Source organism: Frigidibacter albus, from assembly GCF_009908165.1.
Lineage (GTDB): Bacteria > Pseudomonadota > Alphaproteobacteria > Rhodobacterales > Rhodobacteraceae > Frigidibacter > Frigidibacter albus.
Genome location: NZ_JAAAUC010000008.1, coordinates 53,430 through 233,698 on the forward strand (window position 1 = coordinate 53,430; position 180,269 = coordinate 233,698).

General features: G+C 68.0%; 160 protein-coding genes, 1 tRNA gene and 1 riboswitch (1 of these 162 only partly in view). Of the genes, 61 read left to right on the forward strand and 100 right to left on the reverse strand.

Going from position 1 to position 180,269, the window contains the following annotated elements; translation table 11 throughout:
• Together GVY41_RS13180 and GVY41_RS13185 are read right to left on the reverse strand one after the other, a co-directional pair.
• On the reverse strand, positions 1–141 hold the 5' portion of the coding sequence (locus GVY41_RS13180) for a DUF3008 family protein (protein ID WP_161347238.1). The gene continues 45 nt to the left of window position 1, outside the view; 141 of the gene's 186 nt are visible here — the first part of the coding sequence; its start codon is at positions 139–141; its stop codon lies beyond the left edge, outside the window.
• A gap of 155 nt (positions 142–296) precedes the next feature.
• Complete coding sequence (locus tag GVY41_RS13185; RefSeq protein WP_161347240.1) at positions 297–758, reverse strand: GatB/YqeY domain-containing protein; 462 nt, start codon at positions 756–758, stop codon at positions 297–299.
• A gap of 195 nt (positions 759–953) precedes the next feature.
• Between GVY41_RS13185 and carA the strand changes: the two genes are divergently transcribed.
• Both carA and GVY41_RS13195 read left to right on the forward strand, forming a co-directional pair.
• Positions 954–2,120 carry a glutamine-hydrolyzing carbamoyl-phosphate synthase small subunit gene (gene carA, locus GVY41_RS13190; RefSeq protein WP_161347249.1) on the forward strand — a complete coding sequence of 389 codons (1,167 nt, stop codon included), beginning with the start codon at positions 954–956 and terminating at the stop codon, positions 2,118–2,120.
• Positions 2,121–2,247: 127 nt separating this feature from the next.
• Positions 2,248–4,317, forward strand: a complete 2,070-nt coding sequence (locus GVY41_RS13195; RefSeq protein ID WP_161347251.1) for a glycosyltransferase — start codon at positions 2,248–2,250, stop codon at positions 4,315–4,317.
• A gap of 16 nt (positions 4,318–4,333) precedes the next feature.
• Here GVY41_RS13195 and GVY41_RS13200 read toward each other — a convergent pair whose 3' ends face one another.
• The gene (locus tag GVY41_RS13200) at positions 4,334–4,966 is read right to left on the reverse strand and encodes a GntR family transcriptional regulator (protein ID WP_161347254.1); all 633 of its coding nucleotides are present in this window, start codon (positions 4,964–4,966) and stop codon (positions 4,334–4,336) included.
• A 139-nt stretch (positions 4,967–5,105) separates the two neighbouring features.
• On the opposite strand from GVY41_RS13200, the gene GVY41_RS13205 reads away from it, so the two are divergent.
• The 4 genes from GVY41_RS13205 to GVY41_RS13220 all read left to right on the forward strand — a co-directional run bounded on the left by GVY41_RS13205 (position 5,106) and on the right by GVY41_RS13220 (position 8,544).
• Entirely contained in the window at positions 5,106–5,753 is a 648-nt protein-coding gene (locus GVY41_RS13205; protein WP_161347256.1) for a pyrimidine 5'-nucleotidase, read from the forward strand.
• Between the two features lie 96 nt (positions 5,754–5,849).
• Positions 5,850–6,086, forward strand: a complete 237-nt coding sequence (locus GVY41_RS13210; protein WP_161347258.1) for a hypothetical protein — start codon at positions 5,850–5,852, stop codon at positions 6,084–6,086.
• Positions 6,087–6,157: 71 nt separating this feature from the next.
• Positions 6,158–7,357: a UbiH/UbiF family hydroxylase gene (locus tag GVY41_RS13215; RefSeq protein WP_161347260.1), complete on the forward strand. Its 1,200-nt coding sequence runs from the start codon at positions 6,158–6,160 to the stop codon at positions 7,355–7,357.
• Between the two features lie 95 nt (positions 7,358–7,452).
• Entirely contained in the window at positions 7,453–8,544 is a 1,092-nt protein-coding gene (locus tag GVY41_RS13220; protein WP_161347262.1) for a Hint domain-containing protein, read from the forward strand.
• Positions 8,545–8,560: 16 nt separating this feature from the next.
• On the opposite strand, the gene GVY41_RS13225 is transcribed toward GVY41_RS13220, so the two are convergent.
• Positions 8,561–9,019, reverse strand: coding sequence for an Lrp/AsnC family transcriptional regulator (locus GVY41_RS13225; RefSeq protein ID WP_161347264.1), 459 nt, complete (start codon positions 9,017–9,019; stop codon positions 8,561–8,563).
• Positions 9,020–9,107: 88 nt separating this feature from the next.
• Positions 9,108–9,566 carry an Lrp/AsnC family transcriptional regulator gene (locus GVY41_RS13230; protein ID WP_161347266.1) on the reverse strand — a complete coding sequence of 153 codons (459 nt, stop codon included), beginning with the start codon at positions 9,564–9,566 and terminating at the stop codon, positions 9,108–9,110.
• A gap of 124 nt (positions 9,567–9,690) precedes the next feature.
• Between GVY41_RS13230 and ilvC the strand changes: the two genes are divergently transcribed.
• Entirely contained in the window at positions 9,691–10,713 is a 1,023-nt protein-coding gene (gene ilvC / locus GVY41_RS13235; protein WP_161347268.1) for a ketol-acid reductoisomerase, read from the forward strand.
• 247 nt (positions 10,714–10,960) lie between these two features.
• Positions 10,961–12,145, forward strand: coding sequence for an OpgC family protein (locus GVY41_RS13240; protein ID WP_161347270.1), 1,185 nt, complete (start codon positions 10,961–10,963; stop codon positions 12,143–12,145).
• Position 12,146: 1 nt separating this feature from the next.
• Here the strand turns inward: GVY41_RS13240 and glmM are convergent, their stop codons facing one another.
• The 8 genes from glmM to GVY41_RS13280 all read right to left on the reverse strand — a co-directional run bounded on the left by glmM (position 12,147) and on the right by GVY41_RS13280 (position 22,950).
• Positions 12,147–13,490, reverse strand: a complete 1,344-nt coding sequence (glmM, locus tag GVY41_RS13245) for a phosphoglucosamine mutase (protein ID WP_161347272.1) — start codon at positions 13,488–13,490, stop codon at positions 12,147–12,149.
• Complete coding sequence (folP, locus tag GVY41_RS13250) at positions 13,487–14,503, reverse strand: dihydropteroate synthase (protein WP_161347275.1); 1,017 nt, start codon at positions 14,501–14,503, stop codon at positions 13,487–13,489. The genes glmM and folP overlap by 4 nt, the downstream gene beginning before the upstream one ends.
• 38 nt (positions 14,504–14,541) lie before the next feature.
• Positions 14,542–15,459, reverse strand: coding sequence for a dihydroneopterin aldolase (locus GVY41_RS13255; protein WP_161347277.1), 918 nt, complete (start codon positions 15,457–15,459; stop codon positions 14,542–14,544).
• A 95-nt stretch (positions 15,460–15,554) separates the two neighbouring features.
• Positions 15,555–16,361: a cell wall hydrolase gene (locus tag GVY41_RS13260; protein WP_161347279.1), complete on the reverse strand. Its 807-nt coding sequence runs from the start codon at positions 16,359–16,361 to the stop codon at positions 15,555–15,557.
• Between the two features lie 185 nt (positions 16,362–16,546).
• Positions 16,547–19,117, reverse strand: a complete 2,571-nt coding sequence (locus GVY41_RS13265; protein ID WP_161347281.1) for a putative PEP-binding protein — start codon at positions 19,115–19,117, stop codon at positions 16,547–16,549.
• A 176-nt stretch (positions 19,118–19,293) separates the two neighbouring features.
• Positions 19,294–21,528: a glycine--tRNA ligase subunit beta gene (glyS, locus tag GVY41_RS13270; protein ID WP_161347283.1), complete on the reverse strand. Its 2,235-nt coding sequence runs from the start codon at positions 21,526–21,528 to the stop codon at positions 19,294–19,296.
• Between the two features lies 1 nt (position 21,529).
• Complete coding sequence (locus GVY41_RS13275; protein WP_170301196.1) at positions 21,530–21,976, reverse strand: DUF6446 family protein; 447 nt, start codon at positions 21,974–21,976, stop codon at positions 21,530–21,532.
• A 26-nt stretch (positions 21,977–22,002) separates the two neighbouring features.
• Complete coding sequence (locus GVY41_RS13280) at positions 22,003–22,950, reverse strand: glycine--tRNA ligase subunit alpha (protein WP_161347287.1); 948 nt, start codon at positions 22,948–22,950, stop codon at positions 22,003–22,005.
• A 184-nt stretch (positions 22,951–23,134) separates the two neighbouring features.
• Between GVY41_RS13280 and GVY41_RS13285 the strand changes: the two genes are divergently transcribed.
• Positions 23,135–25,021, forward strand: a complete 1,887-nt coding sequence (locus tag GVY41_RS13285) for a trypsin-like peptidase domain-containing protein (protein ID WP_229726059.1) — start codon at positions 23,135–23,137, stop codon at positions 25,019–25,021.
• 105 nt (positions 25,022–25,126) lie between these two features.
• Here the strand turns inward: GVY41_RS13285 and GVY41_RS13290 are convergent, their stop codons facing one another.
• The 5 genes from GVY41_RS13290 to metZ all read right to left on the reverse strand — a co-directional run bounded on the left by GVY41_RS13290 (position 25,127) and on the right by metZ (position 31,321).
• Positions 25,127–26,575 (reverse strand): TrkH family potassium uptake protein, encoded by a 1,449-nt coding sequence (locus tag GVY41_RS13290; protein ID WP_161347289.1) that lies wholly within the window; start codon positions 26,573–26,575, stop codon positions 25,127–25,129.
• A gap of 141 nt (positions 26,576–26,716) precedes the next feature.
• Positions 26,717–28,165 carry a TrkH family potassium uptake protein gene (locus tag GVY41_RS13295; protein ID WP_161347291.1) on the reverse strand — a complete coding sequence of 483 codons (1,449 nt, stop codon included), beginning with the start codon at positions 28,163–28,165 and terminating at the stop codon, positions 26,717–26,719.
• A gap of 290 nt (positions 28,166–28,455) precedes the next feature.
• On the reverse strand, positions 28,456–29,550 hold the full coding sequence (gene folE2, locus GVY41_RS13300; protein WP_161347293.1) for a GTP cyclohydrolase FolE2: 1,095 nt from the start codon (positions 29,548–29,550) through the stop codon (positions 28,456–28,458).
• A gap of 134 nt (positions 29,551–29,684) precedes the next feature.
• Positions 29,685–30,146: a GNAT family N-acetyltransferase gene (locus tag GVY41_RS13305; protein WP_161347295.1), complete on the reverse strand. Its 462-nt coding sequence runs from the start codon at positions 30,144–30,146 to the stop codon at positions 29,685–29,687.
• Entirely contained in the window at positions 30,146–31,321 is a 1,176-nt protein-coding gene (gene metZ / locus GVY41_RS13310) for an O-succinylhomoserine sulfhydrylase (RefSeq protein ID WP_161656905.1), read from the reverse strand. The genes GVY41_RS13305 and metZ overlap by 1 nt, the downstream gene beginning before the upstream one ends.
• 51 nt (positions 31,322–31,372) lie before the next feature.
• Positions 31,373–31,450, reverse strand: a riboswitch (SAM riboswitch).
• 277 nt (positions 31,451–31,727) lie between these two features.
• Here metZ and GVY41_RS13315 point away from each other — a divergent pair.
• Entirely contained in the window at positions 31,728–32,708 is a 981-nt protein-coding gene (locus tag GVY41_RS13315) for an alpha/beta hydrolase (protein WP_161347297.1), read from the forward strand.
• A 57-nt stretch (positions 32,709–32,765) separates the two neighbouring features.
• The gene (locus GVY41_RS13320) at positions 32,766–33,470 is read left to right on the forward strand and encodes a glutathione S-transferase N-terminal domain-containing protein (protein WP_161347299.1); all 705 of its coding nucleotides are present in this window, start codon (positions 32,766–32,768) and stop codon (positions 33,468–33,470) included.
• A 6-nt stretch (positions 33,471–33,476) separates the two neighbouring features.
• Here the strand turns inward: GVY41_RS13320 and phnE are convergent, their stop codons facing one another.
• From phnE to GVY41_RS13345, 5 genes are all read right to left on the reverse strand, one after another.
• Complete coding sequence (phnE, locus tag GVY41_RS13325) at positions 33,477–34,265, reverse strand: phosphonate ABC transporter, permease protein PhnE (RefSeq protein WP_161347301.1); 789 nt, start codon at positions 34,263–34,265, stop codon at positions 33,477–33,479.
• Positions 34,262–35,077: a phosphonate ABC transporter ATP-binding protein gene (locus GVY41_RS13330; RefSeq protein WP_161347303.1), complete on the reverse strand. Its 816-nt coding sequence runs from the start codon at positions 35,075–35,077 to the stop codon at positions 34,262–34,264. Before GVY41_RS13330 ends, phnE begins: the two co-directional genes overlap by 4 nt.
• A gap of 79 nt (positions 35,078–35,156) precedes the next feature.
• Positions 35,157–36,035 (reverse strand): phosphate/phosphite/phosphonate ABC transporter substrate-binding protein, encoded by an 879-nt coding sequence (gene phnD, locus GVY41_RS13335; RefSeq protein WP_161347305.1) that lies wholly within the window; start codon positions 36,033–36,035, stop codon positions 35,157–35,159.
• A 130-nt stretch (positions 36,036–36,165) separates the two neighbouring features.
• Positions 36,166–36,831 (reverse strand): inner membrane-spanning protein YciB, encoded by a 666-nt coding sequence (locus GVY41_RS13340; RefSeq protein WP_161347306.1) that lies wholly within the window; start codon positions 36,829–36,831, stop codon positions 36,166–36,168.
• Positions 36,832–36,840: 9 nt separating this feature from the next.
• The gene (locus tag GVY41_RS13345; protein WP_161347308.1) at positions 36,841–37,737 is read right to left on the reverse strand and encodes an EamA family transporter; all 897 of its coding nucleotides are present in this window, start codon (positions 37,735–37,737) and stop codon (positions 36,841–36,843) included.
• Positions 37,738–37,806: 69 nt separating this feature from the next.
• Between GVY41_RS13345 and GVY41_RS13350 the strand changes: the two genes are divergently transcribed.
• On the forward strand, positions 37,807–38,295 hold the full coding sequence (locus GVY41_RS13350) for an MgtC/SapB family protein (protein ID WP_161347310.1): 489 nt from the start codon (positions 37,807–37,809) through the stop codon (positions 38,293–38,295).
• A gap of 130 nt (positions 38,296–38,425) precedes the next feature.
• Here the strand turns inward: GVY41_RS13350 and ftsY are convergent, their stop codons facing one another.
• On the reverse strand, positions 38,426–39,454 hold the full coding sequence (ftsY, locus tag GVY41_RS13355) for a signal recognition particle-docking protein FtsY (RefSeq protein ID WP_161347312.1): 1,029 nt from the start codon (positions 39,452–39,454) through the stop codon (positions 38,426–38,428).
• 491 nt (positions 39,455–39,945) lie between these two features.
• Between ftsY and GVY41_RS13360 the strand changes: the two genes are divergently transcribed.
• Positions 39,946–40,344: a hypothetical protein gene (locus tag GVY41_RS13360; RefSeq protein ID WP_161347314.1), complete on the forward strand. Its 399-nt coding sequence runs from the start codon at positions 39,946–39,948 to the stop codon at positions 40,342–40,344.
• Position 40,345: 1 nt separating this feature from the next.
• Here the strand turns inward: GVY41_RS13360 and xseA are convergent, their stop codons facing one another.
• Positions 40,346–41,983 carry an exodeoxyribonuclease VII large subunit gene (gene xseA, locus GVY41_RS13365; RefSeq protein WP_161347316.1) on the reverse strand — a complete coding sequence of 546 codons (1,638 nt, stop codon included), beginning with the start codon at positions 41,981–41,983 and terminating at the stop codon, positions 40,346–40,348.
• A gap of 88 nt (positions 41,984–42,071) precedes the next feature.
• On the opposite strand from xseA, the gene purD reads away from it, so the two are divergent.
• On the forward strand, positions 42,072–43,334 hold the full coding sequence (purD, locus tag GVY41_RS13370; RefSeq protein ID WP_161347318.1) for a phosphoribosylamine--glycine ligase: 1,263 nt from the start codon (positions 42,072–42,074) through the stop codon (positions 43,332–43,334).
• Positions 43,335–43,523: 189 nt separating this feature from the next.
• Here the strand turns inward: purD and purU are convergent, their stop codons facing one another.
• From purU to GVY41_RS13405, 7 genes are all read right to left on the reverse strand, one after another.
• Entirely contained in the window at positions 43,524–44,408 is an 885-nt protein-coding gene (purU, locus tag GVY41_RS13375; RefSeq protein ID WP_161347320.1) for a formyltetrahydrofolate deformylase, read from the reverse strand.
• Between the two features lie 385 nt (positions 44,409–44,793).
• Positions 44,794–45,114 (reverse strand): antifreeze protein, encoded by a 321-nt coding sequence (locus GVY41_RS13380; protein ID WP_161347322.1) that lies wholly within the window; start codon positions 45,112–45,114, stop codon positions 44,794–44,796.
• A 215-nt stretch (positions 45,115–45,329) separates the two neighbouring features.
• On the reverse strand, positions 45,330–45,755 hold the full coding sequence (locus GVY41_RS13385; protein WP_161347324.1) for a lysozyme inhibitor LprI family protein: 426 nt from the start codon (positions 45,753–45,755) through the stop codon (positions 45,330–45,332).
• An 87-nt stretch (positions 45,756–45,842) separates the two neighbouring features.
• Entirely contained in the window at positions 45,843–46,148 is a 306-nt protein-coding gene (locus GVY41_RS13390; protein WP_161347336.1) for an urease subunit beta, read from the reverse strand.
• Positions 46,149–46,157: 9 nt separating this feature from the next.
• Positions 46,158–46,718, reverse strand: coding sequence for a HupE/UreJ family protein (locus tag GVY41_RS13395; protein WP_161347338.1), 561 nt, complete (start codon positions 46,716–46,718; stop codon positions 46,158–46,160).
• A gap of 18 nt (positions 46,719–46,736) precedes the next feature.
• The gene (locus tag GVY41_RS13400) at positions 46,737–47,039 is read right to left on the reverse strand and encodes an urease subunit gamma (protein WP_161347340.1); all 303 of its coding nucleotides are present in this window, start codon (positions 47,037–47,039) and stop codon (positions 46,737–46,739) included.
• Between the two features lie 12 nt (positions 47,040–47,051).
• Complete coding sequence (locus GVY41_RS13405; protein WP_161347342.1) at positions 47,052–47,927, reverse strand: urease accessory protein UreD; 876 nt, start codon at positions 47,925–47,927, stop codon at positions 47,052–47,054.
• Between the two features lie 210 nt (positions 47,928–48,137).
• Here GVY41_RS13405 and pyrC point away from each other — a divergent pair, with 210 nt between their 5' ends.
• The 9 genes from pyrC (at position 48,138) to GVY41_RS13450 (ending at position 59,144) form a co-directional block, all read left to right on the forward strand.
• Positions 48,138–49,181, forward strand: coding sequence for a dihydroorotase (gene pyrC, locus GVY41_RS13410; RefSeq protein WP_161347344.1), 1,044 nt, complete (start codon positions 48,138–48,140; stop codon positions 49,179–49,181).
• 151 nt (positions 49,182–49,332) lie between these two features.
• Complete coding sequence (locus tag GVY41_RS13415) at positions 49,333–50,010, forward strand: orotate phosphoribosyltransferase (protein ID WP_161347346.1); 678 nt, start codon at positions 49,333–49,335, stop codon at positions 50,008–50,010.
• A gap of 252 nt (positions 50,011–50,262) precedes the next feature.
• Positions 50,263–51,762, forward strand: a complete 1,500-nt coding sequence (locus tag GVY41_RS13420) for a replicative DNA helicase (protein ID WP_161347348.1) — start codon at positions 50,263–50,265, stop codon at positions 51,760–51,762.
• A 67-nt stretch (positions 51,763–51,829) separates the two neighbouring features.
• Entirely contained in the window at positions 51,830–52,879 is a 1,050-nt protein-coding gene (gene alr / locus GVY41_RS13425; protein ID WP_161347350.1) for an alanine racemase, read from the forward strand.
• Positions 52,876–53,661 carry an MlaE family ABC transporter permease gene (locus GVY41_RS13430; RefSeq protein ID WP_161347352.1) on the forward strand — a complete coding sequence of 262 codons (786 nt, stop codon included), beginning with the start codon at positions 52,876–52,878 and terminating at the stop codon, positions 53,659–53,661. Before alr ends, GVY41_RS13430 begins: the two co-directional genes overlap by 4 nt.
• A complete protein-coding gene (locus tag GVY41_RS13435) occupies positions 53,658–54,404 on the forward strand; it encodes an ABC transporter ATP-binding protein (protein ID WP_161347354.1) in 747 nt (248 codons plus the stop codon). The genes GVY41_RS13430 and GVY41_RS13435 overlap by 4 nt, the downstream gene beginning before the upstream one ends.
• Positions 54,405–54,535: 131 nt before the next feature.
• Positions 54,536–55,297 (forward strand): DNA repair protein, encoded by a 762-nt coding sequence (locus GVY41_RS13440; protein WP_161347356.1) that lies wholly within the window; start codon positions 54,536–54,538, stop codon positions 55,295–55,297.
• Positions 55,298–55,303: 6 nt separating this feature from the next.
• Positions 55,304–55,744 (forward strand): paraquat-inducible protein A, encoded by a 441-nt coding sequence (locus GVY41_RS13445; RefSeq protein WP_161347358.1) that lies wholly within the window; start codon positions 55,304–55,306, stop codon positions 55,742–55,744.
• 190 nt (positions 55,745–55,934) lie between these two features.
• A complete protein-coding gene (locus GVY41_RS13450; protein ID WP_161347360.1) occupies positions 55,935–59,144 on the forward strand; it encodes an HlyD family secretion protein in 3,210 nt (1,069 codons plus the stop codon).
• Positions 59,145–59,252: 108 nt separating this feature from the next.
• Here GVY41_RS13450 and GVY41_RS13455 read toward each other — a convergent pair whose 3' ends face one another.
• The 9 genes from GVY41_RS13455 to GVY41_RS13495 all read right to left on the reverse strand — a co-directional run bounded on the left by GVY41_RS13455 (position 59,253) and on the right by GVY41_RS13495 (position 68,368).
• Positions 59,253–60,320, reverse strand: coding sequence for a peptidoglycan-binding domain-containing protein (locus GVY41_RS13455; RefSeq protein WP_161347362.1), 1,068 nt, complete (start codon positions 60,318–60,320; stop codon positions 59,253–59,255).
• A 94-nt stretch (positions 60,321–60,414) separates the two neighbouring features.
• On the reverse strand, positions 60,415–60,702 hold the full coding sequence (locus GVY41_RS13460) for an acyl carrier protein (RefSeq protein ID WP_161347364.1): 288 nt from the start codon (positions 60,700–60,702) through the stop codon (positions 60,415–60,417).
• 43 nt (positions 60,703–60,745) lie between these two features.
• Positions 60,746–61,633, reverse strand: coding sequence for a class I SAM-dependent methyltransferase (locus tag GVY41_RS13465; RefSeq protein WP_161347366.1), 888 nt, complete (start codon positions 61,631–61,633; stop codon positions 60,746–60,748).
• Positions 61,623–62,576 carry an alpha/beta hydrolase family protein gene (locus GVY41_RS13470; RefSeq protein ID WP_161347368.1) on the reverse strand — a complete coding sequence of 318 codons (954 nt, stop codon included), beginning with the start codon at positions 62,574–62,576 and terminating at the stop codon, positions 61,623–61,625. Before GVY41_RS13470 ends, GVY41_RS13465 begins: the two co-directional genes overlap by 11 nt.
• 4 nt (positions 62,577–62,580) lie before the next feature.
• Positions 62,581–64,107 (reverse strand): hypothetical protein, encoded by a 1,527-nt coding sequence (locus GVY41_RS13475; protein WP_161347370.1) that lies wholly within the window; start codon positions 64,105–64,107, stop codon positions 62,581–62,583.
• A gap of 4 nt (positions 64,108–64,111) precedes the next feature.
• Positions 64,112–64,846, reverse strand: coding sequence for an SDR family oxidoreductase (locus GVY41_RS13480; protein ID WP_161347372.1), 735 nt, complete (start codon positions 64,844–64,846; stop codon positions 64,112–64,114).
• 28 nt (positions 64,847–64,874) lie between these two features.
• Complete coding sequence (locus tag GVY41_RS13485; protein WP_161347374.1) at positions 64,875–65,633, reverse strand: SDR family oxidoreductase; 759 nt, start codon at positions 65,631–65,633, stop codon at positions 64,875–64,877.
• A complete protein-coding gene (locus GVY41_RS13490) occupies positions 65,630–66,751 on the reverse strand; it encodes an alpha/beta fold hydrolase (RefSeq protein ID WP_161347376.1) in 1,122 nt (373 codons plus the stop codon). Before GVY41_RS13490 ends, GVY41_RS13485 begins: the two co-directional genes overlap by 4 nt.
• Before the next feature lie 39 nt (positions 66,752–66,790).
• Positions 66,791–68,368: an alkaline phosphatase family protein gene (locus GVY41_RS13495; protein WP_202456107.1), complete on the reverse strand. Its 1,578-nt coding sequence runs from the start codon at positions 68,366–68,368 to the stop codon at positions 66,791–66,793.
• Between the two features lie 249 nt (positions 68,369–68,617).
• Between GVY41_RS13495 and GVY41_RS13500 the strand changes: the two genes are divergently transcribed.
• A complete protein-coding gene (locus GVY41_RS13500) occupies positions 68,618–68,980 on the forward strand; it encodes a hypothetical protein (protein WP_161347378.1) in 363 nt (120 codons plus the stop codon).
• A 27-nt stretch (positions 68,981–69,007) separates the two neighbouring features.
• Here GVY41_RS13500 and GVY41_RS13505 read toward each other — a convergent pair whose 3' ends face one another.
• Together GVY41_RS13505 and GVY41_RS13510 are read right to left on the reverse strand one after the other, a co-directional pair.
• The gene (locus GVY41_RS13505; protein ID WP_161347380.1) at positions 69,008–69,913 is read right to left on the reverse strand and encodes a sulfotransferase; all 906 of its coding nucleotides are present in this window, start codon (positions 69,911–69,913) and stop codon (positions 69,008–69,010) included.
• Between the two features lie 27 nt (positions 69,914–69,940).
• A complete protein-coding gene (locus GVY41_RS13510; RefSeq protein WP_161347382.1) occupies positions 69,941–70,942 on the reverse strand; it encodes a CE1 family esterase in 1,002 nt (333 codons plus the stop codon).
• A 368-nt stretch (positions 70,943–71,310) separates the two neighbouring features.
• Here GVY41_RS13510 and GVY41_RS13515 point away from each other — a divergent pair, with 368 nt between their 5' ends.
• Both GVY41_RS13515 and GVY41_RS13520 read left to right on the forward strand, forming a co-directional pair.
• Entirely contained in the window at positions 71,311–72,195 is an 885-nt protein-coding gene (locus tag GVY41_RS13515) for a sulfotransferase family protein (protein WP_161347384.1), read from the forward strand.
• Between the two features lie 4 nt (positions 72,196–72,199).
• The gene (locus tag GVY41_RS13520) at positions 72,200–73,570 is read left to right on the forward strand and encodes a hypothetical protein (protein ID WP_161347386.1); all 1,371 of its coding nucleotides are present in this window, start codon (positions 72,200–72,202) and stop codon (positions 73,568–73,570) included.
• A 3-nt stretch (positions 73,571–73,573) separates the two neighbouring features.
• On the opposite strand, the gene GVY41_RS13525 is transcribed toward GVY41_RS13520, so the two are convergent.
• The 5 genes from GVY41_RS13525 to GVY41_RS13545 form a co-directional block, all read right to left on the reverse strand.
• Positions 73,574–78,337: a type I polyketide synthase gene (locus GVY41_RS13525; protein WP_161347388.1), complete on the reverse strand. Its 4,764-nt coding sequence runs from the start codon at positions 78,335–78,337 to the stop codon at positions 73,574–73,576.
• Complete coding sequence (locus GVY41_RS13530; protein ID WP_161347390.1) at positions 78,334–86,505, reverse strand: type I polyketide synthase; 8,172 nt, start codon at positions 86,503–86,505, stop codon at positions 78,334–78,336. The genes GVY41_RS13525 and GVY41_RS13530 overlap by 4 nt, the downstream gene beginning before the upstream one ends.
• A gap of 68 nt (positions 86,506–86,573) precedes the next feature.
• A complete protein-coding gene (locus GVY41_RS20205; RefSeq protein WP_161347392.1) occupies positions 86,574–87,332 on the reverse strand; it encodes a hypothetical protein in 759 nt (252 codons plus the stop codon).
• A 102-nt stretch (positions 87,333–87,434) separates the two neighbouring features.
• Complete coding sequence (locus tag GVY41_RS13540; RefSeq protein ID WP_161347394.1) at positions 87,435–88,295, reverse strand: sulfatase-like hydrolase/transferase; 861 nt, start codon at positions 88,293–88,295, stop codon at positions 87,435–87,437.
• 28 nt (positions 88,296–88,323) lie between these two features.
• The gene (locus tag GVY41_RS13545) at positions 88,324–89,439 is read right to left on the reverse strand and encodes a tetratricopeptide repeat protein (RefSeq protein WP_161347396.1); all 1,116 of its coding nucleotides are present in this window, start codon (positions 89,437–89,439) and stop codon (positions 88,324–88,326) included.
• A 357-nt stretch (positions 89,440–89,796) separates the two neighbouring features.
• Here GVY41_RS13545 and radA point away from each other — a divergent pair, with 357 nt between their 5' ends.
• From radA to GVY41_RS13585, 8 genes are all read left to right on the forward strand, one after another.
• Positions 89,797–91,161, forward strand: coding sequence for a DNA repair protein RadA (gene radA, locus GVY41_RS13550; RefSeq protein ID WP_161347398.1), 1,365 nt, complete (start codon positions 89,797–89,799; stop codon positions 91,159–91,161).
• Positions 91,162–91,221: 60 nt separating this feature from the next.
• Positions 91,222–91,839, forward strand: a complete 618-nt coding sequence (locus tag GVY41_RS13555; protein WP_161347400.1) for a CvpA family protein — start codon at positions 91,222–91,224, stop codon at positions 91,837–91,839.
• A 264-nt stretch (positions 91,840–92,103) separates the two neighbouring features.
• Positions 92,104–93,564: an amidophosphoribosyltransferase gene (gene purF / locus GVY41_RS13560; RefSeq protein ID WP_161347402.1), complete on the forward strand. Its 1,461-nt coding sequence runs from the start codon at positions 92,104–92,106 to the stop codon at positions 93,562–93,564.
• A 63-nt stretch (positions 93,565–93,627) separates the two neighbouring features.
• Positions 93,628–94,914, forward strand: a complete 1,287-nt coding sequence (locus GVY41_RS13565) for a hypothetical protein (protein WP_161656906.1) — start codon at positions 93,628–93,630, stop codon at positions 94,912–94,914.
• Positions 94,915–95,003: 89 nt separating this feature from the next.
• Entirely contained in the window at positions 95,004–95,690 is a 687-nt protein-coding gene (locus GVY41_RS13570) for an SDR family NAD(P)-dependent oxidoreductase (RefSeq protein ID WP_161656907.1), read from the forward strand.
• A gap of 113 nt (positions 95,691–95,803) precedes the next feature.
• Entirely contained in the window at positions 95,804–96,589 is a 786-nt protein-coding gene (gene surE / locus GVY41_RS13575) for a 5'/3'-nucleotidase SurE (protein WP_161347405.1), read from the forward strand.
• Entirely contained in the window at positions 96,586–97,245 is a 660-nt protein-coding gene (locus GVY41_RS13580) for a protein-L-isoaspartate(D-aspartate) O-methyltransferase (protein WP_161347407.1), read from the forward strand. Before surE ends, GVY41_RS13580 begins: the two co-directional genes overlap by 4 nt.
• A gap of 65 nt (positions 97,246–97,310) precedes the next feature.
• A complete protein-coding gene (locus tag GVY41_RS13585; protein WP_373283304.1) occupies positions 97,311–98,522 on the forward strand; it encodes a LysM peptidoglycan-binding domain-containing protein in 1,212 nt (403 codons plus the stop codon).
• A 239-nt stretch (positions 98,523–98,761) separates the two neighbouring features.
• Here GVY41_RS13585 and GVY41_RS13590 read toward each other — a convergent pair whose 3' ends face one another.
• From GVY41_RS13590 to GVY41_RS13620, 7 genes are all read right to left on the reverse strand, one after another.
• Positions 98,762–99,604, reverse strand: a complete 843-nt coding sequence (locus GVY41_RS13590; protein ID WP_161347409.1) for an ATP-binding protein — start codon at positions 99,602–99,604, stop codon at positions 98,762–98,764.
• A complete protein-coding gene (gene tatC, locus GVY41_RS13595; protein ID WP_161347411.1) occupies positions 99,601–100,482 on the reverse strand; it encodes a twin-arginine translocase subunit TatC in 882 nt (293 codons plus the stop codon). The genes GVY41_RS13590 and tatC overlap by 4 nt, the downstream gene beginning before the upstream one ends.
• Positions 100,479–101,120, reverse strand: coding sequence for a Sec-independent protein translocase protein TatB (gene tatB / locus GVY41_RS13600; RefSeq protein WP_161347413.1), 642 nt, complete (start codon positions 101,118–101,120; stop codon positions 100,479–100,481). The genes tatC and tatB overlap by 4 nt, the downstream gene beginning before the upstream one ends.
• Before the next feature lie 68 nt (positions 101,121–101,188).
• Positions 101,189–101,449: a twin-arginine translocase TatA/TatE family subunit gene (locus GVY41_RS13605; protein WP_161347415.1), complete on the reverse strand. Its 261-nt coding sequence runs from the start codon at positions 101,447–101,449 to the stop codon at positions 101,189–101,191.
• 422 nt (positions 101,450–101,871) lie between these two features.
• Complete coding sequence (locus GVY41_RS13610; RefSeq protein ID WP_161347417.1) at positions 101,872–102,990, reverse strand: ABC transporter ATP-binding protein; 1,119 nt, start codon at positions 102,988–102,990, stop codon at positions 101,872–101,874.
• A 482-nt stretch (positions 102,991–103,472) separates the two neighbouring features.
• Positions 103,473–104,084 (reverse strand): histidine phosphatase family protein, encoded by a 612-nt coding sequence (locus tag GVY41_RS13615; RefSeq protein ID WP_205600090.1) that lies wholly within the window; start codon positions 104,082–104,084, stop codon positions 103,473–103,475.
• An 11-nt stretch (positions 104,085–104,095) separates the two neighbouring features.
• The gene (locus GVY41_RS13620; RefSeq protein WP_161347419.1) at positions 104,096–104,872 is read right to left on the reverse strand and encodes an SDR family oxidoreductase; all 777 of its coding nucleotides are present in this window, start codon (positions 104,870–104,872) and stop codon (positions 104,096–104,098) included.
• A 196-nt stretch (positions 104,873–105,068) separates the two neighbouring features.
• Between GVY41_RS13620 and GVY41_RS13625 the strand changes: the two genes are divergently transcribed.
• The 4 genes from GVY41_RS13625 to GVY41_RS13640 all read left to right on the forward strand — a co-directional run bounded on the left by GVY41_RS13625 (position 105,069) and on the right by GVY41_RS13640 (position 109,376).
• Complete coding sequence (locus GVY41_RS13625) at positions 105,069–106,109, forward strand: Hint domain-containing protein (RefSeq protein ID WP_161347421.1); 1,041 nt, start codon at positions 105,069–105,071, stop codon at positions 106,107–106,109.
• A gap of 307 nt (positions 106,110–106,416) precedes the next feature.
• Entirely contained in the window at positions 106,417–108,021 is a 1,605-nt protein-coding gene (locus tag GVY41_RS13630) for a peptide chain release factor 3 (RefSeq protein ID WP_161347424.1), read from the forward strand.
• Positions 108,018–108,812 carry a hypothetical protein gene (locus tag GVY41_RS13635; protein ID WP_229726058.1) on the forward strand — a complete coding sequence of 265 codons (795 nt, stop codon included), beginning with the start codon at positions 108,018–108,020 and terminating at the stop codon, positions 108,810–108,812. Before GVY41_RS13630 ends, GVY41_RS13635 begins: the two co-directional genes overlap by 4 nt.
• An 87-nt stretch (positions 108,813–108,899) precedes the next feature.
• The gene (locus GVY41_RS13640; protein ID WP_161347426.1) at positions 108,900–109,376 is read left to right on the forward strand and encodes a hypothetical protein; all 477 of its coding nucleotides are present in this window, start codon (positions 108,900–108,902) and stop codon (positions 109,374–109,376) included.
• A gap of 91 nt (positions 109,377–109,467) precedes the next feature.
• On the opposite strand, the gene GVY41_RS13645 is transcribed toward GVY41_RS13640, so the two are convergent.
• The 3 genes from GVY41_RS13645 to GVY41_RS13655 form a co-directional block, all read right to left on the reverse strand.
• A complete protein-coding gene (locus tag GVY41_RS13645; protein WP_161347428.1) occupies positions 109,468–110,277 on the reverse strand; it encodes a transglutaminase-like domain-containing protein in 810 nt (269 codons plus the stop codon).
• A gap of 84 nt (positions 110,278–110,361) precedes the next feature.
• Positions 110,362–110,781, reverse strand: a complete 420-nt coding sequence (locus tag GVY41_RS13650; protein WP_276208231.1) for an OsmC family protein — start codon at positions 110,779–110,781, stop codon at positions 110,362–110,364.
• Positions 110,782–110,949: 168 nt separating this feature from the next.
• A complete protein-coding gene (locus tag GVY41_RS13655; protein WP_161347432.1) occupies positions 110,950–112,320 on the reverse strand; it encodes an esterase-like activity of phytase family protein in 1,371 nt (456 codons plus the stop codon).
• Positions 112,321–112,615: 295 nt separating this feature from the next.
• On the opposite strand from GVY41_RS13655, the gene GVY41_RS13660 reads away from it, so the two are divergent.
• On the forward strand, positions 112,616–114,259 hold the full coding sequence (locus GVY41_RS13660) for a DEAD/DEAH box helicase (protein ID WP_161347434.1): 1,644 nt from the start codon (positions 112,616–112,618) through the stop codon (positions 114,257–114,259).
• 273 nt (positions 114,260–114,532) lie between these two features.
• Here GVY41_RS13660 and GVY41_RS13665 read toward each other — a convergent pair whose 3' ends face one another.
• From GVY41_RS13665 to dusA, 24 genes are all read right to left on the reverse strand, one after another.
• Positions 114,533–116,212: a ribonuclease J gene (locus GVY41_RS13665; protein ID WP_161347436.1), complete on the reverse strand. Its 1,680-nt coding sequence runs from the start codon at positions 116,210–116,212 to the stop codon at positions 114,533–114,535.
• The gene (locus GVY41_RS13670; RefSeq protein ID WP_161347438.1) at positions 116,209–116,988 is read right to left on the reverse strand and encodes a type III pantothenate kinase; all 780 of its coding nucleotides are present in this window, start codon (positions 116,986–116,988) and stop codon (positions 116,209–116,211) included. Before GVY41_RS13670 ends, GVY41_RS13665 begins: the two co-directional genes overlap by 4 nt.
• Before the next feature lie 27 nt (positions 116,989–117,015).
• Positions 117,016–117,798, reverse strand: a complete 783-nt coding sequence (locus GVY41_RS13675; protein ID WP_170301198.1) for a biotin--[acetyl-CoA-carboxylase] ligase — start codon at positions 117,796–117,798, stop codon at positions 117,016–117,018.
• Positions 117,788–119,230 (reverse strand): NADH-quinone oxidoreductase subunit NuoN, encoded by a 1,443-nt coding sequence (gene nuoN, locus GVY41_RS13680; RefSeq protein ID WP_161347440.1) that lies wholly within the window; start codon positions 119,228–119,230, stop codon positions 117,788–117,790. Before nuoN ends, GVY41_RS13675 begins: the two co-directional genes overlap by 11 nt.
• Before the next feature lie 10 nt (positions 119,231–119,240).
• Positions 119,241–120,779, reverse strand: coding sequence for an NADH-quinone oxidoreductase subunit M (locus GVY41_RS13685; protein WP_161347442.1), 1,539 nt, complete (start codon positions 120,777–120,779; stop codon positions 119,241–119,243).
• Between the two features lie 15 nt (positions 120,780–120,794).
• Positions 120,795–122,915 carry an NADH-quinone oxidoreductase subunit L gene (nuoL, locus tag GVY41_RS13690; RefSeq protein ID WP_161347444.1) on the reverse strand — a complete coding sequence of 707 codons (2,121 nt, stop codon included), beginning with the start codon at positions 122,913–122,915 and terminating at the stop codon, positions 120,795–120,797.
• 7 nt (positions 122,916–122,922) lie between these two features.
• A complete protein-coding gene (gene nuoK, locus GVY41_RS13695; RefSeq protein WP_066813201.1) occupies positions 122,923–123,228 on the reverse strand; it encodes an NADH-quinone oxidoreductase subunit NuoK in 306 nt (101 codons plus the stop codon).
• Between the two features lie 94 nt (positions 123,229–123,322).
• Positions 123,323–123,931 carry an NADH-quinone oxidoreductase subunit J gene (locus GVY41_RS13700; RefSeq protein WP_161347446.1) on the reverse strand — a complete coding sequence of 203 codons (609 nt, stop codon included), beginning with the start codon at positions 123,929–123,931 and terminating at the stop codon, positions 123,323–123,325.
• 10 nt (positions 123,932–123,941) lie between these two features.
• The gene (locus GVY41_RS13705; RefSeq protein WP_161347448.1) at positions 123,942–124,349 is read right to left on the reverse strand and encodes a carboxymuconolactone decarboxylase family protein; all 408 of its coding nucleotides are present in this window, start codon (positions 124,347–124,349) and stop codon (positions 123,942–123,944) included.
• Positions 124,346–124,837: an NADH-quinone oxidoreductase subunit NuoI gene (gene nuoI, locus GVY41_RS13710; protein WP_161347450.1), complete on the reverse strand. Its 492-nt coding sequence runs from the start codon at positions 124,835–124,837 to the stop codon at positions 124,346–124,348. The genes GVY41_RS13705 and nuoI overlap by 4 nt, the downstream gene beginning before the upstream one ends.
• Before the next feature lie 3 nt (positions 124,838–124,840).
• Positions 124,841–125,878, reverse strand: coding sequence for an NADH-quinone oxidoreductase subunit NuoH (gene nuoH / locus GVY41_RS13715; protein WP_161347452.1), 1,038 nt, complete (start codon positions 125,876–125,878; stop codon positions 124,841–124,843).
• Between the two features lie 15 nt (positions 125,879–125,893).
• A complete protein-coding gene (locus GVY41_RS13720) occupies positions 125,894–126,310 on the reverse strand; it encodes a hypothetical protein (RefSeq protein WP_161347565.1) in 417 nt (138 codons plus the stop codon).
• Positions 126,310–128,322 (reverse strand): NADH-quinone oxidoreductase subunit NuoG, encoded by a 2,013-nt coding sequence (nuoG, locus tag GVY41_RS13725; protein ID WP_161347454.1) that lies wholly within the window; start codon positions 128,320–128,322, stop codon positions 126,310–126,312. The genes GVY41_RS13720 and nuoG overlap by 1 nt, the downstream gene beginning before the upstream one ends.
• A 111-nt stretch (positions 128,323–128,433) precedes the next feature.
• On the reverse strand, positions 128,434–128,805 hold the full coding sequence (locus GVY41_RS13730; protein WP_373283303.1) for a hypothetical protein: 372 nt from the start codon (positions 128,803–128,805) through the stop codon (positions 128,434–128,436).
• Positions 128,802–129,323 (reverse strand): hypothetical protein, encoded by a 522-nt coding sequence (locus GVY41_RS13735; protein ID WP_161347456.1) that lies wholly within the window; start codon positions 129,321–129,323, stop codon positions 128,802–128,804. Before GVY41_RS13735 ends, GVY41_RS13730 begins: the two co-directional genes overlap by 4 nt.
• A gap of 4 nt (positions 129,324–129,327) precedes the next feature.
• Positions 129,328–130,623 (reverse strand): NADH-quinone oxidoreductase subunit NuoF, encoded by a 1,296-nt coding sequence (gene nuoF / locus GVY41_RS13740; RefSeq protein ID WP_161347458.1) that lies wholly within the window; start codon positions 130,621–130,623, stop codon positions 129,328–129,330.
• Positions 130,624–130,638: 15 nt separating this feature from the next.
• Complete coding sequence (locus tag GVY41_RS13745) at positions 130,639–130,866, reverse strand: DUF5337 domain-containing protein (protein ID WP_161347460.1); 228 nt, start codon at positions 130,864–130,866, stop codon at positions 130,639–130,641.
• A 2-nt stretch (positions 130,867–130,868) separates the two neighbouring features.
• Positions 130,869–132,227: an NADH-quinone oxidoreductase subunit NuoE gene (gene nuoE / locus GVY41_RS13750; RefSeq protein WP_161347467.1), complete on the reverse strand. Its 1,359-nt coding sequence runs from the start codon at positions 132,225–132,227 to the stop codon at positions 130,869–130,871.
• A 73-nt stretch (positions 132,228–132,300) separates the two neighbouring features.
• Complete coding sequence (locus tag GVY41_RS13755) at positions 132,301–133,509, reverse strand: NADH-quinone oxidoreductase subunit D (RefSeq protein ID WP_161347569.1); 1,209 nt, start codon at positions 133,507–133,509, stop codon at positions 132,301–132,303.
• Positions 133,509–134,414, reverse strand: a complete 906-nt coding sequence (locus tag GVY41_RS13760) for a sulfotransferase (protein ID WP_161347469.1) — start codon at positions 134,412–134,414, stop codon at positions 133,509–133,511. The genes GVY41_RS13755 and GVY41_RS13760 overlap by 1 nt, the downstream gene beginning before the upstream one ends.
• Before the next feature lies 1 nt (position 134,415).
• The gene (locus GVY41_RS13765) at positions 134,416–135,033 is read right to left on the reverse strand and encodes an NADH-quinone oxidoreductase subunit C (protein WP_161347471.1); all 618 of its coding nucleotides are present in this window, start codon (positions 135,031–135,033) and stop codon (positions 134,416–134,418) included.
• A gap of 11 nt (positions 135,034–135,044) precedes the next feature.
• Positions 135,045–135,593 carry a NuoB/complex I 20 kDa subunit family protein gene (locus GVY41_RS13770; protein WP_161347473.1) on the reverse strand — a complete coding sequence of 183 codons (549 nt, stop codon included), beginning with the start codon at positions 135,591–135,593 and terminating at the stop codon, positions 135,045–135,047.
• Positions 135,584–135,949, reverse strand: a complete 366-nt coding sequence (locus GVY41_RS13775; protein WP_161347475.1) for an NADH-quinone oxidoreductase subunit A — start codon at positions 135,947–135,949, stop codon at positions 135,584–135,586. Before GVY41_RS13775 ends, GVY41_RS13770 begins: the two co-directional genes overlap by 10 nt.
• A gap of 267 nt (positions 135,950–136,216) precedes the next feature.
• The gene (gene dusA, locus GVY41_RS13780; RefSeq protein ID WP_161347477.1) at positions 136,217–137,200 is read right to left on the reverse strand and encodes a tRNA dihydrouridine(20/20a) synthase DusA; all 984 of its coding nucleotides are present in this window, start codon (positions 137,198–137,200) and stop codon (positions 136,217–136,219) included.
• 209 nt (positions 137,201–137,409) lie between these two features.
• On the opposite strand from dusA, the gene GVY41_RS13785 reads away from it, so the two are divergent.
• Both GVY41_RS13785 and GVY41_RS13790 read left to right on the forward strand, forming a co-directional pair.
• The gene (locus GVY41_RS13785) at positions 137,410–138,600 is read left to right on the forward strand and encodes a glutathionylspermidine synthase family protein (RefSeq protein WP_161347479.1); all 1,191 of its coding nucleotides are present in this window, start codon (positions 137,410–137,412) and stop codon (positions 138,598–138,600) included.
• Positions 138,601–138,617: 17 nt separating this feature from the next.
• Entirely contained in the window at positions 138,618–139,241 is a 624-nt protein-coding gene (locus GVY41_RS13790; RefSeq protein WP_161347481.1) for a DUF1190 domain-containing protein, read from the forward strand.
• A gap of 18 nt (positions 139,242–139,259) precedes the next feature.
• On the opposite strand, the gene GVY41_RS13795 is transcribed toward GVY41_RS13790, so the two are convergent.
• Entirely contained in the window at positions 139,260–140,756 is a 1,497-nt protein-coding gene (locus GVY41_RS13795; RefSeq protein WP_161347483.1) for a sensor histidine kinase, read from the reverse strand.
• A gap of 150 nt (positions 140,757–140,906) precedes the next feature.
• On the opposite strand from GVY41_RS13795, the gene GVY41_RS13800 reads away from it, so the two are divergent.
• The 4 genes from GVY41_RS13800 (at position 140,907) to modC (ending at position 143,911) form a co-directional block, all read left to right on the forward strand.
• Positions 140,907–141,278, forward strand: coding sequence for a winged helix-turn-helix domain-containing protein (locus GVY41_RS13800; protein WP_161347485.1), 372 nt, complete (start codon positions 140,907–140,909; stop codon positions 141,276–141,278).
• Positions 141,279–141,342: 64 nt separating this feature from the next.
• Complete coding sequence (gene modA / locus GVY41_RS13805; RefSeq protein WP_161347487.1) at positions 141,343–142,104, forward strand: molybdate ABC transporter substrate-binding protein; 762 nt, start codon at positions 141,343–141,345, stop codon at positions 142,102–142,104.
• Positions 142,104–142,808, forward strand: coding sequence for a molybdate ABC transporter permease subunit (gene modB / locus GVY41_RS13810; protein ID WP_161347489.1), 705 nt, complete (start codon positions 142,104–142,106; stop codon positions 142,806–142,808). Before modA ends, modB begins: the two co-directional genes overlap by 1 nt.
• The gene (gene modC, locus GVY41_RS13815; RefSeq protein ID WP_161347491.1) at positions 142,805–143,911 is read left to right on the forward strand and encodes a molybdenum ABC transporter ATP-binding protein; all 1,107 of its coding nucleotides are present in this window, start codon (positions 142,805–142,807) and stop codon (positions 143,909–143,911) included. The genes modB and modC overlap by 4 nt, the downstream gene beginning before the upstream one ends.
• Before the next feature lie 401 nt (positions 143,912–144,312).
• Here modC and tsf read toward each other — a convergent pair whose 3' ends face one another.
• A complete protein-coding gene (gene tsf / locus GVY41_RS13820) occupies positions 144,313–145,200 on the reverse strand; it encodes a translation elongation factor Ts (RefSeq protein WP_161347493.1) in 888 nt (295 codons plus the stop codon).
• A 150-nt stretch (positions 145,201–145,350) separates the two neighbouring features.
• On the reverse strand, positions 145,351–146,124 hold the full coding sequence (gene rpsB / locus GVY41_RS13825) for a 30S ribosomal protein S2 (protein WP_161347495.1): 774 nt from the start codon (positions 146,122–146,124) through the stop codon (positions 145,351–145,353).
• A gap of 316 nt (positions 146,125–146,440) precedes the next feature.
• Between rpsB and GVY41_RS13830 the strand changes: the two genes are divergently transcribed.
• The 4 genes from GVY41_RS13830 to GVY41_RS13845 all read left to right on the forward strand — a co-directional run bounded on the left by GVY41_RS13830 (position 146,441) and on the right by GVY41_RS13845 (position 149,644).
• The gene (locus tag GVY41_RS13830; protein WP_161347497.1) at positions 146,441–147,334 is read left to right on the forward strand and encodes a PfkB family carbohydrate kinase; all 894 of its coding nucleotides are present in this window, start codon (positions 146,441–146,443) and stop codon (positions 147,332–147,334) included.
• Positions 147,331–148,257, forward strand: coding sequence for a pseudouridine-5'-phosphate glycosidase (locus GVY41_RS13835; protein ID WP_161347499.1), 927 nt, complete (start codon positions 147,331–147,333; stop codon positions 148,255–148,257). Before GVY41_RS13830 ends, GVY41_RS13835 begins: the two co-directional genes overlap by 4 nt.
• 76 nt (positions 148,258–148,333) lie before the next feature.
• The gene (locus GVY41_RS13840) at positions 148,334–149,044 is read left to right on the forward strand and encodes a DUF502 domain-containing protein (RefSeq protein ID WP_161347501.1); all 711 of its coding nucleotides are present in this window, start codon (positions 148,334–148,336) and stop codon (positions 149,042–149,044) included.
• Positions 149,045–149,449: 405 nt separating this feature from the next.
• Positions 149,450–149,644, forward strand: a complete 195-nt coding sequence (locus GVY41_RS13845; protein WP_161347503.1) for a hypothetical protein — start codon at positions 149,450–149,452, stop codon at positions 149,642–149,644.
• Positions 149,645–149,748: 104 nt separating this feature from the next.
• Here GVY41_RS13845 and GVY41_RS13850 read toward each other — a convergent pair whose 3' ends face one another.
• Together GVY41_RS13850 and GVY41_RS13855 are read right to left on the reverse strand one after the other, a co-directional pair.
• Positions 149,749–150,795: a patatin-like phospholipase family protein gene (locus tag GVY41_RS13850; RefSeq protein ID WP_229726062.1), complete on the reverse strand. Its 1,047-nt coding sequence runs from the start codon at positions 150,793–150,795 to the stop codon at positions 149,749–149,751.
• A 492-nt stretch (positions 150,796–151,287) separates the two neighbouring features.
• The gene (locus GVY41_RS13855; RefSeq protein ID WP_161347507.1) at positions 151,288–152,073 is read right to left on the reverse strand and encodes a 3-hydroxybutyrate dehydrogenase; all 786 of its coding nucleotides are present in this window, start codon (positions 152,071–152,073) and stop codon (positions 151,288–151,290) included.
• 277 nt (positions 152,074–152,350) lie between these two features.
• Here GVY41_RS13855 and GVY41_RS13860 point away from each other — a divergent pair, with 277 nt between their 5' ends.
• The 4 genes from GVY41_RS13860 (at position 152,351) to GVY41_RS13875 (ending at position 156,331) form a co-directional block, all read left to right on the forward strand.
• Positions 152,351–154,186, forward strand: coding sequence for an extracellular solute-binding protein (locus tag GVY41_RS13860; protein WP_161347509.1), 1,836 nt, complete (start codon positions 152,351–152,353; stop codon positions 154,184–154,186).
• Positions 154,187–154,189: 3 nt separating this feature from the next.
• A complete protein-coding gene (locus GVY41_RS13865; protein WP_161347511.1) occupies positions 154,190–154,306 on the forward strand; it encodes a lipoprotein in 117 nt (38 codons plus the stop codon).
• Between the two features lie 99 nt (positions 154,307–154,405).
• Positions 154,406–154,735, forward strand: a complete 330-nt coding sequence (locus GVY41_RS13870; protein WP_161347513.1) for a hypothetical protein — start codon at positions 154,406–154,408, stop codon at positions 154,733–154,735.
• Positions 154,736–155,080: 345 nt separating this feature from the next.
• Positions 155,081–156,331 carry an MFS transporter gene (locus tag GVY41_RS13875; RefSeq protein WP_161347515.1) on the forward strand — a complete coding sequence of 417 codons (1,251 nt, stop codon included), beginning with the start codon at positions 155,081–155,083 and terminating at the stop codon, positions 156,329–156,331.
• Here GVY41_RS13875 and GVY41_RS13880 read toward each other — a convergent pair.
• Complete coding sequence (locus GVY41_RS13880; RefSeq protein WP_161347517.1) at positions 156,328–157,692, reverse strand: ATP-binding protein; 1,365 nt, start codon at positions 157,690–157,692, stop codon at positions 156,328–156,330. The genes GVY41_RS13875 and GVY41_RS13880 overlap by 4 nt on opposite strands.
• Positions 157,693–157,728: 36 nt before the next feature.
• On the opposite strand from GVY41_RS13880, the gene GVY41_RS13885 reads away from it, so the two are divergent.
• The 5 genes from GVY41_RS13885 (at position 157,729) to GVY41_RS13905 (ending at position 163,313) form a co-directional block, all read left to right on the forward strand.
• The gene (locus tag GVY41_RS13885; protein ID WP_161347519.1) at positions 157,729–158,628 is read left to right on the forward strand and encodes an MBL fold metallo-hydrolase; all 900 of its coding nucleotides are present in this window, start codon (positions 157,729–157,731) and stop codon (positions 158,626–158,628) included.
• A 257-nt stretch (positions 158,629–158,885) separates the two neighbouring features.
• Positions 158,886–158,960: transfer RNA gene (locus GVY41_RS13890), tRNA-Asn, on the forward strand.
• A 123-nt stretch (positions 158,961–159,083) separates the two neighbouring features.
• Entirely contained in the window at positions 159,084–161,042 is a 1,959-nt protein-coding gene (locus tag GVY41_RS13895; RefSeq protein ID WP_237422104.1) for a site-specific integrase, read from the forward strand.
• Positions 161,043–161,118: 76 nt separating this feature from the next.
• Positions 161,119–161,529: a hypothetical protein gene (locus tag GVY41_RS13900; RefSeq protein ID WP_161347523.1), complete on the forward strand. Its 411-nt coding sequence runs from the start codon at positions 161,119–161,121 to the stop codon at positions 161,527–161,529.
• The gene (locus GVY41_RS13905; RefSeq protein ID WP_161656908.1) at positions 161,526–163,313 is read left to right on the forward strand and encodes a hypothetical protein; all 1,788 of its coding nucleotides are present in this window, start codon (positions 161,526–161,528) and stop codon (positions 163,311–163,313) included. Before GVY41_RS13900 ends, GVY41_RS13905 begins: the two co-directional genes overlap by 4 nt.
• Before the next feature lie 53 nt (positions 163,314–163,366).
• Here GVY41_RS13905 and GVY41_RS13910 read toward each other — a convergent pair whose 3' ends face one another.
• Positions 163,367–163,633 (reverse strand): HK97 gp10 family phage protein, encoded by a 267-nt coding sequence (locus tag GVY41_RS13910; protein WP_161347533.1) that lies wholly within the window; start codon positions 163,631–163,633, stop codon positions 163,367–163,369.
• Position 163,634: 1 nt separating this feature from the next.
• Complete coding sequence (locus GVY41_RS13915; protein ID WP_161347535.1) at positions 163,635–163,922, reverse strand: head-tail connector protein; 288 nt, start codon at positions 163,920–163,922, stop codon at positions 163,635–163,637.
• 224 nt (positions 163,923–164,146) lie between these two features.
• On the opposite strand from GVY41_RS13915, the gene GVY41_RS13920 reads away from it, so the two are divergent.
• Positions 164,147–164,479: a hypothetical protein gene (locus GVY41_RS13920; protein WP_161347537.1), complete on the forward strand. Its 333-nt coding sequence runs from the start codon at positions 164,147–164,149 to the stop codon at positions 164,477–164,479.
• Between the two features lie 57 nt (positions 164,480–164,536).
• On the forward strand, positions 164,537–165,496 hold the full coding sequence (locus GVY41_RS13925) for an IS481 family transposase (protein WP_161656909.1): 960 nt from the start codon (positions 164,537–164,539) through the stop codon (positions 165,494–165,496).
• A 366-nt stretch (positions 165,497–165,862) separates the two neighbouring features.
• Here GVY41_RS13925 and GVY41_RS13930 read toward each other — a convergent pair whose 3' ends face one another.
• From GVY41_RS13930 to GVY41_RS13950, 5 genes are all read right to left on the reverse strand, one after another.
• Positions 165,863–166,156, reverse strand: a complete 294-nt coding sequence (locus GVY41_RS13930) for a hypothetical protein (protein ID WP_161348667.1) — start codon at positions 166,154–166,156, stop codon at positions 165,863–165,865.
• Positions 166,149–166,448 carry a hypothetical protein gene (locus GVY41_RS13935; RefSeq protein WP_161348668.1) on the reverse strand — a complete coding sequence of 100 codons (300 nt, stop codon included), beginning with the start codon at positions 166,446–166,448 and terminating at the stop codon, positions 166,149–166,151. Before GVY41_RS13935 ends, GVY41_RS13930 begins: the two co-directional genes overlap by 8 nt.
• An 88-nt stretch (positions 166,449–166,536) precedes the next feature.
• A complete protein-coding gene (locus tag GVY41_RS13940; RefSeq protein WP_161348669.1) occupies positions 166,537–168,759 on the reverse strand; it encodes an AAA family ATPase in 2,223 nt (740 codons plus the stop codon).
• A gap of 70 nt (positions 168,760–168,829) precedes the next feature.
• Positions 168,830–169,774, reverse strand: a complete 945-nt coding sequence (locus tag GVY41_RS13945) for a GIY-YIG nuclease family protein (protein ID WP_161348670.1) — start codon at positions 169,772–169,774, stop codon at positions 168,830–168,832.
• A gap of 115 nt (positions 169,775–169,889) precedes the next feature.
• On the reverse strand, positions 169,890–170,390 hold the full coding sequence (locus GVY41_RS13950; RefSeq protein ID WP_161348671.1) for a hypothetical protein: 501 nt from the start codon (positions 170,388–170,390) through the stop codon (positions 169,890–169,892).
• A gap of 123 nt (positions 170,391–170,513) precedes the next feature.
• On the opposite strand from GVY41_RS13950, the gene GVY41_RS13955 reads away from it, so the two are divergent.
• The gene (locus tag GVY41_RS13955; protein ID WP_161348672.1) at positions 170,514–170,696 is read left to right on the forward strand and encodes a ribbon-helix-helix protein, CopG family; all 183 of its coding nucleotides are present in this window, start codon (positions 170,514–170,516) and stop codon (positions 170,694–170,696) included.
• Positions 170,697–170,782: 86 nt separating this feature from the next.
• On the opposite strand, the gene GVY41_RS13960 is transcribed toward GVY41_RS13955, so the two are convergent.
• The 5 genes from GVY41_RS13960 to GVY41_RS13980 are packed head-to-tail and all read right to left on the reverse strand — an operon-like array spanning position 170,783 to position 180,201.
• Complete coding sequence (locus GVY41_RS13960; RefSeq protein WP_161348673.1) at positions 170,783–172,585, reverse strand: AIPR family protein; 1,803 nt, start codon at positions 172,583–172,585, stop codon at positions 170,783–170,785.
• Positions 172,575–173,591 (reverse strand): PD-(D/E)XK motif protein, encoded by a 1,017-nt coding sequence (locus GVY41_RS13965; RefSeq protein ID WP_161348674.1) that lies wholly within the window; start codon positions 173,589–173,591, stop codon positions 172,575–172,577. The genes GVY41_RS13960 and GVY41_RS13965 overlap by 11 nt, the downstream gene beginning before the upstream one ends.
• Entirely contained in the window at positions 173,575–176,439 is a 2,865-nt protein-coding gene (locus tag GVY41_RS13970) for a Z1 domain-containing protein (protein WP_161348675.1), read from the reverse strand. The genes GVY41_RS13965 and GVY41_RS13970 overlap by 17 nt, the downstream gene beginning before the upstream one ends.
• Positions 176,436–177,944, reverse strand: a complete 1,509-nt coding sequence (locus tag GVY41_RS13975) for an ATP-binding protein (protein ID WP_161348676.1) — start codon at positions 177,942–177,944, stop codon at positions 176,436–176,438. Before GVY41_RS13975 ends, GVY41_RS13970 begins: the two co-directional genes overlap by 4 nt.
• Before the next feature lie 7 nt (positions 177,945–177,951).
• Positions 177,952–180,201, reverse strand: a complete 2,250-nt coding sequence (locus GVY41_RS13980; protein ID WP_161348677.1) for a sigma-70 family RNA polymerase sigma factor — start codon at positions 180,199–180,201, stop codon at positions 177,952–177,954.
• Positions 180,202–180,269 lie beyond the last annotated feature (68 nt).

The window sequence follows — 180,269 nt, forward strand, 5'->3', positions numbered from 1 at the left end:
CAGATCCTCGAGCTCTTTTTCGGTCATCGACGTCTCCATCCCCTTCGATGCGCCCTTCAGATCCGACTTCGGCGTCTCGCCGCGCTTGGCTGACAGCGCCGCGCCCGCCGCCTTCTGCTGTGCCTTGGATTTCGCCGGCATTGCTGCCTCCATGGTTGGTGATGGCAGGGTAACGGCAAAAGGGCCGCCGGTGTTCCCGGCGGCCCTCACCCAGCCAGTCACTAGGCCGCAAGATCATATGTATAACGTCTGTATGGGTTCCATACGCCTTCCAGATGCCGCCAAGGGCATAGAAGTCACCCCAGACGGTCCTTCACCGCAGCCCCGGCCGCCGCGAAATCCATCTGGCCGGTGTACTGCGCCTTCAGCGCCGCCATCACCTTGCCCATGTCGCGGATGCTGGCAGCCCCGGTCTCGGCCACCGCAGCGTCGATGGCGGCTGCCACCTCCTCCGCCGTCAGCTGCCGCGGCAGGAACTCCTCGATCACCTTGATCTCGGCCAGTTCCTTCTCGGCCAGCTCCAGCCGCCCGCCCTCTTCATAGGCCCGCGCGCTCTCTTGCCGTTGCTTCACCATCCGGCCGAGGATCGCCAGGATATCGCTGTCGGCCACCCCCTGCTCGCCGCCGCCCTCGCCGCGCAGCGCGATGTCCTTGTCCTTGATGGCGGCATTGATCAGCCGCAGCGTCGAAAGCCGGTCAGCCTCCTTCGCCCGCATCGCATCCTTCAGTGCCGAACCGATCCGGTCGCGCATGTTCATCCGATTTCCCATCCCCATGAGGTTCCAGCCTTGCATTCTACCCGCTTCGCCAGCGCGGCACAACCAAGCCGCAACGCAGCAAACCCTTGATTCCCTTCACGTTTGCGAAATGCAAACCTGCCCCCGCGCCAACCCTTGACCCTGCCCGCCCGCCCCCGTAGGTTCCGCGGGATTTAAGGCCCGGGGAGTCGCGCCATGTCCGCCAGCCATCAGCCAACACCGAAACCGACCGCCTGCCTCGCGCTTGCGGATGGCACCGTGTTCTACGGAACCGGCTTCGGCGCCACCGGCGAGACGGTGGCCGAGCTTGTCTTCAACACCGCCATGACCGGCTATCAGGAGATCATGACCGACCCTTCCTATGCCGGGCAAGTCGTGACCTTCACCTTCCCCCATATCGGCAATACCGGCGTGACGGACGAGGATGACGAGACCGCAGACCCCGTCGCCGCCGGCATGGTGGTGAAATGGGACCCGACAGAGCCGTCGAATTGGCGCGCGACCGGCGATCTGGTCGCCTGGCTGGAAAAGCGCGGCCGCATCTGCATCGGCGGGCTCGACACCCGCCGCCTGACCCGCGCGATCCGCCAGCAAGGCGCCCCGCATGTGGCGCTCGCCCATGATCCCGAAGGGAATTTCGACCTCGCCCGGCTCGTCGCCAAGGCCCGCGCCTGGCAGGGTCTGGTTGGGCTCGACCTCGCCAAGGACGTGACCTGCGCGCAATCCTATCGCTGGAACGAGATGCGGTGGGCCTGGCCGCAGGGCTACCAGCCGCGCACCGAGCCCGGCATGAAGGTCGTCGCCATCGACTATGGCGCGAAGCGCAACATCCTGCGCTGCCTCGCCTCGGCGGGCTGCGACGTGACCGTGCTGCCCGCGAGTGCCACCGCCGAAGAGGTGATGGCGCTGAACCCCGAGGGCGTGTTCCTGTCGAACGGCCCCGGCGATCCGGCCGCCACCGGCGCCTATGCGGTGCCCGCGATCCGCGGCATTCTGGAGCGGAACATCCCCCTCTTCGGGATTTGCCTTGGCCATCAGATGCTTGCGCTGGCGCTTGGCGCCAAGACCATCAAGATGAACCACGGCCATCACGGTGCCAACCATCCCGTGAAGGACATGGAAACCGGCAAGGTCGAGATCACCAGCATGAACCACGGCTTCACCGTGGACAGCCAGACCCTGCCCGAAGGCGTGATGGAAACCCATGTCAGCCTGTTCGACGGATCCAACTGCGGGATCCGCATGGCGGATCGCCCGGTGTTCTCGGTGCAGTATCACCCCGAGGCCAGCCCCGGCCCGCAGGACAGCTACTACCTGTTCGAACGGTTCGCCGAGGCGATGCGCAAGAACCGCGCCGCCTGACCCGACCCCCCGATACCCTCAAGGCCCCGTGGCAGCGCCGCGGGGTTTTGCGTTTGCCGCAAATGGCTTAACGCCCTGTTAACCAATCTGCGGCAAAGCTGGCCGGGCCGAATGCAACCGGGCCGCCATGTCGCAGAACCTGCATCTTCGCCTCGTCCCAAGCGCCGCCGCGCCCGCCGCGGACGTGGCAGCACAGCTGCGCGGCGTCCCCCGCCGCCCGGTGCGAGAGCGCACTCCGCTTGGCCAGATCCTGCTGGAGATGGGGGCGGTCGATCCCGGCGACCTGCTGCGCGCCGTGGCGATGCGGGGCCGGCAGGATCAGCCGCTTGGCGATATCCTGCAGGCGCATGGCTGGGTGTCAGAGGCCGACCTGATGGCGGCGCTGGCGGCGCAATGGGGCGCCGAGGCGCTGGACCTGATCGGCCAGCGCCCCGATCCGCGGCTGGTGGACCGGCTGGGGGCCGAGACCTGCCTGCGCGCGGCGGTGCTGCCCTGGCGCCGGGCGGGCGGCGCCACCGTGATCGCCACCGCCCGGCCCGATGCATTTCAGGCGCTGCTGCCGCAGCTGACGGCGGAATTCGGCCCCTGTGCCATGGCACTGGCACCAGAGCGTGACATTCACGCGGCGCTGCTGGCGACCCGCCAGACCCGGCTGGTGCGCAAGGCCGAAGCGCAGGTGCCGGCCGACCTCAGCTGCCGCGGCGCGGATGCCGCGCGCAGCGCGCGGGTGGCGCTGGCGCTGCTGGTGATGCTCGCCGCCGCGCTGCTGCTGGCGCCGGTATTGGTGCTGGGGGCGCTGCTGGCCTGGACGCTGGTCACGCTGGTGCTGGCGCAGGGGCTGAAGCTGGCGGCGCTGCTGGTGATGCTGCGCCCCAGGGCGCTGGCGGGCCGCGGGGCAGAGCCGATGCCGGAAGGCGTGCTACCCCTCCTGCCCGCCCGCCGCGGTCGGCCGGACCGGCTGCCGATGGTGTCGATCATGGTGCCGATGTTCCGCGAGCATGACATCGCCCCCCGGCTGGTGCAGCGGCTCGGCCGGCTCGACTATCCCAAGGAACTGCTCGACGTGCTGCTGGTGGTCGAGGAAGAGGATGACGTCACCCGCACCGCCCTCGCCGGGGCGGTGCTGCCGCACTGGATGCGGGTGGTGGTGGTGCCGCAGGGCCCGATCAAGACCAAGCCGCGCGCGCTCAACTTCGCGCTGAACTTCTGCCGCGGCAGCATCATCGGCGTCTATGATGCCGAGGATGCGCCCGATGCCGACCAGATCCACAAGGTCGTGCGCCGCTTTGCCGAAGCGCCCGAGGATGTGGTCTGCCTGCAGGGCATTCTTGATTTCTACAATCCGCGCACCAATTGGCTCTCGCGCTGCTTCACCGTCGAATATGCCAGCTGGTTCCGCGTGGTGCTGCCCGGCATCGCCCGGTTGGGGCTGGTGGTGCCGCTGGGGGGCACGACCCTGTTTTTCCGCCGCGGGCCGCTGGAGGATCTGGGCGGATGGGACGCGCATAACGTCACCGAGGATGCAGATCTCGGCCTGCGCCTTGCCCGCCGCGGCTACCGGACCGAGCTGATCGACACCGTCACCGGCGAAGAGGCAAATTGCCGGGCGCTGCACTGGGTCAAGCAACGCTCGCGCTGGCAGAAGGGCTATGCGATGACCTGGGGTGTGCATATGCGCAATCCCGCGCGCCTGTGGCGCGAGCTCGGGGCCTGGCGGATGTTCGGCTTTCAGGTGATGTTCCTCGGCTCGCTGACCCAATCCCTGCTGGCGCCGCTGCTCTGGACCTTCTGGGTGCTGGCGCTCGGCCTGCCGCATAGCTTCGCCGCCGCCCTGCCCGGCTGGATGCTGCCGGCGATGACCGCGCTGTTCCTCGGCTCGGAAGCGGTAAACATCCTGTGCGGCCTCTGGGCGGTGCGCGGGCCGAAGCACCGGCATCTGGCGCCCTGGGTGCCGACGCTGCACCTCTATCACCCGCTCGGCACGCTTTCGGCCTGGAAGGCCCTGCATGAGGTGGTGACGAAGCCCTTCTACTGGGACAAGACCCAGCACGGCCTGTTCGACGGCAACCATGACGCGGAAGATGAAGCCGCATCAGAGGCACCGCCACGCTTCGCACTGCCGACGATGAGGCCGGTTCGGGGTCCGGTGCCCCTCCCGGCGCCGGTTGCAGCACCGCGCCAGCCCGCACCGCACTGAAGCCCCGCACTGAGCGTCAGCGAGAGCGCAGCTCGCCCGCATCCAGCTTCAGCCGCGTCTCGAAGGCCTTCGAGATATGGGCCCTCAGCGCCAGCTGCGCCGCATCCTCATCCCGCGCCTCGATGGCGCGGACGATGGCGTCATGCTCGGCCAGCGCGGTTTCGGTCCGCCCCTCGGCCGCCAGCGAGGTCGAGGCCAGCAGCGCCATCGACCGATGCACAAGGTCAAGCTGCTGCACCAGATAGCGGTTGTGCGAGGCGAGGTGGATCAGCTTGTGAAAGCGCCGGTTCGCCCGGCTCAGCGCCTTGGGATCGTTCAGCAGCAGCCGGTCGACCTCCACCATCTCGCGCAGCACCCGCGTCTCCTCGGGGCTGGCATGGCGCGCGGCCAGCCGGGCGGCCAGCCCTTCCAGCTCGGCCCGCACCACATACAGCTCGGCCAGCTGGTTGTGGTCCAGCGATGCCACGATCAGGCTGCGCCCGTCGCGCGTCAGCATCGACTGCGTCTCCAGCCGCTGCAGCGCCTCGCGGATCGGGGTGCGCGACACGCCAAAGCGCTCGGCCAGCTCTGATTCTACCAGCCGGTCGCCCGGGCGGTAGGTCCCGGCATCAATGGCCTCGAGGATCAGCGTATAGGCGTCTTTCTGCATCCGGCGTTCCCGTGCCCGTCCCTGGTTCCGATGAGCGGGAACCCTAAGCGCGGCAGACGGCCAAGGGCAAGTCATGAAGCGCCGCAGCCCGCCGCTGCCAGCCGTTGCAGCGCCCTTCCACCCCGGCTAGGATCGCCCCATGCCAGCCCAGCATTTCATCCATGTCAGCCACTGGGTCTTCGACCTCGACAACACGCTCTATCCCCCCTCGGCGCGGCTCTTCGACCAGATCGAGCTTCGGATGACGGCCTGGGTCATGGAGGCGCTGAAGGTCGAAAAGCCCGAGGCCGACCGCTTGCGCCGCCATTACTGGCAGCTTTATGGCACCACGCTGGCCGGGCTGATGCACGAACACGGGCTCGACCCCGCGCCCTACCTTGTCGATGTGCACGACATCAAGATGGACCACCTGACCCCGGACCCTGCGCTGCGCGCCGGCATCGCCGCGCTGCCGGGGCGGCGGATCGTCTATACCAACGGCTCGGCGCCCTATGCCGAACGCGTGCTGGCGGCGCGGGGGCTGTCGGGCCTGTTCGATGCCGTCTATGGCGTGGAACATGCGGGCTTTCGCCCCAAGCCGGATCGTGCGGCGTTCGAGGCGATCTTCGAGATCGACGGGCTCGACCCCGCCCTTGGCGCGATGTTCGAGGATGATCCGCGCAACCTGACAGCCCCACATGCCATGGGAATGCGCACCGTCCATGTCGCGCCCGAAGCCTTCCCGGCGCCGCATATCCACCATCACACCGACGATCTGGCGGGCTTCCTGTCGCGGCTCGGCAGCTGACCCCGCCTGCGGCACGCCGCCACACTGCGGCAATCTGCGATATCGCCGGGCGCCCCCCGCGCAGGCATTGTGCCATCCGCGAACAGGAGGCAGCACATGACCGACATCACCCGAGCGCCCGCGCCAAGCCGCTGGTATTTCAACATCCCGATCTTCGGCTGGATCGCCCGCGGCTTCAGTGGCCTCGAGGGCGGCATTTGGCTTGCCCTGCTGCTTGTGGTCGCCCTCATCGGCATTGCAGGGCTGACCTGGGGCCTTCCCGCGATTGGCCTTATCGCCACTCTCGCCGTGCCGCTGGTCTTCGTCGTGCTGATCATGATCACGCTCGGGTAACAGCGGCGACCCATTGCCGCTTGGACAGCCCGCCCCCGCCGCGCTAGATCAGCGGTCAGGAGGGCCCGACCATGGCACATGACGCGACTGACATCCTGATTTCCGGCGGCGGCGTCGCCGGACTGACCGCTGCGGCGGCCTTTGGCGCGGCGGGCTTCCGCGTCACCTGCGTCGATCCCGCGCCGCCCGTCACCAGCGATACCGAGGCCGGGGCCGACCTGCGCACCACCGCCTTCCTGCAGCCCTCGATCCCGGTGCTGCAAGCGGCGGGTCTGTGGGACCGGCTGGAGCCTTTCGCCACGCCCCTGCAGGTGATGCGCATCGTCGATGCCGGCGGGGCCGAACCGCAGGCCCGCATCACCCGCGATTTCAATGCCGCCGATATCTCCGACCAGCCCTTTGGCTGGAACCTGCCCAACTGGCTGCTGCGGCGCGAGATGGTGGCGCGGCTGGCAGACATGCCCAATGTCGATTTTCGCCCCGGCACCGGCTTTGCCAGCATGGTCGCGCGGGAAAGCGGCGCCATCGTCACCTTGACCGACGGCAGCCAGATCGACGCCCGCATGGTTGTGGCCGCTGACGGTCGGAACAGCCCGGTACGCGAGGCGCTTGGCATCGCCACCCGCACCACCCGCTATGGCCAGAAGGCGCTGGCCTTCGCCGTCACCCACCCGATCCCGCATGGCAACGTCTCGACGGAAATCCACCGCTCGGGCGGCCCCTTCACGCTGGTGCCGCTGCCCGACCGGGACGGCCTGCCCTCCTCCGCCATCGTCTGGATGGAGCGGGGGCCCGAGGCGGAACGGCTCGCCGCCCTGCCGGTGCCGGAGTTCGAGGCGGAAATGACGCGGCGCAGCTGCGGCCTGTTCGGCCCGCTGAGCCTCGCCACCCGCCGCCCGCTCTGGCCGATGATCAGCCAGATCGCCGCGCGCTTTGACGGCCCGCGCACCGCGCTGATCGCCGAGGCCGCGCATGTGGTGCCGCCCATCGGCGCGCAGGGCCTGAACATGAGCCTGTCGGACCTGCGGGTGCTGCTGGAGCTGGCCTCTGCCGCGCCGGGCCAGATCGGCGAGCCGGCGATGCTGGCCACCTATCACCGTCGCCGCTGGCCCGAGGTGCAGGCCCGCGTCGCCGGGATCGACCTTCTGAACCGCGCCTCGATGCTGGAACCGCGCCCGCTGCGCGACCTGCGGGCCGGGGCGCTGAACGCGCTCTACTCGCTGGCGCCGGTGCGCAAGACGCTGATGCGCGCCGGGCTCGGGGTGCGCTGACGCCAAAAGGGGCTGTGGCGCGATGACCACAGCCCCGCGCCATCTCAGCCAATTTGCCTCAATTCAGACACAATCATCGGCCAACCCGTTGATTGATGGCACAAACCTCGATCCAGATCATCTCTACCGACAATGTCACCGTGACCCACGCGGATGGCTCGCCCACGCGCAACGGCAACACCATCGAGAATGCGCTAAACGGCAATGCCTTCGGCTGGGAAACGCCCGACAACCTTGCCTTCACCTTCTCGACCGCCGCGCCGGTGACGATCAGCTTCGATGATTCAGATGGCGTGCTGCGGGACGATCCGGTGCTGCTGTCGATCGTCACCGATCAGCGGCTGACCGAAGAGGTGACCATCGACGGCACCACCTACACCCCCACGGACAGCACGATCCGCTGGTGGAACCCCGCCCCTGTCTATGTCGAGAACGAATACGAGGTCGTGCTGTTCGACGAGGATGGCACCGCCTATCGGATGGTCGGCGTCTCGATCACCACCGGCTACTCCACCACGGTCGTCGGCGTGACCTTCGACGGCGCCGCGCCTCCCGCCGGCACCACGCTCTATTACATCCAGGGCCAGTCCACCTATCACGGCAGTGGCCAGTCCGTCGCCATCTCGAACGCGACGATCTGCTTCCTGCGCGGCACGCTGATCGACACACCGCGCGGCCGCATTCCGGTGCAGGATCTGGTCGCGGGCGACGCGGTCACGACGCTGGACAATGGCACCCAACCCATCCGCTGGATCGGCAGCAGCCGCGTGTCAGGGCTTGGCGCCCTCGCCCCGATCCGCATCGGCGCCGGCGCGCTTGGCAATGACCGCGACCTGCTGGTGTCACCCAATCACCGCATGCTGCTGACCGGCCCCCGCGCCGAATTGCTGTTCGGCGAAGGCGAGGTGCTGATGGCGGCCAAGTTCCTGACCGCCGATGCGAGGGTCCGGTCCGAGCCCTGCGCGGTCGCCGAATATTACCACATCCTCTTTGACCGGCATGAGATCATCTTCGCCGAAGGCGCCCCCGCCGAAAGCCTGCATATGGGCGGCGAGGCCATTGGCGCGCTGGATGCCGAGGCCCGGGCCGAAATCGCCGCGATCTTCCCCGACCTGCAGCAGCGCACCGCCGGCCTGTCCCGCCCCGCCCTGACCCGGGTCGAGGCGCAGGTGCTGATGGCCGCCTGAGCCTAAGCCAGTTACATCACCCCAGCGGCCCCGGCCGCCGCTCCTCCGACAGCAGCACATTCGCCTCCACCTGTCCCACCCCCGGCAGCGTCATGATCCGCCGCCGCAGCACCCGCTCGAAATCGGCGATGTCGCGCGCCACCACCCGCAGGCGGTAGTCGAACAGCCCCAGCACATGCTGCACCACCTGCACCTCGGGGATCGCCGTCACCGCCCGCTCGAAATCATCGAGGCTGACGCGGCCCTTGGTCGCCAGCTTGATCCCCAGGAACACCGTCACCCCGAAGCCAAGCGCCTCGCGGTTCAAGACCACGCGCTGCCCCCTCAGGATCCCCGCCTCCTCCAGCCGCCGGATCCGCCGCCAGGCGCCGGGCTGGCTCAGCCCAAGGCGCCGCCCCAGCGCCCCCGCGCTTTGCGTGGCATCCGCCGACAACGCCCGCAAAAGCGCCCGGTCGATATCATCCAGGTCGATCATCGTTCTCTCCGGCATCATCTTCTTGCTGGCTGAAATATCCCGGGTGGGGTCTGGGGAGGGCAGCGTCCTCCCCAGCGGCCGGCCACACTCACAACGGCAAACTCTCCGCCTCCTTGATGGTCGCAATCAGCATCAGCGCCTCGATATCGGCGATATGCGGCAGGGTCAGGATGCGGCGGCGGTAGATCTCCTGATACTGGGCCATGTCGCGGGCGATCACGTTCAGCCGCACATCGACGCGGCCCAGGAAGGTCTCGATCCCGATCACCTCGGGCACCTCGCGCGCGGCGGCGATGAAGTCGTCAAAGGCCCGCGGATCGGTCTTATCGAGCGTGAAGCGCAGGCTGACCTCCACGCCGTAACCAAGCGCGCGCCAGTCGATCACCGCCTCCTGCCCGCGCAGGATGCCCTCGCTGCGCAGCCGCTCCAGCCGCCGCCAGCAAGTCGCGGTGGTCACCCCCGCCCGCCCGGCAAGGTCGGCGGTGGACAGCATCGGATCGGCCAGCAAATGGCGCAGGATGCGGCGGTCGGTATCGTCTGCAGACATTTTTCACATATCGCTGTTTCGGCGCATGATCTTTGCCAGAACCCCGCGCATTCGTCAAACTTTGCAGCCCGCACATCGCACCACCGCCTATGATCCCCGCATCACCTCCTGAAAGGACGCCCCAATGCGTGTGTATTATGACCGTGACTGCGACATCAACCTGATCAAGGACAAGAAGGTTGCCATCCTCGGCTATGGCAGCCAGGGCCATGCCCATGCGCTGAACCTGCGCGATTCCGGCGCCAAGAACCTCGTCGTCGCGCTGCGCGAGGGCTCGCCTTCCGCGAAGAAGGCCGAAGCCGAAGGCCTGAAGGTCATGGGCATCGCCGAAGCCGCCGCCTGGTGCGACCTGATCATGTTCACCATGCCCGACGAGCTGCAGGCCGACACCTACCGCAAATACGTGCATGACAACCTGAAGGACGGCGCCGCCATCGCCTTCGCCCACGGCCTCAACGTGCATTTCGGCCTGATCGAGCCGAAGCCGGGCGTCGATGTCATCATGATGGCGCCCAAGGGCCCCGGCCATACCGTGCGCGGCGAATATACCAAGGGCGGCGGTGTGCCCTGCCTCGTGGCCGTGCATCAGGACGCCTCGGGCAAGGCAATGGAACTCGGCCTGTCCTATTGCTCCGGCATCGGCGGCGGCCGGTCGGGCATCATCGAGACCAACTTCCGCCAGGAATGCGAAACCGACCTGTTCGGCGAGCAGGCCGTGCTCTGCGGCGGCCTGGTCGAGCTGATCCGCATGGGCTTCGAAACCCTGGTCGAAGCCGGCTACGAGCCGGAAATGGCCTATTTCGAATGCCTGCACGAAGTGAAGCTGATCGTCGATCTGATCTATGAGGGCGGCATCGCCAACATGAACTATTCGATCAGCAACACCGCCGAATATGGCGAATATGTCAGCGGCCCGCGGATCCTGCCCTATGAGGAGACCAAGGCCCGCATGAAGGCCGTGCTGACCGACATCCAGACCGGCAAGTTCGTGCGCGACTTCATGCAGGAAAACGCCGTCGGCCAGCCGTTCTTCAAGGCCACCCGCCGCATCAATGACGAGCACCAGATCGAGAAGGTCGGTGAAAAGCTGCGCGCGATGATGCCCTGGATCTCCAAGGGCAAGATGGTCGACAAGGCCCGCAACTAAGCCGGCCCGGAACGCAAGACCTGAAAGGGCGCCCCTTGGGCGCCCTTTTGCATGGGCCCGGCGGGTTCCTGCCGCAGCCGGGGCAACATCCGGCCGATTGCCGACCGGGCGGGAACCGAAGCGCCCCTTTGCGGCTTTTGCTTGCGAGCATCCGTGCATAGACCCAGCTGGCTGCCGGCCCGCGCAATCCCTGCGCAGGCCGCATCCCCGCCTTTGCCCGGCCCAACACGACATAAGGATTGCCGACATGCGGCTTGCAATTCTGGACGGATTCCGGGGGTTCTTCCTCCTGTTCATGATGATCGCCCATGCGAACGCGTATCTCAGCGCGCCGCTTGGCAAATGGAACCACCATTATTTCGGCTGGGTCGAGGATGCGCAGGGCTTCGTGTTCATCTCGGGCCTCGTCGTGGCGCTGGTTTATGCCCGGCGCCTCTTGCGCAAGGGCGAGGCCTCGATGCGCGAGGGCATCGGCGCCCGGATCCGCACCATCTACACTTATCACGCGGCGCTGATCCTGTTCTTCCTCGCCTGCGCGCTGCTGCTGCCGCTGATCGGCCTTCAGGCCGACATCCTGCGCCAGCAGGCCGAGGAGCCGTTCGTCTTTACCCTCGCCTCGCTGTTCCTTCTGACCGGCACCATGCATATGGGCATCTTGCCGATGTATCTGTTCTTCATGATCGCCACGCCCGCCGTGCTGGTCATGTTCCATACGGGGCGCGCGCCGGTTGTGCTGGCCGGCTCCATCGCGCTGTGGCTGCTGGCCCAGACCGGCTGGCCGGACCTTCTGCAACTGCCGGTCGAGGCGGCGGCGGCCAATGCCGGGCATCCGTTCAACATCGGCATCTATTTCAACATCTTCGGCTGGCAGGCGCTGTTCGTTGCGGGCCTGTGGATCGGCTGGCTTGTCGCCAACCGGCAGCTGAATCTGGACCGGCTGAAGACGCCCGCCATGCAGCAGGTGTTCTGGATCGCGCTGGCGGCCTACCTGATCCTCGGCGTGTTCGACGTGATGGCCTATAGCGGCTGGGGCAGCGACGGCTGGCGCCGCATCGCCTTTGCCTCGATCGACCGCGGCAACCTTCACATCATCTATGTCGTGGCCTTCGCGGTGAACCTCTACCTCGTCACCTGGCTGGTCGTGGCTGGCCCCTCAAGTGAGTGGCCCGGCCTTGCATTGGTCGGGCGCTTCATCGGCTGGCTGTTCACCCGGAACGCGCTGGTGCGGCTCGGCGAGCACTCGCTGCAGATCTTCGCGGCGCATATCCTCGTGGTCTATGCCCTGTCGCTCTGGGCGCAGGACCGAGAGCCGCTGGAGCCGATGCTGGCGAACATCCTTCTGTTGACCAGCATCCTGCCACTCTATGCCGTGGCATGGCTGCATGACCGGGTGAAGGAACGCCGGGCGCTGGCGGCCGAGGCCCGCGCCTGATCTACGCCGCCCTTTCGAGGGCGGCGACGATCCCCTCGACCGAACGGGCCAGCAAGGCCTCATCCTCGCATTCCGCCATCACCCGGATCAGCGGCTCGGTCCCCGACTTGCGGATCAGCAGCCGCCCCTGTCCCTGCAGCGCCGCCTCGGCCTCGGCGATCACCCGCCGGACCCCGGCACTGGCCAGCGGCTCCTGCCCCGCCTGATAGCGCACGTTCTTCAGCATCTGCGGCACCGTCTCGAACTGCCGCACCAGCGCCGAGGCCGGCTGCCCGGTCTCGGCCATCGCCGCCAGAAACTGCAAGCCAGCGATCAGCCCGTCCCCTGTCGTCGCATAATCGGTCATCACGATATGCCCCGACTGCTCACCGCCAAGGTTGAAACCGCCCTCGCGCATCCGCTCCACCACATAGCGATCCCCGACCGCGGTGCGTTCCAGCCGCAGCCCGCGGCCCTGCAAGAACCGCTCCAGCCCCAGGTTCGACATCACGGTGGCGACCAGCGCCCCGCCCTTCAGCCGCCCCGCCTCGGCCCACCGCGCCGCCAGCAGCGCCATGATCTGGTCGCCATCGGCAACCCGGCCGGTCTCGTCGAGGATCATCACCCGGTCGGCATCGCCGTCAAGGCTGATACCCAGATCCGCGCCATGCGCCACCACCGCCTCGGCGGCGGTCTGGGTATAGGTCGACCCGCAGCGGTCATTGATATTGGTGCCGTTGGGCGACACGCCGACCGGGATCACCTCGGCCCCCAGCTCCCACAGCACCTCGGGTGCGGCGCGGTAGGCGGCGCCATTGGCGCAATCCACCACCACCTTGAGGCCCGTCAGCCGGCCCCGATGCGGAAATGTGGTCTTGGCATATTCGACATAGCGCGCCAGCCCGCCATCCACCCGCTTGGCCCGCCCGATATTCTCGGGCTGCGCCAGCCGGATCTCACCGGCCAGCGCCGCCTCGATCTCGGCCTCCACCTCGTCCGACAGCTTGAACCCGTCTGGGCCGAAGAACTTGATGCCATTGTCATGCGCCGGGTTGTGGCTGGCGGAAATCATGATCCCCAGATCCGCCCGCATCGAGCGGGTGAGGAACCCCACCGCCGGCGTCGGCACTGGCCCTAGCAGCAGCACGTTCATCCCGGTGGAGGTGAGGCCCGCCGTCAGCGCGTTTTCCAGCATGTAGCCCGACAGGCGCGTGTCCTTGCCGATCACCACCCGGTGCCCGTTGCGCCCGTCGGTGCGGAACCAGCGCCCCGCCGCCGCGCCAAGCCGCAGCGCCATCTCGGCGGTCATCGGATAGGTGTTGGCGGTGCCGCGCACCCCGTCTGTGCCGAACAGATTGCGTGTCATTCACTGTATCCCATCTGCAATGCCTGCCAAAGCCGGATGCCCTGCGTCACCTCGGCCACATCATGAACCCTGTGGATCTGCGCCCCCTGCGCCAGCCCCGCCAGCGTCAGCGCCAGCGTGCCGGGGGCGCGGTCCTCGGCCCGCTCTGCCCCGCCGATGCTGCCGATGAACCGCTTGCGCGACACCCCCAGCAGGATCGGGCAGCCAAGGCCATGAAACAGCGACAGCCCGCGCAGCAGCGTCAGGTTGTGCTGCAGCGTCTTGCCAAAGCCGATGCCGGGGTCGATGCAGATGCGCGCGCGGGGAATGCCCGCCGCTTCCGCCGCCGCCACGCGCGCGGCCAGCGCGTCATAGACGTCCAGCAACACATCGCCGTAGCGCGGGTCGAGGTGCATCGTCGCCGGTGTGCCCTGGCTGTGCATCAGGCAGACCGGCGCGCCGGCATCGGCCACCACCCCCGCCAAGGCCGGGTCGAACTCCAGTCCCGAGACGTCATTGACCAGATTGGCGCCGACCTGCAGCGCCACCGCCGCCACCGCGCCCTTGCGCGTGTCGATCGACACCGGCAGCGCGAAACCGCCATCGCGCAGCGCCGCAATCACCGGGCCGGTGCGGGCCAGCTCTTCGGCCGGCGAGACCTCGGGCGCGCCGGGCCGCGTCGACTCGCCCCCGATATCGAGGATCGCCATCCCCTCGGCCTGCATCTTGCGGGCGCGGGCCAGCGCCGCTTCGGGCGCGAGGAACCGGCCGCCATCGGAAAAGCTGTCCGGCGTCACGTTCAGGATGCCCATCACCTGCGGGCGGTCCATCGCCAGCCCGGCCAGCGCCGGGCGCGGGGCGGTCAGGCGCTCTTGCACCTCACCCGGCAGGTCAGACGCGGCGATGAGGCCCTGCGAGCCCTCACGGCTCAGCACCTCGACCCGGTCGAACCAGCACCAGCCCCCGGCCAGGGTCAGGGCCCCCGGCGGGCGGGCGGCGTCGGTCTCAGCAATCGGTCGGTAATACATCGTCATTGCGCCATTCAGCGCATCGCGCCCGGCTTGGCAAGCGGTCAGGCGGGCACCCGCGTCACCGGCACGCGGCTTCCTGCCGGAACCGAAACATCGCCGTGAACGTCGAGCCCATCCGCCGCCAGCATCTCGGCCAGCCACAGCGCCAGCGCAACCGCATCGCGGGCCGGCGCCTTCGGCCCGTCCACCGCATCCAGCACGATCTTCGACGGCGCCCAGACGATCATCTGCCGGTGCTTCATCGCCCAGTCGATTTCCGTCCGCGTCGCCACCACCACGCAGCGCCGGTCGCGCGCCGCCAGCACCCAGGCGTTCTGCTCGATGGCCAGCAGGTCGATGCGGCGCTGCGTCGGCCCGTGGTTCGAAGCGGGGGGTGGCACATCCGCAGGCCCCACGGTCAGGATCACCGGCTGGCCGCTGGCCTCCAGCGCATCGAGCCGCGCGGCAAGGTCCGGCGCGGCAATCGCGGCGTTCGACAGGAACACCACCCGCGGATGCAGCGCGGCCTCGGTCCCGTCGGCATGGGTCGCGCGCAGCGGCACCGCGGCACGCGAGCGCACGATTTCCACCCCAAGCGCGCCGGGGCCGCGGTCCAGCTTCTCGATCCGCACGAAGACCCGCATCGCCTGCGGCACCGACAACACCCGCTCGGCCACCCGCTCGGCCAGCGTCTCCAGCAGGTTGAGCCGTTCGGCGGCAAGTTCCGCCTGAATGGATTCGGTCAGATGGTCATAGGACAGGATCCGGTCCACATCGTCCGCCAGCGGCGCCTGCTGCGGGCGCACCTCCACCACCAAATTGAAGCGCAGGCGCTGCGTCTGGCCGCGCTCCTGCTGGAACGCGCCAATGTCCGCCTCCACGATGTGATCGCGCAGGCTGATCCGGTCACGAGGATCGGCCCCGGCCGAGGCTTCGGCGCGCTCTTCGGGATGGGCGAAGGCCAGGCGGATATCGGTCATGTCGGGGCCTTTGTCAGGGTCGGCCGATATATACCGCCGCGGCGGGCAGGCGAAAGCCCGAAGGCGTCACCCGGCGGCCAGCAGCGACCCCCGGATCAGTCCTGCTTGGTCCGGGCGCTTTGGCGCAGCGGCGCCGTGGCCGTCGCGACTTGTGCCGGGGCAGCCGAGGCCACGCGCATCGGTTCGCGGTAGAAGATATGCGAGCCGATCTTGGCGGTGCGTGTAAAGCTGCGCGCCCATTTCGGGTTCACGGCCGGCGTGTGGAAATGGGTGGCCCCCTGCGTCAGCTCGCGCGGCGCACCGTCCAGCATCGCCCGCGCGATCCGCCCGGCCACGTCCCAGGCACGGCGGTCGCCGATGGTTTCGGGCTTGCCGTCGCAGGTATAGGAGAACTGGCAGCCGCCCTTGCCGCCCTGGTTGACGACGCCGCAGATGCTGTTGGGATAGGTCCGCGCCTCGACACGGTTCAGGATCACCTCGGCGACGGCGGCCTGCCCGTGCAGGCTCTCGCCACGGGCTTCGAAATAGAGCGCGGTAGCAAGACAGCGGAACTGCTGGTCACCCTTGGGGGCCGGCTGCGCAGCCAGCCACATCGGATCGGTGACGCGCGGCGCCCCTTCGGTGGCCTTGCGGGCTGCGGCGCGGGTCGGCGCATTGGTGGAGGCGACAGCAGCGAAGAGCGGGCGTTTTGCAGTCTTCTGCGGCTCTGCGACCAGACCGGCAAGCCTCGAACCCTCGACAAGGGCAAGGCCGGCACGTTCCTGTCCCAGAAGCTGGGCGAGGCGGGCGTCGATAGGGGCGGTCGGATCGTTCGACTGGCTCACACTGACTTCGGCCGCAAGGCCGCTGGAGAGGGCGACAGTCAGGGCACATGCCCCCGCCCAGATCTTCAGCACATTCATCAAATGGGTTCCTGGTATTGCCAAAATGCTGCAACCGCGAAAGTCACAGCATCGGGGACATATCCGAAAAACCGATTTTGGTCCACGCGAACGGAAAAAATGGGCGAGAAACCGCCGACAAGCGGTTCTTCAGCCTCTGCGCGCAGGGTCCGAATCAGGCCCCTGCCGCACTAGGGATAGCGGTCCTAGCGGCGATTTCCAGCGGTATTCTGCGGTCTGGCCCGATCCAGCAGCGCAAAATGCGCCGCCGCCAACCGCGCCACCGGAACCCGGTAGGGCGAGCATGACACATAGTCGAATCCGGCCGCGCGGCAGAAGGAAATCGATTCGGGATTGCCGCCATGCTCGCCGCAGATCGACACGGTCAGATCCGGCCGCGTCTCCCTCCCGCGCTTGGCGCCGATCAGCAGCAATTCCCCCACCCCATCCTCGTCGAGCATGTGGAACGGATCCTCGCGGTAGACCCCCTGGCTGACGTAAGAGCCCATGAACCGCCCCGCATCGTCGCGCGACAGGCCATAGGTCATCTGGGTCAGGTCATTGGTCCCGAACGACAAGAACGCCGAATGCTGCGCGATCTCGCCCGCCCGCAGCGCCGCCCGCGGCGTTTCCACCATCACCCCCAGCCGGTAGTCGAAATCCGCCCCGGTCTCGTTGCGCACCGCTGCCGCCACCGCATCGGTGCGGGTCTTCACGATCTCGACCTCGCGCTTGGCCGACACCAGCGGGATCATGATTTCCGGCACCACCGCCGCCCCGCGCCGGCTGGCCTCCACCGTCGCCTCGAAGATCGCGCGGGTCTGCATGTCGTAGATTTCCGGCACGGTGATCCCCAGCCGCACGCCGCGCATCCCCAGCATCGGGTTGAACTCGGTCAGCGCCTCGACCCGCCGCGTCACTTCCGACAGCGGCCGGTCCAGCGCCTCGGCCAGCTCGCGCATCCCCTCGCGGTCATGCGGCAGGAACTCGTGCAGCGGCGGGTCGAAGAGGCGAATGCAGACCGGCAGCCCGGCCATGATGTCGAAAAGCGCAATGAAATCCGCCCGTTGCATCGGCAGCAGGCGCTCCAGCGCCACCCGACGGTCCTCGCCGGTATCGGCAAAGATCATCTCGCGCATCACCGTCAGGCGGTCTTCGTCAAAGAACATGTGCTCGGTGCGGCAAAGCCCAATCCCCTCCGCCTCGAACATCCGCGCGGTGCGGGCATCGTCGGGCGTGTCGGCATTGGCGCGGATGCCGATGTCGCGCACATTGTCGGCCCATCGCAGCAGCGTGCGGAACCCGTCATCCAGCGCCGGTTCCAGCATCGCCGGACTGCCCGCCAGCACCTCGCCCGTCGTGCCATCCACCGTCAGCGTGTCGCCCTCGCGGAACACCCGGCCATCCGGGCCGGTCAGCGTGCGTTCCCGCCCGTTCAGCCTTATGTCCGAGGCGCCGACGATGGCCGGCAGCCCCAGCCCGCGGGCGATCACCGCCGCATGGCTGGTCATCCCGCCGCGTTCCGTCAGCACGGCAACCGAGGCATGCATCCCGCGAATATCCTCGGGCGCCGTCTCGCGCCGCACCAGGATGCAGGGCTCGTCGCGCGCGGCGCTGGCTTGCGCCGCGGCGGCGGTGAACACGATCTTGCCGGTTGCCGCGCCGGGGCTGGCGGCAATGCCGCGGCCCACCTTGTCGCGCGGTTGACGCGGATCGACCTGGAAGTGCAGAAGGTCCGACAGCGCCCGCGGCTCTACCCGCAGCAGCGCATCCTCGCGGCTGATGATCCCGTCATTGGCCATCGCCACCGCGATCCGCACCGCGGCGCGGGACGAGCGTTGCACCCGCACCGCGTCGATCACCTTGATCGCGCCGTTTTCCAGCGCAAATTCGATCTGCATCTCCTCGCGCAGCCGCTCGCGGCAGGCGCGGCCGTGGCGCAGCAGCTCGGCGAACAGCTCCGGCGCCACATCCTCCAGCGCCGGGCCGCGCGGGTCGGCGACCAGATACAGCGTCTCCTCGGAAATGCTGCCATCGGCGCGCGGCCCCTGCTCCTGCCCGCGGAACCGCCCGGTGATCTGCGGCGCGCCGGTCACGCCATCGACAAACTGGATGGTGCCCGATCCCGACAGCCCCGGCCCGATGGCCTGCACCATGCCCTGCACCACAAGCCCAAGCGCGGCTTCAGTCGGCGCGCCCTTGGCGGCGCGCAGCAGCCGCGCGGTGGTGCCTTCCCAGGCGCGGGCCATGCTGCGCAGCACCTCGGCCAATTGCCGTGCGGAGTCTTGCGGGAAGGGCTCGTCCGTCTCGGCCTCATAGGCCGCCAGCGCCGCCTGCAGCGCGCCGTGCCCCGGCGGGGCCGAGAACATGTCGGGGTCCAGCCGCGCCACATGCAGCGCAAAGGCCTGCACGAAGCGCAGGTACAGCGCATCCGCCGCCTCGGCCCCGTGGGTTTCCGTCAACGCCGCGTGGCGTTCGGCGTTCATGCCCACGTTCAGCACCGTGCCCGGCCCGCCCCAGGCCGGGTTCTCCGGCGAGGGCCGGATCGACACCAGCGAGTCAGAGCCGAACAGCGCCATCAGCTTGCCGGTATCGGGCATCTGCCCCGCCGCAATCGCGCGCACGCTGTCACAGGGCAGCGCCACCGTCGGCGGCACCGGCAGGTCGAGCCGGATCAGCCGCTGCAGGCATTTCGCCCGCCAGCCATGCCGCGCGGTGCTGACATCGGCCGAAGGCTCGATCAGCGTGAACTCAGCGAAATCGGCATGTTTCTGCACTGCGGCGAACTCCTGTTGGCCGCAGCATACGCCGCTTCCGATTCTCCGCAAGTGGGCCAAAGAGCCAATTCGGGGGGCAAGCTGCCCCCAAACATGGCAGTTACGTTACGTCTGCACGATTTTACCGCGACATATCAGGCGGTCAGAGGAGAAATGGCGCAGAATCGAGGGCGGGCCTAGCCCTCGATCTTGTTCAGGTCCGCGACCGACAGACAGATGGTCCGGATCCGGCTCAGCAGGTTCAGCCGGTTACGCCGCACCACAGCATTCTCGGAATTGACCTGCACCGCGGTGAAGAAGGCATCAATCGGCGCGCGCAGGCCGGCCATCGCCGCCATCGCCGCGCCGAAATCCTCGGCCTTCATCGCCGGCGCGATCACCGCCTCGGCCCCGTCGAGCGCGGCGAACAGCGCGCGCTCCTCATCGGCCTCGGCGAACTTCACCTCGGCCCCGAACGAGTATTCCACCCCGTCCTTGGCCTCGGCCTGGGCAAGTATATTCGCCGCCCGCTTGAAGCCCTGCAGCAGGTTGGCGCCATCCTCGGTCTTGAGGAAGGCCGCCAGTGCCTGCGCCCGCTTGACCAGCAGCGTCAGATCATCATTGCCGGGCATGGCAAGACAGGCGTCGATGATGTCGTGGCGGACGCCCTGATCGCGCAGGAAGACCTTGAGGCGGTCGTGGAAGAAGGCGAGGAGGTCGGCGGATTGCGACGTGATTTTCGTCAGAACAGCCTCCGCTTCAGGCGTACCAGCTCTCACCCTGACATCGTCTAGCGAAGTTTCCGCCAAGGTCGCTGCTATGTCGCTTTTCCCGAGCCGCGAGAGCGCAAGTCCCGCCTCATTTACTTTGGCAGCCTGTGCAGCGCCTAACTGGAAGCCAACGTGCTTTGCGATCAACAGCGCCAAGGTATGGTGAATTTCAATCCGCACCCCATTCCCCAGCACCAATCGGATCACCCCCAACGCCGCCCTTCTTAGCGCGTAGGGATCCTTGCTCCCGGTCGGCTTCTCGTCAATCGCCCAGAAGCCGGTCAGCGTATCCAACTTGTCGGCCAGCGCCACCGCCACCGAAACCGGATCGCTCGGCACATCGTCGGACGGCCCCAGCGGCTGGTAATGCGCCTTGCAGGCCAGCGCGACCGCCTCGGGCAGGCCTGCGGCGCGGGCGTAGTAGCTGCCCATCAGCCCCTGAAGCTCGGGGAACTCCCCCACCATCGCCGATTGCAGGTCGGCCTTCGCCACGGCGGCAGCCTTCCCGGCAAGCTCAACGTCGGCACCAACCAGCGGCGCGATCTCGCGCGCCAGCGCTTCGATGCGGGTGATGCGGTCCTTCTGAGACCCGAGTTTGTTGTGGAAGGTCACGTTGGCAAGGCCCTCGGCCATACCTTCGAGTCCTTTGTGAAGAACGGCCCGCAAGTCATTCTCCCAAAAGAACTTTGCGTCGCTGAGCCTCGCGCGCAGAACCTTGCCGTTCCCGTGCAGGATCGTCGCCCCGTCATCCGCCGTCTCGCGGTTCGCCACGGTGATGTAGCGCTCGATCCGGCCCGTCTTCGGGTTGCGGACCGAGAAGAACTTCTGGTGCTCCTTCATCGAGGTTTGCAGGACTTCCGGCGGAAGCCCCAGAAATTCCTCACCAATCTGGCCCATCAGCACCACCGGCCATTCGACCAGCCCGGCAATCTCGGCCAGCAGCGCGCGGTCCTCGACCACCTCCAGCCCCGCGGCAAAGGCGGCGCTGGTGGCGTCGGCCCAGATATGGGCCTCGCGCTCGGCAGGGTCCAGAACCACGAAGGCGCGCTTTAACTTCGCCGCGTAATCCTCGAAATTCGTTACAGAAAACTTCGTTAGCGCCATGAAGCGGTGCCCCTGCGTGCTGTTCCCCGCCACGATCCCGTCCACGGTCAGCGGAACCACCTCCGCCCCCGCCTCATCGGTCAGGATGCACAGGATGCTGTGCAGCGGGCGCACCCAACGCAAGCTGCCCGTCCCCCAACGCATTGATTTCGGCCACGGAAAGCTGCGGATCGCGGCCTCCAGCACTTCCGCCACGATCTCCGCCGCCTTGCGGCCCGGCTTTTCGACCACGGCGAACCAGACCTGGCCCTTCTTGTCGTCGCGCAGCTGCAACTGATCCTTCGTCAGCCCGGTAGACCGCAGGAACCCCTCCAGCGCCGCATCCGGCGCATCGGCCTTGGGCCCCTTGCGTTCCTCGCGCAGCAGCGGGCTTTCGGCCGTCAGCCCCTGCACCGTCAGCGCGAGCCGGCGGGGGGTCGAGAAGGCCGCGGCGCCGGCATAGGTCAGCCCGGCCTCGACGAGGCCATCGGTCACCAGCTTGCGCAGATCCTCGCGGGCGCGTCCTTGCATCCGCGCCGGAATTTCCTCGGAGAAAAGTTCGATCAGAAGGTCTGCCATGTCACTCTTCCAGGGAATCGTTGATCTGGTTCCAGGCATAGGCGCGGCCATCGGGATAGATGGCCACAACCCGGTCGACGCCCGGACGGATGTTTTCTTCGGACAGGAACGCCACCGCCTCGCCGGTTTCCAGCGCCGCGCCGATCTGGCTCGCGTCGAAGCACTCGAACCATCCCGGCGCGATCAGCGGGGTCGGCGTGGCATAGACGCGGTAGGTTTCGGTCAGCAGCGCAAGGCTCATCGGGGTGTGGAAGCAGCCGCGATAGCGCAGCGGCGAGGTCTCCGCGTCGATGCCCTCGAAGCTGTCGGCCAGGATCGGTTCCGGCTGGCCGCTTGCGACCGAGGTCAGCCGCAGCTCTGCCCCCGGCGCGGTGGCCGGGATCGGCTGGTAATAGCCATAGACCTGCAGGTAATAGAGCACCGCGCCCGCGGCCAGTGCCGTTACCATGACGAAACTCCCGACAATCTTGCCATTCACGCCGCGGCCTCGCTTGTTGCGCCGCCACCCGTGCCGCCGCCGGCTTCGGTGGTGACGAAGGCATCGGCGCATTTCTTTGCCAGCGCCCGGACACGGCCGATATAGGCCTGCCGTTCGGTGACAGAGATCACGCCGCGCGCGTCCAGGAGGTTGAAGAGATGACTGGCCTTGATGCACTGGTCATAGGCCGGATGCGCCATGACGATGGCCCGCCCGGCGCTGTCTTCCAGCGGCGCGGCAAGGATACGCTCGCACTCCGCCTCGGCATCCTTAAAATGGCTCAGCAGCATCGCGGTATCGGCCTGATCGAAGTTCCAGCGGCTGTATTCCTGCTCTGTCTGCCGGAACACGTCGCCGTATTTCAGCGCGATGGGGGCCTGCGGGTCGTTATAGGGCATGTCCATGACGTGATCGATGCCAAGCACATACATCGCCAGCCGTTCGAGCCCATAGGTCAACTCACCCGACACCGGGCGGCAGTCATGCCCGCCGACCTGCTGGAAATAGGTGAACTGGCTGACCTCCATCCCGTCGCACCAGACCTCCCAGCCAAGGCCCCAGGCGCCGAGGGTGGGGCTTTCCCAGTCATCCTCCACAAAGCGGATGTCATGCAGGGCCAGGTCGATGCCGATGGCGGCGAGGCTGCCCAGATACAGCTCCTGCAGATCGGGGGGCGAGGGTTTGATCAGCACCTGGAACTGGTAGTAGTGCTGCAGGCGGTTCGGGTTCTCGCCATAGCGCCCGTCGGTCGGGCGGCGCGAGGGCTGGACATAGGCCGCGGCCCAGGGCCGGGCCCCAAGCGCGCGCAGCGTGGTCGCCGGGTGGAAGGTGCCCGCCCCCACCTCCATGTCATAGGGTTGCAGCACGGCGCAGCCCTTGGCCGCCCAGTAGGTCTGCAGGCGCAGGATGATCTCCTGGAAGGAACGCGGAGCCGTATCTGTCATGGGTAGTCTCCCGGCGGGCTGGGTCTGGCCTGCGCGGCAGTGCAGCGCAGGCGCGCGTTCTCAATAGGCAACAGGGGCGGGGTGGTCAATCAGCGCCCCGCGCGAAAGTGAACCCGTGGCCTTGACCTCTCTGTTACGTTCCGAACAGTGGCGGAAAGAAGAACAACTGCGGGGTGCAGGCGGAATGAGACGTGCGGGAGTGTGGGTGTGCGTGGCGGTCGCGGTGATGATCGGCGCGGTGGTATCGGTGCAGAGCGCGTCGGCGCAGGAAGCTTATGTGCAGATCGAGGCGCAGCCGAGCCTGCGCGCTGCGGAAGAACGGGTGCGGGCCTATTCGGGCGTGTTCCCCGATGTGGCCGGCTTTGCGATGGATACCGGCTGGTATGCGATCGCGCTTGGCCCCTTCTCGCCGGAGGAGGCCGAGCGGCGGCTGCAGGTGCTGCGCGGCGAGCGGATGATCCCGGCCGACAGCTACCTGGCCGATACCAGCCGCTTCCGCCAGCAGTTCTGGCCGGTGGGCGCGATGGTGGCGCCCGGCGTGCCCGACGCCCTGCCGGGACGGGACATCACCCAAAGCGTGATGCCCGAGGTCATTGCACCGCCGGTGGTACTGCCAGACACGACGGTGCCGGAGACGGCCCTGCCAGAGACTGCCCTGCCAGAGACCGCACTGCCAGAGACGGCGTTTCCCGAAACCGCCCTGCCCGAGGTCGCAGAGCCGGTGCTGCCCGAGCCCGAACCCGAGGAAACGCTGCAACAGGCCCGCGCCGGCGAGGCGGCGCTGAATGCCGAGGAACGCCGCCTGCTGCAGACTGCCCTGCAGTGGGAAGGCTTCTACACCGCCGCCATCGACGGCGCCTTTGGCCCCGGCACCCGCGCCAGCATGTCTGCGTGGCAGGCGGCGGCAGGGCATGACGAGACCGGCGTGCTCACCACGCGCCAGCGCGCCGAGCTTCTGGACGGCTACCGCGCCGATCTGGCGGCGCTTGGGCTGGAGGCCGTCACCGATGCCGAGGCCGGGATCGAGGTCACCATGCCGACCGCGCTGGTGGAATTCTCGCGCTACGAGCCGCCCTTCGTGCAGTACACCGAGAAGGCCGGGTCGGGCGTGCAGGTGATCTTGATCTCGCAACAGGGCGATGCCTCCACCTTGGCGGGGCTCTATGACCTTCTGCAGACGCTGGAGGCGATCCCGCTGGAGGGGGAACGCTCGCTTGGCCGCGCCTCCTTCACCATCGAGGGCACCAGTGCCTCGGTGCAGTCCTACACGCAGGCGGAACTGCGCGGCGGGCTGATCAAGGGCTTCATCCTGACCTGGACGCCGCAGAACGCCGAGCGGATGCCGCGGGTGGTGGAGGCGATGAAGACCTCGTTCCGCGGGATCGGTGACCGGGCACTGGATGCCTCGCTGGGGGTGCCCTCCACCGAAAGCGGGGCGGCGCTGATGGCGGGCCTCGAGGTACGGCGGCCGATGCTGGCGCGGTCGGGCTTCTACATCGACGCGGGCGGCACGGTGGTGACCACGGCCGAGGCGGTGCAGGGCTGCAGCAAGATCACGCTGGATGGCGGGCCCGAGGCCACGGTGGCCTTCATGGATGCCGCCATGGGCGTGGCGGTACTGCGGCCGGCGCAGCGGCTGGCGCCGCCCGCGACGGCCGAGTTCCGTAGCGCGCCCTTGCGGGCGGGCAGCGAAGTGGCGGTGGCGGGCTTTGCCTATGCCGATGTGCTGCAGGCGCCGGTGATGACCTTCGGCAGCCTCGCCGAGGCGCAGGGCCTGAACGGCGAGCCGGATCTGGCGCGGCTGGCGCTGGCGGCGCTGCCCGGCGATGCCGGCGGCCCGGTGGTCGATGCCAGCGGCGCGGTGACGGGGATGCTGCTGCCGCGGGCGCAGACCGATGGCCGGGTGCTGCCCGCCGATGTCAGCTTCGCGCTGAACGGCGGCGTGCTGGCGACGCTGCTGGCCGAGAACGGCTTCACCCCGGCGCCGAGCACAGGCAGCGGGGCGATGGCGGCGGAGGATCTGACGGATCACTCGCTGAAGATGACGGTGCTGGTGTCGTGCTGGGAGTGAACTGAGAGGGTGGCCGGGGGCAGCGCCTCCGGCCAGCCCCGGCCCTCGGCATGGCCTCGGGCGTTCGCGGGGGAAACGCTCCGCTGGAGCGTTTCTTATCCCCGCTCACCCCCTCCAGAACCTCGGCATCAGCAGCACGAAGACAGACAGCAGCTCCAGCCGCCCCAGGAACATCCCCAGGATCATCACCCATTTGGCGGCGGCCGGGAATCCGTCCATCGCGCCGGTGGCGCTGACCTCGGGGCCCCAGGCGGGGCCGACATTGGCGATGGAGGTCCAGGCGGCGGTGATGGCGGTCTGGCTGCTGAGGCCGGTCAGCGACAGCGCCACGATCAGCACGCCGAAGGTCACCATGAACAGCGTGAAGAACGCCATCACCGAGCTGATCACATCCTCGTCCACCACGCGGCCATCGAGCCGGACCGGCTGCACCCGGTGCGGGCTGTGCAACCGGCGGATCTGCGCCCGGATCGCCCCCAGCAGGATCAGCCAGCGGAACACCTTGATCGAGCAGACGGTCGAGGAGGAACAGCCCCCGATCAGCCCCATCAGCACCAGCACCACCAGCGCCATATGCCCCCAGGTCGTCACGTCGCCCGAGGCAAAGCCGGTGCCGGTCATCACCGAGATCACGTTGAACGCCGTCTCGCGCAGCACCGGCCAGAATGGCAGATCGTCGCGGATCAGCCGGTAGGCGACCAGCGCCGCCACCGCATAGGCGATCCATCGGATGAAGGCGCGCACCTGCACATCGCGGAAGATCGGGCTGCCCTGCCCCTGCGCCAGTTGCACATAGCGGATGAAGGGCAGCGAGGCGAGGATCATGAACACCGAGGCCACGACCTCCGCCCCATCGGGCAGCGCCCCGAAGCTGGCATCATAGGACGAGAAGCCGCCGGTGGAGACGGTGGACAGGGTATGCATCACCGCATCGAAGGGCGACAGACCCAGCAGCGCATAGGCCGAGGCGCAGGCAATGGTCAGCGCCAGATAGACGCGGATCAGTGCCGAGGAGATATCCATCGCCCGCGGCAGGATCTTGCCAAGGGTGTCGAAGCCTTCCGATCGGAAGAACTGCATCCCGCCGACCTTCATGATCGGCAAGAAGATCATCGCCACGATGACGATGCCAAGCCCGCCCAGCCATTGCATCAGCCCGCGCCAGAGGTTCGCCCCCAGCGGCAGGTCGTCCAGCCCCACGATCACCGTGGCCCCGGTGGTGGTCACCCCCGACATCGCCTCGAAATAGGCATCGGTGAACCCGAGCCCCGGCGCGCCCAGCATCAGCGGCAGCGTGCCGAACAGCGGCACCATCAGCCAGATCCCGGACGTCAGCACGAAGCTCTGATGCAGGGTCAGCGCCTGGCGCTTGTCACTGCGGCAGGCCAGCGCCAGAAAGCCGCCCGCCGCCCCGGTGATGATCGCGCTTTCCAGGAAGGCGAACCAGTGCGGATCATCCCGGCTGAGATCCACCACCATCGGGATCAGCATCACCGCCGCCAGCGTGGTGATCAACAGACCGATGATATATCCGACAGGGCGCAGGTCGATCATCCCGCAGGCTTGGCCGCAGCGCACAGGGGTGTCAAGCCGCCCTCCCCCTTCCCCATTCTTGCTGGCAAAAATATCCCGCGGGGGGAGTCCGAAGGACGGGGGGCGCGAAGCCCCCCAGCTTGGCCGGCAAGACGCGCGCCGCTACGACCGCCAGAACCGCGGCAGCACCAGCACGAACAGCGACAGCAGCCCCAGCCGGCCCATCAGCATCGCCACGATCATCACCCATTTCGCCGCATCGGGGAAATCGACGAAGGTGCCGGTCCGCGCCACCATCGGGCCAAAGCCGTAGCCGATATTGCCGATCGAGGTCCACACCCCGAACAGCGCCGATTCCATGTCGACGCCAAAGAAGGTCAGCAGCACGGTCAGCACGCCAAGCGTGACCACATAGCCGTAGATATACATCACCAGCGCGTTCAGCGTGTCCTCATCGACGCTGCGGCCGTCATACTTGACCAGCGCCACGCGGTGCGGGGCGTGCAGGCGGCGGATCTGGGCGATGACCACCTGCCCCATCAGCTGCACCCGGAACACGCTCAGCCCCGCGGCGCTGGAGCCCGAGCAGGCGCCGATGATGCCGATCCAGAAGGCGACAGCCATCATGTAGGATCCCCAGCCGGGGAAGCTGCCCGAGAAGAACCCGGTCGAGGAGATGATCGAGACGAGGTTGAACAGCGCTTCGCGGAAGGCAGGCTCCGGCGCCATGTCGCTGGTGGCGATGCGCCAGAGCGTGACCGAGCCGACGGCATAGAGGGTCCAGCGCAGATAGGCCCGAACCTGCGGATCGCGCCACAACGGGCGGGCAGAGCCGTTCACCAGCTGCACATAGCGGATATAGGGCAGGCTGCCGAGAATCATGAACAGCGCGCCGGCATACTCGCCCGCGCCCTGATATTTGCCGAAGGAGACGTCAGAGGGAGAAAATCCCCCGGTGGCGATGGTCGCCATCGCGTTGACCACGGCATCGAGCGGCGTCATCCCGACCAGCAGATAGACGGCGAGGCAGGCAAAAGTCAGCCCGGCATAGACCTGCGCCAGCGAGCGGGCGATATCGGCAGCGCGCGGCAGGATCTTGCCAAGCGTGTCGAACCCTTCGGTGCGGAAGAACTGCATGCCCCCGACCCGCATCACCGGCAGGAAGATCATGGCAAGGAAGGCGATGCCAAGTCCGCCGGTCCAGTTCAGCATCCCGCGCCACAGGTTCAGGCCGGGCGGGAAGTCGTCGAGGCCGACGAAGACGGTCGATCCGGTGGTGGTGATCCCCGAGACCGCCTCGAAATAGGCATCGGTGAAGCCGGCCCTCGGCCCGCCCAGCATGAAGGGCAGCGCGCCGAACAGCGGCAGGAAGGCCCAGATGCCGACCGTCACCAGAAAGGCCTGCCGCAGCGTTAGGCTGCGGCCAAGGGCGTTGGAATTGGTCAGGGCCAGGAACACCCCGGCGGACCCGCTGATGAAGGCGCTTTCGAGGAAGGCCCACCAGTTGGGGTTCCCGGCGAGCGCATCCACGGCCATAGGCACGGTCATCAGCGCGCCGAGCACCGCAAGCATGAGGCCGATGATATAGCCCACGGGGCGCAGGTCGAGCATGATGGCGCGAGCCTTTGCTGCAGTGCAGCCCGCTGTCAAGATGGGGACGGTGGGGGGGGGCGGTGTTGACCCGTCCGCCGGCCACGTCAACCTTGGTCTTCAACTTCCACAGTCAGAGGGTAGCGCCCGTCCGCCGGGTGGGCGAGCACCAGAAGTTCTAGGCGCTTTATGGTGCGGCGCACCTCCACCGTGGTTCTAGGCGCGACGGTCGAAAAGCGCCCGCCCTGGGGGGCGGACGGGCGCTGCCCGGCGGCGCTGAAGCGCCTTGATTCCGGGCAAAGGGACGGGAATTACCCCGGCTTGTGCAGCGAGGCGAACAGCCGCGGATCGAGGCTTTCGGCGGCGAAGGTCGCGCCTTTGGTCAGCACGCTGACGGCATCATGGCTGTGCAGCGATTCCTGATGGCTGGCGATCACCCGGAAATCCCCCACCCGCGGCTCGGCCAGCAGACCCGCGGCAAAGCTGCGCGCGGCATCTTCCACGAAGATCGGGTTGGCGGCGTTCAGTTCGGCAAAGGCCTGTTCATCCTCGCGCTTCACCATCACCTGGGTCTCGGTCGGCACGGCGGCGCGGGCGATGTCGATCAGGTCCTCGAACCACAGGCAGACGGGCCCGACCACCTCGACCGAGATCCGCGCGACCGACCTCTGCGAGTGCGGGGTGGCCAGCTGGCCGCGGGTGCTGCGGGCATGTTCCGACAGCTCCAGCGAGCAGGGACAGGTGGAGGAATAGACGTAATCGAGATGCACGATGCGCTTGCGCACCCCCGCCGTCTCCACCAGCTCCAGCGCGAGGTCGTAATACTGCCAGCCGCTGAGGCCCGAGCGCAGGGCCTGCACCCGCACCGGAAACGAGAACCGCATCTGGATGCGGGCGTCGAAGCTGCCGAGGTCGGTCTTGTAGCCATCGAGCGCGGCTTCCATCACCGCGAAGCTGAAGGTGCGCTCGGCATGGGCGTAGAAGGACCGCATGATGCGGCTCATGTTGATGCCCTTCTTGTCGGCCTCGAGGCTGACGGTGCCGGTGACGCTGGTTTCCAGCGTCAGGCCTTCCCCCCCCTCTGAGCCCGCGCCGCGTTTCTGGTAGCGGATCGGCAGGCGGAAGTTGGAGATGCCGACATGCTGGATCTGCGCCCGCGCGCCGATGATCAGGCTGGCGGGGCCGTTCTGCAGGTCGGGCAGGCCGGCCTTGTAGGCGGCGTCGGGGATGAAGCCCTCGGGATATGTGCGCGAGAGTTCGGGGTAGCCCCCGCCCGCCTGCATCAGGCGGTCATGATCCAAATCCGTATCCGTCGCGCTGCCGGCCCATCTGCGCAGCAGTGCCAGCGCGGCCTCGGCCTCTTCCCGGCTGGGCCTGCGCTCGATCTCGGAGACATGGATGTTCATGGGTCGCGTCCTTGCGGTTCCGGCGGGCGCTCAGGGCCCGCCTTCAATGTCATCAGGCTACGGGGCACAGGCCCACGCGGATCACATCTAGGCATTTTGGGCGCGTCCGGCAACTGTTCCGCCGGGGGGTGCTGTCAGAAGCGCAGGCTCATGCGGAAATTCTCGATGCGCACCCCGCCCCGCTCCACCTCCTGCGCGGCGTCGAGGGTCCAGCCGTGGCGCAGGAAGAACGGGCGCGCCATGCGGCTGGCCTCGGTGTGCAGGGCCTTCATCGGGCGGGCCCGCGCCTCGTCCAGCACCGCCGCCAGCAGCGCATCGGCGAGGCCGCGGCCACGCCAGTCGGGCGCGACGAAGGCGAGGTCGAGGAGGCCATCGGCGGCGAGGGACATGAAGCCGCAGGGGACGCCCTCCTCCTCGGCGACCACGGTCCAGAGGTCCGCAAGGCGCTCGTCCCAGTCCTCGGCGGTGGGGCGCATCGGGGCCCAGGCCCGCAGCGCCTCGGCGGGGTATTTCGGCGCGGCACCGATGCGGACCGCGTCGAAGAATATCCCGGCCAGCGCCCCGGCATCTTGCGGCCGATAGGGGCGCAGGTGCATCAGGCGGCGTCCAGCGCCCGCATCACATCGGCGATCAGGTCGCGGCCATCCTCGATACCGAGCGACAGCCGGATCAGGCCGGGAGTGATGCCGAGCAGCGCCTTCTGATCCTCGGGCAGGCGCTGATGGGTCGTGGTCGCGGGATGGGTGGCGATGGATTTCGCATCGCCAAGGTTGTTGGAGATCTTGATGATCTCCAGCGCGTTGAGGAAGCGGAAGGCCGCCCCCTGCCCGCCCGCCAGATCGAAGGTGACGATGGTGCCGCCAGAGCCCATCTGCGCCATCGCGGTGGCGTGCTGGGGATGGCCGGGCAGGCCGGGGAAGATGACCTGCGCGAGCTTCGGGTGCCCCACCAGCGCCTCGGCCAGTGCCTGCGCATTGGCGGCCTGGGCGCGCACCCGCAGGTCCAGCGTCTGCATCCCCGACAGCATGATCCAGGCGTTGAACGGGCTCATCGCCGCGCCGGTATGCTTGAGATAGGGTTCCGCCACGCCGCGCACGAAGTCGCGGGTGCCGCAGATCACGCCGCCAAGGGCACGGCCGCCGCCGTCGATATGCTTGGTCGCCGAATAGACCACCACATCGGCGCCAAGCGCCACGGCTTGCGAGAAGACCGGGGTGGCGAAGACGTTGTCCACGACGACCAGCGCGCCTTGGGCATGGGCAATCCCGGCCACGGCGGCGATGTCGATCACCTCCAGCGTCGGGTTCGACACCGATTCCAGGAACACGGCCTTGGTGCCGGCGCGCACGGCGCTGCGCCAGGCATCGAGGTCCAGCCCGTCGATCAGCGTGACCTCGACCCCGAATTTCGCCAGCAGTTCCAGCACGTAGAGGCACGACCCGAAGAGCGCGCGGGCCGAGACCACATGATCGCCGGGGCGCAGGAACGAGAACAGCGCGCCATTGACCGCCGCCATGCCGCTGGCGGTGGCAAAGGCATCCTCGGTGCCCTCGATCGCGGCGATGCGCTCCTCGAACATCCGGGTGGTCGGGTTGCCGTAGCGGGCATAGATGAACTCATCATCGCCGCAGTCAACGAACCGCGCCTCGGCCTGTTCGGCGCTGTCATAGGCGAAGCCCTGGGTCAGGAACATCGCCTCGGCCATCTCGCCATACTGGCTGCGGCGGGTGCCGGTGTGGACGAGCTTGGTGCGGGTGTTCCAGTCGGTCATCAGCCGATCCTCCGGCAAGGAAAAACCCCCGACCCGTCAAGGGGGCGGGGGCGCGGGAGGCCTCCGTCCACTTTAGCGGATTGTTTAACGTGGCCCGCAATCGGGGGACAAATCGCCACGGTCGTTTGCCGGAGTTACCGCGCGTGGGGGGCCGCGTCAAGGGTGGGCCAAGCCGGGGGCCAGCCCCCCAGCCCACCGCCCCCGGCGGTGGGCGTTCGTCGCGGAAACGCTCCACTGGAGCGTTTCCTGATGCTCCTCACCCCGGGATATTTTGGCCAGCAAGAAGGGGAAAGGGGCGCGCTTCGGAAGGAGGGCCCGGCGCGCCGTCACGGTGCTGTAACGCAGCATTCACTCAGGTGTCGCAGGCTGGGGCTACACGGATACCAGATCTTGTGGAGGCTGCGGCATGGCCCTCGTCCAGGTGAATGTGCACGAGGCGCTGATCGTCCCAGCGGACGCCGCTGCCGGCCCGGTCGAGGCGCAGCTTGCCGCAGCCCTGGCCGCCCTGCGCCCCGGCGCCCCGGTGGTGGTGATGGTCCACGGCTTCCGGTTTTCTCCCTCTGTCGACCGGCACAGCCCGCACCGGCACATCCTGTCGCTCGACCCCTCGCCCGATTTCGGCAAGGCGGTATCCTGGCCGCGGCATCTGGGCTTTGGCCGGGGCGAGCCATCGGAGGGGCTGGCGATCGCCCTTGGCTGGGAGGCGCGCGGCACGCTCTGGCGGGCCTGGCAGGCGGCGCCGCGGGCGGGGGCCGGGCTGGCGGCGCTGGTGGCGCTGATCCGGCGGCTGGACCCGGGGCGGCCGGTCGATCTGGTTGCGCATTCGCTGGGAGCGCGGGTGGTGCTGGCGGCGCTGCCGCTGCTGAACGCCGGCGACATTGGCCGGGCGGTGCTGCTGGCGGCGGCGGAATTGCAGGCCACGGCGGCGGCGGCGATGGACAGCCCTGCCGGGCGTGCCGCCGAGGTGATGAACGTCACCACGCGCGAGAATGACGTCTTCGATTTCGGGCTGGAGCTGCTGGTGGCGGGCGGGGTGCGGCGAGGCCTTGGCCACGGGTTGCCGCAGCCGCGCGCCAACTGGGTCGACCTGCAGCTGGACCATGAGGGCGCGCCCGAGGCGCTGGCGGGGCTTGGCTTCCGCATCACCGGCCCCGGCGCCTATATCTGCCATTGGAGCGCCTATCGGCGGCCCGGCGTGTTCGCGCTGTATCGCGCCTTCCTGTTCGACCGGGCGGCGACGACCCCTGCCCGCCTGCGCGCAGCGCTGGCGCTGCCGCTGGCCCCGCGCTGGTCGCGGCTGCTGCCGCGCCGCCGGGGGCTTGGGTTGCCGTTTGCGGGTCTGCGCGTGCCGCGGCTCCGGTTGCCCTGGCTCTGGCCGCAGGCCTGACCTTGCCTCCGGCGCGAAATGCGCCATCCTGTGCCGCGCGCAACAGGAGAGATGCCCATGACCGCCCCCATCGACCTTTACTACTGGCCCACCCCCAACGGCTGGAAGATCAGCATCGCGCTGGAGGAGATGGGCCTGCCCTATGCGGTGCATCTGGTGAATATCGGCAAGGGAGAGCAGTTCACGCCGGACTTCCTGAAGATCGCGCCGAACAACCGGATGCCCGCCATCGTGGACCCGGAGGGGCCGGACGGCACGCCGGTGTCCATCTTCGAATCGGGGGCGATCCTGCAATACCTCGCCCGCAAGACCGGGCAGTTCTGCGGGCCTTCCGAGCGCGACCGGATCGCGGTGGACCAATGGCTGATGTGGCAGATGGGGGGCCTTGGCCCGATGGCCGGGCAGGCGCATCATTTCCTGAAATACGCCCCGGCGATGGATCCGCCGAATGACCTGCCCTATGCCAAGGACCGCTACCGGGCCGAGGTGGCGCGGCTTTATGGCGTGCTCGACCGGCAGCTGGCGAAGGCTGAGTTCGTGGCCGGGGAGTTCCTGTCGATTGCCGATTTCGCGATCTGGCCCTGGGCGGTGCTGTGGGAGGGGCAGCAGCAGAGCCTGGAGGACAAGCCGAACCTGGCCCGCTGGCTGGACCAGTTGGCCGCACGCCCCGGGTTCCAGCGCGGGCGGGCCGTGGCCGCCGAGCAGCGGAACGACATCGCGGCCGACAAGACGGCGCAGTCGGTGCTGTTCAAGCGGGAGTGAGGCTCCTCAGATGATCCGCTTGCGGATCGACGAGGACAGGTGCTCGAACCCGATCACCGCGACCAGCACCACGAGGATGATCGCCGCCGCCTGGTCGTATTGGAACAGGCGCATCGCGGTGGACAGTTCCACCCCGATGCCCCCCGCGCCGACGAGGCCGAGCGTCACTGCCGAGCGGATCGCCTTTTCCACCGAATAGAGCGAGGTGGCGGTCATCGAGGCGAAGCTTTCAGGCAGGATCGCGCCGGCGATCACCGAGAGCCGCCCGGCCCCGGTCGAGGTCAGCGCCTCGGACGGGCCCTTCTGCACCTCTTCGAAGCGTTCCGAATAGAAGCGCGCGGCAAAGCCGATGGTGTCGAGGATGATGGCGAGGATACCGGCCAGCGGACCGAGCCCCACCGCCACCACGAAGATCAGCGCCCAGATCAGGTCGGGGATGGTACGGGCGATGGCGATCAGCTGCCGGGCGATCACCCGCACCACGGCATTGGGCGAGGTGTTGCGCGCAGCCAGCAGCGCCAGCGGCACCGACAGCAGGCAGCCGAAGGTCACGCCGACGATGGCGATGTTCATCGTCTCGAGCATTGCCCAGCCGATCGTCTCCCAGCGGGCGAAGTCGGGCGGGATCGCCAGCGACACGAAGCGCACGAGGTTGGTGGCGCCGCGGATCAGCCGGTCGAGCGAGACATCGGCGCCGTAGAGGCCCTGGATGAAGAAGGCGGCGAAGCCGACCATCAGCACCCAGGCGAGGGCCGAGGGCGCCCGGAAACGGGGGGGAAGATCGGGGCGGCTCATGCGGCAACTCCTTCGGGGGCGGCATCGACCCGGGCGGCGCCGGTGTAGAGCGCGTCAAGCTCGGCACGCTCTACCGAGCCGGTGGCGGCGTCGAGCACGATCCGCCCCGCCTTCATCCCGATCAGGCGGCGGCCATATTCCTCTGCGAGGTCAAGCTGGTGGAGGGTGCAGAGCAGGCTCAGCCCCTCTTCCTCGACGATGCGCCACAGCAGGTCCAGAACCTCGCGCCCCGCCTTGGGGTCAAGGCTGGCGATGGGCTCGTCGGCAATCACCACGCGGGGGGCCTGCATCAGCATCCGCGCGATGGCGACGCGCTGCTGCTGGCCGCCGGACAGTTCCGCCGGGCGATGGGTGGCGCGGTCGGCAAGGCCGACGCGGTCGAGGCAGGCCATGGCCCGCTCGCGGTCCTCGGCGCGGGCAAAGGCGTTCATCACCCCCAGCACCCCCAGCGGCCGCTGGCCCATCGCGCCGAACAGCACGTTCTGATGCGCCGAAAGCTGCGGCACCAGATTGAACTGCTGGAACACATAGCCCATCTGCCGACGGGCGGCGCGCACGGCACGCAGCGGGGCACCGACGATGGCCTGCCCCTCTACCCAGATCTGGCCCGAGGCGACCGGCGCAAGCCCGTTCAGCGCCCGCATCAGCGTGGACTTGCCGCAGCCATTGGCCCCCAGCAGCACAGCGCCCTCGCCCTTGGCCAGATCGAAGGACACGCCGCGCAGGACCTTGAGGTCGCCGAAGCTGACATGCAGGTCCTGCGCGCGCAGCGCGGGACCCGGGCGGGCCGGGTCGGCGAAGGTCTGGGGCATGGGCGGGGCCTTCCTGTTCAATGACGGCGCCGCCCCCGGTTGTCAGGGGCGGCGCCAGCAGCAGTTTGCCTTGCGGCGATCAGTCGTCCAGCGCGATGCCGGCCACTTCATAGGCGTCGCGCACCATGTCATAGACCGCCGGGTCGGTTTCGAAGGACATGTAGCTGTCATCCTCGAGGAACTTCTCGGCGTTGTTCGGGGTCTCGGTCAGCGCGGCCCAGAGCGCATCGGAGTTCTCGGCCAGCGCCGCGCGCAGCGCATCGCGGCAGTCCTGCGGCAGCGAGGCGCGCATCACCACCGGGTCGCCCGGCAGACGGCCGCTTTCGGCCAGCAGGCGGTATTCGGTACCCGGGTCCTGCTCCAGCACCGCGGCATAGTCCTTGTTGCCGCCGCCCATCGCATCGACATCGCCGTTGATCAGCACCTGGATGCGGGCATCGCCGGCCATGACGATCTCGACATCCTTGTCGATGTCGAGGCCCGCGTCCTTCATCATTTTCATCGGGAAGATATGGCCCGAGGTGGAGCCCACGTCCTTGAGCGCGACCTTGTGGCCTTTCAGATCGGCCATCGTCATGATGTCGCTGTCGGCCTTGACCACGAAGGAGGAGCCGTAGCTGGGACGCTCGATCGAGAACAGCACGTCGAGCGGGGCAAGCTGCTGGAACAGCACGAATTCGGACGGGCCCGAGAAGACGAAGTCAACTTCGTCGAACTGCAGCGCCGTGCCGGCCGCGGTGCGGTTCGACAGCGAGTAGAGCGCGAGTTCGACGCCGGTGATCTCTTCGAACTTGGCGGCGAAGGGCGCGAAGGATTCTTCGAGCACGCCCATGCCCTCGATGCCGGTATCGGCCATCTTCAGCGGCGCCGGGCAGAGATCGGCAACCGATTGCGCCGAAACGGCGCCGGCGGCGAGCGCGAGGCCCGAGGTAAGGGCGATGGTCTGGATGATCCGCATGATGTCCTCCTGAAGGTTCAAGAGGCGGGTAGCGGCTTCATGTAACAGGGGCATGACCTTGGCAGCGCTTTGCTGTCGGTGCCCGATGCCGCATCGCTGAAATCCAGCAAGCCGCGTCGGCTGCGCGCCTTCAGCCCTCATCGCCCTCCTGTGGCAGCGCGTGCTTCTGCATCAGCTTGCTCTGCGCCATGAAGAAGCCGAACATCGCCAGCGTCAGCCCGAAGGTCTTGAAGTTGACCCAGGCCTGATCGGACATGGTGCGCCAGACCGCCTCGTTCGCAATCGCCAGCGCCAGGAAGAACAGCGCCAGCCGCCGGGTCAGGATCAGCCAGCCGGCGGGCGTCAGCGGCATCACCTCCTCCATCACCAGCGCGAGGTAGGATTTGCCGCGCATGAGGCCAAAGCCGAGGATGGCGGCGAACAGGATGTAGATCATCGTCGGCTTCATCTTGAAGAAGCGGTCATCGTTCAACCAGACCGAGAGCCCGCCGAACAGCACCACCAGCACCAGCGTCGCCACCTGCATCGGCGCGAGCCGCCCGGTCAGGCGCCACAGGATGCCGGTGCAGATCACCATCAGCACGATGAAGCCGGCGGTGGCCAGGATGAAGCCGCCATATTCGGTCCCGCCAACGGTGAAGGTCGTATCCTCCAGCCGCCCGAAGGCCACGAAGAAGGCGACCACCGGCCCCAGTTCCAGCCCCAGCTTCAGCCAGGGGCTGATCTTGCGGCCCTTGGGCTGCGCGCCCTGCAGCTCTGCCGCGGCGCGTCCGCCTACGATTTCCTCATCGGTCATCCTGCTCTCCTAGCCTGCCAGTTTCACGATCACCGCGCCCGCCGCGATCAGCGCCATCAGGCCTGCGCGCCGCATCCCCACCACCTCACCCAGCACCAGCCAGCCGATCAGCGCCGCGAAGACCGTCGATGTCTCTCGCAATACCGCCGCCTCGCCCACCTTGTCGAGCCGCGTGGCCAGCATGATCGAGCCAAAGCTGAGATAGGCCACCACGGCGCCGAGTGCACCCCGTTTCACCAGCGCGGCGCGATCCGCGGCGGGAAGCCGCCCGATCCTGCGCGCAAAGACCAGCGGCAGCGCCAGCCCGTCGATCAGGAAGAACCACACCAGGAAGGTGAACGGGTCGGCGCTGGCACGGATGCCATAGGCGTCATAGGTGGTGTAGAGCGCGACGAAGCCGCCCGTCGCCACCGCGAGGCCAAGCGCCGGAACCAGCGTGTCACGGTCGACGGTGATGGTGCGCAGGTTGTAGGCGGCCAGGCCGAAGATCCCGGCCAGCAGCACGCCCACCCCCGCCCATTGCCCGGGCGTGAAATGCTCGCCGAAGATCAGTCCGGCGCCGATCACCGCGAACAGCGGGCCGGTGCCGCGCACCACCGGATAGACGACGGTATAGGCGCCGCGGCTGTAGGTCATCGCCTGCAGGATCTTGTAGAGGATGTGGATCACCCAGGCCCCGGCGAAGATCGGCCACATATGCGGCTCGGGCCAGGGCACCAGCGGGATCATGGCGAGGGCGTAGAGCACGACGAAGCTGTCGATGGCGGCGCGGCTGACCCAGGGGTCGTGGCGGCCCTTCTGCAGCGCGCCGAAGACGGCGTGCAGGACGGCAGCGGCCAGCGCGAGGATCAGGGCTGCCTGAGCGCCCGCGGGAGTGCCTTCGAGCGAGAGGATCCAGTTGCTCATCCTGCGCCGCCCTTGCGGGCGGGAACAGCCGCAGCCGCGCCGCGTTTTCCCGGCGCGAAAGGAGGCGCGATGACCGGGATCTGGAACGGGTTTGCCACGGAACTGACCGGGTCCTTCACCGCGACCGCACCCGGCATCGCGGCGCTGCGGCTGGTCGCCGCCCTGCTGCTGGGGGGGCTGATCGGGCTCGACCGCGAGATGCACGGCAAGGCGGCGGGGCTGCGCACCCATATGCTGATCGCCGTCGCGGCCTGCCTGTTCTCGCTGATCGCGCTGGAGCTGATCGCGCTGCCGACCGCGGCACCGGGCGAGCAGCGCACCGACATCCTGCGCCTGATCGAGGCGGTGACGGCGGGGGTGGCGTTCCTGGCCGCCGGGTCGATCATCGTGTCGGGCGGGCATGTGAAGGGGCTGACCACCGGCGCCGGAATGTGGATGGCCGGCGCGGTGGGGCTGGCCTGCGGCACCGGCCATGCCGGGCTTGCGGTGATGGCGAGCGTGCTGGCGGTGGTGGTGCTGTGGCTGTTCAAGCGGCTGTCGGACAGGATCGGAGGCTGAGGCGCGGGGCTCTGGCCGGCGGGGGCTTTGCGCCCCCGCACCCCCGCAGGATATTTGGAAAAGGCAAAGGGCGAAGCAGGGGACGCGCCTTGGCGCGCGACGGGCCCAGGGGGCGCGCAGGCCATTCGCGTCAGAGGCCGACCAGTGCCCGGGCGAACTCGTCGGGATCGAAGGGCTGCAGGTCGTCGATCTGTTCGCCCACCCCGATGGCATGGATCGGCAGGCCGAACTTGTCGGCCAGCGCCACCAGCACCCCGCCCTTGGCGGTGCCGTCGAGCTTGGTCATCACCAGCCCCGACACGTCCGCCAGCTTGCGGAACACCTCGACCTGCAGCAGCGCGTTCTGGCCGGTGGTGGCGTCGAGCACCAGAAGGGTGTTGTGCGGCGCCTCGGGGTCCTTCTTGCGGATGACCCGGACGATCTTGGCCAGCTCCTCCATCAGGTCGGCGCGGTTCTGCAGCCGGCCCGCAGTGTCGATCATCAGAAGGTCGGCGCCGGTTTCCTGCGCCTTGGTCATCGCGTCGAAGGCAAGGCTGGCGGGGTCCGATCCCTCGGGCGCGGTCAGCACCGGCACGCCGGCCCGGTCGCCCCAGACCTGCAACTGCTCCACCGCCGCGGCGCGGAAGGTGTCCCCGGCCGCGATCACCACCGATTTGCCGGCAGCACGGAACTGGCTGGCCAGCTTGCCGATGGTGGTGGTCTTGCCCGACCCGTTGACGCCGACGATCAGCACAACCTGCGGGCGCTTGGCATAGATCGGCAGCGGGCGGGCCACCGGCTCCATGATCCGGGCGATCTCGGCGGCGAGCGCGGTCTTGATCTCGGGGGTCGACATGCGGCGGCCCATCCGCCCCTCGGCAAGGTTGGCGGTGACGCGCAGCGCGGTCTCGACGCCCATGTCGGAGGCGATCAGCAATTCCTCGAGGCTTTCGAGCATGGCATCGTCGAGGACCCGGCGCGGGGCCTCGGTCGCGGCGGCGGCGGTTTCGCGCGTGAAGATCCGGCCGATCAGGCTGGGGGTGGGTGCAGGCGCCGGTGCGGGGGCGGCCTTCGGCGCCCCTGCTTCGGGCGCCCCCTCCTCCACGATCGCATCCAGCCCCTCGCCCAGTTTCGAGGAGGAGCGCGTAAGCCGGTCCCTGAGCTTGTTGAAGAACGACATCGGCGCCCCCGGGGTCTGGAGAGAAAGGTTGCTGTCCCTCACCTAGTCGCTTCGGGCCGAGGATGGAAGGGAGGGTGGCGTGGGATGTCTGTCTGCACGCTCGCTCGGCGGGACGAGGGGGCGCTCCTGCGGTCGCCTGCCATGGCGAAGGCCATCGCCTTCGCCACACCCTGTCATCACATCTTGCACCGGTCGGGCCCCCAAAGGGCCCGGCCAGCGCCCGCCCCGCCCATGTCGGGCGCTGTCCTCATACGGTCTCGTGTTGCCGCAGGCTCCGGGGGCATGTGTCTCGAACGGGCGGGGCGAGGCAGTGCCTCGCCTTTTTCCGCCCGACTGACCCGACAGCACTTCGAGGATGCCCTGAGGATGTCGGGCGTGCGGCAGAGTTCACCTGCAAAGGCCGCCCCCACTGACAGCTCTGTGACCCCTCGGCACTGGCGAAGCGCGGCGGCATCTGGCAGGCTCGCGCCAGATGCCGCAGGAGTCTGCCCATGTTCCGCCTCGCCGCCCTTACCGCACTCCTCGCCACCGCGGCCAGCGCCGATCCCGGCACGCCGCTGACGGCCGAGGAGTTCGATGCCCTGTCGCGCGGGCGCACGCTGACCTATGCGGCGGGCGGGCAGATCTACGGGATCGAGCAGTATCTGCCGGGCCGCAAGGTGCGGTGGGCGTTCCTGGGCGATATCTGCAAGGAGGGCACGTGGTTCCCCGATGGCGAGCATATCTGCTTTGCCTATGACGGGCTGCCCGACCTGCAATGCTGGACCTTCTATGACACGCCCGGGGGCCTCAGCGCGCAGTTCCGCGGCGACCCGGCCAGCGAGCCGCTGGTGGCGGTCGAGGACAGCCCCGAGCCGCTTGGCTGCGCCGGGCCGGATGTGGGCGTGTAGGCTAGAAGAGCGAGCCCTGGCCACCGTTGCTGCCACCGCCACCGCCCCGCGGTTTGCGTGGCCTGGGCGTCGGCGCCTCGGGCTGCGGGACTATTGGCATAGGCGCCGGCTGTGACGCGCCGGGGCCGGACTGCACCGGCAACCGCCCATCCTGAAACTCGATCTCCAGCGCCCCTGCCCCCGCTGCCGCCGCGCGGCTGGTGACGACGCCGGCCCCCGCCCATACCACGGCGTAGCCCCGGCGCAGGGTTTCCGTATATCCCAGAGTCAGTCGCATCCGGTCCAGCGCCGCCAACCGCTCGCCCGCCGCCTGCACCCGTGCGCCGACGGCGCCGTCCAGCCGCGCCGAGAGCCCGGCAAGGGCCTGCGCCTTGCGCGCCGTATCCCGCTGCGCCTCGGCCGCGGCCCGCGCCAGCGCCGGGGCGAGCCGGCCGGACCAGTCGGCCAGCCGCTGACGCGCCCGCTCCTGCCGCAGGCCGAGCGCGGGGGCGAGGCGGGCGGACCAGTCCGCAAGACGCCACCGCGCGGCCGCGATGAAGCCGGTCAGCAACCCCGGCCCGACCTTGCCCGCCAGCCGCTCGAACCCCGCGCGCCGGGCCGCGGTGGCCCCGCGCAGCGCCGGGTCGAGCTGACCGCCGACCAGGTCCAGCCGCTGCCGCGCCGGGGCCAGCAGCGCCTCGGGGCGGCCAAGCGCGCGGGCAAGGTCGGTCAGCCGCTGCCGCCGGGTCTGCCCGCGCTGCAGCACGGCCCGGTGCAGGCGCGCGCCCTGCTCGGCCATCAGCGCCATCAGGTCGGCTCGCACCGGCACCGCCAGCTCTGCCGCGGCGGTGGGCGTCGGCGCGCGCAGGTCGGCGGCGAAGTCGATCAGGGTGGTGTCGGTCTCGTGCCCCACGGCCGAGATCAGCGGGATCGTGGAGGCCGCAGCGGCGCGCACCACCACTTCCTCGTTGAAGCCCCACAGGTCCTCGAGACTGCCGCCCCCCCGCGCCACGATGATCAGGTCGGGCCGCGGGATCGCGCCGCCGAGGGTGAGCGCGTTGAAACCGCGGATGGCGGCGGCGACCTCGGCGGCGCATTTCTCACCCTGCACCGCCACCGGCCAGATCAGCACCCGGCGCGGAAAGCGGTCGCGGAGGCGATGCAGGATATCGCGGATCACGGCGCCGGAGGGCGAGGTGACGACGCCGATCGCCTGGGGCAGGAACGGGATGGGCTGCTTGCGGGCGGCATCGAACAGCCCCTCGGCCGCCAGCGCGGCGCGGCGCCGCTCCAGCATCGCCATCAGCGCGCCGGCACCCGCGGGTTCCACCTGTTCCACGATCAGCTGGTATTTCGACTGGCCGGGGAAGGTGGTCAGGCGTCCGGTGGCAATGACCTCCATCCCCTCCTCGGGGCGCACGGCCATCTTCGCCGCCTGGCCTTTCCACGAGATGGCGGCGATGACCGATCGGTCATCCTTGAGGTCGAAGTAAAGGTGCCCCGATGCCGGGCGCGACACCCGCCCCACCTCGCCGCGGACCCGCACCAGCCCGAATTCGCCCTCGATCACCCGCTTCACCGCGCCCGACAGCTCGGACACGCTGTATTCATGGGCGTTGCCGCCCGTATCCGGGCCGTCATCTTCGAAAAGGTCATCCATCGGCGCGCCCCGAGACTTGTGCGAGTTTCCCCCGCACCCTAGAACGCCCGGGACCGAAGGCCAAGGCGGCCGGAACATGGGGGCGGCAATGAACATTCTGGTTCTGGGCGGCGGCGGGCGCGAACATGCGCTGGCCTGGGCGATCAAGCAGAACCCGAAATGCGACCGGCTGATCGTGGCGCCCGGCAATGCCGGGATCGCGCAGCTGGCCGAATGCGCGGCACTCGATGTGCTGGACGGCGCGGCGGTGGTGGCGTTCTGCGAGGCGAATGCGGTGGATTTCGTGGTGATCGGGCCCGAGGCGCCGCTGGCGGCCGGCATTGCCGATGGGCTGGCGGCTGCGGGGATCCTGGCCTTCGGCCCGTCGGCGGCGGCGGCACGGCTGGAAGCGTCGAAAGCCTTCACCAAGGAGATCTGCGATGCCTGCGGCGCGCCGACGGCCGCCTATGCCAGGTTCACGCAAGCCGAGCCGGCCAAGGACTATATCCGCCAAGTCGGCGCGCCGATCGTGGTCAAGGCCGACGGCCTCGCCGCCGGCAAGGGCGTGATCGTGGCGATGACCGAGGCCGAGGCGCTGGAGGGCATCGACGAGATCTTCGGCGGCGCTTTCGGCGCGGCGGGGGCCGAGGTGGTGATCGAGGAATTCATGACCGGCGAGGAGGCAAGCTTCTTCGTGCTCTGCGACGGGCAGACGGTGCTGCCCATCGGATCCGCGCAGGACCACAAGCGGGCGTATGACGGCGATACCGGCCCCAATACCGGCGGCATGGGCGCCTACTCGCCCGCCCCGGCGCTGACCGAAGCGATTGCCGAAGCGGCGCTTGCGCAGATCGTTCGCCCGACCATCGCCGAAATGGCCCGCCGCGGCACCCCGTTCAAGGGCGTGCTCTATGCCGGGCTGATGATCGAGAATGGCGCGGCGCGGCTGGTCGAATACAATGTCCGCTTCGGCGACCCAGAATGCCAGGTGCTGATGATGCGCCTTGGCGCGCAGGTGCTGGACCTGCTGCTGGCCTGCGCCGAGGAGCGGCTTGCGGGCCTGACCGTGACCTGGGCCGAGGATCATGCGCTGAGCGTGGTGATGGCGACGAACGGCTATCCCGGGGACTATGCCAGGGGCAGCCAGATCCGCGGGCTGGAGGAGCTGCCGGAGACGAGCCTCGAGATGGTGTTCCACGCCGGCACTGCCGAACGTGAAGGCAGCATTATCGCCTCCGGCGGCCGCGTGCTGAACGTCACTGCGCGCGGGACGAGCCTCGCCGAGGCCCGTCAGCGCGCCTATGGGCTGGTGGACCGCATCGACTGGCCCGGCGGTTTTTGTCGGCGCGATATCGGCTGGCGCGCGCTGTAGCCCCGGGGCGCAGGGGGGCTTCGCGCCCCCCGTCCTGCGGACTGGCGTCCTTCGGACTCCCCCCGCGGGATATTTGGAAAAGGCAAAGGACAAGAGGCGCCCCTGCCCCTTTGCCTTTTCCAAATATCCTCGGGGGTGAATTGGCGCGGAACGCGCCAAGAGGGGGCAGAAGGCCCCCTCCCTGTGTCCCTACCCCATCCGCTCCGAGGCATAGCTGCCGGGGGATGCCGGAAACACCACGGTCTTGTTGCCGTTCAGGAAGACGCGGTGGTGGATATGGGCGTGGATGGCGCGGCTGAGCACCGCCGCCTCCACGTCGCGGCCGAGGCTGACATAGTCCTCGGGGCTTTGGGCATGGGTGATGCGGACGGTGTCCTGCTCGATGATCGGGCCTTCGTCGAGGTCGGCGGTGACGTAATGCGCCGTCGCCCCGATCAGCTTCACGCCGCGGGTGAAGGCCTGCTTGTAGGGGTTGGCGCCCTTGAAGCTGGGCAGGAACGAGTGATGGATGTTGATGATCCGCCCCGCCATCTTGCGGCAGAGCGCATCCGACAGGACCTGCATGTAGCGGGCGAGGACCACCAGTTCGGCGCCGGTTTCCTCCACCAGCGAGAGCAGCCGCGCCTCGGCCTCGGGCTTGTTCTCTTTCGTCACCTTGATCAGGTGGAAGGGGATGTCGTGGTTCACGACCACCTTCTGGTAGGTCAGGTGGTTGGACACCACCCCCACGATCTCGATCGGCAGCGCCCCGATGCGCCAGCGGTAGAGGAGATCGTTGAGGCAATGGCCGAAGTTGGAGACCATCAGCAGCACCTTGACCCGGTGCGCGGCGTCGTGGATCGCCCAGGTCATCCCGAAGGGCTCGGCGATGGCGGCGAAGGCCTCGGTCAGGGCGGGGAGGGTGGCGCCGGTCTCGCTGGTGAAGGTGGTGCGGGTGAAGAACTGGCCGGTCTCCAGATCGTCGAACTGGGCGCTGTCAGTGATATTGCAGCCCTTGTCGGCCAGAAAGCCCGAGATCGCGGCGACGATGCCGCGGCGCGAGGGGCAGGTGACGGTCAGAACATAGGCGGTCATTCTTGGGTATCCTTCGCGCGGGGGTCTTGAGGCTGACCTGCACAATGCGCGGCGGCGGCAGCGGCGCCAGCCCCGAAGCGACGGCGGCGGCGCGAAAGGCGACAGCGCGGGGCGCGATCCCGGAACCGCCACCCCGGATCGCGGCGGCGGGTTTCCGATAGCGGTCAGGCCGCCTCCGCGTCGCGTCCGCCCCAAAGCCCGCTCGTCAGCGAAGACGGCGGTGCCGGTGGCGCTGATGTCGCCGCCACCGGCACCATTGCGCGAAGATGCTGCGGCGCAGCGGCAAGATCGTCCCCAGGGCACCCAAGGATCCGGTGGCGATGGCGACCGGTCGGCGCAGCCTGCCGCGCCTGCCCTCGTCGAACGGCGCCGGGCCCGCGCAGGATCAGCCGCAGATCAGGCGCGGGCCGAGCTTGCCAAGGCGGCGGGCATTGGCGGCGGTCTTGACGCCGATGGGCTTCATCCCCGCGCGCATCACGCCTGCGGGTGCCGCGCCGGCCATGAAGGCGGAGCTGGCGGCCATGAAGGCGTCGAGCATGACCGTCGGCTTCTCCTCGATCATCCGGGTCATTTCCTGCGGCTTGGTGGCCCAGAGGCCCATCATCCCGGCCATGCGGAAGGCGATGACGGTCTGCGCCTCGAGAGCGATCCGCCAGAAGTCCATGCCCACGTAGAGGGGCGCGAGAGAGGTGTGACGTTGTGCCATGGGGCGCTCCTGTTGCTGCACCTGCACAAGCGCCGGCGGGGCCGCAGGTTCCGTGCATGGCGGGTATGCTGTGGAGGCGGGGCCGGATGCGGGCGCTCGTCTCAGGCTGCGCAAGCCGCAGGGCAAGGCGCGAAGACAGAGGCTTTCCCACAAGTTCTGCACAGCGCCATAGGCATCTTTGCGCGGCTTTTCCGGACAGGAAGGCGTCCCCGACCTTACATCGGCGCGGCCAGCGCCTGCAGCGCCTCGGTGCGGGCCTCGGTCAGCCGCGCCCGGCAGCCATAGATCACCATCGGCTCGGCCGATCCGCCGCGCAACTGGTAGCCCTCGGCGGTGCAGGCGAGGTCGCGGTAGCTGACCCAGGCGCGCTGCGCCGCGCGCAGGGCGTCGGCGGCGCCTTTCAGGTCTGCGGGCTGGTTCTCGTCGAGGGCGCGCATCCGGGCCATCGCGGGCGCCCAGGCGGCGTTGAGGTCGGCATCGGCGGCGATCCAGTCCTGCTCGGCGCAGAAGGTCATTTCCATCTGGGTCATCGGGTTGGCGCAATCGATGTCGGGCGCGTCCTGTGCGCTGGCGCCAGGCGGGGCGAGGCAGAGCGCGGCGGCGATGAGGCGCGGGGCGAGTCGGGAGGTTTGGGGGGTCATGGCGGGGCTCCTTCCGGCGGTTCGGGCGCAAGATGCCCGCGCCACCGCCGCGGCGCCAGCGCAAAGCGGCCGGCCAGCCATGCCCGGCTAAAGCTCGCCCATCACCTGCTGGTTGAAGCCGAACACCCGCCGCGCGCCGCGATACGGCACCAGATGCACCTCGCGGGTCTGGCCCGGCTCGAAGCGCACCGCGGTGCCGGCGGCGATGTCGAGGCGCTGGCCGCGGGCCGCATCCCGGTCGAAGGACAGGCCCGGATTGGTCTCGGCAAAGTGGTAATGGCTGCCGACCTGGATCGGCCGGTCGCCGGTATTGGCGACCAGAAGTGTGGTGACAGGCTGGCCGGCATTCAGCTCGATCTCGCCCGCCGCGGGGAAAACCTCTCCGGGGATCATCGCGCGCCCCTAACCCGCGACGGCAAGGGCAAGCCCTGCCCCCGCCGCGCCAAGGCCCAGCATCCGCACCGCGATTGCCAGCCGCGCGAGGCCGAAGCCAAGCGCAAGCCCGGCCCCGTGCAGCACGGCGGTGGCGAGCGCAAAGCCCGCCGCATAGGCCGCCATGCCGCTGGCCGGACCCTCGGCGCCATGGGCATGGCCATGCGCCACACCGAACAGCGCAATCGCTGCCAGCGCCGGGGCCAGCGGCAGCCGCGCCGCCAGCGCCACCGCAGCCCCCAGCACGACGATGGAGGCCAGGATCATCGGCTCCACCGCCGGAAAGCCGATCCCGGCCATGCCCATCGCCCCGCCCGCCAGCATCGCGCCGACAAAGGCCACGGGCGCAGCCCACACAGCCCGCCCGCCTGCCTGCGCGGCCCAGAGGCCCACCGCCACCATCGCCAGCACATGGTCGAGCCCGCCGATGGGGTGCATCATGCCGGAGGCGAGGCTGCCGGTGTCATGCCCGGTATGGGCCAGCGCCGCGGTCGGCACAGTCAAGGCAGCGGTCAGGAGCAGTCTTTTCATCGGTCCCTCGGTTCTTCGTCAGCGGATCGGGTGGTGGACGGTCACCAGCTTGGTGCCATCGGGAAAGGTCGCCTCGACCTGAACGTCGGGGATCATCTCGGGGATGCCTTCCATGCATTGACCCGCCGTGATCACATGCGCGCCCGCCTGCATGAGGTCGGCAACGCTGCGGCCATCCCGCGCCCCCTCGACCACGAAATCGGTGATCAGCGCGATGGCTTCGGGATGGTTCAGCTTCACCCCCCGCGCCAGCCGCCCGCGCGCCACCATGGCGGCGAGGCTGATCAGCAGCTTGTCTTTCTCCCGCGGCGTCAGGTTCATGCCCGTCCTTCCTCAGATCTGCCAGACTCGCGGCAGGCTGGCTCCGCCGCGCAGGATATGCAAGGCCCGTGCGACGGCGCGTTTCATCGGCAGGCCATCGGCGGCGCGCATGCGCACCAGGCAGCGCCCGTCCCAGCCCGACACAGCAGCCTCGGCATCCTCCAGCCCCGCCAGCGCGCTGCGCAGCGGGCCGGCGGCATCCTCGGCGCCATTCGCCACCAGCGCCAGCATCGCCACCGCCCGCGCGCCCGCCAGCAGCGCCGGGCGCGGACCGGTGCCGGGGAGCGACAGGCTCGCCCCGGTCAGCGCGAAGGGATCGACCAGCACCGGCACCGCGCCGCGCCAGACCTCGCGCCGGTCCGACAGCGCCAGCTCTGCCACCGCCTCGCCCATCGCCGCGCGCCCCAGCACCAGCATTTCCGCCATCAGCACCGAGGCGCCGGGGGCAAGGTCGGCGCGGGTGCGGCGCGACAGGGCGGCGCCGTTGTAAAGGATGGTCTCCTGCGGCAGCCAGTCGGCATGGGCGCCGGGCCCCAGCGTGAGGCGCACCTGCATGGAGGCGCGCCCCCCGCCCGGCCCGCCTGCGGTATAGGCGCGTTCCGCCGTCTGCGTGGTGGCAACGGCGCGGGCCCCGGGGCCGAGGTCGAGCGCGTAGCGCAGCGTGTCACCCCCGGTCAGCCCGCCGGCGGTGTTGAGGAACACCACCTCGGGATCGGGCCCGTGGATCCGCGGCAGCATCGCCTTGGCCGAGCCCGATTGCCACAGATCCGCCAGATGCGTGCGCCCGGCCTTGGCGATCATCTCGACCGAGGCCTCGCCGCTGGCCCGCTGCATCGCCCCAGGAAGGGCGGCGGACGGGATCGGGATTGAGGCTGGATGGTGGAACATGGGGTCGAGGGTAGGTCCGGGGGGGCTTCCGCACCATCCGCCGGGTTGCAAGGTTCCGGAGGGACCGCGACCTGCGGCACGGCACTGCCCGCGCATCAGGCGCCTTCGCCCAAAATTCAGGCAACGCGGAAATCCCGGCCAGCCGCCGCCGCACTGGAAACGCCGCGCAGACCTGTGTAGGACAGCGCGAAACCAGCAGCCGAGGGCACCATGACAACCACTCTCACCCTGCGCCGCCCCGATGACTGGCACCTGCATCTGCGCGATGGCGAGATGATGGCGGCGGTGCTGCCCGAAACCGCCCGCCACTTCGCCCGTGCCATCATCATGCCGAACCTGGTGCCGCCGGTGGTGACCGCCGCCGATGCGCGGGCCTACCGCGAGCGGATTCTGCAGGCCCTGCCCGAGGGGATGGCGTTCGAGCCGCTGATGACGCTCTACCTCACCGAAGATACCGACCCCGCCGATGCGCGGGCGGCCGCGGCAAGCGGCCTCGTGAAGGCCGTGAAGCTCTACCCCGCCGGCGCCACCACCAACAGCCATGGCGGCGTGCGTGACTTCGCCAAGGTCCGCGCCGTGCTGGAGATGATGGCCGAGATCGGCCTGCCGCTGTGCATCCACGGCGAGGTGACCACGCCCGAGGTGGATATCTTCGACCGCGAGGCGGTGTTCATCGACACGGTGCTCGATCCGCTGCGCCGCGCGACGCCGGGCCTGCGGGTGGTCATGGAGCATATCACCACCCGCCAGGGCGTGGACTACGCCCGCTCCGGCGGCGCGGATCTGGCCGCCACGATCACCACCCATCACCTGATCCTCAACCGCAACCACATCCTCGTCGGCGGCATCAAACCCCACTACTACTGCCTACCCGTCGCCAAGCGCGAGGAGCACCGGCTGGCGCTGCGCGCGGCCGCGACCTCTGGCGAGGCGCGCTTCTTCCTCGGCACCGATTCCGCGCCGCACCCCGACCGGCTGAAGGAACATGCCTGCGGCTGCGCCGGCTGCTTCACCGCGACCAATACCATGAGCCTGCTGGCCCATGTGTTCGAGGAAGAGGCCGCGCTGGACCGGCTGGAGGCCTTCGCCAGCCGGAACGGCCCCGGCTTCTACCGCCTGCCGGTGAACGAAGCCCGCATCACGCTGACCAAGGGCGCGGCCCCCGCAGAGTTCCCCGCCAAGATCACCGTGGGCGCGGAAGCGGTCACCGTCTTCGACCCCGGCTTCCCGGTCCACTGGACCGTCACCGACTGATGTTTCTTGCTGGCGGAAATATCCCACGGGGGTCCGGGGGTGTGAAACCCCCGGCGCCTGGCCACTGGCGGGCGGCCGGGGCGCTGCCCCGGACCCCGGGATATTTCCGCCAGCAAGAAGCCGCAACCGTATCAACAAAAGGACCCCTGAGATGATCCCCAGCAGCTACCCCCCGAAGGATGAGATTGCCCGGCTGACCGCGCGGATGCTGCTGGAGATCAAGGCTGTGCATTTCAACGCCGAGACACCGTTCACGCTGGCGAGCGGATTGCCCTCGCCGACCTATATCGATTGCCGCAAGCTGATCAGCTATCCGCGCATCCGCGCGACGCTGATGGATTTCCTGTCGGTGACGGTGCTGCGCGAGGCGGGGTTCGAGGCCTTCGACAATATCGCCGGCGGCGAGACGGCCGGAATCCCTTTCGCCGCGATGGTGGCCGAGCGGCTGGCGCTGCCGATGACCTATGTGCGCAAGAAGCCCAAGGGCTATGGCCGCAATGCCCGCATCGAGGGGGTGATGACCGAAGGCCAGCGGGTGCTGCTGGTCGAGGATCTGACCACCGATGGCGGCTCCAAGCTGTCCTTCGTCGATGCGATCCGCGAGACCGGGGCGAGTTGCGGGTATACCGCGGTGATCTTCTACTATGGCATCTTCCCGGACACCGAGGCGAAGCTGGGCGCGCATGGCGTGAAGCTGCTGCACCTTTGCACCTGGTGGGACGTGCTGGCCGAGGCGCGGGCGCAGGGCGCCTTTGACGAGGCGACCCTGACGGAAGTCGAGAGCTTCCTGAAGGCGCCGCGCGAGTGGCAGGAGGCCCGCAAGGTCTGATCCGGCGGGTTCTTGCTGGCGGGCGCGGCGGCGGGGCACGAAGCTGTGGGCGGATTGTGGATAACACTGCCCGTGGGGCGGCACGCGAATCCGCAGCGCGGTAGAACCTGTTCGAGATATCGCAAGATGTGGTAGGCTGCGGCGAGGCCGCGGCCCATCCACAGGGTTGTGCGCCAGTTATCCCCAGACCTATTCCCCTACCCGGCGGCGGCGCAGGCGGGTAGAGAGGGGCCTTACCAAATGAGGCAGCCCATGAACGAACTCCGCGCCTTCCGCGATTCCGGCACCGAACCCGATGCCGCCGCCACCGATGTGCTGCCGCACAATATCGAGGCCGAGCAGCAATTGCTGGGCGCGATCCTGACCAACAATGACATCTATGACCGCATCGCCAGTGTCGTGCGCTCGGACCATTTCTTCGAGCCGGTGCACAAGCGGATCTTCGAGATTGCCTCGGCGCGGATCCACAAGAACGCACTGGCCTCTCCGGTCACGCTGAAGGGGTTTCTCGAGGATGACGAGGGGCTGAAAGAACTGGGCGGGCCGGCCTACCTCGCGCGGCTGGCGGGCGCGGCGATCTCGGCCTTCGCGGCGCGCGATTATGCCCAGATGATCTATGACCTTGCGGTGCGGCGCGAGTTGATCGGGCTCGGGCGCGAGATCTCGGCCAAGGCGGCCAAGGTCGAGGTCAGCAGCGAGCCGAAGGACCAGATCGTCGAGGCCGAACAGCGGCTGTATCAGCTGTCGGAACAAGGCACCGCCGAGCGCGGCTTCGTGTCGTTCCTGAAGGCGGTAACGGAGGCGGTGAACGTCGCCAATGCCGCCTATCAGCGCGAGGGCGGGCTGGCCGGGGTTTCGACCGCGCTGGTCGATCTCGACAAGAAGCTGGGCGGCCTGCACAAGTCGGACCTGCTGATCCTGGCGGGGCGCCCCTCGATGGGCAAGACCTCGCTGGCGACCAACATCGCCTTCAACATCGCCAAGGCCTACAAGCGCGGGCGCCTGCATGACGGCACCGAGGGCGCGGTGCAGGGCGGGGTCGTCGGGTTCTTCAGCCTCGAGATGTCCTCGGAACAGCTGGCGGCGCGGATCCTGTCCGAAGCCTCGGAGGTTCCGAGCGAGCAGATCCGCCGCGGCGACATGACGGAAGCCGAGTTCCGTCGGTTCGTGGAGGCGGCGAAGGCGCTGGAGGCCTGCCCCCTCTTCATCGACGACACCCCTGCCCTGCCGATCAGCCAGGTCGCCGCCCGGGCGCGGCGGCTGAAGCGCACCCACGGGCTCGACGTGCTGATCGTGGACTACCTGCAGCTGCTGCGCGCCGGGTCCGGCAAGGAGAACCGGGTGCAGGAAGTGTCGGAGATCACCCAGGGGCTGAAGGCGATTGCGAAAGAGCTGCACATCCCGGTGATCGCGCTCAGCCAGCTGTCGCGCCAGGTGGAAAGCCGCGAGGACAAGCGCCCGCAATTGAGCGACCTGCGCGAATCCGGTTCCATCGAGCAGGATGCCGATGTGGTGATGTTCGTGTACCGCGACGAATATTACAAGGAACGCGAGAAGCCGGGCGAGGACAACCTCGAGGCCATGGCCAAGTGGCAGGAGACCATGCAGCGCGTGCATGGCAAGGCCGAAGTCATCATCGGCAAGCAGCGGCACGGCCCCATCGGCACGGTGGAACTGAGCTTCGAGGGCCGCTTCACCCGCTTTGGCAACCTGGTGCGGGAGTGGCAGGAGGGCGCGGACGCGCGGTTCTAGGCGGCGGGCTGTCGCCGCCCCCGCGCTTTGTGCTTGACCTTGCGCGCTGCGCTGCCGAAAACCCGGCATGGCCAGCGCAACCCTAGAGATCGACCTTGATGCCGTGATCGCCAACTGGCGCGCGCTGGACCGCATGAGCGGGCCGGGCGTGGACACCGGCGCCGTGGTCAAGGCCGATGCCTACGGGCTTGGCGCGGGGCCGGTGGCGCTTGCCCTTGCCCGGGCGGGGGCGCGGCGGTTCTTCGTGGCGCAGGCCGAGGAAGGCGCGGCCCTGCGCAAGACGCTGGGGCCGGGGCCGGAAATCTCGGTCTTCTCGGGCCATATGGCCGGCGATGCGGCGATGATGGCGCAGGCGGAACTGACGCCGATGCTGAACTCTGTCGAGCAGCTGACCCGGCATTTCGAGGCGCTGCCGGGGCATTCCTTCGGCGTGCAACTCGATACCGGCATGAACCGACTTGGGATGGAATCGGCGGAATGGGAAGCGGTGGCGGGCATCGTGCTGGCCGCGGGGCCCTCGCTGCTGATGTCGCATCTGGCCTGCTCGGATGACCCGTCCGACCCGATGAACCCCGAGCAGCTGCATGAATTCATCCGCCTGACCGAGGATACCGGCGTGCCGCGGTCCCTGTCGGCGACGGGCGGCATCTTGCTGGGCCCCGATTACCATTTCGAGGTGACGCGCCCCGGAATTGGCCTCCATGGTTGCGCGCCCTATCAGGCCGGGCAGCAGGCGGTCCGGCTGTCGCTGCCGGTGGTGCAATGGCGCGACGTGGCGGCGGGCGAGCGGGTGGGCTATGCCAATGGCTTTGTCGCCGATCAGCCGACGCGCATCGCCACGGTGGCCGCGGGCTATGCCGACGGGCTGCCGCGCACCCTGTCGGGCCGCGCGACGCTGTGGGACGGCGATACCCCCTGCCCGCTGGTCGGCCGGGTGTCGATGGACCTGATCACCGTCGATGTCAGCCATCTGCCCGAAGTGCCCGAGGCGCTCGACATCCTCGGCCCGATGCAGGGCGCTGACGATCTGGCGGCGGTGGGCGGCACCATCGGCTATGAGATCCTCACCGGCCTCGGCGCCCGCTATGCCCGCCGCTATTACGGGGGTCAGCCATGAATGCCGTGACCCGCCCGCTGGCGCATCTGGGCCATGCCGTGCTGTCCGGCCTCGCCTCGCTCGGCCGCGTCTCGCGCTTTGCCGGCGCGACGCTGCAGCATCTGGTCCGCCCGCCCTTCTACTGGCGCGAGTTCCTGCATGCCTGCCTGCAGATCGGCTGGCTGAGCCTGCCGGTCGTCGGCATGACCGCGCTGTTCACCGGCGGCGCCCTGGCGCTGCAGATCTATGCGGGGGGCTCGCGCTTCAATGCGGAATCGGTGGTGCCGCAGATCGTGGCGCTTGGGATCACGCGGGAACTGGGGCCGGTACTTGGGGCGCTGATGGTGGCGGCGCGCGTCGCAAGCTCCATCGCTGCCGAGATCGGTACGATGAAGGTGACGGAACAGATCGACGCGCTGACCACGCTTTCCACCCATCCGATGAAATACCTGACGGTGCCGCGGGTGCTGGCGGCGACGCTGTCGATGCCGCTGCTGGTGGCGGTCGGGGATGCGCTTGGCATCTTTGGCGGCTATTTGGTCGGCATCAACCGGCTGGGCTTTTCCAGCAGCACCTACCTGACCAACACCACCGATTTCCTGGAATTCTGGGATGTCGGATCGGGGCTGGTGAAGGGCGCGGTGTTCGGCTTCATCGTGGCGCTGATGGGCTGCTATTTCGGCATGAACTCGGGCCGCGGCGCGCAAGGTGTCGGCGGGGCGACCAAGAAGGCGGTCGTCTCCGCCTCGGTGCTGATCCTCGCCTCCAACTACATCCTCACCGAACTGTTCTTCGCCGCATGATCCGCATCACCGACCTGCACAAGAGCTTTGGCGCCAACGCGGTTCTGCGCGGGGTGGACCTGCATGTCCCGAAGGGCGAGAGCATGGTCATCATCGGCGGGTCCGGCACCGGCAAGTCAGTGCTGCTGAAATGCGTGCTGGGGCTGGTGAAACCGGATACCGGCAGCATCGAGGTGGATGGGCAGGACGTGACGAAGGTCAAGCGCGACGCCTTCCTTGCGCGCTTCGGAATGCTGTTTCAGGGCGGGGCGCTGTTCGACAGCCTCAGCGTCTGGCAAAACGTCGCCTTCCGCCTGCTGCGCGGCCCCGGCAAGCTGCCGAAAGCGCAGGCGCGCGAAATCGCCATCGAGAAGCTGCGCCGCGTCGGCCTGCGCCCCGAGGTCGCGGGCCAGTTCCCGGCAGAGCTGTCGGGCGGCATGCAAAAGCGTGTCGGCCTTGCGCGCGCCATCGCGGCAGAACCCGAGATCATCTTCTTCGACGAACCCACCACCGGGCTCGACCCGATCATGGCGGGGGTGATCAACGAGCTTATCCGCGAGATCGTGGTCGAAATGGGCGCGACGGCGATGACCATCACCCATGACATGTCCTCGGTCCGGGCCATTGCCGACAAGGTCGCGATGCTGCATGGCGGCAAGATCCGCTGGACGGGGCCGGTGGGCGAAATGGATGCGACATCAGACCCTTACGTGCAACAGTTCATCCACGGCCGCGCGCATGGGCCGATCGAAGCGGTGCGCTGACGTTTCGATATTGGAAACAGTCCCGATGCCCGCCCCAGGATTGTTTCCGCCTCGCCGCGACCCAGAACAACCGCCTTGCTTTTCACCCTGACGCTGCGACACTTGGCGCCGAACACGCTGGGGGGCGCGGGATGGGTGAGTATGGTGGTGCGGGGCTGTTCCCGCAGGTGCAACGGATTGCGCATCGCCTGGGGCTGGCGCTGGTGGCCGCGCTGGCGCTGATAGCGGTGGGCTCGGCCTTGCTGGCGCTGGCGGGTGTGCTGCCTTGGATCGGGCTGGAGGCCAGCTGGAATGGCGCGCCCTTGCCCGATGCGGGGATGTGGGTACAGACCCTGCTGGCCGTGCTCGCCCTCGCGCTGCTGTTCTACCTGCCCGCCCATGGCCGCGTGGCGCGGCTGGAGCGCAGCCATCGCAGCTTTCGCATCGACCTTGCCGATGTCGCCCGCGCCTATCACGCCGCCCATGCCGCCGACCGTGCCGGCACCTTCGCCCTGTCGGCCGAATACGACGCGATGCGCGAGAGGATCGAGCATCTGCGCCGCCATCCCGATCTGGGGCATCTGGAGCCGGAGCTGCTGGACCTTGCCGCGCAGATGAGCCATGCCAGCCGCGATCTGGCGCGGGTCTATTCCGACGAGAAGGTCGCCCGCGCCAAGACGTTCCTGCAGCAGCGCCAGCAGGAGACCGAGGCGTTCCGCGAGCGTATGGCCGCCGCCCGCCAGACCTGCGACGCGCTGAAGACCTGGCTGCAGGACGTGGAGGCGGATGAACGTCACGCGGCCGAACAATTCCGGCGGCTGGAGGCGGATCTGCGGGAAATCCTGCCCGCGCTCGGCTATGATGTCGAAGACACGCGCGAGGCCAATGTGCTGCCGCTGCGCCCGCAGAAATAGGCCCCGATGCCCCGCATTACCCCGATTGTCGCCGTCAACCTCGCGCTGTTGGTGCTGTTCCCGCTGTCCTGGGCGGCGCCCCTGCTGCGCGCCGGACTGCTGCCGTTCTTCGACCTGCCGGCAATCTCGGTGCTGACCGGGCTGGGGGCGATCTGGGAGAAGGATGCGGCCTTGGCGGTGCTGGTCGCCTTCCTCGCGCTGGTCGCGCCCTATGCCAAGACCGTGTTGCTGGCGCTGATCCACTTCGGCCGGCTCTCCCCCCGGCTCCTGCCGCTGCTGCAGATCCTCGGCAAGCTGGCGATGGCCGATGTGTTCCTGATTGCGCTCTACATCGTGCTGGCCAAGGGCGTCGGCATGGGGCGGGTGGAAACGGCCTGGGGCCTCTATCTGTTCACCGGCTGCATCCTTGCCTCGCTGGCGGTGTCGCTGGCCAGCAAGCGGCGCTGACGCGGCGGCATTTGCATCTTGCCCGGTGACGGATTTGAACGTAATTTCAGGGATATATTGTTGCACGCATTTCCGGCCCTGCGGGTCCGAAACCCCTGATTGACCGCGGACATTGCCGCGACGGGTCGGATACGACAGACCGGGCAGCCCGTGCGAGCCTCGCGCAGCCCGCGCGCCGTTGGAGCCCGTGATGCCCGAAGCCAATGACCCCTTCGACCAGATGGCCGCCCGTCAGGCAGAGGTGCAGCCGAAGCTGCGCGCCGATCTGACGGTGGTGTATGAGAACCAGGGCGGCGGGGCGGCGAAGATCCGGCTGGTGGACCCCGGCAGCGGCAAGCAGTTCAGCTTCAGCGCAGAGGAACATGCGCTGACCGGCGCCGCCACGGGGCGCGCCTCGCTGCGCGAGATCCATGCGGCCCATGCCAGGCGCTTCCCCGAGGGCATGGGCGCGCGCGAGGTGGTGGAGTTCTTCCGGCGGCTGCAGATCCTTGGCCTGCTTGTGCCCGAGGCCGAGGCACCCCCCCCCGCCCCGGCTCCTGGCGCGCGGCGCCGCGGGATGATGGGACGGACCGGCAAGCCCGCGACCACGCCGGGGCCCGAGACGGGCACCGATGCCCGAGGCGAGCAGGCGCAAGATGCCTTCATTCTGGGCGAGGCTCCCATGAGCAGCCCCGCCGAGCGCAAGGCCAAGGGCGCCGAGAAGGCCGCCGCCCGCCGTGCCGCCGCCTCGGAAGTGCGCAGCCGCCGCACGGCGCCCCCGGCGGCAGAGCCCTCGCCTGAACCGGTGGCAGAGGCCGCGCCGGTGCCCACCCTCGCCGACCCGGGGACAACCGCGCCAGAGACAGTGCAGGACGCCGCGCCCGCACCCGGCATCGCGGCGCCGGCCCCCGCCCCGGCGGCTGGCGCTCCCGGCGCCCTTGCCCGCGGCTTTGCCCGGCGCCGCGCGGCGCAGGCCCGCGGCGCGGCAGAGGCGTCGCCGGAGGCGCCAAAGGCGGACGAACCAGTGACCGCCGATCCCGCAGCACCTGAAACGGCGGTGCCGCGGCTCGCTGCCCCCGGCTCGACGGCGCTGGTGCCGGTCAGTCCCGCGCCGCCCCCCGCCCCCGTCCCCAGTTCTGACCGTGGCGACCCCTTCGATGATGAGGATTTCGGCCTTGGCGATGGCTTCTACGGCGCCGGCGGCGGCCTCGGCGGCGGGCGCCTTGGCGGCCGTGCGGGCGGACTTGGCGGCGCAATGGGCGCCGGCGGCATGGCGGGCGGCTTTGGCGGCGGCGGGTTTGGCGGTGGCTTTGGCGGTGGTCTTGCCGGCGGCATGGCGGGCGCAGGCGGTATGGGCGGCGGGGGGGAGCGGCTGCTGGCTGCGCTGGCCGCCCGCCAGCAGCAGATGGCGGGCGGCGCGGCCCCCGCTGCCGCGCGTGGCCCCCAAGGCGCAGCCAGCCTGACGCTGTTCAATCCGACCCAGCTTCTCAAGCTGCTGTATATCCTGGGATATCCCTTCCAGATCCTGCACCCGCTGGTGATCCCGGTGGTGCTGATGGCCGGGCTGACCATGCTGCAGAACTGGCCGGCACTGGCGCTGGATCTGAAGGTGATCCTGTCCAGCTACGCGACGCTGACCATGGTGCTGATCGGGCTCTTCACCGTCAACCTCGCCTCCCGGCTTGCGCAAGGCGTGGCCATCGTCGGGCATGGCGGCAAGGTCCCGGGCCTCGGGCTGATGCTGGTCTTCGGCTTCCTGCCGCGGTTCTTCGTCGATCTGTCCGGCGTCCCCGCGCTCGACCGGCGCGGCCAGCTTTGGGCGCATGGCGCGCCGCTGCTGGCGCGGCTGTGGATGTTCGCGGGCGGCGTGCTGATCTGGGCGATCACCCGCGACAGCGGCAGCTGGCTGGCGCAGATGGCTCTGATCGTCGGGCAGTTCGGGTTGGGGATGTTTCTCGTCACCGCACTGCCGCTGGTGCCGGCCGACGGGATGCGCTGGATTTCCACCTATCTGAACGAGCCGAAGCTGGTGCCCAAGGCCTGGGCGGCACTGCGCCATGTGGCGACCGGCCGGCCGCTGCCGCCGATGATCGCGCGGTCGGACCTCTGGCCGCTGGCGCTGTTCGGGATCGGCACGGTGCTGACCTCGGTCGCCGCGGCGCTTGGGATCGCAATTCTCGGCGCGCTGACGCTGGAGACGGAACTGGGCGGGCTGGGGGTGATCGTGTTCCTCGGCCTCGTCGCCTCGTTCCTGCTGTGGCTGGTGGCGATGCGCGCCAGCATCGGGCGCCGCGCCGCCCAGATGCGCGGCGGCGCGGACCAGTCGGAGCTTGCGCGCCTGCTGATGGCCGGGCGCAGCCCCAAGGCGCAGGCCGCGACCCAGGCGGAACCTGCGCTGTCGGGCAGCGCCAAGGTGGTGTGGTCTGTGATCGGCATCGCGTTGCTGAGCGTCGCCTTCCTGCCCTACAACTACGAGGCGGGCGGCCTTGTGCAGATCCTGCCGGTGGCGCGCGGCCAGGCCGCGGCGCGCACCGAGGGCGAGATCATCGAGATCTATGTGGCCGAGGGTACTACCGTCACCCGCGGGCAGGTGGTGGCGCAGATGTCCAGCTGGAACCAGGCCAGCGACGTGGCGGTGACCGAGGCCATGCTGGCCGGCGCGGTGGCCAGCCTTGCGCGGCTGGAAGCCGGCGCCAAGCCCGAAGAGATCGACGTGGCGCGCAGCATGGTCGAAAGTGCCGAGGCCAGCCTGTTCTTCTCGCGCACCGAGGCGGAACGGGCGCGTGAACTGGTCGGCACCGGCGCCGTCAGCCAGGCGCAGTTCGAAAAGGCGCAGGCGGCCTATGATGCCGATCTGGCCGGGCTCGAGGTGGCGCGGGCGCAGCTGGTGCTGGTGGAAAGCGGCGCCACGACCGAGGAGATCGCCATCGCCCGCGCCGATGTGGACCGCCTGACGCTGGAGCTGCAATTCCGCCGCGACGAGTTGGAGCGCACGCGCATCACCGCGCCGATGGACGGGCGGGTGGTGACGCCGGATCTTGAACTGCGCAACGGCAGCTTCCTGCGCGTGGGCGAAACGCTGCTGGAGATCGAGAATGCCGATGTGGTGCGCGCCGCCATTGCCGTGCCCGAATCCGACATCGCCCTGATCGAGCCGGGACGCGAGGTGCGGCTGAAGGCCTGGGGCGCCAGCGACGACGAGATCCCGGGGGTGGTGGAAAGCATCGCCCAGGCCGCCGAGCAGGAGGGCTATGGCAGCACCGTGCGTGTCGACGCCGCCTTCCCCAACCCGGACGGGATGCTGCGGTCGGGCATGACCGGCTATGCCAAGATCGAGGGCGCCGAGATGCGCACCTGGGAGGCCTACCTGCGCCGGATCGTGCGGTTCTTCCAGATCGAGGTGTGGTCGTGGATCCCGTGAAGGACAGGCTCGGATCACGATAGGGAATCGGCCAAGGGTGCCGCATTGCGAGCCCGCGGGCGGCAGCGCAGCTGATGTGCCGGCGCGTCCGTCACGGGCCGCGCACGCTCAATCGCGGAAGCGATTCTCGTAGCTTTGATAGAAGACGCTCGGCGGCACCCCGAAGGCCTGGCCAAAGGCCTGATCCCAGGTCAACCCCTCGCCGAGGCTTTCGTAGAACTGGCCGAACGGCAGATATCCGTGCTCGATCACCAGGTCCGATGCCCCGATCGCCCCTGCACGGTAGACGGTGGTCTGATCCCGGGCGAGCGCAGGCCGGTCCTCGAGCCCCGACAGCTCCGGGAGGGCCGCCCCTTCGAACCGGCTTTCCATGATGTCGCGATACTCGGCTTCGGTCGCGTCGGTGGCGACCGTGTTGGCGAAGACCTGCGCGAGACCCTCCTGAAGCCAGACCGGCCCCTCGTCCCGCAAGGCTTCACTGGTCGACGCGCCCGGTTCCACGGTGCCGCTCACCTGATACTGGATGAGATGGAGGATTTCATGCGCAAGGAAGAACTCCAGCCAGTCGTATTCGATCCCCGATGCAAGCCGCGCCTCCGGATTGACGCAAACCCAGACGATGCCCGGAGCTGCTCCGCCGCTGACATTGCGGAAGGATGCGCAATCCTCCTGCAAGTCCTGATCGAGATTGAGAATGCGATAGTCGATCTGCTCGGAGATCATCCTGCGCAGGCTTTGGGCCGAAGTTCCGACAATCACCTTGTCCGTGCCCGCCAGTTCCAGACCGAGGCGTGAGGCGGCCTCGGCGTGGATCTTGGGGGACCGCGATTTGATGATGGCAAGCACCGCGGGCGAAATCCCGGGTTCCGCAACAACGTCCAGCGTTGCGGTGCGCGATGGCCAGAACGCCTTCAGCTCTGGCCGCGCAAGGCCGATCTGTCGGCAGATGGCGACTGCGGTACCTTTCGTGAAGGCCTTTCCGGTCGGAAACCCGGTCTCGGCCGAGAACGCGGCCAGTGCAACGCGGGTGCGGCTGCCGATCTGCCCGTCTGCCACCCCCGCGTCGAACCCGGATGCATTGAGTTGGTCCTGCACGCAGCGCACCCCCGCGGCCGGCGTGGCCAGGGCGGAGCCTGCGAGCAGGACATAGGCAATCGTGGCACGGAGGAGGGACATGGGTCAGGTCCTTGATGTTCCTGATATCTGAACCACGTTTCGCGCCCCCGGTCGAGAGCGGGACAGGGTGATCTGCGGAACCCGCCCCTCCCCCTCACCCCGCGACGAGTTCGGCCTTCAGGAACTCCACCACCTGCGTCACCGAGACGTCGTCGACATAGGCGCCGTCTTCGATGAACAGTTTTTCAAACGGCAGGCCCTTCTTGCCAAGCGCCTGTTCCAGCGCCACGGCGAATTGCACCACGTCGATGGATTCGAACGCCAGATCGCCGATCAGTGTGGTGGTGGCGGTGATGCCGCCTTCCAGATCCATGTCCCAGTCGCGCACCGTGTCTTCCAGCACGGTGATCACGGTCGTCTGCAGTGCCAGTGTATCGGTCATTGTCCTGTCCCTTCGTGGTTGTTCGGTTTTGGGTGGCGCCAAGTCAGCGGCGCACGGCGGTGATTTCCAGCCAGTTGCGCGGCACTTCGGTGATGCCGAGGTTCTCAAACGCGCGCACCGCGCCCTCCTGCAGGCATTCGCTGGCGATATCGACGGGGTAGCCGCTCATCAGCACCTCGGCGAGCCCGCCATAGGCGCCGACCAGTTGCAGCCCCTTTTGCGAGATCGGCACCGGGCGGTGGCCGGCGCTGAGCGTGTCGATCCCGGCCTCGGCCAGCGCGGCGCTCCAGCCCTCGGCGGACAGCCAGTCCTTCTGGAAGGCGCGGCCATGGGTGCCACGCTTGCGTGGGATGCCGGGCTCGCCGCGGGCGGCGCGTTCGGCGTTCATGCGGTTGAGGACCAGCACCGCCTCTTTCATCCATTCCGAGAACACCGCCTCGGATCCCGGCACGAAGGTGCCGACATAGAACACGCTGTTGAACACGAAGCGCCCGCCGGGGCGCAGCACCCGCGCCACCTCACGCAAAAACGCCGCACGGTCGGGCATCAGGTGGATCGAATTGCCCTGCACGATCAGGTCGATCTCGCCGTCGTCAAAGGGCAGCTCCATCGCGCTGGCGGCGCGCAGATGCACGGCGCCGGTGCCAGCCGCCCGCAGGGCGTCTAGGCTGTCGACCACGCGCACGCCCTGACCTTCGAAGGTGCGGGTGGCGATGCCGATCTGCACCGGGTCGAGGTCGATGGCGCAGACGGTCAGCCCCGGCGCGCGGCGGATCAGCAGCTGCGACAGCAGGCCGGTGCCGCAGGCCAGATCGGCAACGCGGGCCACGCCCTCCAGCGCGATGCCGTCGATCAGCGCCTCGTTCGCGGCAATGTAGCCCGGGTCCTGCGAATAGGGCTCGTAGGTGGTATCGACCAGTTCAAATGACATCTTGGGAAACTCCTTCCAGGCCGGCACTCCCCGGCCGGTCCTTTTGCGAAAACCAGATCAAGAATCGTGCCGCCATCTGTTCGAGGCTGCCCGCCAGCCCGGCCCCGGGGGCGCGGGAGGGCCAGCCATGGCCGCTGCCCTGCAAGATCACGCGCCACAGGTCCGCGCCGCCTGCGCCGCCGGTCCAGGCATGGATCTCGGCGCGCTGGCCCGAGATGCGGGCCTGCCGGTGGCGCGGCGGCCCGGCGCAGCAGTTGCGGGCGCGCCAGAAGGCCACCGTCTCCTCGGCCCCCAGCACCCGGCCGCGCTGGCCAAGCCCGACACCGCCGCGCGGGGCGACATGGCCACCAGCCGCGGGCAGCAGCGGATCCTCGGTCCATTGCACCAGCATCAACGGCACCGGCGGGCCAACAGGTGCGCGCAGCGCCAGATCGGCGGGCATGGCGACGGACACGGCGACCACGGCGGCAGGGGGCACCCCTAGCTCGCAGGCAAGGCGCAGCGCGAACATGCCGCCATTGGAGGCACCCGCAAGGCAAAGCGGCGCGGGCGCCCCTTCGGCCAGTGCCTGCACCAGCGCCAGATCGGCTTGCCAGCCGGGTTCGATCCCCGGGCGGCCATCGGCCCAATGCCCCTCGGCCTGCGGATAGACCACGCTGCCGGCATGCCCCTGCAGCGCCTCGTGCAGGCGGGCGCGGGCGGCAAAGCGACGGGCATCGCCGCCGCCGCCGTGGAAGGCCAGCACCCGCAGGCCCGCCGCACCGATACCGGGCGCGACATGCGCCAGCCGCAGCCCCTGCGGCGTGGGCACCGACAGAGGGCGCAGCACCTGCGGCAGCAGCGGGACTGGTCCGGGCGCCGCGCGCTCCTCGACCGGTTCCGCAGCGGGTCGCGCGGCGGCCATGCGGAACGGCGACGGTGCGCGGGGCGTCGGCCGGGTCATCGCGTCATCCCTCGGTCACGGCGCTGCGGCCCAGCCAGACCTCGAGCCCGCCATCGGGATTGCCCTCATAGGTCCAGCCGCCCTGCCCGTCCCGCACCGCGACGCGCGGGCCGAACACGTTGGCGGTGCCCATGAACAGCCCTGCGGGGGTGGAGACGAGGTTGCGGATCCCCCAGTTATAGGCGTTGCCAAAGCCCTTGCGGCAGACCGGCAGCCAGTTCTCGCCATCGGCGCTGCGCCACAGGTCGGCCCCGCCCTCGGCTGCGATGATCTTCTCGGCCCCCAGCAGCGCCAGCAGCTTGCGCACCCGTTCGGGCGCCGCATCGAAGCGCGCCCATCTCAGCGTCACCGACCAGTCATAGGTGCCGACATAAAGCCAGCCATCGTGCGCGGTCATCGACCACATGTAGCCGTTGAAGAAATGCCCAAAGCCCGCCTTCAGCCCGCTCAGCGGTTCGCGCCCGTCATCGTCGAGATCGCCGACGATCACGTCCCAGCTGTCATCGGCATTGACGCGCAGCACCTCGGCCGCGGCGGGGCCGATCTTGTTCACCCGATCATTGCCGCCGCCCTGAATGCCGGTGCCGACATAGAGCGCGCCCTTGAACTCTGTCATCGAGGCGACGGCCTGGTTCAGCGGCCCGCGCCCGGCGCCCTTGTCGATGACCTTGCGCCAGGTGTAGGGCGGCGGCGTGTCGCCATCGGTCACCCAGACCTGCAACCCCTCAAGGTTCAGCGTCCCCGCATAAAGCCGGTCATTCGCTACCGCGAGGCTGAAGATGCCAAGGTTGCCCGGCTCGCCAAAGCCGGACTCGTTGGCGGCAATCCAGGTTCCCGCGGCCGGATCGTCACTGGCAAAGACGAAGGGCAGCCCGGCGGTGTTCTGCTGGCCGCCATCGGTGCCGCGCCGCGCGGTGGGGGCGAAGTGCAGGCGGCCGCGGAACGAGGTGAGCGAGCGGGTTGTGGAGATCGCGGGCTCGATGATGCCATACTCCGTCACCGGCTCGAAGCTGCGGCCATCGACGCTGCGCAGGATCAGCCCACCCGGCGCGCGGCCCGGCGCCCAGGTGGCGATGTAGAGCGCGGGTTCGGCATCTTGGGGCCCCTGATACAGCTCCATCGACCGATAGCCGATCTCGCGCGGGACCGGGTTGCCATTGGCATCGGGCACCATCGGCGCGCGGAACACCATCTCCCAGCCGGTCGCCGGATCCCAGCACCAGATCTGCGCCTGGAAATCCAGTTGATAGAGCTGGTCGCGGGTGTCCGGGCAATCGACCGGCCAGACCTCCAGCGGGACCTCGGTGAAGGCGGACTGAAACTTCAGCATGCACATGTTGGACCGGGTGGTGCCGAGGTAGAGCTTGCCCCCGAACCACGCCATCGAATGGGCGTAGTTGTTGTGGCCATCCCCCAGCCCGGCGCGGCCGAGGCAGTCGAAATCGGCGCGCGACAGGCCGCGTCTGGGTGCGGGGCCAGGATCGGGCTGCACCGGGTCGGCAAAGATCAGCTCGGGGCTCTGCTCGGTCATCGGATCATCCCCGCCGCCCGCGCTGCGGCACCGGCGCGATGACAGCGTTCAGCAGGAAGGTGTCGCGCGGCAGGCCCAGCAGATAGAGGATGAAGGCCGCCACCCGGTCCGGTGCCAGCATCGCCCGCGGCTTCAGCGCCACGGTGCCCGACTGGCCCCAAAGCCCGGTATCCACGGCATCGGGCAGCAGCGTCTGCACGCGCACCCCGTCGCGCTGCACCTCTTCGGCCAGCGATTCCGACAGGCCGATGATCCCGAATTTCGACGCGGAATAGGGGCCGTCAAAGGCGCGCCCCTGCCGGCCGGAGGTCGAGGAGATGTTGATGATGTCGCCCTGCCGCTGCGCCAGCATCGCCGGCAGCACCGCGCGGTTGGCCAGGAAAGTGCCGGTCAGGTTCACGTTGATGATCGTGCGCCATTCCTCGTAGGAGGTGTCCGCCAGCGGCCGCGGCTGCCCGCCGGTGCGCAGGATGCCGGCGGCGGTGATCAACCCGTCGATGCGGCCATGAGCGGCCAGCGTTTCCGCGGCCATCCGCGCCATCTCGGGTTCGGAGGTCACGTCGGAGGGGAAGGCCGTCGCCGCCGCGCCAAGCTCTGCCGCCAGCGTGTCCAATGCAAGGCCCTCGCGGTCCACCAGCACGGAATGGGCCCCGGCGCCGGCCAGCGCGCGGGCCGTCGCGGCGCCGATGCCGCCGGCAGCGCCGGTGATGAGGATGATGCGGCCCGAGAGGTCTTGCACTGTCGTCTCCTTGTTAAGCTCTTCGCCGTCAGGCTTTTCTGCGCACCCGCCCGCGCTGCGGCACCGGCAGCAGATGCGGGTCGGCGACCACCATGCCGCGGCCAAGCTCGATCAGCCCCAGCAGGGCGGCAGCGAAATTTGCCTCGCTGATCCGCCCGCCAAAGGGGCCGTCCAGCAGGGTTCCGGCGATCAGCGGGGTTTCCACCGGGCCGGGGAAGATGGTGCGGACGCGGACGCCTTCGGGCGCCAGCTCCTCCGCCAGCGCGCGTCCATACTCCGCCAGCGCGAACTTGGTGGCGCTGTAGGCCGGGGCGAGCGGGGTGCCACGCAGCCCGTGCGGCGTGGTCGAGGAGCCGATGTTGACGATATCGCCATCGCCCTGCGCGCGCATCAGCGGCAGCACGGCGGCATTGGCGAGGAACACCCCATGCAGGTTCACATCGACCATGCGCTGCCAATCGGCCAGCGGCAGATCGCGCGTCGCGGGCGGCAGGCCGGCGCCGGCAGCGCGTCCCACGGCGGCGGAGGCCACCATCAGGTCGGCGCGGCCAAGCGCCTCCACCTCGGCGCGCAGGCGGGCCATGTCGGCCTCATTCGCGACATCGAGGCTCAGCGTGCGATGCGCCCCCGGCCCTGCCTCGGCCAGCGCCTCCGCGAGCGTCTCCAGCCGCGCGGGATCGCGGCCCACCGCCAGCACCAGATCGCCGCGCCGCGCCAGCGCCAGCGCGAGGCCCCGGCCGATGCCGCTGCTGGCGCCTGTCACCACGCTGACGCGCAAGCCGGTCATTGCGGGTGCATCCGTGCGGCGCGGGCGGCCTGCACCCGCTCGCGGAACCGTCCGCGGGCGGGGGTGCCCGCGGTTTCGACGCCGGCCACGAACATCCGCAGCGCCCGGGCAAACAGGCGCGGCTTGACGATCGGGAAGAAATGCCCGGCATTGGGCACCATGATCCGCCGCGCATCGGGGATCACCTCCAAGAGGCGCTCAGAGCTTGGCACGCAATGCGACAGCGCGCCGTAGATCAGCAGCACCGGCATCTTCAGCCCCGGCAGACGGTCCGCGGGCACGTCGGCCTCGTCCTGCAACTCGGTGGCGGCGGTCGTGGTCTCCAGCAGCGTCTGCCATTTCTGGCTGCCGCGCGCGCCCATCTGGCGCGAGCGCAGGTCGATGCGGCGGGGGGCATCGGCCCCGCGCTCGGCCGCCCGTTCTGCCGCCAGCGCCGCCAGCCGCGGCATCCGGGCGGCCAGCGCGCCAGAGGGGCGGCCAAGCGCAGCGGCCAGACGGCCGCCGCCGGGCAGCAGCGACAGTTCCGGCGGGTCCTCGGGGCCCTCCTCATTCACCGCGCTGATCGCTGCCCGCGCCCCGGCCAGCGCCGCGCCGCCGCGGGGGCCAAGATCCGCGAGCAGGCGAAAGTCGATCTCGGCATCCTCGGGCGGGAAGCTGGTCACGCCCTGCCCCGCCAATTCCGCCTTCCAGCGCGGCCAATGCGGCCAGTCGGCCAGCCGCATCGGCCGTTGCAGGGCGCGCAGCTGGGTGTCGGCGACGGTCAGGCTGGCCACCCGCTCCGGATGCGCGATGGCAAAGGCCAGCGCCACCCGCGCGCCGTGGCTGTGGCCGACGACATGGGCCCGGTCGATCTGCAGATGGTCCAGCAGGGCGGCGAAGTCATCGGCGAGGTCGTGAAGCTGATAGTGCGAGGGCGGCATGGACGATGCGCCATGGCCGCGCAGGTCATGCAGCAGGATCGGCATGTCGGCCGCCAGATGCCGCACCGCGCCCAGATACCAGAAGGCAAGGTTCGCCCCCAGCCCGTGGATCATCGCAACCGGCGCCTGACCGGGCCGCAGGTCGGCCCCGACCAGCTGGTAATTCATGCGCAGATCCTGACGGGTCAAGGACGGCATCGCGGTGGTTCCTGCCTTTCCCTGGCTGCGCCTGCAGCGTCAGTCCATGTAGCCAAGCTTCTGCATCTGGCGCAGAAGGATCTCGCGGTCCTCGTCCGACACCTCTTCGCGGCCCTCATCCGCCGCGACGGTGGCGGTCGCAGCCCCAGTGGTGGCGGTGATCCCGGTTTCCAGCGCCTCCACCGGCACCCGGCCTTCCAGATCGCGCGGCACCGGCAGGCCCAGAAGCGTCAGCATCAGCGGGGTGATGTCCAGAAGGTTCAGCGGCTCCAGCTGCTCGCCGCGTTTGAAGGCGGGGCCGTGGCCGATGAAGATGCCTTCGGGGCGGTGGGTGCCGTCGGCCAGAACGCGGTCCTTGACCACGGTATCCGAGGGCAGGATCGACACGAAACCGCCATCGCGCAGGCTGAGCGTGATGTCGGGGCACGGCTCCACAAAGCTGCGCCCGCGCAGCTTGTTGGGCGAGGCGCCGACCACGACCTGCTTGCCCGAGGCGTCGCGCAGCTCCATCAGCTCGGCCTGCATGTTCTGCACGAAGGCGAGGTAGTCATCGGGTTTGATGCCCTGGCCATTGCCAAGGTCGGGCTTGATGTAGATCGCGTTGGACGAGGGCGTCGGGCAGAAGGCCACGGTCTTGCGCCAGTCGATCATGCCCAGATGGTCGCGGATCTTCTCGGCGGTCAGCTGGCCCTTGGCGTCATCCTCGGCGCGGCCGGTCCAGGTGAGATAGCCTTTTTCGGCGAGCCACTGGTTGATGTAGAGGATCTCGGTCGTCGGGCCGAAGCCGTGATCCGACACCAGGATCACGTTGGTGTCCGGCCCGGCGGTTTCGACCATGCGTCGGATATTGTCATCCATCTGCCGGTAGAAATCGGTCGCCAGCTGGGTGATGCGGTCGGTCCACTCCCCCGGCTCGCCCGAATGGCACTCGGCATCAAGATAGCGCCAGAACAGGTGCTGGATCTTGTCGGGCCCGTCCAGCACCACCGCGGTCAGCTCGGTGCGGTCTTCGGTCATCAGCCGGCAGGTCACGTCGGTCCAGGCGCGGTCGCGGACGTTCTGCAGCTCGATCCATTCCTCATGCTCGCCGGCATGCAGCCCCTGCACGCATTTCTTTTCCTCGCCGATATCCATGCCAAGATCACGGTAATCGAAATCGGTGGAGGCCTTGAGGCTGTCGAACAGCGATTGCGGGTGGATGCCGTGGCGCAGGTGCTTCCAGGGCACGAAGCCCGAGACCACATAGCCGTCGATCTGCGGGGGCGGCGCGTAGCCGTAGAAGTTCAGCGCGGTGCCGCGCATCTTGTGGCGGTTGACCATGGCGAACACCGTCTCGCAATGGTTGTCGCGGCGGTCATTGACCTTCAGGTAGACGCTGCCATCCCCCAGATAGGCGGGGCGCAGGAAGTCGTAGATGCCATGCACCTCGGGGCTGCGCCCGGTGGTCATCGAGGTCCAGGCCGGCGGGGTCAGCGGGTTGCGGGTGGACATCAACTGGGCAGCAGTTCCGCCGCGGATCAGGCTGGTGAGGAAGGGCAGCACGCCTTGCTGCGACAACGGACGGAGCAGCGAGAAGGTCGCGCCATCCAGCCCGATCATCAAAACCCGATTCGTCACAACAACCCCCCATAAATCCAGACGGTGCAGGTCGCGGCCCCCGAAATCGGATACGGGCACGCTCCCTCAAAGCGCATATTCAATAAGATCAGGGCCTAACAGACTCTTCCCAGCCCTGCAACGCCGCCGTGCAGCGTAAAGCGAAAAGCCAGGGCGGGTGGCGCTGCCGCAGCACCCGCCGCGCCAGCAACTCTTGTCAGGGTTGTCGCCGCACTCTAGACCAAGGGCACCACGATCACGGAGAGCGCCATGAACCGATCCCTCGCCGCAAAGCCGGGCACAGACGCAGCACCCGGCGCGCAAGAGGACCGGGGCGCAGCGCAGCAGACACCAGAGACCCCGTCGCGCGACGCGGCCTCGGCCAAGATCGTGGCGGACGCGATGCGCGACCAGACGCTGCGGCAGGACCGCCTGCGCCATGTGCAGGAATTCCTGACCAGCCCGATGTTCATCGACATGCGCGAGCAGCAGGTCACCGTGTCGGACAGCCCGGCCGAGCTTGCCGAACGCAGGCGCGATCTGGACTACCGGATCGAGGTGCTTGAATCGGTGCTGGCGCTGCTGATCGAAGAGCGGGACATGCTGGACCGGGTGGTTTCGGCGCAGGGCTGAAGCCCCGCGCCGCAAGAGACGCCCGCCTTAGCGATATCCCATGGCCTTGGCCTGGTCGCGCAGCGCCGGGCGCAGACCCACCCCGTCCGGGCGCCAGGGCAGCGCCCCGGTCAGCGACAGCGCAGCCTCGGCCGGTATCGCGGCCCGCAGCGCGGCAAGGTCCAGCACATCGCCCGCCAGATGTGCGCCGAACGGCCCCGGCCCGGCAAAGGCCGAGTCCTCGGGCCGCAGCATCCGCGACACTGCCGCCGGATCGGTCGCCAGATGCAGCGCATCGGCGAGGACCACAAGCGCCCGCGCCGGATCGGCCGCGAGATCCTCGACGCGCAGCGCATGAAAGCGCGAGGACGGCACCGCGGCGCGGACCATCGCCACCCCGTCCTCGGCCATACCCCAAAGCTCCTGCGCATCGGTCATCGGCGGCGAGACGCTGTCATCGACCGCCCCCAGCAGCAGGGCCGCGGCGCCGCCGAACCGGCCCATCACCGCGCCGCCCTGCGCGACGGGGTGCATCTGCAGATGCACGAAGTCGGCCCGCGGAAACGCCGCCAGAAGCCGCTCCGCCGCGCCCGGATCGAACAGCGCCGAAGTGACGGGCATCACCACCCGCCGCGGCGCGATCATCGCCACCAGCCGCTGCGCCACCGCCGCCGTCGGCAGGTGCATGTGCCGCGTCAGCCAGCGCCGCGCCATCTCGACCCCGGCCATGCTCTGCTCGCCCGCCAGCAGATGCGACAGAGACCGCAGCAGCCCGTGCATCTGGCCCTGCCGCATCCCCGTCATCTCGCGCAACAGGCTGTCGACGCTGGCCGACAGTTCCAGATTGCATTCGGGCAGGTCATAGGCACCCGGATTGCGTCCCAAGGCCGCCGCCAACGTCTGTCCCGGCACCCCCGGCGCGGCCAGCACGAAGACCGGCGGGGGAAGTGTCACATCCTGCATTCCGTCACGTCCAATCGGTCACAGCCCGTAGCGGCCGAAGAAGCGCACCAACTCGCTGGTGGCACTGATATCCTGACTGACCGCCCCCGCAAGACGCGAGCTGCGGCCCGACGAGCCGGGCCAGGTATGGCCGCCGCCCTCCACCGTGTAGAAGGTCAGCTCGGCACCACCGCGGCAGGACCGGAACTGCTCGACCGTGACCTCGGTGCCATCGTTCGCACGGTCGGGCACCGCCACCTCGCCGGTGCTGCTGGAACAGCCGCCCTTGTCCGCCCAGAAATCCTTGGTCTGCGCATAGGACAGCACCTGGCCCCCGGCCCCGCGCCCCGCGATCGTGGTGATCTTGCCGCCGTCGAAGGGCATCAACCGGTCATCGGTGCCGTTGAAGAACATCATCGGCACCGGCCGCGAGGGCGAACAGTTGCCGCGCAGATCGGCGGGCATGTTCGCCACCACCACGCCAAAGGCACGGAAGCTGCCCGCCGCATCGCAGGCCAGCCGCTGCGTCATCAACCCACCATTCGAGATGCCCGAGGCGAAGGCGCGCGAGCGGTCCACCCCGAAGCGGCCCGAGGCATCGTCGATCACCGCCTGCAGAAAGCCGACATCGTCCACGCCGGTCCGCGTAGTGGCGCGCCCGTCATTCCACTGGCTGCCATCGGCATTGGGGAACAGCGCGACAAAGCCCACCTGATCGGCAGCACTGGTCATGCCGCTGGTGGCGGCAACGCCGTCGCCGCTGCCCATGCCGCCATGCAGCACCATCACCGCCGACAGGCCGCTGCGGCCCTGCGCACTGCCCGGCACATAGGCGTAGTAGGAGCGCTGCCGGCCCTGGTGCGAAAGCTCCACGAGCTGCATCCCCGCCACGCGCGAGGCTTGGGCGGGGGCGGCTGCTTCGGCGCGGGCGGCGCGGCGCTCCTTGATGGCATCGCGGATGGGGCGGTCCTGCGCGGCGGCGCAGCCAAGGGTCGCGGCGATGGCAAGGGTGGTGGTTGCAGCAAAGAAAATTCGACGCATCAGAAAAGCTCCTCATCGGGTTTTCAAACAGCATTCGGTTCAATGGTCCGCCACGGCGCGGGGCCGCAGCATCGTTACGGCATTGCCGCAGAAGTCTGGCGCGACAATACCGCCAAGTTCCGTAGCGGCAACGCCGCGTCGCGGCGCGGGTTCCGCGCGCCCGCAAATAAATCCCTGCGTCCTGCGACATAGGATATGGCGCACCCGCAGAACCCGCAAGCAAGCATCGCGTCCGCACTGCCGGATTTGCGCGCCCACATTGCCTTGGCCCGCCTGCAAGGCTATAGCGAAGGGCGGCAATTTCGGCCGGGGCGGATTCGAAACCGCCAGGCTGCGCCGCGGCTTTGCGCCATTGTAGAAAGACATAGATGCCCGATCCGTTGTTCATCATCGCGCCGCCCCGGTCCTTCACCTCGGTGATCGGCGGCATGATCGGGCAGCATCCCCAGGCCTATGGCCTGCCCGAGGTGAACCTTGCGCTTGGCGATACCCTGGGGGAGACCTGGACCGCGCTGGCGCCTTCGCTGAACATGGGCACGTCGGGGCTGCTGCGGCTGCTGGCCGAACTGCATGAGGGCGCGCAAAGCGAAGACGCGGCGATTCGCGCCCGGCACTGGATCCAGCGGCGGTTTCACTGGCCCACCGCCAAGGTCTTCGCCCATATCCAGGAGGCGGTCGGCGACAAGGTGCTGGTGGACAAGAGCCCGCGCAGCACCATGCGGATCGACAGCCTGCGCCGCCTGCACAGGATCTTTCCCGCCGCCAGCTTCCTGCATCTGACGCGGCACCCGCGCAGCACCGGAAAATCGACGCTGGAGCTGATGAAGGCCTATAGCGGCGGCGGCGCCCAGAGGATCGAGTTCGATCCCGAACAACTCTGGCTGCGCTCGCAAAACCATATCCTCGAACTCTCGCGCGATCTGGCGCTCGGCCAGTACATGCGGATCAAGGGCGAGATGCTGCTGGCCGATCCGATGCTCTATCTGCCGCAGGTCTGCGACTGGCTGGGCCTGTCCTCGGACGCGGCCAGCATCGAGGCGATGCTGCACCCCGAGACCTCGGCCTTCGCCAGTGTCGGACCGCCCTCGGCGCCCTTCGGCAATGACCCGAATTTCCTCAACAGCCCGGCGCTGGACATGGCGCGGCTGGCGCGGATCACCGAACCCTCGCTGCAGGGCGATGTGGACTGGCGCCCGGGCGAGGCGTTCAGCAAACCCGTGCTGCGGCTGGCGCGGCAATTTGGATACGGATAATCGCATGAGCATTCTCGACGCGGGCCAATTCGTGCCCGTCGCCACCGGCGGCCTCGGCCACCCCGGCAGCACGCTGGCCCATTCGATGGTCTGGTTCCGGGACGCGCTCTATCTGGGCGCCAGCGCCCCTGCTGCGCGCGGCCCCGAGGATCTGGGCCGCATCCACCGGCTTGACCCCGCCACCGGCGCCTGGGACGAGGTGTTCGCGGCGCCGGTGCAGGCGCTGGACGAAGACGCACAGGCCCGCGCCGTCTGGCTTGGCGGCGGCGGCATTCTGCGCCAGCGCCAGCCGGCCGAGGCGATGGGCCGCGCATTCGGCATCTGCGCGATGACGGTGTTCCAGGGCGCCAGCGACGCCGCGCACTGCCTCTATGCCGGGACCATGTCGCTCTGGGGCGGGCAGGTGCTGCGGTCAGAGGATGGGATCAGCTTTGCCCCGGTGATGGCACCGGGCAATGGCGATGACAGCGTGATGTCGATCCGCGGGCTGACGGCCTTTGGCGGGCGGCTCTTCGCCCTGCCCTCGGGCACCATCACCGCCGAGGGCCTCGACCGCGAGCGCGCCCCGCAGGCGATTGTGCTGGTCAGCGACGATCCGGCCGGCGGCGTGTGGACCGAGGCCTGCCTGCCCGGCTTCGGCGATCCGGCCAATCGCGGCGTGGTCTCGCTCTGTGCGGCGCAGGGCCATCTCTATGCCGGCACCTCCAGCCCCGCCCGCGGCTTCCAGCTGTGGCGGACCAAGGCCGAGGGCGCGGCGCCCTACGTGTGGGAGCGGGTGCTGACCGACGGCGCCTTCCGCTATACCCACAACCTCTCCACCGCCGCGATGGCCGAATTCGGCGGCGACCTTTTCATCGGCACCCGGATCCCCGGCTTTGGCTATGATGCGGACAGCGATGTGGGCCCCGCCGCCTGCGAGATGATCCGGCAGCGCCCGGATGGCCGCTGGGACCTGATCTTCGGCGAGCCGCGCTTTACCCCGGACGGGCTGAAGGTGCCGCTTTCGGCGATGGGGCCGGGTCTCGGCGATCCCTACAACTCGGCGATCTGGTCGATGGCGGTGCAGGACGGCGCCCTGTACATCGGCACCCAGAGCTGGGAGCCGAATGACATCGCCATGAACGGCGGCGGCGCCCCGCTGCGCGGCGGCTTCCAGCTCTGGGCCAGCACGGATGGCGAGGCCTGGGTGCCGGTGCTGGTTGATGGCAATGGCTCTGTCACCTCGACCGGAGTGCGCGCGTTGCTCGCATCGCCGGTGGGGCTGTTCCTCGGCACCGTGAACCACAGCCGCCTGCTGCAGACCCAGGCGCTGCTGCATGGCGGCGGCGCGGATCTGGCCGAGGTCTCGGCGGGGTTCGACGTGTGGCTGGCATAGGGGTTACCGCAGCGCCAGCGCCAGCACCGCCTCGCCCTGCCGGGCCAGCGCCACCTGCAGGCGCCCGGCCATCGGTGTGTCCACCTCGGCGGTGAACGAGCCCACCGTTGCCCCCGCCGCCAGCGCCTGCAGCACGAAGGCCCGCGGCCGTCCGGTCAGCCCCTCGCCGATCGCCTTGGCGGCCGCCTCCTTGGCGCACCAGCCGGTCAGCAGCCGCGCGGCATCCTCCGGGCCCGGCTGCGCCGCGGCCAGCAGCGCGCGTTCGGCTGGGGCAAAGCCGCCCTCGGCCAGCAGGGAGGCGTCGATCCCGGCGGGAACCTCCATGTCGATCCCCACCGCCTGCCCCGGTGGCGCGGCCACGGCAATCGCCGCGCCGCCCGCATGGGCCAGCGACAGTTCGGGCAGCAGAGGCGAGTCCCCCGCCGCCGCCAGATAGGGCTTGCCGGTTGGCCCCACCGCGATCTCCACATCCGCGGGCAGCAGCGCCAGCCCGCAGTGCTGCAAGATCCAGGCCCGCGCCGCCTCTTTCAGCGCGATGCGGCCCATGATCCAGTCGCGCCGGCGCTTGCCCGGGCCGGTCATCGCCGCAAAGGCTTCGCGTTCCGCCGCGGACAGGATCGTCGCCGCCAGCACCCGCATCCAGATCCCGCCCGCATCCTCGAGGAACCCCGGCGGGAAGGCCGGCACCTGCCAGACCAGCACGCCCGGCGGCTGGCCCGCGAACAGGCCCTGCGCCTCGGCCCCATACCAGGCCTCGCGCGGGCGATAGCGCGCATTGTAGAAGCTGTGCGGGACCCGGAAGAAGCGGTCCTTCCAGCCCGAGGCCCGCATCAGCACGGTGCCATCCGGCGCGGTGCAGGTGAAATCCCCCTGCAGGAACCGCGCCGCAGCCGGGTCCGCGCCCGCGCGGCCCTCGCCGTCCAGAAACTGCGTGCGCCCCGACAGCACCGCCCCAGCCGTCGCCTCCTCCCGCGCCGCCACAAGGTCGATCCGGTCGATGCTGGAGGGGAAAGAGCTGAAATCCGTCCCCAGCCCCTGCGCGATCCAGAAGGCGGTGACATGGCCGGTGAGGTCCAGCAGCACCGGGTTCAGCAGCAGGCCTTCCGGCGCGGACGGCCCCCAGCCGAAGAACCCGTCCAGCGGCGTATCGGCCAGTTCGGCATCCAGCCCGCCGCCATCCCAGGCGATCAGGCGGCGGATGCCCTGGAACAAGGGCCCGTGGAACATGCCGGTGGTGTAAAGCTCATCGTCGCGCCAGCGCGGCGGCTGCGGCGCGGCCAGCGGGGCCAGCGGCGGCAAGGGCGCGCCCTCGAGGGCCACCACCTCGGCCTCGAACAGCAGCGCCGCGCCGCGCAGCAACCGCACCGCCACCCGCAGCTCACCGTCCAGCCCGACGATCAGCTCGGCTTCCGTCGTCAGCGTCGCGGGGCCGGCGTCGAAGGCGATCCAGTCGCGCGCCCGCACATTCTCCAGCCGCGCCGGCATCGCCCCGGTCAGCACCGCCGCCGCCTCGGCCGCCATCTCAAGGCTGACGGCCAGCGGCAGCACCGGCAGCGCCATCAGGCCGGGGTCGCTGTCCGACACCTCGGCGGCGTAGAGCACATGATGGGCAAGGAAGGGGTCGGCCTCGGGGTCGAAATCGCTCTCGGCAAGCAGCCGCGCGCCGTCATTGTGCAAGATGCGATGGAGCAGCGGCGGGTGCCAATCCTCAGGCTCCGCCGCGCTGCCAAGCGCCGCCTCGGCGACGCTGCCCGCGGTGTCGAGGAACTGCTGCATCAGGTCGAAATGCCCGACGATGACCGAGGCTGCGGCAAGCGGGCGCGCTGCCGGGAGGGCCGCGGGCCGGGCCGACACCTCGACGGGCAGAGGCGCGGGTGCTGGTGCCATTGAGGGCGCAACAGAAGGCGCCAAAGCCACCGCCAGTTCCGCCGCCACGTCATCGGGGAGGCGCAGGAATGGCAGATGGTTGTCGATCACCCGGTCGCGCGAGGGGCGCGGCGCGGCCGCAAGGTCCAGCGGCGCCACCCGCCCCTCATACAGCGCGCCCACGTCAAAATCCCGCCCCGAAACCCAGATCCGCCCCAGCGTCTGCAAGAGTTGCCCCAGCCCCTCTTTGCGGCGGCTGTCGGTCGCCAGCGCCAGCGCCTCCCGGCCCTTCAGCGCATCCTCGACAAAGCCGGTGAGGTTGGCCGAGGGCCCGACCTCGACGAACAGGCGCACGCCATCGTCGTGCAGCCGCTCCACGGTTTCGGTAAACCGCACCCGGCTCGCCCATTGCTGCGCCGCCAGCGCGCGGATCTCGGACGGCTCCAGCGGCATCGGCGCGGCGGTGGCGCAGGACCAGATCGGCAGGCGCGGGGCGCGGAAGTCCATGCCCCGATAGACCCCCAGCACCTGCTCGGCCACCGGCGCGAACAGCGGCGTGTGATAGGGCCGGTCGAAGGGCAAAAAGGCGCACATCCCGCCCATCTGCCGCAGCTCGCCCGCCACCCGCTCCATGACCGCGCGGGGGCCATAGAGCACCGACTGGTGCTGGCAATTGTCCAGCGCGAGGTGCAGATCGGGCTCGCGCTCCACCAGCGCCAGCACTTCGCTGCGCGCCACCGCGCCCACGGTCAGCAGCGCGCCGCCGGCGATGCCGCCCGCCGCCGCGATGCCCTTGTAAAGATCGTTCAGCGACCGGATGCGCCCCGCGAAATCTTCCCGGTCCTCCGAGGCGCCAAGCACCCCCGCCGCCGCCAGCGCCGAATGCTCGCCGCTGGAATGGCCGACCACCACATCGGGCTGCAGCCCCAGCCGCGCCAGCACCGCCGTCAGCGCCTGCGCGGCGATGAACACCGATTCCGAGCCAAGCTCCAGCCCGAACAGCCGCTCCTTCAGCGTGGCGGCCAGCTCCGGCGCCAGCGTCGTCGGCGGCGGGAACACGCTCGCCGAGGGCGGCAGGTCACGCCCGGGGAACAGCCCGTCCCAGAAGTCGAACCACTCGCGCGCCTCGGGGAAGGCCATCAGCACCGCCGAGAGCATCCCCTGATACTGCGCGCCCTCGCCCGGGAACAGGAAGGCCATCTTGCCGGGCTGCGGGGCGGGTTCGGCAAACACGCCGCTGCGAATGCGGAAGCTGCCGCGCCCCGCCTCCAGCCGTTCGGCGGCCTTGCCGAGCTTGTCGGCCATGTCCGCCGGGCTCTCCGCCACCAGCGCCAGCCGCGCGGGGCCGGTTCCCGGCGCGGTTGAGGCCGCCAGCGCCGCCAAGGGCGCACCGGGATGCCGCAGCACCCAAGCCGCCAGTTCCCGCGCCCGCACGGCCAAGTCGGCGGGCGTTTCTGCCGAGAGCAGCACCAGCTCCTCGGGCCAATGCGCGGGGCTGGCGGACCCCGCCTCCTCCAGCACCGCATGGGCGTTGATGCCGCCAAAGCCGAAGGCGTTCACCGCCGCCCGGCGCGGCACATCCGGCGCAGAAATCCATGGGCGCGGCGCGGTGTTCACATAGATCGGCGTTTCATCGAAGGCCAGTTCCGCCCGCAGCGCCGCCGCAATCGTCGGCGGCAAGGTGCGGTGATAAAGCGCCAGCGCGGTCTTGATCAGCCCCGCCGCCCCCGCCGCCGGGATGCAATGGCCGATCATCGACTTGACCGAGCCGATGGCCGCTGTGGGCAGCCCGTTTGCCCCCCGCCCGCCGAACACGCCCTTCAGCGCCGAAATCTCGGTCCGGTCCCCCAGCGGGATGCCGGTGCCATGCGCCTCGATCAGCCCCGGCGCCAGCGCCGGCAGGCCGGCATCCTCCAGCGCGCGCTCGATCGCCAGCATCTCGCCTTCCATCCGCGGGGCGAGCAGGCCCGAGCCCTTGCCGTCGCTGGACTGGCCGACGCCCTTCAGCACCGCATAGACGCGCTGGCCGTCTGCCACCGCATCCTCCAGCCGGCGCAGCGCCAGCACGCCCAGCCCCTCGCCCAACAGCGTGCCATCGCCGCCCTCGGCAAAGGGCCGCACATGCGCCTGTTTCGACAGCGCGCCAAGCTGGTTGAACACCATGTAGACCTCGGCCGAGATCGAGGCATTGACCCCGCCCGCCAGCATCAGGTCGCTCCGCCCCGAGCGCAGCTCCTGCATCGCCGCCTGCACCGAGAGAAGCGACGAGGAACAGGCCGCGTCGATGATGTAATTCGGCCCGCGCAGGTCCAGCCGGTTGGCGATGCGCCCGGTCATCACGTTGGGCACGAGGCCCGGCGCAATGTCGGCGTTGAAGGGCGGCAGCAGCTTGGCCATCTCGGCGCGCACCCGGTCCAGCACCGCGGGATCGGCGCCGGGCAGCAGCTGCGCCAGCAGCGCGCGGGTCTGGTCCAGCACCACCCCGTGCTGCACGACGGCGGCATTGCCCCGGTGCAGATAGGTGGAATGGCCAAGGATGATCCCGGTGCGGGTGTGGTCCAGCTCCAGCGCCCCGGCATCGGCCAGCGCGGCGCGGGCGATCTTCAGCGCGAGGAACTGGTCCGGCTCGCCGCCATCGACGGAAGAGGGCATCACCCCCAGCTCGGCCGGGTCGGCGGCAAAGGCCTCGCCTAGATAACCGCCGCGCGCGGTGGGCAGCTGCGTTACGCCCTGCCCGTTCAGGTAGCGCTCCGCGCCCCAACCCGGCAGCGGCTCGCCCAGAAATTGCAGGCCCGCGCAGATATTGGCCCAGAACCGCGCCGGGGCATCGGCGCCCGGAAACAGGCAGGCCATGCCGACGATGGCGATATCGCCACCGGGGCTGCGATGCGGGGCTGTCATTCCGCCGCCTCCTGCTTGGGCAGGGCGATGTCGGCCAGGATCTCGCCGCCCCAGCCGCAGAACCGCGCAAGCCCGGCATCCGAGGTCGCCTCCAGCGCCTCCAGCAGCAGCAGGGGCTGGCCCGCGGCATCGGCAATGGCCACATCGGCGCGCACCTCTGCCGGGCCAAGGCCCGGATGCAGGCGCATCACCATTCGCCGCGCGGCACCGGTGCCCAGCTTGGTCGCCCGGCCGATGGCATTGGGCAGCGCCGGCTGGCCGCGGGCATGGATCGACCAGACCCAGGCCAGCTGCGCCGCCGCATCCAGCAGCCCCGGGTCGAACAGCCAGGCCCCCCCCCCGAAGTCGGCCGCCCGGCTTGGCCGCACCTCGGCCCGCGCGCCGCCCGCGTCCAGTCCCTCCAGCACCTTCAGCAGCTGATAGCTTGGCCCGTGGAACAGCATCTCGCGGTAGGCCCGCCCGGCCGGGACCGGCGAGCAGGCTACCGGATGCGCCAGAATGTCCTGCGCCAGCGCCAGCGCCTCAGGGTCGGTTGCCTGCAGCGCCGAGGGCACCATCCGCACCGAGGCGCGGTAATGCGCGCGGGGCAGGTTGCCGGTTTCGCGCAGCTCTACCCGCGCGGCAAAGCCGGTGGCATCGGCATGTTCGGATCCCTGCGCCACAAGGTCGATCTCGCAGGGGGCGTCCCCCTCCAGCCGCAAGCCGTTCAGCAGCCGCAGATCGGCAAGCCCCGTCACCGTCCAGTCCGACCAGATCTCGGCCGCGGCCTCGGCACACATCTCGGCGGCCACAGCTAGAGGCAACACCGGCACCGCACCGATGCGGTGTTCGCCCAGCCAAGGATCGGCGCCCACATCCAGCCGCCGCCGGATCGCGGTGCCGCCCTTCGCCGCGGGCGCCTGCTGCGCCCCCGGCAGCAGCGGCCAGCGGGAGCGCGGCGCCTCCGGCATCCCCGCCCGCTCAGCCTCATGCTTTTCCCACGGACCGGCGCCCAGAACCACTTCGGTGCAGTCCCGCGGTCCGCGCAGGATCTCGTCGAAGAACGCCGCCGCGCCGCCCTCGGGGGCCACCAGCGTCACCTCCTGCGCCTCGAACTTGGCGCGCACGGCGTCCGAGACCATCCCCGCGCCATGCCGCGTCCCCTCCCACGGGCCCCAGTTCACCGCGACCGGATGGCAGGCGGGCCAGCGCCGCGCCAGCTGCGCCGCGAGGCGGTTCAAAAGCTCATTGGCATGGGCATAATCGGTCTGCCCGGAATTGCCGTAGCGCCCGGCGACCGAGGCGAAGAGCGCAAAGAACGCCGGCGGCGCGGTATCGAGCGCAGCGGCCAGCGCCAGCGCGCCGATCACCTTGGGCTGCACCACCCGGTCCCAGCTGTCCGGGGTCTTGTCGGTGATGCGGCGATCCTCGATCACCCCCGCGCCATGGATCACGCCATGCACCGGCCCCAACCGCGCGGCGATGTCGGCCACCGCCGCCCGCACCGCCGCCGCATCTGCCATGTCGAGCGCCAGATAGTCGAGCGTGGCGCCCGCCGCCTGAAGGTCCGCAAGGTTCGCCCGGATCTCGCGGTCCCGCATCAGCCCCGCCAGCGCGCGCTCGATGCTGGCCGGCGTCACCGCCTCGCCCGTCGCGCGCGCCTCCGCCATCAGCGCCTGCCGCAGGGCCGAGGTGTCCGTCAGCGCCGCCGTCGCCTCCGGCTCCGGCCCCGGCAGCGGGGTGCGGCCGATCAGCACCAGCCGACAGCCCGCCGCCGCAAAGGGCCGCAGGATTTCGGCGGTGATGCCGCGCGCGCCGCCCGTCGCCAGGATCACCGCGCCAGGGGGCAGCTCGCGCGCCGCATCCGCAGGGTCGGCCGCGACTGAGCGGAACACCATGCGCCGCCCGCCCGGATAGCCCGCCTCCTGCCGGCCATAGGGCGCGGCAAGCTCCTCCATCAGCACCTGGGCCAGGGCCTCATCCGTCAGCGCCGGGTCGAGGTCGATCGCCTTGGCCCGCGACGCCGGCCATTCCTCGCGCAGCGATTTCGCCAGCCCGGTGCAGCCACCCGCCAGCAGCATCCCGGTCTCGCCCCTGCGGCCAAAGCTGCCGCCCATGACGCTGGCAAAAACCATCCGCCCCTGCCGCAGCCCCTCGGCATGGGCCCGCACCACGCGGTAGGCGGATTTCTCCACCTCCAGCGCCGCCAGCCAGTCGCCGTCCAGCGCCACCGGCACCGCCGCCGTCGGCGCCAGATGCACCAGCCCGGCGAACGGCCCCTCGGCCTCACACGCCGCCTCGGCGCTCAGCACGACCGGAGTGCCCCCCGCCGCCGCGATCTTGCCCGCCAGCGCGGCGGCAAGCCCGCCCCGGCCTTCCGTCACCAGATAGCGCCCCGCCGGCAAGGCCGGACCCGCGGGCAGCGCTTCCGCCTCTGCCCGCATCACATACCGCGGCGGCCGGGCGCCTTCGCCCGCATTCCCCGCCGCGGCCAGATCAAAAGGGCCGTGGACCACGCCCTGCGCCCCGGCGGGCGCGCCCCCCGCCAGATGCGCCGCCAGCTTCTCGACGATGGCGCCAAGGGTCTTTTGCTCGTTCAGCGTCTCGCCCATCGGCTGCGCGGCACTGGCCTGCGGGCCGGGCAGGCCCTTCAGCAGCGCCCCAATGATCTCGACCCGCTTGATGCTGTCGATGCCGAGGTCGGCCTCGATGCCCTGATCCATCCCCAGCATGTCGGCCGGATAGCCGGTGCGGTCCTGCACGATATCCAGCAGCAGCGCCGCGATCCCGGCCCGGTCGAGCCCGGCCGAAGCCGTCGGCACCTGAATGGGCGCAGATGCGACCACCGGGGCCGGAGCGGGTGCCGGAGCCGCAACAGGCTGCGAAGCAGGCACCGGAGCCGGAGCCGCGGCGGCGACCGGCGCCACCGGCGCCGGCATCGCCATCACTGGCGCAGGCCGGGCGACCATCGGGCGCGCCGGCCGCGGCATCGCGCGGGGCGCGGCTGCGGCCCCGGCGCCAGAGCCGAGATAGGCCAGCATCACCCGCTCCTGCGTTTCAAGGAACCGCGCCATCGTCATCTGGAACTCTGCCAGAACCTCGTCGGCTTGCAGCGGATAGCTTAGGTCTTGGTTGTCGGTGTCCATCGGCAGCATCTCCCTGACTGGACGTGAACGGAGTCCGGGCGCGCGGGGCGCGGCCCGGCTGGGTTGCGGGCGGATCTGCGGGCGCACCGCCGCAGGTTCGGGAAAAGCAGGTTGGGCCAAAGGCGGAGCCACTTGCGCAGCGGCCATGACCTTCCGCGCCTCCACCTCCTCCAGCGTCAGCACCGGCCGCGGCGGGCTGCCCACCTGCCGCGCGCCAGAGCCGTTCAGCAGCCACATGTGCCGGCCAAGCGCCTCCGCCTCCGGCACCGGCCCGGTCAGCGGCAAGGCCGTGCAGCCGCGCCCGGCGAACAGGCGCGCCAGATCCAGCGCCGCGCCCTCGGCCAGCAGCGCGCCGATGCCGGACAGCAAGCCACGCAAACCGCCCGCCTCGTCATCCGTGGTGATCGCGCGGTGCGGGGCAGCGCCAAGGATCTGCCGCACCATCGTGGTATGGGCGGACTTCGGCCCCAGGCTCAGGAACACCCGCGCGCCATCGGCATGCATCTGCTCCACCTGCCGCACGAATTCGACCGGAGAGGCCAATTGCGACGACAGCGTTTCGCAAATCGCCACCGCCCCCGCCGGATAGGCCGCCGCGGTCTTGTTGGCATAGACGGCAAAGCGCGCCGGGTGCAGGTCCATCCCCGCGATAAAGCCCGCCAGTCGCGCCTGCGCCGGTGCCACGATCGGCGAGTGGAACGCAGCCCCCACCTGCAAGGCGCGCAGCGGGATGCCCGCCGCCTCGGCCCGGCGCGCGGCCTCGGCCAGCCCTTCGCGGCTGCCCGACAGGATGCTTTGCTCGGGCGCGTTATGGTTGGCGACGCAGACGCCGTCGATCCCCTCGATCAGCGCCTCGAGCACGTCGCGGGGCGCGCGGGCCGCGGCCATGCTGCCCAGATCGCCGCCCGCCCCCGCCTCGACCATGAAGCGGCCGCGGGCGCGGCTGACGCGGAACAGATCGGCCCGGCTGAACACCCCCGCCGCATGCAGCGCAACGAACTCACCATAGCTGTGCCCGGCCGCCATATCGGGCCGCAGGCCCATGCCCGACAGCAGCGACCACAGCCCCGCCTCCACCGCACCCAAGGCCGGCTGCGCCACATCGGTCGCGGTCAGCGCCGCGGCGGCGGCCTTTTGCGCCGCGTCGTCATAGGCCCCGGCGGGAAGGATCGCGCGGGACAGTGGGAAGCCCAGCACCGCATCCGCCTCGGCCAGACTGTCCCCCAGCTCGGGGAACAGCGCCGCCACCTCGGCCATCATCTCGGGATACTGGCTGCCCTGCCCCGGGAAGATCAGCGCCAGCTTGCCACCATTCGCCAGCAGCGGCGCATCGCTGAACGCGGCCCCCGGCGGCAGCGGGCTTGCAGCGTCAGCCAGATGCGCGGCCAGTGCCGCCACCCGCGCCGCCAGCGGCTCGCTCCGCGACACGGTCAGCGCGGCGGTGAGGGTACCGGGCCGTGCCGCCTCGGCCAGCGAGAAGGCGAGGTCGGCCAAAGCCGGCTCCCATCCCGCCGCCAGCCGATCCGCCAGCGCCTGCACCTCGGCGGCCAGCGCCGCCCGGCTGCGCCCGCGCCAGACCAGCAGTTCCTGCCCCCAGCGGCGGCGGGGTGACGGCGCCAGCGCCGGGATCGCCCGCTTGGCCCCATATTCCTCCATCGCCACATGGAAATTGGTGCCGCCAAAGCCGAAGGCCGAGACGGAGGCGCGCCGCGGCAGCCCCTCCACCGTAACCCAGGGCCGCGGCCGGTCCACCAGATAGAGCGGGATCGCCGGCTCGTTCAGGCGCGCATTCGGCGCCCCGCGCCGGCCATGCGGCGGCAGCACGCCGTGATGACAGGCCAGCGCCGCCTTGATCAGCCCGGCAATCCCCGCCGCGGCCTTGGTATGGCCGATCAGGGTTTTCACCGAGCCGATGGCCGACGCCTTCGGCCCCGCCCCCGCCTCGGTCAGCAGCCGGGTCACCGTCGTCATTTCGGAAATGTCGCCCGCCACGGTGCCCGTGCCATGCGCCTCGAACAGGCCTACCGTCGCCGGGGAATAGCCGGCCATGTCATAGGCACGGCTCAGCGCCCGGATCTGGCCGTCCGGGTGCGGCGCGGTCATCGACTTTGCCTTGCCGTCGCTGGATCCGCCGACGCCCTTGATCACCGCATAGATCTTGTCGCCATCTCGTTCGGCATCCGCCAGCCGCTTCAGCGCCACCATCGCGAGGCCCTCGGAGATCACGATCCCGTCGGCGCCCGCCTCGAAGCTGGAGCTGCGCCCGCGGGGGCTCAGCGCCCGGGTCTTGGAGAAGCAGAGGTACCCGAACGGCCCCTGCACCGTGTCGATGCCCCCCGCCAGCACCATGTCGGACCGGCCCGTCTCCAGCTCCAGCACCGCCTGATAGACGGCGGCGAGGCTCGAGGCGCAGGCGGCATCGACGGTGAAGTTCACCCCGCCGAAATCCAGCCGGTTCGCCGCGCGCCCGGCGGCGACGTTGAGCAAGATCCCGGCAAAGCTGTCCTCGGTCCAGCTTGGCAGGCGGCTGGCGGCATCCGCATCCAGCGCGCCCATGAAGCGCGGCAATTCGGACCGCACCGCATATTGCGCCCCCACATCCCCCGCCCCGCCCGAGGCACCCAGGATGATCGAGGTGCGCAGCCGCGGCAGGCCCGGCGCGTCCTTGCCGTCCAGCCCCGCATCCTCCAGCGTGCGCCGCGCCACCTCCAGCGTCATCAGCTGCAACGGGTCCAGCGCAGGCAGCGACCGCGGCGGGATGCCATAGCGCATCGGATCGAACGGCATGTCCTTGAGGAAGCCGCCCCAGCGGGAGTAGATCTTGTCGGGCGCCGAGGGGTCGGCGTCGAAGTACAGCCGCCAGTCCCAGCGATGGCGCGGGATCTCGGTGATCGCATCGACAGAGTCGAGCAGGTTCTCCCAATACTCCGCCACCGTCTCGGCGCCGGGCAGCACCGCGCCAAGGCCGACGATGGCGATGTCGGCGGGGCGGTCCGCGGCCACTGTGGCGGGCACCGGCGCGGCGCGGGCAGCGCCCAGCATCTCGGCCGAGCCTTCACACACGGCCCCGTGCAACGCGGCAATGGTGGTGACCTTGTCCCGCAGCATCGCCGCCTGGCCGATCATGTACATGCCTTCCTGCGCCTGCCGACGCGCGGGCACGGTCTTCAGCACATCCCCCGCCCGCTCCGTCGCTTTGGACGCGATGCGCAGGCGGCCAAGCGTCAGCTCCTCCAGCGCCTCGCGCATATCCTCGCCGCCGGTGCCATCGGCCTGCAGCGCGCGGCGGCGGGCGGCGAATTCCTCGGCAAAGGGGCTCATCGCGGCGCGGCTGGCATGGCCGGGGCCGGTTTCCAGCGTCACCGTCTCCTGGCAATCCAGCAGCACCTTCTGGAAGGTCTGCACGATGCTGCCGGCGCTGACCGCCTCTTCGGTGAAGAGATAGGCGGTGCCCATCAGCATCCCGACCCTGATGCCGCGTTCGGCCAACGGCGCCGCCAGCGCCGCCACCATCGCGGCCGAGCGCGCATCATGGATCCCGCCCGCGAACAGCACGCAGATTTCCGAGGCCTGCACCGGGTCGGTCACGCTGTCCAGCAGGGTACGCACCATCGCGTCCCACAGCACGAGGCTGGACATCGGCCCGACATGGCCGCCGCATTCGCGCCCCTCGAAGACGAAGCGCCGGGCGCCCTGTTCCAGGAACATCGCCAGCAGCCGCGGCGAGGGCACATGCAGATAGCTCGGGATGCCGTCCGCCTCGAGCGCGCGGGCCTGATCGGGGCGCCCACCAGCGATCAGTGCAAAGCCGGGGCCGTGGCGCAGCGCCACCTCCACCTGCGCGCGGATCAGGGACGAGGGCGCAAAGCCCAGCAGACCCACGCCCCAGGCGCGCCCCGCCAGCCGCTGCGCTGTCTCGGCCAGCAGGGTGTCGGCCTGTTCGGGGCGCATCAGCGCCAGCGCCACCATCGGCAGCGCCCCGCCCTCGGCCACGGCCTGCGCAAAGGCGGCGGTGTCGGAGACGCGGGTCATCGGGCCCTGCACCAGCGGCCAGCGGGTGCCATGCGGCGCGGCGACGCCCTGCCCCGCGCCCCAGACCGGATGCGCGGCAGCGCGGGCCACGGCGGCGGCGCTGCCATCTTGCAGGGCGCGCGCGAGCCGGCCGAGGCTGCCGAAGCGGGCGGCAAGATCGGGGGCAAAGGCCGCGGCCTGCCCCAGCGGAGCAATCTGGCCCGCGGCCATGTCCCAGCCAAAGGCGGCGCGGCCTTCGCTTTCGCCCTGCGCCAGCGCGGTGCGCAGCGTGGCCCCCGCGCGGCTGCCGGGCTGTTCCATCCCGCGCCACTGCACGCCGCCCGCGCCCTCGACCAGCAGCGTTTCCGCCCCGGTCATCCGCGCCAGCACCGGCGCGATCCGCGGGCCAAGCGCGCTTTCGCGCAGCATCAGGCATTGATCGTCCAGCACCACGCCCGCAGCCCCGCCCGCGCGCAGCGCGCCCGCCGATTGCAGCCCGACGCCGCCGCGCACGAAAACCGGCCCAGCCGGGCCCGCCGCCATCGCCTGTTGCAGCAAGATGAAGGCCGTCGCCTCGCCAACGCGGCCGCCCGCCTCATGCCCCTTCAGGACCAGCCCCTCGGCGGCCAGCGGCCCGGCCAGTCGGTCATCCCAGCGGATCGCCTCGGGCAGCAGCCGCACGCCCGCCGCCCGGATCGCCGCGACAGCCTCGGGCGCGGCCAGCGCCGCCTCGGCCTCCAGCACGACCACCGACAGCCCGCGCGGGCCAAAGCGCCCCGCCAGATCCAGCGCGAGGCCCGCATCGGCCAGCTTGACGCCAAAGCCGCCCGCGGTGGCCCCCGCCAGCGCCTCCAGCCCCGCCTCGATCGCGCCCGCAGGCAGCGGCAGTTCGGCGTTGAACAGGCCAAGATGACCGGCGCGGCAGGCGGCAATGGCAAGCGCCGCATCCGCCGAGCCTGCGGGGGTCAGCACGAGGATCGCAAACTCGGGGCCTGCAAACCCGGCGGTTGCGAAGTCGGGGGCCTGTGCCATGCGCGTCTCCTGTTCCTTGGGGGGCACCGGCCCGCCTGCAACCAGCGGGCCGCGCGCCGAAGGGTGTGTCAGCCGTCCGAGTCGGGCGTGCCGTCCATCCCGGTTTGGCTCTCGGGGGGGGCGGTGTCCGGTTTCGGCGCGGCATCGAGGTCGGTCAGCCGCGCCTGCAGTTTTTCGATGCGCTCTTGCAGGAAGGCGCGCAGAGCCTCGGGATCGCGCACCGCGCCAGCCCCACCTGCACCCGCGGCGAGCCCCGCACCCAGACCGGCCCCCAGACCTGCCCCCGCACCGCCAGCACCGCCCGCCGCGCCGCCCAGCCGTTCGGCCAGAAGCTTGCGCAGCATCGGTCGGCCCTGCCCGCCCGCAGCGCCAGCGCCCAGACCGGCACCGCCCAGACCGGCCGCGCCCAGCGCCGGACCCGCCGCGCCGCCAGCCGCCGCCCGCGCCGCCATGATCTCGCGCAGCTTGCCGCCGCCGCCCGCAGCGCCAAGACCGGCACCAAGGCCAGCCCCGGCGCCGGCACCGCCGGCTGCGGCCCGCGCTTCCAGGATCTCGCGCAGCTTGCCACCGCCCGCGCCGCCCGCAGCGCCCAGTCCGGCGCCCAGTCCGGCGCCAAGTCCGGCACCAAGTCCGGCACCAAGCCCGCCTCCCGCGCCACCGGCCGCGGCCCTTGCTGCCAGCAACTCACGCAGCTTGCCGCCACCCCCGGCGCCCAATCCGGCGCCCGGCTGTGCCAGCGGTTGCATCGGCTTGCCTTCGGCCGTGCCACGCAGGGCGCGCAGGCGCTTGAGCGCCTCCAGCCGCTTGTCCTCTTCTGACTCAGACATGTCTTGCCCCTTCTGCCGGGACGGCCCGCCGGCCGGTCCCTGTTCCACCCAGTCCGCCTTGCCTGCCCGGCCCGCACCCATAACGGTCCAGGGCAGGTCCTTTCAGAACACGCTCGCCTTGCGCGGCCGCAGCCCTTCGACGAACGGCACCTCGAACACCTTGGGATGCATCACCGGGCCATGGCCGAAGAACCCGTCCTCGCCAAAGGCCTCGCCGTGATCGCCCATGATCATGAACCAGGTATCGGGCGGCGCCTTGTCGAACAGCGCCCCCAGCAGCCCGTCGAGATATTCGACGCAAGCAATCTGCTGGGCGTGCAGGCCCTTGAGCAGGTCCGAAGCAAAGAAGGTCTCGGCATCCATGTCGCTGCCCTTCTGGGCCATGCCGCCGGCATCGCCGCCCGCCGCCAGCGTCTTGGCGACGCCATGCAGGCCCGAGATGTGGGGCAATTCGTTGTCCCGCAGCATGTAGGGGTAATGGGTTTCGCCAAGGTTGAAGAAATGAAAGCTGGGCTGGTCGCGGCTGAAGCCGATCTCGTCGACCATGCCCTTGAAATCGTTGTGATCCGGCATCAGCCGATAATCGTCGAAGGCGTTGTTCAGCACCGTGAACGGATTCAGCACCGGCATCGAGACGCGCGCCACGGTGCGATAGCCATGCTTCTTCAGCATCCCGGCCAGCGACAGCTGCGGCAGGAAGGTCTCGAACCGCAGGTCGGGAATATCCAGCCGGTCGCTCCAGCGCCGGAAATCGTTCTTGTAGACATCCGAGGCATAGACATGCGCGGGCGAGCTGTGCGGCACCAGCCCCATCAGGAAGGTATAATGCGACGGCGCCGTCCAGGAGGCATAGGAAAAGCGCTGCTCCAGCTCGCCCAGCTTGGCCAGATTGGGGGCCTTTGCGGCGCGGGCGCTGTCGAAACGGCAGCTGTCATAGGTTATGAAAATAAGATTGCGGGGCATAATTTCCTGGCTTTCGGGGACAGTCTCCTCAGCCGGACGCGCGGTCGCGCCGTGACGCGATCCAGTCCCGGACAAGGCTTGGATTGCCGCGCACCTTCTCGGCCAGGGTGCCGGCATGGGCGGCAAGCGCCTCGGCAAGCGCCGCGGCATAGGCCTCGACCGCTTCGGCGCCCTCCGGGGGCTCCTGATCGGCAAGGGCGGCGAGATCGGGGGCGGTGTTGCGCAGTTCCGGTGCGTTCAGCACCAGCGCGCGGTAGCAGGCGGCCGCCTCATCCGGGCGGCCCATGTCGCGGTAGATGTCGCCCATCGCCTTTTGCACAAGGCCCGAGCGGCGGGCGACGCGGCCCAGCGTCATCAACTGGTCCAGCGCCTCGCGGTGCTGGCCCATGGCAGACCGGGCACGGGCGGATTTCACCGCGGCGCGCAGGTTGCCCGGCTTCAGGCGGCCCGCCTCGTCATAGCTCTGCACCGCTTCGGCATGTTGGCCAAGGCCAGCCATCGCCTCGCCCAAAGCCTGCTGCACCGCGGGCTTGTCGGGCGCCAGCAGCGCGGCATCCGTCAGCACAGACCGGGCCTCGGCAAAGCGCTTGGCCTTCAGATGCAGCAGCCCCAGCTGGTAATGCGCCAGCCACAGATCGGGCTTGAGGTCGATGACCCGCTTGTATTCCGCCTCGGCCCGCGCCGCATCGCCGGCATCGCCATGCGCCTTGGCCAGCATGATGCGCACGCCCACATCCTGCGGGCTGCGGGCGGCGGCATCGCGCAGCACCGTCATCGCCTCGCCCTCGCGTCCAGAATCCTTCAGCAGCCGCGCCATCTTGAGATAGGCAAACCCCATCGAGGGATCGAGCGCGACCGCCTCTTCATATTCGACCAGCGCCGCATCGGTCTCGCCCAGATGCTCGCGCGCCTCGGCACTGAACAGCACCGCGGGCGCCAGATCGGGCTTGATCGACAGCGCCACGTCGAAATGCTCCAGCGCCTTGTGATATTCGCCCTCGATCATGAACACCCGGCCGAGGCCGACATGAGCGATGGCGATGCGGGGATTGGCCTCGAGCAGGGCGGTGAACACAGAGCGTGCCGTTTCGGCATCGCCCTGCTGCAACGCGGCAAGCCCCGCCTGGATCTGCCCCCGGAGCAAACCTTGAATCCCGCCCGCAGCACGTTGCTCAAACATCATTGCACCTCAAATATGCGTGCAGCCAATCTGATGGAACTCTCTGCGCAGCTTCAATATTCGCAGAACACTTGTAACCGACACGTGGGTATCTCCACCCTTCCGCCCTACAGCATATCCGTTGCGCGAGTCTAGCCATTCTGCTCCCGCAGGCCGCCGCAGGGACGGAATGTGTTGCAGATCGAGACTGTTACGTCACATAAGATATCTTTGGCACATGTTTGCGCAATCATCTTGCGCATCCATCCAAGGCGGGGGCGCGCCCGGCCGGTGCCCTGCCGCGGCCCTTGAACCGGGGGCGGCGCTCGGGCAGAAGGGGCCATGGCCAAAGCCCCCTCCTCCACCTTCACCTGCACCGCCTGCGGCGCCGTCCACAAGAAATGGGCGGGGCGCTGCGAAGCCTGCGGGGCCTGGAACTCCATCACCGAGGAAGCGCCCTTGTCGGCAGGCGGCGCCAAGGCGCTGTCACAGCGCGGCCGCACCATCCCGTTGACCGATCTTGCCACGGAAGAAGACCCGCCGCCCCGCGTGCGCTGCGGCATGGATGAGTTCGACCGGGTGCTTGGCGGCGGGCTGGTCCCGGCCTCGGCGATCCTGGTGGGCGGCGATCCCGGCATCGGCAAATCCACGCTGCTGCTGCAGGCCACGGCCAGCTTTGCCCGCAACGGGGTGAAGTGCCTCTACATCTCGGGCGAGGAAGCCGCCGCGCAGGTGCGCATGCGCGCGCAGCGACTGGGGCTGTCCGATGCGCCGGTGGGCCTTGGCGCCGAAACCAACCTGCGCGACATCCTCACCACGCTCGATGCCGAACGCCCGGGCCTTGCGGTGATCGATTCGATCCAGACCATGTGGGCCGACACGGTCGAGGCCGCGCCGGGATCGGTCAGCCAGGTCCGCGCCGCCGCGCATGAGCTGGTGACCTTCGCCAAGCGGCGGGGCGTGGCGATCATCCTTGTCGGCCATGTCACCAAGGACGGCCAGATCGCCGGGCCGCGGGTGGTCGAGCATATGGTCGATACCGTGCTCTATTTCGAAGGCGAGCGCGGCCACCAGTTCCGCATCCTGCGCGCGGTGAAGAACCGTTTCGGCCCCGCGGACGAGATCGGGGTGTTCGAGATGACCGGCGGAGGCCTCGCGCAGGTCGCCAACCCCTCGGCGCTGTTCCTCTCGGAACGCGGCCAGGCGCAGCCCGGATCGGCGGTCTTTGCCGGCATCGAGGGCACCCGCCCGGTGCTGACCGAGGTGCAGGCGCTGGTTGCGCCTTCCACCCTCGCCTCGCCGCGGCGCACGGTGGTGGGGCTCGATTCTGGCCGCGTCTCCACCATCCTTGCGGTGCTGGAAGCGCGCTGCGGCATCCCCTTCACCGGGCTCGACGTGTTCCTGAACGTCGCCGGCGGGATGCGCGTCAACGAACCCGCCGCCGACCTTGCCATCGCCGCCGCCCTGCTTTCGGCGCGCGAGGATGTGGCACTTCCGCCAGACATGGCGATATTCGGCGAAATCAGCCTCTCGGGCGCCCTGCGTCCGGTGGGTCAGGCGGAAAACAGGTTGAAAGAAGCGCAGAAACTTGGTTTTTCACAGACGATCGCGCCTGAGCGGACCAAGATCGAAGGCATCGACGGGATGCAGGTGCGCAAGATGTCCGATCTGACGGCATTCGTCGGCGAAATCTTCGGGGCGGGCTGACCCCCTCGGAACAATCAAGGCGGGGTGCAGATCAATGCCCCGCCGAACGGAGCGAGGGGCATGGAAGGTTTTACCGTAATCGACGCGGTCGTGGCAGGTGTGATCCTGCTCTCTGCGATACTGGCCTATAGCCGCGGCCTTGTGCGCGAGATCATGGCGATCCTCGGATGGGTCGCCGCTGCCGTGCTGGCCTTCCTGTTCGCGCCGCAAGTGGAGCCGCTGGTGCGGCAGGTGCCATTCCTGAACGACTTCCTTGGCGAGAGCTGCGAGCTGTCGATCATCGCGGCCTTTGCCGCGGTCTTCGCGCTGAGCCTGGTGGTGGTGTCGATCTTCACGCCGCTCTTTGCCTCGGCCGTGCAGCGCTCGGCGATCGGCGGCATCGACCAGGGGCTTGGCTTCCTGTTCGGCGTGGCGCGGGGGGTGCTGCTGGTGGCAGTGGCCTTCGTGGTCTATGACCGGGTGGTCGTGGATCAATCGGTACCGATGGTGGAGAACTCGCGCTCCAACAGTGTCTTCGCCTCGGTGCAGACCAACCTGGACGAGCGGATGCCCGAGGATGCGCCGGGCTGGATCGTCGGCAAATACGAACAACTGGTCGGCGCCTGCGGCATACCCGCCACAGCACCGGCCGCAGAGCCGGTTCCGGGCAGCACCGCTCCGGCGATCCCGGGCAACTGAGGACGCACCCCTCCTTGCCGCGGCTTTATCATGCCACGGCAAGGAGTTACGGCGCGACCTTGAACCATTTTCTCAACTTGCCCCACCCTCGCGCGCCGCTGCAATGCGGCGCGCTTTTTTCCGCGTTGCAGAGATTCGTGCTTTTGTTCCCGGAAATCGCCCTTAAGTGACATGTCAGGATCGTGACACCGGCCCCAAGGCCGCCTAAATGGTGCCACGCAACCCACCCCCGCGGATTCGGCCGCGGATCTGGAGGCCACGCGCATGCAGCCGTTCCTGAGCCACCCCTTCGACGACGACAAGCTGAAGGAGGAATGCGGGGTCTTCGGCGTGATCGGCGTCGCCGATGCCGCGAACTTCACCGCCCTCGGGATGCACGCGCTGCAGCATCGCGGGCAAGAGGCCGGCGGCATCGTCGCCTATGATCCCGAGACCGGCTTCAACTCGGCCCGCCGCTTCGGCTATGTGCGCGACAATTTCACCAGCCGCGACGTGATGGACACCCTGCCCGGCAGCCTCGCCATCGGCCATGTGCGCTACTCCACCGCCGGGTCGAAGGGCGCCACCGCGATCCGCGACGTGCAGCCGTTCTTCGGCGAGTTCTCGATGGGCGGCGCCGCCATCGCCCATAACGGCAACCTGACCAATGCCGCCGCCCTGCGCCGCGAGCTGATCGAGCGCGGGTCGATCTTCCAATCCTCCTCGGACAGCGAATGCATCATCCATCTGATGGCCCGGTCGATCCAGAAGAACATCTCCGAGCGGATCAAGGACGCGCTGCGCCGGGTCGAGGGCGCCTTTTCCGTCATCGCCATGACCCGCACCAAGCTGATCGGCGTGCGCGACCCGCTTGGGGTGCGCCCGCTGGTTCTGGGCAAGGTCGGCGAGGGTTGGGCGCTGTCGTCGGAAACCTGCGCGCTCGACATCATCGGCGCCGAGTTCATCCGCGAGATCGAGCCCGGCGAGATGGTGGTGATCGAGCATGGCGAGGTCCAGAGCTCGCGCCCATTCGCCCCGGCAAAGTCACGGTTCTGCATCTTCGAACATGTGTATTTCAGCCGCCCGGATTCGATCCTGGGCGGCCGTTCCGTCTATGAGACCCGCCGCCAGATCGGGGTGGAACTGGCCATCGAGGCGCCGGTGGATGCCGACCTCGTCTGCCCGGTGCCCGATAGTGGCACCCCGGCTGCCATCGGCTACAGCCAGCAATCGGGCATCCCCTATGCGATGGGGATCATCCGCAACCAGTATATGGGCCGGACCTTCATCGAGCCGACGGAAAGCATCCGTAACATGGGTGTGCGGCTGAAGCTGAACGTCAACCGGGCGCTGATCAAGGGCAAGCGGGTGATCCTGGTCGACGACTCGGTCGTGCGCGGCACCACCAGCCGCAAGATCAAGGACATGATCATCGACGCCGGCGCCGCCGAGGTGCATTTCCGCATCGCCAGCCCGCCAACCGCCTGGCCCTGCTTCTACGGGGTCGACACACCCGACCGCGACAAGCTGCTGGCGGCGCGGATGAGCGAGGAAGAGATGCGCGAATGGATCGGGGTCGACAGCCTGAAGTTCATCTCGCTGGATGGACTGTATCGCGCTGCGGGCGCCGCGAATGGCCGCGACAATGCCAGCCCGCAATATTGCGACGCCTGTTTCTCGGGCGAGTATCCGGTGGCCCCGGCCGACCAGATCGAGAACGGGTTCCGGATGAAGGCGGCGGAGTAGAGTTCCCCGCCACGTATCAGTTCCGGCAGGTGGCCCTTCCCCCCGAAGGGCAGAACGGCCCCCTTGACGGACATGACCGGGTTGCCCGAGGGTTCCGAAATCACGTCAGGCACGGATGCTGCGGCCCTCGCCGCCGGATCGGCGCTTGACCTGTCGCGCTATCGCAAGCTTGCGGTCTATATCGGCATGGGCCAGTCCTTCATCGATGGCGTCGGTCATGGCAACCTGCGCGAGACCACGCAGGCCATCGCGCCGGGCCGGGCCGTGACGACCAGGACCAGCGGCGACCTGCAGAACCTGCTGCCCGACCGCGCCTATTCCGGGCTCTACGACACCGGCACCGGGCGCGGCAGGGAAACGCCCCTTCTTCAAGCCAGCGCCGGGATCCTGCCCGCGCTTGAGCCCGATGAAGGCCTGCTGACGATGAATTTCGGCCGCGGCGGCTTTGGCTATGCCAAGCTGCGCAAGACTGGCAGCACGGCGGTCTATGACAACTGGCTGCGCGCGATTGACCAGCAGCAGCGCTACGCCGCCAGCGCCGGGCTGACGCTGACGCGGCTGTTCGTCTCCTGGGTTCACGGCCATGCCGATGGCAAGCTTTCGGCGGCAGAGTATCAGGCGAACCTGCTGGAACTGCTGGGCGATCTGGCGGCGGACTTTGCCAGCCGCGCGCCGGGGGCCGAGACTCTGATCTGCCTGAGCCAACTGGCCTGCCGCGCGGGAGGCGAGCGCTTTGCCGTGGGGCTGGCGCAGCACCATGCCGCGCAGGCCGAACCGCGGATCCTGATGGCCTGCCCGGAATACCCGATCGCGCGCGTCGATGGCACCCATATGACCGGGGCAGGATATGCGCTGCTGGGGGCCTATCATGGCCGCGCGATCCGCAAGACCCTGCAATGCGGCGCCAAGTGGCAGCCCCTGCACATGGCCAGCGCCGAGCGCATCGGCGCCAGCGTGCGGGTGCGGTTCGCGGGCGGCGAGGGCGACCTGACCTTCGACGCCCACAGGCCCGATCAGGGCGCGGTCGTGATGGGGGTGCGCCCGCTGGCCGACAGGGGCTTTACCTGGGTGCAGTCGGGCGGCACCGAGGCAGCGATCACCGGGGTTGCGCTTACCGGGCGGCGCGAGATTACCATCGGGTTGTCGGCCGATCCGGGCGCTTCGGCCTGCGCCAGGCTGATCCTGGGTGCCACGCCGGCGGGCGGCAGCGGCCAGGAGGGATTTGTCGGCGGGGACCCGGCCACGGCGACCGGCGGGGCCACGAACATCCGCACCATCGGCACGGATACCGACGCCTGGGGCCGGGTGCTGCATGACTGGGCGCTGCTGTCCGAGATCGAGGTGGTGTAGCGCGGGTTGAGCGACGGCGGCGCGCGATTTTGCCGCGGAGATGAGGCGGCTCTTGCCATGCGCCGCGCCCGGTGCCAGAAGCCCCGGCCATGACCGATAGCGCAACGCCCCCCGCCCCCATCGCCCCGAAACCCGCCCCCAAACTGGCCCTGATCACCGGCGCCTCGCGCGGGCTTGGCGCGGCGATGGCCGAGGCGCTGGCCGCACAGGGCTGGCATGTGATGGCCGTCGCCCGCACCACCGGCGCGCTGGAAGAGCTCGATGACCGCATCCAGGCGGCTGGCGGGCAGGCGACACTGGCGCCGATGGACGTGAATGACCCCGCGGCGATGGCGCATCTGGCCAGCGCGATTGCGAACCGCTGGGGCAGCCTGCAGCTGTGGGTGCATACGGCAGTCCACGCCGCGCCGCTGGCGCCGGCCGCGCATATGGATGCCAAGGACATGGCGAAATCGGTGGCGACGAACCTCACCGCCACCGCCACGCTGATCGGCGTGCTGGAGCCGCTGCTGCGCGCGGGCAAGGGCACCGCGCTGATGCTGGACGATCCGCGCGGCGGCGAGAAGTTCTTCGGCAGCTATGGCGCCACCAAGGCTGCGCAGATGGCGCTGGTGCGCAGCTGGCAGGCCGAGACAGTGAAGATCGGCCCGCGGGTGGTGATCGCCGAGCCGGCGCCGATGGCGACCGCGACCCGCGCGCGGTTCTATCCCGGCGAGGACCGTGCGCCGCTGGCCGATACCCGCGCCGAGGCAGAGCGGCTGATCGCGCTGCTGTAACGCGCGAAACGCCTTGCCGTATTGAGCTTTCGGGCCGCGATCCGGCCCGCACCGCTTTACCCCTGCCGCCCGCTCGTCTAAGCAGGGCGCAACAGCGGCAACCGGGCGGACCCATGCGGATTCTCATCACCAATGACGACGGCATCAACGCGCGCGGGCTTGAGGTTCTGACCGAGATCGCGACCGAAATCGCCGGCCCGGAGGGCGAGGTCTGGACCGTCGCCCCGGCCTTCGAGCAGTCTGGCGTCGCGCATTGCATCAGCTACACCCACCCGATGATGATCGCCAAGCTGGCCCCGCGCCGCTTTGCCGCCGAGGGCTCGCCGGCCGATTGCGTGCTGGCGGGGCTCTTCGACGTGCTGGAGGGCGCGCGGCCCGATCTGGTGCTGTCGGGGGTGAACCGCGGCAACAACTCGGGCGAGAATGCGATGTATTCGGGCACGCTTGGCGGCGCGATGGAAGCGGCGCTGCAGGGGCTGCCGGCGATTGCGCTGTCGCAGTTCATGGGGCCCGAGACGAACGAGCTGGATGACCCGTTCGAGGCGGCGCGGGTGCATGGCGCGGCGCTGGTGCGCAAGCTGCTGGACCACGGCCTCTGGGACGACAGCGATTACCGGCTGTTCTACAGCATCAACTTCCCCCCCGTCGGCGCCGCGGCGGTCAAGGGGATGCGGGTTGCCGCACAGGGCTTCCGCCGGGATACCAGCTTCGGGGTCGAGCCGCATATCTCGCCCTCGGGGCGCAAGTTCCTGTGGATCAAGGGCGGCGCGCAGCACGCGCCCACCCTGCCCGGCACCGATGTCGCGGTGAACCTTGACGGCTACATCTCGGTCACCCCGATGCGCGCCGACCTGACCGCCCATGACGCGATGGACGCGCTGGAGGCTGCGCTGACATGACAGGCGCGCCCGGGCAGGAGGAGGAGGCCGAGCGCAAGATGCGCTTCCTCTATACGCTCCGGTCCAAGGGCGTGACCGATGCGCGGGTGCTGTCGGCGATGGAAAAGGTGGATCGCGGGGCCTTCGTGAAGGGCCTCTTTGCCGAACGCGCCTATGAGGACATGCCGCTGCCGATCGCCTGCGGGCAGACCATCAGCCAGCCCTCCGTCGTGGGGCTGATGACGCTGGCGCTGGAGGTCAGCCCGCGCGACAAGGTGCTGGAGGTGGGCACCGGGTCCGGCTATCAGGCCGCCATCCTCAGCCATCTGGCACGGCGGATCTACACGGTGGACCGCCACCGACGGCTGGTGCGCGAGGCGGATGCGCTGTTCCGGGCGCTGAACCTGCCCAACATCACCGCCATTGTCGGCGATGGCAGCCACGGCCTGCCCGATCAGGCGCCGTTCGACCGCATCATCGTGACCGCTGCGGCCGAAGATCCGCCAGGGCCGCTCTTGGCCCAGTTGCGGATCGGCGGTATCATGGTGCTGCCGGTGGGGCAGTCGGATACGGTGCAGAGCCTGATCAAGGTCAGGCGCAGCGCCGCAGGGTACGAGTATGAGGAACTTCGCCCGGTGCGCTTCGTGCCGCTGGTCGAGGGGCTGGGTCAGGACTGACCTTGAATGCGACCACGGGGCCCGGCCAACAGGGCCCGATCAACAGATGTGACGAGGAACGAGCCATGCCGCGGATGATCCCTGACACGATGCAGACCCTTGCAGCGCCCCGCCGCAGGGCGGCCCTTGCCGGCCTGTCGCTGCTGGCGCTGGCGGCCTGCCAGCAGGGCGCAGGCGGGGGCGTGGGCGGCATGGGCGGCGGGTTCGACATGGACCTGCGCAGCCTCGGCGACGGGTTCAGCACCTCGGAGGCCGCGCGCGGCGCGGTGGCTCCGCGGCCCGAGCCCGATGGGCGCGGCGTGATCTCCTACCCCAACTATCAGGTGGCGGTCGCCGGGCGTGGCGACACGGTGCGCACGGTTGCGGCCCGGGTCGGCGTCGGCGCGGATGAGCTGGCGCGCTACAATGCCGTGTCGGCCGATGCGACGCTGAACCCCGGCGAGGTGCTGGCGCTGCCGGGCCGCGTGGCATCGGCCGCCCCTGTCACCGGCGCCAGCATCACTGGCGGGCCCATCGACATCACCACCATCGCCTCGGGCGCCATCGACCGGGCGCAGGTGCCGGGCGGCACCGTGGCGGCGGCGCCTGCCCCCGTGGGCGCAGAGCCGGTGCGCCACCGCGTTGTGCGCGGCGAGACCGCCTACACCATCGCACGGGCCTACGGTGTGTCCGTGCGCTCGCTGGCCGACTGGAACGGGCTCAGCGGCGAGATGACGGTGCGCGAGGGGCAGTATCTGCTGATCCCGGTGGTGGTGGCGGGCGTGACCCAGCCCGCCAACGCCACCTCGGCCCCCGGGCAAGGCACAGCGACGCCGACCCCGCCCTCGGCCTCGCAGCCGCTGCCCGAAGAGCAGACGGTGACCGCCAACACCCCGGTGGCAACGCCGCCCGCGCCTGACCTTGGCGGCCAGACGGCGGCCTCGGCCAGCGCGAAATTCGTGATGCCGGTGCAGGGCAGCATCATCCGCGGCTATGCGCCCAAGAAGAATGACGGCATCGACATCTCTGCCGCTGCCGGGGCCACGGTGAAGGCCGCGGATGCCGGCACGGTCGCGGCGATCACCAAGGACACCGATCAGGTGCCGATCCTGGTGATCCGCCACCCCAACAACCTGCTGACGGTCTATGCCAATATCGACGGGATCACCGTAGCCAAGGGCGCCACCGTGGCGCGCGGGCAGGCCATCGCCAAGGTGCGGGCGGGAAGCCCGGCCTTCATGCATTTCGAGGTGCGCGACGGCTATGACAGCGTCGATCCGATGAAGTATCTGCAGTAGGGGCACACCTCCTTTTGCCCGGAACAAGGCGCTTTAGCGCCGCCGGGCAGCGCCCGTCCGCCCCCTCGGGCGGGCGCTTTCAACGGTTCCGCCTAGAAATTCGGTGGAAGTGGGTTGAAACATAAAGCGCCTAGAACTGCTGTTGTGCGCCCACCCGGCGGACAGGCGCCGCCCTCTGACCGCGCCTCGTTGGTTGGAAAGGGATGAAGATCGGCAGAAGCAGGACGGCTACCGCCCCCCTAGATCCGCACGCCCTCGCGCCCCGCCAGATCCGTGAAGAACTGCCAGGCCACGCGGCCCGACCGCCCCCCGCGGGTCGCCTGCCATTCGATGGCCTCGGCGCGCAGGCGCTCTTCGCTGATCGCCAGACCGTAGCTGTCGCAATAGCCGCGGATCATCGCCAGGTAGTCATCCTGGTCGCAGGGGTGGAAGCCGAGCCACAGGCCGAAGCGGTCGGACAGCGAGACCTTTTCCTCGACCGCCTCGGAGGGGCTGATCGCGGTGGAGCGTTCATTCTCGATCATGTCGCGGGGCATCAGGTGGCGGCGGTTCGAGGTGGCGTAGAACAGCACATTCTCGGGCCGACCCTCGATGCCGCCATCCAGCACCGCCTTCAGCGATTTGTAATGCTGGTCGTCATGGCTGAACGACAGGTCGTCGCAGAACAGCACGAACCGGTGGCTGCGGGCGGCGCGCAGATGCGCCAGAAGGCGGCCGACGGTGGGCAGATCGTCCCGCGCCAGCTCCACCAGTTTCAGCGGCAGCCCCTCGGCCAGCACGGCGGCGTGAACCGCCTTGACCAGCGAGGATTTCCCCATCCCGCGCGCGCCCCACAGCAGGGCGTTGTTGGCGGGCAGGCCGCGGGCGAACTGGCGGGTGTTGTCCAGCAGCGTATCGCGCGAGCGGTTGATGCCGACCAGCAGCGACAGGTCCACCCGCGAGACCTTCGGCACCGGGGCAAGCCGGTCGGGCGCCACCTGCCACAGGAAGGCGTCGGCGGCGCCGAAATCCGGGCTGCGCTGCGGCGGGGGCGCGAGGCGCTCCAGCGCCTCGGCGATGCGAGTGAGGGCATCCTCGGTCATCTGGTCTCGACTTCGTCCTCGTCATCCTCGACCCAGAGGCCCTGGGCGCGCAGATCGGCCTCGCGCCGCTTCTCGATGCGGCGGACCAGCAGGATGGAGACCTCGTAGAGGCCATAGACCACGGTGAACAGCACGAGCTGGCTGATCACGTCGGGCGGCGTGGCGACGGCGGCCAGCAGCAGGATCGCCACCACGGCATAGCGGCGGGTGGCGGCGAGGCCCTTCGATCCCACCAGCCCGGCCTTGCCCATCAGCGTCAGCAGCACCGGCAGCTGGAAGCAGAGGCCGAAGGCCAGGATGAACTTGATGGTCAGGCCCAGATATTCCTGTACCGAGCCCTGGAAGATGATCCCCGCCTCGGCCAGCGAGGTGCCGGCCTCGGTCGCGCCGGGAATGGCGGTGCCGGGGATGTCGGGCAGCATCGGGCCCTGCTGGAAGCCGAGGAAGAAGCTGAAGGCCATCGGCAGGATCGCGTAATAGGCGAAGGCCGCCCCGACGATGAACATCGCCGGCGAAGCGACGAGGAACGGCAGGAAGGCGTTCTTCTCGGCCCTGTAGAGCCCCGGCGCCACGAAGCGCCACAGCTGGTAGCCGATCACCGGGAAGGCCAGAACGAAACCGCCCATGAACGAGATGCTGACGGCGACGAAGAAGCCTTCCTGCAGCTTGATCAAGTAGAGCCCGCATTCCTGCCCGCGATCGGCCAGCGCGTTGCAGACCGGGACGGTCAGGAAATTGAAGATCGGGTTCCAGACGAAGAAGCACAGGCACATCGCGCCGATGAAGGCGACGGCGGCCCAGATCAGGCGGGTGCGCAGTTCGGCCAGATGCTCGATCAGCGGGGCAGAGCTGTCCTCGATATCGTCCTGCGCGCTCATGCGTCACCCTTGTCGGTCTTGGCGCGTTTGGCACGCTTGGGCGCCGGGGCCTCGGCGGCCTCGGCTGAGGCCGTCGCCTTCGGCTTGGCGGATTTCGCGGGCTTTTCGGCTTTTGCAGCAGGCGTTTCGGCAGGCGTTTCCGGCGGGGCCGGGCGGCTGCGGGTCTTGGCGATGCGCTTCACAGGGGTCTCGGGGGCAGGCGCCGCGGGATCGGGCAAGGCCACCGGCGGTTCCACCGGGGCGGCCGTGCGCGCCGCAGCGGCGGCCGCGCGCTCATCGGCCAGCGCCTGGGTCGCGGGGCCCATCGGCTTGGGGGCAGCGGTCGCGGCCGGTTTCGCCTGCGTCTGGCTGCCCGGCAGCTTCGGCTCCCATTTCTCGAACTTGTCGGCGGCTTTTTCCAGCGCGTCGAGGCCGAGGGCCTTCTTCGAGGTGGCGGCCTTCAGATCCTTGCCAAGATCCTTCACGCCCGACTCGCGCGCCGCATCGTCCATCGCCCGCGAAAACTCGCGCGCCATGCCGCGGGCCTTGCCGGTCATCCGCCCCAGGGTGCGGAACATGACCGGAAGATCCTTGGGCCCCACCACGATCAACGCGACGACGCCGATGACCAGAAGCTCGCTCCAGCCGATGTCAAACATTGCTCATGCGTCCCGCAAACGGTTTCATCGGCAGACCCTAACCCGGCAGGGCGCCGGGGGCCAGCAGCTCAGATCCGGTCTTTCTCGGGCTGGATCGGGGTCGCCACCTGGGTCGGCTGCGGGTTCACATGCGGCGGGATCACGTCGCGCGGCGCAGGCTCGGTGCCGGCGGTCTCGACCTCGTCGGTGCTGTCCTTGACGCCGCGCTTGAAGGCGGTGATGCCCTTGCCGACTTCGCCCATCAGGGACGAGATCTTGCCGCGGCCGAACAGGACCAGCACCACGACGGCGATCAGCAGAAGGCCGGGCAGGCCGATATTGTTGAGCATGTCATTCTCCCCTCGGGCCACACATCGGGCCCGTTGTCTCCGCAAACATTTATGACCTCGGGCCGCGCAATCAAAGCCCGATTCCGGTCTGGGGCCGGATTATTTTGTCACAAGGGCGGGAAGTTGCCTCGGTTGCAGCTGCGAGGATCGCTGTCAGAGGGCAGCACGCGTCCGCCGGGTGGGCGAGCACCAGAAGTTCTAGGCACTTTATGGTGCGGCCTTCCTCCACAGGATTTCTAGGCGGAGCGGTTGAGTAGCGCCCGCCCGAGGGGGGTGATGAGCGACAAGAAATCCTCCAGTGGAGGATTTCCGCGAAGAACGCCCGGCCGAAAACGCGCAGCTTGGGCCGGGCCGGAAGGCGGGCGCTGCCCGGCGGCGCCAAGGCGCCTTGATTCCGGGCAAGAAAAGGGTTCGCGGAGCCCCTAGCCCTGCGCGGGGAAGACAAAACACCGATCCCGCCGCACGGTCAGCCAGAGCGGCGTGCCGGGCCGCGGCAGGAACACGTTGGGCACGCTGGCCTTCAGCACCCGGCCGTCGAAATCCATGCGGAACTCCACCAGGCTCTCGCGGCCCAGAAAGCGCGCGCGCTCGACGATGCCGCGCGCGGGGGTGCCGTCCTGCACGGTGGGATTGGGTCCGCGGCCATTGCGGTCGAAGTCGATCTTCAGGTGCTGCGGGCGGAAGATGATGTCGACCCTGGTGCCATCGGGCAGGCCCGGGGTCAGGAAGGCGCCGAAGGGTGTGTCGGTCAGCGCGCCCTGCACGCGGCCGCCGATGACGTTCACATCGGAAAAGAACCCCGCCGCCGCCCGGTCCACCGGCGCATTGTAGAGGTTGTAGGGCGCGCCCATCTGCACGATCCGCCCGCCGCGCATCAGCGCGATCTGGTCGGCCATGCGCATCGCCTCATGCGGCTCATGGGTGACCAGCAGAACCGCCGCGCCGGCCTCCTTCAGCAAGCTCAGCGTCTCATCGCGGATGCCGTCGCGCAGGCGTTCGTCAAGGCCCGAGAACGGCTCGTCCATCAGCATGATCCGCGGTTTCGGCGCCAGCGCCCGGGCCAGCGCCACCCGCTGCTGCTCGCCGCCCGACAGCTCATGCGGGAACATGTCGATGTAGCGGGACATATGGACCCGTTCCAGCAACTCGCCCACGCGGCCGCGCTTGTCGCCGCGGGCGCCCTTCAGGCCGAAGCCGACATTGTCGGCGACCGACAGATGCGGGAACAGCGCGAAATCCTGGAACATCAGGCCGATGGAGCGGCCTTCGGGCGGCACCCGGTAGAGGGTGTCGCAGATCAGCTTGCCGTCGACGAAGATCTTGCCCTCGTCCTGCATGTCCACCCCGGCGATGATGCGCAGCGTGGTCGATTTGCCGCAGCCCGACTGGCCCAGAAGGCAGGTCACCTGCCCCGGCTCGATGGTCAGCGACACGTCATCCACGACCGCGCGGCCGCCGAAGCGGCGGGTGAGGTGCTGCACGTCCAGCCGCGGGGCAGGGATGTTTGCGGGTTGGGACAACCGGTTTCCGATCAATTCCATCGGGTTTTGCGGGGGCCGAGATAGCAGGCAGGGGGCTGTGCTGCAAGCGGTGGCAGGGGGAGGGAAGGTCGCAGGCAGAGGTTCGGCTGGCGGCCTTGGTGCGCCGCTGCCCCGCCCGCCTTGGCGAAGGCCATCGCCTTCGCCACACGCTGCCCTCTCCACCCACACCGGACGGGCCCCCAAAGGGCCCGGCCAGCGCCCGCCCTCCCGGCCCGGCCACGGGCCGGGCGTTCTTCGCGGAAATCTTCCACTGGAAGATTTCTTTTCGCTCATCACCCCTCGGCGGGCGCTTCTCGCCCGCCAGGTCGGGCGCTGTCCTCACCCGGTCTCGTGTTGCCAGCGGCTCCGGTCGCTTTCGTCTCGCACGGGCGGGGCGAGGCAATGCCTCGCCTTCTTCCGCCCGACCCGAGCGGCTCGCAGGCTGCAAGAGGATGGGATTGAGAGGTCCCGACAGCTGCACAAGCCGCACGCGCCCCGCCCCCTCACAACCCCGCGACCGTCTCCATCGCCCGCCAGGAATGCACCGGCACCAGATCGGGCAGCGTCACGGCCCAGACCTGGCCGCCGCCATGCGGCTGGTCCTCGGCGCGCGAGATCAGGCGGCCCGCCAGATGGCACCACAGCAGCGTGCCGATGCCGCCATGGCCGACCAGCAGCAGGTCGCCCACCTGCCTGTCCGGGCAGGTGCCCCCGGCGCGCACCGGCGTCAGCAGGCGGCACAGCGCATCCGCGGCGCGGGCCTGCGCGTCCACCGCCCGCTCCCAGCCCTCGATGCTGTCTTCGGGATGGGCGAACAGCGCGCTCGCCAGCTCCTCATGCCGGGCATGGGGCACATGGCCGGTGGCGGAGCGGTCGATCTCGCCCATGCCTTCGGCGATCTCGACCGTCAGCCCCAGAGATTCGGCAAGATAGGCGGCGGTTTCCCGCGCCCTGCGCTCGGCGCTGGCAATGATCCGCGTGGTGCCGGCCGGCCAGCCGAGGCTGGCGATCACCCGCATCCGGGCGCGGCCGCGGGCCCGCAGGCCCCAGTCCGGCACCGGCACCTCGGGGTCGCAGGCGACCTCGGGATGCGACAGATAGCGCAGCACCGGCACCGGGGCGCCCCCTAGACGGTGGCGTTATGGGCGCCGCCGTCCAGAGAGATGTTCTGGCCGACGATGAACCCGGCATGGGCGGAACACAGGAAGGCACACATCGCCCCGAACTCGGCAGCGGTGCCATAGCGGCGCGCGGGGATGGTGGCGGCGCGCTTGACGCGCGCCTCGGCCATGGTCAGCCCCTCGGCGGCGGACACGCCCCGGTCCAGCGCATCGGCGCGGTCGGTGTCATGGATGCCGGGCAGCAGGTTGTTGATCGTCACCCCCATCGGCGCCACCTGCCGCGCGGTGCCGGCGACAAAGCCGGTCAAGCCGGCGCGGGCAGAGTTCGACAGCCCAAGCTGCGCAATCGGCGATTTCACCGAGTTCGAGGTGATGTTGACCACCCTGCCCCAGCCACGGTCGATCATCCCCGGCATCAGCGCCTGCATCAGCGCGATCGGCGTCAGCATGTTGGCGTCGAGCGCCTTGATGAAATCGTCGCGGCTCCAGTCGGACCACATGCCTGGCGGCGGACCGCCGGCATTGGTCACCAGGATGTCCACCGCCCCCGCAGCCTCCAGCACCTTGGCGCGGCCCTCGGGCGTGGTGATGTCGGCGGCAATCGCGGTCACCTGCACGCCCTTGGCGCGCAGGGTCTCGGCGGTTGCCTCCAGCGCCTCGGCGCCGCGGGCGTTGATGACCAGATCGACGCCCGCCTCTGCCAGCGCCTCGGCGCAGCCCCGGCCAAGCCCCTTCGATGCCGCCGTCACCAGCGCGCGCCGGCCCCTGATCCCAAGATCCATATCCGTCATTCCTTCGTCTGTCTTTGAGGGCGCAGCCCGCAATCGTCGCGTGTTGCGAAACAAATCCACGGGCTGCGCCACATTTTCGCCCGTGGTTGACCCTTATGAAACCAATCTGATAGCCCAGTCTTCAGATAAACCCCTTGAAGTCGCAAGATGCCCGCGTCCTGACGTCGCCACAAGCCCGGACAAGATGATGACCCGCCCCGCCGCCCCGCCCCCGCCGCCCGACGGCACCACCCCTGCCCTTCCTGGGCTGGCCGCGCAGGTGTTTCCGGCGGATGTCCTGCAGGTGGTCGCAGGCGCCAATCAGGGCGACGGCGTTGCCGAGCCCGACCTTTGCGAGGCCGGCGACATCTACCGCCTGCATCGCAGCGCGCGGCCCCTGCGGCTGATGCTGTGCCCGCAAACCGGCGACGGGCAGGCGCAGACCGTGGCCGAAGGGTCTGACATCGGCGCGCCCGGCGACCGGGTGACGCTGCTGTCGCTGCTGACGCTGATGGCCCCCGATGCCGACAAGCTGGAGGTGCTGGTGATCCGCCACGACGCCTCGGACCGGCATTTCGCGCTGCCGCTGTCGCCCGTCGCGCCGCGCACCGACTATACGCTGCTGACCGTCAGCCCGCCCCCGCCCGATGTGCGGCTGTCGGACATGGTCTGCGTGTCCTTCACCCGCGGCACGATGATTGCCATGGCGGGCGGCGCGCAAAAGCCGGTGGAGCAGCTGGTGGTCGGCGACCGCGTGCTGACCCGCGACAACGGCCCGCAAGCGATCCGCTGGCTGGGCCATGCGACGCTGCGCGCCTCGGGCAGCTTCGCACCCGTCGTCATCAGCCGCGGCACGCTTGGCAATGCCGGCGACCTGATCGTCAGCCAGCATCACCGCATCTTCCTCTATCAGCGCGGCGAGCAGCGGGTGGGCGGCACCGCCGAGCTGCTGGTGCAGGCCAAGCATCTGGTGGATGGGGAATCGATCTGGCTGCGCGAGGGCGGGTTCGTCGACTACTTCAGCCTGGTCTTCGACCACCATGAGATCATCTATGCCGAGGGCATCCCGTGTGAGAGTCTGCTGGTGAGCGAGGCGACGCTGAGCCTGCTGCCGCAGGCATTTTCGGCGGAAGTGCGGGCGCGGTTCCCCGGCCTCAGCCAGCGCCAGCATTTCGGGACCGAGGCGTCGCGCACCGCGCTGGATGCCATTGGCCGGGACGCGCTGCTGCGGGGACGGCGGCGGGACTGAAGTGGTTTTGTCGCCGTGAAGTCACTGTCAGAGGGCAGCGCCCGTCCGCCGGGTGGGCGGCTACGGTGGTTCTCGGCGCTTTATGGTGCGGCTTACCTCCACGCGCGTTCTAGGCGCTGGCGTGGAAAGCGCCCGCCCGAGGGGGCGGACGGGCGCTGCCCGGCGGCGCCAAGGCGCCTTGATTCCGGGCGAAGAAGCGTCGGTCATAGCTCGCGCTCCAGCCTTCTCCCGGAAGCCCGAACCAGCCCACCCCCTCCCCCTTCCGCAGCGATGGACGCAGCCCGCGGCATCGGCTACACCGCGCCCCATGCTCGACCAATCCAACCGCCCCGCCCTTCCGCCCGAAATTGCCCGCCGCCGGACCTTTGCGATCATCTCGCATCCCGACGCCGGCAAGACCACGCTGACCGAGAAGTTCCTGCTGTTCGGCGGCGCGATCCAGATGGCCGGGCAGGTCCGTGCCAAGGGCGAGGCGCGGCGCACAAGGTCCGACTTCATGAAGATGGAGCAGGAGCGCGGGATCTCGGTGTCCGCCTCGGCGATGAGCTTTGAGTACAAGGGCTGGCGGTTCAACCTGGTGGACACGCCCGGCCACTCGGATTTCTCGGAAGACACCTACCGCACGCTGACGGCGGTCGATGCCGCGATCATGGTGATCGACGGCGCCAAGGGCGTGGAGAGCCAGACCCGCAAGCTGTTCGAGGTCTGCCGCCTGCGCGATCTGCCGATCCTGACCTTCTGCAACAAGATGGACCGGGAAAGCCGCGACACCTTCGAGATCATCGACGAGATCCAGGAGAACCTCGCCATCGACGTGGCGCCCGCCAGCTGGCCGATCGGCATGGGCCGCGATTTCCTGGGCTGCTATGACATCGTGCATGACCGGCTGGAGTTGATCGACCGCGCCGACCGCAACCGGGTGGCGGAATCGATCAAGATCAACGGGCTGGACGATCCGCTGCTGGCCGAACACGTGCCCGCCGAGCAGCTGGCGACCCTGCGCGACGAGCTGGAGATGGCGCGCGAATTGCTGCCCGCCTTCGACCGGCAAAGCTTCCTCGAGGGGCACATGACCCCGATCTGGTTCGGGTCCGCCATCAACTCGTTCGGCGTGCGCGAGCTGATGGACGGCATGGGCGAGTTCGGCCCCGAGCCGCAGCCGCAAAAGGCCGCCGAGCGCCAGATCGCGGCCGATGAGACCGCCGTCACCGGCTTCGTCTTCAAGGTGCAGGCCAACATGGACCCCAAGCACCGCGACCGGGTGGCGTTCGTGCGCCTCGCCTCGGGGCATTTCGAGCGCGGGATGAAGCTGCTGCATGTGCGCAGCAAGAAGCAGATGTCGGTGTCGAACCCGGTGCTGTTCCTTGCTGCCGACCGCGAGCTGGCCGAGGAGGCCTGGGCGGGCGACATCATCGGCATCCCCAACCACGGCCAGCTGCGGATCGGCGACGGGCTGACCGAGGGCGAGAACCTGCGCTTCACCGGCATCCCCTCCTTCGCGCCCGAGCTGCTGCAGACGGTGCGCGCGGGCGATCCGATGAAGGCCAAGCATCTGGAAAAGGCACTGATGCAATTCGCCGAGGAGGGCGCGGCCAAGGTGTTCAAGCCCGCCATCGGGTCAGGCTTCATCGTCGGCGTCGTCGGCGCGCTGCAATTCGAGGTGCTGGCGAGCCGGATCGAGCAGGAATATTCCCTGCCCGTGCGCTTCGAGGGCAGCCAGTTCACCTCGGCCCGCTGGGTCACCGGGCCCAAGGCCGAGGTGGACCGTTTCACCAACATCAACAAGCAGCATATCGCCCATGACCATGACGGCGACATCGTGTTCCTGACCCGGTTGCAGTGGGACATCGACCGCATCGTGCGCGACTTCCCCGAGCTGCGGCTGACCGCGACGAAGGAAATGATGGTGTGACCGGCCCCGCCGACCTTGGCCCCGCCGAACCTGGCCCCGCCGACCCTGGGCTGACCTATCCCGGCGGCAGCGAGGCGTTGACGGCCCTGTGGCAAAAGCGCCGCGCGCCGATGGGACTGGCCGCGGGCGAGGCGCTGCCGCTGGAGTTCGACCTGGCGGCGCTGGCGCAGCAGCTGGTGCCCGCAGAACTGCCGCCGCAGCCGCGCCGCGCCTCGAGCCATATGCGCAAGTTCAGGCTGCTGGCGGCGGAACACGCCGGGCGCAGCGAGCTGGAGCTGCTGAACGCTCTGTGCATCGCCCACCTGCGCCGGCGCAGCTTTCCGGCCGAGGCGCCGCTGCTGTTCCACCGGATCTGGGAGGAGCAGGGCGAGACCCTGCTGACCACGCTGTCCACCCGCTGGCTGATCTCCAGCATCATAACCTTTGCCGATCATGGCCGGACCGAGCCACAGCGCCGTCTGGGCCAGTCGCTGAACGTGCTGTTCTCGGTGATGAAGCTCTACGAATATGAACGCCTGCATTCGGGGTTCGAGCCGGACCAGCCCTTCCGGCTGAACAAGCGTGCCAAGGGCCCGCTGCCGATGGAGATGCCAGGCTTTTCGCTGACGCATGGCGAGCTCGACGTCAACCTGCTGGCGCCGATCTGGGCCGAGGCGCTGGAGGTGCCGGTGGCCGGCCCGCTGGCCTGCCAGCTGCTGGAGCGGCTGAACGCCGACAGCGGCACGCTGTTCCGGCGCCTTGCGGTGATGCGCGACAAGCTGCGCGCCCGCAAGGGCGGCGACGCGGAATGATGGCGCGGAGTGATGGCGTGAGGAGAGTGATGGTGCTGCTGGCGATCCGTGCTAGGGGTGGTCTTTCCCCAACCCCGGAGCAGCCGCATGGCCGATACCAAACGGATCGTCGAGACGATCGAGACCTCTGACGATCCGGCGCAGCTGCGGCGGTTCATGGCGAATGCCCGGCAGAAGAAGGCGGCGGAGCTTTACGATCTGGCCTTCCGCCGGCTGCTGGAGGTGCTGCCCGATCCCGCGCCCGGCACGGTGGAGGGCGACATGTGGCGGTCTGTCCATGCGCTGGAGCAGGTGCTGACCGAAGAACGCGGCAAGGCGGCGCGGCTGACGCGGACGCGGGCCAAGCTGACCAAGGGCGGCGCGATCCCGGTCTTGCGCGACTTCGACGCCAATCCCGAACTGGAGGGCGGCTTTGCGCTGCTGATCGCCCGCAAGCTGGCGGAATTCACCGGCGAGGCGGTGGTGCTGCGCCATGCGGCGAGCTTTGCCGCCGAGGTGGTGAGCGCGGCGCGCGACCGGCTGGAAGAGGCTGGGGTCGAGACCGAGGCGATGGGCGCGGCCTGACGGTGCGGCGTTCGGGTCGGGCGCTCATATGCCCGCCCCGGCCGGAAAATCACCGCCCTGAAAGCGTCAGTCGGCCGAGGCCGGCGCCCCCTCAGCCCTCCCAGACCTCATCGGTCCAGACCTTGAAGCTTTTCAGCATATGCGGCCCGAACGAGTTCAGCAGCGGCACATCGGCCGCATCGCGTCCGCGGGCCACGACGATCCGGCCGATGCGCGGGATATTGTTGCGCGCGTCGAAGGTCCACCAGCGCCCGCCCAGATACACCTCCATCCAGGCCGCGAAATCGCCCTCGCCCGCGGGCGGCACGCCGATATCGCCGAGGTAGCCGTTCACATAGCGCGCCGGGATGTTCATCGCGCGGCACAGCGTCACCGACAGATGCGCGAAGTCGCGGCACACGCCCTTGCGTTCCTGCCAGGCCTCATAGGCGGTGCGGGTGGACCGGGCATCCATGTAGTTGAAGGTGATGTGGTTGTGGACGTAATCGCAGATCGCCTGCACCCGGCCCCAGCCCGGCGCGACGTTGCCGAACAGGTCCCAGGCGGTCTGGCTCATCCGGTCGGTCTCGCAATAGCGGCTGCCCATCAGGTAGAGCAGCGTCTCATCGGGCAGCGCCGCGATCGGGATCTCGTTCGCCTCGGGCGCATGGACATCGGGCTGACCGCTGTCGCGCAGGGTGGCGTCATAGCTGAAGGTGAAATCGCCTGCAGGGGCCACGAAGCGGCGGCACAGATTGCCGAAAAGGTCGAAGTAGTTGTGCATCGGCACTTGCGGGTTCGTCAGTTGCACCTCGGGCGCGACCAGATCGGCATGGCGCTCGATATGCGGCGAGACGAGGCACACCATCGGGGTGGGCTGATCGCAAGTGATGGTGAATTCATGGCCGAAACGGATGAGCATGATTTGTTATTCTTTCCAGACCGGCACAAGAGAAGGGTATGGCGCCGCCCGGTCCGGACGGCGCCGCGAAGACGCTGACCGACCTTAGCCGATTGTCGCCTCCATCGTCACCTCGGCATTGAACAGTTTCGACACCGGGCAGCCGGTCTTTGCTTTCTGTGCCACTTCCATCAGCACCGACTCCTCGGCATCTGCCACGATCTGCGTCACCAGATGGACGCCGGTGATCTCGAAGCCGTCACCCTTCTTCTCGATCGTCACTTTCGACGTGGTCTCGATCCGGCCTGGGGTGATGCCCTCGGCGCCCAGAAGGTTGGACAGCGCCATCGAGAAACAGGCGGCGTGGGCCGCGCCCAGAAGCTCTTCGGGGTTGGTGCCGGGCTGGCCTTCAAACCGGGTGTTGAAGCCGTAGGGCTGTGCGTTCAGCGCGCCGCTTTCGGTGGAAACGGTGCCCTTGCCCTCTTTGATGCTGCCGGTCCATTCGGCCGATCCGCTCTTGGTGATCTTCATGGGAAGTCCTTTCCTGTGGTTTGGCCCCCGGGCCCTCGCGGACCCGGCATCAAACACCTGAATTTTCTGGCGTCCGACCTGTCTTGGGTCTCGATGTCCACCAGACAACGCGGCAGGGGCGCCTCGGGTTGCATCCCCTGCCGCGACTGGGCCCCGCCGCCGTCAGCGGGCCGCCAGCAGCTCGGGCACCGACAGCAGCATCATCTCGTTATCCGCCGCGCCATCGAGCTGGCGGCCCGAGGAGAACGGCAGGTTGTTGTCATTGCCGACCAGGATATGGGTCTCATCGACCTTCATCACGTCCTCGATGGTGAAGAAGGGGAAGGTCATCTTGCCGGTCAGGTCGCGGGCGGAGGCGGTCTCGAGCCGGTTCTTGCCCTCGGGGTCGGCGATGTCCATCAGGTCGATATGGCCGATGCGGCGCACGAAGCCCTCCGCGTCCACGGTGGCGGTGTCGATCAGCACCACCCGCTTGAGCATCGCCGGCGCCGGGAAGCAATCCGGCATCGGCTCGCCCGCGCATTTCAGCGAGGGGTCGCCCTCGCCATTGTCGCGCTCGATCACCAGCGCGCGGGTCTCGTCGATGAAGTTGAAATCGCCGATGGCGGTCGCGCCCTCGGCCAGCGCGAACTTGAAGCTGTCGCCCGTCCACTCCGCCTTGGCCGGATCGAAGGCCAGCACCGTCAGGAAGTTGCCCTCCGGCGCGCCGTCCGCACCAAGCAGCGGCTTTTCCAGCATCGCCCACAGCAGGCCGGTGCCCGGCTGCAGCCCCATGCCCTCAAAGCCGCCCGAGCGCGCGACACGGTAGTCCTTGCCCGGCTGCGCGGGAACGGTGACGCCGGGGGTGTCGGGGCTCTTCAGCGGCTGGCCCTCCATCAGCGTCGGCACCACCTGCAGGATGCGCCCCTCGGTAGTGGCGCGGATCAGGTAGGGGCCGAACTCCTCGCCGATCCAGATATCGCCATCCACCAGCTGGATCGATTCCGGGTCGAAGTCGGCGCCGGTCAGGTAGCGCGCCTCGCTGGCTTCATAGGCGATGCGGAACGGCACCTTGCGGTCCGGGTCATGCAGGAACACGGTTTCCTTGACCGCGATCTTGCCGGTCTCGAAATCCGGGGCCATGCGCGAGAAGAACAGCAGCGCGTCGGGGCTGTTGCCCTTCGAGCCAAAGCCGTTGTCGGTCAGCACATAGATCGAGCCATCCTCGGCCGTCTCCATCGCAAAGCCCGACATGCCCTGCAGCGGCTGGCCGATGAAGGGAAGGGCAAGCCCGGTGGTGCGTTTGCCATGCATCCCGCCGGTATCGCCCATCACCGACATCGGCACGTCATTGCGGACGGGCCCGGTGAACTTGCCCGAGATCCAGGCATCTTGCGGCGCATCCGCCGGCGGCGCGATCAGGCTCAGCGCCGGCAGCACGGCATGGCCGGCGAGGGTTGCCGGGAACACGGTCTCGGGCTCCTGCGCGGCGGCTGGAAGGAAGGCCGCGCACAGCGCAGCAGAGCAGAGAAGGCGGGACAGGACAGTGGTCATCTGACGCTCCGAAACTGAAAGGGAAAGCGGAACCGGGCGCCGGAACCGGCGCGGGCCTGCCGACCTTGCGGCGGGCGCGTCACAGGCCCGCGGCGATTTCCTGAACTTCTTGCGACAGAACGGGGCTTAAACTGCCGTATAGATTGACCTTGCCGCCGATTTCAGCTAACGCGCCTGCATCCCTTGCCGGGGGAGGCCTGCCCATCGGGCAAGGACCACCGGCGGATCCTCGTTCGGGCGCCGGAACCATGCGCCCTTCACCCTTGCGGCCCGATGCCGCAATCTTAGGACGCATATGACCAAATTCTCTGATCTCGCGCTCGATCCCCGTGTTCTCCAGGCTGTCGCCGAAACCGGATACGAAACGCCGACCCCGATCCAGGCGCAGGCCATTCCGCATGCGCTCGAAGGCCGCGACGTGCTGGGGATTGCCCAGACCGGCACCGGCAAGACCGCCAGCTTCACGCTGCCGATGATCACCCTGCTGGGCCAGGGCCGGGCCCGGGCGAGGATGCCGCGTTCGCTGGTGCTGGCGCCGACGCGCGAGCTTGCAGCGCAGGTCGCGGAAAACTTCGACACCTATGCCAAGCACACCCGCCTGACCAAGGCGCTGCTGATCGGCGGCGTCAGCTTTGGCGAACAGGACAAGCTGATCGACCGCGGCGTCGACGTGCTGATCGCCACCCCGGGCCGGCTGCTGGACCATTTCGAGCGTGGCAAGCTGCTGCTGACTGGCGTGCAGATCATGGTGGTCGATGAGGCCGACCGGATGCTGGACATGGGCTTCATCCCCGATATCGAGCGCATCTTCCAGCTGACCCCCTTCACCCGTCAGACCCTGTTCTTCAGCGCCACGATGGCGCCGGAAATCGAGCGGATCACCAACACCTTCCTGCACTCGCCGGTCCGCGTCGAAGTCGCGCGCCAGGCCACCGCCGGGGAAAACATCACCCAGCGTCTGGTCGAGCTGCACCCGACCCGCCGCGACATGGGCCCCAAGCAAAAGCGCGAGCTGCTGCGCCGGATCATCGAGACCGAGGCCGAGGCCTGCACCAACGCGATCATCTTCTGCAACCGCAAGACAGAGGTCGATATCGTCGCCAAGTCGCTGAAGGCCTACGGCTTCGACGCGGCGCCGATCCATGGCGATCTGGAGCAGAGCCAGCGCACAAAGACGTTGGATGGCTTCCGCGATGGCACGCTGCGCTTCCTCGTCGCCTCGGACGTGGCCGCGCGCGGGCTGGATATTCCGGCCGTCAGCCATGTGTTCAACTTCGACGTTCCCAGCCATGCCGAGGACTATGTCCACCGCATCGGCCGCACGGGGCGCGCCGGGCGCAAGGGCACGGCCTATACGCTGTCGACCCCGTCGGACGAAAAGTACCTGGCGGCGATTGAATCGCTGCTGAAGATGCCGCTGCCGCGGGTGCCGGTGCCGGAAGGCTTCATCGCCAGCGAAACCGGCGAGCCGGATGCGCCCTCTGGCCGCAGCGGCAGCAGCCGGGGCGGAAGCCGCGGCGGGCGCGGTGCGCCGGCTGCCCGCGAAGACGACCGCAGCGGCGAGCGCGCCGAACGCAACGCCGGGCGCGACGGCGAACGTCGCACCCGCAAGCCGCGCAGCGAGGCTGCTCCGGTTGCCGAGGTGACGCAAGCCGTGCCGGCCGCGATGCCGACCGATGTGCAGGCTGCCCCCGAGGCCGCCCCGCGTGAGGTTGCCGCCGCCCCTGCCCCGCGCAACGAAGAGCCGCGCGAGACCCGCCAGGAACCCCGGCGCGAACCGCGCCGCGACGACCGGCGCGAGGATACTCGCCGCGAACCGCGCCGCGATGACCGCCGCGAGCGCAACGACGCTCCGGTGGTCGGCATGGGCGACCATGTGCCGGACTTCCTGCTGCGCGGCTTCAAGATGCCGGTGGCGCCGGATACGGCTGAAGGCTGACTTTTACCTGAACTCTGGGCAGAGCAATCCTTTGCCCGGAATCAAGGCGCTTTAGCGCCGCAGGGCAGCGCCCGTCCGCCCCCTCGGGCGGGCGCTTTCAACGGTAGCGCCCAGAACGCCGGTGGAGGGGGTTGAACCATAAACCGCTTAGAACTGGCGTTGCTCGCCCACCCGGCGGCCAGGCCCTGCCCTCTGACAGTGACTGATCCAGATAGGAAAAGGCCCCGGATCACTCCGGGGCCTTTCGCTTTTCGCATCATCGGTGCCGCAGGATCAGTCGGCCATCAGCCGGCTGATCACCACCGTCACTTCCGGCTTGCGGCCGATTTCCTCGACCGAGACCTGACGGATCAGCCGGCGGATCGCCTCGTCCATCTTGTCGTCGTTCTTCACGGTCTTGGTGTCGACCCGGTCCAGGAACTCCGCCAGATCGGCCTCGAGCGTGTCGGCCAGCGACTTGCCGTTGCGCCCCAGGGCGGGCAGGCCCATGATCTCGACCCAGGCATCGCCAAGCGGCACGTCATCCTCATCGACGATGATCGTCGCCAGCACATGCCCGTTCAGCGCCATGCGCAGACGGTCGCGCACCACGCCGTCCATCGCGCCGATCAGCACCGCGCCGTCCAGATAGATGCGGCCGGTCTCGATATATTCCACCACCTCGGGGCTCTTGCCGGTCAGGTTGACCATGGTGCCGTTGGTGGCGACCTCGGCGGCGATACCCTTGGCCAGCGCCAGCTTCACATGCTCACGCAGGTGCCGGTGCTCGCCATGCATCGGGATCAGCATGGTCGGTTTCATCAGGTCATGCACCGCTTCAAGATCGGGGCGGTTGGCATGGCCCGACACATGGTAGAGCCCGTTGTGATCGTCGATCACGTCGACGCCCATTTCGGAAAACGCATTCATGATGCGGATCACGCCGCGTTCATTGCCCGGGATGGTCTTGGACGAGAACAAGAAGGTGTCGCCCTCTTTCAGCGTCAGCCCCAGATAGCGGCCGCGCGACAGCTGGGCCGAGGCGGCGCGCCGCTCGCCCTGGCTGCCGGTCACGATCAGCATCAGGTTGTCGCGGCCGATCTGCGCCGCCTGTTCGGGCGTCACGATCGGCGGGAAGTCGGTCAGCACGCCGGTTTCCACCGCCGCCGTCAGCATCTTCTTCATCGCCCGGCCCAGCATGCAGACCGACCGGCCCGCAGCCTCGCCGGCCTCGGCCAGCGACTTCAGCCGCGCGACGTTGGACGCGAAGGTCGTCGCCACGACCATGCCCTTCGAATTCGCCACCAGATCGCGCAGCGGATCGGCCAGAACCGATTCCGACCGCCCCGGATGGTGCGAGAAGATGTTGGTGCTGTCGCACATCATCGCATGGACCGGACGCTCACGCGCGATATCATGCCATTCTTGCGGGCTGAAGGGCTCGCCCACGACCGGGTTGCCATCCAGCTTGAAGTCGCCGGTATGCACGATCCGGCCCGCCGGCGTGTCGATGATCAGCGCCGAGCTTTCGGGGATGGAATGGCTGACCGGCACGAACTGCACCTTGAACGGCCCCGCCTCCACCACATCCGGGCGCGGCGCCACGATGTGCAGCGCATCGGTCGGCACGTTGTGGTCTTCCAGCTTCAGCTTGGCGATGGCGGCAGTGAACTTGCGCGCATAGATCGGCGCCTTCAGCTTGGGCCACAGATGCCCCACCGCGCCGACATGGTCTTCATGCGCGTGGGTGATGAAGATCGCGTCCAGCCGGTCGGCGCGGGCGATCAGCCAGCTGAGGTCGGGCATGATCAGATCGACGCCGGGGCTGGTATCCATGTCGGGGAAGGTCACGCCCATGTCGACAAGGATCAGCCGCTCGCGCCCCTCTGGCCCGTAGCCATAGACATAGGCGTTCATGCCGATCTCTCCGGCGCCGCCGAGGGGCAGATAAATCAGCCGGTCCTTTTTGCTCATGCCGTCTCCAGTGCCGTGTTGTATTCATGTATGAGGACCAGCCCCTGCATCGTCAGGTCATCATCGACCGCGTCGAAGAGGTCAAACCCTTGTGCAAACAGCGGCGCGAGTCCGCCGGTCGCGATCACCCGCATCGGGCGTTCGCGTTCGATCCTTATCTGGCGCACGATGCCTTCCACAAGGCCGATATACCCCCAATAGACCCCTGATTGCATGCAGGCGATGGTGTTTGTGCCAATCGCCGACTGCGGGCGGGTCACATCGACGTGTGGCAAAGCAGCCGCCGCCATGTGCAGCGCCTCGAGGCTGAGGTTCACGCCGGGGGCGATGACGCCGCCGATATAGGCGCCGTCGATGTCCACCACGTCGAAGGTGGTCGCCGTGCCGAAATCCACCACGATCAGGTCGCCACCGAATTTGCCGAAGCCCGCGACGGTGTTGACCAGCCGGTCCGGACCGACGGTCGTGCCCTGATCGACCCGAGGGGCGACGGGCAGCGCACATTCCGGCTTGCCGACCACCAGCGGGCGGGTGTCGAAATAGCGGTTGCACAGCACCCGCAGGTTGAACACCACCCGCGGCACGGTCGAGGAGATGATGACCTTGGTGATCTCGGCATTGATCTTCTTCAGGCCCATCAGCGTCGACAGCCAGACGAAATACTCATCCGCCGTGCGCCGGTGATCGGTCGCGATGCGCCAGGTGTCGAGGAATCCCTCGCCATCCCAGATCGAGAACACCGTGTTGGTGTTGCCGCAGTCGATGCACAGCAGCATGTCGCCTCCCCCCAAGAGAACCCTGGCCTAGAAATACACATCCGCCGCGGGCACGGCGCGGCGCCCCTGCGCCGTTGCCAGCACCAACGCGCCAGTGTCGTCGATGGTCTCGAACCGGCCCTCGATAACTTCTGTCATCGTGCGGGCGGTGATGGTCTGGCCAATGCGCGCGGCGCGGGCCAGCCAGGCAGTGCGGATGGGGCCAAAGCCGAAGGTTGCCAGCTGCGCCTCGCACCGGGCGAAGGCCGCGGCGAGGTAGGTGAGAAACTCTTCGGGCGGCAGGGTCAGGCCGGTTTCGCCCGCCACCGAGACGGGGGGCGCGGTCACCGGGTCCAGCCCCGCGACATCGGGCGCGGCGGCCAGGTTCACGCCGATGCCGATGGCGAGGTGGCTGACCGCCCTGCCCCCGCCAAGGCTTTCCAGCAAGATCCCCGCGACCTTGCCGCCGTTCAGCAGCACGTCATTGGGCCATTTGATTGAGAGGTTGGCAGACGGGCCGACCACCGCGCCAAGCGCCTCGTGCAGCGCCAGCGCGGCGACGAAGCTGCGCAGCGCGGCGTCCTGCGCGGTGCCGGTGGGACGCATCAGCAGGGTGGCGGCGAAATTCCCGGGGGTATCTTGCCAGCTACGCCCGCGGCGGGCGCGGCCCGCGGTCTGGCGCAGCGCCAGGATCCAGGTCGGCTGCGTCAGGTGCGGGGCAAGGCGTGCCGCCTGAGCATTCGTGCTGTCGACCTCGGGCAGGACGTGGCGGGCCACGCCCTCGGGCCAGGCCCAGAGGTCAGCGGCCCGCGTGTCGGTGCTACCGGACAAGCGCTTCTGCCGCCAGCGTCGCGGCGCCTTCGATGCCGAACATGTTGACCACACCGATCACCATCGCCGCGGCAGAGCCGATCAGCAGCAACCACTGCACGGCGGGCATCCGCGTGTCCAGCACCTCGGTCTCGGTGCCGAAATACATGTAGAACACCAGTCGCAGGTAATAGAACGCACCGATGACCGAGGCGATGACACCCAGAACCGCCAGCCAGGTCATGCCCGCACCCACCGCCGCCATCAGCACGCCATACTTGGCGAAGAAGCCAAGCATCGGCGGCACGCCCGCAAGGCTGAACATCAGAATCAGCATCGCCATCGCCTTCGCCGGCTCGCGCCGCGAATAGAGGTTCAGGGCCGAGATATCGGTGACGGGCTGGCCATCGCGGCTCATCGACAGGATGAAGGCGAAGGTGCCGACGTTCATGGTGACGTAGATCGCCATATACAGCAGCATCGCCTGCACACCGGCAGCGGTGCCCGCAGCAAGGCCCATCATCGCAAAGCCCATATGGCCGATCGAGCTATAGGCCATCAGCCGCTTGATGTTGCGCTGGCCGATGGCGGCGATGGAGCCGAGGAACATCGAGGCGACCGCCAGCAGCGCCACGATCTGGGTCCAGTCGCCGACCACCGGGCCGAAGCCGTCATAGACCAGCCGCGCGAACAGGGCCATCGCCGCCACTTTCGGCGCGGTGGCGAAGAAGGCGGTGACCGGCGTCGGCGCGCCCTCATAGACATCGGGCGTCCACATGTGGAACGGCACGGCGGAAACCTTGAAGGCAAGGCCGGTGATCAGGAACACCATGCCGAACAGCAGCCCCAGCGGGATCTGCTCGGCCCCCTGCAGCGCCGCCACGATCCCGGTAAAGGAGGTGGTGCCGGCAAAGCCATAGGTCAGCGAGGCGCCATAGAGCAGCAGGCCCGAGGAGAGCGAGCCGAGCACGAAATACTTGAGGCCGGCCTCGGTCGATTTCGCGCTGTCGCGGCGGATCGAGGCGACGACGTAGAGCGCAAGGCTCTGCAATTCCAGCCCCATGTAGAGGCTCATCAGATCACCGGCCGAGACCATGATCATCATGCCGACGACCGACAGCGCGATCAGAACCGGGTATTCGAACCGCCCCATGTCGCGGCGTTCAAGGTAATCCTGGCTCATCGCCAGGACTGCGGCGGCCGACAGCAGCAGCGTCACCTTGGCAAAGCGCGCGAAGGCATCGTCGATGAACAGCCCGCCAAAGGCGCTGCGGCTGCCGCCGCTGCCAAAGCCGACCATGGCCGCGATCAGCAGCAGGGTTGCCACCGTGGCCCAGGTGATGGCGCCGGTCAGCTTGTCCTTGCCGCCGTAGACCCCCAGCAGCAGCACCGCCATGGCGTAGACGGCCAGCAGCACCTCGGGCAGGACGGTGGAGAAATCGGCAGAGGTCATGGTCCGGTCCTCAGTGGCTGGCCGCGACGCCCGCCACATCGGCGGGGATCGACGCATGGTAATCGGTAACAAGCGCGGTGACCGAGGGGCCGATGATATCGGTCACCAGCCTCGGATAGACGCCAAGCAGCAGGGTCATGGCGATCAGCGGGGCGAAGATCACCTTCTCGCGGCGGGTCATGTCGGTGATCGACTTCAGGCTTTCCTTGATCAGCTCGCCAAAAACCACCCGGCGATACAGCCACAGCGCATAGGCCGCCGACAGGATCACGCCCGAGGTGGCGACGGCGGCGACCCAGGTGTTGACTTGGAAGATGCCCACCAGCGTCAGGAACTCGCCCACGAAGCCCGAGGTGCCGGGAAGGCCGACGTTCGCCATGGTGAAGAACATGAAGATCAGCGCATAGGCCGGCATCTTGTTCACAAGGCCGCCATAGGCGTCGATCTCGCGGGTGTGCATCCGGTCATAGATCACGCCGACGCAGAGGAACAGCGCGCCCGAGATGAAGCCGTGGCTGATCATCTGGAAGATCGCGCCATCGACGCCCTGCTGGTTGGCCGCGAAGATGCCCATGGTGACATAGCCCATGTGCCCGACCGAGGAGTAGGCGATCAGCTTCTTCATGTCGGACTGCGCCAGCGCGACCAGCGACGCATAGACGATGGCAATTGCCGAAAGCCACAGCACGAAGGGTGCCAGCAGGTCCGACGCAATCGGGAACATCGGCAGGCTGAAGCGCAAGAAGCCATAGCCGCCCATCTTCAGCAGGATCGCCGCCAGCACGACCGAACCCGCGGTCGGCGCCTGAACGTGGGCATCGGGCAGCCAAGTATGCACCGGCCACATCGGCATCTTGACCGCGAAGCTGGCGAAGAAGGCCAGCCACAGCAGCGTCTGCATCCCGCCGAGGATCTGGAAGCCGAAGAGGCCAATGGTCTGCGAGGCGAAGTCATGGCGCAGCAGCGCGGCGATATCGGTGGTGCCAGCATCGACATACATCGCGATCATCGCCACCAGCATCAGCACCGAGCCGAGGAAGGTATACAGGAAGAACTTGAACGCGGCATAGATCCGGTCCTTGCCGCCCCAGATGCCGATGATCAGGAACATCGGGATCAGCCCGGCCTCGAAGTAGAGGTAGAACAGCACCAGATCCAGCGCGACGAACACCCCGATCATCAGCCCTTCCAGCACCAGGAAGGCGATCATGTATTCCTTGACCCGCGTCTCCACATTCCAGCAGGCGGCGATGGTCAGCGGCATCAGGAAGGTGGTCAGCATCACGAACAGCACCGAGATGCCATCGACGCCGACCTTGTAGCGCAGGCCCATGATCCAGGCGTGATCCTCGACGAACTGGAAGCCGGTATCGGCGGGGTCGAACCCGGCGATCAGGAAGATCGACACCAGGAACGTCACGCTCGTGGCGACCAGTGCCACCCATTTGGCGTTGGACTGCGCGGCCTTGTCCTCGCCCCGCAGGAAGACGGCAAGGATCAGCGCCGCGACCAGCGGGGTGAAGGTGATGATGGACAGCAGGTTTTCCATGTGTTCGCGCGCCCCCTATTCAGCGCCGCCCGAGAGCGTCATCCATGTGATCAGCACCGCGATGCCGATCACCATGGCGAACGCATAGTGGAAGAGATAGCCGGACTGCGCCCTCGCCGAGAGGCGGGTGAAGAACGGGATGATGCCAAGGGCCACGCCGTTGATCGACCCGTCGATCACGTCGCCGTCGCCGCGCTTCCACAAGAACCGGCCGAGCCATTTGGCGGGGCGCACGAACAGCACCTCGTAGATCTCGTCGAAGTACCACTTGTTGAGCAAGAAGCGGTAGAGCGCGGGTTGCAGCGCGGCCAGGCGGCCGGGCAGCGAGGGGTCGCGGATGTAGAACAGCCAGGCGGTGGCAAGGCCGATCACCATCGCCACGAAGGGCGAGACCTTGACCCAGACGGGCGAGTGGTGCGCGTCTTCCATGACGTGATTGTCGGGGTGCAGGTAGATCGCGCCAACCGGGTTGTGGGTCGCGGCGGCATGGTCGGCCGGGGCAACTTCGGTCGCAGCGGCGCCATCGGCCCCAGCCACCGGCGCGGCCTCGGCCGTCTCGGCTCCGGCGCCTTCGGCCGCGTGCTCGCCGCCCTCCGACGCTTCGGCGTGATGCGGCATCCCGAAGAAGGTGGCTACATCGTCATGGTCGCCGAAGAAGCTGTTATACCACAGCATCCCCGAGAAGACCGCGCCAAGCGCCAGCACCCCCAGCGGGATCAGCATGACCTTCGGGCTCTCATGCGCGTGGTCATAGGCATGATGGTCGCCCCGCGGCGTGCCCCAGAAGGTCAGGAACATCAGCCGCCAGGAATAGAACGAGGTGAACATCGCCGAGATCACCAGCAGCCAGAAGGCATAGCCCACGCCGCTCGCATAGGCGCTCTCGACAATCGCGTCCTTGGACAGGAAGCCGGCGAAACCGATATGGGTCAGCGGAATGCCCACCCCGGTGATCGCCAGCGTCCCGATCAGCATCGCATAGAAGGTCAGCGGGATCTTTTTGCGCAGCCCGCCATAGTTCCGCATGTCCTGTTCATGGTGCATCGCGTGGATCACCGAGCCGGCCCCAAGAAACAGCATCGCCTTGAAGAAGGCATGGGTCAGCAGGTGGAACATCGCGGCGCCGTAAACGCCCGCCCCTGCGGCCACGAACATGTATCCCAGCTGCGAGCAGGTCGAATAGGCGATCACGCGCTTGATGTCGTTCTGCACCAGGCCGACGGTCGCGGCAAAGAAGGCGGTGGTGGCACCGACATAGATGATCATCATCTTGGCATCGGGCGCAAATTCATACAGCGGCGACATCCGGCAGACCAGGAACACCCCGGCGGTGACCATCGTCGCGGCGTGGATCAGCGCCGACACCGGGGTCGGGCCTTCCATCGCGTCGGGCAGCCAGGTGTGCAGGCCAAGCTGCGCCGACTTGCCCATCGCGCCGATGAACAGCAGCACGCCGATCAGGTTGGCGGCGTTCCAGTCGGTCCACAGGAAATGCACCTGCGTTTCGGCCAGCATCGGCGCAGCAGCGAAGATGTCATCCATGCGGACCGAGTCCGTCAGGAAGAACAGCGCCACGATGCCAAGCGCAAAGCCGAAGTCGCCGACCCGGTTGACGATGAAGGCCTTCATCGCCGCGGCATTGGCCGAGGGTTTCTTGTAATAGAAGCCGATCAGCAGGTAGGAGGCGACGCCCACACCCTCCCAGCCGAAGAACATCTGCACCAGGTTGTCACTGGTCACCAGCATCAGCATGGCAAAGGTGAAGAACGACAGGTAGGCGAAGAAGCGCGCCTTGTAATGCTCGTGATGGCCCCAGTTGTCGTCATGGGCCATGTAGCCGAACGAATAGAGGTGCACGAGCGCCGAGACGGTGGTGACGACGATCAGCATGATCGCGGTCAGCCGGTCCATGCGGATCGACCATTCCGTCGCCAGCGTGCCCGACTGGATCCAGTCGAGGATGTGGATGTGCTGCGTGGTGCCGTCATGGCCCAGGAACACCACCCAGGACAGCAGGCAGGCCAGGAACAGCAGGCCCGTGCTCACCACCTGGGCGCCGGTTTCCGAGATCAGCCGCCAGCCGAAGCCCGCGATGAGAGAGCCCACGAGCGGGGCAAAGAGGATGATCGTTTCCATTTGCCCGTCAGCCTTTCATGACGTTGACGTCTTCCACGGCGATGGTGCCGCGGTTGCGGAAGAAGCAGACCAGGATCGCAAGGCCGATCGCCGCCTCGGCCGCCGCGACCGTCAGCACGAACATGGTGAACACCTGCCCTGCGAGATCGTTGAGGTGCGCCGAGAAGGCGACGAAGTTGATGTTCACGGCCAGCAGCATCAGCTCGATCGACATCAGGATGACGATCACGTTCTTCCGGTTCAGGAAAATGCCGAAGATGCCGATCACGAACAGCGCGGCGGCAACGCTCAGGTAATGTGTCAGTCCGATCATATTCGTCCCTCCGGGCCGTTGAGTCGCCCGCTATTCCGTCTGGTGCCGTAAGCCCGCGTCATCCTCGCGCGGTGCCGTATCAATCCCGTGTCGCCTAGAGCCCCTGCCCCGGCTTCACGTCGCGCAATTCCATCGCCTTGGCCGGATCGCGGTACATCTGCTGCAGCACGTCCTGCCGCTTGACGTTCTTGCGGTGGCGCAGCGTCAGCACGATCGCCCCGATCATCGCCACCAGCAGGATCAGCCCGGCGGTCTGGAACAGGAAGACGTATTTGTCATAGATCAGCATCCCGAGCGCGGCGGTATTCTGCACCCCGTCCGGCGTCGGCGCCACCCGCAGGCTTTCGGCCATCTCGGACGTCTGCCAGACGCCGAACACCATGCCCAGTTCCAGCAGGATGATCACGCCGACCAGCAGGCCCATCGGCATGTAGCGCGCCAGCTCGCCCTTCAGCTCGGCGAAGTCCACATCCAGCATCATGACGACGAAAAGGAACAGCACCGCGACCGCGCCGACATAGACGATGATCAGCAGCATCGCCACGAACTCGGCGCCCATCAGCACGAAGAGGCCGGCGGCCGACAGGAACGTCAGGATCAGCCACAGCACCGAATGCACCGGGTTGCGCGAGATCACGACCATCAGCCCCGCCACGACGGCGGTGATGGCGAAGAGGTAGAAGGAAAACTCGAAAACTGTCATTCCGCGGCCCTCATTCCTTGTCTTCGGTCCCGTCGAAGACGCCTTGGGCGATCTCCAGCGCGCGGGTCATGGCGGGCAGCCCGCCGAACATGCTCATCTGGTAGATCACTTCCGCAATCTCCCGTTTCTTCGCGCCCGCCTGCATCGCGTGGCGGATGGTCAGCCGCAGCTGGCTGTCCGCCTGCGCCCCCAGCACGGTCAGCGCCGCGATGGTCACCAGAAGCCGGGTCTTGGCATCCAGCCCCTCGCGGTTGAAGGTGCGCCCGAAGGCCATCTCCATGAAGTCCTTGGACATGGTCGGGATCAGATCCTCGAACCCCTTGACGCGGAAGGTTTCCAGCGCCGGGTTGAAGGCCTTGGCCATCTCCTGGCTCTGATCCATCATCGCCTTGAACATCTTGGAGAATTCATCGTTCATCTGTACGGGGCATCCATCTCTAGGTTGCGGGCAATCTCGCCTTCCCAGCGGGCGCCGTTTTCCAGCAGCCGCTCCTTGTCATAGAACAGTTCCTCGCGCGTCTCGGTCGAGAATTCGAAGTTCGGACCTTCGACGATGGCATCGACCGGGCAAGCCTCCTGGCAAAAGCCGCAATAGATGCACTTGGTCATGTCGATGTCGTAGCGCGTGGTGCGGCGGCTGCCATCCTCGCGCGGTTCGGCATCGATGGTGATCGCCTGCGCCGGGCAGATCGCCTCGCACAGCTTGCACGCGATGCAGCGTTCCTCGCCGTTCGGATAGCGGCGCAGGGCGTGCTCGCCGCGGAAGCGCGGCGACAGCGGGCCCTTTTCATGCGGGTAGTTCAGCGTTTCCTTGGGCGCGAAGAAGTATTTCATGCCAAGGCCGAAGCCCTTGATGAAATCGAACATCAGGAAGTATTTCGCCGCGCGGGTATAGTCGAGTGCCATGCCTCAGCCCCCCATCGTCCAGCGGGCCCAGGCACCGCCGAGAACTTCGTATCTGGCCAGGAAGGCCACGATCACAACCCAACCCAGCGACATCGGCAGGAACACCTTCCAGCCAATGCGCATCAGCTGGTCATAGCGGTAGCGCGGCACGATTGCCTTCACCATGGCGAACATGAAGAAGAAGAACGCCATCTTGCCGACCATCCACAGCACGCCGTCCGGCAGCCCCGGGATCGGCGACAGCCAGCCCCCGAAGAACAGCAGGCTCATCAGCGCGCACATCAGGAAGATGGCGATGTACTCGCCGGCCATGAACAAGAGGTACGCGGTCGAGGAATATTCCACCATGAACCCGGCCACGAGTTCCGACTCCGCCTCGGGCAGATCGAACGGCGGGCGGTTGGTCTCGGCCAGCGCCGAGATGAAGAACAGCACCACCATCGGCAGGTGCGGCAGCCAGTACCAGTTGAACAGCCCGTAATCGCCGCGTTGCGCCTCGACGATGCCGCCAAAGCTCATCGAGCCCGTCGAGATGATGACGCCGATGATGATCAGCCCCAGCGATACCTCATACGAGATCATCTGCGCGGCGGACCGCAGCGATCCGAGGAACGGGTATTTGGAGTTCGAGGCCCACCCGCCCATGATCACGCCATACACCTCCAGCGAGGACACGGCGAAAACGAACAGGATCGCGACGTTGATGTCGGCCAGGATCCAGCCTTCGTTGAACGGGATCACCGCCCAGGCCAGGATCGCCAGCACGAAGGACACCAGCGGCGCCATGAAGAACACGACCTTGTCGGCCCCGGCGGGGACGATCATTTCCTTGACCACGTATTTCAGCGCGTCGGCCACCGATTGCAGCAGGCCGAAGGCGCCCACCACGTTCGGGCCCTTGCGCATCTGCACGGCGGCCCAGATCTTGCGGTCGCCATACACGAGGAACAGCAGCGAAATCATCACGAAGGCAATGATGCCGAGGCCTTGGACGGCGATCAGCAAGAATGTGCCCAGTGGCGTGGAAAGAAACTCAGCCATGTTGCCTTTTGTCCCTCAGACCGTCGGTATACCCTGTTCGGAACAGGCCGCGACGACGACTTCGGCGTCAATCGTGGCGATGCCCCGGGGTAGTGCTGGCGAGATGGTGTAAACAGCATCCGCGCGCCAAACGCCACCCTCTTCATCGACATTCGTGCGCACATGGCGCGCGAATCCATAGCCCCGGATCAGCGCATATTGCGCCGCCGCACAGGCCGCATAAGCCTCGACATCCGGCAGCCCGCGCGCGCCCGACATGGCAACGCGAAAGCTGACCAGATCGCCGCTCAGCAGCCGGGTTTCCACGCCCCGGTAGTCGGGGCGAAACCCGGCGCTGGTCGCGCCCGGCTGATCCGCAGCGCCGCCCGCACAGCCCGCCAGACCGGCCGCAAGGCCGGTGGCAAGAACCGCAAGGGGGGCGCCGCGGCCCATCATTCCGCCGCCAGCGGCGTTGCCGCCCGCGCCTGCGCCATCGCCGACAGTTCCGCCATCAGCGCCGAGGCGCGGGCGATCGGGTTGGTCAGGTAGAAGTCCTTCACCGTGACCCGGAAATCGGCATGTCCCGGGGCGCGCAGCTCCAGCTCCGCCGGCGCGTTCTCCGGCACCTGGTCGATCAGCGCCAGATGCGGCACCGCCGCCGCCAGCGCCCGGCGCAGCTGCGCCAGAGTGTCCCAGGGCTGCGCCGCGCCAAGCTCGGCCGACAGCGCGCGCAGGATCGCCCAGTTCTCTTTCGCCTCGCCCGGCGCGAAGCCGGCGCGCAGCGCCAGTTGCGGGCGCCCTTCGGTGTTCACGAACAGGCCGTTTTCTTCCGTGTAGGCCGCGCCCGGCAGGATGATGTCGGCCCGGTGCGCGCCGCGGTCGCCGTGGCTGCCCTGATAGATCACCAGCGGTCCCGCCGCGATCTCGACCTCATCGGCGCCGAGGTTGTAGACCAACTCGGCCCCCTCCAGCGCCGCTTGCATCCCGCCCTCGGTCACCGCGCCCACATCCATCGCACCAACGCGCGAGGCTGCCGAGTGCAGCACCAGCAGCCCACCGCCAAGCGCCGTCGCCAGCGCCTGAGCATGGGCCAGCACCGCCTCGCCATCGGCTTCGGTCAGCGCGCCCTGCCCCACGATCACCAGCGCGGGCTTGTCGCTCGCGGTCGCCGATCCGGCCAGCCGCACCAGCGTGTCGCGGCCGGTGCCCTCATGCGTCACGTCATAGGTCAGATCCGCCGCGGCGCCGATCACATGCACCTCGGCGCCTTGGGTCCAGGCCTTGCGGATCCGGGCGTTCAGCACCGGCGATTCCACCCGCGGGTTGGACCCGACGATCCAGATCTGCCCGGCGCTGTCGATATCCTCGATCCGCGCCGTCCCGGCATAGCCGCCGCGCTGCCCGGCCGGCAGACGCGCGCCATCGGTGCGGCATTCCACTTTCCCGCCAAGACCTTCAACGAGGGTCTTCAGCGCAAATGCCGCCTCGACCGGGGCCAGATCGCCCACCAGCCCCGCGACCTTGCGGCCCGTCATCGCCGCAGCCACCGCCGCCAGCGCCTCGGGCCACGTCGCCTTGCGCAGCTTGCCACCCTCGCGGATGTAGGGCGTGTCCAGCCGCTGACGGCGCAGGCCGTCCCAGACGAAGCGGGTCTTGTCGCTGATCCACTCCTCGTTCACGCCGTCATTGTTGCGCGGCAGGATCCGCATCACTTCGCGGCCCTTGCAATCCACCCGAATGTTGCTGCCAAGCGCATCCATCACGTCCACGGTCTCGGTCTTGGTCAGCTCCCACGGGCGGGCGGTGAAGGCATAGGGCTTGCTCACCAGTGCGCCGACCGGGCAGAGGTCGATGATATTGCCCTGCAGGTTCGAATCCAGCGTCAGGTTCAGATAGCTGGTGATTTCGCTATCCTCGCCGCGCCCGGTCTGGCCCATCTGGGTGATCCCGGCCACTTCGGACGTGAAGCGCACGCAGCGGGTGCAGCTGATGCAGCGGGTCATGTGCGTTTCGACCAGCGGGCCGAGGTTCAGGTCTTCGGTCGCCCGCTTGGGCTCGCGGTAGCGGCTGAAATCGACGCCGTAGGCCATCGCCTGGTCCTGAAGGTCGCACTCGCCGCCCTGGTCGCAGATCGGGCAATCCAGCGGGTGGTTGATCAGCAGGAACTCCATCACCCCCTCGCGGGCCTTCTTCACCATCGGCGAGTTGGTCTTGATGACCGAAGGCTCGCCATTCGGGCCGGGGCGCAAGTCCTTGACCTGCATCGCGCAGCTGGCAGCGGGCTTCGGCGGGCCGCCGACGACCTCGACAAGGCACATCCGGCAGTTGCCGGCGATCGACAGCCGCTCATGGTAGCAAAAGCGCGGGATCTCGACGCCCGCCAGCTCGCAGGCCTGGATCAGCGTGAGGTTGGGATCAACCTCGACCTCGATCTCGTCGATGATGATCTTCCGGGTGTTGGACATCTCAAAGCGCCCCTTCCAGCATGCGTTCGGGCGCGAGGCCCGGGACCGCGAGGGCGTGGCCCGCCGCGGTTGATCTTGTCGCGGCATGTGCCGCCTTGTGCGCAAGCCCGCTCATGCGCAGGCCCCCGCGAATTCCCAAGTACCCGCACCGGCGAACTTGCCATGCGCGGTTCCGTCAAACCGCCGCCCCTGCCCCTCGCAGGCCAGCGCAGCGGCCTCCTTGGCAACGCGGCCCTCGGAGTAATCCAGCGGCACCGCAGCGCGGCGCACCGCGACGCGCATCCCGCGCACCGGCACCGCGCCCGCCGGGGTGAAGCGCACCCCGTCCGGCCCCGGCCCGATCTCGGCGAGGAAGGCCTTGCCCTCGACTGCCACGGGAACCCGCCCCGAAGCCGCACCGGCCAACGGCACGGACGGCGCGGCACAGGCGCTCAGCACGCCCGCCCCCACCATGCCGATGATCCCCGCAACCCGCATTCTCACACCGCCTCTTCCGCGCTGGAGTCCCTGAATGCTTCAGGAAACTGTATCAACTCCGACAGAGCTTCGAGTTGGCCTTGGACCAGCGTAAGAGTGGCGATGGAAGCATTCACATGGGCGCTGTCAACGGCGTCTTCTGATTCAAAACGTTTGAGTTCAAGCAACCCATCGATCATTCGCCCATAAGTCTGAGGTTCCCCCTCGAAAAGGATAGAGAATTGCGAGGCGTAATCTTTCGCGCGTTGGTTTTCGATCAGGGGACCGAAGACCGATGGAAACGCCTCAATGTAGGCGCGAACCTTGCCAACAAGCCTCCCGAGCTCCGGAGTATCGGAGCGAATCTCCTTCTCGATTTCTCCCAGACAATTGGCCATTTCGATAAGCAACTCAGCGGCCTTTTGCCTCTTTGCCTCATCTTGCGCCCTGGAGGTCTCCATGAGGGATTGCAATTGAAACACGATCTTGAGAAGCGCAAGACCGCTTTCGGAAAAGGTAAGCAAATATGCGATGCCGCCACCCATTGCCCTACTCCGCCGCCATCGCGCCCATGCGGCCGGTCTTCTTGGCCTTGATCCGGTCCTCGATCTCTTCGCGGTAATGCCGGATCAGGCCCTGGATCGGCCAGGCCGCCGCATCGCCAAGCGCGCAGATGGTGTGGCCCTCGACCTGCTTGGTCACGCTCAGCAGCATGTCGATTTCCTCGACCTCGGCCTCGCCGGTCACCAGCCGCTCCATCACCCGCATCATCCAGCCGGTGCCTTCGCGGCAGGGCGTGCATTGCCCGCAGCTTTCATGCTTGAAGAATTTCGACAGCCGCCACACCGCCTTGATGACATCGGTGGACTGGTCCATCACGATCATGCAGGCGGTGCCGAAGCTGGATTTCAGCTCGCGCATCCCGTCGTAATCCATGATCGCCGCATCGCAGAGGTCCGCCGGCAGGATCGGGCAGGACGCGCCGCCCGGGATCACCGCCTTGAGGTTGCTCCAGCCGCCGCGCACGCCGCCGCCATGCTTCTCGATCAGCTCTTTCATGCTGATCGACATCGACTCCTCGATCACGCAGGGCGTGTTCACATGGCCCGACATCGCATAAAGCTTCACGCCGGCATTGTTCGGCCGGCCAAAGCCCGCGAACCACTCGCCGCCGCGGCGCAGGATCGTCGGCACCACGGCGATGGATTCGACGTTGTTCACCGTGGTCGGGCAGCCGTAGAGGCCAGCGCCGGCCGGGAACGGCGGCTTCATCCGCGGCATCCCCTTCTTGCCCTCAAGGCTTTCCAGCAGCGCGGTTTCCTCGCCGCAGATATAGGCCCCGGCGCCGTGATGCAGGTAGACGTCGAAATCCCAGCCCGACCCGCAGGCATTGGGCCCGACCAGCCCCGCGTCATAGCATTCGTCGATGGCCGCCTGCAGCGCTTCCTTCTCGCGGATATATTCGCCGCGGATGTAGATGTAGCACGCATGGGCCTGCATCGCGAAGCTGGCGATCAGCGCGCCTTCGATCAGCGTATGCGGATCGTGGCGCATGATCTCGCGGTCCTTGCAGGTCGCGGGCTCGGATTCGTCGGCGTTGATGACGAGGTAGGCCGGGCGCCCGTCGCTCTGCTTGGGCATGAACGACCATTTCAGGCCCGTCGGGAACCCTGCCCCGCCGCGGCCGCGCAGGCCCGACTTCTTCATCTCGTCCACGATCCAGTCGCGGCCCTTGCCAAGGATACCGGCGGTGCCATCCCAATGGCCGCGCGCCTGCGCACCCTTCAGGCTGCGGTCATGCATCCCGTAGAGGTTGGTAAAGATCCGGTCCTGATCCTTCAGCATCGTTGCATCCTCAAATCACTGGCGCTTTTGCCGTTGCCAGATCCGCCAGGTCACGACCAGCGCCCAGAAGAACGCGGCCATCGCGGCCAAGTCGAACAGGAACACATAGCGGGCTTCAAGCCCGAACCTGCCGCCCAGCCATTGCGCCCCCATCCACAGCACCATCGTCACCGCGATCACGATGGCGACCATCCGCGCCTCGCTCGCCAGTGCCTTGTCCTGCTGCGTCGGGGGCTTTGTCATCGTCAGTAGTCATTCGTCTTGGCGCGGATCAGGAAAGCCTCACGGCCTTCCTCGCAGATGATCCGCGCCTGCGACACCCACCGCTCGCGGCTGGCGCGGCCGGGGAAATGCGGCAGGTTGGCATCGACCCAGGCCACATCCTCGGGGGTCCAGGCGGCGATCTGATCGAAATGGAACACGCCAAGCCCGTGCAGCACCCGCTCGACCTTGGGGCCGATCCCCTCGATCAGCCGCAGATGGTCTGGCACCCCGCCCCGCGCCTCGGGCAGGCCCGGCGGCTTGCCGGCGGGCAAGTCGGCCACCGGCGTGTCGGTTGCTTGCGCCGTCGCACCAGTGGCGGGCATGTCCGCAGCCGAGGGCACGGCCCCCGCCGGGGCATCCGCGGCATCGGCCGGGGTCTCGACCTCATGCGCGGCGGAAGAGGCAGGCGTTTCCGCATCGGCGCCCGTGGTCGGCATCGGCGCCTCGCGCGTCGTCACCGGCGCGTCCGAGGGCGCCTCGACAGCCACGCCCTGCTCGGGCACCTCGGCGGCGCTCTCGGCGCCGGCCTCCTGCACGGTGATCCCGGTCTCGTCGATCGGCAGGCCCTCGCCCGGGGTCGGCTCTTCGGCCTCGACCACGGCTTCGGTCACAGGTTCGTTCACCGGCGCGGCCTTGTTCAGCCAGGGCGTCAGCAGCGGAACCTCGGTCCCGTCGATGCGCTTCACCGTCTCGCCCAGATCCACCGCCAGCTGCACGCTGGCGTTATAGCGGGTGCGGCCGCTGTCATCGGACTTCAGGCTGGTCAGGCCGCTGGCAGGTTCCGACGAGAAGCGCCCGTTCTGCGGGCCGGGCACCGGCACCGCGCCAGAGGCCAGCTCGTCCAGCAGCTTGCGCAGCTGTTCGGCGGTCAGATCCTCGTAGTAATCCTTGCCGATCATCGCCGCCGGCGCGTTGGCGCAGGCGCCGAGGCATTCAACCTCTTCCCAGGTGAACTTGCCGTTTTCCGACAGCGTGTAGGGACGCGAGGCGATCTTCTCGCGGCAGACCGCGATCAGGTCCTCGGCGCCGCAGATCATGCAGCTGGTGGTGCCGCAGATCTGGATATGGGCAATGCTTCCCGTGGGTTGCAGCTGGAACATGAAGTAGAAGGTCGCCACTTCCAGCGCCCGGATATGTGCGAGGCCCAGCATGTCCGCGACATGCTCGATGGCGGCGCGGGTCAGCCAGCCCTGCTGTTCCTGCGCGCGCCACAGCAGCGGAATGATCGCGCTGGCCTGACGGCCGGCGGGGTATTTGGTGATCTGCGCTTCCGCCCAGGCCAGATTGGCAGGGGTGAAGGCAAAGCCGGCGGGCTGGTCATGATACAGGCGGCGAAGCATCAGCAGGCGGCTCCGGTCAGGGGGACCGCGGCGAAGGCGCCGGCGATCAGGTGTTGCGAAAGGGCAGCGGGCATCAGCGGTCAATCTCCCCGAACACCACGTCCAGCGTGCCGATGATGGCGGACACGTCGGCCAGCTGGTGGCCGCGGGCGATCCAGTCCATCGACTGCAGGTGTAGATAGCCCGGCGCGCGGATCTTGGCACGGTAGGGCTTGTTGGTGCCATCGGCGACCAGATAGACGCCGAACTCGCCCTTGGGCGCCTCGACTGCGGCATAGACTTCGCCGGCCGGAACGTGGAAGCCCTCGGTATAAAGCTTGAAGTGATGGATCAGGCTTTCCATCGACCGCTTCATGTCGCCGCGCTTGGGCGGGGTGATCTTGCCGCGGGCCAGGATGTCGCCCGGCTCGGCGCGCAGCATCTTCAGCGCCTGCAGCATGATCCTGGTCGACTCGCGCATTTCCTGCATCCGGCACAGGTAGCGGTCGAAGCAATCGCCATTGGTGCCGACCGGGATCTGGAAGTCGAATTCGTCATAGCATTCATAGGGTTGGCTGCGGCGCAGATCCCAGGCCAGGCCCGATCCGCGCACCATCACCCCCGAATAGCCCCAGGTGAGGATATCCGCTTCCTTGACCACGCCGATATCGACGTTGCGCTGCTTGAAGATCCGGTTGTCGGTCAAGAGGCCGTCGATATCGTCCAGCAGCGCCGGAAAGGCCTTGGCCCAGTCTTCAAGATCGTCGATCAGCTTGGGCGGCAGGTCCTGATGCACACCGCCGGGCCGGAAATAGGCCGCGTGCAGCCGCGCGCCGCTGGCGCGTTCGTAGAACACCATCAGCTCTTCGCGGGCCTTGAAGCCCCAGAGCGGCGGGGTCAGGGCGCCCACGTCCATCGCCTGCGTGGTGACGTTCATCAAGTGGTTGAGAATGCGGCCGATTTCGCAGAACAGCACCCGGATCAGGCTGGCGCGGCGCGGGACCACGGTTTCGGTCAGGCGCTCGATGGCGAGGCACCAGGCATGTTCCTGGTTCATCGGGGCAACGTAGTCCAGCCGGTCAAAGTACGGCAGGTTCTGCAGGTAAGTCCGCGACTCCATGAGCTTTTCGGTCCCGCGGTGCAGCAGGCCGATATGCGGGTCGCAGCGTTCGACAATCTCGCCGTCCAGTTCCAGCACCAGACGCAAAACTCCATGCGCCGCAGGGTGTTGCGGGCCGAAGTTGATGTTGAAGTTGCGGATCTTCTGCTCGCCGGTCAGCGCGTCGTCGAAGCTGCCATCCATCATATCCGGACCTCCGCCCTGTTGGCCTGCCACTCCAGCGGGAGCGGGCCGAAATTCTGTTCCACGAAGTCATATTGCGGGGCCAGGAACGCCTGGGCCCGGCCGCGCTGGCCTGGGTCGAGCGCCAGCTTCACGCCCTCATGCGCGCGCTCCGAAGTGTCGGCCTCGCGGTAGCTGATCCCGAGGAAGGCACAGAGACGCCGCAACCCGGCCTCGGTCAGCAGCCGTTCCGAAAACTCGATCATCAGCTGCGCGGGCGGCACCGCCGCCTGCAGGCGCTGGATGGTGCCGTGATAATCGCCGCGTGCCGGGATATGCACTTCCATCCCGCGGCGGATCACCCGGTTCAGCACCCGGCGCGACTTCAGCCCGATCTCTTCGCCCGCGCGCAGCTGGCGCTTGGCCTGCATCCGCACATGGCTCCACAGCCGGTCGAGCGGATCGCGCATCAGGTAGAGCACCCGCACGGCGGGCGAGAGCCCCGCCATCATCGTCAGCCGCGCCTGCGACAGCAGCGCATAGCCGGGGGTGATGTCCCCAACCAGCCGGGCATCCCGCGCCGCGGCAAAGAGGTAATCGCGGTAGGCGCGCACGGCGCCGTCCGTATCCCCCGCCTGCGCCAGCGCCAGCGCCGCCACGATCTCGTCCACGTCGTCGATCTGGCGCTGCAGGTTGCCCGCACGCCATTCCCCTGCCCCGGCGAGACGCGCCGCAAGGTCGCTGCGCAGCCGGGCATAGGTGTCGAACTGATGGTCATAGTCATTCAGATCGACGGTGTCGAAGAAATGCAGCTCCTTGATCGACCGCATCCGGCACTCGGGGTGCGCGTGCAGATAGCGATACAGCCAGGAAGTCCCGGCCTTGGTCGCGCCCACGCAGAAGAGGAGTGTCGGCTGGCCGGTCACGTTACGACTTTGCCCCCGTATCCTTGGATTTCTCGTCGCCCGGCAGCACGTATTTCGCGCCCTCCCAGGGGGACATGAAGTCGAACTGCCGGTACTCCTGGGTCAGCGACACGGGTTCATAGACAACGCGCTTCTGCGCCTCGTCATAACGGACCTCGGTATAGCCGGTCGTGGGGAAGTCCTTGCGCAGCGGGAAGCCGCGGAAGCCGTAATCGGTCAGCAGGCGGCGCAGGTCGGGATGGCCCGAGAACAGGATGCCGAACATGTCGAACACCTCGCGTTCGAACCAGTTGGCGGCCGGATGGATGCCGATCATCGAGGGCACCATGTCTTCCTCGCGGATCGCCACCTTCACGCGGACGCGGTGGTTCCGGTACATCGACAGCAGGTGATAGACCACGTCGAAGCGTTCCGGCCGGGTCGGGTAATCGACCGCGGTGATGTCCACCAGCGACGAAAAGGCGCAGGTCGGATCGCTGCGCAGGAAGTCGATCAGGCCGGTGAGGCCCGCCAGCGTCGCGGTCACCGTGAGCTCGCCAAAGGCGATGTCGGTGGACAGCACGGCATCGCCGCGGCGCGCCTCGATGTAGCTGGCAAGTTCGGTCAGGGCTTCGGACATGCGCGCGCTCCTCAGCGGACGAGGGTGCCGGTGCGGCGGATCTTCCGCTGCAACTGCAGGATTCCATAGAGCAAGGCTTCAGCCGTGGGCGGGCAGCCGGGCACGTAGATGTCCACCGGGACGATCCGGTCGCAGCCGCGCACCACCGAATAGCTGTAATGGTAATAGCCGCCGCCATTGGCACACGATCCCATCGAGATCACATAGCGCGGTTCGGGCATCTGGTCATAGACCTTGCGCAGCGCCGGGGCCATCTTGTTGGTCAGCGTGCCGGCGACGATCATCAGGTCCGACTGGCGCGGGCTGGCGCGGGGGGCGGTGCCGAAGCGTTCGACGTCATAGCGCGGCATCGAGGTGTGCATCATCTCGACGGCGCAGCAGGCAAGGCCGAAGGTCATCCAGTGCAGCGAGCCGTTGCGCGCCCAGTTGATCACATCCTCGACCGAGGTGAGCAGGAAGCCCTTGTCCTGCAGGTCGCGGTTGAGCGCGGCCGTGGTGGCTTCCTTGTCGGCGCCGGCGGTGTGGGCGCCAGTCTGGACGCCTCCAGCAATCACTCCCATTCGAGCGCCCCCTTCTTCCATTCATAGGCGAAGCCGACGGTCAGCACGCCAAGGAACACCATCATCGACCAGAATGCCGTCTCACTTAGCCCGCCGAAGGCCACCGCCCAGGGGAAGAGGAACGCGACTTCCAGATCGAAGATGATGAACAGGATCGACACCAGGTAGAAGCGCACGTCGAACTTCATCCGCGCGTCATCGAAGGCGTTGAACCCGCATTCATAGGCCGAAACCTTTTCCGGGTCGGGATTGCGCACCGCGATGATCACGGCGGCAAGCAACAGCACCAGCCCAAGGCCGATGGCCATTGCAAGGAAGATGAGGATGGGAAGGTATTCTCGCAGCAGATCGTCCACTGGTGGCTCCCTCGTGACGCGACGCTGGTCGCGCAGTTCCGGCTTCCGCCCGTTTACTCCCCCACCCCGGCGCGGTCAACCGAAGCCGGGGGGGAAAATGCCCGTGCAGAGCGATGGTTGCGGGGCTGATTTCTTCTCGGCCGGCCCGTTGTTTCGCGGCGCAGCACCGCGCGGCTCTGCGGCGCGGCATGGACCTTGCGGGCGGGGCGCCGTGGCCGGTGCGGCGGGGAAAGACTGACGGAATCAGTTGTCGTGTGACAATCCCGCTCAGGCCGCTGCCCGCAGCGGCTCCAGCGCCGCGTCCAGCACCTCGAGCCCGGCGCCGGGGGTGGAGACGCGTTCCGACAGTACCCGCCGCCAGCCGCGCGCGCCGGGGCGGCCGTGGAACAGGCCCAGCATGTGGCGGGTGATCTGGTGGAGCTTGCCGCCATTGGCGAGGTGCCGGTCGATATAGGGGCGCATCGCGTCCAGCACCTTGTAGGGATCGGCGGGCGTGCCGGTGCCGAAGATGCGCGGGTCGGCCTCGGCCAGGATGGCGAAGGGTTCGTGATAGGCGGCGCGGCCGATCATCACCCCGTCCAGCCCTGTCGCCAGCAGCGCCTCGGCCTCGGCCAGGGTGCCGATGCCGCCGTTGATCGACAGGTGCAGCTGCGGGAAGGCGCGCTTCATGGCAATGACCAGCGGGTAATCCAGCGGCGGGACGGTGCGGTTCTGCGCAGGGCTCAGCCCCTGCAGCCAGGCCTTGCGGGCGTGGATGGTGAAGCGGCTGACCCCGGCCGCGCTGACGGTTTCGAGGAACTGGGGCAGAACCTCCTCTGGCACCTGCTCATCCACCCCGATCCGGCATTTCACCGTCACCTCCACCGGCGCCGCCGCGATCATCGCCGCCACGCAGTCGGCGACCAGCGGCGCGTTCTCCATCAGCACCGCGCCGAAGCAGCCCGACTGCACCCGGTCCGACGGGCAGCCGCAGTTGAGGTTGATCTCGTCATAGCCCCAGTCGGCCGCGATCCGCACCGCCTCGGCCAGCTCCGCCGGGTCGGCGCCGCCAAGCTGCAGCGCGACGGGGTGTTCGGCGGGGTCGAAGTCCAGCAGCCGCGCACGGGGGCCGTGGAGGATGGCGGGGGCAGTGACCATTTCCGTGTAGAGGAGCGCGTGCTGCGACAGCTGCCGGTGGAAATACCGGCAGTGGCGGTCGGTCCAGTCCATCATCGGCGCGACGGACAGCTTGGGGGCGTCGGGGTGCATCATCGGGTCTTGCCATGTCGGGGGTGGGCCGCCCTGGGGATCGACCGCGGGCGAGCTATACTCTGTGACGGCGGGATGACCAAGGCCCCGGCACGCGCGATTGGGGGAAGCGGGCTGACGGATGCGTTACACCCCGGCACAAACTTGCGCCCGGCTCTGGCGTCCGGGCGCGCGGTTGCTTACCTGAGGGGCAAGAACCGGGAGGATTATGGATGCGGAAGATCGAGCTGCCCGAGCGGGACGGCTGGCGTGCGAAGGCCGAGGAGCTTGGCTTCACCTTTGCCGACATGCATGGCGAGCCCTATTGGGAGGAAAGCTCGGCCTACGAGTTCAGCCTCGAGGAAATCGAGAGCGGCATCGAGGATCCCTGCACCGAGTTGCACAGCATGGCCCGCGAGGCGGTGGCCGAGATCCTGGCCAGCGAGGAGCTGATGGCGCGGCTGGCGATCCCGGACGAACACCGCGACCTGGTGGCCGACAGCTGGAAACGGGCGGAGCCCGAGATCTACGGCCGTTTCGATCTGGCCTGGGACGGCACCGGCCCGGCGAAGATGCTGGAATACAATGCCGACACGCCGACCTCGCTGTACGAAAGCGCGTCGTTCCAGTGGAGCTGGCTGGAAGACCAGATCGCCGCGGGTGTGCTGCCCGAGGATGCCGACCAGTTCAACGGCATCCATGAGGCGCTGGTGGAACGGTTCCGCAGCCTGTTCCCGCCCAATACCGACCTGCATTTCACCGCCATGGGCGGCAACCCCGAGGATTACGCCACCGTCGAATGCATGGCCTGGGCCGCACGCGAGGCGGGGATGGGGGCGCATTATTCGGACCTGGAAAAGATCGCCGTCTCGACCAAGGGCCAGTTCCTCGATGCCGAGGACCGGGTGATCGGCACCCTCTTCAAGCTCTACCCCTGGGAAGACCTGCTGCGCGAGGATTTCTCGCGGCATCTGGTCACCTCGGGCTGCCTGATGCTGGAGCCGGCGTGGAAGGCGGTGGTGTCGAACAAGGGCCTGCTGCCGGTGCTGTGGCGGATGTATGCGGGGCACCCGAACCTGCTGCCGGCCTTCTTCGAGGACGAGATCGCGGGCGGCACGCCCGAGGCGCGGCGGGCGGGCGATGCGCTTGGCCGCGGCCATGTGTCCAAGCCGCTGTTCTCGCGCGAGGGGGCGGCGATCCGCATCGTCGAGAACGGGGTGGAGACCGAGGCCAGCCCCGAGGGCGGCTATGGGGCCTACCCCAGGATCGTGCAGGCCTACCATCCGCTGCCCGAGTTCGGCGGCTTCCGACCGGTGCTGGGGGCCTGGATCGTCGGCGAGGCCTGCGTCGGCCTTGGCATGCGCGAGGACCGGGGCCGCATCACCCAAGACCTGTCGCGGTTCAAGCCGCATTACATCCGCTAGCTCCCGGGAGGAGAGACATGACCGACACCCCGCTTCACCCCGTCCAGACCCGGCCCCGCAAACGCTCGCGTGCCGTGGCGCTGACCATCCTTGGCGCCGCCGCCTTCGCGCTGGCCGGCTGCCGCGAGGAAGCGGTCGAGGCCGAGGCCTTTCCGGATCTGGGCGCCTGCAAGGCCGCCGCGGAACAGGGCGGCAGCACGTTTTCAAGCCTCGATTGCGACATCGCTTTTCAGGAGGCGCAGACCCTGCATGCCGAGGCCGCCCCGCGCTATGAAAGCCAGGAGGTCTGCGAAGAGCTGCATGGCGAGGGCAATTGCGGGTCCGAGCAGCAGGCGACGGGATCGGGCGGCGGGTCGATCTTCATGCCGCTGATCGCGGGATACCTGATCGGCTCGATGCTGGGCGGATCGCGCCAGGGGATGGCGGCGTCACAGCCTCTGTACCGGACGCAGGACGGGCGCTTCACCAATGCGGCGGGCACCGCGGCCTATTCGTCGAACACCGGGCGCGGCAATATCGCGGCAAACCAGTTCACCCGCCCGGCCGCCACCGCCGGGCAGCCGCCGATGACCCGCGCCACGGCGGCGGCACGTGGCGGCTTTGGCAGCTCGGGCAGCACCCGCCCCGCTGCCGGGACCTGAGGCCCTGCCCAGGGCTGGCTAGCTCGCCAGCCCCTGCAGGTCCACGCAGATCTCACAGCACACGCCCTTCGGGTGGTAATGCAGGTCCACCTTGCTGATCTGCGCGCCCGAGATGCCGGCGTTCAGCAGGCGGGTGCCCGATCCGCTATGGGCGGGCTCCACGACGGGCGGGCCGCCGGCCTCGTTCCATTCCAGACAGAAGCACTCGCCGTCATCGGTCGGCGTGCTGTGCCAGATCACCGAGACAGAGCCGCCCGGCACAGACAGCGCGCCGTATTTGGCGGCGTTGGTGGACAGCTCATGCAGCATCAAGGACAGCGACAGCGCGGCGCGGGGGCCGACGCGCAGGTCTGGCCCTTCGAGGTGGAAGCGGGGATCGGCCGGATCGTCATGCAGCGCAGTCACGCCGTTCACGATCTCTGTCACCGTCGTCGCCTGCGCGCTGCCCGTCAGCAGCATGTCCTGCGCGCGGGCAAGAACGCCGATGCGCTGGTTCAGCGACAGCCGGGCGGTATCGAGGTCGCTCGCCAGCCGCAGGGTCTGGTTGGCGACGGCCTGCACCAGCGCCAGCTGGTTCTTCATCCGGTGTGCAAGTTCGTGGTTCAGCAATTCCTGCTGGCGCGCGGCATTGGCCTGTTCGGTGATATCCACCGCCTGCACGAAGATGCCATCCGCCGGCCCCTCGAAGCCGCCGACGGGGTGGTAGTTGAAATCGAGGACGCGGCGTTCGCGCGCGCCCTCGGCCGTGCGTTGCAGGTCGATCTCGACCCCGCGGCCGACATAGGCCTCGCGCGTCGCGCGCACTGTGTCGAGCAGGGTGACAAAGCCCTGCTCGGCGGCCTCGGGCAGCGCCTCGGCGACCGACTTGCCGACGATATCCTCGCGCCCGACCAGCGCCCGATACTCGCTGTTCGCGAAGGTGAAGACATGCTCGGGCCCGCTGACGATGGCGACGGCGCCAAGCGCCATCTCGAAGATCTGCCGCATCTGCTCGCGTTCCCTCGCCAGCCGGCGCTGCATCAGCACCTGCCCGGTGATCTCGGCGCAGGCGCAGAACATGCCAAGCACGGCGCCGGCATTGTCCCGCACCGGCGAGTAGGAGAAGGCGAAATGCGCCTCCTCGGGATAGCCGTTGCGGTGCATGACGAACTCGATATCCGCCATCGAGGTGCTGATCCCGTCATAGGCCGCGGCGATGATCGGATCGACCTGGTCCCAGATGTCGAACCACAGCTCGCGGAACGGGCGGCCCATGGCGGCGGGGTGGCGCGCGCCGCACATCGGGGCATAGGCATCGTTGTATAGGGTGATCTGCTCGGGCCCCCAGACGATCAGCATCGGCTGCAAGGAGCCAAGGGCGATCCCCACCACCACCCGCAACTCCTGCGGCCAGTGCTGCGGCGGGCCAAGCGGGGTCGCGGTCCAGTCCAGCCCCCGCATCAGCGCGCCGCATTCGCCGCCGCCCTGCAAGATGGGGTCGGCGCTGGCCGGGGCCGTGATCGGTGATGGCGGCATGATGAGGCTGTGACCTTCGAAAACTCGTGCGGGACGCGGGCTTTGCAAGTATATTCGTTGCAGGCCTGCTTGCCAGTGCTTCTTGGGGGCGGCAAGCCCCGGCCGACATTTCCCTTGCGCAAGGCCCGGGCAATCCGCGAGGTGTGGGGAATGACCGATACGCCGCCCTCCCCTGCCCTGCGCCTCCGCATCGTCCTTGGCGGCGCGGATTTCATCGGCCCCGGCAAGGCCGAACTGCTGGAGCGGATCGACCGCTGCGGGTCCATCGCCGCGGCCGGGCGCGAGATGGGGATGAGCTACAAGCGCGCCTGGCAGCTGATCGGCACGCTGAACGCGATGTTCCACGAGCCGCTGGTGGACAGCACCCGCGGCGGGCCGGGGGGCGGCGGCGCTGTGCTGACCGAGGCGGGGCGGCAGGTGCTTGCGCTCTATCGCGGGGTCGAGGCGGATGCGGCAGCGGCGGGCGCGGCGCGGCTGCAGGCGCTGCAGGCGCTGCTGCGGGATATTCCCGGCGGAAAATAACGCTTGCCTGAAACGCGGGCCTGCTGCGATATGTTTTGCGAACCATATCCTTTGGGAGTCCCCCATGCCCTTCATCCGCCGTCTTGCCCTTTGTGCCGCGCTGGCCTTTTGCGCCCTGCCCCTGCGGGCCGCGACGGAAGACGTGACCGTCTTCGCCGCCGCCAGCCTGACCGGCGCGCTGGACGCGGTGGCCGAGGCCTGGGCGGCGGAAACCGGGCACCGGGCGGTGCTGTCCTATGGCGGATCGTCGGCAATGGCGCGGCAGATCCAGCAGGGCGCGCCAGCGGACATCTTCATCGCGGCCAGCGCCGACTGGATGGACGCGGTGGCGACCTCGGGCGATGTGCAGGCGGACACGCGGCGCGACATTCTGGGCAACACACTGGTGCTGATCGCGCAGGGGCAGGCGGCGCCGGTGAAGGTTGATGCCAGCCTCGATCTGCCGGGGATGCTGGACGGCGGGCGCCTGGCGATGGCGCTGGTCGATGCGGTGCCCGCCGGGGTCTATGGCAAGCAGGCGCTGGTCTCGCTGGGGCTGTGGGACGGCGCGGCGCCGCTGGTGGCGCAGGCGGACAGCGTGCGCGGGGCGCTGGCCTTCGTCGCGCAGGGTGAGGCGCCGCTGGGGATCGTCTTTGCGACCGATGCGGCGGCAGAGGAGCGGGTGAGCGTCATCGGCACCTTCCCCGCGGGCAGCCATGCCCCGATCACCTACCCGGCAGCGCTGACCGCGCAGGCGACAAGCCCGGTGGCGGCGGAGTTTCTGGACTACCTGACCTCGGACCCGGCGCGCAGGATCTGGGCCGCCGCTGGCTTCAGCGCCCCTTGATGGAAGACTGGTCCAACTGGCTCGGCCCGGCCGAGTGGCAGGCGGTGCGGCTGAGCTTGCGCGTGTCGCTGGTGGCGACGCTGGCGAGCCTGCCGCTGGGGATCCTAGCCGCCTATGCGCTGGCGCGCTGGACGTTCTGGGGCAAGCCGCTGCTGAACGGGCTGGTGCATCTGCCGCTGATCCTGCCCCCCGTTGTCACCGGCTATCTGCTGCTTCTGACCTTCGGGCGGCGCGGCGCGGTGGGGGAATTTCTGGAACAGTTCGGCATCGTGCTGTCCTTCCGCTGGACCGGGGCGGCGCTGGCGGCGGCGGTGATGGCCTTTCCGCTGATGGTGCGGGCGATCCGACTGGCGCTGGAGGCGGTGGACCCGAAGCTGGAGGCGGCGGCGCGCACGCTTGGCGCCTCGCCCGCCTGGGTCTTCGCCACGGTCACGCTGCCACTGGCGTTGCCGGGCGTGGTGGCGGGGTCCATTCTTGCCTTCGCCAAGGCGATGGGGGAATTCGGGGCGACAATTACGTTTGTTTCGAACATCCCCGGTGAGACGCAGACCATCCCCTCGGCGATCTACGCCTTCCTGCAGGTGCCGGGCGGCGAGGCGGCGGCGGGGCGGCTGGTGATCGTGTCGGTCGCGCTGGCGATGGGGGCACTGCTGCTGTCCGAGTTGCTGGCGCGGCGGGTGGCACGGCGGGTGGCAGGCGCATGATTTCGGTTTCGGTGCAGCACCGCTTTGCAGGCTTCGATCTGGACGTGGCCTTTCAGGCCCCACCGGGGGTAACGGTGCTGTTCGGCCCCTCGGGCTCGGGCAAGACCACGCTGGTCAATGCGGTGGCCGGGCTGCTGCGCCCCGATGCCGGGCGGATCGCGGCAGGGGACTGGGTGCTGCTGGATACCGCCGCGCGGCGCTTCGTGCCGCCGCACCGGCGCCGGCTGGGATATGTGTTTCAGGAGGGGCGGCTGTTCCCGCATCTGACGGTGCGGCAGAACCTGCTCTATGGCCGCTGGTTCGCGCCGCGGGGGGCAGAGGCGCCGGGGCTGTCGCATGTGGTCGAGCTGCTCGGCCTTGGCGATCTGCTGGACCGCCGCCCCGGCGCGCTGTCGGGCGGGGAAAAGCAGCGCGTCGCCATTGGCCGGGCGCTGCTGGCCGCGCCGAAGCTGATCCTGGCGGATGAGCCGCTGGCGGCGCTGGACGAGGCGCGCAAGGCCGAGATCCTGCCGTATTTCGAGCGGCTGCGCGATGAGGTGTCAGTGCCGATCCTCTATGTCAGCCATTCCTCGGCCGAGGTGGCGCGGCTGGCGACGACGGTGGTGGCGCTGCGGGGGGGGCGGGTCACGGCCGTCGGCCCGCCCGGCCGCGTGCTGGGGGATGTGGCGGCGATGGGGGTGCGCGGCGCGGCCTCGGTGCTGGTGGCGCGGGTGGTGGCGCATCATGCCGACGGGCTGAGCGAGCTGGCGACGGAAGGCGGGCGACTGTGGCTGCCGCTTGTGGCCGATGCGCCGGGCAGCACGCTGCGGGTGCGGATCGCGGCGCAGGACGTGATCCTGTCGCGCGCCCGGCCCGAGGGGCTGTCGGCGCTGAATATCCTTGCGGGGACGATCACCGAGGTGAGGCCCGGCCATGGCCCCGGCGCGATGGTGGTGCTGGCGGTGGGGGAAGACCGGCTGCTGGCGCGGATCACCCTGCGCTCGGCCGAGGCGTTGGGGCTGGCCGCGGGGCAAACCTGCCACGCGATCCTCAAGACCGTGGCGGTCGCGCCCGAAGATGTCGGCACCGGCGCCCGCATGGCAGGTGACGCAGAGCGGACCTGACCGAATGGTCAGGTATGGATTCCCCGACTTCCCTTACGCAACGTCAGCCGCCAGAGTATCAAAGTTCCGTGAGTGGCGGCTTTGGCCGGGAACAGGGTACTTCGGTCCAGCCCGCAGATTTTCGCGGGGATCGCGGTCCCTCCGGGAAACCGGGCCGGTCTGCCCGGTCGTAGTCGATCTGGCAGACCGAACAGTTGCGCGCCCCGTCCTCATCCCCAACAGATGCGGCGCGTTACGGATGGCGGTGCGGGCCTTTGGGTCCGCGCCGCTTATTCATTTGCGGCCAAGTCACGGAATCGACGGTCGTTGCGCCCCTGCCCCGCAACCCGGACGCAAAGGCCGGACAGGTTTCCCTGCCCGGCCCTTGAGCTGGTCCCGCCCCCGAAGGCGCGGAAGGAGGGTCAGCCCTGAAGGGTCTTGGCGACCTCGGCCGCGAAGTCTTCCTTTTCCTTCTCGATGCCGTCGCCGACGACGATCCGGGCAAAGCCGGTCACCTCGACGCCCGCATCCTTGGCGGCCTGACCGACGGTCACGTCGGGGTTGATCACGAACTTCTGGCCCAGAAGGGTCACTTCCTCGAAGAACTTCGCCATGCGGCCGACGATCATCTTCTCGATCACCGCTTCGGGCTTGCCCGATTCCCGCGCCTGTTCGGACAGGACGGACTTTTCACGCTCGACCAGAACCGGGTCCAGATCGGCCTCGGACAGCGAGGCCGGGGCGGTGGCTGCGATGTGCATCGCGATCTGCTTGCCGATCACCTTGGCCTGATCAACCGGGCCCTTCAGCGCGACCAGCACGCCGATCTTGCCCATGCCCTCCGCAGCCGCGTTATGCACGTAGGAGACGACGGTTTCGCCTTCCAGCACATGCAGGCGGCGCAGGTTCATATTCTCGCCGATGCGGGCGATGGATTCGTTCAGGACCTCGTCCACGGTCTTGCCGTTCAGATGCGAGGCGCGCAGCACTTCGACGCTGTCGGCGGTTTCCAGGGCAACCTTGGTGATCTCGCGCACCAGGCTCTGGAAATCGGCGTTCTTGGCGACGAAGTCGGTTTCCGAGTTCAGCTCGATGGCGACGCCCTTGCCGGCCGAAACCGCAACACCCACGAGGCCCTCGGCCGCAACGCGGCCCGATTTCTTGGCGGCCTTCGCCAGGCCCTTGGTGCGCAGCCAATCCACCGCGGCGTCCATGTCGCCATCGGTTTCGGTCAGCGCTTTCTTGACGTCCATCATGCCTGCGCCGGTCGACTCGCGCAGTTCCTTCACCATCTGGGCGGTGATTGCCATGTCGGCTCTCCTCGTTTGATCATCGCGGCCGGGCAGGCCCGACCCTTTGCAGCGTTCAGGCGGGGAATATCCCCCGCCTGATGACGATTGCGTAACATCTGCCGGCGCGGCGGGCACGAAGCGAGGCTCGCGTGCCCGCCGGGGCAGAGATCAGGCGGTGGCGGGCTCTTCGACCAGCTCTTCGGCGGGGGCTTCGTCCAGCGAGCCCAGATCGACACCAGCGGCGCCCATCTGCGCGGTCATGCCGTCCAGCGCCGCGCGCGAGACCAGATCGCAATAGAGCGCGATGGCACGGGCCGCGTCATCGTTGCCCGGGATCACGTAGTCCACGCCCTTGGGCGAGCAGTTGGTGTCGACGATGGCGACGACCGGGATGCCCAGCTTCTGCGCTTCGAGGATCGCCAGCGATTCCTTGTTCACGTCGATGACGAACAGCAGGTCCGGCACGCCGCCCATGTCGCGGATCCCGCCGAGCGAGGCCTGCAGCTTGGCAAGTTCGCGGTCCATGTTCAGGCGCTCTTTCTTGGTGAGGCCCTCGGCGCCATGCGCCATGATCTCGTCGATCTGCTTGAGGCGCGCGATCGACTGGGAGACGGTCTTCCAGTTGGTCAGCGTGCCGCCGAGCCAGCGGTGGTTCATGTAGAACTGGGCCGACTTGTCCGCCGCTTCGGCAATGGCCTTGGAGGCCTGACGCTTGGTGCCGACGAACAGGATGCGGCCGCCCTTGGCCACGGTGTCGCGGATCACCTGCAGAGCTTGGTCCAGCATCGGGACGGTCTGGGTCAGGTCGAAGATGTGGATGCCGTTGCGGTCGCCATAGATGTATTCGGCCATCCGCGGGTTCCAGCGCTGGGTCTGGTGACCGTAGTGAACGCCAGCTTCAAGCAGCTGACGCATGGAGAATTCGGGAAGCGCCATGTCCATTTCCTTTTCCGGTTTGCGCCTGGGCAAGGTGATTTCAGGGTTTCCCCCAACCGGTGGACCTTTCGGGATGTCTCCCCGAAAAGGCCCGCACCAAGCCTGTGAAGTAGCGCGCCTTTAGGCCAGGCGGGGGCGGATGGCAAGGGAAAAGCTGTTCTGGCGCTCTTGGCCGGGGGCGGAAGCGGGGGCCAGCCCCCGCACCCCCGGGATATTTGCGCCAGCAAGAATGGGAAAGGGGCGCGGGATCTGGGGGGCGGGTTTTGGCTTGCGTGGGGGCGCGGGTTTGGGGAATAGGGCGGGCATGAGCGAGGCGCCAGACATGACACCAGACATCCTGTGCATCGGATCGGTCCTGTGGGACATCATCGGCCGCAGCCCGGCGCATATGGGTGCGGGCGCCGATGTGCCGGGGCGGATCACCCGCGTGCCGGGCGGCGTGGCGTTGAACATCGCCATGACGCTGGCGCGGTTCGGGCTGCGGCCGGGGCTGCTGTCGGCAGTGGGGCGCGATGCGGAAGGCAATGACCTCGTGGCCGCCTGCGCGGCGATGGGGCTGGGGACGGGGCATCTCTACCGTTCGGACGATCTGCCGACCGACCGCTATATGGCGATCGAGGGCGGCAACGGGCTGATCGCGGCGATTGCCGATGCCCATTCGCTGGAGGCGGCGGGGGCCAAGATCCTGCGGGCGCTGGAGGATGGGCGGCTGGGATCGGCGGCGGCGCCCTGGGCGGGGCCGGTGGCGCTGGACGGGAACCTGACGACGGGGCTGCTGGCCGAGATCGCCGGCTCGGCGCTGTTCGCGGCCGCCGATCTGCGCATTGCGCCGGCCAGCCCCGGCAAGGCCGAGCGGCTGCTGCCGCTGCTGGCGCATCCGCGGGCCACGATCTACGTGAACCTGGAAGAAGCCGGGCTGCTGTGCCAGCGCCGCTTTGCCGGGGCGGCCGAGGCGGCGGCGGGGCTGCTGGAGCGGGGCGCGCGGCGGGTGCTGGTCACCGATGGCGGCGGGCCCTGCGCGGATGGCTGCGCGGCGGCGGGCGGTGTGATCACCGCTGCGCCGCGGCCGGTGCTGGTCACCCGCGTCACCGGCGCGGGCGACACTTTCATGGCCGCCCATCTGGTGGCCGAATTGCGCGGCGCGGACCGGGGGGCGGCGCTGGCCGCCGCTCTGGATGCCGCCGCGAGCTACGTTTCTGGAGATATCGGAACATGACGAACCCTTCGCTTCCCCTCGCCCTCTCGGCCGAGGTGCGCGCCGCGCTGGAGGCCGGGCTGCCGGTCGTCGCGCTGGAATCGACGATCATCACCCACGGGATGCCTTATCCGCAGAACCTCGAGGCCGCCCGCGCGGTGGAGGCCGAGATCCGCGCCGCGGGCGCCACCCCGGCCACCATCGCGGTGATGGGCGGGCAGATCATGGTCGGTCTGGAGGATGCGGCGCTGGACGCGCTGGCGCAGACGCCGGGTGCCCTGAAGCTGAGCCGGGCCGATCTGGCGGCCTGCCTTGTCAGCGGCCGCACCGGAGCCACCACGGTGGCCGCGACGATGATCTGCGCCGAACTGGCGGGGATCGAGGTCTTTGCAACGGGCGGCATCGGCGGGGTGCACCGGGGGGCGGAGCTGTCCTTCGACATCTCGGCCGACCTGCGCGAGCTGGCGCATAGCCGCGTGACGGTGGTGGCCGCGGGGGCGAAGGCGATTCTGGACCTGCCGAAGACGCTGGAGGTGCTGGAGACGCTTGGCGTGCCGGTGATCGCGGTGGGGCAGGACGAGTTTCCCGCCTTCTGGTCGCGCGCCTCGGGCCTGCCGGCCCCGCTGCGCATGGACAGCGCCGCCGAGATCGCCGCCGCGCACCGGATGCGGGGGCTGATCGGCCTGCCGGGCGGGCAGCTGGTCGCCAACCCGGTGCCGGCCGGGGACGAGATCCCGCTGGCCGAGATCATGCCTGCGGTGGAGGTGGCGCTGGCCGAGGCCGCAGCGCAGGGAATCGCTGCCAAGGCGGTGACGCCCTTCCTGCTGGACCGGATCTTTGCGCTGACGGACGGGCGGTCGCTGACCGCAAATATCGCGCTGGTGCGCAACAATGCCCGGCTGGCGGCGGCAATCGCCATCGAACTCGCCAGCGCAGAAAAATGAGCGGCTTCGAGGCGCGGCGGAGGATTGTCGCGCCACGTTCCAGCCCCTAGGGTCTGGCGGTCAGCAGAGGACCGTCATGACCGAGCATCCGGAAGACCCCCACCCGCATACCAACCCGCTCAAGCCCTTGCCGCCGCGCAAGACCGGGCCGCTTTCGGCGCTGCGGGGCTCGTTCCTGACCGGCCTTGTGGTGGTGTTTCCCATCGGGCTGACGATCTGGCTGCTGTGGACAGTCACCGGCTGGATCGACGCCTTCGTGCTGCCGCTGGTGCCGCACCGCTTCCGGCCCGAGCAGTATATCGGCATCGACCTGCGCGGCGTGGGCGTGATCTTCTTCCTGCTGTTCACCGTAGTCGTCGGCTGGGTCGCCAAGGGCCTGATCGGCCGGTCGCTGCTGCGCTGGGGCGAGCATCTGGTGGACCGGATGCCGGTGATCCGCTCGGTCTATAGCGGGCTGAAGCAGATCGCCGAGACGGTGTTCGCCCAGTCCGAGGCGAGCTTCGACAAGGCCTGCCTGATCGAATATCCGCGCAAGGGGGTCTGGGCGATCGGGTTCGTGTCGACCATGGCGAGAGGCGAGATCGCCTCGCGCGCCTCGCTGGACGATCCGCTGGTGTCGGTGTTCCTGCCGACGACTCCGAACCCGACCTCGGGCTTCCTGCTCTATGTGCCGCAATCGCAGGTGACCTATCTCGACATGAGCGTCGAGGATGCGGCCAAGCTGATCATTTCGGCCGGGCTGGTCTATCCGGCGCCGAAGGACCCCGCGGCGCTGCCGCCACGCTGAAACCCGGCGGCGCTGCCGCCACGCTGAACCCCCGGCGGCGCTGCCGCCACACTGAAACCCGGCGGCGCTGCCGCCGCCACGCGGACGCCCTACCCGACGGCGGAAACATGCCCATTGGGGCCGATGGTTGCAAACCGGCTGCGGCCTCTTTGCAACGCCTTGCATCTTTACGCAGACATTTCCGTTGTGGCGGCCGAGGGGCGTGTTAGAATCAAAGCTGTCAATGTTCCGCGGGCGGAGGGTAGTCATCTGAGGTTTCAGGGCTTCTCGCTACCGTTCCGGACCGGACATGCTTGCGGGCCTGCGTTGGTCCTCTGCTGCCTGCACAGGCAGTGGCGGGGCGCCGTAGATCGAGAGTTGCCTGAAACCGTGCCCAAATGGGCCAAAATAAAGTCGGAGACTGACATGAAAACCTTCAAAGCCGCCATCCTCGCCTCGCTGATCGCCGCCCCGGCCTTTGCCGGCGGCTATGCCGAACCGGTCATGGAACCGATGATCCAGCCGGAAGTCATCGTCGAGGACACCTCGTCCTCGTCCGCTGGCATCATCGTTCCGATCCTGCTGCTGATCCTGGTCGCCGCCGTCGTTTCGGCCGACTGATCACGGCATTGCGCCCCGGGGCCGGCTTGCGCCGGTTCCGAGGCCCTGCCAGACGCCCGGGCCGCCTGCGCGCCCGGGCGTTTTCGTCTTGAGGGGGAACTCCCTCAGGCCAGCAGCGCCGCCAGATCGACGGTGCCCGCCTTGCCGATCTTGTCGCGCGCGCGTTCCATGAAGTCCTCGGCCGCCAATCGGCCTGCCGCCTTGAGATGCCTCAGCAGCGTCGGGGTCGGCACGATCTTGGTCGCCACGCTGAGGCTGCCCATCAGCTTGTCATCCGCGATCATGTGGACGCGCACGTCCTTCATGCTGCCCGGCTTCAGCTGCCCGCCGGCAAGCAGGCGTTTCACGAAAGCGATGGCGCGCAATTCGCGCAGCAGCGATGAGTTGAAGCTGATCTCGTTGACACGGTTGGCGATCTCGGCGGCGCTGTGGGGCAGTTCCTCGCGCAGCATGGGGTTGATGTTCACGATCACCACGTCATCGGGCAGGCTTGGCGCGAACAGCGGGAACAGCGCCGGGTTGCCGGCATAGCCGCCGTCCCAATAGGCCTCGCAGGTGCCGGTTGCCGGGTCCTCGATCTCGACAGCGCGGAACAGTGTCGGCAGGCAGGCCGAGGCCAGGATCACGTCGGTGCTGATTTCGGCATTGTTGAAGACCCGGATCTTGCCGGTGCGCACATTGGTGGCGCTGATGAAGATCAGCGGGCCTTCCTGCGCGCCGATCCGGTCATAGGCGAAGCGTTCGGCGACGCGGCGCAGCGGATTTTCCCAGAACGGCAGATCATAGGGGCTGACGGCGCTGGTCACCGCGTCGATCATCTTGAACGGCACCACCGCCTCGACCATCTTCGCGGTCATCGCCGGGCCGGGCATGAAGGCCATCAACCAATGCGCGAACGACAGGTCGGGAATCGCGCCCATCTGGCCCCAGAGCCAGTCGAGCTGATCCCGTGCCCCCGCCCGCCCCCCTGCGACCCAGCCGGATTTGAGCGCGGCGGCGTTCAGCGCCCCGGCCGAGCAGCCGGATATGGCGGCGATGTCGATGCTGTCTTCTTCCAGCAGCCGGTCGAGCACGCCCCAGGTGAAGGCGCCATGCGCGCCGCCGCCTTGCAGGGCAAGGTTGATGCGGCAGGGATCTGTTCCGCCGTTCACGGCGGGGGTGGCGAGGTCGGTTTCGGGGGCCTCGCCTTCGCCGGTCGTCACCAGCTCCTCGATGGCCGCCAGCGGGCCGGGTTCGTCGGCGAGGTCGGTTGCCTTGGGCTTCGCGGCGGCCTTGGGCTTCGCGGCCGCCTTGGGCTTGGCCAAAGCGTCGGCACTGGCAGGAGCGTTGGAGGCAGCGGCCCGCGGTTTGGGCGCGGGCTTTGGCCTCGGCGCGGGCTTATCAGCTGCCTTGGCATCGGGCACACTGGCAGCCGCCTTGGCCGCATCCGCGTCCCCTGCCCCGGCCCCGGCCTTCGGCCGCCGCACGATCTTGCGCGGCCCCGGCCGTGGATCGGCCTTGCCGCGCCCGCCGCCGGGTTTGCCGGGTCCCGTTCCTGCCATGATGCCTGCCTTTCGCTTTCACCTGCGGCGCGGGTCGGGGGCAGACCGCCCCGCACACCCCGCGCCCGCCGTCTTCATCCCCGCCCTGACAGGTAGCCCCGGTCAGAGCGCCGTCCAGCCCCCGTCGACGCTGATCGCGGTTCCGGTGATCTGTGCCGCATAGTCCGAGCACAGGAATACCACGGTACCGCCCATTTGTTCCACGGTCGCAAACGCGCGCGAGGGCTGGCGGTCCAGCATCACCTTCTTGATGACCTCTTCGCGGCTCATCGAATGGGTCTTCATCTGGTCGGGGATCTGCGATTCCACCAGCGGCGTCAGCACATAGCCGGGGCAGACCGAGTTGCAGGTGATCGGCTCTTCCGCCGTTTCCAGCGCCACCACCTTGCTGAAGCCGACGATGCCATGCTTGGCCGCCACATAGGCCGACTTGTAGGGCGAGGCGGTCAGCCCGTGGGCCGAAGCGATGTTGATGACCCGGCCCCAACCCGCCGCCCGCATCTTGGGCAGCGCCGCCGCGGTGGTGTGGAAGGCCGAGGTCAGGTTGATGGCGATGATCGCGTCCCATTTCGCGGTGGGGAATTCATCGACCGACGCGACATGCTGGATGCCGGCATTGTTCACCAGGATGTCGCAGGCCCCCGCCTGCTCGATCAGGGCGCGGCAATCGTCACCCTTCGACATGTCGGCGCAGATGTAGCGCGCGGTCACGCCGAATTCGGCCCCGATGCTGGCGGCCAGCGCGTGATCCTCGGCGCTGTCGGTGAAGGAGTTGAGGACGACATCCGCCCCGGCCCGCGCCAGTTCGCGCGCGATGCCAAGCCCGATGCCGGAGTTCGATCCGGTGATGACGGCGGTCTTGCCCGCCAGTGATGTGGTGATGCTCATGTGGGTCCCCCTGCAGCGTTGCAGCCGACCATATACCCGGCCGCTGCAACATCCAGCGCCGCGACATCGGGGCGCGGCGAAAACGCGCAAAAAAAACGCCCGCACAAGGCGGGCGTTAAGTCGTTGAGGCAGGTTTCATACAGGCAAGAAACCTATCGAGCAGTAGGGCCCTTATACGCCGATCAAACGCGCCGTCCAAGCTAAAAGTTTGAAAAGGCTGGGCCGGAAGGGTAGCGTCTGCCTCAGAAAAACCGCCACAGAAGGGATTGCCCCCGGCATGACACCGCAGAATTTCCGGGCCTCGCGCCGCTATCTTTGCCGCGCCCTCGCGCCTTTGTGTGTTGCGTTTTTTGCGCTCGCCGCGCCGCCGCAGGCGCTGGCAGAGCCGGTGCACGGCATAGCTATGTATGGCGACCCGGCCCTGCCACCCGATTTTGTGGCACTGCCCTATGCGAACCCGGACGCGCCCAAGGGCGGGCGCATCGTGATGGGCGAGCCGGGGGGATTCGATTCGCTCAATCCGTGGATCCTGATGGGCCGCGCGCCCTGGGGCATGGGGCTGCATGTGGCCGAGACGCTGATGGCCCGGTCCATCGACGAACCCTTCACCCTGTACGGTCTTCTGGCCGAATCGGTCGAGACGGATGAGGCGCGCAGTTTCGTCGAATACACCCTGCGCCCCGAGGCCCGTTTCTCGGATGGCAGCCCGGTGACGGTGGAGGATGTGATCTGGAGCTACGAGACCCTCGGCACCCAGGGCCACCCCCGCTACCGCACCGCCTGGGCCAAGGTCGCCAGCATCGGCTCCCCTGCCCCCGGCAAGGTGCGGATCGAGTTCACGGAACCCGACCGAGAGCTGGCGCTGCTGATGGGAATGCGCCCGGTGCTGAAGAAGGCGCAATGGGAGGGCAAGGACTTCGCCCAGTCGACGCTGGAGCCGCCGATCGGGTCGGGCGCCTATACCGTGGGCGCGTTCGAGGCGGGGCGTTCCATCAGCTTCGTGCGCAACCCCGACTGGTGGGGCAAGGATCTGCCAATTGCGCAGGGCCTCTATAACCTTGATGAGCTGCGCTATGAGTATTTCGCCGATCCCGGCATCATCTTCGAGGCGTTCAAGGCGGGCGATCTGTCGATCTGGCGCGAGACCAATGCCGCGCGCTGGCAGACGCAGTTCGACTTCCCCGCTGTCACCAGCGGCGAGGTGGTGAAGGCCGAGATCCCGCATCAGCGCCCCTCGGGCATCACCGGCCTCGTGTTCAACACCCGACGTCCGGTCTTTGCCGATTGGCGCGTGCGCGAGGCACTGACGCTGGCCTTCAACTTCGAGTTCATCAACCAGACGCTCAACCTCGGGACAGAGCCGCGCATCACCTCCTACTTCGCCAATTCGGCGCTGGCGATGCAGCCGGGCCCGGCGACGGGGCGGGTGGCAGAGCTGCTGGCACCCTTCGCGGACAGCCTGACCCCCGGCACGCTTGAGGGCTACGCCCCGCCGGAATCGGACGGTACCCTGCGCAACCGCGCCAACATGCGCCAGGCGATGGCGTTGCTGGAGGAGGCGGGCTGGACCGCCGAGGGCGGCACCCTGCGCGATGCCAGCGGCGCGCCCTTCGAGTTCGAGATCCTGCTGGCGCAGGGCGCGGCCGAGACGGGACAGGTGGTGGACATCTATGTGCAGGCGCTGCGGCAGCTGGGGATCACGCCGCGCATCGCCACGGTGGATGCGGCGCAATATGTGCAGCGCACGAACAATTTCGACTTCGACATGGCCTGGATGCTGCGCGCCCTGTCGCTGAGCCCGGGCAACGAACAGCGGCTCTACTGGGGCGCGGCGGGCGTGGCTCAGCCGGGCAGCCGCAACTGGATGGGCATGGCCTCGCCCGCCGCCGATGCGATGATCGACGCGATGCTGACGGCGAGTGACCCCGAGGAGCTGACCGCCGCCGCGCAGGCGCTGGACCGGGTCCTGACGGCGGGACGCTGGGTGATCCCCGTCTGGTATTCCAAGGCCACCCGGCTTGCCCATTCGAGCGATCTTCACTATCCCGCAAGGCTGCCGCTATATGGCGACTGGCCGGGCTTTGCGCCCGATGTCTGGTGGCATGAGGAGTAGGATATGAAACGCATCGCATTGCTGGCCCTGCTGATGGCCGGACTTGCCGGCTGCAACACCGTGGCCGGGCTTGGGGAAGACGTCTCGGGCAGCGCCCGCACCGTGCAGGGAATGATGTAGGCTCCCTCCCGCTCGGCCGCTGACGAAAAGTTCTGTGCAGCGGCCCGGAACCGGCGCAGACTGGCATGGGTTGATCGCCCGCAAGCAGGAGGCAGGCGCATGAAATGGCATCACGTTCAGGAAAATTGGCCCGCGTTTTTCGACGCCATCACCGACCGCTGGCCGAAGGCGGATGAGAGCGATCTGGAGGATATCGACGGCGACCAGCGCGCCTTCATCGTCTACATCGCCGAGTTGACCGCGCAGGAGACCGCCGAGGCCGCGCAGGAGATCCGCGACTGGCTGACCGGAGAACTGCCGTCGGATGTGGTGATGGACCCGCGCCACGATGACCATTCCATCTCGCTGTCGAAGAAGTTCATGCCCGAGGGCGAGGACGAGTTCGACGACGATGCCCGGTTTGGTGACGACACCAACGAGGATCGCTGAGGGGGATGACCTTCGCCACGGCGAGGGATTCGGACAGGATCCTTCGGGCGGGACGTGCAGTCTGGGTGCCGCTGGCAATGAGAGACCGTGTGAGGCCAGCGCCCGACCTGGCGCCCGCCAAGGGCGGGGCGGGCGCTGGCCGGGCCCTTGGCGGGCCCGTCCGGTGCGGGATGATACGGCACTGTGTGGCGAAGGCGATGGCCTTCGCCAAGACATTGGGCGCCGGAATCCGTTCGATTTCGTGCCGCCCGCCTGATTGCAACCGCAGACCCTACCCACCCCCTTGACCTTCCCTGCCCGCCACGCCTGACTGCCCTCGAACAAGGCGGCAGAGGCGCGGCACAGATGCAGGCATCACCCTTCGGCAAATTCGTAGCCGCCAGCGGCCTGACCAACCTTGCCGACGGGGTGGCGACGGTGGCCTGGGCCTGGCTCGCCTCGCTGCTGACCCGCGATCCGCTGCTGGTGGCGGTGGTGCCGGTGGCGCTGCGGTTGCCGTGGTTCGTGTTCGCCATCCCCGCCGGGCTGGTGGCCGACCGGGTCGACCGCCGCAGGCTGATCCTTGGCATGGACGCGCTCCGCGCGCTGGCCTTCCTCATCGCCGCCGCCGCGCTCTGGGCCGCGCTGCCGCTGGCCGAGGCACCCGCGAAGGGCGTCTCCGACCCCGGCCTTTTTGTGCTGATCCTTGGCGCCGCGCTGCTGGTTGGCATCGCCGAGGTGTTCCGTGACAATGCCGCCCAGACCATGCTGCCGGCGCTGGTGCCGCATGACCGGCTGGAGCGCGCCAATGGCCGCCTGTGGAGCGTGGAACTGGCGGGCAACGCCCTGATCGGCCCGGCGCTTGGGGCGATGCTGATCGCGCTGGCGCTGCCGCTGCCCTTCCTTGCCAATGCCGCCGCCTATGCGTTGGCCATCGTGCTGGTCGCGCGCCTCGCCGGCAGGTTCCGGCCCGAACCCACCGGCCCCCGCGACTGGCGGCGCGAGCTGCGCGAGGGGTTTGCCTTCCTTGCCGGCGCGCCGTTGCTGCGCAGCCTCGCCTGGATCACCGGCTTCTGGAACCTGCTGTTCCAGATGGTGATGATCGCACTGGTGCTGCATGTGCAGGAGAATCTCGGCCTCGGCGCGCCGGCCTATGGGCTGATCCTCGCGGCGGGCGCTGTCGGCGGTATCGCCGGCGGGTTCTGGGGCGAGGCGATCATCGCCCGGCTGGGGGCCAGGCGCACGGCACAATGGATGCTGGCCTGCACAGCGCCCTCGTTCCTCGCCATCGCGCTGGCGCCGGGGGCGCTGACGCTGGCGGTGGTGCTGGCGGTGTTCGAGTTCACGGGGCTGGTCTGGAACACCGTCTCCGTCTCCTACCGCCAGCGGATGATCCCCGACCGCCTGCTCGGCCGCGTCAACAGCCTCTACCGGCTGCTGGCCTGGGGGATGATGCCGGTGGGGCTGATCGCCTCGGGCCTGATCGCGCGGGCCGCAGGCGCGGTGATGCCGCGCGAGGTGGCGCTGGTCATGCCCTTCCTGGCCGCCGCGCTTGGGGCCGCAGCCTTGGGCGTGATCGGCTGGCGCGCCCTGGGCCGGGGCTTCGGGCAAGGCTAGCGCGGCAGCACCAGTTCCGCCTTCAGCCCGCCGAGCCGCGCGCTTTCCCCCAGCCGCAGGGTGCCGCCATGGCTGCGCGCCACATCGGCGGCAATCGCCAGCCCCAGCCCGACGCCCGAGCCGCTGTCCTGATTGCGCGCAGGGTCCAGCCGCGAGAACGGCCGCATCGCCTCTTCCCGCCGGTCCCGCGGGATGCCCGGCCCGTCATCCTCGACCGAGATCACCAGTGCCCGGTCGGTCAGCAGCCCGCCGACCTCGGCCCGGCGGCCATAGCGCACGGCATTGCCGATCAGGTTCTCCACCGCCCGGCTGATCGCAGAGGTGCGCAGCGGCATCTGTCCCGCGCCCTCGAACAGGCCCTCGCTCACCGGCTGGCCCGCCCGCGCCGCGCGGCCTGCGATGTCGCGCAGCAGCTCCAGCGGATCTTGCAGTTCCGGCTCGCTTTCCAGCGCATCGCCCCGTGCGAAGGCGAGGAAGGCATCGATCAGCGCCTGCATCTCCTCGATGTCGCGCGACATCGCCTTGGTGTCCTCATCCTCGGGCATCATCGCAAGGCTCAGCTTCAGCCGGGTCAGCGGCGTGCGCAGGTCATGGCTGACGCCAGAGAGCATCAGCGTGCGCTGCTCGATCTGTCGCTCGATCCGGGCCCGCATGTCCAGAAAGGCGCTGCCGGCGGATCGCACCTCGACGGCGCCCGAGGGACGGTAGGGCACCATCCGCCCGCGCCCGAACGCCTCGGCCGCCAGCGCCAGCCGCCGGATCGGGCGCAGCTGGTTGCGCAGGAACAGGAAGGCGACGCCGGTCATCAACAGGCTGGTGAAGGCGGTCAGCACCAGCAGTTGATGCGGGTTCGAGGCGGCCACCCGGCGCCGGTCGAACTCCACCCCCAGCAGCCCGTGCCGGGTCTCGATCGCCACCTGCACGGCGCGCGAGGCGGTCAGGTCCACGCCGCGGACCCCCGGCACCTCGTCCCGCAGCGTGCCGATCACGGTGCGCCCCGACAGATCGCTGAGCGCGAGGTTGTCGACAAGCGGCCCCTCGGCCGGCAGCGAGGTGGTCACCCCGGCGGGCGCGGCCAGCGCCGCCGCCGTCTGCCGCGCCGCCTCGGCATCGGGCGCCGCCTCCACCGCCTCGACCAGCGCATCGAGGCCAGCGGCAAGGCTGCGCGTCATCTGGCGTGTCACATCCTCGTAAAGCCGCTGGGTCACCGTCACCGACACCACAAGCTGCAGCGCGACGATCGGCACGACCAGGATCAGCGCCGCCCGGGCATAAAGGCTGCGCGGCACGAAGCGGCGGATCGGGCCGGTCGGCGGCAGATGGGTTTGCGGCTGCGGGCCGGGTTGTGTATCGCTGGACATGGCAGCAGCCTAGCGGCGCGGGGGGGGAACGGAAAGATGGCAGATCCCTTGATAGCCGGACAGGTGCGGCAGGTGGCGCCGGGCCTGCGGCAGGTGCTGGCCCCCAACCCCTCGCCGATGACGCTGCACGGCACCAATACCTGGATCGTCGGAGAGGGCCGCGTGGCGGTGATCGACCCCGGCCCCGCCCTGCCCGCGCATCTGGCCGCGATCCTGGCCGCGCTTGGCCCCGGAGAGACGGTCAGCCATATCCTTGTGACCCATGCCCATCTCGACCACTCCCCCCTCGCCCGCCCACTGGCCGAGGTGACCGGCGCGCCGGTGCTGGCCTATGGCGATGCGCTGGCCGGGCGCTCGCCGGTGATGGCGCGGCTGGCGGCCTCGGGGGAGGGCGGCGGCGGCGAGGGCGTCGATGCCGGTTTTGCGCCCGATGCGGTTCTGGCAGATGGGGCCGAGGTCGTGGGCGACGGCTGGCAGATGACCGCGCTGCACACGCCCGGCCATTTCGGCAACCACCTGAGCTTCGTCTGGGGGGAGCGCCTTTTCACCGGCGATCAGGTGATGGGCTGGTCCTCCTCGCTGATCTCGCCCCCCGATGGCGATGTCGCGCAGTACATGGCCTCGCTGGACCGGCTTGCGGCAGCCCAAGCGCAGGTCGCCCATTCCGGCCACGGCCCCGATATCCCGGATCCCTCCGCCCGCATCGCCGAGCTTGCCGCCCATCGCCGCCAGCGCGAGGCCGAGGTGCTGGCCGCCCTGACCGGCGCCCCCGCCGATGCCCCCACGCTGGCGGCGCGGATCTACACCGCCACGCCCCCCGCCCTGCTGGGCGCCGCCGCCCGCAACGTGCTGGCACATCTGATCGATCTTTCGGAGCGCGGACTGCTCGCGCCGCAGGGTGTATTAAGCGCCGAGGCGGTGTTCGAGCGCGGGTGAGACGGAGGGCGGGTGTGTCGGGCGGTGTGTCGGGCATCCGATCCTTCCCGAAATGGATCGCGGGCGATGGCCGGCCAGAGGGAACAAGGACCGTCAGATCGGGTGCAGCCGCGGTCGGCCGTGACCTCCCAGCCCCCCTGCCCCGAACCGACCGGCACCCGGCTCCAGCCTCCCCCGCACCCGATGCTCCGCCGACGCAAGAATGTCACGAAACCCTCTGGACACCCCCCCACCACGCGGCTATATCCGCCCCGTGTTCCGGCGTAGCTCAGCGGTAGAGCAGTTGACTGTTAATCAATTGGTCGTAGGTTCGATCCCTACCGCCGGAGCCAAAACTTCCGCAAGTCGTTGAAGTTGCTACGATTTTCTTGATCTTGCTCCGATGTGTCACACAGAGGTGTCACACATCCCCGGCCGGATCCGAGAGCCTTCCCGCGCACCCTGCGAGGTCGGCCATGGGCGTTCATCTTCATCTCTTCCGGCGCGGCGCTGTCTATCAGTGGCGGCGCAGGCTTCCGGCGCAATCCACAGAAACCTGCATCCTGCAACTTTCTTTGCGGACCACCGACCCGCAACAGGCGCGTATACTCGCCCGCAGATTGACTGCAGAGAGCGACCGTATGCTGGACTCCATCCGCCAAGAGACCCTTAGCCCCGCCGACGCCAGCAAGTGGCTGCGCCATGTCGTGACCGAAGAAATGGCGCGCATCCGCAAGGACCGGGCGCTCATCTTCGCGGATGGCGGCGCCGATGCGCAGGCCGACTGGGCGGCGGCCACCGCATGGCGCATGCTGGCGACGCGCGGAGTGAATGCAGAGCTTGAAGACGAGGATCGCGCTGAGCTTGCTGCCGAGGGGCGCAGTCCTGCCGAAATCAACCAGCTCGACATCACGCTCAATATGCTCGGCCAGGACGTTCGCAGCGAGCCCCGGATCCGGCGGATGGCCCGCGCGTTCCGCGAGATGACGGGGCGCGAGGAGCACCTGCCCGCCTCGATGCTGCTCATGCTGCGCAAGCTGTTCGTCGAGGGCCGTGCGGCAGCCTGGGAGCAGATGCCGGCGGATCAGGGGATCGAGATCGCGTCCGAACTTGCCGCGCTTCTGGCGAAAGACCTGCTGCGCCACGAGCGCGAGGTCTTCCTCACTCCGCTCGACAGCCGCGATGGCATGAGGATGGCGGCGGTGCCCATCGAACAGCTGATGGGGGCGGCACCAGCGGAACCAGCCGCCCCTGCCCCACAAGCAGCACATGTCACCCCAGCAGAGGACGTATCGGTGCCCGCACCAGAGGTCCACCGTCCGGCGCAGGTCCTTCCTCCTGTCGCCGACGAACCTGTCTTCGACGCGAGCATCCCGGCCGTCATCGAACGCCTGATCCTCCAGAAGTCGCGCAATGGCATCTCGTCGGTTACCCAACAGCAATACCGCTCTTTCGGAGCCCTGTTCGGGATGATCACCGGTCTGACCGACGTCCGTGGCATTCGGAAGCAGCATGTCTCGCGGTTCCGGGATGTCCTGCAACAGATGCCGAAAAGCTGGGGCAAGAGCCCGAAGGATGCACATGCCACTCTCCCGGAGATGCTGGCGAGAGCGAAGACGCTCCCCCCTGATCAGGTCGGCCTCGCTCCGGGAACCATCAATCGGCACCTGGACCACCTCGCCCAGTTGCTCTCCCACGCGGATGATGACGGCATCCCGGTTGATGAGAAGGTGAAGCCCGCCAAGCTCCGCGTGAAGGAAGAAAAACGCGACCGCGACAAGCGGGCCACCTTCCGCCAGCCGGAGCTCGAGGCGCTGTTCCGGCACACCATCTGGCAGGGGTGCGAGTCTATCCGATTCAGAAACGATCCGGGCGAGCGTGTCTTGAAGGATGGCCTCTACTGGGTGCCCATTCTTGCAGCTTACACGGGCGCCCGCCGAGAGGAACTGGCGGCTCTGGTGGTCGGCGACGTCCAGGTCGAAGAGGGCATCACCTTCCTGAACATCGTGGAGAACGACAACCGGGGGGTGAAGAATTTCTCATCGGTGCGCCGCGTTCCTATTCATGACCGCCTGATCGAGCTCGGTTTCCTCAAGCACGTCGAGAAGGCCCGGAAGGGAAAAGACCTGTTCCCCGAACTCCGGCCGAACAACCACAGCAAGGCCGACCGCAAGAAGAAATATGGCGACACCTTCAACTATGCGTTCAGAAAGGCCCTGCGCCTGTCCCTCGAGGGGAACCCGCGCAAGCTGTGTCTGCACTCAATGCGGCACTACGCCCGCGATCAGCTGGCACTCGACATCTCGGTTCCGGACAAGGTGCGTTACGACCTGATCGGCCACGAACTGGATGATGTCGACAGCAAGACCTATGGGGAGGCAAGCCCGCTGAAGTCGCTGCAAGAAGCGGTGAACAAGCTGCCCGTGGTGATCTGATCGTCCCTGCGAACGCGAAGATCTTCATCTGCAATGACATTTCCGAGCCGCCGGTTTTCGATTTTCGGAGCCATGGGTGATCCTGAACATCAAGGCCCCTCCGGCCCCGGTGCGATTGCTTCGGGCGGGGAAAGTTCAGGATTATCCAGAGACAGGAACGGACATGGCACGACCCAGAAAGGCAAAGGACGACCTGGCCGTTCGGAAGGAAGTTTACGCGACTGCTGGCGAGTGGGCGGAAATCGCAGCTGCCGCTGGGAGCGCGGGCCTGAGCATCTCGCAATACCTCATGGCGCGGCACCGGACGGGCGCGGTCGCGGCACCGACTCCTGGTCCGGAGCGGCTGCTGGCGGTCGCGCGGCTGCAGGCTGAGGTCGAAGCCCTGGCAGCGAATGTCGTGCAGATGCCGGCCGCGCCGATCCTCCTGGCGCGGCTGGTGAGGCTTGAGGAAACGCTGACGGCGATCGCGCGGGAGACGGCTGCATGATCACCTCCTGGGCGCCGCTGAGCGACAGTCAGTCACCGGGTGGCGCGACTGCGATGGCCGAGTATCTGGACTCATCGCAGGTGCGGAAGCGCATCTCCGGATCCTATGTCGACCTCGCCCGGGATCCCGCGCCAGAGCGTCTGCTGGGCCAGCCCGACCTGGTGGCAGCGGTGATCGACAGGGTGCCGTTCAAGAAATCTTTCCAGCTCGTGACCCTCTCCTTCGCGGCAACCGACATTCCGGTCCCCGAGTTCAACGCCGGCACTGGTGGTCACCGCGAGCGTGCCGGCCAGATCCTGCGCCTGTTCCTTGAGACGGCCGCCCCCGGCATTCCGCCGGACCTTCGCTCCCCGGTCTTCGTGAACACGCACACCCACACGGGGCGCCTGGAGGTCAACATCCTGCTACCGGGTATGGCACTGCGCCCGTGCGGCCAGGTCATGGCTTTCAATCCTAACCCTCCCGGCCGGGCCGGGAGGCGCCGCTGGGACGCCTTCACCGACACGGTCAATAGCCACTTCGGCTATGCGGATCCGCGCGGGATCGATCACGCGCGTCTGGTCGGCTATCCGGACCGCCACCTCAAGCTCGCCGCCGAGGCACGCCGCCATCGGGCGCGCGAGACTCATGAGGATGCCTCGGCGATCGTTTCGGAAGCGCTCCTGCTTTACGACTGCGATGGGGTCGACAAACGGGAGGATCTGCTCTCGGCACTGCTCCCCACTATTCTGGAACGCGGCCTCGATGTCGTCGACATCGCCGATAACGGTGTGACCTTCGCGCGGTCCGGAGCCCCCCGCTTCGAGCTGAGAGGCCATCTCTTCTCCGCTGGTTTCGATCCCGGCAATCCGCTCAACGACCTCACGGAAGCCCGTGACCTCCGCGCCGATGAGTTGGCGACAGCGCCGGACCGCCTGCGGGGCGAGGTCGAGCTCTGCGCGGCCTTCAACCGAACGCGCTATCGCTGCGACCACCCCCTGCCCGACCCACGCGACATCCTGCGCGGCCCGCCACTTCCGCTGCCGCCACGCCACCAGGGCCGGCCTGATGGGAAAGCGATGACGCCCGTGCTGTCGCGCCTCATGGCGGTGATCGTCGCCGTCCTGAACCATGCGCGCGACGCCCTCCAGCGCCCCCACATCCTGCGCGCCATTCAGGCTGCAGACTTTCGCCCCTTCACCAAACTTCGCCGCCAAATGGAGATCCTCAATGACCGACACGAGACTGCCGCCCGACATCAGCGAACTGCTCGTCATCACACGGACGCTCGCGGGGCTGATCGACCCCTTGCAGATGATCCTCGCCATGGAACAGGCGCCGGGGATCGGGGATCGGCTGGACATCCTGATCTCCGACCTGGGCGCGATCCGCGACCAGATGCAAAGGGCCGCGGACATCATGGAGCAGGCCCTGTCGCGGCGCGAGACGGATCGGGAGCGGGAGGCCCGGATGGAGGACGCGATGACCGCGATGCGCCGGGATATCACCCTGCTGAAGGAGTGGTTCGCCGCGCCCCTTCCGGAAGCCGAGCCGACGTCTTGATCCGGCTGCGCCGCGCGGCGCTGGTGATGCCGGAGCACCCTTCGCTCGAGCTGCGCGGAACGAGGGACGGCGGTATCCGCGCCACGGGTGTCGGGTTCCGCGCGACCGTCGGCGGCGACCTGGCCCACGAGATCCAGACTGGCGATGAGGAGGCAGCGGCAAGGCTCTCCGCCGTTCTGGCTGCCGCCAACCTCGCACCGCCCCCGGAGGAAGGCCATGAGATGGGGTTCGGGTTTGGCTAGCCGTCTGCAGCGCAATGGTCACCTATGCATTGCCGCAACCTGGCCTGCCGAAGTCACATGAAGCTGAAGATCCGGGGCTGACCCACTGCTGGTGGCAGAACGTCCAAGGGAAGTGCTGCCTTCTGGGGCGGGACATGCCGTGTGACAACGATAGACGCGCTCAGGTCGCCCTCATCATCGGGCACCAGTGCCCGCGCCATCGTCGCCAAGTCCTCGGCCCCCTGCACCAGCGCCGGGCGAACCTGCGCCACGATCTCGGCAGGGATCGCCGCCAGCCGCCGCGCCAGCTTGGCCGATTGCCGCATCAGGTCATCGGACATCTCACACCACCCAGGCGTGGTGCGCTTGCAGAAGGTCATGCACACCGAAGGGGATCAGGTAGGGGTTGCCGCCCGTGGTCGCAGCCTCGCGGGCCTCATACCAGAAGGCGGCGAGCATCAGCACCGCCTGCCGGATCGCCGCCGGGGCCGGGTCAGGGATCTCACCGCCGATATAGCTGGACGCATAGGCTTCGGCAGCGTCGATCTTCTGCGCCAGAAGCGTGTCGTCGTCTTCGGACTCAAGGTTGAGCTGCACTCGCAGCTCGGGAACGGTAATCGCAACAGGCATGAAATGAACTCGCTAAAATCAATATATGTGATGATAGCATGGGTTATTCATAAGGAAAAGTTATATTCATCCTATCTTATGCGAACCTCCCCCCGCCGGTCCAGAAGAAGGGGCGGAAGTTGAAAGGTAGCCCCCCACTCGCTCGGCTGCGCCCGAGACGAAGGGGGTTGCATTACCCTACGGATACGTAACGATTAGCTACTTGATTCCAATGAGAGATTCGCATGTCTGACACCCTTGCAAAGATCAAGCAGCGGGCTGCGGAAGAGTATCCTAACGATTACTCCATGCAGGCCTATGAGATTGACCAACAGATTGAAGCTCTAAATAAGCTCTCAGGCTACTTGGAACAGTTTGGCGAAGACAACGAAATTGCTAATACCTGCATCACCAAGGCCATGTCAGACTGGCCGGAAAATTACTCGATGCAGCTCTATGAGTTCGAGGGCCAACTTAATGCGGCTAATGAGTTCTTCCCTTATGAAAACACACAGATACCCAAAAGCGTTCTCGATTCCGTAAAGGCGCGGGTATTCCAAGAGTGGCCTGGTGATTAGGTGTTTGATCCCATGGTTTGATGGTGCGATCCTTTCGTCAGAATGGAAGGAAGCACTATGGGACAAGTTCGTCACGGGAGCGCCACGACCACGCACGCCGTCAGAGCAGCAATACAGCGATCGCAAGCTTCGCTCGCGCAGTTGAGCCGGGAACTCGGCATCAATCCGAAGACGGTGGCGAAGTGGCGGAAGCGGGCCACGGTCGAGGATATGAAGACCGGGCCGACGGAACCGCGTTCGACGGTTTTGACCGAAGCCGAGGAGGCCGCAATCGTCGCGTTCCGGCGCCACACGCTCCTGCCGCTGGACGACTGCCTCTATGCCCTGCAGCCGTCTATCCCGCATTTGACGCGATCAGCGCTACATCGCTGCCTGCAACGGCACGGCATCTCACGGCTGCCGGATGTCGAGGGCGACAAGCCCACGCGCCAGAAGTTCAAGCGCTACCCCATCGGGTTCTTCCACATCGACATCGCCGAGGTGCAGACGGCTGAAGGAAAGCTCTATCTCTTTGTGGGCATTGACCGCACATCCAAGTTCGCCATCGCTCAACTCGTTGCAACGGCGGACAGAAAGACGGCCTGGGAGTTCCTGCAGCACATGCTCGAAGCCGTGCCCTATCAGGTCCACACCATTCTCACTGACAATGGCATCCAGTTCGCAGAGCAGCCCCGGAACCGCAACACCATCTATTCCCGGCCGATGCGCTTCGACATGATCTGCGAAGCCAATGGCATCGAGCACCGGCTGACCAAGCCCAACCACCCATGGACGAACGGGCAGGTCGAGCGGATGAACAGAACGATCAAGGACGCGACCGTCAAGCGATACCACTACGACAGCCATGACCAACTTCGCACCCACCTTGCGGACTTCCTGGCAGCCTACAACTTCGCCCGCCGCCTCAAGACGCTCGGAGGCCTCACGCCCTACGAATACATCTGCAAAATCTGGACATCAGAGCCAGATCGATTCATCTTCGACCCGATCCACCAGATGCCGGGACTGAACACCTAGGGTATGCTTGGTGAGCAACGCGAAATCCATATTTAGACTTGGGAACAAGCGACTCAACTACCGTGAGCGGATGGAAGCTGGAATAATCTGCGTCGGATAAGGCTTTGACTATTAGATCCTTCTTTGCAGTGTAGAATTTTATTTCGAATGGGAAGGGAAAGATGTCCGTGTCGCCGTGATCAATAATATGCTGCAACGCATACTCAACGATATCTTTCGACAGCTTCACATTTGCCTCCCAAATGGCTCAAACAGATTCTCTTGCAGCCCAAGGTATCCGTCCGCCCCACAACTGCAACGTGTTTGATGTTGTGCTGAAACTTGCGGAGTGTGTGCGCCAAAAATCACATGGGACCTGCACACCAGCTAAGCAGCCCTATTCCGCCTGCGCTCGCTCGCCAGCTCTTCAGGCGCAGGTGCCTTGGCGATCATTACCCGCATCCGGTCGATCACCGCCTGCATGTCCAGCCCGGCGAGGTTGCAGACCATAGACAGGTCACGGCTCGACTGCGTCAGGTAGTCGCGGGCCTCCTTGCAGAGGATGATCTTCGTTGCACGCTTCTGGACGTGGCGGGGGCCGAACAGAGCGTCTTCCACCGCGCGCAGCAGCACCTCTTGCCACAGCTCCTTCGCAGGGCTTACGCCGGGCTGGTCATACATCGGCGGCCCGTTCCAGCCGCTGCTTCACGCTGGCACCCCAGACTTCGGACGGGGGCCAGTGCAGCCAGCTTGTCGCCCGGCTGAACAGTTCGGTGAAGAACTGCGCTAACGGCATCGGATCGGCGGCGGGTTCGGAAGCGGGTGCCTCGCCCTGCGCTGGTGCAAGGATCGAAACCAGGAGGGCGAGGCAGGCCGCCTGCGCGTTGTGGGCGAAGGTCGCAAGCGGATGGGTGGCGGCGAAGGTCAGAAGCCGTTCGGCCTCTGGCCGATCCGTGGCGCTGGCCCGGATCACCGCATGAAGGGCAGTCAGCTTCTGCCGGGCGATGTCATCCCAGAGGAAGGCGATCCGCCCGGCAGGTTTTCAAGGCCCACCTAAGCGCCTAACTTGTGTTTGTCTGGTTTCGGCCAGGCGCCCGCTCCTCCTTCGCCGCGGCCACCGTCCCATCGTCGCACGTCACCTGCGCCAGCCATGCCTCCAGATCCGGGCCCGCAAGTTCGCGGTGCTGCACCAGCTCCCGCGCCATGCCTTCCAGCAGCAGCCTTCGGGCAGCGAGGATATGCCTTGCGCGACCCTGCGCGGCCTCCATGCTTGTCCGCACCTTGTGCCGGATGTGCGGATCGCGCAGGGCGACCTCGGCAGAGGTGTCGCTCCACACCGGACCATGCCAGCCGAGGCCCATTTGGGTGTGCATGGACAGCGCAAGCGTGCTGGCGACGGCGAGGTCGGACTCTCGGCCGCCCCCAGATCCGGCAGAAGGATCGCCGAGAACCAGCACCTCGGCCGCGCGACCGGCCAGCAGGATCGTCAGTTCCCGGTCGAAGTCCTGGACGGTTCCTGCCGCCGGGAGACGCGTGCGCATGGTCTCCCCTCCCGCCGCGCTGAGCGCAACGCGCGTGACGTCGTTCCGGCCAAGGGCGGTGGCAACCAGCGCGTGGCCGCATTCATGGATAGCCACCCGCCAGTGCAGATCCGGATCATGGCCCCGCTGCAGCACCTGCGCGAGATCATCGAGGGAGAAGACGCGCCGCTGGCTCCGGCAGACGGACCGGAGGTTCCGGATGTTCGCGTCCAGCTCCGCCATGCTTTGGCCGACCGCCCGGCGCGCGAGCTCGGCGAGCTGCGCCTCGGGGAACTCGCCCCCAAGGTGGCGGCGCAGCACGAGCATCAGGCCACTGGCATCCGGCATCGGAACTTCGACGTGCAGATCGAACCGCCCCGGCCGGATGACGGCAGGATCGATAACAGCCGCATTGTTGCAGGCGCCGACCGTCACGACGCCCTGGACCTGCGCGATCCCGTCGAGCTCGAGCAAGAATGCATTGATCACTTGGCGCCTGTAGCTCGCGTTGTGTCGCTCGCCACCCTCGCGCGACCCGACTGAGTCGATCTCGTCGATGAACAGAACGCAGGGCGCCTTCCGCTGCGCCTCCTCGAAAGTTTCGCGCATGCCGGCGAGCATCTCCCCGAGGTGCCCGCGGGATTGCCAAGCGCCGAAGTGACCGGTCACGAGCGGAACGTCGGCCTCGACCGCGAGCGACTTCGCCAGCCAGCTCTTGCCCGTTCCCGGCGGCCCATAGAGGAGCAGCGACCGAGTGACGTCCTGCCAGGCGAGACCATTCCTGGACCAGTCGACCAGGTCCGCGGCGATGCGTCTCGCTGCGTCGGCAGCCGGGCCGCTGCCGTTGATGCCGTGCTGCCCGACATGCGCCGTGTTGCGGCGCGCCAGAGCAGCAAGCCGGAGTGCAACCTCCCGTGCCGAAGCCTCCCGCAGGCCCGCCCCCAGTTCGACGCCGGACAGCATCGCAAGCGCCCGATCGCTCGGCAACGCCGACCGGGCCGCACCCTCGTCGATCTTGCCCGTCGCGCTGTGCGATCGCCGAAGGGTTGCGAGCAGGATGTCACGGTCCACGGTCCGGACATCGACCGGCTCCGGAAGCACGGCGCGCAAGGTCTCCGGAAGCCGGAGCGCCGCCGGAACCAGGATCAGGACCGGCCTATCGGTGGCGAGGCTCTGCGCGATCCACTCCGTAACCTGCGAGGTGGTGCTCCGGGACAGCTGGCCGTCGCTTGTGTCAGGACACAAGAACACCAGCTGATCCACGCCGTGTTCGAGAATGTCGGGTCGCCGCACGATGAGCTGTCCTTCGGGAAGCAGGGCGCGGCGGATCACGAGGGAGGCGTTGGCGACATCGCGGACCTCCGGAACCCGAAGAAGGGCCACAGCCCCTGCCCTCGTCATTTCGGCAAAGCGTTCAGCACTCCGGAACGTCGCCGCAAGTCGCGCAGCCATCAGGAGCCATGCGACCGGGACCGGGACTGCGGGGCGGTCTTCGCCGGTGATCAAGGTGGCATCCGGATCGCCATCGCGGCTCCGGATGTCCTGAGCGAGGTCCGGAGGCAAATGCGACAGCTGCGGATGGGCGGCGAGCACGTCGAGCGGCCCGCGCACCACATCGGGGAAGGCTTCCGCCAGCGCAGAAGCGGCCTCCGGATCCGGCATCTTCAGGGCGACGGCGAGCCGCAGCCGCCGGGTGATCGCGCCAAGATAGGCGTCCCACTCCGGACGCGAGGGCTGCGAGGGAACAAGAGAGTTCTGGTTCATGGCACACTCCGAGAAGTATCCCGGCTCGCGCCGGGATTTGTCTTTTGAAAGGAAGCAGGAGAGGTGGGGATCAGACTTCGGACGCAGCCGCCAAGGCGTGCAGACGGGTCAGGATCTCTCCCTCGAGCCGTTCGGCGTAAACTTCGGAGACGACGTTGATCCACGGACCAAGCTCGGTCCGGGGGATGACCGCTTCCGGAAACTCCAGCTTCAGGGCCTTGTGCAGCGCCTTCTCGTTCCGGATCGCGACCTGTCCGGAGGCCTGCGGAATCTGGTGGATGATGTCGCAGGTAACGCCCTCCGCGAGTTCCAGCTGATACTTGCTCCGGGAGGTCGGATTGCGGGCATAGCCTGGTTTGACCCACCGCCGACCATCCGGAAGCGAGATCCGGAACAGGTAGATATGGCTCGGGGCAGCGCACCATCCGGGGTGGCAGCGGCCGCAGCCATGGCGCGCCGTGCGCATGTTTCCGGTCGAGATTTCCTGCTCGTGGCCGCAGCTCACATGCCGGTAGCTCCGGTAATTCGGGCGACGGCTCGGAGCCGATCCGAGCAGCTCCCAGCCCTGCCGTTGCGCCACCGACGCATCCCGGCTCCGGTTGCAGATGTTGCAGCGGATGCCGGTTTCGCCGCGGGCAACACGCTGGACCAGCGCGACCTGACGGGTAGCCTCATGGCCGCATTTCAGCCGATAACGGCTGTAGTGGCGCCGCTCCGGATCGCGGCCCAGCCAGGCGATGCCGGCGTCCCGGGCGTCCTTCGCCCACCGGCGTTCGAGGCACTCCTGACAGATCGGGTTGGCGCTCATCAGGGTGAAGATGCGCTGCACGTTCAGCGCGCCACAGGTCTTGCATTCGAGGGACAGGTGATAGCGGTCGCGCACCCGGGCCTTGATGGCGAACCCCTTCGTGCGGGCGGCTTCGCGCCACTGCGGCTGGATGCGGCCGCGAACCGCCTTCACGGACTTGCGGACATTGTTCGGGCGGCGGGGCATGCGGATGGCAGGCTGAGTCATGGCTCGGCTCCTGATGTTGGGTATCGTGGTGGATCCCGCGGAGGCAGGTGCCCGCGGGTCTCTTGGATGTTCGCTGTCGAGGGTCGGCCCGCGATGCAGGCAGGGCCTTGGGTCTTCAGGCGCTCCAGGAGGCCGGATCGTCGAGTTCGGGATCGTTCAGGATCATCGACATTGCCGCGATCTGGTCGAGCCGCCCGATGGCGGTGCCGATCATCTCGTTGGCGCGGCACGCCATGGGGCTAGTCCCAGTCGCCATGAAGGTCAGCGGCTCGGCATCGAGCATGGCCTGGACGCTGACAAAATCGTCATGGCTCTCGGAGGCAAGGGCATGGCGAATGAGCATTGCCGTCTGCCGCAGCGGCTGGTCGGAAGGCTGCAGCGCCTCGGTCTGAAACACCGCCAGTGCGTCGCGGGAGGTGCGCTCCCATGCGAGTTCGGCTTCCCGCAGCCAGTGGTCATAGGCGGTGTCGCCAGACCGTAGGCCCCCGACGTCACGTTCGGCTTCGACAGCGAAGCCGAACGTTCCGAGGAACGCCTTGAAGGCGTGGATCACGGGGGTATTGCAGGATTCGTGTTCAGGCACGCCAAGCGGCGTGCTAGGGGTAGTATCAGCCATGTTGTCTCTCCTTGCGAGATGGCGTGGACAGAGGCGGGTAAGGAGGTGAGAGTCCTTGCCCGTCTCGCTATAATGTATTACATGCATTCTCGAAGTCAACAATTATCTTCGAGGAGATTCGCAATGGCACGACCAGGCCGTCCCGCCGTGGACACGGAAGGCGTCACCGTGCGCTTCGACCGCGCAACCTTGCAGGCGATAGACGAGATCCGACGGCAGTCTGACGACCTGCCCTCGCGCCCCGAGGTGGTCCGCAGAGCAGTGGCGGATTGGCTTGAGCGGCGGGGCACCTCATCGGACGATTGACCGACCGCTCAGCCGTGGACGGATCAGCCTGATCCGCCCGCCGGCTTCAACTGGCCGGTTAAGTGGACAAGCCAACTGTCTTCAGGTCAGCCGCCGAGTTCCGGTATGTCACTGCCAACCTTGGGGTAGTTGCCGGCCTTGACCCTTGGCCATACCTCCGGCCGCTTGGCGACCTCGGAGATTTGCCGCCCTGGGGCAACCTGCTCGAAGATGCTGTTGACCTCAACGGCCCAGGAGTAGAGCAGGCGCTGGAATTCGGGGGAGAGCCGCTGGCGCTGCCAGATCAGCTCGAAGTCGAGTTGGTCCCCAAGCCGTTCAGACACGATCGAAATGACGTAGGTCGCGATATTGGCATAGCCTTGCCGGAACACCGCCTTCGCGTCCTTGGCCTTGATCAGACTTTCAAGCGTCTTGAATACGATGACCTTGGCGATCATGGCGCGATACCACTTGGCGTCGAGGGGATCGGGAACGAGAGAAGGGTTCTCGTCCAGCGCGGCCATGAACGCCGCGAAGTTCTTCTCGCCAGCTAGCGCAACCTGGGCCGGTTTGCATCGCCATGCCTCATGATACTTGGCGATGTCGTTCTTCGAAAGCTTGCGTTTGGTCGGGATAGCCTCCGCGATCTTCTTCTTCTGCGCCGGAGTGGTGCCTTCTCGCAGCATCATGACCTGATATGCACCGGACGCCCGTTCATAGAACCAGCGGCCCACCCCATCCGGGCACCACGTCTCGTTCGCCAGTTTCTCCAGCTGCACATGGAAGGCGCGGTTGGCCGAGAGGTCGGATGTCTTGACCGCGTTCTGGCTGTTTGCGAACCGCGAGATGTTCGCGATCAGCTTCTCGCGGCTCGCCTCTTCGGCGCCCTTGAGGATGATGATCTTGGCGGGCACCATGACGTTGCCGAGGTCCAGCGCCTTGTTGTCGCGAGCGGCAAAGTAGATGGAAGAGGTCGTCTGCCCGCCGTTCACGATCTGGAGGCCCTTCAAGAACGAAATGCCGATGCTGCCGTCCGCGCAGCGCCCGAACGAGGCTTCATCGCACACGAGGACGAGGCCGTTGTTGAACGCCATGAAATGCTCCGGCTCGCGGGCAAGCGTCTCGGAAATGCCCTTGTTCACCTTGCCTCGGCCGCCAAGAAACGTGCGGACGTTCGCCTCCAGCAGACGGCTGCCATAGCGCTCATAGAGGCGACGTATGACCTGACCCGGAACGGCCGCGAGAGCATATTCGTAGTCGGCGTCCGGATCAGGCACATGAACACAGGCCAGAGGTTGCCCGAGTGTCTGCTCGAAGCTGATGGCAACCTCTTCGCGCGGCTTGCCTGCCGTGTGGCGGTAGAGGCGCTCGATATCCATCGCTTCGATCGCCACGATGCGGCCATGCACTTCCTTGGTGGAGAAGTGCTTCAGCTTGGTTTTCCCGTCGGTGATCAGGAACACTCGCAGCTGGTCCAGGTCCGCCCAGTTCGCGGTGATCAGGGATATCAGCCCGTGGATCTCGTGTGACGGATCGACCTTGTCGATCAGCTTTCCGCCTGCCGCGTGAAACAGGAACGCGATGCCCTGCTTCGCAGTATCCGCTGCGGCGGAGTCGGCGATCGGCGTGATTTCCTCGGTCCCGAAGTAGTGCGTCACGAACAGGTCCAGTCTCGTCTCATCCGAGGACAACGCATACCCGGTGATCCGCAGGCGGCTTTGCCCTACCTTGCCGTTCCAGTGACAGATCGTCGCCGGCTCGCAGATGCCGGCGTTTGCGACGTGCTCCATGACCAGTTCTGCAAAGACCAACTCTTCCGACGGAAAGGGGCCCTCATTCGCCTGAACGCGCTCTGAAATTGCAGTCTGGACCAGCGACCGGAAGCCGCGATGGAATTCTTCAAGGCTCATGCTTTACCAATCCGAGTGAGGAGAATGCTTGCTCGACGGGGATGGCGAGCTGCTCCAGCGCATCCACATCCAAGGTATAGACGGCCTTTCGCACCTGCGCCGGGACAGTTGCACGGCGCAGGCAGGGGAAATCATCCTCGACAGGGAAGAAACGCGCGTCGGACAGCTTCAGCTTGACGCGGTAGTGCTCGACATGGTCCTCGTCATAGCCGGAGAGCAGGAGCATGGCCTCGAAGAGGCGGAGCTGGCCCGCCGCCGGAAGGGTCTCGCGCAGGCGCTCCACCATTTCGACCAAGTTCATCCCGTCGGGAGCTTCCTCGAAACGGACTGCAGCAAGAAACATCAGGCAACCGTCACTGTCCAGCTGCTCGATGCTGTTGATGCGCGCCAGGAACGAGTTGCCAACAATCGAACTCTTCACCTCGACAGCCCCGGAACCGATCAGAAAATCCTGCGCCGAGTGCAGGGGGCCCTGCCAGCAGTCGACTGCCGTGGTGGAAGCCCCGTGCTGGATGAGCTGCGAAAGCAGCCAGAGTTCACCCATCAGCCCGACCTGGGCCTGGAGCGAGAGCGGTCGCCGCTTGCGCGCCATGAACGTCTGCCAGTCCGATACCCGTCCGATGAACGCCTCGGCGAGGTCTCGCGGGCTATGGGTCCGGGCCGTGTCGAGGGTGCGGAGCACGTCCGCTGCCATGACGGTGAAGATGTCCAGCGAGCCCTCGGGCCGCCTTACAAGCGCGATTGCCGTTCGATCGCTGAACAGTCCGCCATCGCGGATCGTGAGGACATCGAAGCCCTTTCCGTCGGGAAGCCCGCCCGGCATCGACATTGCCGCGCGAGGAAAGCTCACGATCAGCGCTTCCCGCCGCCCGGGAAACTGGCATCCCGCCTCGACGGCAACGGGGCCGACGTCGGTCAGATGAACAAACCGCCAGTTGGCCGAGTCGTCCTGTGTCGCCAGAACACGCCAGGACCGCAGCAGGCCCTCTTCAGTCCACCCAGTCATTCATCGCCCCCCACATCACGCTGTTGCCCATGTAGTCGGCGTTGCTGACCCTCCGCTCGGACGGGCTGCCGGGGAAGCTGATCGCCCAGGCGAGGATTGGTTTTCCCACCTCCAACTCCTTGATCTTGCAGTGCGCAGGATCAAGCAGGTAGAGCATCAGAAGACCGCGTTCACGTCTTGACTCCACACCGTCCTCCGGCGCTCCAAAACCAAGAACCCGGCGCACTGCCCCACCGCGCGGCTCATCCGGAGGTGTCGCGTCCTGGTCCCGATCCTTGTCGCCTCGCCAAGTCTTCTGCGTCAGCGAGAGCGCGGCGCGCCACTCTGCTTCGGTCAAATCGATCGCCTGATCCCGCGGGGAGATCAGTGTCTTGATGGAATACCTGTCCATTGGCTCCGATTGCACCGCGCCGCGTTTCATCTGGTTGACCTCGAGGCCGGCGATGGAAGCCATGTCCTCCCCGCCACCGATCAGGGCTACGGTCCAGTCGGTAAGCTCGCCGTCCTTGTTCATCTCGTCGATGAAGTCGGCAAGCAAAGGGCTGACGACCCTGAAGCTGGCAGGGTGGGTCCGGTAAGCCCGCAGGAAACTGGTCACGTTCGGGGCAGGAACGTCGCGCCAGAAATGCCCCTTCCAGTTGGCACCGCTTGCAGGGAGGAACCTCTGCTCATCGGGTCTCAGCGCCGACCCCAGGGATGAAAGCAAATGCTCCCCTGCATCGAAGTTCGCCTCGACATCCTGCTTTCTGGGCAGGAAGACGATCGTCTGCAGCAGGTCGCCCGAGAACGTCAGATGCATCGGCCTTGCGTTCCGCATCTTCGACCGCGACGTGACGGTCAACACCGAGTGCGACCGCACCCGCAGGCCGAACTGCTTGGGCGTTGCGCCCGCGGCGACCATGTTGTCGAACTCCTGGCGGAGCTCTTCGGCAGCGTCGGCGATGTGGCCGAACCATTCGATCATTTCACTGGTGGTATAGAGCCGGCAGCAGTCGAGATACCCGTCACGATAGCCGAACCAGCGCCCCATCTGCATCAGCGTGTCATACATGCGCGCGGTGCGCAGGAAGTAGCTGGTGCACAGCCCCTCCAGTGTCAGGCCGCGCGCGAGTTTGTCGCCGCCCACGGCGATGACCTTCAGGCCGGTTGCCTCGTTCTCGGCATAGTCGAGCGCGTCCTTGGCCGAGCCATTGATCTCTCGGACCTTGATGTCGCTGATGACGTCCGCAAGCACCTCTCGGACTTCTTCCCATGTGAAGTCCGCGGAATGGGGCTCGTCAGGGGTCAGGCCGTCGCGAATGCGCATCATGCCCGGCAGGAAGCGCTGCAGGTAGTCTTCCCGCATCAATGCTTCAGTATCTGCCAGGTCGATGCCCCTCGCAAACCTCCCCCGCAGTGTGCGCAGGTGTTCGCCGACCTGTGTCACCACCTCGGACTGCACTGACGTGAACCGCGACACGTGAATCAGCATCGAGGAGTGCCTGGTTCCCTGGCCACGAAGCTTGCGAACGGCGCAAGCAAGGATAAAGGAGCGGATTGCCTCGGCCATGCTGTCCGGGATCTGCGCCTCTCCCCGCCAAGTCGGCCGAAAGCCATTCTTGTGCTTCTGGGGGATCCACGGCCCGTATTCCTCTTCCTTCAGCTGGCGCACCAAAGGCAGGTTGTCGGGCGTGGAGGATGTCGAACCGAACACCCTCCCCGGCCCGATATAGTTCGATGGCGCCGCAAGGCTGGTGATGAAGGAGGACGGGAAGAGGTCCGGCCCATGCTCCTCCGTCTGGCCCTTGTCGTGGATGAAGATGTTCGCGAAAGGCGTTGCCGTGTATCCGACATAGGCCTTGCGGCTGAAGTGGTGCAGGATCGACCTGATCAGCTGGTTGAGCACGGTCGGGTTGTGCTCGGTGTCGGGGTTGCCGAACTCGTCCACCACGTTCTCGCCGGTGTCGACCGAACCGTGATCTGCTTCGTCGTCGATGATCAGCAGCGGCAGGTTCGTCACCAGCTTCCGTCCCGTCACAGGGTCGGTGTGGTTGGCAACGCGGTTGCGGATCCAGAAGAGCAGCCGCTCGAGGACCGTCTTGTTCTTCTTGACGACAAAGAGCCAGGGACGCTGCTCGGGGCTCACCCCCAGTCGCGCCGCCATCTGCTTGTTGAAGTCGCCATTCTCGCTGCGGTTCGTGGCATAGTTGGGCCTGGTCGAATGGTCCGTATCAATGAGGCCCACGCCGATCGCCGGCAGGTGGTCCGTGTTGGCGAGCGTGGCGAAACCCAGAAATCCCTCGTCCAGACGGATCTGGGTCTGGGAGCGCAGATTGTTGTGGAGGCCCGCGAGGACGATGATGATCTTGTAGCCCGAATCCGCGGCCTTGCAGATCAGGCCGGTGTAGTTGGCGGTCTTGCCGGACTGGACATGCCCGACCACCAGGCCGCGACGATCCCATGACCCTTGCCGATCCGGATCTTCCAGCTGTGACAGAACCTCATCTGTCGCTCCATCAAGCGCCTCCAGCGCCTTCCACGGGATCTTCGTGTCCATGTATTCGTGGTAGCGGCGCCAATAGTGCCAATCTTTCTTCCGGTCAGCATTCAGCCAGTCGATGTGATCTCCGGTGTCCTTGAGCGTCGCATTGGTGCCGACACGCTGGCTGGCGCGGCGGATCAGTTCGTCTACCAGCGCTTCCCGATCGATCACGGCGAACTGGGCCGGCATGATCGTGGCCAGCATGTCCAGCTGCTGCTCGATCATCGCCGGCGTGATAGCCGTGCCCGCCTCCCCCGCGTTAACAAGCAGCAACTTCTGCGCCATGCTCAGCACGGCGTCGAAGGCCTTCTGGTCGATCATTGTCATTTACTGGGGATGTCCTTCAGGGTCAGGTCGGCCACGAGCGCCGGGTAGCGCTCGAACGGATGGGTTCGGAGGAGACGTTCCCTTGCCTCTTCCTCGGTCAGGCCGCTGTGGATCACGAGAGCACGGAACAGGGCCGAGAGAGGTTGGCGCACGTCATCCTCCTTGGCCGCCGTGAAGCCGGTGGATGGCGTATCGCGGTCCTCGGCGGTATCAAGCCAGATGCGCTGAACCGGCACGCTTTCCTCGACGAGGCGAAGCAGCGCGAGCATGTCGGGTTTGAGCGGACCTGCTCGATCAAGGAGAGAAGCCACCAGATCATGCTCGCGCGAGATGCGGTAGGATGTCCCTTTCCTCGTCTTCACGGCGTCCCAGAGGTCCGGCATGCCGCCCGCCTTGCCGCCCGCCGAAGGCAGGAGGCGGCCCCGGTGAGCAAAGACGGTTCTCGCACGGTCTCGCGTGTCTGATGCAATCCGCTGCAGCTGCGAGCGCAACCTGAGCGGCGGGCTGGCCGTCGATTTCAGGATGTTGATCTTCCACTCCGCGTCGGCAGAGTTCGGAATGTCGAGGCGAATTCGGGCCAGCCGATGCGCCTCGTCGCGCGTCCAGAGCCGGCCGCGCTCGCCAAGCCCGAGCCATCCGCCGGCCACAAGAAGCCGGCGGTTGCGGTAGATGTAGAAACCTTGCTGCGAAGTCCAGCCTGCTGGCCCTGCCGCACGTTCCAGTTCCAGAGCGGAGAGCATGTCGCGGTGCGGAAGCACATGGGCCTGAACGTTCAGGCCAGTTGCGTTCAGCAGACGCATCTCGGTCGATTCCATCGCCTTCCCGGGATGACCGAGCATGAACGGGTCCCAAGGCTGCACCTTCCGCCCGTTGATGCGCAGGACCAGTAGCGACCCCGATCCGTCGAACAGACGGTGGAAGGTCATTGCCAGGTGACGCTCGACCGCATCCGCCAGATCGATCATGTCCTGAGCCACGAAGCCCTGAGTCACGACGCGGTCCATGCATTCCCAGACAACGATGGTGCCGTGCGACATGGCCTCCACAGGGAAGACGACGCCTTCCGAGCCAGGATGCGGGCCTTCAAACAGCGGCCATCCGCCCGCGATGCCCTCTGCCAGCCGATCAAGATCCCAGCGAAGACAGACCGTTCCCTGGTCGGCGCGGCGGCTGGCGACTGTCAGACGGCGCGCCTGCGAGAAGCTGGCCGTCTTCAGTCCCATGCCGAAGCGCCCGAGGTCGGTGGCATGCCGTCCGGCCCGCGGATCCTTGGCCCCCAGCCGCATCGCAGTCTCCAGCTCTGCGTCGTTCATGCCGGTGCCATTGTCGACTACCCGGATCCAGCTGTTCGGGCCGTCCCAGTGAAACTGGACGTCAACTTCGGTGGCATCTGCTCCGATCGAGTTGTCGATGATGTCCGCAAGTGCCGTGGCGGTCGTATATCCTAGCCCCCTGAGGGACTCGAGCATGGCTTCTGGATGGGGCGGCGCGTTCCTGACTGTCATTGGCTGCTCAGAGGGCTCTGCTCAGGTAGCGCATGCGACCCGGATGCATCAGCCGCTGGAGCGCCTTGGCCTCGATCTGCCTGATGCGTTCGCGGGTGACACCGTAGATCTGGCCCACCTCTTCCAAGGTCATCTCGTCGTCAAAGCCGATCCCAAAGCGCCGGCAGATGACGTCGGCCTGACGCTCGTCGAGCTGATACAGCTCCTCGTGGATGAGGGTAGCAATATCGTCCTGCAGGACGCTCTCGGGGATGCCATGCACGTCTTCCGGAACAGCCGTCTCTTCAAGCACGTCGAGTTCCACCGGGAACGCCGGGATGCGAGCGATCTGCGTCACGATTTCGGGCCGCTGACGAAGCTCTGCCGCGACCTCCTCCGGGACAGGTGGTCGTTGAAGACGCCTCTCCAGTATCTCGGCGACCTTGCTGCATTCCGCTTCCATGCTCTGACGGTGCACCGGCACCCGCACCAGCCGGCCCTCATCTGCGCGCCAACGAACGACCGACTGCCTTAGCCAGAAGGAAGCATACGCCGCAAAATTGATGCTCACCTCAGGTTTGAAACGAAGGACGCCGCGCTGGAGGCCAAGGAAGGCGACTTGGAAGACATCCTCCTGATCATCATCTTCACCGGCATTCTGCGCCGCATAGCGGCGGCAAAGAGGGAGCGCGGCGACTGCGACCGCCTGTGCGGTCGCCTCAAGGGCGTCGAGGTTCCGCTGGAGATCTGCGGCAAGCGTCACCAGTTCGGGCGCCTCTGCCATGGCCTCCGCAACATCACGCAGGAACTCCTGCCGCAGTTCCAGCGCTTCCGCGGCGTCGGCCGCACGCCGCACCGCGCGCCTTGATCCTGCAGCGACGTCGTCCCGCAGGTGTCTGAGCACGTCAACGGCTTCGACGAATTCCGAGCCTTCGTCGGAAAGGTGGGCTGGATTGAACTCGCGAGCCGTCATGGCACCCGCCTCCACTTCGCCTTCCAGAACCCGGTCGGCCATGTAGAGGATGATGCCGATTGCCGTCGGGCTCTCGGCAAGCCCCAGGAGCATCTTGCGCCGGGCATCGGCCATGGTTTCGATCAGACGCAGCATCGGTTTTTGCCTGACGACCTGACCAGCTGCTCCCGGCAAGACGGCAGCCCTGCTGCAAGTGGCCACGAGTGCCTCGACAAGTTCTTCCGCGGTGACAGTGGTGGCTGCATCCCAACCCAACGCTTCGGCAGCGTCGATGAGGGGGAACCCGCCAGCTTCGAGCTCTCTCTGGATGTTCAGCCGGAGGTCGATTGCGTCGAAGCGACCATGGCATTGGCCAAGGATCTCATCCAGATCATCGTCGCTGAAATGCCCAGCGCTGACAATGCGGTCAGCAACTGGCAAGCAGCCGACTTCATCGATCCGGAAGTGCCGCCACGCAGAGGGCGGTGCACTCTTGCGCGGAGCCCGATAACTGAAGACGTCACTGGTCTCATCCTCCGTTGCCTCCGGCGACACTGCGTCGTCGAGGCCGTCTCCACTGATGTCGCTCCGCGTCGCGCTCGGAGCCCAGTCAACGGCACCGTCTTCGTCACCGGTCCGCAGACGAATATCGTCCGAGACGCGCAAGAAACTGCCTTGTGCGGCGACGCGGCCCGAGAGACTGTGAAACTCTTCGGCGTCAACCTCGCCTTCGAAGTCGAGCCCATCCAGTTCGTCCAGGTTCATGTCCGGGGGGATTGAAACGACCGGCGCCGCCCGCTCGGCTTCCACGACAATCTGTATCCCGGACGCCGGGGTCTCGACGATATCGCTACCCACAGCTGCCTGGAGAAGGGACGCCATCAAGGGATGACCGTTCGCGGCCGCGGCTTGTGCTGGGGTCAGGCCAGCGCCGTTGATCGCGTGCAGATCGGCGCCCGCCCGAACGAGAAGGTCGGCAACCTGCATCTTGCCGCGCATGGCAACGATGTGCAGCGGAGTATCGCCCTTCGCATCGCGCGCGTGCAGGCGCCTGGCATCAATGATCTGCTGGGCGACTTGGGTGTTGTCGCCGACCAGCCCCATCAGCTCTCGCAGGTCTAGGGGCGCGCGCGCTGCGACGTCCCCCGCCGCCTCCAGCCTGCCTTCCAACGCAGCAGCAAGTTCGAAATGACCAGCCGAACGCGCATGGTCCGACGCAGATCTGCCTTGGTGATCGGGCTGGTGAGGCTGAAAACCCGCATTTAGCGTAAGCGTCCGGTCCGACCGCTCTGCCGCGGGGTGAGAGAGGCGGATAGTGTCCACCATCGATAGTGGACACTATGGTGATGGCGTGGCGCGTCGGACGAAGCGTCTTTGGACGGATGAGGAGAAGC

Coding starts and splice junctions, on each gene's coding strand:
- tatB (WP_161347413.1), bottom strand. CDS start 101,120: ATGTTTGACATCGGCTGGAGCGAGCTTCTGGTCATCGGCGTCGTCGCG.
- GVY41_RS13470 (WP_161347368.1), bottom strand. CDS start 62,576: ATGACCCGGCCGACGCCCCGCGCACCGTCGCCGTTCCGCATGGCCGCC.
- ilvC (WP_161347268.1), top strand. CDS start 9,691: ATGCGTGTGTATTATGACCGTGACTGCGACATCAACCTGATCAAGGAC.
- GVY41_RS13655 (WP_161347432.1), bottom strand. CDS start 112,320: ATGACCACTGTCCTGTCCCGCCTTCTCTGCTCTGCTGCGCTGTGCGCG.
- GVY41_RS13765 (WP_161347471.1), bottom strand. CDS start 135,033: ATGTCCGAAGCCCTGACCGAACTTGCCAGCTACATCGAGGCGCGCCGC.
- GVY41_RS13420 (WP_161347348.1), top strand. CDS start 50,263: ATGAACGAACTCCGCGCCTTCCGCGATTCCGGCACCGAACCCGATGCC.
- GVY41_RS13305 (WP_161347295.1), bottom strand. CDS start 30,146: ATGCACCTGCGCCCCTATCGGCCGCAAGATGCCGGGGCGCTGGCCGGG.
- GVY41_RS13350 (WP_161347310.1), top strand. CDS start 37,807: ATGACCGGGATCTGGAACGGGTTTGCCACGGAACTGACCGGGTCCTTC.
- GVY41_RS13960 (WP_161348673.1), bottom strand. CDS start 172,585: ATGAGCCTTGAAGAATTCCATCGCGGCTTCCGGTCGCTGGTCCAGACT.
- GVY41_RS13795 (WP_161347483.1), bottom strand. CDS start 140,756: ATGCCGCCATCACCGATCACGGCCCCGGCCAGCGCCGACCCCATCTTG.
- GVY41_RS13835 (WP_161347499.1), top strand. CDS start 147,331: ATGACGAACCCTTCGCTTCCCCTCGCCCTCTCGGCCGAGGTGCGCGCC.
- GVY41_RS13320 (WP_161347299.1), top strand. CDS start 32,766: ATGACCGCCCCCATCGACCTTTACTACTGGCCCACCCCCAACGGCTGG.
- GVY41_RS13980 (WP_161348677.1), bottom strand. CDS start 180,201: ATGGTGGACACTATCCGCCTCTCTCACCCCGCGGCAGAGCGGTCGGAC.
- glyS (WP_161347283.1), bottom strand. CDS start 21,528: ATGGCAGACCTTCTGATCGAACTTTTCTCCGAGGAAATTCCGGCGCGG.
- GVY41_RS13870 (WP_161347513.1), top strand. CDS start 154,406: ATGAAATGGCATCACGTTCAGGAAAATTGGCCCGCGTTTTTCGACGCC.
- GVY41_RS13195 (WP_161347251.1), top strand. CDS start 2,248: ATGTCGCAGAACCTGCATCTTCGCCTCGTCCCAAGCGCCGCCGCGCCC.
- purD (WP_161347318.1), top strand. CDS start 42,072: ATGAACATTCTGGTTCTGGGCGGCGGCGGGCGCGAACATGCGCTGGCC.
- GVY41_RS13770 (WP_161347473.1), bottom strand. CDS start 135,593: ATGGGAGTGATTGCTGGAGGCGTCCAGACTGGCGCCCACACCGCCGGC.
- GVY41_RS13590 (WP_161347409.1), bottom strand. CDS start 99,604: ATGACCGAGGATGCCCTCACTCGCATCGCCGAGGCGCTGGAGCGCCTC.
- GVY41_RS13670 (WP_161347438.1), bottom strand. CDS start 116,988: ATGCTGCTGTGCATCGACTGCGGCAACACCAACACGGTGTTCTCGATC.
- metZ (WP_161656905.1), bottom strand. CDS start 31,321: ATGACCGACTGGAACACCCGCACCAAGCTCGTCCACACCGGCACCCGC.
- GVY41_RS13705 (WP_161347448.1), bottom strand. CDS start 124,349: ATGAACGATGAATTCTCCAAGATGTTCAAGGCGATGATGGATCAGAGC.
- GVY41_RS13910 (WP_161347533.1), bottom strand. CDS start 163,633: ATGTCCGATGACCTGATGCGGCAATCGGCCAAGCTGGCGCGGCGGCTG.
- GVY41_RS13540 (WP_161347394.1), bottom strand. CDS start 88,295: ATGCCCCGCAATCTTATTTTCATAACCTATGACAGCTGCCGTTTCGAC.
- xseA (WP_161347316.1), bottom strand. CDS start 41,983: ATGGATGACCTTTTCGAAGATGACGGCCCGGATACGGGCGGCAACGCC.
- GVY41_RS13745 (WP_161347460.1), bottom strand. CDS start 130,866: ATGACAAAGCCCCCGACGCAGCAGGACAAGGCACTGGCGAGCGAGGCG.
- GVY41_RS13345 (WP_161347308.1), bottom strand. CDS start 37,737: ATGAGCAACTGGATCCTCTCGCTCGAAGGCACTCCCGCGGGCGCTCAG.
- GVY41_RS13515 (WP_161347384.1), top strand. CDS start 71,311: ATGCCCGATCCGTTGTTCATCATCGCGCCGCCCCGGTCCTTCACCTCG.
- GVY41_RS13800 (WP_161347485.1), top strand. CDS start 140,907: ATGACCGATACGCCGCCCTCCCCTGCCCTGCGCCTCCGCATCGTCCTT.
- modC (WP_161347491.1), top strand. CDS start 142,805: ATGATTTCGGTTTCGGTGCAGCACCGCTTTGCAGGCTTCGATCTGGAC.
- ftsY (WP_161347312.1), bottom strand. CDS start 39,454: ATGTCGTTCTTCAACAAGCTCAGGGACCGGCTTACGCGCTCCTCCTCG.
- surE (WP_161347405.1), top strand. CDS start 95,804: ATGCGGATTCTCATCACCAATGACGACGGCATCAACGCGCGCGGGCTT.
- folP (WP_161347275.1), bottom strand. CDS start 14,503: ATGACGATGTATTACCGACCGATTGCTGAGACCGACGCCGCCCGCCCG.
- GVY41_RS13855 (WP_161347507.1), bottom strand. CDS start 152,073: ATGAGCATCACCACATCACTGGCGGGCAAGACCGCCGTCATCACCGGA.
- GVY41_RS13485 (WP_161347374.1), bottom strand. CDS start 65,633: ATGACCGGCTTGCGCGTCAGCGTGGTGACAGGCGCCAGCAGCGGCATC.
- GVY41_RS13630 (WP_161347424.1), top strand. CDS start 106,417: ATGCTCGACCAATCCAACCGCCCCGCCCTTCCGCCCGAAATTGCCCGC.
- GVY41_RS13210 (WP_161347258.1), top strand. CDS start 5,850: ATGACCGACATCACCCGAGCGCCCGCGCCAAGCCGCTGGTATTTCAAC.
- GVY41_RS13240 (WP_161347270.1), top strand. CDS start 10,961: ATGCGGCTTGCAATTCTGGACGGATTCCGGGGGTTCTTCCTCCTGTTC.
- GVY41_RS13625 (WP_161347421.1), top strand. CDS start 105,069: ATGACCCGCCCCGCCGCCCCGCCCCCGCCGCCCGACGGCACCACCCCT.
- GVY41_RS13460 (WP_161347364.1), bottom strand. CDS start 60,702: ATGACCGATACACTGGCACTGCAGACGACCGTGATCACCGTGCTGGAA.
- GVY41_RS13475 (WP_161347370.1), bottom strand. CDS start 64,107: ATGACCGAGCAGAGCCCCGAGCTGATCTTTGCCGACCCGGTGCAGCCC.
- GVY41_RS20205 (WP_161347392.1), bottom strand. CDS start 87,332: ATGTCTGAGTCAGAAGAGGACAAGCGGCTGGAGGCGCTCAAGCGCCTG.
- dusA (WP_161347477.1), bottom strand. CDS start 137,200: ATGATGCACCCCGACGCCCCCAAGCTGTCCGTCGCGCCGATGATGGAC.
- phnE (WP_161347301.1), bottom strand. CDS start 34,265: ATGAGCCGCCCCGATCTTCCCCCCCGTTTCCGGGCGCCCTCGGCCCTC.
- tatC (WP_161347411.1), bottom strand. CDS start 100,482: ATGAGCGCGCAGGACGATATCGAGGACAGCTCTGCCCCGCTGATCGAG.
- GVY41_RS13605 (WP_161347415.1), bottom strand. CDS start 101,449: ATGCTCAACAATATCGGCCTGCCCGGCCTTCTGCTGATCGCCGTCGTG.
- GVY41_RS13200 (WP_161347254.1), bottom strand. CDS start 4,966: ATGCAGAAAGACGCCTATACGCTGATCCTCGAGGCCATTGATGCCGGG.
- GVY41_RS13895 (WP_237422104.1), top strand. CDS start 159,084: ATGGGCGTTCATCTTCATCTCTTCCGGCGCGGCGCTGTCTATCAGTGG.
- GVY41_RS13385 (WP_161347324.1), bottom strand. CDS start 45,755: ATGACCCCCCAAACCTCCCGACTCGCCCCGCGCCTCATCGCCGCCGCG.
- phnD (WP_161347305.1), bottom strand. CDS start 36,035: ATGCGGATCATCCAGACCATCGCCCTTACCTCGGGCCTCGCGCTCGCC.
- radA (WP_161347398.1), top strand. CDS start 89,797: ATGGCCAAAGCCCCCTCCTCCACCTTCACCTGCACCGCCTGCGGCGCC.
- GVY41_RS13455 (WP_161347362.1), bottom strand. CDS start 60,320: ATGTCCCTCCTCCGTGCCACGATTGCCTATGTCCTGCTCGCAGGCTCC.
- GVY41_RS13555 (WP_161347400.1), top strand. CDS start 91,222: ATGGAAGGTTTTACCGTAATCGACGCGGTCGTGGCAGGTGTGATCCTG.
- GVY41_RS13525 (WP_161347388.1), bottom strand. CDS start 78,337: ATGACAGCCCCGCATCGCAGCCCCGGTGGCGATATCGCCATCGTCGGC.
- glmM (WP_161347272.1), bottom strand. CDS start 13,490: ATGACACGCAATCTGTTCGGCACAGACGGGGTGCGCGGCACCGCCAAC.
- nuoI (WP_161347450.1), bottom strand. CDS start 124,837: ATGGCACTCGACTATACCCGCGCGGCGAAATACTTCCTGATGTTCGAT.
- GVY41_RS13400 (WP_161347340.1), bottom strand. CDS start 47,039: ATGAACCTGACGCCGCGGGAGAAAGACAAGCTGCTGATCAGCCTCGCC.
- GVY41_RS13260 (WP_161347279.1), bottom strand. CDS start 16,361: ATGAATGTGCTGAAGATCTGGGCGGGGGCATGTGCCCTGACTGTCGCC.
- GVY41_RS13390 (WP_161347336.1), bottom strand. CDS start 46,148: ATGATCCCCGGAGAGGTTTTCCCCGCGGCGGGCGAGATCGAGCTGAAT.
- modB (WP_161347489.1), top strand. CDS start 142,104: ATGGAAGACTGGTCCAACTGGCTCGGCCCGGCCGAGTGGCAGGCGGTG.
- alr (WP_161347350.1), top strand. CDS start 51,830: ATGGCCAGCGCAACCCTAGAGATCGACCTTGATGCCGTGATCGCCAAC.
- nuoH (WP_161347452.1), bottom strand. CDS start 125,878: ATGGCTGAGTTTCTTTCCACGCCACTGGGCACATTCTTGCTGATCGCC.
- GVY41_RS13865 (WP_161347511.1), top strand. CDS start 154,190: ATGAAACGCATCGCATTGCTGGCCCTGCTGATGGCCGGACTTGCCGGC.
- GVY41_RS13785 (WP_161347479.1), top strand. CDS start 137,410: ATGCGGAAGATCGAGCTGCCCGAGCGGGACGGCTGGCGTGCGAAGGCC.
- purF (WP_161347402.1), top strand. CDS start 92,104: ATGCAGCCGTTCCTGAGCCACCCCTTCGACGACGACAAGCTGAAGGAG.
- GVY41_RS13970 (WP_161348675.1), bottom strand. CDS start 176,439: ATGACAATGATCGACCAGAAGGCCTTCGACGCCGTGCTGAGCATGGCG.
- GVY41_RS13720 (WP_161347565.1), bottom strand. CDS start 126,310: ATGGGCCGCGGCGCCCCCCTTGCGGTTCTTGCCACCGGCCTTGCGGCC.
- GVY41_RS13405 (WP_161347342.1), bottom strand. CDS start 47,927: ATGTTCCACCATCCAGCCTCAATCCCGATCCCGTCCGCCGCCCTTCCT.
- GVY41_RS13840 (WP_161347501.1), top strand. CDS start 148,334: ATGACCGAGCATCCGGAAGACCCCCACCCGCATACCAACCCGCTCAAG.
- nuoN (WP_161347440.1), bottom strand. CDS start 119,230: ATGACCTCTGCCGATTTCTCCACCGTCCTGCCCGAGGTGCTGCTGGCC.
- GVY41_RS13860 (WP_161347509.1), top strand. CDS start 152,351: ATGACACCGCAGAATTTCCGGGCCTCGCGCCGCTATCTTTGCCGCGCC.
- nuoF (WP_161347458.1), bottom strand. CDS start 130,623: ATGCTGAAGGATCAGGACCGGATCTTTACCAACCTCTACGGGATGCAT.
- GVY41_RS13845 (WP_161347503.1), top strand. CDS start 149,450: ATGAAAACCTTCAAAGCCGCCATCCTCGCCTCGCTGATCGCCGCCCCG.
- GVY41_RS13610 (WP_161347417.1), bottom strand. CDS start 102,990: ATGGAATTGATCGGAAACCGGTTGTCCCAACCCGCAAACATCCCTGCC.
- GVY41_RS13885 (WP_161347519.1), top strand. CDS start 157,729: ATGGCAGATCCCTTGATAGCCGGACAGGTGCGGCAGGTGGCGCCGGGC.
- GVY41_RS13445 (WP_161347358.1), top strand. CDS start 55,304: ATGCCCCGCATTACCCCGATTGTCGCCGTCAACCTCGCGCTGTTGGTG.
- GVY41_RS13645 (WP_161347428.1), bottom strand. CDS start 110,277: ATGCTCATCCGTTTCGGCCATGAATTCACCATCACTTGCGATCAGCCC.
- GVY41_RS13755 (WP_161347569.1), bottom strand. CDS start 133,509: ATGGATGGCAGCTTCGACGACGCGCTGACCGGCGAGCAGAAGATCCGC.
- GVY41_RS13920 (WP_161347537.1), top strand. CDS start 164,147: ATGTCTGACACCCTTGCAAAGATCAAGCAGCGGGCTGCGGAAGAGTAT.
- GVY41_RS13340 (WP_161347306.1), bottom strand. CDS start 36,831: ATGACCGATGAGGAAATCGTAGGCGGACGCGCCGCGGCAGAGCTGCAG.
- GVY41_RS13930 (WP_161348667.1), bottom strand. CDS start 166,156: ATGTATGACCAGCCCGGCGTAAGCCCTGCGAAGGAGCTGTGGCAAGAG.
- GVY41_RS13965 (WP_161348674.1), bottom strand. CDS start 173,591: ATGACTGGGTGGACTGAAGAGGGCCTGCTGCGGTCCTGGCGTGTTCTG.
- GVY41_RS13940 (WP_161348669.1), bottom strand. CDS start 168,759: ATGAACCAGAACTCTCTTGTTCCCTCGCAGCCCTCGCGTCCGGAGTGG.
- GVY41_RS13465 (WP_161347366.1), bottom strand. CDS start 61,633: ATGTCATTTGAACTGGTCGATACCACCTACGAGCCCTATTCGCAGGAC.
- GVY41_RS13790 (WP_161347481.1), top strand. CDS start 138,618: ATGACCGACACCCCGCTTCACCCCGTCCAGACCCGGCCCCGCAAACGC.
- GVY41_RS13510 (WP_161347382.1), bottom strand. CDS start 70,942: ATGCGTCGAATTTTCTTTGCTGCAACCACCACCCTTGCCATCGCCGCG.
- GVY41_RS13520 (WP_161347386.1), top strand. CDS start 72,200: ATGAGCATTCTCGACGCGGGCCAATTCGTGCCCGTCGCCACCGGCGGC.
- GVY41_RS13945 (WP_161348670.1), bottom strand. CDS start 169,774: ATGACTCAGCCTGCCATCCGCATGCCCCGCCGCCCGAACAATGTCCGC.
- GVY41_RS13380 (WP_161347322.1), bottom strand. CDS start 45,114: ATGGCACAACGTCACACCTCTCTCGCGCCCCTCTACGTGGGCATGGAC.
- GVY41_RS13685 (WP_161347442.1), bottom strand. CDS start 120,779: ATGGAAAACCTGCTGTCCATCATCACCTTCACCCCGCTGGTCGCGGCG.
- GVY41_RS13430 (WP_161347352.1), top strand. CDS start 52,876: ATGAATGCCGTGACCCGCCCGCTGGCGCATCTGGGCCATGCCGTGCTG.
- nuoG (WP_161347454.1), bottom strand. CDS start 128,322: ATGTCCAACACCCGGAAGATCATCATCGACGAGATCGAGGTCGAGGTT.
- rpsB (WP_161347495.1), bottom strand. CDS start 146,124: ATGGACATGGCGCTTCCCGAATTCTCCATGCGTCAGCTGCTTGAAGCT.
- nuoE (WP_161347467.1), bottom strand. CDS start 132,227: ATGCTTCGCCGCCTGTATCATGACCAGCCCGCCGGCTTTGCCTTCACC.
- GVY41_RS13950 (WP_161348671.1), bottom strand. CDS start 170,390: ATGGCTGATACTACCCCTAGCACGCCGCTTGGCGTGCCTGAACACGAA.
- GVY41_RS13285 (WP_229726059.1), top strand. CDS start 23,135: ATGAGACGTGCGGGAGTGTGGGTGTGCGTGGCGGTCGCGGTGATGATC.
- GVY41_RS13640 (WP_161347426.1), top strand. CDS start 108,900: ATGGCCGATACCAAACGGATCGTCGAGACGATCGAGACCTCTGACGAT.
- GVY41_RS13215 (WP_161347260.1), top strand. CDS start 6,158: ATGGCACATGACGCGACTGACATCCTGATTTCCGGCGGCGGCGTCGCC.
- GVY41_RS13915 (WP_161347535.1), bottom strand. CDS start 163,922: ATGCCTGTTGCGATTACCGTTCCCGAGCTGCGAGTGCAGCTCAACCTT.
- modA (WP_161347487.1), top strand. CDS start 141,343: ATGCCCTTCATCCGCCGTCTTGCCCTTTGTGCCGCGCTGGCCTTTTGC.
- GVY41_RS13660 (WP_161347434.1), top strand. CDS start 112,616: ATGACCAAATTCTCTGATCTCGCGCTCGATCCCCGTGTTCTCCAGGCT.
- GVY41_RS13500 (WP_161347378.1), top strand. CDS start 68,618: ATGAACCGATCCCTCGCCGCAAAGCCGGGCACAGACGCAGCACCCGGC.
- GVY41_RS13700 (WP_161347446.1), bottom strand. CDS start 123,931: ATGACAGTTTTCGAGTTTTCCTTCTACCTCTTCGCCATCACCGCCGTC.
- GVY41_RS13620 (WP_161347419.1), bottom strand. CDS start 104,872: ATGGATCTTGGGATCAGGGGCCGGCGCGCGCTGGTGACGGCGGCATCG.
- tsf (WP_161347493.1), bottom strand. CDS start 145,200: ATGGCAATCACCGCCCAGATGGTGAAGGAACTGCGCGAGTCGACCGGC.
- folE2 (WP_161347293.1), bottom strand. CDS start 29,550: ATGAACATCCATGTCTCCGAGATCGAGCGCAGGCCCAGCCGGGAAGAG.
- GVY41_RS13275 (WP_170301196.1), bottom strand. CDS start 21,976: ATGGTAACGGCACTGGCCGCGGGCGCGGTGCTCTATTACCTGCAGGTC.
- GVY41_RS13330 (WP_161347303.1), bottom strand. CDS start 35,077: ATGCCCCAGACCTTCGCCGACCCGGCCCGCCCGGGTCCCGCGCTGCGC.
- GVY41_RS13395 (WP_161347338.1), bottom strand. CDS start 46,718: ATGAAAAGACTGCTCCTGACCGCTGCCTTGACTGTGCCGACCGCGGCG.
- GVY41_RS13975 (WP_161348676.1), bottom strand. CDS start 177,944: ATGACAGTCAGGAACGCGCCGCCCCATCCAGAAGCCATGCTCGAGTCC.
- GVY41_RS13435 (WP_161347354.1), top strand. CDS start 53,658: ATGATCCGCATCACCGACCTGCACAAGAGCTTTGGCGCCAACGCGGTT.
- GVY41_RS13295 (WP_161347291.1), bottom strand. CDS start 28,165: ATGCTCGACCTGCGCCCCGTGGGCTATATCATCGGCCTCATGCTTGCG.
- GVY41_RS13185 (WP_161347240.1), bottom strand. CDS start 758: ATGAACATGCGCGACCGGATCGGTTCGGCACTGAAGGATGCGATGCGG.
- GVY41_RS13225 (WP_161347264.1), bottom strand. CDS start 9,019: ATGATCGACCTGGATGATATCGACCGGGCGCTTTTGCGGGCGTTGTCG.
- carA (WP_161347249.1), top strand. CDS start 954: ATGTCCGCCAGCCATCAGCCAACACCGAAACCGACCGCCTGCCTCGCG.
- GVY41_RS13530 (WP_161347390.1), bottom strand. CDS start 86,505: ATGGCACAGGCCCCCGACTTCGCAACCGCCGGGTTTGCAGGCCCCGAG.
- GVY41_RS13220 (WP_161347262.1), top strand. CDS start 7,453: ATGGCACAAACCTCGATCCAGATCATCTCTACCGACAATGTCACCGTG.
- purU (WP_161347320.1), bottom strand. CDS start 44,408: ATGACCGCCTATGTTCTGACCGTCACCTGCCCCTCGCGCCGCGGCATC.
- GVY41_RS13585 (WP_373283304.1), top strand. CDS start 97,311: ATGCCGCGGATGATCCCTGACACGATGCAGACCCTTGCAGCGCCCCGC.
- GVY41_RS13360 (WP_161347314.1), top strand. CDS start 39,946: ATGTTCCGCCTCGCCGCCCTTACCGCACTCCTCGCCACCGCGGCCAGC.
- GVY41_RS13880 (WP_161347517.1), bottom strand. CDS start 157,692: ATGTCCAGCGATACACAACCCGGCCCGCAGCCGCAAACCCATCTGCCG.
- GVY41_RS13570 (WP_161656907.1), top strand. CDS start 95,004: ATGACCGATAGCGCAACGCCCCCCGCCCCCATCGCCCCGAAACCCGCC.
- pyrC (WP_161347344.1), top strand. CDS start 48,138: ATGACAACCACTCTCACCCTGCGCCGCCCCGATGACTGGCACCTGCAT.
- GVY41_RS13905 (WP_161656908.1), top strand. CDS start 161,526: ATGATCACCTCCTGGGCGCCGCTGAGCGACAGTCAGTCACCGGGTGGC.
- GVY41_RS13830 (WP_161347497.1), top strand. CDS start 146,441: ATGACACCAGACATCCTGTGCATCGGATCGGTCCTGTGGGACATCATC.
- GVY41_RS13735 (WP_161347456.1), bottom strand. CDS start 129,323: ATGGGTGGCGGCATCGCATATTTGCTTACCTTTTCCGAAAGCGGTCTT.
- GVY41_RS13280 (WP_161347287.1), bottom strand. CDS start 22,950: ATGACAGATACGGCTCCGCGTTCCTTCCAGGAGATCATCCTGCGCCTG.
- GVY41_RS13925 (WP_161656909.1), top strand. CDS start 164,537: ATGGGACAAGTTCGTCACGGGAGCGCCACGACCACGCACGCCGTCAGA.
- GVY41_RS13415 (WP_161347346.1), top strand. CDS start 49,333: ATGATCCCCAGCAGCTACCCCCCGAAGGATGAGATTGCCCGGCTGACC.
- GVY41_RS13955 (WP_161348672.1), top strand. CDS start 170,514: ATGGCACGACCAGGCCGTCCCGCCGTGGACACGGAAGGCGTCACCGTG.
- GVY41_RS13255 (WP_161347277.1), bottom strand. CDS start 15,459: ATGACCGATATCCGCCTGGCCTTCGCCCATCCCGAAGAGCGCGCCGAA.
- GVY41_RS13315 (WP_161347297.1), top strand. CDS start 31,728: ATGGCCCTCGTCCAGGTGAATGTGCACGAGGCGCTGATCGTCCCAGCG.
- GVY41_RS13440 (WP_161347356.1), top strand. CDS start 54,536: ATGGGTGAGTATGGTGGTGCGGGGCTGTTCCCGCAGGTGCAACGGATT.
- nuoK (WP_066813201.1), bottom strand. CDS start 123,228: ATGATCGGACTGACACATTACCTGAGCGTTGCCGCCGCGCTGTTCGTG.
- GVY41_RS13490 (WP_161347376.1), bottom strand. CDS start 66,751: ATGCCGTCCTTGACCCGTCAGGATCTGCGCATGAATTACCAGCTGGTC.
- GVY41_RS13205 (WP_161347256.1), top strand. CDS start 5,106: ATGCCAGCCCAGCATTTCATCCATGTCAGCCACTGGGTCTTCGACCTC.
- GVY41_RS13580 (WP_161347407.1), top strand. CDS start 96,586: ATGACAGGCGCGCCCGGGCAGGAGGAGGAGGCCGAGCGCAAGATGCGC.
- nuoL (WP_161347444.1), bottom strand. CDS start 122,915: ATGGAAACGATCATCCTCTTTGCCCCGCTCGTGGGCTCTCTCATCGCG.
- GVY41_RS13290 (WP_161347289.1), bottom strand. CDS start 26,575: ATGATCGACCTGCGCCCTGTCGGATATATCATCGGTCTGTTGATCACC.
- GVY41_RS13665 (WP_161347436.1), bottom strand. CDS start 116,212: ATGAGCAAAAAGGACCGGCTGATTTATCTGCCCCTCGGCGGCGCCGGA.
- GVY41_RS13450 (WP_161347360.1), top strand. CDS start 55,935: ATGCCCGAAGCCAATGACCCCTTCGACCAGATGGCCGCCCGTCAGGCA.
- GVY41_RS13230 (WP_161347266.1), bottom strand. CDS start 9,566: ATGTCTGCAGACGATACCGACCGCCGCATCCTGCGCCATTTGCTGGCC.
- GVY41_RS13875 (WP_161347515.1), top strand. CDS start 155,081: ATGCAGGCATCACCCTTCGGCAAATTCGTAGCCGCCAGCGGCCTGACC.